This is a genomic window from Moorella humiferrea, from assembly GCF_039233145.1.
Classification (GTDB): domain Bacteria; phylum Bacillota; class DSM-521; order Neomoorellales; family Neomoorellaceae; genus Neomoorella; species Neomoorella humiferrea.
This window is the reverse complement of record NZ_CP136419.1, coordinates 1,128,529-1,357,278: the sequence shown is the minus strand read 5'-3', so window position 1 is coordinate 1,357,278 and position 228,750 is coordinate 1,128,529. Positions and strand designations below refer to the sequence as shown.

The following is a 228,750-nucleotide window of genomic DNA, read 5'->3' as shown; positions in this document are numbered from 1 at the left end:
TAAAACGACGCAGGAAAGAAAAACGATGACGCCGTAGATCAAAACTAAATTTTTATCAGCATTGCCCGGAATTTTTCCTAATTGCAGTGCCGCCAGGCAGGTGGCACTGGCCAGGGCCCAGCCGGGCAAACCGCGTTCAAGGATACCCAGGAGGGACATAAGGGGGGCCCAGAATTTAGAACCGGGATTTAAACGCATGAAGCCAACAGTAATTGGTTCACCGGTATAAAGGGTGTAGCGGGCCATTTCGATATTGAGGAAAGTCTGCAGCAAAGTTGATACAGTGGTGATCCAGAGCAGGGCCAGGCCGTACTTTACAAACATGGACGGCCCGATTAACCATTCGCCGCTTCCCAGGGTACCGCCCAAAGCTATAACGCTCGGCCCCATAATAGCCAGCAAGCGGCGCAGGTTTAAAGGACTGGGTGGCTGGGGAAGGTCTTCTACCGTAAATTCGGGTCCACATCCAGGGGAAACGTTAAAAGCCCTATCATCTTTAAACATTATTGTACCTCCTTTTTTGTTATTATTATCACATCCTCTTTCTGTCTTTTAATGTTGGTATTATTGAAGGCATTACCCCTTTCTTTAAAAGTTTATGAAGAAAATGATTTAATGAATAACGTTAGACGGCATATCCCCCCCTTCAACATAATCATATGCCACCTCCCCATCTTGATATTAATTTATTTTCAGACCATATTTTTGTTGCACCGAGGTTCTGGGCCCAAACTGTTTCTCTATTAATCTACATAATAAACATTTTTTCTGCTCTATAGTAATTTTCGTTTATTTATTAGACTGATATAGTAACTAATGGGTTTAGAAAAGGATTTCATTATACGAAAATATTTATTGAAATGCTGTATACATCGGTTTTATCTATTGTCAATTTAGGGGTTTTCCTTTATAATTGTACCATACAAAATGAAAAATGATTTCGCAGGGCGAAGGGGTCCTTGAAAGTGCTACAACGGCGTAGCGCGAGGGGGCAGTGATGAAATTATATGCAACAGCCCAAAATTTTTATCGCCAGTGCCGACCCGGCTGCCCGGCAGAATTTAAAGTATTTATTGGTGCGGGAGGGCTATTTGATTGCCGGGGAAGCCCCGGACGGCAGCCAGGCCCTGCGGATGATCCGCACCCTGCAGCCTGACCTTGTAATTTTGGATAACGAGCTCCAAGGTACCACTCCTTTGGAAGTAGCCAGGATCGTCGAAGAAGATGGCGTAGCCCCGATAATTTTCCTGGCCTCTTCCTGGCATCGGAATTTGCTGGCCCATACCCACGAATTTCCGTTCTTTGCTTATTTAATTAAACCGGTGCAGGAGAACACCTTGTTACCTGCTATAGAAGCGGCCCTGGCTAATTACCAAAAAATTTGCCGCCTGCAGCAGGAAATCTTAAAGCTTAAGGAAACCCTGGCCGCCCGGAAAATAATTGAACGGGCCAAGGGGATTCTTATGGACACCATGGGATTAACGGAAGCCGAGGCCTACCGGCGCATGCAGCGTCAGAGCATGGATCGGTGCGTTCCCATGAAAAACATCGCCGAGGCGATTATCGTCGCCCACGAACTTCAGAGCGGCAGCAGTAAAGGTAAAAAGGTGGATTAACCCTTTAGGGCAACGGCGTCCTGAAGGAGAAGGGCTTATCTATCCTTCTTCGGCAGGACGCTTTTTAAGCGGTGCAAAAAGAATTTTTGTGAGGAGGATTTATATCGATGGAAGACAAAAACAAGGAAAAACGGGCGGCTGTCCTTAACCAGGCCGAAGAATGGGGGGTTAAATTTGTTCGCCTCCAGTTTACCGATATTTTCGGGGTCTTGAAAAATGTCGCCATACCGGTAAACCAGCTGCCCAAGGCTTTAAACAATGAGCTCATGTTTGACGGCTCTTCTATTGAAGGCTTTGTGCGCATCGAGGAGTCGGATATGTACCTGTATCCCGATCCAGACACCTTTGCCGTTTTCCCCTGGCGCCCCCATGATGGAGCGGTGGCCCGCCTCATCTGCGACGTTTATAACCCTGATGGTACACCCTTTGCCGGTTGTCCCCGCTGTACTTTGAAGAAGGTTATCGCTGAAGCAGCCGCCATGGGTTATACCATGAACGTCGGGCCGGAGGCCGAATTCTTTCTTTTCCATACAGATGCTTCCGGCCGACCAACCCTAACAACCCATGACCGTGCCGGTTACTTTGACCTCACCCCGGTAGACCTGGGGGAGGACGCGCGCAGGGATATGGTCCTAACCCTGGAGCAGATGGGCTTTGAAATTGAAGCCTCCCATCACGAAGTAGCCCCCGGTCAACATGAAATTGACTTTAAATACGCCGAGGCCCTGACCACGGCCGACCGCATCGCTACCTTTAAATTCGTAGTGCGGACTATTGCCCAGCGCCACGGCCTCCATGCGACCTTTATGCCCAAGCCCATTTACGGCATTAACGGTTCGGGGATGCATGTGAATATCTCACTATCGAAAAACGGACAGAATGCTTTTTACGACCCCGCCGACAGGCTGGGCTTAAGCCAGACCGCCTATCATTTCATCGCCGGAATCATGAAGCACGCCCGCGCCCTGGCGGCCGTAACCAACCCGACGGTCAATTCTTATAAACGCCTGGTTCCCGGATATGAAGCGCCGGTATATATTGCCTGGTCGCCGCGCAACCGCAGCCCTTTGATTCGGGTGCCGGCCAAACGCGGCCCTTCCACCCGCATTGAAGTGCGGCACCCGGATCCTTCCTGTAACCCCTACCTGGCCCTGGCGGTTCTTTTGAAGGCCGGCCTGGATGGGATCAAAAAGGGCCTGACCCCGCCGCCGCCTACCGATAAAAATATCTTTGCCATGACACCGGCTGAACTTCAGGCAGAAGGCATCGGCGTCCTGCCCGGAAGCCTTGATGAGGCCCTGGAAGCCCTGGCCGAAGATGAAGTTATCAAGGAAGCGTTGGGCCCCCACATTTATGAACGCCTGACCCTGGCCCAGAAACTGGAATGGGAACAATATCGTACCAGGGTGCACCAGTGGGAGATCGATCAGTATTTGACTAAGTTTTAATAGAACAAGGGAGTGAGCAACGATGCTCAGGGAAGGAGACTACCGGATACCTGCAGGATGCGCCATCAGCGGCTTTATCAATAAAGACGGCCGCAGGGTTAACGGTAATGCCATCATCCAGTCCATCGCTTTGATGCAGGAACGGTCTAACGGCCTGGGCGGCGGTTTCGCCGCCTATGGCATCTATCCGGAATACAAAGATTACTATGCCCTGCATCTCCTCTTTGAGGATAAGCTGAGCCGCAACCAGGTAGAGGAGCTGATTAAAGATAATTTTTATATTGAAGCCGAAGACCGTATCCCCACCCGTCACGTCCGGTCCATCGGCAAAGCGCCCTTGCTGTGGCGTTATTTTGTAACCCCCAGGCTGGCGAAAATCGAAGAAGCCCAGGAGACGGAAGCCGACTTCATGACCCGACTGGTCATGCGCATCAACGACAGCGTCAACGGTGCCTATGTCGTTTCCAGCGGCAAAAACATGGGAGCCTTTAAAGGAGTGGGTTATCCGGAAGATATCGGCGAGTTCTTCCGCCTGGATGAATACCAGGCCTATACCTGGATTGCCCACGGCCGCTTTCCCACCAATACCCCCGGGTGGTGGGGCGGCGCCCATCCCTTTACCCTGCTTGACTGGTCGGTAGTTCATAACGGCGAGATTTCTTCCTATGGTGCCAATCGCCGTTTTCTGGAAATGTACGGTTATAAAATGACCCTGCAGACCGATACCGAAGTAGTCGCCTACGCTATCGATTTACTAGTTCGGCGCCATAAACTGCCCCTGGAACTGGCGGCGAAGGTCCTGGCGGCTCCCTTCTGGCAGGTAATCGACCGCCTGCCGGCGGCAGAACGCGATCTTTATACCCGTCTACGGGTTGTTTACGGAAGCCTCCTGATGAACGGGCCCTTTTCCATCATTGTCGGATTCAGCGGCGGCCTTATGGCTTTGAGCGACCGCATCAAACTGCGGCCCCTGGTGGCCGCTTCCCACGGCGCCACCCTGTATGTGGCCAGCGAGGAAGCGGCCATCCGGGAAATCTGTCCCGACGTGGAACGGGTATGGTATCCGCAAGGAGGCGAGCCGGTCATCGGCTTAGTTGAGGAGGAATCCCAATGCCGACTCTCAGCCTGATGCCACCTGAATTCAGTGTGGTTCGCGACGATAACAAATGCATTAAATGCCTGGCCTGCGTGCGCCAGTGCGGCTTTGACGCGCAAAAGTACGACGCGGAAGACGACCGCCTCTATGCTATTGATGCCAACTGTGTCAACTGCCAGCGTTGCGTCAGCATCTGCCCGGCCGGGGCGCTGACTATTTATAAAAACCCGCCGCCCATGCGGCCCAATGCCCACTGGACGGAAGGACACTTACGCAACATTGTCAAGCAGGCGGAAACTGGCGGGGTGCTCCTCACCGGGATGGGGAACGACCAGCCCTTTCCTACCTATTTCGACCGGCTGCTCCTTAACGCCAGCCAGGTTACCAATCCTTCCATTGATCCCTTAAGGGAACCCATGGAGCTGCGGACTTACCTGGGCAGCCGTGCCGAGCCGGTAAGCCGAGAGGAAAGCAAGGATAAAACCAGCACCCCTCTGGTGCCCATAGAGACCCCAATCATGTTTTCCGCCATGTCCTACGGGTCCATCAGCCATGAGGCCTTTGAATCCCTGGCCCGGGCGGCAAAAGCATTTGGCACCCTGTTTAATACCGGCGAAGGCGGCCTGCCCGAGGATCTCTACGAGTATGCCGATCACGCCGTAGTCCAGGTGGCCTCGGGGCGCTTCGGCGTCCATGCCGGTTACCTGAATGCCGGGCGCGTGATCGAAATTAAAATCGGCCAGGGAGCCAAACCGGGCATCGGCGGCCACCTGCCGGGGGAAAAGATTACCGCGCCTGTGGCCGCTACGAGAATGATACCTGAAGGTACCGATGCCCTGTCACCGGCTCCCCATCATGATATCTACTCCATTGAAGACTTGAAGCAGTTAATCTTTACTTTAAAAGAAGCAACCCGTTACCAGAAACCGGTTTCCGTCAAAATCTCGGCCGTCCATAACGTGGCGGCCATTGCCAGCGGCATTGCCCGGGCCGGGGCCGATATCATCGCCATTGACGGTTTTCGCGGCGGCACTGGCGCAGCTCCTACTATGATCCGCGACCATGTGGGTATTCCCATCGAGCTGGCCATTGCCGCCGTGGACCAGCGCTTGCGCGAGGAAGGTATCCGCAACCGGGTATCCCTGGTGGCTGCCGGGGGCTTCCGCAGCAGCGCCGATGTGGTAAAGGCCATAGCCCTGGGTGCCGATGCGGTCTACATCGCTACCGCCGCCTTGATTGCCCTGGGCTGCCACCTCTGCCAGAAATGCTATACCGGCAAGTGCAGTTGGGGCATCGCCACCCAGGATCCCTATCGCAGCCGGCGCCTGAATCCGGAAATCGGCGCCGAACGCCTTTACAACCTGCTGCGGGGTTGGTCCCATGAAATCAAAGAAATGCTGGGCGGCATGGGCATCAACTCCATTGAAAGCCTGCGCGGCAACCGCCTGCACCTGCGGGGCGTAGGCTTGAACGAAGTGGAATTGAAGCTCCTGGGTGTCAAACACGCCGGCGAAGGAATGTAGCAGGGGAGGGAACATCGGTGAAAAAAGTTTATGCCCGGCCGGCCTATTGTATGAACTGTCACCTCTGCGAAGTGAACTGCATTGTAGCCCATTCCCGCAGCCGCGACCTTTTTCGGGCCTATAAGCGCGAAAATTTAAGGGGTACAGCGCGGCTGATTGTGGAAGAGCGGTTGCCCCTCTCGGTAGCCGTTCAGTGCCGCCACTGCGATGACCCCCGCTGTGTGGCCGGCTGCATCTCCGGCGCCATGGTCAAAGATCCGGAGACGGGAATTGTTTACTGCCAGGAAGATAAATGCGTGGGGTGCTGGACCTGTGTGGTCGGCTGTCCCTTTGGCGCCATTCGCCCGGGGGAGAAAAACGGCCGCCCCGTACCCTTAAAATGCGACCTCTGTCGGGAGGCTGAGGGGCCGGCCTGCGTGGCCGGTTGTCCCAACCGGGCCCTCGTCTTTGAGGAAAGGAGGGCAGGGGCATGAACTACGTCATTATCGGCAATTCCATAGCGGCCGTCAACGCCGTTGCCGGAATCCGGGAGTATGACCGGGAAGGCTCCATTACCATCGTCTCGGCGGAAAACTATTATGCCTATGGCCGGCCCCTGATTTCCTACTGGCTGGAAAAGCGGGTCCAGGACCAGGATATGCCCTACCGGCCGCAAGAGTTTTATGAAAAAAATTGCGTCCGCGTCATCCTGGGACGCCGGGCCGTAAAACTGGACCCGGAAGCCTGCCAGGTCCACCTGGATAACGGTGAGAAGCTTCCCTACGACCGTTTGCTCCTCGCCACCGGCGGTCGACCTTTTGTACCGCCCATCGACGGGTTGACGTCGGCTGACTATTTTACCTTTATTAATTATGACGACGTTCGGCGCCTGGAGGCTTTTGCCATCCCCGGGCGGGAAGCTGTCATTCTGGGGGCCGGGCCCACGGGCCTCAAGGCCATGGAGAGCCTGGTGCAGCGGGGCGTCAAAGTAACGCTGGTAGAGCTGGCCGACCGCATCTGGGCACCGGCCCTGGATGAGGAAGCGGCAAGCATGATTGCCACCTTCCTGCAGGATAAAGGTGTCAATCTTTATTTAAATGATACCCTGACGCGCGTCTACCGGGAGGCAGACGACCGCCTTCACCTGGAGCTTAAATCCGGCAGGGAACTCCAGGCCGACATCCTGGTGATGGCCATCGGCGTGCGGCCCAACGTTGAGCTGCTCGAGGGTTTACCCGGGGTGACCATTAACCGCGGCGTCGTTGTGGGACCGGACCTCAGCACCGGCTTACCCGGCGTTTATGCCGCCGGGGATGTGGTGGCCGGCAGTCCGCCTCTACTACCCCATGCCGCCATCCAGGGGAAAATAGCCGGCCGCAATATGGCCGGAGCACGGGAGATCTATCAACCCTTACCGCCCTATAACGCCCTCGGTTTCCTAGGACTGCATATTATCAGCATGGGTAACAGTGCTGCCGACGAGGGATATGAAGTCCTGACGGAAATAGACCCTGCCGCCCTGGTCTACCGCAAGCTTGTCTTAAAGGATAACCGCCTGGACGGCGTGCTGCTGATCAATAAAATCGACCACCGGGCCGGCATCTACCGCCAGTTGCTCGAAGAAGGCCTTGAGGTCGCGCCCTTTAAAGATGCATTGTTGCGGCCGGATTTCGGTCTCTTGAATTTGCCGGAAATCATCTGGCGGCAAAAGCTGGCAGAGTGAGGTGAAGGGAATTTTTATGAAAACATTGAATGCCAAGGGTCTGTCTTATCAAGCCTTGAATGATTCCATCAGGACCCTCCTGGATAACGGCTGTCGGGAACTGGTTTTAAAAAACGTCAACGGCCAGCGTTACATCGGTGCCGGGGTCCGGGGCCGGGCCAGGCTGGAGATTCACGGCGTGCCTGGCAACAACCTGGCGGCCCTGATGGACGGGCTGGAAATAGAGGTTTTCGGGAATGCCCAGGACGGAGTAGGCAACACCATGAACGACGGCACGGTAATTATCCACGGCAACGCCACCGACATAGTCGGTTACTCCATGCGCGGCGGCCGCATCTTCATCCGTGGCAATGCCGGCTACCGGGTGGGTATCCACATGAAGGCCTTCCGGGAGAAAAAACCTTTAATTGTCATCGGCGGCAAGGCCGGGGATTTTTTCGGCGAGTATATGGCCGGCGGTACCCTGGTCCTCCTGGGACTGGATTTGCAACCCGGGGAAGCCATGGTGGGTAATTATGTAGGCACCGGGATGCACGGCGGCGAGATCTTTATCCGCGGTCAGGTAGATCCCTTTTACCTGGGGAAAGAAGTCAAAGCAGTACCGCTTACGGCCGCCGACCAGGAACGCCTGCGGGAAATTGTGGGCGATTTTGCCCGTTATTTCGACCTGGAGGCCGAAAAGATTCTGGCCGAGCCTTTTACCAAGTTTATACCCTACAATAAACGGCCGTATGGTACCTTATATGCTTATTGAGTTGAACTATTTGCACTAAAAAGCCATCTGCCGACGCGCAGATGGCTTTTTAGTAATCCGGGGAGCGCAATCAAATTTTCTCGAAGGCATCCTTGCCGGCGCCGCAGATGGGGCAGGCCCAGTCGCCAGGCAGGTCCTCAAAGGGTGTACCCGAAGCAATGCCGTGTTCCGGGTCGCCCTGGGTCGGGTCATAGATATAATTGCAGATAGTGCACCGGTACCTGGGTGCAGCGGCTGCCGGCCCGCTTTCCACCCGGGCGGCCGCGAAGGTAGGCGCCGTTTGCGGGGTCGTACCGCGCTTGACCTGATGGTAGTAAGCATAGGTCATGGGCTCACCCTGGCGCAAGACGGCGGCGTCCCTCAAAGTGCCGATAAATATGCTGTGGGTGCCGGCGTCGACCGTCTGATTTACTTCAGCCTCAAGGTAGGCCAGGGTGTCCTCAGCCAGGTAAGGAAGTCCTCCCTGCGTTAACTTGTAGTTTAAGCCGGCAAATTTGTCTACCTCGCGTCCGGATTTGAAGCCGAACCGGCCGATGAGGGAAAGGGGGGCCTCCCTGGCCAGGACCGAGACGGCAAAGTTCCGTCCGGCCTGGATGAATTCATGGGTCAGGTTTTGCTTATTAATGCTGACGGCAACCGTCGGCGGTGCCGAGGAAATCTGAAAGACGGTGTTGGCAACCTGGCCGTTTAAGCGGTCGTCCTTTTTTGCCGTGACGATGTACAACCCGTAAGAGATAGTATATAGGGCTTTGGTATCCAAAATGTTCCCTCCTTGTTAATCCTTGATTCTGGTCGCCATTTCCCGCCCCAGTTCGTAGCAACGTTGCAGGTCTTCGGTCTTGGGAACCCACTTCACCGTGGGGCCGGGCTCGGCAAAGAGCTCGATTTTGGCGGCCTTCAGGCGCTCCTCCAGGATCTTCTGGGCGCCGCCGCCCCAGCCGTAAGCGCCGAAGGCCAGGCCGATTTTATTTTTTGGTCTTAAGCCTACCAGGTCATCCAGGAGGGGAGAAACCACCGGCAGGATGTCGTTATTGATGGTCGGCGAGCCCACCAGGACGGCGCGGGCATCGAGGATCTCCTTGATAATGTCGTTGCGGTCGGATACGGAGAGCTTGAAAAGCTTGACCTCGCAGCCACCGGCCACCAGGCCGTCCAGGAGGGCATAAGCCATCTTTTCCGTACTCAACCACATGGTATCGTAGGCAATAACGGCTTTCGCCGTACCTTTGCCTTCAGCCCAGCGGGTGTAGGCCTCAATGATTCGGTTGGGATTCTGCCGCCAGATAATACCGTGGCTGGGGGCAATAGTTTTAATATTTATGTTCATTTTCTGAATTTCTTCCAGCTTTTTAGTAATCAAGTTACTAAAGGGCATGAGGATGTTGGCGTAATACTTGGCTGCCTCATCCATGACAATTCCTACATCTACTTGATCGTCGAAGCGAACGCTGGAAGCGAAGTGCTGGCCGAAGGCATCGTTGGGCAGCAGCAGGGCCTCTTCGGGTATATATGTAAACATGCTGTCGGGCCAGTGGAGCATAGGGGCTTCAATAAATGTAAGGGTTCGTTTGCCCAGGCTGATGCTGGTTCCCGTTTTGACGATGGTATACTGGAAATCAAGATGCGGGTAATGATCCTTCAGGCTCTCATAACCACGCTGAGTACAGAGGACATGGGCGCTGGGGCAGAGGTCCATGATGGCCGGAAAGGCGCCGGCATGGTCGCTTTCAGTGTGGTTGACCACCAGGTAGTCGATTTTCATCGGGTCCTGGATCTGCTTCAGTTTGGCAATTAATTCTCCTTGAAAGGGTTCGTAAACGGTGTCCACCAGGGCGGTTTTTTCGTCGACAATATAGTAGGCATTATATGTAGTACCCCGGTGGGTGGAAAAGGCGGGGCCATGAAAGTAGCGGATGTTCCAGTCGATGGCCCCCACCCAGTAAATACCTTCCGCAATGGTAACGGGCTGGCCCATGGTTTCTTAATCATCCTTTCGGTTTATTTTTTGCAAGCATCGCCTGGCATAGGAGCCAGGTGCAACTTTATATTATCCGTAAGACAGGGGCGGCTACTTAATCATCCAGTGCGAGCTTTATTACCTCGGCTTTCACTCGGCCAAGGGCGTTAAGCTCATCCCTTAGCTGCTGGACCTGGACTTCGGGAGCGCATAACTGCAGGATAATCAAGCCTTCGTCACTACAGGCCTCAGTTTCGTGGAGGCCAAGGCGCACCCGAATAATACAGCCATACTTTGTTAAAATCTCCTGAACTTTAGTCGCCGTTTCACGCCGGCTATCAACCAGGATGGCCATACCACTCCTTAATAATTTTCCACGTGTAGTTCAAAGAACGCCTGGGGATGGGCACAGGCGGGACATATTTCTGGGGCCGCGTTGCCCTCGTGTATATAACCGCAGTTGCGGCAACGCCAGGTCACCTTTTCTTCCCGCTTAAAGACACGATTGTTTTCTATATTAGCCAGCAGGGCGCGGAAGCGTTCTTCGTGTCCTTTTTCAGCCCGGGCAATGGCCCGAAAAACGGCGGCTATTTCCTTGAAACCTTCTTCTTCAGCCACCTGGGCAAACTCTGGATACATGGTGGCATGCTCGTGATTTTCTCCATCGGCGCTGGCGGCAAGATTTACAGCCGTATTAGAGATAGTACCTGCCGGGAAAGCGGCGCTAATTTCTACTTCGCCGCCTTCCAGGAATTTAAAGAGACGCTTGGCATGTTCCTTTTCGTTATCGGCCGTCTCTAAAAAGATGGCTGCTATTTGCTCATAGCCTTCTTTTTTGGCCTGGCTGGCATAATAAGTATAACGGTTGCGAGCCTGGGACTCGCCGGCAAAGGCCGTCAGCAGGTTTTTTTCGGTGCGAGAACCTTTAATATTTGACATTTTACTCTTCCTCCTTATTTAGTTTTCGACGTCATTTTACCTTGCCAAAGTTAGGAAGTCAAGATAAGCTATTTTTTGTTAATAAAAAACTTTATATTTTGTTTTATGGAGAAGGAGAAATGAAAAAAATGGCGAATTAATAATTAAAAATAGTAATTTTTATCTTTAAGGGGTGCAAACATGACAGCAATCGGCCAAATTTATAAGTGCAACGTTTGTGGTAATATCGTTGAGGTTCTCCATCCCGGAGTTGGGTCCCTGGTCTGCTGCGGCAAACCCATGGAGTTGATGAACGAGAACACCGTAGACGCCAGCAAGGAAAAGCATGTACCGGTAGTTACTAAAGTTGATGGCGGTTTTAAAGTGACCGTTGGCAGTGTTCCCCATCCAATGGAAGAAAAGCATTACATTGAGTGGATCGAGCTCCAGGCCGGCGGCCAGGTCTTGCGGCAGCACCTGGACCCCGGCGACGCTCCCGAGGCAGTTTTTTGTACTGAATCCAGGAGTGCCACGGCCCGCGCCTATTGCAACCTGCACGGCCACTGGAAATCAAATTATGAATATGAGTAAACGATGGGAGGTTAGTAGCAGTTACCAACAGATTAATAAATAATGACAAAACATAACAAAAAGCTTACCATAAAGTTATGGAACTATTAACCATCAGCAAAGCGGCAAAAAAAATTGGGAGTCCATCCCAACAGCCTGCGCAACTGGGAAAAGCGGGGCTTAATCAAGCCTGTGCGTTTGCCTGGAGGCCAGCGCCGGTACTCCATGGATGAACTCAATAAGCTTCTACAGTCCGGCCAATTGACTGGCGAACGCGAGGCAGTCGTGCTGTACGCTCGGGTGTCCACCAAAAAGCAGGCCGACGCCGGCAACCTGGAACGACAAATGGAGCGGTTGCGCCAGTATGCCAAAGAACACGGTTTTGCTATCATGGCAGAATTTGCGGACGTGGCTAGCGGCTTGAACCAGAAGCGCCGTGGCCTGGCCAACGCACTCAAGTTAGCCGAGCAGGGTGAGTATAAGAAACTTATTATTGAGTACCCCGACCGGCTGGCCCGTTTCGGATATTCGTACATTGAGCGTCATTTAAAATATTGCGGCGTAGAAATAATCGCCATAGCGGAAAAAGAGCCGGAAGACGCTCAAAGCGAATTGGTGAAAGATTTGCTGGCCATAGTCACGTCATTTTCTGCCCGGTTATACGGGGCCAGGGGCGGCAAAAAAGTGAGGCAGGGGTTTCGGGAACTAATCGCGGGAGTGGAGCTGGATGAAGAAACAGCGAAAGAACAAAAAGAGAATGAGTGAACTTAACGGCGGTCTTAAGTATACCATCTGCGGCGAGTGGTTTCCGGAAGCTTACCCCGCTTACCGGTCCAAGAAATGGGGCCGGGGGGATGAAGACCCGCTGGATACTGAGATGCGGCTTTTCTGCGCCTGCGAGCGCTGGGCCTTCAACCGGCTTATGGAAGGCCGTTCCCGGGAAGAACTCAAACAAGAAGGCCAGCGGGTATTCGGCTTAAACTCCCGCTATTGTGACGACGCCATACTGAAAGCGAGGGCTATCATAGAATCGCAAAAGGAACTCCTAGCGTTAGAAATCGAGGAAACAGAAACCAAGCTGAGCCGGGCCAAAAAGAAATTCCACTGGGCTGCAAAGGTCCTGGACAAAGCGATCAAGGCCAAAGACCCGGCAAAAATCGAGAAAACCAAACGTATTCTCCACGGCCGCAAAGCCCGGGTCAAAAAGCTTGCCGCCAAACTGGCCGAACTCCAGAAACATGAAGCCAACGGCACTATCCCCAAGGTAGTATTCGGGGGACGGGCCTTATGGCGGCAGATCTGCCGGGGCAAGACCAGCCGGGAAGAATGGCGCCACACCCGGCAGAACCGGTTATACGCCCGGGGCGACGAAACAAAAGGCGGCAACCCCAACATGAAGGTGGCTTACCAGGAGGGGAGATTTACCCTGGCAGTCACTATTTCCCATTTATCCGAGCAAAAAGGTACTGACAGCAAAGGAAGGCCCATAATGACCAGGGCACCGCGGGTGGAAGGAGAGCTCTGGCTGCCGGAAAAACACCGGCTCAAGGTGTGGGGGTTGCTTCTTTCCGGCGCACCCTATAACGTTGAATTGATTAGATGCCGGGACAACCGGTACAGGGTCCATATCGCCTTCACCGTGACGGCGCCTGAATTGGTGACCGACCCCAACCGCGGCTACCTTGGGATAGACACCAACCCAGATGGGGTAGCTCTGGCTAACGTTAATTATTTTGGCCAGCCCGAGCCCTGGCCGGAAGGCTTCACTGTTCCTTATCCCAAAGCCTTGCACAAGTTTGCCGGAGAGTTTCAGACGATAGTACACCCGAACGGTTTCCTTTACCTCAAGATACCGGAACTGGCTTACAGCCGCAGTTTTAGACGTACTTACCTCATCGGCGTTCTGGCCCAGGTAGTGGTGAACATCGCCAGAGTTTTAGGCAAATCTATCGCTATAGAAGACCTGGGCTTCGGCAAAGACCGGCTGGACACCGATAAAAAGTTCAACCGCATGGCGGCCAATTTTCCTTACCGGAAGATAACCGAAGCTATTATCCGTAAAGCCTACAAAGAAGGCGTCGGCGTAAAGCCGGTCCGGCCAGCTCACACTTCCACCATCGGCTATTGGAAATACATGGAGCGGTACGGGGTAACTATCCACCATGCCGCCGCATTGGCAATCGCCCGCCGGGCAATAGGTTTTAAAGAACACATCACCAAAGAGTTAAAACAAAAAATCCAAGCCATTAAAGAAAAGCTGAACCAAAAGGCGAATTCCTTACCTGGGGAAGGAAAAGGGATGACCCGAAAGGTGAAGCAGCAAATCATGCGGCTGGGCGAAAAGGTTTCCGTTCATAACGGCTTAGACCGCTATAAACAGGAATCCTTTTATTCTGTCTGGCATGACTTGAAGCAGCTCGCTTTATCAAGTAGGTGACCCCGTTAGCCGGTATCGGACAAACCGGTAGGCCGCATCTAACAGATCGCGCGGAGGCGTCCGGCACCTGAAAGAATAAAGTGCTGGACCACTTGACGGTCAACGCAAGGCGGGAACTTTTATGGTTCTCCTTAAGGCCGCGCCTTGCGCCCGTGAAGTGCCGTTCTCCCGTCCGGGTGAGACTCCCGGGGCCGAGGTCTCCCTGTCGCGCAGCCTGCTCCCAGGGGCAGGCAAATCAAATCCGAAAGGAGCGAAAAGCCTGGTCATGGGGAGGCCGCCTAATAAGGATTGACATGATGTGTCAGTAATTGTTAGGTTTTTTGAACCAGGAATAAGCAATGGAAAAATACATTTGTACGGTATGCGGTTATGTCTACGACCCGGTCGAAGGCGACCCGGAAAACGGCATCCCTGCGGGAACGCCCTTTGGCGAATTACCGGAAGAGTGGGTATGCCCGGTTTGCAGTGTAGGCAAAGAACTGTTTGAGCCTGAAGCATAGACGGAGGTACATAGACATGAACAAGTGGCGTTGTTCCGCGTGCGGTTATGCCTTTGAAGGCGAAGCGCCGCCGGAGAAATGTCCTTCCTGCCAGTCGGTTTGCAGTTTTGTGGACGCCAACTGCTATATACCGGACTGCGGGGGCGGGTCCTTGTAGCACTTGCGAGGGTCAAGTGCGCTAGAAGACGATAAATACTATACCAGTAAAGGGGTGGCTTATGTTCCACGCCAGCGAAGTCTTCGCATTTGCCCGGGCCATTGAACAAAAGGGCCAGGCCTTTTATCAAGCTATGGCTGCCAGCGCCCGGGATGATAGAGCCCGCAAGCTTTTCCAACGTTTGGCCTTAGAAGAAGGCCAGCATATCCTGGATTTTGAGCAACTAGCTTCTAAAGCAACTCCATACGATCCCCCGGAGTCTTACCCGGGGGAGTATGAGGCCTACATGCAGGCCCTGGTGGATAGCAATGTTTTCCATAAGGACCTGCATCCTGAGACCCTAGCCAAGCAGATTACCAATGATGAAGAGGCCCTGAATTTCGCCATCCAGTTTGAAAAGGATGCCCTGCTGTTTTTCAGCGGCTTAAAGAACCTTGTATCTGTAACTGAGACTGCAATGATTGATGAGTTGTTACGCCAGGAAAGGCGGCACCTGTGCGATCTGCACAGCGCCTTGCAGAATAAATAATTTTACTTGCTCCGGGTTGCGCCAGAATCGCCCCTTGACAACGCCATTTGTCAGGTGTTATACTTTTCTTTGCACAGAGGAAAAACGGGGCGTAGCTCAGTTTGGCTAGAGCGCTACCTTGGGGTGGTAGAGGTCGCTGGTTCAAGTCCAGTCGCTCCGACCATTTTTACAGGACGCTGTAAAGGCGTCTTTTTTTATGTTCGTTTATTTATTACACGCTTGTTTCGGGTGTATAAAACGATTAGCCGCAAATAATAAGTTTGATAAAGGATTAAATTTTAAGGAGGATGCGATTTTGCGCGTTGGCTTAATAGGCTTAGGCAAAATGGGCCTCAACCTGGCCCTCAATATGCTGGATCATGGTCACGAAGTGATAGGGTATGCCCGTACGAAGGCTACCGTCGATTATGCTGCGGCGCAAGGAATTAAAGGCGCCTATAGTTTGGGAGAAATGGTAGACCTACTTAAGACGCCGCGTTTGGTCTGGTTGATGATCCCTGCCGGCCCAGCCGTGGATGAGGTTATCGAGCATTTGTTACCTTTGCTATCTCCAGGTGATATAATCGTCGACGGGGGTAACTCTCATTATAAGGACACCCTGCGGCGTTACGAATATTTGAAGGCCAGGGGTATTCGCTTCGCCGATTCTGGTACCAGCGGCGGGATGGAGGGGGCCCGCTACGGTGCCTGCTGCATGGTGGGGGCCGAGGATGAAGTTTTTGCCTACCTCGAGCATTTGTTTAAGGATATAACAGTTCCCGGGGGTTACCTGCACACCGGTCCTCCCGGCAGCGGTCACTATGTCAAAATGGTCCATAACGGCATCGAATACGGCATGATGCAGGCCATCGGCGAAGGAATGGAAGTTCTGGCTAAAGGGCCCTTTAAACTGGATCTCAGGGCCGTGGCCGGGGTCTGGCGTCATGGTTCGGTAATCCGCGGCTGGCTTATGGATCTTATGGAAAAGGCCCTCAGCAAGGACGTCACTTTGGAAAGCATTAAAGACATCGCCTATTCATCCGGTGAGGGTCTGTGGACGGTAGAAGAAGCCCTGCGCCTGAAAGTACCGGCACCGGTAATCACGGCAGCCCTGCAGATGCGTTACCGCTCCGAGCAGGAGGAGAGCTTCGCCACCAAGGTGGTGGCCGCTCTGCGCCATGAATTCGGCGGACACGAGGTGGCCCGAAAATAGCCCCTCAACTTTATCCGACAAGGCGCGCGATTTTTAGTTGACAATAAGGGGGAGTGGGGGTACAATTGGATTTGATTGATGTCATGCCCCACTTTTATCCTAGAGGAGGAATGATAATTGCGCGCATTGGGCCGTCATGTTTTAGCTGAGGTTTATGGTTGCAGCTTCGAGATTTTAAATGACATCAAAAAGATCGAGGAAATCATGGTAAAAGCCGCTCTAGAGGCCGGCGCAGAAATTCGCGAAGTCTGCTTCCATAAATTCAGCCCTCAGGGTGTCAGCGGCGTGGTGGTCATTTCCGAATCGCACCTGGCAATCCACACGTGGCCGGAGTTAGGGTATGCTGCCGTAGACGTGTTTACCTGTGGTGAAAGGGTAAACCCCTGGGATGCCTGCAGGTATTTAACCGAACAGTTCCAGGCCAGCGAAGTTCACGCTACCGAAATTGAACGGGGCGTCCTGGAACCTCCTCGGGCGGCAGCGGTAAATCTGTAGGAGGGATATTTATTTTATTACCTACATGTAAAGGTAGTAGCGAAGGTAGGTGCTGACAGGCCCTTGCAGGAAGGAAACTTGCAGGGCCTGTAGTGTTTTCGTAATCAAAACCAGCAGGAATATGTTTTAAAGTATAGAATAACTAAAAGATAATCATTTTCTTTTAGGAGGGCCGGAGTTGACCGCCCTATTCGAACTGTTGCGACCGGAACTGCAAATGGTGCATCTGCGCCTGGAAAGGGAAACCCGCCTGCAGAAGCAGGGGCTGCCGGCCGTAACTATGCCTGTTCTCAATCCCTTAGACGAAGATTTCCTGCCTGCCCTGGTCCTTTTAAGTGCCCATACCCAAGGATATTCCGGTTCTAGGGCTCTATCCCTGGCAGCCGTTTTTCAGTTTATCTTCCTCGCCTCCTTGATGCATAGCGACGTTAAAGATGAAGTAGCCGTGCAAACCCTGGTGGGCGATTATTTCTATGCCCGCTTTTTAGATCTTTTATGTCGCGACGGTAATCTCCAATTTTTAGTACCGCTTTCCCGGTTGATCTGCCAAATTCATCTTGATGCCGCCGGACGGCATGAAAAGTCTGTTTCCGCTGACGGGTCGCATTTGCGAGAATACCTGGCTACTATGGCAACTTATTTGGGCAGTCAGTTGGGTAAAGTCGAGCCCCAGAAGGTCGAGGCCTGGAAAGAAATCGGTATGTTTTTAGGCAAATTGTGGAACGGGCAGCCTGTTAAGGTAAAAGCCGGCCAGGCTATAGAAAAATTGGCACCCAAAGCAGTCAAGGACTTGCTGGTAGAACTGGTTTTTCATTTAAGCGAAAAACTACCTGCCAAACAGGTGATGGCCCTGTGACCGGTAAAGAAGAATATGTCCGCGGAATTTTTAACGCCATAGCCCCCCGCTATGATTTGCTCAATACTATTCTCAGTTTTAACTGCGATCGCAGGTGGCGCCGCTTTACGGTGGCTCAGACCGGCCTGAAACCTGGGTACAAGGCCCTGGACGTCTGCTGTGGTACCGGCATGCTGTCCTTAGAGCTGGCCCGGGCCGTGGCTCCCGATGGTCAGGTGGTGGGGCTGGATTTTTCCCCGCGAATGCTGGAGATCGCCTCTTCCCGTTTGGCCAACGATCCTAATGGACACCTGGTTCGTCTGGTGGAAGGTAATGCCATAGACCTCCCTTTTCCGGATAACTCCTTTGATTGCGCTACGATAGCCTTTGGATTGCGTAACCTTCCCGATATTAAAAAAGGGCTTGCAGAAATGAGGCGAGTAGTCCGTCCGGGGGGACGGGTAGTATCGCTGGAATTAGCCAAGCCGACATTGCCTTTTTTTAAACAACTTTATTACCTGTACTTTGATTACCTGGTGCCGCTAATAGGGCGCCTGGGGGTTGGTCTAGACGGCCCCTATAGCTATTTGCCACGATCCCTTAAGGGTTATCCCCACCAGGCGGAAATACTGCAATATTTCCGCGAACTGGGCCTTGACAACGCCCGTTATTTTGAATTGACAGGTGGGATTGTGGCTGTCCACGTGGGTATTAAGAGATAAGGTTGCCCTAAGGTTTTAGTGGGGTTATAATGTAATTATCCGAAGGGTATGGTGAAAAGGGGGTGGAGCTTTGGAAGATAAATCAATGACCCTCACCGAGCATCTGGAAGCCTTACGGCGGGTCCTTATAGTATCCATTATAGCTTTGGTAATTGCGACTGTTGCCGTTTATTTCGGTTTCCGCGCCCAGCTGCTGGAGTTGATTTTACGCCCCCTTAAATCATTGGGTATAAACCCCGTTTTTATCACACCGTGGGAGGCATTTTTTACAACCATTAAGATTTCTTTTGTAGCGGCCATCTTCCTGGCTCTACCGGTGATTCTCTGGGAGGTATGGAGCTTTATATTGCCGGCCCTCCACAGCCATGAAAGGCGCCTGGTTTATATGGTAATGCCGGCATCAATACTCCTCTTTTTCGGCGGGATTATATTCGGCTACCTCGTAGTTTTTCCGGCGGCCATTCGCTTTCTTTTGGTAAGTGCCAGCGAAGGTTTTACTCCGCTTATATCCATATCCCGTTATTTTAGTTTCCTGACGATGTTTGTTTTGCCCTTTGGACTGATTTTTCAACTTCCCCTTGTTATTATGCTGCTCACTCATCTTGGCCTTGTAACACCACGTTTCCTCGCCAAAAACCGTAAATATGCCGTTTTGCTTATTTTCATACTGGCGGCTGTTCTTACGCCTACGCCGGATATGATTTCTCAAACCCTGATGGCTTTACCGGTAATTGCCCTTTATGAAGTGAGCATTTGGATCTCTTATCTGGTAAGACGTAAAAGGGAAGAAAGGGCTGAGGAAGAAAGTATTTAAATTTAAACAAACCGGATGTACAATAATTTAAGCAGGAGGTGAGAAAGATGTTCGGTCTGGGAGCCCCTGAATTGATATTAATCTTAGTCCTGGCGTTGATTATTTTCGGTCCCGGCAAGCTGCCCGAGGTGGGCCGCGCCCTGGGAAAGGGCATTAGGGAATTTAAAAATGCCACCAGCTCGGTAACAGAGGAAATCAAAGAAGCGGCCAAGATAGACGAAGGCGACGGCTCGGCTAAAGAGAAGGCCGCTAAACACACCTCTTAAAGTTGTAAGCTACGGGAGATAAACTCCCGTTTTTTACTGAAAATCCCTTGCCTCGGCGGTCGGGAAATTTTTTCGGGAAGGTGAGGGAACTGTGGATACAACGCCAAGGGGTAACCGCCTGCATATCGCCATTTTTGGTCGCCGCAATGCCGGCAAATCCAGTTTGATCAACGCCCTGACCAATCAGGAACTGGCCGTAGTCTCCAGTGTTCCCGGTACGACAACCGATCCGGTCCTTAAATCCATGGAGATTTTACCCCTCGGACCGGTCGTTCTCATCGACACGGCGGGAATTGACGATGTGGGCGAACTGGGTGCACTGAGGGTCAAAAAGACCATGGAAGTCCTGCGGCGTACCGATCTGGCCATCCTGGTCCTGGACCCCGGCGCCTGCGTAGGGACCTATGAAGTGGAGCTTCTAAAGCGTTTAAAGGAGCAAAATTTACCGGTAGTTGTTGTTTTAAATAAAATAGACCAGGGCGGCCGGGAATTGTTGCCCGACCTGGAAAAAATCGTAGGTCAACGGGTCCTTCCGGTCAGCGCCCTCACCCGGCAGGGTATCGAAGAACTTAAGGGAGAACTGATTAAAGCCGCTCCTGCCGATTTTGAGGAACCCTATATCGTCGCCGACCTGGTGGGGCCGGGAGAGATGGCCGTTCTGGTGGTGCCTATTGACAAGGCGGCACCGAAGGGTCGCCTGATACTGCCCCAGGTACAGACCTTGAGGGATTTGCTGGATCATGACGCCATGGGCTTGGTGGTGAAAGAGCGGGAACTGAAGCTAGCCCTGACGAAGATCCCGCCCCCGAAAATCGTGATTACGGATTCCCAGGCATTCCTGAAGGTGGCGGCCGATACTCCCCCCGACATCTGGATGACTTCCTTTTCCATTTTATTTGCCCGGTATAAGGGCGATCTGGTGGAACTGGTACGGGGAGCCAAGGCTGTTAAAAACTTACGGCCTGGAGACAGGGTTCTCATCGCCGAGGCCTGCACCCATCACCGTCAGGCCGATGATATCGGTAAAGTGCAGATACCCCGCTGGCTGCGGCAGTATGTGGGCGGCGAGTTACAGTTTTCCTGGTATTCCGGAACTGGTTATCCGGAAGATGTGGCCAGTTATAAAGTGATCATTCACTGCGGCGGTTGCATGATCAACCGCCGGGAAATGCTCTACCGCATCCAGCTCGCTAAAGAAGCCGGCGTGCCGATAGTTAATTACGGTGTGCTCCTGGCCTTTATCCACGGGGTCCTGGAACGGGCCCTGGAACCCTTCCCCCTGGCCCTGATGGAGTGGCGGGAAGAAGAGTGAGAAATAATTGGCAGGAGGTTGGCGATTGCGCGCAAAGCAAGAACAGAATCCCGTTCAGGTACGCTACTGGCGGGTAAACGGCAGGCAGGGCTACGACCTGCGGATCGTCTCTCCGAAGGCCAGCGTGGCTGATTATATCGCCGCTGTAGAAGGGCTGGATCGTTCCCTCCTTTACCGCCCCTATACTGACGGCGACTGCCTTGGTTGCGATCATTGCTGTGGCGGGCGCTTGCCCCTGACGAGTATCGACTTATTAATTCTCCAAGAGGGCCTTTATGAGCTGACGGATAAAAAATTGTCCCTCCCGCAACTGCTGACAAAATACTGCCGGGTAAGGGTGCAAGGACGGGCCGTAGACATAACTCTGCGCACCGATGGAGAAGGTTACTGTATTTTTTTAGAACCCAACCTTCGGCGGTGCCGCATTTATAAATACCGTCCCCTCATCTGCCGCACTTATTTTTGTTGCCCCCTTACGCGGCGGGCAGGAGATTTAAGGGAAACAATCGTTAACCGTGGTGAAGATGAACTGGTACGCTATTGGCTTTCATTACAAAATGTAATACCGGCGGGGGTGCGCCGCTATGACTGGGGACCGACCCCTTTTACCGGGTGCGGGGATTTTGCCGAAGTTTCTTTACAGTCCCTTTGTCCGCCGGAACTATGGCGACAGCTCAAATATTGCGAGAAAAAGCACGGGGGATGATTAATGCGTATCGCTCTTATTGCCCACGACCGCATGAAAGACGATCTGGTCAATTTCGTTGACCGCCATAAACATATCTTTGCCGGGCACCGCCTGATAGCCACCGGGACTACCGGTACCAGGATAATGGAACGCACCGGCCTTAAGGTCCACCGTCTCATGTCCGGTCCCCTGGGGGGAGACCAGCAAATGGGCTCCCTGGTGGCCAAAAAACGTCTGGATCTGGTGATCTTTCTGCGGGACCCTCTGACTCCCCAGCCCCATGAGCCGGATATAAACGCATTGCTCCGCATCTGTGACGTGCACAACGTTCCGGCGGCCACGAACCTGGCCACGGCGGCCATATTTCTCGAGTATTTAAAAAGCAGAACAGAACATTTATGCACCGTTAAAGACTCACCTGTAGAAAAAGGATAAGATGGGGATTGGGCTCCTGTTAAAAGCGAGTAAAATTTATTTTTCTAGTAGAAGGGAGCTTCACTATGGCTAAAGTAAGGGTGGAATCTGGTATTTGTGGTTTTACCACCGAAGTTCTGGCGGAAGCACCGGATATGTTCTCCTGCAACCTTTCCGTTAAAACCACATGTCCCAACATCCAGAAAATTGCCGCCGAACTGGGCACCCTCAATCCCATGGACGAGATAAGTTTCAAAGGCAATAGCCGCCTGCGGGAATTATTCCTGCAACACTGCCCCCATGCCGCCTGCCCGGTACTCCCGGGTATGGTAAAGGCTGTAGAAGTAGCCGCTGGCTTGGCCCTGCCCCGGGATGCCCACATTTACGTACATAAATAATCTCCAGGCGGAACGGCCGGCGTTTTCCCTCGCCGGTCGCTTTTCAGTTGCCCGGATTTGCCGGACGTGGGCATTTTGCTACAATAGAGACTGATAGAGTTCAGACAGAGTTCAGGTTCAGAGGAAGGGAACGCCATGTCTACCCGCCGGGAACATGATTTCCTGGGAACCCGAGAAATACCGGCCGAGGCGTATTACGGCATCCATACCTTGAGGGCGGCGGAGAATTTTCGCGTCAGCCGACATCAAGTCCACCCGGAAATAATTAAGGCTCTGGCCGTCGTCAAGGAAGCCGCCGCCCGGGCCAACCTCGATCTGGGTTACCTACCCCGGGACAAGGGAGAGGCCATTATCGCCGCCTGCCGGGAAGTAGCCCGGGGAGAACTGGCCGATCAGTTTTTCCTCGACGCTTTCCAGGGCGGAGCCGGTACTTCGACCAATATGAACGTTAATGAGGTAATCGCCAACCGTGCCCTGGAAATCATGGGCCTCCCCAAGGGCGATTATGCTACCATCCACCCCAACGATCATGTCAACCTGCACCAGTCCACCAACGATGTCTATCCTACCGCCATGCGGATTGCGGCCATCCGCCTTTTACTGCCCCTGGCCGAGGAAATGGCCCGGCTCCAGGAGGCCCTCCAGGAAAAGGAGGCCACCTTTGCCGGGATACTGAAAATCGGCCGGACTGAATTCCAGGATGCCGTTCCGGTCACCCTGGGGCAGGAGTTCGGCGCCTACGCCCAAGCCGTGGCCCGGGATCGCTGGCGGCTGTATAAGGTGGAGGAGCGCCTGCGTCAGGTTAACCTGGGCGGTACGGCCACTGGTACCGGTCTCAACGCTCCGCTAAAATATATTTACCTGGTCAATGACTATCTGAGACGCCTGACGGGACTGGGCCTGGCCCGGGCGGAAAACATGATCGACGGCACCCAGAACATGGACGTCTTTGTGGAAGTTTCCGGACTGATAAAGGCCGCTGCCGTGACCATGCATAAAATTGCCGGCGACCTGCGTTTCCTTTCCGCCGGTCCAAAGGGCGGGCCGGCGGAAATCAACCTCCCGCCCCGCCAGGCCGGTTCTTCCATAATGCCCGGCAAGGTCAACCCGGTGATCCCGGAAATGGTCAACCAGGTGGCCATGCAGGTCATGGCCAACGACATGCTGATCGCCATGGCTGCCGGCCAGGGTCACCTGGAGCTGAACCCTTTTGCGCCCCTTATCGCCCACGCTCTGCTGGAATCCCTGGAAATGCTGGCGGCGGCGGCCCGTATCTTTCGTGAGGAATGTATCGACGGTATCACGGCCAATGCCGGGCGCTGTCGGGAGATGCTGGAACAAAGCCCCGTCCTGGTGACGGCCCTCTTACCCTATCTCGGTTACGATAGAGCCTCTGAGGTGGTAAGGGAAGCGGAAGCCCACGGCCGTCCGGTTAAAGAAATCTTGCTGGCAAAAGGTTTTTTTACGCCGGAAGAACTGGACGGCATCTTAACCCCGGCGGCCATGACGAAACCCGGTATTATAAAGCCGGTAAATAGACGGCAAGAGGAGCCGGAGGCGCGTAAATAGCAATTTACGCTGCTGGTCGGGTTTCACCCCCGGAACTTAAAATTACATTAAAAGCATATCTTAAAGCGGGGGTGGTTTTATTGCCTAAGATAGGTATTGATCCCGGCCACGGCGGCAGCGACCCCGGGGCCGTCGCCGCCAACGGTCTTCAGGAAAAGGTTGTTACCCTGGCCGTGGGCCTGCTGTTGCAGCAGTTGCTCCAGAAGGCAGGTGTGGCGGTGGTGATGTCCCGGACAGGGGACCAGGACGTTTCCCTTGCCGACCGGGCAGCCCTGTTCAACCGGGAACAGGTAGATCTCATCATCAGTCTGCACGTCAACAGTACAGGCACTCCGGAGCCGAACTATGTCAGCACCTTTATTTTGGCTCCCGGAGGCGAGGCGGAAAAGATAGCCCGCTTAATCCAGGCTGAAGTAGTGGCGGCCACCGGCTGGCCCGACGGGGGCGTCCGCCAAGCGAATTTCTATATCCTGCGGGAAACCGATGCTCCTGCAGTCCTGGTGGAGATGGGTTTTATCAGCAACCCCAGCGTGGCGACCCAACTCGCTACGCCTGCAATGCAGCAAACCCTGGCCGTTGCCATTTTCCGCGGCCTGGCCGCCTATTTGGGTCTTAAACCGGGAGAGCCCCGCGATATCCAGGGTCACTGGGCCGAGGAGGCCATTCGTCAAATCATGGCGGCCGGAATTATGAACGGTTACCCTGACGGAACCTTCCGGCCAGACCAGGCTGCCACCCGTGCCGAAGTGGCTGCGGCCGTGGCCAAACTGCTGGTCAAACTGAAACCCACCGGGTAAGCCCTGCAGCCCGGCATCGCCCTGGGAGACCTGTTAATATCTTGCGGTTCCATGAAGAATGAAGGCACTTCACGCTTTTATGTACCCGATGTTTTCCCGGCCGTTCCGGATATTGAATTTACCAGCACGCTCATTGCCACGGCGCGCCGGCTGCAGTCCGAGCTGGATTTTGGCCTCCACGTAGGCATCTGCGCCTCCGACGATAGTTTTTATGGCGAAACCCCGGAATGGATTGAAAAATTGTCCCGCCTGGGCGTAATTAATGTTGAGATGGAAAGCTCGGCCATCTTTACGGTGGCTTACTTGCGCCGTTGTAAAGCTGCCAGCATCTGTGCTGTTTCCGGGAACCTGGTGACGGGCGAAGTTATCTATGAAACGGAGAACAAGCGGCTGGTTGAAGGTTGGGAAAAGGAAATCAAGGTGGTCTTGGAGGCCATCTACGCTTATGAAAGGCAACGCCAAACGCAGCCTTAGATGAAGAAGAAGGTGTTAATGATGCAGGCGGCAGATTTTCGGGAGCTGTATGCGCTGGCCCTGAAAGAACTAAAGCAAAACTTGCCGGAATTTAATTGGGAACCCTCGCTGGCCGAGTCGCCTTCCACCGTAAATATCAACCTTCAAGAGCAGGATGTATGTCAGTTAATAGATCATACAGCTTTAAAACCTGAGACCACGGGGGCGATCATTGAACAACTCTGTCAGGAGGCCATAGAGCACAATTTCTATAGCGTTTGTGTACCGCCCTGCCGGGTGGAATTGGCCGCAAAATATCTACGCGGCCAGGGGGTGAAGGTCTGTACCGTCATCGGCTTTCCTCATGGTAACGCTTCGAAATTGGTAAAGGTCACAGAAGCCGTTGAAGCTGCAGCCAGGGGCGCCGAGGAGGTCGATATGGTACTGAACCTGGGTGCCCTTAAAGAACGTAACCTGCGGGCGGTCGGGGAAGAGATCCGGGCCGTGAAGGAAGGTATAGGACGGGAAAGGATACTTAAAGTTATCCTTGAGACAGCCCTCCTGGATGATGTAGAGAAAATCCTGGCAGCTTTAATCGCTGTAAAATACGGTGCTGATTTTGTCAAAACTTCCACTGGTTTTGCCGGTGGGGGAGCGACGGTAGAGGATGTGCGGTTGTTACGCTGGACAGTTGGAAAGGACGTGGGAGTAAAGGCTTCCGGAGGGATTCGCGATCTAGAGACGGCCATGGCCATGATCCGTGCCGGGGCCAGCCGTATCGGAACCAGTTCCGGCGTTCGTATTGCCGGGGAACTGGCGGCACGCCGAGGCGAAGGAATGGGGGAATTTGGGGTTGGCTCTGCTGATTAAAAACGCCGAATGGATAATCACCCTTGATGGGGAGGGCCGTCGCTACCGGCAGGCCGATCTTTTAATAGAAGGCCCGGCGATCAAGGCCATCGGCCGCAACTTGCCCGTCGACGAAGGTACGGAAACTATCGATGCCCGGGGCAAAGTCGTCCTCCCCGGCCTGATTAACACCCATCATCACTTATACCAGACCCTGACCCGCAATATCCCGGCAACCCAGGATATACCCCTGTTCCCCTGGTTGGTGACCCTTTACGAACTCTGGCGCGAGCTGACGCCCGAAGCGGTTCGCCTGGGAGCCCTGGTGGGCTTGGGGGAATTGCTGAAAACAGGCTGTACCTGCTCCAGCGACCATCACTACGTCTTTCCCCGCGGGCAGGGGAATGAACTTATTGATATTGAGATCCAGGCGGCCCGGGAACTGGGGATCCGCTTCCATGCCACCCGGGGCAGCATGTCCCTGGGCAAAAGTCAGGGTGGCCTACCACCGGATGAAGTGGTGCAAACAGAAGACGAGATATTAGCTGATAGCGAGCGCCTGATCCGGCAGTACCATGAGGCTGGTCACTTCGCCATGTGCCGTATTGCCCTGGCTCCCTGTTCACCTTTTTCTGTAACTCCCGAACTGATGCGAGATAGTGCCGCCCTGGCGCGCCGGTACGGTGTCATGCTCCATACCCACCTGGCCGAAACCCTGGATGAAGAACGCTTCTGTAAAGAAAAATTTGGCCGACGACCGGTGGAGTACATGGCCGATCTGGGCTGGCTGGGGCCCGACGTATGGTTTGCCCATGCCATACATTTAAACGACGCCGAGGTGGCCCTGCTGGGCGAGACGAAAAGCGGGGTGGCCCATTGCCCGGCTTCCAATATGAAACTGGCTTCCGGCGTCTGCCGGGTGAAGGACCTGCTGGCTGCCGGGGCCCGGGTGGGGCTGGCCGTGGATGGCAGTGCCAGTAATGACTCCTCTAATATGTGGAACGAAATGCGTATTGCCTATCTCTTACAAAAACTGGCTTACGGTAATAACGGCCTGACAGCAGAAGAAGTTTTGCGTCTGGCAACTGTCGGCAGCGCTGAAGTTTTGGGCCGCGATGACATCGGCTTCCTGGCGCCGGGAATGGCGGCGGACCTGATTATAATTAACTTTGAGGACCTGGGGTTTGCCGGGGGGCAGCATGATCCGGTAGCGGCTATTATTACCTGCGGTGATAGCCAGTTGGTGGATACGACCATTGTTAACGGTGAGGTCGTCGTTCGGGAAGGGCGGCTGGTGAAGGTTGATGAAACTGAAATCGTTCGCCAGGCCAACCGGATATCAGGTGAAATGCTGGCCCGGGCCGGAAGGCGTACAGGAATTGATTATTATACTTATTCCAAAAGGTAAGCACCATTAATAATTAGAGCGCCCTTTACCGGGCGCTTTTTCAGTCACCAGGAGCCGGCCGGTTTCATACCTTATACTAGCAAACCATGCCTTCAAGGAAAGGAGACCGGCCTTATGAGCGACGAAAGCAGGATAGCTGAGGCAACTGTAAGCGAGGCGACAGCCCAGCACATGGTGCCCCCATGTCCCCACGGCTTCCATTACACCGTCAAAAGCGGTGACACCATGTATTTGATTGCCCGCCATTTCGGTATATCCCTTGATGAACTTATAGCCGCCAACCCCCAGGTAAGGGATCCCAATCTCATTTATCCCGGCCAGGTATTGTGCATCCCTAAAAGAATGCCCGTACCCTGTCCCGGCGGTTTCCATTATACCGTCCAACCGGGCGATTCCATGTATTCCATCGCCCAGAAATTCAATGTCAGCCTGGATGCTTTGATAGCCGCCAACCCCCAGGTAAAGGACCCCAATCTCATTTACCCCGGCGAGGTGCTCTGCATACCGGGTAGACCTGGGGATCACTGCCCCCACGGCTTCATCTATATCGTCAAACCCGGCGATACTTTAAGCGGCATTGCCCGCATGTTCGGTACTACAGTGGATCAGATCCTGGCGGCCAACCCGCAAATTACAGATCCTAATTTGATCTTTCCCGGCCAGCGTATTTGCATTCCCATCATGCCTCACGTAATGCCCCGGCGCCACTGCTTTATGATGCATCCCACCCACCATTGTCCTGGTGCCATGGGCATGGGTATCATTGATATAGAAAAGCGGGAGTTGCTGGTTGTTGCCCGGGGGATTCCTGATCCCAGGCATTTCGGTATGGAGCATGTAGTTTTAATGGTTCGCTACCGGGAGATGGAGGAATTCAGGGTAGTTGAGATGATGCCTATGGCCCATGATATGATGATGTGGCATCATATGATGGATTCCGATATGGATAAAGACCCTGTTTTGTTAATTGGCGCTGCCCGCAGGTTCCCCTTCGTCTTTGGTCCTTTATTCCTGGGTGTGGTTGTGCCATTTATTATCTAAAATCATTGCTTAAAAGGAGTATTCCTGCTGTCGGGATTTACAAGGACCGCCCTGCACAAAGAAAAAAGAGGCTCAAAATTGATTACCAGGGGCCAGTCCGGCTCCAGACCGCTGATCTTGGTGAAAACCACCTGCCTGGTGGAGGGGCCATCTGGCCCCTCTACAGCTTTAATCCGGGCCGGAAAAAAGAAATAGGCGCTCTGGGGTGGTGGCCAGGTACTGCCGCCGTCCTGGGATAAGCAAAAGGCCAGGCGGCTGCTGGATGTCCAGAGGAAAAGCAAGGTTTTTTCCTTAGCCAGGAGTACCGGCCGGTCATCGGGAAGATCAACAGTTGTTCCCGGGCAGAGCCTCCGCAAGGTGTTTTTTTCCGGATCGACTACGTATAAAAAAAGCGAGTAGTCCTTTTCCCGGCTGTGCCAGGATAACAGGTAAAGATATCCCTCAAACCAGTAAGCATAAATTTTGTTACCAGGTTCTGCGCCAATGATGGGACGGGGTACCTGCCAGCCTGTGGCAGGATCAAAAATTGTTAAAAATACAAGCTGCCTTTCCCTGGAGGCGTCCTGCCCGGCAAAAAAAAGCCGCCCAAGGAGCAGGGGTTTGAATAGTAAGGGAGGAGCCGTAAGGTTAAAAGGTAAAAACTGCCTTTGCCAGCGGTTGCCATCAAGGTAGAGATGGACAATTTCCGACCTGCTGGCTTCCTCTAATAAGAGGTGCGGCTGCCGGCGGGAATCGAGGACAAAGCCCAGGACGGAACCATTTACCGGCAACTCACTACTTTCCCAGCGGTGACCCTGCCAGCGGGCATAAATTAACCGTTTATTAAGCAGTGTTGCCACTAAATGTAAACGACCGGCAGGATCGATAACGGCAGTACAGTCCTCCAGGCCGGCCATGGGCTCACCGGTAGCTATATAACCGTATTGTAATATGTTATGGTGCAAGACTAACTGCCAGCTATCACCCGGTGTAGCTAAATACTTTATCACGGCCATCACCTCCCTGGACCGCGGCTACCTAACTAATGCATATGCTTTCCTGGCAGAAAAATATAATTTTGATTGCCGGCAGCAAAATATGTTTTCCCGGTAACATCCACTCGTTGAGGTCAATATTATATACCAGGCATTAACCCGAAATATTTGCTGGCAAGGAGGTAAGTTCAAACATGGCTGATGAAGCGAGCGTCAAGCAGGCCGTCGTTGCTCCCGGTCTGTGCCCGCCGGAAGGATGTCCGCCCCCGACTCGTATCGAGTGTATTGTCGTTGACAAGGTTTATGACAGCTGTTTCCAGGTGGAAAGCCGTACCCGGGATACAACCGTAACGACGGGTCTTACTGGTGAGTTTGTTACCGGGACTTTTACCGTAGGGCAGGCTATCCCCTGTGCCCTGAATGGGACCATTTCCTGCAACGTGATTAACCGGGTACCAACTACCGGCAATTTTGCTACTTTGACCATAGTCGTCTCTGTTCCAATAACCCTGACCAACCCCAATGCTCCAGCTGAAACTGCCAATCGTGTCTTTACCTTCACCAAAGTCGTCACCCTTTGCGCTCCTGAAGGAGTAACCGTAGATTGCTCCGAAAGCACCTTGCTTTTCTGCAACTGCGTCGTCTCGGCCGTAGGTGTCGGTAACATCACCGTTACCTGTGATTTCCAGGTATGCGTTGTTATTAAGACCATCCTTTCCGTCCAGCTCCTGGTGCCCAGCTACGGCTTCTGCGTACCGGCTCCCTGCACTGTTGCTCCCGGCGTCTGTCCGCCGACACCACCGGCCCAGTGCTTCTAGAAGGCAGGAAGTACGAAGCACCGTCAAATTGACGGTGCTTCGCCGTTTAACGGTTGCCCCGGCCGTTCCGCCGCCAGGATGGCGGCGCTTAATTTTTTAAGCGCTTCCAAAGTATCGTTGTTTCCCGAACTGTGGACTGCCATACCAGATGTCGGTTTTGTCGTTCTATGATGAAGCCCATCGCCGTTAGGAAGTCCGGCCGGGGCCGTACCTGCAGAGGGAGAAGGCAGTAAAAGGCTTTGGAGGGGCAATGGCGCCATACGTTCCAGGACTTCCTGGGGAAAAACGGCTGGAAGCGGGCCGGCTTCCAGGGGGCGCTTAAAGATAAACACCGGGCCGTCGCCTGGGGGAGCGAAGGGGTTGCCCCGGTGTCGGTTTTTAACCCGGCAGGCGCCAGTGGAACGCTCCAGGGGTAACTGTTGGCGAAGGGTATTGCTGCCGGAAACCAGAGTACCGTCCGGCGGTTTTCCCCGGTCGGCGGCTGCTGTTGTTATATCCTTTACTTCGCCGGCCTGCCGCCTTGCACCTTCCGGGGTAACCACTTCCGGAGTTTCTTTCTGTTGCACTGTTACCCTTTTTTCTGGTGTACTTCCCCCGGCCTCCGCTCCCGAGGGTGTGATTGCCGCTTCCTCTGCAGGAACTGGGGGCGTACCTTCCTCGGTGCCCGCCATCCCGGACAAAACCGCGGCCTCCCCTTTCTCCTCCTCGACGGCCGCCTTACTTTCCGGACTTACTGTCGCGATCCGGCCCTGCGGTTCCATAGTTACCGCCTGAGTACCCGCAGGTAGAACTTTGCTTTCCCCGAAGCTGCTTTCCTTTGGCAAAGCCGGCGGCAAAAATTCGCGCAAACGTTGCAGGAGGGTTTGGAGCTTAAAAATTGTTTCTTCAGTAAGGGGCTTCTGGAAATACTGGGTTAAACCGCTAACCAACCATGTAGTTATGTCGGCAGTTACCCCATGGTCGAGGTTGATCTGGATAAATTCGATTAAAATTGCCGGTACTACGGTGGTATTTAAGAAGCGTCGGTAACGGAAATTTTTAAAAATTTCCCAGGAGCCGGGGATGCTATATTTCAGCGCTTTGCCTGAACGAAGCATGGCCTGAACCAGGGCGGCTATCAACCTCAGGCTTTCCTGACGTCTTTTGGAAGGATAAAAAAAGCGAAGAGCCGGTTCCGGACTGCCTGTTTCCCTGCGGGTGAAGGAAAAAAGGACCTGAGTCTGCCAGAGGGGCAAAAGCCGTTCATCGCCGGCTGCAGCGGGCACAATTAAAACATTTGCACCCCGTCGGCGCAATTCCCGGCTTATGTTCGCAAGAAGCATGTCAAGTTCTTGTACCTGAGACTCCAGGGAGCGTAAGACTATAGTCTGATCGGCCAGGGGGGGCGCGAGGATGAAGTTTCCTTCGCCGTCTTCCAAAAAGTTTATTCCCATACTGCGACAGAGAAGGGGGAGCAAGGGTTTAGCCTGGGCGTCGATTTCCCAGGGCGGTAGACTGCCGTCTCCCCAGAATACCTTGGTCATCTTTCACCCCTCATTTCATCCAAAATTACTTATTACAGCATATGTTGATGCAAGACGGAAGGGACCTAAAAAACAGGCGGCAAAAAGGGGGTCGTTGCATAGAATATATAAAGTAGGGAAAGTAGGGAGCTGGAGGTGGGCAAACATGGAACACAGGGTAAGGCTGTGGATTGATGCCCGCCAGGAACAATTACAACCCGGCCGGTATCAGGAAGTTAATTACGTTATATCCGGCATTAAAACACAGTCCATCCGGGAAACAATTTATCAGACCCTGGCAGTATTGGTAAAAGAAATCCAGATAGCCGAGGAAGAAGATTTCGAGAAGGTTAAAATAATTTACGATCCCGAAAGGATTACTCCTTCCTTTATCGATTATTTACTTTCGCAAAAGGGGGTCGAATTCCGGCGCCTTAATCCTTGAGGATAGGCAAGTGGGCAGGGTGCTCACCTGGCAACAGAAAGAAAAAATTGTAAGGAGGATGCAAAAGATGAGCTGGTACAGCCAACGGGCTGTTGAAATCCTGGGCGGGCAATTCCGGCAAATTTCACATTATGGTTATCCTACTGAACCCAGGCAGGTAACCGTCACCCTGATCGTCAGCGACATGCGTACAGGGGAAGATGCCAAGAAAATCAGCAGTGCCCTGAGCAGCCTCCCCGGGGTAGCCGGTGTCAATGTAATCTTAGAACGACGCTGGGTGGTGATCACCTATTATTTGCCCCAGATAAGCCTGGAAATCATTGGCGAGCAGATCACAAAACTAGGTTACCATTACATTCATAAATCATGAAGGAGTTGTTCTTAGGGCCGGTCAGGCCCTTTTGACATTTAGTCTCTTTAAAGGAGGAATAATAGGGATGCGGGTTTACATATCCGCCGATATGGAAGGCGTTGCCGGGATAACTATCTGGGAACAGGTAGAAGCTATGGGTGGGGAGGAGTACCATCGATCCCGGAAACTAATGACGGCTGAAATTAATGCCGCCATACGCGGCGCCCTTGAAGCCGGGGCTACCGGCATAACCGTCAATGACGCCCACGGCAGGATGCACAACATCCTCCCGGAAGACCTGCACCCCGGGGCACAGCTTATCAGCGGCGCACCGAAAAAGCTGGGCATGATGGAGGGGATAGAAAAGGGTTTTGCGGCCGCCTGCTTCATTGGTTATCATGCCCGTTCCGGCAGCGGCGGCGTTCTGGCGCACACCATCAGCGATATAGTTCACAGTCTGGAGGTTAACGGCAGGGAGATGGGTGAATTAGGCCTCAATGCCCTGCTGGCCGGTTATTTTGGCGTTCCGGTAGTTCTCGTGAGCGGCGATCAGTTTCTTGCCGATGAAGCCAAAAACCTGCTGGCCGGGGTAGAAATCATTATCGTTAAGGAAGCCCTCAATTATCATGCCGCCCGTTCCCTCCCTCCACGATTGGCCAGGGAAAAAATCCGCCAGGGACTGATCAAGGCCCTCAACAAAAGGAGCTTTCATCCCCTTGCGGCACCGGCCCCGGCAACAGTAACGATCAAATTTAATGACCCGGCCCGAGCGGCGGCGGCGGCAATATTACCCCGCAGCCAGCGTCGCGATGCCGTTACCGTAATTTACACCGGCGCCGATTTCCTGGAAGCCTACCAGGCGATAAGATGCCTCGTCGCCCTGGCAAAGAACTCCTGATGTGATGGCGAATGGCCGCTATATTGACGGCGAATTTTAAAAGTAGTATTATTGAAACAATAGAAGTTTATATGGAGGGATATACTTTGACAACGCAAGGGATGTACTATACGGTGGCCACTGATAAAGGGTTTGACGCTGCTGTCGCTTCCGTGGAAGAAGCTACTACTGCGCAAGGTATGAAGGTACTTCATATCCACGACGTCCAAGCAACCTTGCAAAGCAAGGGCTATGTTGTAGAACCCTTAAAAATCATTGAAATCTGCAATGCCCATTACGCTTATGAAGTTCTGGCTAAAGACGTAATGATCAGCTTGATGATGCCCTGTAAGATTAATGTTTTCACCAGGGAAGGCCAGACTTACATCAGTGCCCTACGGCCCACCATTCTCGCCAAGTTTTTTCCTGGAGCTGGCGTGGACGAAATAGCCCTGCAGGTAGACGCTAAAATCAGGGCCATTGTAGATGCAGCATCCCGGTAAACAAAAGCTTTTACTCCTCAAACTCAACGCCTGCTACAGAGCGGGCTTCTTTTTTTCGCCGGGCAGAGGCTTGCGCATCCAGGACCACAGCGAGTTTGATAACATCGCCTTCTTTGGCTGCCCGGGGCAGGAGGGAACGGAGTAAGGTAAAGGTGTGGTGGCCGTATTTAATCACGGCCAATTCATTTTCAAAATGATCAATGATTAGCAATTCCCGGCGCGGCATATTTTAAGTCATCTCCCATCAGCACAATTGCCCTGTCTTTAAGCATAGCACCCCAAGCCCTCCTCGTCAAAAAGATGATTATAAGGGGTTGGTCTTCCAGATATAGCCTGGTAGCAGGAAAAGGATAGGGAAGCGGCGAATGAATAGGTTAGAAATGACGTGGAAAGGGGTCTGGGGTATGGCGCGTAGTAAAAGAAAACCGGTTGAAACAAATACAAAAGAAGAAAACAAGAAGGGCAAAGTAATACCCCTGACAAGTGCCATTAAAAGCGGGAAAAAGCAAAAGGTGAATAACGAAGAAGGTAACAAGACTTTATTTTTCCTGGCCTTTGGCGGGCTAATGTTACTCCTCTTTTACCCGCCCTTTTTTCGCGGTCTCTTTTTCCCGGTAGAGCAACGCTGGACTTTGTTGTTCGCCGCCGTGTTGTTTTTCCTTACATATTTATGGAAGCTGTCCCGGCGGGAAGTAGCCTTTCTCAACCATCCCCTGGATTTTGCCGCAGCGGCCCTGGTAGTAGTTTATATCCTGGCTGCCGTCAAGCCGGCCAGCCGCAGCCTGGCCGTAGCCGAGGTGGCCAAGGTTTTCCTTTATTTTTTAACTTACTGGCTTGTTTCCCGCCTGGGCGGCCAGCGCCGTTCCCTTTACCTGCTTAACACCATGTATCTGGCCGCCGCTGGCACCGCCCTGGCAGCCCTGTTCAGCGCCACGGAAATTGTTTATATAAAAGACGGTTTTGTGGGAGGACGTTTTTACTCCACTTTACAGTATCCCAATGCCCTGGCCAGTTACGTCGGAGCCGGCAGCCTCATCGGTTTTTATCTCTGGGGCCAATCCGATAGTCGCCGTCGTTACTTGTACGCTGCGGCTAATTACCTGTTGTTAATGGTTTTTCTGGGAACGGGGTCCAGGGGGGCTTTATTAGTTTTTCCGGGGGCGGTTCTTCTCTTTTGGCTGCTGGCGCCTAGAGGCTATCGCCTGAATACCCTGGCTCATATCGCTGTCAGCGGTGGCGCCGCCCTGTTCGGTATTGCCCGATTTATTCCCCTGGCTGTGGCTAAAGCCTACGGACCCGCGTGGGGTTGGTTTATCCTGGGCCTGGTTGTTGCCCTAAGCGGTCAACTTGTAATTCAGGGGACAGGGCGCATCCTGTTTACCGCCCGGGCACGCTGGGCCGCCGGTATTGCCCTTCTTGTCCTTTTCCTTGGTGGTGGCTTTATCCTGGTCCAGCGCCAAATGTCCGTAAGTCCTGCAGCCGTAGAAGGCCAGACAAGCAGTCTATTGGCCCGCATCTTGCCGCCCCAAATAATGAACCGTCTGCAAGACATCAATTTAGAAACGAAGAGCAGCAAAGAACGTTTGTTGTGGACGAAAGATGCAATAAAAATGGTGCGGGAACGCCCCCTCCTGGGCTTTGGCGGCGGCGGGTGGGAAGCGGCATACCGCCAGTATCAGAGCTATTTTTATAATTCTACCCAGGTGCACAACGATTACGCCCAGGTGGCCGTAGAAACCGGCCTGACCGGTTTGGGCGTGCTGGCCCTGATTTGGTTGTTTTTCTTACAGGCCGCCCTTGCCAACTATCGCACTTTGAACGGCAAAGAGCGCCTTCAAGTAGCAGCCGTTGCTACAGCCGCTTTAAACCTCGGTCTCCACGCGGCCCTGGATTTCGACCTCGCCCTGGGGGCTATATCCATAATGCTCTGGGCCTGTTTCGGATTGATCCGTAATATGGAAGAACAACGCCTGGGCCAGGAAACAGTTATGGCCGCGGTAGAATGGAAAAACAAACGGGCGGCCTACGTTACGGGGGCCGGATTCTTAACGCTAATCCTTATACTCTTTAGCGTTTCCTACCTGGCCGGTGTGAACAGTGCCCGCCGGGCGGCAGTCGCCCTGCAGCGCAACAACCTTAATGCCGCGGCCTCTTATTTAGAAGAAGCCGGTCGTTATGACCCCTTTACCGCCTCGTACAACAGCGACCTAGCAGGCATTTTATTGCAGCAGGGGAAGAACAAGGAGGCCCTGACCTCGGCCCTGGCCGCAAGCTTTAAAGATCCATTTAATTTAAACGTATTAAACCGTCTGGCTGAAGCATACTGGCAGAACGGAGCCTTGGAAGAAGCCATCGCGACCATGGAACGCGCCCGCCAAATAGCGCCCTGGGTGGGGGCAGTGTGGGAGAATTTAGGGCGGGCCTATGCTACTGCCGGCATTAATTACCTCCAGGCGGGCAAGCAGGATCGCGCCCGGCAGATGTTCCAGGCGGCTGCGTCCTTGCCGGACGACGTACAGGAGAAGGTAAACACCCTTGGAGAATTAAAAGAACTGCACCAGCAGGGGGGAGTGGCCCTGACGCCGACCCTTCGTCTGCAGGCGGCCATCGGCCAGTATTTCCTGGGACTGACAAAAGAGGCGGCAGCCAATCTTAAGGCGGCAGCCGTCGACGGGCAGATAAAGGATGAAGTTCAGCTTTGGCAGGCCGTCCTTGCTTCTTCTCAAGGGGATGAACGAGAGGCATCCAGGCTTTTGGCGCAGGTAGACAAGACTAACGCCTCCCTGGCCCGGCAGTTTGATCAGTTAAAAAAGTTGCCGCAACTGGTCAGGTAGACCTTTTTGGCAGGAGAAAACACTCGGCAAGAATAGCTATAGGTGGTATAATGTAATCATGAAAGAGTTTCCCCTTTGGCAGGAGGTACAAGCCGATTTAGAAGCGGTCGAGGCGGAATTATTGCGCCAGGTTGAAGCCCCCGACCCCATCTTAACTCAGGCGGCCCGGCACCTGGTACAGGCAGGGGGTAAAAGACTGCGCCCGGCCTTTGCCATCCTTGCTGCTAAATGCTGCGGGGCCCCCCGGGAACAGATTCTTCCCCTGGCCGTCGCCCTGGAAATGATTCACATGGCCACCCTGGTCCACGATGATGTCATCGATGCTTCCCCTGTACGACGGGGACGGCCCACGGTCTGGGCACGGTGGGGCAAAGAGCTTTCTCTGCATACTGGGGATTATCTTTTTGCCCGGGCCCTTCTCCTGGTAGCCGCTTATGACGATCCCCGCATCCCGTCAATCCTGGCTTCCACCAGTGTTAAAATGGTGCAGGGGGAACTCTATCAGCTGGCCGGAGCCTTTGATATTGGCGTCACTTTACGGGATTATTTAAAGCGAATATATCGTAAAACGGCCCTGCTCATTGCCGCCAGCTGTCAGCTGGGGGCAATAGCCGCCGGAGCAAGCGAGAACTTAATCGGCAGCCTTTACCGTTACGGCCGCAATCTGGGTATGGCCTTCCAGATTACCGACGACGTCCTGGACATGGCCGCAGAGCCCGAGAAATTGGGTAAGCCGATAGGCAGCGATCTGCGCCAGGGGGTTATCACCCTGCCGGCTATTTACGCTTTGCGTTTTTCGCCTAAAAAGCAGAAATTGGCCTGTCTTTTAGCCAAAAGGGATAAAACTTCAATGGAAATTCAGGAAGTCATAGATCTTATTAAAAACTGCGGCGGCATTGATTATTCCCTGGGGCTGGCGGAGCGTTACCTGGCGAAGGCCAGACAGCATGTCCTTGCACTGCCGCCGGGAAGGGCGCGCGATATATTAGTTGGCCTAACGTATTTTGTAAGGACGCGTGGTATATAATGGGCCTATATTCTATGGTAGTGGAGTTATCAGGACGCCCCTGCCTGGTTGTCGGCGGCGGACGGGTTGGCGAACGCAAAGTTTTAAATCTCCTGGAAGCGGGGGCCAACGTTACCCTGGTTAGCCCGGAAGCTACCAAACGCCTGGCGGATTTAGCCCTGGCGCGGCAACTGGTGTGGTGGCGTCGCTGCTACCGACCCGATGATATTAAAGGCATGACGCTCGTCTTTGCCGTTACCGCCGATGCCGGGGTCAACGCCCGAGTGGCCGCCGACTGCCGGCAGGCCGGCATATTTGTCAATGTAGCCGATGCTCCGGAACAATGTACCTTTATGGTACCGGCCGTACTGCGGCGCGGCGACCTGCAAATTGCCATTTCCACCGGCGGTAAAAGTCCGGCCCTGGCACGCCAGCTGAAAAAAAAGCTGGAAGGAGAAATCGGGGCGGAATACGGCCCTTGGCTGAACTTTTTGGGAGAACTGCGCCCTTTTCTTAAAGAAATATGGCCTAATGACCAAAAAAGGCGGGAAGAAATGCTTAAACTTTTAACCGGCGATGAGATCTTGTTTCGCCTGGTTGCCCGGGGAAAAGAAGAATTGGCAAAGGAGCGGGTGAAGCATTGTTTATCGTTGCCGTCGGTTTAAACCATCGTACGGCGCCGGTGGAAATCCGGGAACAGCTGGCCTTTACCCGCTACAGTTTGCCGGAAGCTTTAAGACAGCTAAAGAACACAACCGGCGTTGAAGGCTGCGTAATTTTAAGCACCTGTAACCGAACGGAGATATATATAGCCTGCCGGCAGGAAGACGCGGGGATCAGGGAGGGTAAGAATTTCCTGGTAAAATACTGTCGGCAGGACGATCGCGAATTAGAAAACTACCTTTATACCCTTAATACGCGTCACTCCGTCCGCCACCTGTTCCGGGTTGCGGGCGGGCTGGATTCCATGATCCTCGGTGAAGATCAGGTACTGTCCCAGGTGGCCGAGGCTTACGAAATGGCCAGGACTACCGGTACGACTAACGGCATTCTCAACACCCTGTGGCAACAGGCCATCAACGTGGGGAAAAGAATAAGGACGGAAACCCGTATCGACCGCAATACGGTATCTGTAAGCTATGCCGCCGTCGAGCTGGCCCGCCAGGTCTTTCACGGCAACCTCGAGGGACGCACCATTTTAGTGATCGGGGCCGGAAAGATGAGCACCCTGGCTGCGCGATACTTGAAAGATAAAGGAGCAACAACCGTCCTTGTTTCTAATCGTTCTTATGAACGGGCCGTCGATTTGGCCGTCAAAATAGAGGGCCATGCAATACGTCTTGACCATTTAGAGGAATACCTGCCGCGGGCCGATATTATAATTAGCTGTACGACGGCCAGTCACTATATCATTCACCGGGAACAAGTGGCACGGGCCCTGGCGAAGCGGCCGGGAAAACCTTTAATGTTTATCGATATAGCCGTACCCCGCGATATCGAACCTTCAGTAGGAGAATTACCTGGGGTTAAGCTTTTTGATATCGACGACCTGCAGCAGGTGGTTCTGACCAATCTGGAAGAAAGGCAGCGTGCCGCCCGTCAGGCGGAGGCTATAGTTGCCGAAGAAGTTGAAGGGTTTTTCCGCTGGCTGGCAACCCTCTATGTAGTACCGACGATTACAGCCCTGAAGGAAAAAGCTGAAACTATTAAAGCGGCGGAGCTGGAACGGGCTTACAATCGTCTGGGTGAGCTGACGCCCAGGCAGAAGAAAATCGTAGCCTCACTTGCCAATTCCATTGCCAACCAGCTCCTTCACGATGTTGTAGTTAATCTGAAAAAGGCCGCCCCTACGCCGCGGGGACACTTATATGCCGAAGCCCTCCATGAACTTTTTAACCTATCTGAAGGGCAAGGCACGGAACACGGCGTCGACCGGAAAAGTCCGGCGGCGGCAGAAGGGAGAAATTAAAATCATGCGTGAGATAAAGGTGGGCTCCAGGGACAGCGAACTGGCACGCTGGCAGGCACGTTGGGTCATAGAGTCCCTTGCAAAGGCCTGGCCGGATCTCACCTTTCGTCTAATTACCTTTAAGACTAAGGGCGATAAAATCCTCGATGTGGCCCTGGCGCGTATCGGCGACAAGGGCCTTTTTACCAAAGAGCTAGAAGTGGCCCTCATGGACGGAGTTATCGATATGGCTGTCCATAGTATGAAGGATATGCCGACCTCCCTGCCGAAAGGCCTGAAAATTGGCGCTGTGGGACGGCGGGAAGAACCGGCCGATGTTTTGATTTCTCCTGCAGGATATACTTTAAACACTTTACCAATAAAGGCCCGGGTGGGGACAAGCAGCCTCAGGCGCAAAGCCCAGCTGGCCCATTTCCGTCCCGATTTGGAACTGGTAGATATACGTGGTAACGTTCCCACCCGCCTTGCTAAAATGGAGAGGGAAGGTTTAGCGGCCATCGTTCTGGCGGCGGCGGGGTTAAAAAGATTAAATCTCAATCGCATCCACGGGGAAACCCTGCCCTACAGCATATGTCTGCCGGCCGTGGGGCAGGGGGCCATCGGCGTCGAGATACGTGCCGATGATGAAGAAATGGCCCGGATTGTGGCCGCCATCAATCATGCACCAACGGCTGCCGCCGTATATGCGGAAAGGGCCTTTCTACGTTCCCTGGAAGGGGGATGTCAGGTTCCCATAGGCGCCCTGGCGACAGTAGAAGGAGAAGCCATGATTATCCAGGGGATGGTGGCCAGCCTGGACGGCAGAAGGGTTTTAAGGGATTTCGTTTCCGCAGCAACTAGCGCTCCCGAGGCTGCCGGCAGGGAACTGGCCCGCAAACTGTTGGACCGGGGTGCGGGGACTATATTAGAGGAGGTAAAATTGAAGGGTGGCAATGCCTAACGGTAAGGTTTTTCTCGTCGGTGCCGGACCGGGGGACCCCGGGCTATTAACCCTCAAAGGGCGTGACTGTCTGGCCCAGGCCGATGTCGTGGTATATGATCGCCTGATTAATCCCGCCCTCCTTGATTATGCTTCCCGGGATGCTGAAAAAGTTTACGTTGGTAAAGCGCCGCACCGCCATGCCCTTAATCAGGAAGAGATAAATAAACTTCTGGTGGATTTGGCCCGTCGCGGTAAAAAAGTGGTACGCTTGAAGGGCGGTGACCCCTTTGTTTTTGGGCGCGGTGGGGAAGAGGCCCTGGCCCTTAAAGCCGCAGGTATACCCTTTGAAGTAATTCCCGGCGTTACGGCGGCCGTCGCCGTACCTGCCTATGCCGGCATTCCCGTAACCCATCGCGGCCTGGCCTCTTCCGTGGCCTTTATTACCGGCAACGAGGATCCGGGAAAAGAGAATAGTGCTATAAATTGGGAGGGCCTTGCGGGAGCCGTTGATACTCTGGTCTTTCTCATGGGCATGGCCAATTTGCCCACCATTGTCGGCCGACTTTTGGCCTGCGGCCGTGAACCTGCCACGCCTGTGGCCCTTATACGCTGGGGAACCAGGGCCGAGCAAGAAACCCTTACCGGCACCCTGGGCGATATCGAAGCCAGGGCCCGGGAGGCCGGATTTAGCAATCCGGCCGTCATCGTGGTGGGACGGGTGGTTTCCCTGCGCTCAAAACTTGCCTGGCTGGAAGGGAAACCACTTTTCGGACGACGGGTGGTCGTCACCAGACCCCGGAACCAGGCGGAAACCATGGCCCAGGAATTGGCGGCTTTGGGTGCCGAAGTCCTTCTCTTTCCGGCAATTGAAATCCGGCCGCCTGCCGATTGGGAAGCCCTCGATGCCGCCCTTGCCGAAATTAAGGGTTTTGACTGGTTGATTTTCACCAGCGCCAACGGTGTGCGCTTTTTTTGGCAACGTCTTCAGGAAAAGCGTTTCGACGTGCGACTTCTGGCCCATCTAAAGATTGCCGCCATCGGTCCGGCCACTTCCAGGGCTTTGGAAGAGCGGGGCCTTTATCCTGACTGGCGGCCGCAGGAATACGTTGCGGAAGCCGTCGCCGCCGGCCTCGGTCCTCAACTAAAAGGCCGCAGGGTCCTCCTGCCGCGGGCCGATATCGCCCGGCCGTTCCTAGCGGAAAATCTCCGCAGGCAAGGGGCGGAAGTGGTGGAAATTGCCGCTTACCGGACGGTTAAAGCGACAAATGATGTCGACATTTTACGGGAAATGCTGGAAAAAGGTAAAATAGCGGCCGTTACCTTTACGAGCTCCTCTACAGTTCGTTCGTTTTTGGAAACCCTCGGGGATAAAGGCCTGCATCTGATGAAGAACGTAGATATATTCTGCCTGGGTCCCATAACGGCGGCTACAGCTATAGAGATGGGCTTAAAGGTAACGGCTACGGCCGCAGAATATACAGAAGAAGGTTTGATCCGGACCATGCTGGAATATTATATCAGCCGGGGAACGGGTGAAGCAAAGTGATAAGCCTGACAAAACTTCTTTTCAATGACGATTACTTTGGCGATTCTTTGCGCTACAGCAGGGAGGTTTCCGGCGCCACAGCCGGCGCACGCCGGGGCGCCGGTCCGGTGGTAGTATGGAACTGTACCCGCGCCTGCAATTTGAGGTGCCGCCACTGTTATGCCACCGCCGGTTCCCCGGCGGGTGAGGAAGAAATGGATACCAGGACGGCCCGGGATTTCCTTGAGCAACTGGCGGCTTTCCACGTCCCTGTACTCCTCTTATCCGGAGGAGAACCCCTGGTAAGACCGGATATTTTCGATTTAATGAACGATGCCGTACAAAAAGGCCTGCGCGTAACCCTTTCTACCAACGGTACCCTTATTGACCGCGGTACAGCCCGTGATTTAAAAAGGATAGGCATAAGCTATGTAGGCATCAGTGTGGACGGGGCGGAAGAAAAACATGACGCCTTCCGGGGACAAAAAGGAGCCTTTGCGGCTGCCCTGGAAGGCATCCGTAATTGCTTGGCTGTGGGCCAACGGGTGGGGTTACGGTTTACCTTGAGCCGCAACAATATCGATCAGTTGGAGGAAATCTTCTATCTTATCCGGGAAGAAAAAATTCCCCGGGCTTGTTTCTATCACCTGGTTTATAGCGGCCGGGGCAGCGAACTTGCCGAGGAAGATTTGACCCACGCCGAAAGCAGGGCGGCAATGGATATGCTCATAGAAGGAACTAAAAGACTGAAGGAACAGGGACGGGAAGTGGAGATTTTAACCGTAGACAACCATGCCGACGGTATATATCTTTACCTGCACCTGCGCAGCCGCGATCCGGAACGGGCGGCGGCAGTTCTGGAATTGTTGCGCCTTAACGGCGGTAACCGCAGCGGGATCGCCATCGGCGCCGTAGATTGGGCCGGCAACGTCCATCCCGATCAGTTTACCCTTAATCACACCCTGGGTAACGTTCGGAAACGTCCCTTTGGAGAAATCTGGACTGATTTGAATAACCCATTATTACGAGGTTTAAGGAATCGCAAGCCCCTCCTTAAAGGACGTTGCCGTACCTGCGCCTGGCTGGATCTGTGTAACGGCAACTGCCGTGCCAGGGCCGAGAGTTTGACCGGCGATTTCTGGGAAGCCGATCCGGCATGTTATTTGACTGATGCAGAAATCGCCGCTGAATAAATTAATTGCGGAGGTGGGCCGCCAATGACAGGTTTTCCCGTGCGCCGGCCAAGGCGTCTGCGGCAAAATGAAATCCTGCGAGCCATGGTCCGGGAAACAGAAATAAATATAAGGGATCTTATATATCCCTTTTTCGTAATCCACGGTAAGGGTATAAAAAATCCGGTGCCCTCCATGCCCGGCGTTTACCAGCTTTCCATCGACAATTTGGTTAAAGAAGCGGCAGGGGTTGTTGCTGCGGGCATTCCGGCCGTCATTCTTTTCGGCATCCCGGCAGAAAAAGATGAAGTTGCTTCCGGAGCTTATGACCCCAAAGGCATTGTACAGGAAGCCGTGCGAGCTTTAAAGAGATTCTACCCGCAGCTTTTAGTAATAACCGACGTCTGCCTGTGTGAATACACCAGCCACGGCCACTGCGGCCTGGTGGACGATGGCCAGATCTTAAACGATCCTACTTTGGACATCATCGCCAGAACGGCATTATCCCATGTAGAAGCCGGTGCCGATATCGTCGCTCCTTCGGACATGATGGACGGCCGGGTGGGCGCCATACGCAGGCTCCTGGATAAGGAAGGTTTTACTAATACGCCCATCATGGCTTATGCAGCCAAATACGCTTCTGCTTTTTACGGGCCCTTCCGGGAAGCTGCCGCTTCGGCGCCCCAGTTTGGCGACCGCCGCAGTTATCAGATGGACCCGGCCAACAGCGATGAGGCCCTGCGGGAAGTCGAGCTGGACCTCCAGGAAGGGGCCGATATCATAATGGTTAAACCTGCTCTTCCCTACCTTGATATCATCCGCCGCGTTAAAGATACCTTCAATGCTCCTTTGGCGGCATATCAGGTTAGCGGCGAATACGCCATGCTCAAAGCTGCCGCCGCCAATGGCTGGCTGGACGAAGAAAAAACGGTGCTGGAAACCTTAACGGCCATTAAAAGGGCCGGAGCCGACCTTATTATTACCTATTATGCCCTGGATGTGGCAAGGTGGCTAAAATGATGCTGTTGTCATGGAATACTACCAACCAATGCAACCTTTACTGTGACCACTGCTACCGGGATGCCGGTGCCAAGGTGGAAGATGAACTGAAAACGGACGAAGCAAAAAATTTAATCGATGAAGCTTTTGCAGCTGGCTTCCGGATTATGATCTTCAGCGGCGGCGAACCCCTTTTAAGACCCGATCTATTGGAGTTAATCGCCTACGCCTCCCAGCGAGGTTTAAGGCCGGTAGTGGGAAGCAATGGCACCCTCCTCACCCCAGAGCTGGCCCGGGAATTAAAGAGAGCCGGTGCCCTGGCCGTAGGCATATCCCTGGACAGCCTTGAACCCGTACGTCACGACCGACTGCGACGGAAGGAAGGTGCGTGGGAACAGGCTGTAGCCGGCATGCAGGCCTGCCTGACGGTAGGTTTGCCCTTTCAGGTGCATACCACCGTGTTTGACTGGAATCAGGACGAACTGGAAAAGATAACCGATCTGGCAGTTGAAATAGGCGCCAGGGCCCATCACTTTTTCTTCCTCGTACCTACCGGCCGGGCAGCGAATATCGAAGAAGAAACTTTGAGGTCCGAAGCCTATGAGAACACTTTAAAACGAATATTAGAGAAACAACGTCAGGTAAATATAGAGTTAAAACCAACCTGTGCTCCTCACTTCATGCGTATTGCCAAAGAAGCGGGAGTCGCGCTGCGATACAGCCGCGGCTGTCTGGCGGGAATAGCCTATTGTATTATCAGTCCCAGGGGAGATGTCCAGCCCTGCGCCTACCTCAACATCCCGGTGGGTAATGTAAGGGAAAAACCCTTTAGCCGTATTTGGCAGGAAAGCGAGGTTTTCCGTACCCTGCGTACCCAGAACTACGGCGGAAGCTGTGGACGTTGCGGGTATAAAAAAATTTGCGGCGGCTGCCGCGCCCGCGCCTGGTACTACTACGGTGACTATATGGCCGAGGAACCCTGGTGCCTCCATCAGGAGCGAAAGGGGATGCATTTTGGACAGTCTTGACCGTCGTTTGCTAAACATGATTCAGGAAGATTTCCCTTTAACAGAAGAACCTTATGCCGAAATCGGGCGCCGACTGGGGTTGACGGAAAAGGAAGTTCTAGAGCGCCTGACAAGGCTTAAAAAACGCGGTATAATTCGCCGCATCGGCGCCGTGTTTGATCTGCGGCAGTTAGGGTACACCAGCACCCTATGTGCTATGCAGGTCCCGGCCGAACGTCTGAACGAAGTGGCGGCTGTAGTTAACGGCTTCCTCGGTGTAACCCACAACTATCTGCGGGAAGATACCTACAACATGTGGTTTACCTTGATCGGGCCCAGCCGAAAATATCTAGAGGAAGTAATGGCCAGTATTGAAGCCAGAACCGGCCTTGCGGTAATGGAACTTCCTGCGGAAAAATCGTATAAAATTCGGGTAAAATTTAATATGGATGAAGGGAGTTCCTAAAATTGTCGCGTCCCTTAACTCCTCTGGAAATAGAGCTGGTACGCATGCTGCAGGGAGACATCCCTCTGGTTTCCCGTCCTTTCCTACCTGTGGCGCAAAAATTGGGCATCAGCGAGAAGGAAGTTCTGGGTCATATACAACGCCTGCAAAGGGAGGGCATCATTCGTCGTTTTGGCGCCGCCCTGCGCCACCGTGAAGCCGGAATTACTGCTAATGCCATGATAGTCTGGCAGCTGCCCCGGGAAAAATTGGCCGCGGCCGGAGAAAAACTGGCTTCCTTTCCTGAAGTAACCCATTGTTACCAGCGTCGACCCCATCCCCAGTGGCCCTACAACCTGTATGCCGTGGTTCATTGCCGTACCCGGGAAGCCTGCCGTACGCTGGCGGCCCGTCTGGCTGCGGCCATAGGCTGCAACAATTATCGTTTACTTTTCAGCACCGACGAATTGAAAAAAGAAAGTATGCGTTATTTTATCCAAGGAACCTTTGAGGACGAAAGTTGGCAAGGAGGGGAAAAACGGTGATTACAGCCTGGCCGAAATCGGCGGCAGCATATGCCGAGGCTGTCGAACTTATGCCCGGCGGCGTAAACAGCCCCGTCCGCGCCTTTAAAGCCGTCGGGCTGACGCCGCCCTTTATCCAGCGAGGCGAAGGAGCTTATCTCTATGACATTGACGGTAACCGGTATATCGACTATGTGGCCTCCTGGGGACCACTCATCCTGGGACACCGCCACCCGAAGGTTATGGCCGCCCTGGAGAACACCTTACATAATATAGGGACCAGCTTTGGCGCTCCTACCGAACTGGAAAATGAACTGGCCAGAGAAATCATCGCCGCCGTTCCTTCCATCGAGATGGTGCGCCTGGTCAATTCGGGTACGGAGGCGACCATGAGCGCCATCCGCCTGGCCCGCGGTTATACCGGCCGGGAGAAAGTCGTTAAATTTGCTGGTTGTTACCACGGCCATGCCGATTACTTTTTGATCCAGGCCGGCTCCGGGGCCCTGACCTTCGGCGTCCCCGACAGCCCCGGCGTCCCCGCCGCCACAGCCGCCAATACCATCGTTGTCCCGTATAACAATCTGGATGCCGTGGAGGCTGTCTTTAAACAGGCTGGTGAAGAGATTGCCGCCGTCATTGTCGAACCTGTGGCCGGCAATATGGGCTGTGTCCCGCCGCAACCGGGGTTCCTGGAGGGCCTGCGGGCCATAACAAAACACTATGGAAGCCTGTTAATTTTTGATGAAGTCATGACCGGTTTCCGGGTAGCCTACGGCGGTGCCCAGAGCCGCTTTGGCGTCCGGCCTGACCTTACCTGCCTGGGTAAAATCATCGGCGGCGGCCTGCCGGTAGGAGCATACGGTGGCCGGCGGGAGATTATGGCCAGGGTAGCTCCAGTGGGGCCGGTCTACCAGGCCGGGACCCTGTCCGGCAACCCCCTGGCCGTCAGCGCCGGCCTGGCAACTTTGAAGGTCCTCAAGGAACCCGGGGTCTATGAGCGCCTGGAAAGCCTCTCGGCCCGCCTGGAAAAGGGCCTCAAGGAAGCTGCCGGTGAGGCCGGCGTACCCGTTACCTTTAACCGGGTGGGAGCCATGTTCACCGCCTTCTTTACCCCCGGCCCGGTAACCGATTATACTACGGCCACGGCCAGCGACACAAAGACCTTTGCCGCCTACTTCCAGGCCATGTTGCGCCGGGGCATATACCTGGCGCCGTCCCAGTTTGAAGCCGCCTTCATGTCCCTGGCCCACACGGAAGCCGATATTGACCGGACCATAGAAGCCGCCCGGGAAGCCTTTCGGGAGATCGCGGCCAAGTAATCAGGATTTACAAAGCCTTAAATTGCCATGGTGAGCCGAACATCCCATAAATTTTTGGCAACCATGTATAATATTAGCCTGGAAGGTTATAATAGGAATACACACTCACTTCTTCAAAGACCTCCTTGAGCCAGCAGGGCCTTGGGCAACGACGTTCAAGGCCCTGCCGGTTTTTTCAAGGCTCTTTCCCCGGCTTTAGTAAAGCCATCCAAGGCTTAAGCATCAGGGAAACCATCTCCCAGGCCAGTAAAAAACCGCCGGCAGCAAAGATGGCTCCCCCACCGGTCCGGAGTAAAAGGTAAGGGAGCAGTAAGAGATGAACCTGGGTGAAATCCATACCCAGCCCCCGCCAGAGGTAGGTTTGGAGAAAACCGGCGATTACCAGGCAGGCAGCCATCAGGGCCAGACCTGAATTGAGCAGGACAAGGCTTAATTTGATACGCTTGACATGGGTAGGGCTTAGCCTGCGCCGGCGGGTCAGGATATAGTAGCTGCTGGCCAGTACCAGGAAGCCGAAAAAGCCAAAGAGGGCCATGTGGGCATGGGCCGAGGTAAAGTAAGTGCCATGGGCGTAGCGGTTCAAGGGCGGGATGGCCAGGAGGAAACCCAAAAGTCCGGCTCCAACTACATTCCAGAATACGCTGGCATAAAAGAAATAAAGGGCCAGGTTGGGGGTGAAGTTACGGGGACGGTTAGCCGTAGTCTGCCAGGCTGTCAAAGCTAGGAGCACTACGGGCACTACCTGCAGGCCGCTGGCAACACTGCCAATTACTTTCCAGAAATCCGGAGTGCCGATCCAGTAGTAATGATGCCCGGTAGCTATAAAACCGGAAGTAAGGACCAGCCCTGCTTCCCAGAGGAGCAGGCGCTTTACTTTTTGCCTGCCGGCAACTTTGAGGGAAGCCAGGAGGGCGGCACCGATGGTCGTGGCTAGCAGCTCCAGGCTCCCTTCTTCCCATAGATGTATGACCAGGAAACGCAAAACGTCATCAACGGTGGGGTGGGTGACAAAGAATATAGTCGGCAGGTAGAGCAAAGGAGCAAGGAGGGCACCACTTAAAATAACTACTACCTCCGGCTGGACCAGGAGGCGGTTCTTGATGGCCGTAGCCAGCAGGTTGAAGGTAAAGGCCAGCAAGCCAGTTAAAAGGGCGATTTTTAAAAAGTAAGGAGCCTCCAGGTACTCCCTCCCGTCAGTCTTACCAAAGGCCAGGAAACCCAGGGTGGCCATGCCGGTGCCAAGGAGATACCAGAAGCCCCATCGGGCCAGCCTGATACTGAAAAGCTCCCGGTCTGTTGCCTCGACGAGGAAGTAATAAACCCCGCCCATGGTGCCCAGAAGAGGCCAGAAAATGCTTAAGTTGAGGTGCATGGCTCGCCCGCTGGCAAAGTTAAGGGGGGCCGGTAAATCAGGAAAGATAAGGTGCAGGGACCCGGCGGTAGCCAGAATACCCTGCAAGCCCAGAAAAAGAAAGGTGGCCAGGGCATAGGTATATGCAGCTTTTTGGGAAGGGCTGTCTTGTACGGGTGTTTTTTCCTGACGCCGGCGAGGAAAAAATAATTTTTTTATCATTTTAAGGAGTACCAGCAAAGTCTACTCCCCTTGGGCAGGATTAATGCGGGTAAAGGGAGGGGGCGGCCAGCCACGGGTGTCAATTTTACTAACCTGCTCCAGGTAGTCGAGTAACCTTTCTGCTTCCTCCCGGGCCAGGGCCGGGTGACGCTGCCGTCTGGCCGGGCGCATAACCGGCGGCTGGGTCAGGAAGGTTACCAATTCTTCGCGACCGGTAGTAGCGGTAATCCTGGTCAGGTCGGCGCCGGCATAACCCCCGTTACCCAGGAGGGCGTGACATTCAACGCAACCATTCTCCTGCCATATTTTCTTCCCGGCAATGGCTTCCTGGGGCCAGGTTTCTTCAAGGACCGGGCGGATGGAAAAATAGATGGCTGCCGTAAAAATCGCCAGGAATACCATTATGGCTGCCAGGTAAAGCCGAGCTACCCGCATATAGCTCAATGCCTCCCCGGGCTTATTATTCCCTGCGGGTTATTAAAATTGCCGGGAAGGGTAAATATAAAAAGCCCGGCTGAAAATAAACCGGGCTTTGTTTTACGCGGGGTTGATAATTTATAACGGCCGGATATCAACCCGGTGGTCGTAAAAGGTGCTGCCTCCACCCAGGTCGGTTAAATCGTCGCCAATAACGCTGTTAATGTCGCGTCCGCCGGGGGAATGCCGGCACCACCAGACTCCGGGAGCCACGGCGACACCCGGAGGAACGTCGCTGCTGGCCCGCACTTTGAGGAGGCAGGAGCCGCGCTGGTTGTAAACCTCAGCCAGGGTGCCATCCACCAGGCCCTTTTTACGGCAGTCATCGGGGTTGACGAGGATCTGAGGGCCCCCTTCCCGTTCCCGCAGGGAAGATAACTGTCCGAAATTGGAGTTGAGGGCAAAATGAGCCGGGGCCGTGAGGAGATGGAAAGGATAAAGTCTGTTCAGCTCATGATCGCCCGGCGGCTCGTATCCGGGTAGTTTGGCCCCGGCAGCCATAAGTTCGATTTTCCCGGAAAGGGTGACAAATCCCTGGGGCGGTTTTAATTTTACAGCCCTGCCGGCGGCCAGGGCTTTCCTGTCTCCCTGCTCCAGGGGAATCTCCTGGATTAAAAGCTCGACCATTTCCCTCTCGGAATGCCGGAAAATATCTTCGCTAAAACCCAGGGCTTGGGCCAAGAGGCAAAAGGTCTGCCAGTTGCTCTTCGCCTGTCCCGGGGGTGGTAGTATCGCCGGGCTGCGCTGGAGGTAATAGTGGCCGTAGCTGCGGTAGAGATCTTCCTGTTCTATAAAAAAGGTCGCCGGCAGGATGATGTCGGCGTAGAGGGCCGTATCCGTCAGGAAGCGCTCGTGGACCACGGTAAAGAGATCCTCCCGCCTTAAACCCGCCAGCACGCGGTTCTGGTCGGGTGCCACTGTGGCTGGATTGCCGTGATAGACGTAAAGGCTCATCACCGGTGGCTCCAGCGCCTCTGTTAAAGCCCGGCCCAACCGGACCATATTTATCGCCCGCACCGGCCGCTGCCGCAGGTCCGGCCGGGTCAGGACATCCAGCTTGACAGCGCTGCCGGTGCCGGAACTCTGCAGGGCACCGCCCCCAGGCTTGCCATAGGCTCCCACCAGGGCCGGCAGGGAGGCAATGAGCCGGACGGCCATACCGCCCTGGCGGTGACGGGACAAGCCGTAGCCGATGCGGATAAAGGGCGCCCTGGCCCGGCCGTAGGCCCGGGCCAGGTTGATAATCGTTGCGGGCGGCACACCGGTGAGGGCGGCCACCTTTTCCGGAGGATAATCGGGCAGGACTTTAGCGCGAAGTTCCTCATAGCCGGAAACGTGGGTGGATATATAGCCGCTATCGACCAGTCCTGCCGCCACCAGCACGTGCATGACGCCCAGAGCCAGGGCGGCATCGCTGCCCGGTCGAACCAGGATGACCTCATCGGCCACGGCAGCCGTCCGGGTACGGTAAGCATCGATAACAATCAACCGGGCGCCCTTCTGCCGGGCCTGCTGCACCAAGGAGAGGAAATGGATGCTGGTAGAGGCCGGATTCATGCCCCAAATGATTACCAGGTCCGCGTTAACAACCGTCTCCGGATCGCTACCCCAGGTGTAGCCTAGAACTTGCTGCCAGCCGGCCTCGGCGGCTGGTGAGCAGATAGTCCGCTGGAGTTCGGAAGCTCCCAGACGGTGGAAAAAGGCATGGCCGGCATTGCGCTGGAGCAATCCCATGACGCCGGCATAGGAATAAGGGAGAATGGCTTCGGCGCCATAGGTAGCTATAATTTCCTGCCAGCGCCTGGCGATGGTTTCCAGGGCTTCCGCCCAGGAAATGGGCGTAAAAAGGCCGCTTCCCTTAGGGCCGCTCCGCTTTAAAGGTGTCAGGACCCGTTCCGGGGAGTGAATTAGCTCTGGATAATGGCGCATTTTGGCGCAAGTATATCCCCTCGTGTAAGGGTGCTCCGGGTCGCCGCTGACTTTAGTCACCCGGCCGTCATTTACTTCAATGAGCAAGCCACAAGTATCGGGGCAGTCGAGGGGACAAACGGAATGATAGGTAGCCATAAGTAAAGCCTTCCTTTCAGCGCTGTATCAGGACCATAGCTACCATACCGGTCAAAATGGTCAGAGCCATGCTGCGGGTCTTCAGGGCTACGAACCCCGTGGGGATGGCCGCCAGCAGGTAGGGGTTGGCAGCTAACGACAACTTGCCATCGGGTAACAGCAGTCCCGGCGCCAGCAGGGCAGCCAGGACCGCCGCCGGAACATAGCTCAACCAGCGTAAAAAAACCTCCGGTAACCGGACCCGGCTTAAGACTACCAGGGGAAGCATCCGGGGCAAATAGGTTACCACGGCGGTACCGAGGATAATAATTAAAATTTGCTTGTCCATGGCTCTAAAAACACTCCTAGAGTGGCGGCTATAACCGTTGCCAGGATGATATTCCAGCTGCCGGGCCAGAGGAGGGCAAAAACTACCGAAAATAAGGCCGCCAGGGCAGCAACTATGAGGGTCTTTTTATCCTTTAACTGCATGACAAGCAGGATGATGAACATGGCCGGCAGGGCAAAATTGAAGCCGAAGCGGGCCGGGTCCCCCATCAAATTACCAGCCAGCCCGCCCAACAGCGAGGCTAGCACCCAGGAAAAATGGGCCGCCAGGTTGAGGCTGAAATGATAGGGAAGACTGGCCTCGTGGTCGCTGTAGTGATTGATGGCCACGGCAAAGGTCTCATCGGTGATTTCCGCTGCCAGCAGGGCCAGGGCTCCCGGCCGAAAACGCCGCAAATGAGGTACCAGGGAGGCGCTGAAAAGCAGGTGGCGTAAGTTTACCAGGAAAACGGTGAAAATAATGGCGGCCGCTGCCATGCCGCTACTAAACATGCTCACGGCAATAAACTGACCGGAGCCGGCATAGAGCAGCACCGACATGAGTACTGTTTCCCAGAGGTTAAAGCCTGCTTCCCGTGCGAGGACACCGTAGGCAAAGCCCAGGGGTAAATAGCCGAGGACGATGGGCATGGCCGCCCGGACACCCTGCCACATAAGGGGGGCAACCGTCACATTGCGGGGCACAATTTCATCCTGAGGTTGCATCGACAAATCTCCTCTCGGCAATGATTTTATAATACTTCTCCCGCTAGCGCAATGAGAAAAAACCTGCTGTCACCAATAACATCCCGGTAATAGCCGTCATAATCTATTACAGGAAATTCCTTTTATGGAAGGAGTAATATCAATGAACGGTTCTCATCATAAAACCAGAAGAGCCCTGGAAATCGACCTGGAAGAAATCAGGCTCATGGCTGAAGCAGCAGCGGCGGCGCCTTCCTTTGGTATCCGGCATACCCTGTTAAATCACATCCTTGGTGAAGTAGAGGAAGCCATGTTCTGGAACCATCACCTGGCCCATGTCATGGCCTACGAACCGCCCTATCAACCACCTTACCCGCCACCCTATAAACCGCCCCGGCCGCCTTACTACGATGACCCTGTCCCTTACAATGAAAAACCTGAGGAAAAAAAGTAATCGGAAAGGAGAAGGAACTATGCACTGGCTGGATAAACTGCGCCAGGTCCTGCGCCTTGATGAGGAAGAGTTTAGCCTCTGGCCGGAAATAGCCGCCACAGCTCCGGACGGAGTCAAGCAAATAATTAACAGTATGCTGGAGCGAGAAAAGAAAGAAATGGATGATATCAGAAAGATACTACAGGTGTACGGCGGTACGCCAGGCTATCCTGACCCCTATAGCGGCTTTGCCGAGGAAGGAAATAAATAGAGAGTGACAGTGACCCGGGTTTAAACATCCGGGTAAATTTTTGCTTTTTCCGGGCATGGCTGATTGCGACAGGAAAAGGCGACTTTTGCCGGTGAAAAGGAGGATTTTATCCGGACAGGGCGAATTTTTGGGGAGGAGGTGCTGCCATGGCTGAAAGTCCGGTTTTTGCCCTGGACGTGGGGACCCGTAAAGTCGCGGGCCTGGTGCTGGTTCCCGGGAAAAAGGGTTACCACATCCGGGCGGCAGCAATAGTTGAACACCAGCAGCGCGCCATGCTGGACGGCCAGATCCATGATATTCCCCAGGTAGCCCTGGCCATCCAGGCGGTGAAAGAGCAACTGGAAAAAAAGTTACGTATGCCTTTAAAAGAAGCTGCGGTAGCCGCTGCCGGCCGGGCTCTAAAAACCGAGCGGGCCACCGCCGGGGAAGAAATATCGCCGGCAACGGAAATCAGCAGCCAGGATGTGCTGGCATTGGAGGCCGCAGCCATCCAGGAAGCCGAAAAACGTCTCCTGACGGCGGGCGAAAACCAGGCGGCTTACCATTGTGTCGGTTACAGTGTGGTGGGTTACAGTCTCGACGGCCATCCCATCGGCAACCTAGTTGGCCAGCGAGGGCGGCGCATCGCCACGGAAGTTATAGCTACTTTTTTGCCCAGGGTAGTGGTGGATTCCCTGGTAGCCTCCCTGCAAAGGGCTGGCCTCTCTATGGCTTCCCTTACCCTGGAACCCATTGCCGCCAGCGCCGTAGCCGTGCCGGCAGCCATGCGGGGATTAAACCTGGTCCTGGTAGATATCGGCGCCGGCACTTCCGACATAGCCATTACCGGCCAGGGTACCATTACAGGTTATGCTATGGTACCCTCAGCCGGGGATGAAATCACCGAAGCCCTGGCAGAGGCCCTCCTTTTGGACTTTCATACAGCTGAAGCAGTCAAGCGCCAGTTATTAAAAAATGACAGTATAACGTTTACCGATATTGTCGGGCAAAAACGCACCCTGCCGGCAACTGCCATTGTAGAAGTTATTAAACCGGCGGTAGTCGAGCTGGCCCGGCAGATTGCCAACCAGATTATCCTGCTCAACGGCCGCGCCCCCCAGGCCGTCTTGCTGGTAGGGGGCGGTAGCCTCACGCCGGGACTCCCTGAGGCCCTGGCCGGCCAGCTGGAGATACCGCCGGACAGGGTGGCCGTGCGCGGCCGGGAAGTTTTAAATGGCATCAGCGGGGCGAAAAATTTGCAGGGCCCCCAGGCCATTACCCCCATTGGAATTGCCATTACAGCTTTAAAGCAGGAAGGCCTGGGACTGGCCCGGGTTATTGTCAACGGCCGGCCGGTACATTTCCTGGCCGGGCAGCAGGTGACTGTGACCCAGGCCCTGCTGGCGGCCGGCATCCCGGCACGAACCCTTTATGGCCGGCCGGGCAAAGGCCTAGGTGTGGAGGTCAACGGGCGTCTAACCTTTCTCCGGGGTCAACCCGGGCAGCCGGGAACCGTCCTGATAAATAATTCTCCTGCCACCCTGGATGCTACCGTAAGACCCGGAGATGAAATCCAGGTGATCCCGGGCCGGGATGGTGCCGACGCCTGCGGAACTGTAGGCGACCTGGTGCCGGAACTTGCTCCCATAACCATAACATTTAACGGGCGCCAGGTCACCCTGGAACCTCTAATTATAATGAACGACAACCAGGTGGATTACAATACTCCCCTGGAAGATAAAGCCCGCATAACCTATGAACCCTTAGATACGGTGGCCCATGTGCTGACCAGATTGGGGGAGCCCCTGGAAGGTACTATTCTTTTAAACGGCCAGCCGGTCCGGCCCGAAGCTCCCATCAAAGATGGCGACAACCTGGTCACAGGGGTAGAGGCTGCCGGTCAGGTTATAACTATCATCTTAAACGGCCGCCCGCTCACCCTCAAAGTCCAGGCAGACGATGTGTTATTTGCCGATATTTTTAACTACCTGGATTTCCCCTCAACACCGCCACCGGGCCGGAAAAGACTCGTTATGGAGGTTAACGGCCGTCCGGCTGAATTTACAACTCCTCTGGCCGCAGGAGATCAGGTTACTTTACGTTGGGACCCTTGACAGGTAGTCGGCAGGCTGCTATAATTAAACTTGCTCCGAAGAGGAGCGAAAACGTGCGGCAGTGGCGGAATTGGCAGACGCGCTAGATTCAGGTTCTAGTCCTGGTCTACAGGGTGGGGGTTCAAATCCCTTCTGCCGCACCAAAAAAATGAGGTTCTTGTAAGATTATTACAAGAACCTCATTTTTTATTGGGGGTAAAGTTTGGTATTTAGATAAAACCAAAAAATAAAAAGGAGATTTGTAAAGCGAGTAGAAATATAAATGTATTTATTTCGATCCAAATCGACAAGATTAGTCCGAAGAAGGGAGTATATATGCTGAAAACGTTGCTGGATCTTTTTATCGGTTTCGGCCGGGCCACACTCCTCGGCTACGGCGGAGGACCGGCGATCGTTCCCCTCTATGAACATGAGGCGGTAAATGTCTATCACTGGGTGACCCCGGAAGAATTCGGCCAGGCTCTGGCTTTCGGCAACGCCCTTCCAGGCCCGATTGCCACCAAATTAACGATGTATATCGGTTATAAGGTGGCAGGATGGTTAGGCGCTTTAGTTTCCCTGGTAGCGGTAACCTTTCCGGTATTTATTATCATGGTGATATTCTTCGCCTTCCTAGATAAATTTAAAGACAGCCCAACTATTAAAGGAATGATTGCCGGTATCCGCCCCGTGGTTTTCGTCATGCTGGCCATGCTAGCCATGGAATTTGCTAAATACGCCTTCGTGCCTAAAGAGACCGGTCCTTTAAGTTGGTTGCCCTTCGCCATTGCGGCGGTATATTTTATAATAGTTTATTACCTTAATTTAAGTCCCCTCCTTGGGGTAATAGCTTCCCTGGTTCTGGGAGGAATTTTCTTGCGCTAAAGGAGCGTTCTTTATCTGCAAATAATGCCTATTAATGTTATCCAGTTGGCGGTTCTGACAAGTTCGAGGTATAATATTTTGCCTTTGACCTCCCGGTGTAATTTGCGATGTCTTTTCTGCAGCCACCGGCAGAATCCACCCGGGGTAGAAACATGGTTTCTACCGCCACTAAAACTTGACGAGGTTGACACCCTTTTAGACTTCCTTGATGGTGAACGGAAAATTGTCATCGGCGAGTCGGCCACCCGTCTTATTGAAGGAGAACCCATGACCCATCCAGAGTTTCTGGAAATCCTGACCAGGGTGCGTCGACGTTTCCCTTCGACCCCTCTGGAGATTACAACCAACGGAACGTTTTTGACGGCAAAAGTAGCCGGGGTTATGGCCCAATTGGGCCCGTTAGAAATTAATCTTTCTCTTAACAGCGCAAGCCCGATAGGTCGTCGCAAACTCATGGGGGATAAAGAAGCAATAACGGCGATAGCCGCTCCTTTAGTTTTAAGGGAGGCCGGCATTCCTTACCATGGGAGCCTGGTGGCCATGCCGTGGATCACAGGCTGGCAAGATTTCCGAAAGACGATATTATATCTTGCCCGTTCCGGAGCCAGAACCATCCGCATTTTTCTACCAGGCTACACCCGATTGACTCAGCCGGAAATGCAAGTACCCCCGTATTTCCGGGAGCAAATGGAAAGGGAACTTGAGTACCTGCGAGGACAAACGGAAGTACCCCTGCTCCTGGAACCCCCTGAACCCAAAGACCTGTCTCCGGTTGTGGAGGGCGTGATACCGGCTTCACCTGCCCACCGGGCTGGCCTTAAAAGGGGCGACGTTATCTTAGAAGTTGATGGCCGACAACCCCGTTCACGGGTAGAAGCCCACCGTATGGTATCCCGGGAAGGAAACCGCCGGATAGTGGTATTTAAAAAGCAGGGCCAGATGGCTATCGCCCTTAATTTAAAGGTACCAAAGGACGGCAGCGGCCTTACCTTTACCTGGGATCTCGATCCCGATGTTCTTGATATATTAAATGAAAAGCAGCGACGTCACCGTGCCGGGCACATCCTCGTTATGACTTCTGAGCTTGCCTATGAAGCTGTTAAGGGAGGAATATCTTTACTGCCTGGAGAATGGGAAATAGTAAAGGTAAAAAACATTTTCTTTGGCGGGAATATAGCCTGCGCCGGTTTGCTTACCACGGAAGACTATATTGCCGCTTGGCGGCAGTGGTCTGCTGTAAATTTTAGACCGTTAGATTTAATTATCCTTCCAGGCATATCCTTTGATTTCTTTGGTAATGATTTAACAGGCCGACATTATAGCGTCCTGGAAACGGTCGCCGGTGTACCAGTGGAAACTTTGGATCCTAATATTTAACAAAAATGCCCCTCGAAGGGGCGCTTTAACTTGTGTTGATTAATTGTCGCCGAAAACTAGAAGAATTAAAATTAGGAACAAGATAAAAGCCACATTTCCACCGGGAAAGTTAAAACCGAGATTACTTTCTTGCGGGCTTTTTTTCGGGCCAAAAACATTGCCGCCTTCTTCAACCATCAGTTTCACCTCCAAAAGCCTTTGGTCTAATTTAGCTTATTCGTTAGGCGTCTATGTTGCTACTGCCTATAGTCAGATCGGTAGAACGGCATTATAATATATAAAGTGTGGGCAGCTTTAAATAATTTTTACCTGGGAGAGGAGGAAAATCCCTTTGTTAAAAGGGAACTGTGTCATAGCCCAATCCGGCGGGCCTACGGCCGTAATTAATAACAGCCTTCTTGGAGCCGTCGAAGCAGCGTATCGGAGTGAAGCTATCGGAGAAATATACGGCGCCCGCAACGGCATTATGGGTATTTTAGCCGAGAATTTCATTGATCTGCGTCGACAAAGCCCTTCTACCATTAAAGGGCTAAAATTTACTCCCGGGGCGGCCCTTGGCTCCTGCCGTTACCAGTTAAAAAAGCAAGAAGACTTTGAGAAGCTCCTGAATGTATTTCGTAAATACAATATCCGCTATTTTTTTTACATCGGCGGCAATGATTCCATGGACACTGCTTATAAGGTAAACAAATTGGCCCTGGAAGAAGGCTATGATCTTCGGGTCATAGGCATCCCCAAAACCATTGACAATGACCTTCCCTTGACCGATCATACACCCGGATACGGCAGTGCGGCCAAATATTTGGCCACCATTGTCATGGAGATGGGAATTGATCTTAAATGCATTGTTACCTCTACTAAGGTGGTTATTGTGGAAGCAATGGGGCGCAATGCCGGCTGGCTGGCTGCGGCAGCGGCCCTTGCCCGCCGTCGCCAGGAAGATGTCCCCCATCTGATTTATTTACCGGAAGTGCCCTTTGATACAGCTAATTTCCTTAACGATGTAGAAGAAGCCTATCGGCGGTATGGAACGGTGCTGGTGGTTGTTTCCGAGGGCCTGGTAGATAAAAATGGAAACTATATATTTAACGATACCACTACCGTCGACGTCTTCGGGCACCAACGCCTGGGAGGCGTGGGACAGTATCTTGTCAATCTAATCGAAAGTGAATTGAGCCTTAAGGGACGTTTCGTTCTCCCGGCCACCTGCCAGCGCAGCGCCATGCACTTGGCCTCCCGTACCGACGCCGAAGAAGCCTATCACGTCGGCAGGGTTGCCGTTGAAGAAGCCCAAAAGGACAGGACCGGCTGCATGGTCGCCATAAGGCGCCTGGAAGGGGCAGAAGAATACTCCTGTACGTATGAACTGGTGGCACTTAATGAGGTGGCCAACCGTGAAAAAAAGATGCCCCGAAGCTGGATAAACGAGGCAGGAAACGATGTTACACAAGCCTTCATTAACTACGCCCGTCCTTTAATTCAGGGAGAAGTTGCCATACCATATCACAACGGCTTGCCTGCCTATGTGGATATTGTATAATTAAAGAAGAAAGGGAGTAGGTAAGTGTCCACCGCCAGGAGGATTGCGAGAGGTGCCGTTATCGCCGCCTTATATGCCGTAATTACTATTATCCTTAAACCCATTAGCTTTGGATATCTTCAGGTACGGGTAGCCGAGGCATTGACCCTTTTACCGATTCTTTATCCGGAAGCCATTCCCGGGCTTTTCCTTGGATGCTTGATTAGCAATATTTACGGCGGTCTCGGCCCCATCGACATCATCCTGGGCAGCTTGACCACCCTGGCGGCAGCATGGTTGACCTATATCTGGCGCCGGAGCAAACTTGCCTACCTATCACCTGTTGTTTTAAACGGTCTTATAGTTGGCGGCTATCTTTCTTACCTGTTGCATGTAGGCTTATTCATTTCCATAGCCGCCGTTTCCATCGGGGAAGCCATCGCCGTCCTCCTAATCGGTATTCCTTTGTTAAACCAATTGCGTAAGTTAAATTTGCATTAATCATCAGAGGGATAATTAAAAAGCAGGGGTGATAACCGATGGTTATTACCTTGCTTAATTTTGATAATACTTTAACCTGTCAGGAAGAACTACGACGCTTTCCTTATAAGGTAGTGGAAATGGGAGACATACCGGGTACGCGGCTTTACTGCAGCCGGGATGCCCTGCGAGAGATCGCCGCCAGATTAAAAAAGACAAAAATAGGCATTACTTTGATAGGCAGCGGTGATTTTCATTATGTTTCTTATCTCCTTGCCTCTTACGTTAAGACACCTTTTGCGTTAATTTTATTTGATAACCATGCGGATCTGCAGCCGCTGCCCCGGGGCGTCGCTCTTTCCTGCGCTTCCTGGCTCAGGCGGGCAATAGAGTTGCCAGCTTTAAAAAAGGCCTTGTTAATCGGTCCTCGTGCGTTACCTGCCGGGGAAAAAATCCCCCCTCAATATTTAACTAAATTAATTTTTCTTCCTAAGGCCTATCATACAACCCTTGTCCGCGCATTAAAAGAAGTTCCGCCAAACGTTTATATAAGCATCGATAAAGATGTTTTAAGCCCGGAGGAGGTAATTACTAACTGGGACCAGGGGGCCTTGACACTCCAAGAATTATTGTCTGCGCTAAGGGAAATTGTGCGACAAAAAAATGTAATAGGTGCCGACATCTGTGGTGAACCTTATTTTAGTCCCGTGAGTATTTTATTGCCATCAACCCAGAAAGCCGTCCGCAAAAACTCCCGCGCCAATGCAATGATTCTTAAAACACTGATGCCGGCCTTTACCTATGAAAAGGCGTCTTAAAGTGTCGCTGCCTGTCTTTAAAGAATAGAGTTGTAGAGGATGAATAAAATAGCCTTAAAGGCAGAAAAAAAGGGGGCGGCTTGATGACGTCGAAGGCCGGATTAGTGTGGTCCATTCTCTTAATAACGGCAGGCATAGTAAGCCTGGCCTTTATCTTTTATACCCTTTTTCCAGGAAAAGTGCCTTCAGTTGCCGGGCAGTATTTTACTCCGTCCGAAATAGAAAGGGCCCGCCATTACCAGCAGATAATGCGCCTGCTCGGCGTCATGGCTTTCCTGGCTCAAGTTGTCTGCCTTGTTTGGCTGGTGGCCAGTACCAGGGCCATGGCATGGTCGGATACGGTTTTACGCATCACCGGAGGGCGATATTATCCGGCTCTGATAATATATTTCATTTTAATCTGGATCCTGTTAAAAGTCGTTGCTTTACCTTTTAACTTTTATGGTGGCTTTATCGTACAACATCAATGGGGTTTCTCTACCCAGAATCTCGGTTCATGGTGGATGGATTATTTAAAGGGCGGCGTTTTGGAACTGGTCCTTGCGGGAATAGGAGTAACCCTCCTTTTCTGGTCCAGCGGGCGCTGGCCCCACACCTGGTGGGCGGTCGCCGCCCTTTTTTTATCAGGCTGGCTTTTTATATCGACATTCCTTTGGCCGCTACTCGTCGCACCCCTTTTTAACCGTTTCCAGCCAATCGAAGAAGGGCCGGTTAAAACGACGGTGGACCGGCTAGCCGAACGCGCCGGGCTAAAGATCAAGGAAATACTGGTGATGGACGCCAGCAGACGTACAACTAAAGCCAACGCCTATTTTACAGGTTTGGGGAGCACCAAAAGAATCGTCCTTTATGATAATTTACTGAAGAATTACCCCTTAGAAGAAGTCGAAGCCGTAATCGCCCACGAGATGGCCCACTGGCAGCGCGGCCATATCTTCCGCAGTTTACTGTGGAGTGTGGGGGCTAACTTTTTACTTTTGGGAATGTTATACGCCGTGCTAAAAATAACCTTTACTTACGAAATAGCAAGACCGGGTCCATATCCGCCCCACCTGCTGGTTGCCACGCTCCTTTTTCTTCAGCTGGTTTCTTTTCTAGGTCAGCCGTTGCAAAACGCAATTTCCCGTCACTACGAAAGGGAAGCAGACCGAGTGGCCCTCCAGCTTACCGGTAACCCCGACGCCATGATCAGGCTTCACATCGATTTGGCGCGGAAAAACTTGAGTGATATTGCCCCGCCGCCCTTTATAACATGGCTCACCGCCTCCCATCCTTCACCCCTTGAAAGGATCAGGGAGGCGGAGGAAGTTACACGCTAACCCCTGGGGCCATAAAACCCGCAGGCCTGCCCTTCCGGTCGAACCTTCTCTACGGCTTTTAACAGGGCTTCTCTGCCGGCCAGCCAGATGAAGTCCAGGGCCTTAAGCTCTTCCGGCACCCGTTTTGTGCCTGTTAAATATCACTAGCGTTGCATAAAGAAAAAATAAACTTGTCAAGGGAAATAACGCCCAAAAAACAGCCAAATTCCTGAAATAACCTAGCCTTGCAAGAAAAAACTCCTTATACTAGAGATTGAGGGTAGTCCTTGCCCCAACCTCTAACATAAGGAGGCCCAAATGCAAGGTAAGGATACCACATTATCCACATTTCATCAACTGTTTGCTCCAGTTTCTAACGACTATTTTTGGCAGTTAACCGCCGGTATGGGGGTCGATAAGTACGCTAAGAAGCTAAATTCCCTTCAACTCATTAAACTAATAGCCTTCGCTCAGCTGGAACAACTTAATGGCTTGCGGGATATCAGCAATAGCTTCAATGACCCGCAATTTAGCCTGGCTATCAATTTAGAGAGTATCAGTTTCTCCCAGATAGCGCGCCGTTTAAGGGATTTATCGCCGCAATTCATCCGGCTATTATTCAGCCATCTCACCACCCGGATAGGCCGGGAAATCGGCTTTGAAAACTTAAGAAATACCGCAGGACGTATTTACCTCATCGATTCCACTATCATTAGTCTCTGTTTTACCCAGTACCTCTGGGCCGAGTTTCGTAGGACTAAAAGCGGGATAAAACTCCACCTGCGCTTAAAGTTCTGTGAAGAAGAGGTTCTACCTGATAAAGCAATTGTCACCCCGGCCCGGAAGGCAGATAAAACCCAGATGGATACCCTCGTAGTAGAGGAAGAAGAAGCCTTAAACGTCTTTGACCGCGGCTATGTCGATTACAAGAAGTTTGACAGATACTGTGAAGAAGGCGTCCGCTTTGCCAGCCGCTTAAAGGGTAATGCTCTGGTAGAAATAATCGCCGAGTTGCCGGTAAACCCTGACAGCAAGGTTAAAAAGGAACAGCTTGTTTACCTTGGCAAAGATGGAGTTACCAAAATGAAGCACCCTTTACGGCTGATAACAACCGAAGATACCCAAGGGCAACCGGTAATTATAGTCACCAATGATTTCGAGTTACCGGCGGAAGAATTAAGCGAGATTTATCGTAAGCGCTGGCAGATAGAACTCTTCTTCAAATGGATGAAACAACACCTGCAGGTGAAACATTTTTATGGTAAAAGCGAACAGGCTGTAGAAAACCAGCTCTTCATAGCGCTAATAACCTACTGCCTGATGGTTATGCTGCAATTAAAGGCCGGCTATCAAGGACCATTGCTCACTATTAAACGTTTAATCCGCACCTGTCTATATGAGCCCTTTACCTTCTTCGTCCAAAGCCTGCACCGTAAACCCAAACGAAGGTCTTATGGGCGGCACAAGATAGACTATGAAGGCATCTATCAGGATTTAGTAAAGCAAGTTTTAGCTGGCGAAGCTGATTATTTAAACGACGTAACTTATGACCCCTTAGTTCTTTAAGCAACTTTATATGGCAATATGTGGATAAGGACTACCCCTGATAACCTAAGTCCTTTGGCCAGTGAAGGAAGAAAATGCATGGTTGTATACACCATTAATGTTATTATATAACATATTCTGCCTTCCATATATTGCCTTGCACTGTGCTAAAAATTTTTATGCAACGCTAGTGGTTAAATATATGTCTAGGGTTGCCAGGCATGCCAGGCGCGTTTCTTCCCGGCCCACGATGGGCACACAAAAGCGGCATCCCCGGCAGGTCGCCGCGGCTCGTTCTCTGATACCGGGCAATATTATGCGGTGGCCTTCATAGAGAGCGTTATCCCCGCGCATAAAGGACACCTGCCCCCATCAGGGATGCCGCCCGGTAGATAATCCTTTCCCCATAGCGATTTTTTAACCGGTCGCAGGCCCGGTCCAGCCGGGCCTGTTTCTCCACTCGTCCGAAGAGATCTTCCTGGCGTGACACCGCAGGCACGAGTCCAGCCAGACTGACCCCCACAAGTCGTACCGCCCGGCCGGGCGGCCAGTGGCGGTGTAGAAGCTGCCGGGCCGCAGCGTAAATATCGGCGGCCGTATCGGTATAATAGGGCAGGGTGTAGGAACGTCCCAACCAGTTAAAATCGGCGTCTTTAAGACTGATGCTTACCGTGCGTCCCAGGTAATTTCCCAGGCGCGCTCGCCGGGCCACCAGCTCGGAAAGCTCCAGTAAAACCACCTCAATCTCCTGGTAGCTGTAGTAATCCCGGGGGAGGGTAATCTGGTGGCCGACTGATTTAACCCTGTCCAGGGAGTGGGGGTCTACCGGGCTATAATCTATACCATTAGCGCACTGGTGCAGAATACGGCCGACGACGCCGAAGCGCCGGACCAGGACGTCAACTGGGAACCGCGCCAGGTCGCCGATGGTGTGGATGCCAAGTTTGGCTAGATGCGCCTCCATGCGAAGGCCGACGCCGAAAAGATCCTTTACCGGCAAGGGCCACATCTTTTTAGGGACGTCCGGGAAATCGAGGACCGTCAGGCCGTCGGGTTTTTCCATTTCGGCCGCCATTTTGGCCAGGAGCTTGGTAGGCCCCAGGCCGACGCTGGTGGTAATGCCTACCTCAGTTTTAATCCTTTCCTTCAGCCGCCGGGCGATGGTTAAAGGCGGGCCGAAAAGATTTTCACAACCTCTAACGTCTAGCCAGGCTTCATCGATGGAGAAGGGCTCCACCAGGGGAGAAAACTCCCGCATGATGCGTAAGATGCGGGTGGAGAACTCGATGTACAGGTCGTGGCGGGGAGGGATGAAGACGCCGTCCGGGCAGAGACCTTTCGCTTCCCGGACGGTCATGCCGGTTTTGATGCCGTAACCCCTTTTGGCCTCGTAGCTGGCCGCCAGGACGATGCCGTGGCGGGTACTTTCCCGGCCGGCGACGATGACCGGCCGGCCACGCAAAGCAGGATTTAATGCCTGGTGGACGGAGGCAAAGAAGCTGTTGGCGTCACAGAGGAGGATGGTGCAGGAGGAAGACAATGCCTCCACCTCGCGAACAATTGTTTACTTATATTATAACTCCAATTACAAAAATAACAAGGGAATTTTACGAACAAATGTTTAAGCAGGATTTTAGCCGGTACTGGTCGAACTATAATTATTAACTTCGTATATCCTCAGCAATACGGACTGAGGGTCTCTACCAGGCAACCGCAAATTGCCCGGCTACGAAGGCGATTCTTCGTTGCCGAAAGCGCGGTTGCCTAAATTTTTATAACGGTGCGAGGAGTGGTTTTCCATGTCTCTCATCGGTACATCCCCGCCCAGGGTAGATGCCCGGTCCAAGGTCACCGGCCGGGCCCTTTACCCCGCCGACATCAATTTCCCGGGGATGATCTACGGCCAGGCCGTCCGCAGCCCCTACGCCCATGCCCGGATCATCAACATTGACACCTCGGCCGCCCTGGAGGTGCCGGGGGTCCTCTGCGTCCTGACTGCCCGGGATATTCCCGGCCATAACGGCCAGGGCGTCGTTTACCAGGACATGCCTGTCCTGGCCCGGGACGAAGTGCGCTCGGTGAACGACGTCGTCGCCCTGGTGGGGGCCACCACCCCGGCCGCCGCCCGGGCCGGGGCAGCTAAAGTAAAAATAACCTACGAGGAGCTGCCGGCCATTTTAGATCCTTTGGAAGCCCTTAAACCCGGAGCCCCCCGGGTTCATCCCGACCGGGACAATATTATTTACCACCTGCCCATCCGTAAAGGCGACGTGGAAGCCGGCTTTGCCGCCGCCGACGTTGTTGTGGAAAATACCTACCGCACCCAACTCCTGGACCACGCTTTCCTCCAGCCTGAGGCCGCCGTGGCCCGGCTGGACGAGCGCGGTCACCTGGTAATTTATGTGGCCACCCAGTACGTCCACTGGGATCGGACGGAAGTTGCCCGGGTGCTGGGCTGGCACCAGGACCGCATCCGCATCGTGGCTCCGGCAGTCGGCGGTGCCTTCGGCGGCCGGGAAGACATGACCCTGCAAACCCTGGTAGCCCTGCTGGCCGTTCATACCAGGCGGCCGGCAAAGATGGTCCTTACCCGGGAGGAATCTTTCCTGGCCCACAGCAAACGCCATCCCATGATCATGCGCTATAAGACCGGTGCCACCAGGGAGGGGAAGCTGACGGCCCTGGAAGCGGAAATAATCGGCGACAGCGGCGCCTACGCTTCCTGGGCCCCTAAAATCCTGCGCAAGGCTGCCATCCATGCCACCGGCCCATATGTTGTACCTAATGTCAAGATTGATGCCTATGCCGTTTATACCAACAATCCATTTACCGGCGCCATGCGCGGCTTCGGCGCCACCCAACCGCCCCTGGCATATGAAAGCCAGATGGATGAATTGGCCGAACGCCTGGGCATTCATCCCTTTACCTTCCGCTGGCTCAATGCCTTCCGCCAGGGGGATGTCACCGCGACGGGCCAGGTCCTGGAAAGCAGCGTCGGTTTAACCGCAACCATGCTTCAGGCAGCCAGGGCTGCCGGTTGGTCTCCGGCTGAATTAATACCGGGAGGGATGGAGGATGAGTAAAAAGCGCGGCACCGGCATGGCCTGTATTTTTTACGGAACGGGATACGGCAACGGTTTTCCCGACGTTTCCACGGCCACTGTGGAGATTCATGACGACGGCACGGCCACGGTGCGCAGCGGCGCGGTGGACTGCGGCCAGGGGTCCAGTACCATTCTGGCCCAGATTGCCGCCGAGGAACTGGGAATACCCTATGAATGGGTAACGGTGATTACCGCCGATACCGATACCACTCCCGACGCCGGCACGACGGCTGCTACCCGTCAGACCTATGCCTCGGGCAACGCCGTTAAAATGGCCTGCCGCCAGGCCAGGGAGGTCCTGTTTGAACATACCCGCCTCCTCTTAGGGGTCAATACCGTTGCCGGCCTGACGGCCCGGGAAGGTATAATTTACGTCAAAGGTTATCCCCAGAAACAGATATCCTATTCCGAGGCCGCCGCCCGGGCGCGCCTGGCCGGTTGCCGCCTGGTAGGCCAGGGAACCTTCATCACCCACACCACGGCCGTGGACCCGGAAACTGGCCAGGGGGCACCCTACTGGCCCTACGCTTTTGCCACGCAGATTGCGGAAGTAGAAGTGGATACGGAAACAGGGGAAGTACGGGTTTTAAAGCTGATAGCCGCCCATGACGTCGGCCGGGCCGTAAATCGCCTCGGGGTAGAAGGACAGATTGAAGGCGGCATCGCCCAGGGACTGGGCATGGCCCTTATGGAAAAGGTGCACCTGCAACAGGGCCGCATCGTCAACAATTCTTTTTCCACTTATCTCATTCCGACCGTCCTGGATATGCCCGAGATCCAGCCCTTGATTATAGAAAGCAATGAACCTACCGGTCCCTACGGCGCTAAAGGGGTAGGTGAGCCCGCCACCATCCCCACCGCGCCCGCCATCATCAACGCCATATACAATGCCGTAGGGGTGCGCATTAGGGAGCTGCCGGTTACCCCGGAAAGAATCCTGGCTGCCTTGCGGGAAAAAGAAGGAGGAAAGAAATGAGTATCTTAATTAAGAACGGTACGTTAGTTACAATGAATCCCCAGAGGGAAGTTTTCCAGGGAGATATCTATATTGAAGGCGATCGCATCGCCGCCATGGGCAATACTCCGGCCACTGCCGACCGGGTTATCGACGCCGCAGGTCACCTGGTCATCCCCGGCCTCATCCAGCCCCATATCCACCTCTGCCAGTCCCTTTTCCGCGGTCGCGCCGACGACATGGAACTTCTGGACTGGTTGCGCCTGCGGATCTGGCCCCTGGAAGGCGCCCACGACGCCGATTCCCTTTATTATTCCGCCCTGCTGGGTATCGGTGAACTTTTCTTAAGCGGCACCACGACAATCGTCGATATGGAAACCGTCCATCATACCGACGCGGCCATTGAAGCTATCGCCAAAAGCGGGATTCGCGCCCTTACCGGCAAGGTAATGATGGACTTTGGCGAGGACGTCCCGGAAAGCCTTAAAGAAACAACGGCGGCTTCCCTTAAAGAAAGCGTCGAACTGCTAGAGAAATGGCACGGCTACGATAACGGCCGCATCCGGTACGCCTTTGCGCCCCGCTTTGTAGTCTCCTGCACTGAAGAGTTATTATTGACAGTCAGGGATCTCGCCCGCCGCTACGGAGTTAAAATCCACACCCACGCTTCCGAAAACAGGGGCGAGTGTGCCCTGGTAGAAGAACTTTACAGCCGGCGCAACGTCCTTTACCTGGACGATATCGGCCTCACCGGCCCCGACCTCATCCTGGTCCACTGTATCTGGCTCAGTGAAGAAGAGAAGGAGATCCTGGCCCGTACCGGGACGAAAGTGGTCCACTGTCCTTCTTCTAACTTAAAGATGGCTTCCGGTATCTGCCCGGTACCGGATCTGTTGAGCCGGGGAACGGTAGTGTCCCTGGCCGCCGACGGCGCACCCTGCAACAACAACCTGGACGCCTTTATGGAAATGCGGCTGGCGGCCTTAATCCAGAAACCCCTTCACGGGCCCACTGCCATGCCGGCACCACTGGTCTTTGAAATGGCCACTCTGGGCGGGGCCCGGGCTTTAGGTATGGAAAAGGAAATCGGCAGCCTGGAAGTAGGCAAAAAAGCCGACCTGGCCCTGGTTTCCCTTGAGGGTTTCCATACCCAGCCCCAGGATGGCGTCGACGTCTACACCCAGCTCGTCTACCAGGCCAGGGGTACGGATGTCACTCTGACCATGGTTGACGGCAAAATAGTCATGGAGAACAGGCAATTGAAAACAATTGCTGCCGACGAAGTGAGAAAAAAGGCCAACGAGGCCGTCCAACGCGTCGCCCGTAGGGCAGGACTGGCATAGCATACCGCAAAGGGCGGTAAAAAGCCGTAGACATAACCTTTGGATTATGCTAAAATAAACTAAACTGAATATTGCCTCCGGCAAATCCGGGAAGTCAGTGTAAAGCTGACACGGTCCCGCCACTGTAAGGAGGAGCGAAACACCATCAGGCCACTGGGGACACCTGGGAAGGCGGTGCGGTAGCTATGATCCCGAGTCAGGATACCGGTTGCCGGGGAAACCTTGACCCCTACGATGGATAGGGGGTGGTTGGCCGGACTTACGGCAAGCATACCCTCTGCTGATGTAGGAGCAGAGGGTTTAAAATTACATAGGGAAAGGTGCGCGGTCTCGAGAAGATCGGGCTTAAATTTCGCCGCCGGCAGGGGAGAGGTTGGGCAAAACGCCGCGGAAGGCGGGAACTTGCCGCAACCGATGATGCCCGGCCAACAGGCAAGCCTGTTCTCCATCCACCAGGGTGAGAACCCGGGGAGGTGGTTTCTTTAGGCACGCCTGTTTTTGCGGCACCACGGCTTCCCCGGCAAAAAGCCGGGGATTTAAATTGTTACGGGGAGGATACCGCTTTTTGATTTTAGTAGTGGGTAGTACCGGCGAGGGAAGGCAATTAATACGTAGCCTGCGGCAGGAAGGCTATGAGGTTGCTACCTGGACCGACAGCACCTACGGCGAACAGTTGGCCCGGGAGGATGGGGCGACTTTTATTTTAACCGTCCCCTTAACGGAAGGCAATTTAGCCGCCCTGGAAGGCGGTCGGCAACCGGAAGCGGTGATAGACGCCACCCTTCCTTATCCCGGCAGGTTTTCCCTAGCCTTAGAGGCCTGGTGCCGGCAAAATTCCATACCTTACCTGCGTTTTTTACGCCCGGAAACGGAATTGCCCCGCGATAGCCTTATTCACCAGGTTACGACTTGGGAAGAAGCCGCCCGGGCTGCCGCCGACCTAGGAGACACAATATTTTTAACTACAGGCACCAACAACCTCGAAGTATTCGTTAACAATCCCCTGTTTAAAGATAAACGTATCGTGGTCAGGGTGTTGCCTGAACACAGGGTAATTAAAAAGTGCCAAGATCTGGGGTTGACACCCCGGGACATTATTGCTATGCAGGGGCCTTTTTCCAAAGAAATGAATAAGGTCATGTTTAAGGCATATAAGGCCGGTGTTGTCGTCACCCGGGATGCCGGACCCGCCGGCGGTACGGAAGCTAAAATTGCCGCCGCTTTGGCCCTGAAAATTCCGGTGGTGTTAATTAAGCGACCTTCCATTCGGTATCTGTATTCTGTTGCCACGATTGAGGAAGCCATTCTTCTATTAAAACGCTTAATACCTCGAAAATAGCATCCGAAGGAGGTACATATGGTGTTCCGGCGTACATCCATAATATTTATATTTTTCCTGTTGACCATGGCCGTTCTCAACCGGCCGGCCTACGCCATGCACATCGCCGAAGGATTTCTCCCTTTTAACTGGGCCGCTGCCTGGTATATCGTCGTGTTGCCCTTCTGGCTTTGGGGCCTGCGGTCCATCCAGCAAACTGTAAAAAGCAATCCCGGCCTGAAAATGCTCCTGGGCCTGGCCGGCGCCTATACCTTTGTCCTGTCGGCCCTGAAAATCCCTTCAGTAACCGGTAGCTGTTCCCATCCCACCGGGGTTGGTCTGGGGGCCATCCTCTTTGGCCCGGCAGCCATGAGTATCCTGGGGGGTATCGTCCTCCTCTTCCAGGCCCTTTTGCTGGCCCACGGCGGCTTAAGCACCCTGGGAGCTAACACCTTTTCCATGGCCGTGGTGGGTCCTTTTGTAGCCTACGGTTTTTACCGCCTGGTGCGAAGGCTCAACGGCTCAATTCCCCTGGCCGTCTTCCTGGCCGCCACCCTGGGGGACCTGATGACCTATGTCACCACTTCCCTGCAGTTGGCCCTGGCCTTCCCGGCCCAGCCCGGCGGGGTACTGGCGTCTATGCTAAAATTTATGGGCATTTTTGCCGTGACCCAGCTACCCCTGGCTGTCAGCGAAGGTATCTTAACGGTCGTCGTTTTTAATTTGCTGACCGCCTATAATAAAAACGAACTGCAGGAACTGTCTATTTTAGACGACAAAACCCTGGCGGCTGGCGGTAGTAAACTGGAGGTGCGTAAATAATGAGCAGCGTCCAGAAAAATCTTTTCTTGCTCCTAATCGTTATTCTCCTGGCAGCAGCCCCCCTCTTCATGCACCGCAGCGGGGAGTTTGCCGGTGCTGATGATCAAGCGGAAGAGGCCATTAGCCAAATCCGGCCTGATTATGATCCCTGGTTTAAACCCGTCTGGGAACCGCCCAGTGGGGAAGTGGAAACCTTTCTCTTTGCCGCCCAGGCTGCCATCGGCAGCGGTATTGTTTGCTACTTCCTGGGTTACAGCAAAGGAAAGAAACAGCGGGAGCAGAAGTAAATGTTCAGCATTGACCAGTATGCCTATAGCAACCGGTTAAAGAACGTCCACCCGGGCGAAAAAGTAGCCTTTGCCCTGGTAACCCTCCTGATCGCCCTGGTGGCGCCCCAGCCTTTAATCCCAGCCATCATCATAGCCCTGATGGCCGGGGCTACCATTGGGGTCGCCGGCATCCCGGCCCGTTTTTACCTGCAGCTTATCCTGGTGCCCTTTTCTTTTTTAGTCGCGGGGGTGGCCATGATCGCCCTCACCATTTCCAACCAGCCCCAGGCCGGTCTTAAGGGTGTGACCCTCCTGGAGTGGACCCTGGGTGTTACCCCAGCCGGCATGCACCTGGCCGGGAAAATTTTTCTCAAGTCCCTGGGGGCTACTGCCTGCCTTTATTTCCTTTCCCTAACAACTCCCATGGTAGATATCCTTACCGTCCTCAGGCAACTGCGCCTCCCGGCCCTGCTGGTGGATTTAATCAGCCTGACCTACCGCTTTATTTTTGTCCTGCTGGCGACCGTCAACGACATTTATACCGCCCAGGCTTCCCGCCTGGGCTATGCCTCCCTGCGCACTTCCTATCATTCCCTGGGCCATCTGGCGGCCAACCTTTTTATCAAGACTTACCGCCGCTCCCAGGAATTATTTACCGCCCTGACGGCCCGGGGCTACGATGAAGAGCTGCGCGTGCTGGAGGCTGTATATCCTTTCTCCTGGCCCTTTTTATGCCTGGCCGTCATCTTTGACCTGGCTTTAGTTATTTTAATGCTGCGTACATAATACCGGCCATCTGCAGACCGGCTCCTCCACGTACCTTTTATGTCCCCAATCAATGCCGACTACCGGAGGTGGACCTTTTGGCCGCCCTTTTAGAAGCAGAGAGGGTTTCCTTTACTTACCCTGACGGTACCCGGGCCCTGCAGCATGTTACCTTGAGCATCCCTGAAGGCAAGAAGATTGCCGTCCTGGGTCCCAATGGTGCTGGCAAGTCAACCCTTTTCCTTCATTTTAACGGCATCTTAAGGCCCCAGGAGGGGTGTATCTACTTTGCCGGAGTCAGGATTAATTACAGCCATAAAGCATTAACAGATTTACGCCGGCAGGTGGGCATCGTCTTTCAAGACCCCGACAGCATGCTCTTTTCGGCCAGCGTCCGCCAGGAAATTTCTTTTGGACCATTAAACCTGGGCCTGGGCAGGGAAGAGGTAGGGCAAAGGGTTGAAGCCGCCATGGCGGTAACGGGTATCGCCGACCTCCAGGATAAGCCGACGCATTTTTTAAGCTACGGCCAGAAAAAGCGGGTGGCCATTGCCAGCGTCCTGGCCATGGAACCCCGGCTGATCATCTTTGATGAGCCGACGGCCTACCTGGACCCGCGCTCAACCCGGGAGGTCATGGCCTTGCTGGCAGATATCAGCAGCCAGGGAAAGACGATTATTTTATCCACCCATGATGTAGACATAGCCTATACCTGGGCCGACTATATCTACGTCCTGGCCCGCGGCCAGGTAATCGGTGCCGGGACGCCGGCCGAAATCTTTAGCGATGCCACCCTCCTGGAAACTGCTGATCTGGCCCGGCCCTGGCTGCTGGAGGTCTACGAAGACCTGAAAAATAAAGGCTGGCTGCCGGCAACGGCGCCAGTCCCCAAAAATAAAGAAGAGCTCCTGGGCCTCATTCCTTATCGTTCCAGGTCTAAACTGGCCATTTGAGTTGGTCCACGGCCCGGTTCGTAAAACAGTTTTCATCATTTTCATCCCTGGGCGTTCTGATTTTTTTCGCCGGCAGGAGCTGTAAGGTGGCCATCTGGTTGCGCAAGCGAATATTTTCCTTGAATTCAATCAGGATCGACAGGATCTCATGGAGGAAGGGACTGCCAAAGGTAGACATCAGGCCTACAGCCACCATATTAATCAATGAATAAAGACCAGGATAAGCAGCCTTCAACCCGGTAAAGGCATTCAGTCCCAGCAGGGCAAAGACATCAATCGATGCCATGCCGGCCAGGAGGGCGGCGATAACGGCGTTAAATATAATTACCCATAGCTCCCGCTGTTTTTCCGCCTGGGGGTCATCCCTCGGCTCCCCCAGCCAGGGCCAGCGGGCCTTGACCTGGTCGGTAATACCTTTGGCCGCCGCAAAGACCGCGCCAATAACAGTGAAGAAGCGGCTGAGATCTTCCATCTGCATTCCCCCCTTTCACCGCACCGTTCCATATATCCTATGCTGTTTGCCAGCCGGAGGTCAGTAGGGGGGCATTTTCATCCTCTGCCGGCGACACGAACATTGCGGCGGCATGACAAAAAACGATTAAACCGGCGCGGTTAAATCTGACTTAAGTAGGAAACACGGACCATCCCCGGATCATCTCCGCTCCTTCTCCGTTTTTGGAATTATAGTTAAATAAAATGTAGCTTAACTACAGGGGGGGTAACCAGTTTTGTTGCCTTGGATAAAGGCTGCCATAGGCACCCTGCTGGCCTACCTGGGCGGGTCCTTGGCAGGTGGGCATATCGCCGCCCGCCTCTGGCACCGGGTGGATGTGCGCCGGGTGGGCAGCGGCAACGCCGGTACCATGAACGTCCTCCGCAACTTAAGCGTGACGGCAGGTATAACGACCTTCCTCTGGGATACGGCGAAGGGTTACCTGCTGGCGGCCATGGGAAGAAAATGGGGTGGTATAGAGCTGGCCGTCCTCATGGCCCTGGCGGCCGTGGCCGGGCACAACTGGCCCTTCTACTGGCAATTTCAAGGCGGCAAAGGCCTGGCCACCAGCCTGGGGACAACCCTGGCCATTTATCCGCCGCTAGTCCTGCCGGCGGCCATTGTCCTGGGCCTGCTGCTCGCCCTCACCCGCAATAGCGACCTGGCCACCCTCCTGACCTTCAGCGGCCTGCCTTTTTATTTCTGGCTGCGCGAAGGACCAGGCTGGTATTTTATTTTCGGCCTGGGCCTGGCGGTAATTATGCTACTACGGCATGGCCCCCTGGTAATTGGCAAGTTTGATTAACTGCCACAATCACTATGGCTTAATTCAAAGGGAACTTCTAATTCTAAAGGTCGTTTCGCCCTGTGGCTCTTCATACTGGATCCTGACTTCCTCGACTTCGGCCAAAGCAGGACCCCGCCGGCAGTGGTCCAGGAACTCTTTCACCCTTTCCGCCGGTCCTTCAACTACACCCTCAACGCTGCCATTTAAGCGATTCCGCACCCACCCGTTAAGCTGCAAAGCCGCCGCCTGCCGCAGGATAAAATAACGAAACCCCACCCCCTGGACCAGTCCTTTCACCCAGAAGTGCGCCCGCACAAGGGACAAAGCGAAGCCCTCCTTGAAAAAATCTTAGTAAAAAGATAGCATAGGCCCGGGGAAAGGACAACTCATAGTTGAGCAGGAGGAGCCTCCAGGTAGAGGTGCGGCGGCAAAACGGCTAAAAGTCAATAAAAACCATTTCCGGTTTGGCCAGGACCTTTAAATCCTCCAGGGGATTACCCCGGACGGCAATCAGGCAGGGCCGGTAGCCGGGTTTTACCTGCCCCAGTTCCCCGTCCAGGCCCAGGGCGGCTGCAGCTGTAACCGTAGCCGCCCGTAAGATAGCCGCCGCCGGGACACCGGCCCGGTGCCAGTACAGCAGTTCGTCCACATAAGATTCCCCGTGGTAGACACCGGGTGCGCCGGCATCGGTGCCTACGACCAGCTTCACTCCGAGCTGGTAAGCTCTAGCAATCATCTCCTGCTGAGATTCCCGGGTCCGCTGTATAATTTCCTTTTCCCTCTCCGGGTAGAACTTTTTCACGGTGGCAGAAAGTCGGTTGGCTATAGCGGCCACAGTCGGTACCCAGTATGTACCCCTGGCAGCCATAGTTTCCAGTTGGGCCGTTGTAAGAAAATAGCCATGTTCAATACTGTCCACCCCGGCGGCCAGGGCCAGGTCCACGCCGGCAGCCGAGTTGACATGGGCCATCACCGGCCTGCCGGCCGCATGGGCCGCCTTTACGGCGGTAGCCAGCTCGGCAGCGTCAAATTCCAGGCTGCCCACCTCCCCGTAGCGGTGGAAGGTAACTAAGCCGGAAACCACTACTTTAACCTGGTCAACGCCCCGGTTTACCAGGCCGGCAATCAACTCCTTGATGGAAGCCTGGTCGGTGGTGCCGGGGCCCAGGAAAGAACCGTATTTCCCTTTTTTCGTTACGGCCATCCCGGTTGCCACCACCCTGGGACCCGGGTATTTGCCTGTCCGGACCCATTCCCGCGCCAGGAGGTTGAGACCCTCCAGGTCGCTGCCGTCTCTTATGGCTACCAGGCCATGCTCCAGGGATGCCCGCAGGGCCCGGGCCAGGGCCGCTTCCCTGGCCGGCGGGTCCTGCCAGCGGGCCAGTGAGGCCTGAAAATCGAGGCCGTCCAGGGCTAGATGAACGTGGGCGTCGATTAAGCCGGGTAAGACCGTCAACCCGGCAAGGTTGATCTGCCGGGCATCTTTTTCTGTAACGGCCATATCCTGGGGACGGACAGCGGCGATGCGGCCCCGGCGGATGCTGATAACTACTTGCTGCCGGCACCCCTCGCCCCGGCCGTCCCACAGGTTGCCGGCCAGGAGGTCCAGGTCTGTCTGCTGGTTAATGTAGGCGAGCTTCATAGCGCCATACCCCCAAACAAAAACCATTCTACACCTTTTAATGGATTGGAGGCAATTTGCATTCTACCTATGCCATCGTTTATCTGTTGGCAGGATTCTCGTCTCCCGCGGCGAATATTATTTTGTCTTGGTAAAGTGATAGAGTGGTAGTGAAAGGAAATCCATAATTTAAGTGTCGCAGGAGGAAACGATGTTTGAAAGGATTATAGCCCCCGGTAACTACCGCCGAGGAGCGGGCGTCATTACGGCGTCCGGACAAGCCCTGCGAAGGATGGGGGCTAAGGCCTTCCTGGTAGGGGGGCACCGGGCCCTGGCGGCGGCGGTACCGGCATTGCATGAAGCCATGGCTTCTGCCGGGGTGGAACCGGTGGGGCAGGTCTGGTACGGGGGTGAATGTTGCCCGGAAAATATAGCCGCGGTAGCGGCGGCAATTAAAGAAAAGGGTGCCGATTTCATGGTTGGTGTCGGCGGTGGCAAGGCCCTAGATACCGCCAAAGGGGCCGCCCGGCAGGCTGGGGTGCCCCTGGTAACGGTGCCGACAATCGCTGCCACCTGCGCCGCCTTTACATCAATTGCTATTATTTATGACCGGGAAGGGCATTTTCAAGCCATATCCCATGAAGCCGTAAACCCTTCCCTGGTACTGGTTGACAGCCAGATAATCGCCGCCGCTCCTTGGCGCTACCTGGCCGCAGGGATGGGGGATACCTTGGCCAAGTATATCGAGCTCCGGGCTACCAGTACGGCGGTTTCCTCTTATCCGGCCCTGGAAGGAGCCGTGGCATTGGCCCGCCTCTGCTATGACATTATTTTGACTGCTGGCCCCGGTGCCAGGAAAGCCGTAGAAAAACAAATGGTCACCCAGGACTTAGAAAGGGTAATTGACGCTGTAATCCTCATCAGCGGTCTGGTCAGCGGTCTGGGCGGCGACGACGGGCGTACGGCCGGCGCCCATGGAGTTTACGAAGGACTGACTGCCTCACCGTTAACGCGGGGCTGCTGCCATGGAGAACTGGTGGCCTTCGGCAACCTGGTGCAGCTATTCCTGGAAGGGAGGGAAATAAAAATCATCGCATCCTTGGCCGCCTTTAACCGCCAGGTCGGCCTGCCGGTAACCTTAAAAGAAGTGGGTCTGTCGCCGGAGGATGGGCCGTCCCTGGAACTGGTTAGCAACGCTGCGGCGGCGAGCCCGGATATGGCCAATATGCCCTTTCCGGTAACGGCGGCCATGATTCGGGAAGCGCTCTTGGCAGCAGACCGCCTCGGGCGAGGGTTTTAAATTGCCTTTGGATTAGCTGTTGGATTAAAGGAGGATCTCCATGAAGATTAAGTTTAGCAAAATCATCACTTTCTTCTTAACAGGAATTTTAGCCGCTTTGTTACTGGCCGGTTGCGGAGGCGGCGGCAGCAAACAGCAAACCGCCGCTAAACAGGCTGCCGGCGGGGGACAGGAGCAACAGCTTACACCTGTCAAGCTCACCATGACCACCTGGTCGGGCTATGGACCCCTCTTCCTGGCCCGGGATAAAGGCTTCTTCAAGAAACACGGCCTGGACGTGCAGCTTATCGTTATCCAGGGCTTGGGCGAACGCAAGCAGGCCCTGGCCGGGAAGCAGGTGGACGGCATTGCTACCACCCTGGATATCGTAACCCAGATTGTAGATGCGGGTATCCCCCTGAAACAGATCTGGGCTCTGGATGATTCCTACGGCGGCGACGGCATCCTGGCCAAACCGGAGATCAAGACCATAAAAGACCTCAAGGGTAAAAATGTAGCCTATGACTTCGGCACCGCCAGTCATATCCTACTTTTGGCTATCCTGGCTAAAAACGGTATGACGGAAAAGGATATCAACCATATCCAAATGTCAGCCAGCGACGCCGGTTCGACCTTCGTTGCCGGCAAAGTAGACGCCGCCGTTACCTGGGAACCCTGGCTGAGCAAAGCGATTAAAGAAAATAAAGGCAATCTCCTGGCAACCTCCAAAGAGACCCCTGGGCTGATAATGGATACCGTCGCCCTGCGGAGCGATTGGGCTGAGCAACATCCTGAAGCCCTCCAGGCCATGGTCGATGCCCTGGCCGAAGCAATGCAGTATTGGGAAAACAACAAAGCCGAGGCAAACGCTATCATGGCCAAGGGCCTGGGGATCAAGCAGGAGGAGTTTGAAAGCAATTTAGAAACCCTGCGCCTTTTCAATCTGGCCCAGAACAAGGAGATGTTTGGAACCCTCGACAAACCTGGCCCCCTTTACACCTCCTTGCAACAGGCCGTTGATTTCGGATATAACAACAAGGTAATTAAATCTAAACCCGATGTAAAAAGCATGCTTGATTCAACCTATGTCAACAATGCCAAAATCTAATCCCGAGAAATACGGTGTTGTTTAAATGCGCAAGTATCTAAAACTGAACACTCCCATCCCGGGTAAATTATACTTTACCTTGAGCATTACCGCCTTTGCCTTTGTCCTTTTATTGTGGGAACTAGGAGTAACGGTGGGGCAGCTGCCGCCTTCCCATCTACCGCCGCCCGGGGCTGTAGCCCGGGCGGCCTGGGACCTGGCGGCCGACGGATTACTGGGCGATATCGGCATCAGCTTTTTTCGGGTTACTAGCGGTTTTCTGCTGGCCGCAGCTATTGGCGTGCCTCTGGGGATACTCATGGGCACCTTAAAGGTTGTAGAGGCCTTCTTTGAACCTTTACTGGCCTTTTTTCGTTATATGCCCGCTTCGGCTTTCATACCCCTTACCATAATCTGGCTTAGCATCTTTGAAACCCAGAAAATCGGCGTTGTTTTTATAGGCATATTTTTCCAGATGGTTTTAATGGTCATGGATGTTACCAAAAACGTTCCTCAAGATCTGATTGATACCGCCTATACCCTGGGGGCACGTCCTTTAGAAGTGTTCCGGCGGGTTATACTGCCGGCAGCCTTACCGGGAATCATGGATACCCTGCGGATCACACTAGGGTGGGCCTGGACCTATGTTATCGTCGCCGAGTTGGTAGCGGCTAATTCGGGCCTGGGCTTCTTGATCATGAATGCCGGACGGCAACTTAATACCCCCGACATGTTTGTGGGTATTTTAACGATAGGCATCCTGGGAATTATCTGCGACATGGCTTTTAAAGCCTTTAATCGTCTTTTATTCCCTTGGATGGAGAGGGAGGTATAACAGTGGCCCTAGCTCCCGCTCCCCAAAGCCGGGTATATAAATTAACGGTTATGAACTTATCCAGGGTATTCAACATCAAACGGCAAAAGATTACCGCCCTGGACAATGTTTCTTTAGAAGTTAAAGAAGGAGAATTTGTAACCATTCTCGGTCCTTCCGGGTGCGGTAAATCCACTTTGTTGCGGATAATAGCCGGACTTGCCGAAGCCACTAGCGGGCAGGTGTATAAAGACGGACGTTTAATTCAAGGGCCGGGGGCAGACCGGGGTATGGTTTTCCAGAGCTATACCCTCTTCCCCTGGCTGACGGTACGCCAGAATATTGAGTTCGGCCTTACCCTGAAGGGGATGGCGGAAGCCCGCCGCCGGGAAATCGTTGATCATTATCTGGAAATTATCGGTCTCACGCCCTTTGCCGATGCATATCCCAAAAACCTTTCCGGCGGTATGAAACAGCGTGTGGCTATCGCCCGGGCCCTGGCCAACGATCCGGACATTCTCCTTATGGATGAGCCCTTCGGAGCCCTTGATGCCCAAACGCGCCTGGTTATGCAGGAGCTGCTTTTAAAGGTTTGGGAGGAAAGCAGGAAGACCATCCTTTTCGTAACCCACGACGTGGAAGAAGCTATTTTTTTAGGGGATACTGTATATATCATGACCGCTCGTCCTGGCCGCCTTAAAGCCCAAATACCCATCCCCCTTGCTCGTCCCCGAACTCCGGAAATGAAAAATACCAGGGTTTTTCTCGAACTGAAAACCCGTATCCTCGATCAAATCCGGGAAGAAAGCCTCAAGGCAGCCAATATGGTACCCGTAGAATAAATGGGGCCTCCCCTTTAGCTTTAAGGGGAGGCCTTAATATTATTAATGGAGCCAACGAGGGGATTCGAACCCCTGACCTACTGATTACAAGTCAGTTGCTCTACCGGCTGAGCTACGTTGGCAAAGTTTATGGTCGGGATGACAGGATTTGAACCTGCGACCCCCTGCTCCCAAAGCAGGTGCTCTAGCCAAACTGAGCTACATCCCGTATGCAACAAATATTTTAACATGTAGGTTACCTACAGGCAATACTTTAATTCACCTTTGACAGCAAATTATCACCCCTTACAAGGGAGGCGAAGGCCCCGGCAGCGGCCAGGCAGGCTCCTACTATAAAGGAGGCTTTTAATCCCGCCATAAAAGCCTGGGTGTTTCCGGCCGGGCCGAGAATCGCCAATTTAGCCTGCCGCTGCCAGGTAAAAACACCGCTGCTAACAGCTATCCCCAAAACCATGCCCACGTTGCGGACAGTTGCCAAAACACCGGAACCTATACCGAGACGACTACGGGGAACGCTACCCATGACCGCGCTGTTATTAGGTGACTGAAAGATTCCTGTCCCTAAACCAAAAAGGCATAAGCGCCAAACGATATCAAAGGCCTGGGAAGTAACCTGCAATCTTGACATCAAAAAGAGGGTGGCACTTACGGTAGCCTGTCCCAAAAAGGCCAGCCTGCGGGTCCCCACTAGGTCCGATAGGGCTCCGCTGATAGGGGCCACTAATAACGTCACCAGGGGAGACGCGGTAAGAATTAAACCGGCCTTTCCCGGAGAATAATTTAATATTTGCTGCAGGAAAAAGGGGATTAAGAAAATGACTGCATACTGGGACATAAAGTTCATTAGGGCTGCAAAGTTAGCGGCTGTAAAAACCTTGTTACGAAATAGACTTAAATCCAACATAGGCTGCTCTACCCGTCGTTCCCAGCGGATAAAGGCCCAAATGCCTACGAGAAATATAATTCCCAAAATAATGGTTAACGGGGAAGTCCAACCCCATTCTTCACCATAACTACCTGCCAGTAAAAAAGCGCTCAAGGAAATAAAGGCCAAAACGGCACCCATTAAATCAAAACGTTGCGGTTTAAGTTTTTCTACCTCCGGTACTACTTGACGGCACAAGATATAGCTGAAGAGGCCGATGGGTATATTTATCATGAAAATGGCCTGCCATCCGGCCACAGTAATAAGCAAACCGCCGAGGGTCGGACCCAAGGCCAGACCTGTGGCAACAATCATACCATTTGTACCCAAAGCACGTCCACGCTCATTGGCCGGAAAAACCGATGTTACTATGGCTGGACCCATAGCCATAAACATACCGGCACCTACTGCCTGAATGGCCCTAAAGAAGATAAGCACCCAGATGTTGGGGGCCAAAGCGCAAATACCGGAGGCGACGGTAAATATTATGATTCCCCATAAAAGTATCCGGCGAAAGCCATACATATCGCCAAGGCGTCCATAGGTCAAGATTAAGCTTCCTAAAACCAAAAGGTAGGCCATGGATACCCAACCTACCGTGTTTAAATCCACATTGAAAATCTTGCTAATAGTAGGTAAGGCGACATTTACTACACTCCCATCTATGGGACCCATTATACCGGCACTCATTACGGCAAAGAGAATTAACCATCGGCGGGGATGGGGGGTAGAAAGGGCAGGATTATCTAAAGGCATAACATCATCTCCCTTGGAGGTGCAGGTATGGATAAGATAAGAATATTATTTCACGCCCGGTTATATTAGGTCAATATAAAACAATTTTAAGTAATTACGGCTTGATAATATATTTATGGCTAGGTATACTTATAAATAATAACTTTTATTAGAAAGGCGGTACCATTGTGGCAGTCTGGCAGTGCAGTCAATGTGGTTATGAAAAGGACGCTCGCTGTAAGCCCCGTAAATGCCCTGAATGTGGCGCTAAGGATTCCTTCACCAAAAAAGATACCTCTACCCCTTAAGCTCCTTACCGGAGCTTTTTCCTTATAAAACATTGCATGTATAAATTTTTATTATCGATCCACAAAAACTTTTTAATAGCCGTGATTATTGACACCCTTCCTGCTTGCCGTTAAGATTTATCAAAAACTAGAAAAGAGGGTATCGTATTGTGAGCACATTCATAATTAACAAAAATTATTCCATTTTTACGTCAAATAGTTTATAATACTGGTTAAACGGACAAAACAAAGGGTTGAATGGTAAAATTTTTAACGATTTGCCGTTGTTGCAGGTTTTTAGTACAAAATTTAAACCTTAACAAGGAAAAACTTTAGCAGGAAAAATAAACTTTGTGTAGAACTTCACTAATGTAGTCGGAAAAATGTATGTTCATTTTTATGAATCGAGGGATGCATAAATGAAATTAGCAATTTCCGGGAAGGGCGGTGTCGGAAAGACAACCATAGCCGCCGCTTTAATAAATTTTTTCGCCAGGGAAGGTTACGTGGTTTACGCCGTCGATGCCGACCCCGACACCAGTCTGGGTATGGTCCTGGGCCTCCCGGAAGAAAGTTTGGGTCTCCTTAAACCCGTCGTCGACATGCGGGAATTGATAGCCGCACGTACCGGCGGTGATGGCGCCTTTTTTTCCTTAAATCCTGATGTTGATGGTTTTATGGACGAATATACCATTAAAAGGGGAAATATCCTTTTTTTGAAAATGGGAGCCATTAAACCCGGTGGTTCTACCTGTTACTGCCGCGAAAATGCCGTCTTGAATGCCATGATAAACTCCCTAATCCTCAAACGTAAAGAAATGGTAGTTCTCGACATGGGTGCGGGCATCGAGCACTTAACCAGAGGTACGGCGCGCGGCGTAGATATCATGTTAATTATAACTGAACCGACTTTAGTAAGCATCCAGACAGCACGGGTCGTTCAAAAATTGGCAGGCGAACTCGGAATAAAACGGATAAAATTTGTCGGCAACAAAATACGCCGTCCCAGGGATGAAGAGTTTATCCTTGAACATCTTCCTCCGGAGGATGTTGTTGCCTTAATTCCTTTTCAATCTGAAATTTTAGACCGGGCAATCGGCATAAACGAAGAACCCCTTATTCCGTCAAATATTGACGATCTGGCCGTTGAGTTGTTAAGCCTGATGTCACCTGGGCATAAAGGGGAGAACCGGAGTTCCCCCGTGCAATTTAACGAGAACTATATGCCAAGGAGGTAAGTTTTATGCCCCGGTTTCGCGATTTAACCCATACATCCAGGCCTTCTGGGGCCCCGCGGGTCATGGAACCCAAAAGCAGGGAGCGCACCGTCGATCCGGCCGCCCTGGAGATGCTGGCTAAAAGCAGAGAAGACAAGGTGATTACCGCCTTTGATCGCTTTGTCGCCCAGCAGCCCCAGTGCAAAATAGGGTACGAAGGTGTTTGCTGCCGGTTTTGTATGGCGGGGCCCTGTCGTATAAAAGCCAGCGATGGGCCTGGCAGTCGCGGCATCTGCGGCGCCTCCGTGTGGACCATCGTAGCCCGCAACGTAGGTTTAATGCTTCTTACCGGTGCCGCGGCTCACAGTGAACACGGTAATCACATTGCCCACGCTTTAGTAGAGATGGCCAGGGGAAAGACCAAGGATTATTCGGTTAAAGACGAAGAAAAACTTAAGGAAGTCTGCCGGCGCGTAGGGCTTGAAGTGGAAGGCAAAGGCGTTATGGAGCTTGCCGAAGAACTCGGCGAAAAAGCTCTGGAAGATTTCCGGCGCCTAAAAGGCGAAGGCGAAGCTACATGGCTGATGACTACCATCACCGAGGGCCGTCGGGAAAAATTCCGTACCCATAACGTTGTCCCCTATGGTATACATGCTTCTATCTCCGAACTGGTCAACCAGGCCCATATGGGTATGGACAACGATCCCGTTAACCTGATATTCAGCGCCATTCGCGTGGCCCTGGCCGATTATACCGGCGAACATATTGCCACCGATTTTTCCGATATCCTTTTCGGTACCCCCCAACCGGTCGTAAGCGAAGCCAATATGGGTGTACTGGACCCGGATCAGGTAAACTTTGTCCTGCACGGACATAATCCTTTGCTCAGCGAAATCATCGTCCAGGCGGCCAGGGAAATGGAGGAAGAAGCCAGGGCCGCCGGGGCCAAAGGAATCAACCTGGTAGGCATTTGCTGCACCGGTAACGAGGTTTTAATGCGCCAGGGTATACCTCTGGTCACCTCCTTTGCCTCCCAGGAACTGGCCATCTGTACCGGTGCCATTGACGCCATGTGCGTAGACGTCCAGTGTATTATGCCCTCCATCAGTGCCGTAGCAGAATGTTATCATACGCGGATTATCACAACAGCCGATAACGCCAAGATTCCCGGCGCCTATCACCTCGACTACCAGACGGCCACGGCAATGGATAATGCCCGGACTGCCATTCGCATGGCCATTGAAGCTTTTAAAGAACGCAAGGAAAGTAACCGTCCCGTCTTTATCCCCCAGATTAAAAATAAGGTGGTTGCCGGTTGGAGCCTGGAGGCCCTAAAACAGCTTTTAGCCACCCAGGACGCCGAAAATCCGATCCGTGTCCTCAACAAGGCCATCCTTGACGGTGAGCTGGCCGGAGTGGCCCTTATATGCGGTTGTAACAACCTGAAAGGCTTCCAGGATAACTCGCACCTAATTGTCATAAAAGAACTGTTAAAGAATAACGTGTTTGTAATCGCCACCGGATGTTCGGCCCAGGGAGCGGCCAAAGCCGGTCTAATGGATCCGGCCAATGTCGAAACTTATTGCGGTGACGGCCTTAAGTCTTTCTTGAACCGTCTGAGCAAAGCGGCCAATATTGAAAGGGGACTACCGCCAGTCTTCCATATGGGGTCATGCGTAGATAATTCCCGGGCCGGCGATCTCTTAATGGCCATGGCCGACGATTTGGGCGTTGATACGCCGAAGGTCCCCTTTGTTGCCTCGGCGCCGGAAGCAATGAGCGGTAAGGCGGTAGCCATCGGCACCTGGTGGGTAGCCCTGGGCGTACCTACCCATGTGGGCAACATGCCCCCGGTAGAAGGAAGCGATCTCATTTACAGCATACTGACGCAAATTGCCAGCGACGTTTACGGTGGTTACTTTATCTTTGAAATGGACCCATATGTGGCGGCCAGGAAGATCCTCGATGCCCTGGAGTACCGTACCTGGAAACTTGGCGTACACAAAAATGTTGCCGAACGTTATGATACAAAACTCTGCCAGGGTTATTAAAGGAGGCTCAGACCGATGAGCGATTTTGATAAAATCTTTGAAGGTGCCATACCCGCGGGCAAAGAACCCGTTGCCCTTTTCCGTGAAGTTTATCATGGAGCCATCACCGCTACCAGCTATGCCGAGATCCTTTTAAATCAGGCAATCCGCACCTATGGTCCCGACCATCCCGTCGGATATCCCGATACAGCTTATTTTTTGCCCGTTATCCGCTGCTACAGCGGAGAAGAAGTCCGGAAACTGGGCGACCTGCCGCCCATCCTCAATCGCAAACGAGCCCAAATCAGCCCGGTGCTTAATTTCGAAAATGCCCGTTTGGCCGGAGAAGCCACCTGGTATGCGGCGGAAATCATCGAAGCACTGCGTTATTTAAAGTATAAACCGGAAGAACCATTACTCCCGGAGCCGTGGACCGGCTTTATCGGCGATCCCGTTGTCCGTCGTTACGGCATTAAAATGGTGGACTGGACCATCCCCGGTGAGGCCATTATAATGGGACGTGCCAGGGATTCGAAAGCCCTGGCGAAGATCGTCAAGGATCTTATGGGCATGGGTTTCATGCTATTCATCTGCGATGAAGCTGTAGAACAGTTGCTGGAAGAAAACGTCAAGTTGGGGGTTGATTATATAGCCTATCCCCTAGGCAATTTCACCCAAATAGTCCATGCCGCCAATTACGCCCTGCGGGCCGGAATGATGTTCGGCGGAGTGACGCCGGGCCTGCGCGATGAGCAGCGTGACTATCAGAGGCGCCGCATTCGTGCCTTCGTCCTTTATTTGGGCGAGCACGATATGGTAAAAACGGCGGCGGCCTTCGGCGCCATTTTCACCGGCTTCCCGGTAATTACCGACCAGCCTTTGCCAGAAGACAAGCAGATCCCCGATTGGTTCTTCAGTGTCGAAGACTATGATAAAATAGTACAGATCGCCATGGAGACCAGGGGAATTAAGCTCACCAAGATTAAACTCGATTTGCCCATCAACTTCGGCCCGGCCTTTGAGGGTGAGAGTATCCGCAAGGGCGATATGTATGTAGAGATGGGGGGTAACCGCAGCCCGGCCTTTGAATTGGTACGTACTGTTCCTGAAGGAGAAATTACCGACGGTAAAATTGAACTCATCGGACCAGACATCGACCAAGTACCGGAAGGCAGTGTTTTACCCCTGGGAATCCTGGTGGATATATACGGTCGTAAAATGCAAACCGACTTTGAAGGTGTCTTGGAGCGGCGGATCCACGATTTCATCAACTACGGCGAAGGTCTTTGGCACACCGGCCAGCGCAACATCAACTGGCTGCGGGTAAGTAAAGATGCCGTGGCCAAAGGGTTCCGTTTCAAGCATTATGGGGAAATCCTGGTAGCCAAAATGAAAGAAGAATTTCCAGCCATCGTCGACCGGGTGCAGGTGACCATTTTTACTGAAGAAACAAAAGTAAAGGAATACCTGGCCCTGGCCCTGGAAAAATACAAAGAGCGTGACGACCGCATGCGCGGCCTGACGGACGAAGCGGTAGATACATTCTATTCCTGCGTCCTGTGCCAATCCTTCGCCCCCAATCATGTCTGTATTGTTACCCCGGAGAGGGTGGGGTTATGCGGCGCCGTCAGCTGGCTGGACGCTAAAGCTTCTTATGAAATCAACCACGCCGGGCCCAATCAACCAATACCCAAGGAGGGAGAGATAGATCCAATTAAGGGTATTTGGAAGAGCGTCAACGACTACCTTTACACGGCTTCCAACCGCACCCTGGAACAGGTTTGTCTGTATACCCTCATGGAGAATCCCATGACCTCCTGCGGTTGCTTTGAGGCCATTATGGCCGTGGTGCCGGAGTGCAACGGCATTATGATTACCACCCGAGATCACACCGGGATGACACCGTCCGGCATGACGTTCTCCACCCTGGCCGGGATGATAGGCGGCGGTGTTCAAACCCCGGGCTTCATGGGAATCGGCCGCACCTATATTATCAGTAAAAAATTCATCAAGGCCGACGGGGGCATTGCCCGTATTGTGTGGATGCCCAAGGCTTTAAAGGATTTCCTCCGTGAGGACTTTATCCAGCGCAGTATTGAAGAAGGGCTGGGCGAAGATTTCATCGATAAAATCGCCGATGAAACCATCGGTACCACCGTTGATGAAATACTGCCTTACCTGGAAGAGGTAGGCCATCCCGCTTTGAGTATGGAGCCTATTATCTAACTCTGTTAAATAGGCCGGGTATATGCCTTCCCCCGTCTCATATGCCCGGCCCGGAATAATTATTTTGTTTAAGGAAGGGAGTTAGCAGTTATGGCTTTAACGGGATTGGAAATTTATAAGCAGCTGCCTAAAAAAAATTGTGGTGAATGCGGTACGCCGACCTGCCTGGCCTTTGCCATGAATCTGGCAGCAGGCAAAGCCAGTCTTGACTCTTGCCCTTACGTTTCTGATGCCGCCCGCGAGGCCCTTAATGCCGCTGCCGCTCCACCCATAGCCAAGGTAATTTTGGGAAGCGGTGCGTCGGCGGTAGAAATGGGGGATGAAACTGAATTATTCCGCCATGATAAGCGTTTTTACCATGAAACGGCCATCGCCGTCCAGGTAAGCGATAATCTAAGCGAGGAAGAATTATTAGCCAAAGTTTCCGCCATCAATGAACTTCAGTTCGATCGTGTGGGACAGCATTATACCATCCAGGCCATTGCCGTCCGCCACGAAGCCGCCGATGCGGCCGCCTTTAAAACTGCCGTTAACCGTGTGGCGGGCGCCACCCAGTTAAATATCATCCTTATGGCCGACGATGCGGAAACAATGAAGCCAGCCCTGATGGAAGTCGCCGACCGCAGGCCGTTGTTATACGCCGCAAATTTAGACAATTATGAGGCCATGGTAAGCCTGGCCAAAGATTTCAATTGTCCCCTGGCGGTATATGGCAACGGCCTGGAAGAGTTGGCCGGACTGGTTGATAAAATCGTAGCCCTGGGTCACAAACAACTGATCCTCGATCCGGGGGCCAGGGAAACATCCCGCGCCATAGCCGATTTTACCCAAATCCGACGCCTGGCCATTAAAAAACGTTTCCGTTCCTTCGGTTATCCCATTATTGCCCTAACGACGGCAGGCGATCCCCTGGCGGAAATCCTCCAGGCTACAAATTATATCTGTAAGTATGCGAGCCTCATAGTTTTACGGACTGCAGCCAAAGAGCACCTGCTGCCCCTCCTTTCCTGGCGCCAGAACCTCTATACCGATCCGCAGGTGCCTATCCGGGTTGAAGAAAAGCTCAATGAAATCGGAGCCGTCAATGAAAATTCTCCCGTTTATGTGACTACCAACTTCTCGCTAACCTATTACTCCGTAGCAGGGGAAATCGAAAGCACAAAAATACCCAGCTACCTGCTGTCGGTAGATACCGACGGCCTGTCCGTATTAACAGCCTACGCTGACGGCAAGTTTGAAGCAGAGAAAATCGCCTCCGTCATGAAAAAGGTCGGGTTGGAAAATAAGGTTAAACATCGGCGCATTATTATCCCCGGAGCTGTAGCCGTCCTCAAGGGCAAGCTGGAAGATCTGACGGGTTGGGAGGTATTAGTCGGTCCTCGGGAAGCGAGCGGGATTATAGCCTTTGCCCGGGCCCACCTTGCCTCCTAAAAGCATTAAGTAATAACAAAAGGAAAGGGAAGAAGCCAGTGAATCAGTATACCGTTACTTTTATGCCAGACAACATCGCCGTGCAGGTAGACAAAGGAACTAACGTCCTGGAGGCGGCCCAAAAAGCCGGCATACCCATAAAAAGCACTTGCGGCGGTGCCGGAACCTGTGGACGTTGCCTTATCAAGGTTAAGGAAGGACAGATTCACTTTAAAGGCGGACATCTTTCGGCAGAAGCACGGGAAGAAGGTTATTTCCTGGCCTGTCAGACGATTATCGAGGGCGACGTTATCGTTGAAGTCCCGCCAATTTCTTTACTCGGTAAACATCAGGTGCTCCTCCAGGACAAAGGGCGGCTGCAGGACGGGTTGGCTGATTTACCGGCTTCCTATTCCCTGGATCCCCACTGTGAAATAGCAACCCTGCACCTTAAAGAACCAACCCTGGAGGAAAACAACAGCGACCTCAACCGCCTGTTAATGACCCTCCGCAAGGAAAAAGGGGTAGAGGGGAGGGCAAGTTTAAAATTCTTGCAGGACCTGCCGGAGATACTGCGCCAGGCCGGGTGGCATGTTGATGTCACTTTAGCCAGGGCAGACGGTCGGCTTTTAAAGGTAAGCCCCGCCGGAACAGGTAGATGTTTCGGCCTGGCCGTTGATTTGGGAACTACTACGATAGTCGTTTCCCTCCTCGATCTATTAAACGGCCGGCGGATAGGTAGAAACGGCAACTATAATCGCCAGGCGATATACGGTGATGACGTTATATCGCGCGTTATCCACGCCACCGGCCAGCCCGGCGGTTTGGAAGAGCTCCGTCAAGCTGCCCTTACTACAATAAGTGAAATAACGAGTTCTTTATTAAACAAGTATGGGATCGCACCGGCAGAAGTTACGGTGGCGGCTGTCGCCGGCAATACCATCATGAGCCATTTGCTCCTCGGGGTAAATCCTAAGTATATACGCCTCCAACCCTATATACCGGCTGCCAACGAATGGCCGGACCTTACTGCCGGAGAAATCGGTCTGCCCATTAATCCCCTGGCTCCCGTTTATGTCTTTCCCAGCGTAGCCAGTTATGTCGGTGGTGATATCGTTGCTGGCGTCCTCTTTACCCGCCTTGCTATGGAAGAAAATTTGACGCTCTTTATCGATATCGGTACCAACGGAGAAATGGTTCTGGGGAATAAGGATTGGCTCATTTCCTGCGCCTGCTCGGCGGGACCTGCCTTTGAAGGAAGCGGGATAACCTGCGGTATGCGGGCCATGGAGGGAGCAATCGAAGGTGTCAACATCGATCCCCAAACCTTTGAAGTAGAACTGGACATAATCGGCGGCTGCCGACCGGCAGGTCTCTGCGGCAGCGGGCTCATCGACTGCCTGGCGAAACTGAGGCGTGCCGGCCTAATCGACCGGACGGGCAATTTCCAGGAGGCAGTTACCCCAAGATTGAGGTCTACCGATGAAGGGTACGAATTTGTTCTGGCCTGGGGAGCGGAAAGCAGCCACGGCAAAGATATAGTAATCACATCAGCCGATATTAAAAACCTAATACGCTCCAAGGGAGCCGTTTTCGCTGGTATCCAAAGTCTGCTTAAAACCGTTTCCCTCGAACTGGATGCCATCGATAAAATTATTATTGCTGGCGGTTTCGGCAACTACTTGAGCATTCCTAACGCCGTTGAAATCGGACTTCTACCCGATCTGCCTGCGGAAAAATACGTTTTTGCCGGCAACACTTCTTTGAAAGGCGCCGAGCTGGTCCTCCTTTCCAGGCAGGCATGGTTGGATGCCCTGGAACTGGCCAGAAAAATGACTTATATAGAGTTATCTGTAGGTAATTTATTTATGGAAGAATTTGTTTCGGCCCTGTTCCTGCCCCATACGCAGCTGGAGCTCTTCCCCTCTGTAACGGAACAAACAATTCCGGAAAGGGGGGAGCTATAGATGGCCATCCGCATAGCCGTCGCCGGTAAAGGGGGTACCGGAAAAACCACCTTCGCCGCCCTGATGATACGCTATTTGATTGAAAACCGCCGCGGCAGTATTTTGGCCGTCGACGCCGATCCCAACGCCAATTTAAATGAAGCCCTGGGCGTGACGGTTGAAAGAGTCATCGCCGACATCCTCGACGCCACTAAAAACCCGCGAACCGTACCACAGGGCATGAGCAAGGACATGTTTATCCAGTACCAGCTGGCCCAAGCCCTGGTGGAAACAAAGGGATTTGACCTGTTGACCATGGGTCGTCCCCAGGGTCCCGGATGTTACTGTTACCCAAACGACCTTTTGCGCAAACATCTGGAAACCTTAAGCGCCAACTATGACTATATGATCATTGATAGCGAGGCGGGTCTGGAGCACATCAGCCGTCGGATAATCCAAGACGTAGGGTTTCTCTTCGTAATTAGCGATGCCTCAGTCAGGGGAATCCGCTCGGCCGGTAGGGTGCGGGAGCTGGTGCAAGAATTGCAACTGGGCATCCCGAAAATGTATCTTGTGGTAACCAAAATTACCGGTGACCCCGGTCCCCTAAAAGAAGAAATAGAGCGAACAGGTTTACCCGTGGCCGGTTTTGTACCCTATGACGAACAAGTAGTTACCTTTGATGCCCATGGGCGACCATTATTTGAGCTTCCATCGGATTCGCCCATCGTCCAGGCAGTTACTTCTATCCTTAATAAATGTCTTATTTAACATTATTAATGAAAGGAGCGCTTTTTATGGCCGTTCAGATTTTACGTGAGCGTAACCGGGCAACGGTTCAAAAAGTTGTGCTGGGAGCCACTAAAGAACAAGGAGGCACCAGAAGTCACACCATAACCGTCGGCGGCGACGCCGCCCTGCCTTTCCATCACTTCGAAGGGGAAGTGAGCCGTCCCGTCATTGCTATGGAAGTCCAGGATATCGTTCCCGACTGGCCGGAGGTTTTAAAGGAACCTTTCAAAGATGTAATAAATGAGCCCGGCCGCTGGGCGCAAAAATGTGTAGAAGCCTACGGTGCCGACTTAATTTATTTAAAGCTCGACGGTGCCGATCCCGAGGGAGCCAACCACAGCGTAGAACAGTGTGTGGCCACCGTCAAAGAAGTTCTTCAGGCAGTCGGGGTGCCTCTGATAGTTGTCGGCTGTGGGGACGTCGAAAAGGACCACGACGTTTTAGAAGCCGTGGCCGAAGCGGCGGCAGGAGAAAACTTGCTCCTGGGTAATGCCGAGCAGGACAATTATAAGTCCCTGACGGCGGCCTGTATGGTGCACAAGCACAGCATCATCGCCCGTTCGCCCCTGGATATAAATATTTGCAAACAACTCAACATCCTCATCAACGAAATGAATTTGAGCCTGGATCGCATCGTTATCGATCCCTCCATTGGCGGCCTTGGCTACGGCATTGAATACGCCTATTCGATTATGGAACGCATTCGCCTGGGAGCCCTTCAGGGTGATAAAATGCTGTCTATGCCCGTCATCTGTACAGTGGGAAGCGAGGCCTGGCGTGCCAAGGAAGCGGTGGCTTCCGTCGAGGAATATCCGGGCTGGGGTAAAGAAGTGGAACGGGGTATACTCTGGGAAGCCGTTACGGCTACGGCTCTGCTGCAGGCCGGGGCCCATATCCTCCTTATGCGGCACCCGGAAGCTGTAGCCAAAGTAAAGGAAACCATCGACCAGCTCATGGTCGCTAATAATTACTAAGAGGGAGGTAATAGAATAATGCTGATTATTGGAGAACGGATAAATGGTATGTTCAATGATATAAAGAGGGCCATCCAGGAAAGGGATCCGGCCCCCGTACAGGAGTGGGCCCGGCGTCAAGAAGAAGGCGGTGCCCGCGCCCTTGACCTCAATGTCGGCCCGGCCGTCCAGGATAAAGTTAGCGCCATGGAATGGCTGGTAGAAGTGACCCAGGAGGTAACCGCTCTGCCCCTGTGCCTGGATTCTACCAATATTGCAGCCATTGAAGCCGGACTTAAAAAAGCCAAAAACAGGGTAATAATCAACTCTACCAATGCCGAACGGGAAAAAATAGAAAAATTATTTCCCCTGGCAGTAGAATATGGTGCCGCTCTCATAGGCCTTACCATGAACAAAGCCGGCATTCCCAAAGACAGCGATACCCGCCTGGCCTTTGCCATGGAGCTTGTCGCCGCAGCCGACGAATTCGGTCTACCCATGGAAGATCTGTATATTGATCCTTTAATCTTGCCGGCAAATGTCGCCCAGGATCACGCTCCGGAAGTCTTAAAAACCCTACAGCAGATCAAAATGCTTGCCGACCCTGCTCCCAAAACCGTCCTGGGACTGAGCAACGTTTCCCAGAACTGCCAGAATCGTCCCCTTATCAACCGGACCTTCCTGGCCATGGCCATGGCCTGCGGTCTGGATGCCGCCATAGCCGATGCCTGCGACGAGGCCCTCATGGAAACGGCGGCGGCGGCAGAAATTTTGCTCAATCAAACGGTTTACTGCGATTCTTTTGTCAAGATGTTTAAAACAAGGTAGGACTTTTACCGAGGACGTCGAACCTCATTACTTTAAAATGAAATTAAATAGGAGAGGTACCGGCGAAAGGCAGTACCTCTCTTTTTCGGCAAGAGAAAGGAGGAAGGGGGATGGCCGGGCAGCAAACCATCCCGTCTCAGGAGCTGGCGGCGGAAGTAGCCGCAGGGAGCGGGCAGATTGTTAACCGCTGCTACCAGTGCCACAAATGCACAGCGGGGTGTCCGGTGGCCATGGCCATGGACCTCATGCCCCATCAAGTGGTCCGCTATGTGCAGCTCGGATTGGAAGAAGAACTCATAAAAAGCAAAACCATCTGGCAATGCGCCGCCTGCCGGACATGCGTATCCCGCTGTCCCAACGGCATCGATATCGCCGCCATCAACGATGCCTTAAAACAACGGGCCCTGGCCAGAGGGGCAGTACCGGCCCTGCCGGAAGTAGCCGCCTTCCACCAGGCCTTTCTGGCATCGGTAAAAAGCAGGGGACGGGTGCATGAACTGGGGATGCTGGCAGCGTACAAGCTAAAGACAAGGACCTACCTCCAGGACGCCCCCCTGGGCTTTAAGATGCTGCGCCGGGGGAAGCTGCCCATATTTAGCGGAGGAATAAAAAACAAAGGCCGCTTCCGGGCCATGTGGGAAGGGTCCAAGGAGGAGCGAAGATGAAACTATCATATTACCCTGGTTGTTCCCTGCACGCCACCTCGGCCGAATATTCCGCCTCCACCGAAGGCGTCTTTAAAGCCCTGGAGGTAGAGCTAGAAGAGCTAAACGACTGGAGCTGCTGCGGGGCCACCTCGGGCCACTCCCTAGACAGTAATTTAAGCCATGCTCTACCCCTGTACAACCTGATACTGGCCGAAGCCGCCGGCAACGACCTGTTGGTACCCTGCGCCGCCTGTTACAACACCCTAAGGACCACCCAAAACTTTATGGCGACAGCAAGCCGGGAAGCAAAAGAACTGGGGCAAAGGGCCAAAGAAATCATGGGGCGAGAGTACCGGGGCACAATCAAAGTACGGCATGTAATCGAGGTACTGGCCGAACCCGGCGTTTTTACCGCCCTGGAAAGGAAGGTCACTAAAAAATTAGGAGGAATTCCCCTGGCGTCATATTACGGCTGCCTTTTAACCCGGCCACCGAAGGTAGCCAGCTTTGAAGCCAATCCCGAACAGCCCCGACTGATGGACCGGCTGTTAACCTTATGCGGGGCGACAGCGGTGAGCTGGAGCCATAAAAACGAATGCTGCGGCGCCAGCCTCTCCATACCCCAGCCAAAACTGGTAGAAGAACTGGTAGGGAAAATAGTAGAAGCCGCACGGTATGCCGGAGCGAAGGCCATAGTCACCGCCTGCCCCTTATGCCACACCAACCTGGAAAGCCGCCAAACAAAGGATGAAGAACCGCTGCCTGTCTTTTTCATAACAGAGATCCTCGGTCTAAGCCTGGGGCTGGACCCAACCCCCTGGCTAAAAAAACACCTAATCGACCCCTTTCCCCTTTTGCGGCAGTATGGGTTAGCATGAGCTTCCCAGGAGAAAGGAAGGTGAGACGCAAAAATGCAAGCACAGCAGGACAAAGAAAAAGCCACAGGGGCGGTACTGGTAGCAGGCGGCGGCATAGCCGGGATGCAAGCAGCCCTTGATCTAGCCAATGCCGGCTACCTGGTACACTTGGTGACTGAAAGCTCATCTTTAGGCGGGCGCATGGCCCAGCTGGACAAGACCTTTCCCACCAACGAATGCGCCATGTGTCTTCTGGGACCCCGCATGACGGACACCCTTACCCATCCCAACATCCGCCTGCACACCCTGGCCAGTATAGAAAAAATAGAAGGAGAAAAAGGCAACTTCACTGCCTATGTGCGCCAAAGCCCCCGCTACGTCAATAGCGAAGAATGCACGGCCTGCGGCGACTGCGAACAGGTCTGCCCGGTAACAGTCCCCAACGAATACAACCAGAATATGGGCAGCAGGAAAGCCATCCACAAAATGTTTCCCCAGGCGGTGCCCAATAAATACCTCATCACCAAGAGGGGCACTCCGCCCTGCCGCAGCGCCTGCCCGGCGGGGACCAACGCTCAAGGGTACGTAGCCCTGATCTCCCAGGGGAAATTCGCCGAAGCATTAGAAGTCATCCACCGGCGCATGCCCTTTGCCGGGATCTGCGGCCGCATCTGCCACCACCCCTGTGAGACTGAATGCAACCGGGGGCAGTACGACGACCCCATCGCCATAGCCACATTGAAGAGGGCGGCCTACGACTACGGCTGGGAAGAAGAAGCCGCCCGCGAAAAACAACAAAAAGCGGATATACCCGCCAAAGAAGAAAAGGTAGCCATTATCGGCGCCGGTCCTGCGGGTCTTACCGCCGCCCAGGACCTGGCCCTGGAAGGATTTCAGGTCACCATCTACGACGTCCTGGACAAACCCGGCGGCATGCTGCGGGCCGGCATACCCCGGTACCGCCTGCCCCTGGAGGTAGTAGAGCGGGAAACGGAACGCATCCTCGCCCTGGGGGTAAAATTTATCGGCAACATCACTGTCGGCCAAGACATCACCCTGGCCGAACTAAAAAAAGAATACGACGCCGTCATCATCGCCACCGGATTGCAAAAGAGCCGCATGTTAAATATCGCCGGAGCCGATTTAGGAGGGATACTACCCGGCGTATCATTCTTACGGGAAACGGCCCTGGGCGGCAGGCCTAAAGTAGGCAAAAGGGTGGTAGTTATCGGCGGCGGCAACGTAGCCATAGACGTCGCCCGCACGGCCAGGCGCCTGGGGGCCGCAGAAGTCCACCTGGCCTGCCTGGAAAAGAGGGAAGAGATGCCCGCCCACCCCTGGGAAGTCGAAGAAGCCCTGGAAGAAGGCGTCATCATCCATCCCTCCTTAGGACCCAAACGCTTCCTGGGGAAAGACGGCCGGGTCACCAGTGTAGAGCTCATGGCGTGCACCCGGGTCTTCGACGAACAAGGCCGTTTCAATCCCCAGTATAACCCGGAAGTCACCACGGTTCTAGCCGCCGACACCGTAATCTTAGCCATCGGCCAAGCCGCCGATCTTTCTTTCTTAAAAGAAGACGGTAGCATAACTACCAGCCGGGGGCTAATCGCCGCCGATCCCGTAACCCTGGCCACAGCTATACCTGGCATTTTCGCCTGCGGGGATGTAGTGAGCGGTCCCGCCTCGGTGGTCGAAGCCGTAGCCGGCGGCCACGAAGCCGCCGAAAGCGTAAAACGCTACCTGGAAGGAAAAGACCTGGCCGCCGGCCGTAAGAAAGAAAAACAACCCAGGCTGGACCCGCCGCCCAATGTCGTGCCCTTCCCCGGCAGGCGCCAAAAACAGGCCATGGCCACGGCCTCCGAACGTATACGGGATTTCCGCGAAGTCTACCAGGGCTTTACCCCGGAGGAAGCCATAGAAGAAGCCAAAAGGTGCTTAAACTGCGGCATCTGTTCCGAATGCCTCCAGTGCGAAACCGCCTGTAAGAAAAAGGCCATCGAGCACTGGCAGGAAGAGAAGGTCATCAAACTCCAGGTCGGCTCCGTGGTCCTGGCCCCGGGGTACGAGCTGTTTGATGCCGCTTTAGCCGGGGAGTACGGTTACGGCTACTACGCCAATGTAGTCACGAGTTTAGAATTTGAGCGCCTCCTTAGCGCCACCGGTCCCACGGAAAGCCATGTACTGCGGCCGTCCGACGGCAGACCGCCGAAAAAGGTGGCCTTCATCCAGTGCGTCGGCTCCCGGGACATTGATGGGGAAGGCAGCCCCTACTGTTCGGCCATCTGCTGCATGTATTCCACCAAAGAAGCCCTTATCGCCAAAGAGCACGACGCCAATATCGAGCCGACCATCTTTTACCTCGACATCCGCGCCTACGGCAAGAACTTCGACCGTTACGTCGAAGGGGCCAGAGCCGCCGGGGTACGTTTCGTGCGGGCCATGATCTCCCGGGTGGAAGAAGACCCGAAGACCAAAAACCTCACCATCCAGTACTACGCCGACGGCCGGATAAACCGGGAAGAATTCGACATGGTCGTCCTGGCGGTAGGGGTGAAGCCCCCGGCCGGGGCGGAAAAACTGGCGGCCGCCGCCGGCATTGAGCTTAACCCTTACGGCTTTGCCCGGACCCTGCCAATGGAGCCGGCGGCGACCACCCGGCCGGGCGTATATGTGGCCGGGGTATTTCAAGGCCCCCGGGACATACCGGAGACGGTGGTCAACGCCAGCGCCGCCGCCGCCCTGGCCGGGGCCGCAATATCTTCCGGGCGCAACACCCTGGTTAAACCCAAAGAGTACCCGCCGGAAAAAGACGTAAGTCACGCAGAACCGCGGGTGGGGGTTTTCATCTGCCACTGCGGCATCAACATCGCCGGGGTCGTCGACGTCAAAGCGGTAGTCGAAGCTGCGGCCAAACTTCCCGGCGTCGTCCATGCCGAGGACAACCTCTACACCTGCTCCCAGGACACCTTGAACAAGATAAAAGAAGCCATCCACGAATACAACTTAAACCGGGTGGTAGTGGCCTCCTGCACCATCCGCACCCACCAGCCCCTTTTCCGGGAAGCCTTGAAGGAGGCCGGCTTAAACCCCTTTTACTTTGAAATGGCCAACATCCGCGACCAGTGTTCCTGGGTGCACCGCAACGAACCGGACAAGGCCACAGAAAAAGCCATCGATTTGGTACGCATGGCCGTGGCCAAGGTCAAGCGCCACGAAGCCCTGCACCTTAAGCCCGTGCCCGTCGTCCAGAAGGCCTTAATCATCGGCGGCGGCATATCAGGGCTCACGGCGGCATTAAATATCGCCGACCAGGGGTATGAGGCCATCATCGTCGAACGGGAAGATGAGCTGGGAGGTCAGGTGCGCAATTTAAGGAAAACACTAGAAGGCGACGACCTCCAGGCCCTGTTAAAAGACCTCATCGCCCGGGTCCGGGAAAATAAGCGCATCACCGTGTTCACCAACGCCAAGATAGAAGACTTCGGCGGCCACCAGGGGCATTTTACCACCACCATCTCAGTAGCAGAACCGGGCAAAGAACATGTTCGCCGCACCCTGAAACTGGAACACGGCGTGGTGATTGTCGCCACCGGCAGCCGGGAGGTAACAACCACATCCTACCTCTACGGCCAGGACGAACGGGTGCTAACCAACACCCAACTGGAACAAAGCCTTGCCGCCGGCAAGTGGGAGGCACACAAAAACAAACAGGTGGTCTTCATCCAGTGCGTGGGCTCCCGGGATGAAGAGCGACCCTACTGCAGCCGCACCTGCTGCGCCCAGACCATTAAAAACGCCCTGGCCATAAAAGAAAGGAGCCCGGAAACGGCGGTTTACGTCCTTTACCGGGACATCCGCACCTATGCCTTCATGGAAGATTACTACCGCCGGGCCAGGGAAGAAGGCGTCATCTTTATCCACTACGACCCGGAAAAGCCCCCCGAGGTACGGCGCCGGGATATCGGCCTTCTGGAAGTGCTCATCACCGATCCCGATTCCGGCAAAGACCTGGTCCTCTGGCCCGACCAGCTGGTTTTAGCCACGGGTGCCGTAGCGCCTCAAGGTATAGAACAACTGGCCACCATGTTGAAGCTGCCCCTTAACGAAGATAAGTTCTATGTCGAGACCCACGCCAAGCTTGCGCCCATAGACTTTCCTTCGGCCGGCATATTCCTCTGCGGGGCCGGCCATGCCCCCAAGTTTGCCGCCGAGGCCATAGCCCAGGCCCAAGGGGCGGCGGCCCGGGCCTGCACCATTTTAAGCCGGGAGAACCTCATGGTGGGCGGCGTGGTGGCCGTGGTCGAGGAAAACAAATGCGCGGCCTGCCTGACCTGCGTCCGGGTCTGCCCCTACAGTGTACCGCGCATCAACGAGCGTAGCGTGGCCGAAATCGACGCCGTCCAGTGCATGGGCTGCGGCACCTGCGCCGGCGAATGCCCGGCCAAGGCCATCCAGCTCCAGTTCTACAAAGACGACCAGCTGCTGGCCAAGGTGGCCGGCCTCTTCGGGGAGGTGTAACCTTTGCAGGATTTTGAGCCGAAAATCGTCGCCTTCTGCTGCTACTACTGCGCCTACTCGGCCGCCGACCTGGCCGGGTCTTTACGGCTGCAGTACCCGGCCAATATCCGCGTGATTGAAATGCCCTGCTCCGGGAAGACCGACGTGCGGGTACTGCTGGAGGCCTTTGAAAAGGGCGCTGACGGTGTCTACGTCCTGGGCTGCATGGAGGGCGACTGCCATTTCTTGAAAGGTAATTACCGGGCCAAGCGCCGGGTTAAGCAAGCCAAAAAAATCCTGGACGAGATCGGCATCGGCGGCGAACGCCTGGAGATGTACAACCTCTCGGCGGCCATGGGCCCGCGCTTTGCGGAAATCGCCCAGGAGTTCACCGAACGGATTAAGAAACTCGGCCCTAGCCCGTTGAACAAAAACTATCCTCCTCCCCCAAAAGAAGGCGAAGGCCATAAAGGAAATTCGACGAAAGCAGGTGAAGGGGAATGATTATCGCCGAGGCTAAACCCCTGGCCGAAGTGGCAGGGTTAATCAATGATGCGCAAAAAATACTGGTGGTCGGCTGCGGCGGCTGCGTGACCGTGTGCCTGGCCGGCGGCGAAAAGGAAACGGGGATTCTAGCCGCTGCTTTGCGGATGTTAAGGAAAAAGGAAGGCAATCCCCTGGAAACGGTGGAAGTCACCCTGACCCGCCAGTGCGACCCGGAGTACGTCGACATGCTGGCTAAATATGTAACCGACGACATCGACGCCATCGTCTCTTTGGCCTGCGGCGTCGGCGTCCAGTTTTTGGCCGAACGCTACCCTAAATGGGTAGTGCCGGCCTTAAACACCAAGTTCGCCGGCGCAACTATCGAGCACGGCGTCTGGGAAGAACGCTGCGGCCTCTGCGGCGAGTGCATCCTCCATAAAACCGGGGGGATCTGCCCCGTTATCCGCTGCTCCAAAAGCATTCTCAACGGCCCCTGTGGCGGCTCCCAGAACGGCAAATGCGAGGTCAACCCGGAAACCCCCTGCGCCTGGCAGCTCATCTACGACCGGTTGAAGACCCTCGGTAAACTCGACCTCCTCCTGGAAATCCAGCCGCCCAAGGATTGGTCCAAATCCCGGGACGGCGGTCCCCGCAAAGTGGTACGAGAGGATGTGAGGCTGGCATGAAGACGGAAAGCAAACTGGAAAGACTCCTTTCCCAGGGGCATTTCGTGGTGAGCGGGGAAATAGGGCCGCCGAAACACGCCAACCCCGAAGGAATAAAAAAACATGCCGCCCTCCTTAAAGACTACGTGGATGCCATGAATTTGACGGACAACCAGACGGCCATCGTGCGCCTTTCCAGCATCGCCGCCGGCGTCCACGTCCTTGCAAGCGGGGGCGAACCCATCATCCAGATGACGGTCCGGGACCGCAACAGGATCGCCCTGCAGAGCGACCTTCTGGGCGCCTACAGTTTGGGTATGCGCAACGTCCTCTGCCTCTCGGGCGACCACCAAAGCTTTGGCAACCACCCGACGGCCAAAAACGTCCATGACATAGATTCCATCCAGCTCATCAAAATCGTCAAGGACCTCCGGGACGAGAAAAAGTTCGCCTGCGGGGAAGAGCTGAAAGGTAATGAGCCCCGCTTCTTCATAGGCGCCGCTGCCAACCCCTTTGCCGATCCCTTTGAGTTTCGGGTCTTACGGCTGGAAAAGAAAATCAACGCCGGGGCCGACTTCATCCAGACCCAATGCATCTTCGACATGGAGCGTTTCGAGAAGTTCATGGCCATGGTCAGGGAAAGGGGGCTTCACAAAAGGGCCTACATCATCGCCGGCGTCATGCCCTTAAAATCCGCCAAAGCCGCCCGGTATATGCAGCAGTCAGTGGCCGGGATGATCGTTCCCGAGGAAATCGTCAACCGCATGGAGAAAGCCGCCGACCCCAAAGCCGAAGGGGTGGCGATATGCGTTGAACAGATAAAACACCTAAGAAACATTGAAGGTGTAGCCGGCGTGCACATCATGGCCGTCATGTGGGAAGATATCATCCCCACCATCGTCAAGGAAGCCGGCCTCTACCCCCGCCCCAAAGTGGATTAAATCGGCTCCCCCGGGTTTATCCCGGGGTTTTTTCGCCCATGCCGTTCTTTTCAGATGGTTTAGAGCATATATTGATGGGAGAAAAGGTGCCGGGAGGTGGAGATGTTGCGCAATGAGCGGTTAGAAAATGAGATTCTTCAACGTATAGACGCCTTGATTCAACATGCAATCTCCGTAAACAATGAAGATGAAACCGCCCGTGCCCGGGATTTGGCACGGGGCGTCAATATGGTTGAGGAACTGGGTGATCTGCTTCTGGAAATCTTGGAAGGGAAAGAAGAACATCTTCAAGCCCTATTGGAGCAGCTCGTGGCCCAGCGTTTGCCCGAACGTCGTATCCTCCAGAGCTTCGGCAATTTCCCCGGGGATATTCACTATATAATCGGGGAAGGCGTTTCCCGCTACTTAAAAAAACGTCATGAAAATAAGCAGCTAGAAAATGACCCACCACCTGTTGAAGAAAAGGCGGCCATACCGGAACCTGACAGCTTTTCCGAGAACGCTACGGATGATACATCAACGCCGGATGATACTTCAACGCCTTCAGTTCCTCAGCCAGAGCCCGCTCCCCATGAGTTTACCTGTCAAGCCAGGGAAGCCCTGCGTCTGGCCCTCCTTCAAGCATATCCCGATGAAGAAATTATTGCCGACTATGAAACTAGGGGAGGGAAAATTGACTTTTTTCTGCCACGCCTGCAATTGGGGTTTGAACTGGTCGGCACCAGGTACGACTGGCGTCACGATTTTTACTGTCGCCGGCAGGGAATAAGCATTCGTAAGGTTGCCCCCGATGAACTGGCTAATCCAATATATTTGGCCCGGCGCCTGCGACGGGAGGCATACTGGCGCCAAACGACTTAATTTTTATTGACACTACGGTCGGACGGGTGCTACAATAACATTAAAATTGTTGAAGTTAAAAGGCAATGAAAGGGAAGAAGTAGGCAGGCTCCTGCTCAAAAAGCGAATCGGGGACGGTGTGAGCCCGGTAGCAGCCCTGCCGAAAGCCACCCCTGAGCCGCCGCCGTAAAGGGTAATTTCCTTAAGGCAGGCCGGTGATGGCCCCGTTAAAGGCCAGGGCGTCGTCATATTTGTGACGCTATAGAGCTGGGTCGTACGACCAAAAAGGGTGGTACCGCGGGATAAAACCTCCCGTCCCTTTAAGGGGACGGGAGGTTTTAATATTAACGGAGGTTGAACAATGCGCCAAAAAATACTCGAGCTTCTGGAATTCAACGGTAAACTAACTGCTAAAGAAATCGCGGTCATGTTAGCCCTGCCGGTAGATCAGGTGGCAAAAGAAATTGCTGCCATGGAGCAGGAAAAAATCATTTTACGTTACCATACTTTGATCAACTGGGAAAAGGCAGGGGCAGAAGAAGTAGCCGCTTTAATAGATGTAAAGGTGACACCCCAGCAGGACGTAGGGTTTGATGAGATTGCCGCCCGGATTTACCGTTATCCGGAAGTAAAATCCGTCTTCCTTATGTCCGGCAGCTACGATCTTTCCGTGTTAGTCCAGGGAAAAAACCTTAAAGAAGTTGCTACTTTTGTATCGCAGAAACTCGCCACCCTGGAGCACGTCCAGAGTACTGTTACCCACTTCATCCTTAAAAGATACAAACAGGACGGGGTAATTTTTGAAGATCAAGAAGCCGATCGCAGGCAGGTGGTGCAACTATGACCATTACATGCGGTTTTGACGCCCAGCGTTATATTAACCCCGTAGTAAAAAATTTACCGCCATCAGGTATTCGGCGCTTTTTTGATTTGGTAGCCAATACCCCCGGGGTCATTTCCCTGGGCGTTGGAGAACCCGATTTTGTCACCCCCTGGCATATTCGCGAGGCCTGCGTCCGCTCCCTCGAGCGCGGTTATACCATGTATACTTCCAATTACGGGTTACCTGAACTGCGCCGGGCCATTGCCGATTATCTTGAAGAACGTTTCGCTTTGAATTACGACCCTCAAAAGCAAATAATGGTCACCATAGGTGCCAGCGAAGCCGTCGACCTGGCGCTAAGGGCACTGATCAGCCCCGGCGATGAAGTATTAATCCCAGAACCATGTTATGTATCCTATAAACCCATCACCCATATGGCCGGCGGTATACCTGTAACGGTGCCCACCACTATGAAAGATGAATTTCAACTTACGGCGTCACTGCTGGAAAAATATATAACTCCGCGCACCAAAATTCTTATTTTATGCTTTCCTAACAATCCTACTGGCGCCGTCCTGAAGGATTGTGAAATGGAAGCCATCGCCGCTTTAGTAAAGAAGTATAATCTGCTGGTCATCAGCGATGAAATTTACGCCGAGCTCCGCTATGACGGCCCGCCCCGTTCCTTTGCCGCCATTCCCGGTATGCAGGAACGAACCATTCTCGTCAGCGGTTTTTCCAAGGCCTTCGCCATGACAGGCTGGCGGGTGGGATACATTGCCGCCCATCCCGATTTCTTAGCCGCCATGGTTAAAATCCATCAATATACCATTCTATGCGCACCGGTAATGGGGCAAATGGCCGCGTTAGAAGCCCTGCGTAACGGTCGCCAGGATGTGGAGCGAATGGTGGCCGAGTATGACCGCCGCCGCCGTCTGGTTGTCAGCCGTTTGCGCGAAATGGGCCTGGAATGTTTCGAACCCAGGGGTGCCTTTTACGTATTTCCTTCAATTAAGGTTACGGGGATGACCTCGACGGAATTCGCTGAAGCACTTCTTAAAGAAGAAAAGGTGGCCGTCGTCCCCGGTACGGCCTTCGGCAATGGAGGAGAAGGTTTTATCCGTTGTTCCTATGCCACTTCCCTCGCCGAATTAACGGAGGCCATGAACAGAATGGAACGGTTCGTAGCCCGTCGTCTGGCCTTTAAAGACCGGGCCGTTGCCCACGCATGATAACCGGCTTCTAAAAAAAATAATGCAGGGAGAGGAAAAATGATTAATCTGCACTTTTACGGGGCTGCCGGCACGGTAACAGGGTCCTGTTACCTTCTTGATAACGGACATTACCGTATCCTCATCGACCGCGGTCTCTTCCAGGGTTCTAAAGCAATTAAAGAACGCAATTACGGGCCGTTTCCCTTTAATCCTGCCACTATAGACGCCTTAGTTCTTACCCATGCCCATATCGACCACTGCGGTTTAATCCCTAAACTCTATCTGGGGGGCTTTAAAGGACCGGTTTTTGCCACCCCCGCCACCATCGAACTAGCCGCCGCCCTGTTGCCTGATAGCGGCCATATCCAGGAAATGGAAGTAGAACGCAAGAACAGAAAAAATTCTCGCGCCGGTCTTCCCCTGTTGACGCCTATTTATACTGCCGCTCAAGCAGCGGAATGCCTGCAGTTTTTTCAATCCCTGGACTATCAAAACGAAAAGGAAATTCTACCAGGCTTTCGCCTGCGTTTCCAGGACGCCGGGCATATCCTGGGGTCGGCCATAGCAGAACTTTGGGTCAAAGATGGAGCGGAAGAAATCAAGATCACCTTTTCAGGTGATCTGGGAAATCCCGGTCAGCCCATCGTTAAAGATCCGACACCTATTGAAAGCACCGATTACTTGATAATGGAATCCACCTATGGCAATCGCCGTCATAATACCCAGGGTGATAAAATTGAACTTCTCAAAGAAATAATAAACAAAACCATGAAAAAAGGAGGCAACCTGGTTATTCCCGCCTTTGCCGTCGAACGTACCCAGGACCTCCTCTATTACTTAAATATTCTTCTTAACCAGAAGGCCATTAACGTCGATAATATATACCTCGACAGCCCCCTGGCAGCAGCGGCTACCGACATTTTCTGCCGCCATCAAGAATATTTTGATGCTGAAACTAAAGAGTTAAGTAAAGACGGCGCCTGTCCCCTCTTCCTGCCGGGATTGAAAATAAGTCGTACGGCCGAAGAATCCATGGCCATCAATAAAATTAAAGGAGGAGCCATCATAATCGCCGCCAGCGGCATGTGCGACGCCGGGCGTATTAAACACCACTTGAAACACAACCTCTGGAGACCAGAATGCACGGTTCTTTTAGTGGGATATCAGGCCGCCGGCACCCTCGGCCGCCGTCTACTTGAAGGGGAGAAAAGGGTGCGTATCCATGGTGAAGAAATTGCCGTACGGGCTGATATAATCAGCCTAGATGGCTTCTCCGCCCACGCCGACCGGGATGGTTTGTTAAAATGGCTTAAGTCTTGCGGCAGTCCACCCAAAAAGGTTTTTGTAACCCACGGTGAAGAAGAGGCGGCCAGAGACTTCGCCGCCCTGGTAACCGCCGAGCTGGGTGTGCCTGCAGAAGCCCCCCAATGGCTGGCCACAGCCAGACTTCTACCGGCAAAAGCAACCTTATCGTCGGTTCTGCCCGAAGCTCCGGCCGCTCAGGTTGCCGCAGCTGTCGAAGCCGAAGCCGTCTACCAGCGCATTCTAGTACAGCTCAAAGCAATGGTGGACGCCGGTTTTGCCAATCATGATTATGGGGGTGTTCAGCGGAAACTGCAACAAATTGCGGCCCTTTTAAACCATCAAATTTAATTCCCCGCACCGTAATATTGACGGCCTCGATTTCCAGGGCCGTCATATTTGTTATGGCAGCCTTTATCCGTTTTTGGGCTGTTTGTAAAAGTGGGGGCCAATAAACGCCATAGGGAGCGTTTACTTCTAAATTTAACACCAGTTTCCCCTCTCGGTTTTCTACCTGAACGCGGGGGTCCTGCAGACCGGCGGCGGTGGCCATGTAGGCGGCAAGTTGTGCCACGGCATTGGGAGCGATATAGAAATGCCCCAGGGCATTGAAGGTCGGCCTTACCGTCGTCTGTTCTACCCACAAATTTTTCTTTTTACCGGGAGGTGCTTTGCGGCGACGCAAAATAGTTTTTAAAGGCTCGATAAAGGTTCCCTTGAAACGCGGTTTGACTTCCATTGTTGGTGCAGGTATAACATGTTTTCCCAGCTGGTTGCGAATCTTCAGGGCGCGGGCTATCTCCTTTGGCGTAGCCACATCGGTAATATCCACCCATATAGAAGGGGGTGGTAATTCCAGTCGTCTGGTAATTCGTTCCGCCATTTCCCGGGACGTACTAAGGATTAACACGCGCCGGGGAGTAATTGCCGCCAATTTTTCTTTTACTTCGCGGGCATGTTCGGGATCGCTGAAGATAGCCGTGCGAATAGCTCCTACTCGGGTCGGCTGTTCTTTAGCCGAAACCCCTGCTAAAATACGGCTTCCCTGAATTAGTAGGCCGTCGTCAATTATCGCTTCGGCTCCATAATCTCTGGCCACTGCCAGGGCACGATGACTTTTCCCGCTTCCGCTAGGACCGATAAGGGCCACAACTTCCACAGTATTTTACCTCCACTTTAACTAAGATAATTATAATCCAAAAATTATTGAGGGCAACGTCTTAAACAAATTCTAATTAAATTTTACGGGTGACCAGGTAGAATGGTATAATGAAAGATACGCAAGGCGTTACCAAGGGGAGGAGAAATATGGTAAATAACGACGGCGCTCAGATGCTGGCAGTTTCTTTTTTAGAAGCCGGAGTCGTTGCAGTTCCCGACCTGTTAATCAAATATTACCATCGCCTGGGCCTTACTGAGGCAGAGATGATGGTTTTAATTCATCTTCTACATTGGCGTCAGATAGAAAACGAGCGTTTCCCAACGGCTGAAAAAATCAGCCAGTACATGAATTACAATATAGAAGAAATAAAGAATTTAATTGCCTCTTTAATTGAAAAAAAGCTCTTGTTAGTAGAACCGTATTTTCATCCTTCCCTGGGGCGTTGGCAAAATGTTTTCTCTTTTACACCCCTCTGGACAAAATTAATTCAAGTAGCGACGGAAGACTACAAAACATTCGCAGAAGTCCAAAAACCACTCAATGAAGCAAATACCCGCCTGGGGGAATTATACCAAAATTTTGAAAAAGAATTCGGCCGCCCCCTGTCGCCCCTGGAAAGCGAACAGCTTAAATCATGGTGTCTGGAAGACAATATACCTGTTGAATTATTGCAAGAAGCCCTACGGCGGGCCGTGTTACGCGGCATCGTAAATTTTCGCTACATCGATTCTATTTTAAAAGACTGGCGCCGCCATAACATCCGCACCCTTGCCGAAGCTTTAGCCTACGACGAGAAAATAAAAGGGAAAAAAAATCGTGCTCCTCGTGCGTCCTCCCAGCAGACAAACAGGCAAGATAAATATCGTGATTTATACCGGCTTACTCCATAACTCTTAAGGAGGTTTATTAGTTAAGGAGTATGGAGAGAATACATATTTCTTTATCGGAAATCGTTAAAGATAGGCCACAGGGAGAAAAAAGAGAAACGCCTGCATACCACTGCCCCATTTGCCAGGATAGAGGACTGGTTATCCGCGACGGCCGTGCCTATCGTTGTCGCTGCATGCAACAAAAGGCCTGGCAAAACCGCCTGCGGGCCGCCAATTTGGCACCCCAATTAACTAAATATACATTGCAGAACTTTGATCTAAAGTATTACTCGCGGACTATAAACGACGAACTTACCGGATTAACTTATTACGAAAGCGCACGCCGCTGTTTGGAAGCGGCCCGCCGCTTTATCGCCACCTATCGTCGAGAAAACCATGGGCGCGGCCTTTTTATTTTCGGTCCCGTAGGAAGCGGTAAAACCTTCCTGGCGGCCGCCATTGCCAATGCTTTAACTGCCGCCGGCCGTGAGGTGCTCTTCATTGTCGTTCCCGATTTTCTAGATGCGGTTCGCGCCACCTATGACCGCCGACCGCAGGAAGACACCCAGACAGAGTTGGAACTTATCGATACCGCACGTAAGGTAGCCATATTAATCCTTGACGATCTGGGAGCTCACAACTACACAGAGTGGACCTGTAACAAGATTTATTCCCTGATTAATTATCGTTTAATCAATGAGCTGCCCACGATAATTACGAGTAATCTAGATCTAAAAGCGCTGGAAGAATATCTTGGCGAACGGACAACATCCAGGATTGTGCAACTTTGCCAATCTTATCACCTACCCGTAGCTGAAGATATACGCTGTGTTATCAGCCGCGAAGGCCTCACTAAAAGGTGAGCTCTTTTTTTGCGATTCTATTGACACTGATTCTCATTTAGTTTAATATATTGATAGGCCTCATTGATAATCTTTATCATTTAAATATAAACATTGTTAAAGGGGAGGGAGAGACCATGACTCTTGCTGAAGCTAGAGAAGGACAACGTTTTCGCATCCTCTTATTACCGAACCGTGACATACGCGCCCAGGCCATTCGTTTCGGTATCAGTGAAGGGGAACAAGTTACCTGCACCGCCATTATCCCCGGCGGTCCCATTATCGTAACCAAAAACCGCCAGGAAATAGCCATCGGCCGGGGTTTAGCGCGAAAAATAGCCGTCGAACCTATAGCCAGCCCGTCTTCCCTCAAATCTCCGGTAAGGAGGCATTTCTATGGCCTGCCACGACCTTAACCAACAGCTAAATATCCCTCCGGGTGTGCGCAAGATTGTTCTGGCCGGCAATCCTAACGTAGGCAAATCAGTCTTTTTCAACGCTTTTACCGGTCTCTATGTTGATGTATCCAATTTCCCTGGCACCACCTTGGAAATTTCCCACGCACGGGTGGGGAATGATGTCGTTTTGGACACACCCGGCGTTTACGGCGTTTCCTCTTTTAATGAGGAAGAAAAGGTGGCAAGGGACGTCATCATGGAAGCCGATGTCGTCATAAATGTCGTCGATGCCGTCCACCTGGAACGCGACCTTTTCCTTACCCAGCAAATAATCGATATGGGCATTCCCATGGTCCTCGCTTTGAATATGATAGACGAAGCAAAGCGGCAGGGTATTAAAATCGACGTCAAAAAAATGGAGGAACTCCTGGGAGTTCCCGTCATACCTACCGTTGCTATAAAAAACGTTGGTTTGGAAGAAGTCAAAAAGGCAGTCGCCCGAGCCCGAATAGGCAACGCCCTTCCCGAACTGCAGGAGATGTTGCCCTTAGTGGAAAAAAAGACTCGCACCCGCGCGGAGGCACTTCTTATCCTGGAAGGCGACCCCTTTATCGCCGCACGTTGTCGGATGAAACCTTTGGACAGGCAGGAAGAAATTTATCTCGCCCGGCGGCGCAGGGTTGATGCCATAGTAGCGGCCGTTGTCCAGGAAAATCCATCCGGTGCTTCCTGGAAAACCAGCCTCAGTCGCTGGATGATGCATCCTCTGACGGGTATCCCCTTGTTAATTTTAACCCTGGGAATACTTTATGAATTTATCGGAGTATTTGTGGCGCAAACGGTAGTGAGTATTACAGAAGAAGGCATCATGCAGGGTTACTACGAACCCTTTATTCGTACTTTAATCGGCTCGATAATTCCGGCCTCATCTATACCGGGAACCCTTTTAATAGGTGAATTCGGCCTTCTCACCATGACCGTAACCTATATATTAGGGTTGCTTCTCCCCCTTGTTCTAGGTTTTTATTTAAGTCTTTCAGCCCTGGAAGACTCCGGCTACCTGCCGAGGATAGCCGTGCTTGTAGACCGGATGCTTATGAGGCTGGGATTAAACGGCCGCGGTATTATTCCGATCATCCTGGGGTTTGGTTGTGTAACTGCGGCAACAATTACCACGCGCTTGCTGGGGACGCCGCGGGAACGGCGCATTGCCACATTTCTGCTGGCCATGACCATACCCTGTTCGGCTCAACTGGCGGTAATTACCAGCATGTTGAGCCGTCTGGGTCCGGGATATACATTTTTATACGTCTTTTTAATAGCCGTCATTTTCGTTCTTACAGGAACCATTTTAAACTGGATCTTACCGGGGAAACCCAGCGATCTCCTAATTGACATTCCGCCATTAAGGTTCCCACGACCGATCAACGTTTTGAAAAAAACGGCTACACGCACCAAAAACTTTATCCAGGAAGCCACACCTTTATTTGCGGTCGGTGCCCTTTTAATCGGCACCTTGCAGGTTACCGGCCTTTTGGAAACGCTGCAAAATTGGCTCTCTCCAGTTACGGTCAACTGGCTACAACTGCCTAAAGAAACGGCCACTGCGTTCATTATGGGATTTGTGCGTCGGGATTTTGGAGCCGCTGGATTATATAGTCTTGCTTTAACGCCCGCCCAGTCAGTGGTGGCCCTGGTAACTATTACAATATTTGTCCCCTGTATAGCGTCGGCGTTAATGATATTTAAAGAACGGGGCTGGCGTGAAGGGATTATCATCTGGCCGACGATTCTCATCCTGGCATTTTTAATAGGAGGGCTAATATCCCAACTCCTAATCTAACTTGGCTCAGGAGGTAGAAGACCATGGCCTGTACTCAGAAATGTCCCCGCTGCGGCTATCTGGTAAAAAATTCTCCTCAGGTTCGCTGTCCGCGTTGTCGCGACCTTTTAATAGGCAGTTGCCAGGGTAACTGTACACGATGTCTTTTAAAGGATTTGTCGTTCAAAAAAGGGGCAAGTTAAATTTAAAATTGTGAATATTAACCATCCCCCTTGTTTTTTTCGCCGAACGGTTCTATAATGAGGTTGAACGGTAGAAAAACGGTTCCGAACGGTATATTCAAACGCCCGGGAAAAATAAGGGGGATGAGTTAAAATGTCAAAAGTCCTTCTCGAAGTGCCGGTTGGAGTATCCGGGCGGCATGTGCATCTTACAAAAGAACATTTTCAAATACTATTCGGACCGGGACAGGAACTTACCAAAATAAGGGATTTAGTACAGCCCGGCGAATTTGCCGCAAAAGAAACGGTGACCATAGTTGGTCCCAAAGGCGTATTAGAAAAGGTACGCATAATCGGTCCCTTACGTTCATATAGTCAGGTAGAACTATCGCGAACCGATTCTTTTAAACTGGGGGTCAATCCACCAGTACGCGATTCTGGCGACCATCATAATTCCCCAGGATGCGTCCTTATCGGACCGGCGGGAGTAGTAACCCTGACGCAGGGCGTTATCATCGCCCTCCGTCATATTCACATGCCCACCAATGAGGCGAGACGTTACGGTTTGAAGGATAAGGATAGGGTAAATGTGCAGGTAGGAGGAGAAAGGGGACTCATCTTCCAAAATGTCCTTGTCCGGGTTCATCCCAATTATCGCTTGGAGTTTCATGTAGATACTGATGAGGCTAACGCCTGCCTGCTGAACAACGAGGATATTGTTCAGGTGCTAGACCCCGCCGGGGAAAGGGCCCTTAGTATGGTAGGTTAGTAGTTTAAAAAGATTAACCATCAAGCTCCTTAAGAGGAGCTTTTTTATTTTTATTTTTACCGCCTATTATTTCCACCAGCAGGAACTCAGCAGGAACATAGCGTAATAATAAATTGAGGAGGTTCGGTCAAATATGAAGATACCAGTTTGTGACCGCTGTAAAGCCAAAGATGTTGAAGGTATTATCTGCCACCATTGTGATACAGCCTATTGCTATGACTGTTTGGAAATAAATCCCCCGGACATGCGCATTTGCCCTACATGCGGGCAATTTCTCTGTAACGAATGTTACGAGGGTATGATTAATTGCGACCTCGTCCACCGCAAATAACCCGCCGTAGCGGGTTTTTATTTTTCCCTTGACATGTCTCCCTGAAGCGAACTAAAATTAAAACATAATGAAAATCTTTTTCATCATTTAAAAAAGGTTTTAGAATTTCCCATATTAACCTTATATACCCTTTAAAGGAGATATTTACTATGGCCAGAGAAAAAAACAATAGTGAAGAAAGCAAGACCGTCCAGGCGGTAGAAAGGGCTTTGGCCATTATGGATGCCCTGGCCGAAGCCGGTGTACCTATGGCCATCAGCGACTTAGCAGATAAAGTCCAATTAAACATTAGTACTGTCCACCGTTTGCTGAGCACCCTTATCGTCAAGGGTTATATTGAGCAAGAGCCTGAAACAAGCCGTTATAAACTGGGCTTAAAACTCTTTGCCATGGGGAAAACAGCCCTTTATGCCCAAGACCTGCAAACCATTGGACGCCCCTTCCTGGAAGAACTGGTAAGGCGCTGTAATGAAACAGCCAATCTGGCCATCCTCGACGGCAGGGATGTCGTTTATATCGACCAAGTTGAATCAAACAATATTGTAATTGTTCGTATGTTTGCCAGGGTCGGTAGCCGGGGACCGGCCCATGCCACCGGTTCTGGCAAAATGCTTCTTAGTTCTTTAAGTGACGAAGAGCTTGATAAACTCTTTAACGGTGTCCAATTAGAACAATATACAAGTGAAACAATTACTGATGTGGCTATCCTGAAAAAGGAACTACAGCGTATCCGGCGCCAGGGTTATGCTATTGATCTGGGGGAAAGGGATGAAAATGTCCGCTGTGTTGCTGCGCCTATCCGTAACCATGAGGGTAAAGTGGTAGCCGCCATCAGTGTCTCCGGACCTGATACAAGGATTACGAACTATTATTTAAATAACGAGCTGGTAGACATTGTTCTTAGTGTCGCTCGGGAAATGTCTAAACGGTTGGGGTATATGGGTAATGATTAAATATAATGAAATTCGGTTTCATGGATTAAATATATTTTAGCTTATAGTTATTAATGTATACAGAATCCAGAGTACTTCTTTTTTTCATATAGTGAAAGAACCTTTCGTTGACAAGCATAATTTCCCCTACTAAAATTAATTCCGGAGGCTGCGAAAGCGACTTTCACCGTATGATACTTAGCATCAGAACGGTGGAAGCAAAATCAATTGAAAGTGGGGGACAAAAATAATGATTCAGTGGCCCAAACAGAATGATGTTCTCGGAACCGTCAATCGCGGTAATCCAGCAGAATCCGGTTTATGTACATTATGCCGGGCCGATTGCCAAGGAAAATGCGAAACCTGGATGTCGAGTATTGTCGGGCGTAAGCTCCTCTATCCCCGGGATTTCGGTGTCGTTACAGCCGGAAGCTCGAACACCACCCATATTGGTATATCTTACAACTCCTTAAGGATTATGGGATACAACTACGGCGCCTCCGGGCTAACAAATGGCCTCTCCAACAGTGCCGACGATTGTATTTTCCCCAATGTAAACTTGGAAACTGAATTTGGAAGTGAAGTGAAAACCAAAGTCAGGGTTCCAATTATGACGGGAGCCCTGGGTTCAACGTTTATCGCCGCCAAATACTGGGACTCCTTCTCTATTGGCGCTGCCTTGGTAGGCATACCCATCGTTGTTGGCGAAAATGTAGTTGGTATTGATAAGGAAGCCGTTATTGAAAATGGCAGGATTATTAAAGCACCTGAATTGGATCGGCGTATCCAGACCTATTTGAAATATTATGATGGGTATGGTGCCATCATTGTTCAGATGAACGTAGAAGACACCCGCAACGGCGTTGCCGAATATGTCATCGAGAAGTACGGCGATAAAGTTATCCTGGAGCTGAAGTGGGGTCAAGGCGCCAAGGATATTGGCGGTGAAATTCAGGTTACCGATCTCGACTATGCCATTTTCTTAAAAAACAGGGGCTATGTAGTCGATCCCGATCCAACCATTCCTGAAGTACAAGAAGCCTTTAAGAGCGGAGCCCTCAAATCATTTGCCCGCCACAGCCGCCTGGGTTATACTGACCTCAACAGCTATGAACAGATCAGAGAAAACTTTATGAAAGCCATTGAGTACCTCCGTGGTTTGGGCTACAAGCGGATTACTTTGAAGACCGGTTCCTACGGTATGGAAGCCCTTGCTATGGCCATCAAACTCGCCACGGATGCGAAACTTGATTTGCTTACCGTAGACGGCTCGGGTGGCGGTACCGGCATGAGCCCGTGGAACATGATGGAAACTTGGGGCGTGCCGTCCATTCTCCTTCATGCCAAAGCCTATGAATATGCCAGCCTTTTAGCCGCAAGGGGTTATAAAGTTGTAGATATGGCCTTTGCCGGCGGTTTGGCAAGGGAAGACCACATCTTCAAAGCACTGGCTCTAGGGGCCCCCTACGTCAAACTTGTATGTATGGGTCGTGCTTTGATGATTCCCGGTTTTGTCGGGTCCAACATTGAAGGCGTACTCCATCCTGAGAGACGCGCCAAAGTCAACGGCAATTGGGATAGCCTACCCAAAACTGTAGCCGAAATAGGCACTAAAGCCGAAGAGATCTTTGCCGGTTACTATGACGTTCAGAAGAAAGTCGGCGCCGAAGAGATGAAAAATATACCTTACGGTGCCATTGCTTTCTGGACCTTTGCCGATAAACTGGCGGCAGGATTGCAACAATTAATGGCAGGAGCCCGCAAATTCTCCCTGAACCAAATCAGCAGGAATGATATTGCTTCCGCCAACCGCGAAACCGAGGCTGAAACCGGTATTCCCTTTATTACCGATATCCAGGACGAATTTGCCCGGAAAATCTTGCTAAGTTAACTACTTTAATTAGAGATTTAAGCGGAGATCGAACTTTAAATTGGGGGGTGCGGACCGGTGACCAAGGTTAATAAAACAAAGGGCGTCCAGGCCGTTGACCGTGCCTTAGCCATCTTGGAAACCCTGGCCCGGGAAGGCTCCCCCATGATGCTTTCGGCCATCAGTGCAGAACTCCGGCTGAATATAAGTACTGTCCACAGGTTGTTAAATGCCCTTGCGGCCCATGGTCTGGTTGAGCAGGAACCTTACCAGGGCCGTTACCGCTTGGGAATCCGGGCCTTTGAGATTGGCAACCGCGCCCTTTACAGCCTGGACATCCGGGCCATAGCCAGGCCGGCACTACATCAGCTGGTAGATGATTTTAATGAAACAGCAAACTTGGCAATCCTGGATAAGTATGAAGTCGTCTATATCGATCAGGTCGAGTCCAGTAATATCATAAAGATGCTGGCCCGGCCCGGCACACGTGCACCCGCATATTGTACCGGTGCCGGAAAAGTCCTCCTGGCCTATTTAAGTGAAAAACAATTGAATATATTTCTTAATGAAGTTCCCCTTTATCCTTATACGGCCACAACCATAATCGACCCTGTACATTTACGAGAAGAGTTACAGCAAATTCGTCGCCAGGGTTTTGCCCTGGATCATGGTGAAAGGGAGGAAGGGGTTCGTTGCGTTGCCGCACCTGTATTTAACCATGAAAATAGGGTGATAGCAGCGGTAAGTGTTGCAGGCCCGGCCAACCGGATGCCTCCGGATATGATGGCAGGTAAACTGGCAACTGCTGTTGTTCAAGTTGCCCTCCAAATCGGCCGGCATTTAGGATATCAACATCGATAAACTAAAATTAGAGTTTAGCGGAGTGGTATTTTATAAGCTAAATTGGGTAATACTAACATCAAACCTAAAATTCTCTACAGGAGGGTTTGATGTTTAGTGGAAATTTATCGTGCCCGTCGATTTAACCGTAATGCCAAAGGTGACTTAAGCGTTTCCAGTAACGGTATACGTCTTCGCGGTGCGGCATTCCAGCATTTGCGCGGCAGTCAATACATTATGATTGGCGTTGATGGTAAGAAGTTAATCTTAAAGAAGAGCGAGGACCCGTCTAATTTAAAATTAAGGCTCGCCGCCCATGGTAAAATCGGGGAAATAGGAGGCAAACACCTGACCCAGTGGCTGCTGGAACGTGGTTTCCAAAAAGGCCAATACCAAGTTCAACTAGAAGCCGATCAAGTTATTGTTACTCAAGAACCGGCTTAATGCCAGCTCTGTAAGGACCCGCAAGGGTCTTTTTTTATGAACCCAAAAGGAAAATAGCCTTTAATGACGAATACGGTATACCATAAAATAAATAAGGAAAGGGGAGACGGTCATGACGGAAATTTTTGATCATAAAGCCAATGATTATGACGACTGGTACAAGCGTCCCCTGGGAGCCCTGGTGGACCGCGTGGAAAAAGAGCCTGTATATGCTTATTTAGAACCCCATGCTGGTGAACATATTCTCGATGTGGGTTGTGGTACCGGGAACTTTTCTTTAGAACTGGCACGGCTGGGGGTAAAGGTAACCGGTATAGACATTTCCGAACCCATGCTGGCCACGGCGCGGCGCAAGGCCGCTGCAGCCGGGCTGGAAATCGAATTTCTCCATGCCGATGCTATGAATCTACCCTTTGCCGATAACACCTTTGATAAGATAGTTTCGGTTACGGCCCTGGAATTTGCGCCGGATTTAAAGGCCGCCCTGGCGGAGGGTTACCGCGTGCTAAAGCCCGGGGGAAGGATGGTCATCGGCCTCATCGGCGGTAACAGCCTCTGGAGCCGCCATTATGAAGCCCGGGCCGCCCGGGAGCCAGACAGCCTCTTCCGGTATGCAAAATTTTATACCCTGCCTGAACTCCTGGCTGCCATGCCCGGTAAAAACGTTAAGGGTAAAGCCGTTCTCTTCTTCGGTCCCGACTTTGATGGCACAAAAGTAGAAGAGGCCCTGGCTATTGAAGCTGCCGCCGCTAAAGAAGGCCGTACCGATGGAGGGTTTATTGTGGCGGTGAGTTATAAAGACTAAAGAGGACAGGCAGTGATCATCAAAGTATTACCCCTTCTAGAATACTTCCACGGAGGGGTTATTTTTTTTGTCCTTTCGGAGTTATTTAACCTTGACACCTTTCCCGATCTGGGTTAGAATAATAGTGCACTAATGTATTAATGCACTTTTTCTATCTACATTGAAAGGTGAGGAGGCCGATGCAATTTGATAATTCCCGTCCCATTTACCTGCAGATTATTGAATCTATCAAGAAACAATTAGCCCGGGGCGAACTCCAGCCAGGCCAGAAGCTCCCCTCCCAGCGGGAAATGGCCGCGGAACTGCAGGTCAATCCCAACACCGTCCAGCGGGCCTACAGGGAGATGGAGACCATGGGCCTCTTGGAAACCCTCCGCGGCCAGGGAACATTTATATCCAACCGGCCCGGGCTGCTGCCGGAGATCAAGGCCGAACTGGCCGGTGGCATCCTCAACCGCTTTATCGTCGAAATGCGCTCCCTGGGTTTAAACGCCAGGGAGATTCTCAGTCTGGTGCACCAGGCGTTGGAACAGGAAGAGGAGGGTAAAAGATGATTGTATTTGAACGGGTAACTAAAACCTTCGGCTCCACCCGGGCCCTGGATGAATTTACCTTGGAGATTGCCGGCGGCAAGATCACCGGTCTCTTCGGGCCTAACGGCGCCGGCAAATCGACCTGCCTGAAGATGATAGCCGGCCTCACCCGCCCGGACGCCGGCCGGGTCCTCATTGACGGGGAGGCGCCGGGTATGACCACTAAAAGCATGATAGCCTACCTGCCGGAAATCGATTACCTGTACCCCTGGATGACTATCAATGACGCCGTCAGCTTCTTTGCCGGTTTCTATGAGGACTGGGACGGGGCCAAATACCAGGACCTGTTATCTTTCCTGCAACTGGAACCATCGATGATGATCAGTAAAATTTCCAAGGGGATGCGGGCCAAGGTGAAATTGCTCCTGACCTTTTCCCGGCGGGCCAGGTACGTCCTGCTGGATGAACCTCTCTCGGGCATCGATATTTTGACCCGTGATGCAATCATCCGCACCATCGTCAAGGACTACAGTACCGGCGAGCAGACCATCATCCTTTCCACCCACGAGATCCAGGAGGTTGAAGGGTTGGTGGAGGATGTAGTCTTTATTGACCGGGGGCGCGTTAAGCTGGCCGGTACGGCCGAGAATTTGCGCCAGCTGGAAGGCCGGTCCCTGGCGGCCATTATGAAGGAGGTTTTCCGCCATGGCAACGACTAATATCAGTGGCTGGCAGAAGCTGGGCCGCCTTTACCGCAAGGAACTGCGGGATTTGCGCCTGGAAAGTATGGTGGTGCTGGGGCTTATCCTGCTCTGGAATCTTTTCCTGTATTACAAAGCCGGCACGGCGACTTGGCCTCCAGGCACCCATCTGGTTTTCAGTTTAATGATGCTTGTTATAACTGGATTTTTGCCCCTTATAGAGTCCTTCAAAATCTGGGGGGATGAGTGGAAGAACAATACCGTTTACCTGCTGTTATCCCTGCCGGTGAACGGGCAACAGGTTGTCCTGGCCAAGCTCCTGGCAGTACTCACCCAGTTTATTCTTTTAAGCCTGGCAGCCCTCCTGGCCACAGGTGCTTTATTTAAGGCGACAGTATTAGACGCATATTTTGTGATGATAAATAATGAGATCTGGCAACTTATCCGGCAATACCGCCTTATCCTGGCGATAATCACCGTAAACGGGATACTTGAACTGGCCAACGTTGTCCTTCTCGCCTTCCTGGGCAGCCTTCTGGGCCAGTCGGTGCGGAAATTCTCCGGATGGTTAGCTGGAGCCTTTTTCTTGGCTGGTATGTACGTGTCAGGCAAGCTGGCCACCTGGCTGGCAAAAGTTTTGAATTACCTGCCCTGGCCGGCTATCAATATCCGCCTGCCCCTTAACTTTCACTCCCTGAGTATCTCTGCCAGTCCCGGTGAGATATCTATCTACGCTGGAACGGCGGCCCTGCTGCTGGTAACCATTCTACTTTTTATCACTACAGTGCTCTTTTACAACCGCCGGGTGGAACTGTAACGCTAGGCATAAAGAGGGGGCCCGGAGGCTGGAACTTAGCGATCGAAAATATCTTCTGAGCTGGCTCAAACCGCTCCATAGTAAAGTATTTATACCGCCATTTTCATCCTGCGATAGTACCACATGCTTGACGCTAACGTCTACCCTGCAGCTTATTAAGGCGGGCAGGTCTCCCGGCACTTTCAGCGTGAGATGGAGAGATGGCTCGCGCCGAAGATATCTTGACGCCACCGTTCAGGAAGTGGTATTAATTTAATTAGATAAACCGCCAAACGTCCCATGGCTTATCGCGCGAGGTGGAGGGAGTGCCCCGATGAAACCCGGCAACCCCGGCATTTAACCGGAAGGTGCCAGGTGCTGCAGGAAACATCTGGGAAGATAAGTTGGCCCTTATCCAACCTCTTCTTAATCCGGGAAGGGGTTTTTATTTTACGCCTGGTGAGGCGGATATCACCAAATATAATTATTATCGGGGATAATTTTTGCCCGGGACTAAGGGGGAGCGGTCCCCAGGGAAGGGAGTATATATGGGGGAAGCAAAATTTGAGCTAAATGAGGTAACCCTGAAGCGTCCCGGCCGTAATACCGCCGGGGACGTAACGACTGTCATTATCCTGCACAGGATAACTACATCCTTTCTTAAAGGGAAAATCACCGCTGTTCTCGGGCCCTCCGGTTCCGGTAAATCCAGCCTGCTCAGGCTTCTAAACCGCTTGGAGGATCCGGCTGCCGGCCGTATTACCCTGGATGGCCAGGACTTAAAGAGCCTCAATATATTTACCCTGCGCCGGCGGGTGGGAATGGTCTGGCAGCTGCCCACACTCTTTCCCGGCACGGTGCTGGAGAACATCAGCTACGGTCCTCGCCTGCGGGGCATCTCGCTGTCCCGGGCCAGGGCCGAGGAATTAATCCAGATGGTGGGCCTGGGAACAGAATTCCTGAACCGCCGGGCCGACAGTCTTTCCATCGGCCAGCAGCAGCGGGTTTCCCTGGCCCGGACCCTCGCCAACGAACCGGAGGTTTTGCTTCTTGACGAGCCGACGTCGGCCCTCGACCCCACAGCGGCGGCCAACATTCTGCACCTGATGGCCGATCTAAAAACTCGCCTGGGACTGACCATCATCTTCGTTACCCACCTTCTGGACCAGGCTCGCCAGGTTGCCGACGAAGTCCTTTTTCTCCATCACGGCGAAGTAGTCGAGGCAGCTCCGGCCCAGCAGTTTTTTACTGCCCCGCAAGACCCCCGCAGCAGGCTTTTCCTGTCCGGGCAGTTGGAGGGATAAGGATGCAGTATATCAATATCGGCTACGGCGATCTCCTCCTAGCCCTGATCCTTGTAGGAATCACCCTGGCCGTTTCCTTGTGGCAGCGTCTGGACCTCCACGGGGATCTATTTATCGGTACCCTGAGGACTTTTGTCCAGCTCACGGCCGTCGGTTACCTTTTGCAGGTGATCTTTAACCTTAACCGCTGGTACCTGGTGATACTGGCCTTAGGTATCATGTTACTGGTGGCTGCCGCCAACGCCTACCGTCGGCAACAGGAGCGCTGGCCGGGCTTATTTTTCATTATGCTCCTGGCCATCGCTCTGGGCGGGATTGTAACCCTGGCCATTGTCATCGGCATTGTTTTAAAGGTAAAACCATGGTATCAGCCCCAGTATATTATCCCTATCGCCGGGATGATTGTGGGCAACGCCATGATCGGTGCCGCTCTGGCCATCAACCGCCTGACGGGGGAAATCAAGGCCCACCGGGGGGAAATCGAGGCGGCCCTGTCCCTGGGGGCGACTGCTTACCTGGCGGTCCTGCCATACCTGCGTTCGGCCCTGCGGGCGGCCATGTTACCGACCATCAGTACCATGATGACGGTGGGCATCGTCCAGTTGCCGGGAATGATGAGTGGCCAGATCATTGCCGGGGCCAGCCCGGCGGCAGCCGTCAGGTATCAGGTGGTCGTCACCTATATGGTGGCCGCCGCCACGGCCCTGACTACCATTACCGCCACCCTGCTGGCCTACCGCTATTACTTTACGCCCAACCACCAGCTAAAACCACCGGTGCAGAATAACAAAATTTAAAAGCCAGATTAAAGGTACGCCGCCAGGAGGCCGGTGTCATTGCGGTTATATTTCAACCTGAGATAATGTACTTATTGACTTTCACGGCAATCTATACTATAATATCACTTGCAGTTGTTGAGCGCCCGTAGCTCAGGTGGATAGAGTAACGGAATCCGAGTCCGGAGGCCGCAGGTTCGAATCCTGCCGGGCGCGCCATATTTGCGCCAGTAGCTCAGTTGGTAGAGCAGCTGACTCTTAATCAGCGGGTCGTGGGTTCGAAGCCTACCTGGCGCACCATGTGTTGAGGTACCCTTTAAAATATGAAGGGTACCTTTTATCTTAAATTGCATAAATAACCCCTTGCATTTTCCTCGTTGAAGTGTTATCCTGAATTTAGAATGATGTATACAAAATACCCGAGGGGGCGGGGGTATGGATTATTTGCTCACCTGGATCAGCGGGGAAGAGGTAGATTATCGTTTCGTGAGTGCAGAAGAACTAGAAACTGTCTTGTCTTTAGAAAAAGAAAAGCACAATTTTATCGTTATTCCGTTACATTAGCCAACCGGCCGGTAGCAACCGGCTTTTTTATTACGTTAAGGGCGAAGGGGTGCAGGAAAATGTCCCTTCCTTATAACCTTGAAGTTACCCTAAATCTAGCGCAGAAGAAATGGGCGATGGTCGCTCCTGAAAAAATAGCTTTTTCTAAAGGAGCTGTCTGGGAAGAAAAGAAAAAGGCATTGTTGCTACCTTCGTTAAATGATTCTTTTTACATTTATCACCCGGATGGTGCTGTTACGTATAAAAATAATACTTCCGTTGAACCGCGTTTAAATGTTTTAATCCTTCATTATCTTTTAGGACCGGAGATCTCTCTAAAAGGGGAATGGATTTCCTTCAAAGAGTTACCCGGCGGTCCTCTTTATCAGCAACCCTTTTATGGGCGGGCTGTCTTTCCCCTTATCCGTAGTTTTGGACAAAATCCAGCACTGCTTGTTAAAGCCGGCATCTCCCTGGGAGGAATACCTATAAATCACGGTACGGCCACTGTTGAACTCTACCCTTTTCCCAAACTACCGGTCAGACTTGTCGTGTGGGCCGGAGATGAAGAAATCCCACCTGGGGGAACTATACTTTTCGATATCTCCGCCACAGAGCTTATGGCAACCGAAGATTATGCCGTACTTGCCGAATATCTTGTCAGGCGCTTGCAAAAACAGGCAGGGGAGTCGAATTAACCATAAAACACGTAGTCAGCGTTAGTTTAGGAAGCGCTAAAAGAAACTATCAGTTGAAATTGAATTGCGGCCGGGAAACAATACTGCTCGAACGACGCGGTTGTAATGGCTGTATTGATACTGCCGCACGCTTTCTTCGGGAACTTGATGGCCGGGTGGATGCCCTGGGTTTAGGGGGAGCCAATTTTTTTTATCAATTGGGTTCCCGCCGTTATCCATGTCCGGAAGGCCAATATTTATACCGCCAGGTAAAAAAAACGCCCCTCGTTGACGGCTCTGGCTGGAAACAGTGGATAGAACCGTTGGCCGTAAGATTACTAGATTTTTTGCCTTTTGGCAGCACGGCACTGGTAGTTTCCGTCTTAGATCGTTACTGGCTGGCTCAAGCACTGCAGTTTAAAGGCTTTAAAGTCATCGCTGGAGATGCCGCCTTCGGTTTAAAGTTACCCCTTGGTTTTTCTTTGTCTTGCTTCAGGTTATTAGGTCATTTAACCATGCCTTTACTTGCCCATCTTCCCCTCGCTTACCTTTACCCCCATGGCAACGGCCAACAAAAATCCTACCTGCGTTTCAATCATCTTTTCACCAGGGCTAAAATAATTGCCGGTGATTGGCATTTTATCCGCCATAATCTACCCAATTCCCTTGAAGGTAAGGTCGTCGTCACCAGCGGCACTACTCCCTCCGAACGGCAGTTACTCCGCCGTGTTGGAGTTTTTTCGCTTATCACTACGACACCCATTTTCGCAGGTTTCAGCCCGGCGGCCAATGCCATGGAAGCTGTAATGACAGCACTAGGGTCTGTACCAGAGCAGTTCGCCGTCTTGGCCGGTGACTTTGGATGGTTGCCCACCCTTCACTTGCTACAGGAATAAATACAAAGGTATTCTTTTCTCTTCCGACCCCGCATATAGAATGTATAGAACGGGGGAGAGGAGAATGGTGCAAAATAGCGATAAGTTACAATCCTGTCAGATTAACTTTCATCTTCGGCATGCAGGTGAATTAAAAACAATAACCCTCCAACTGGAAATGCTACGTGGAAATATCCCTACCTTAGCCACTATTAAAGTGGAGGGCCATGTAATGACTATTCTGGGGCGGGGCTATGACGGCCGTTGCGCCCTTTGTCGTTCTCTACGAAGAAAATTAAAAGTTGAAGACATACATTTTACTTGTTGCTGTCCCCTGGAAATAGAGGACAATAACAGTAAACGGCGGGCTATAATAATAGGGAGTGTTTTATTCCACCAAGATTATCTCGAAGATAACAAAAATTACTTTTTATATCACTGCCGTGCAAGAAACAATCCCAGGGATCTGGAGGCCCATTTAGCCCTGGGAGTAATTAATGAATACCATGGTCGTTTCTCCATGGCCGTCGCCAATTATTGGAGTGCCTATGAACTGGCACCGGAAGATAATTTCATCGTAGAGCGCCTGGGGGAAATTTTAGGTTTCTTACAGCAACTTCTTTCGACACCAAAGACACTTACCAAAGAGAATAATGAACCCCATCCCGAATTTCACCAACAGGCTTGCGCCTCTACTGCTCCTATGGCAATATATAGTTAGCCAAAATAAGGGAAGATAGAGGGAGAATAAAAAGTTATGAATCTAAAGTCCTTAGGAGAGTTTGGGCTTATTGAACGATTGAAGGCGGGATGTGTAATTATTCCCGACAAGGTTGTCATGGGAATAGGCGATGATGCCGCGGTTTTAAAAGGAGAAAACGGCTATTTAACCCTGGCTTCCACAGACATGCTGGTAGAAGACGTTCATTTTACCCTGTCCACCGCTACGGCCTGGGAGATAGGATATAAAACCATGGCGGTAAATGTAAGCGATATTGCCGCCATGGGTGGTATACCAGAACAGGCCCTTATTTCCCTGGCCTTAAGACCGGAACAACAGGTGGAATTTGTGGACGAGCTCTATGAAGGCCTGCGGGAATGCGGTCGTCGCTTCGGCGTCAATATAATTGGCGGAGATACCGTTTCTTCGCCGCGGGCAATGGTTATAAATTTGGCCATTCTTGGAAGGGTAGAAGAAGAGGCCTGCCTTTACCGCAACGGCGCCCGGCCCGGGGATATCCTGCTGGTTACAGGAGATCTCGGGGGAGCGGCCGCCGCACTAGACGCTTTGTTCACACCGCGACCAGTACCGCCGGAAGCTTTAGCCTACGCCCGTAAACGCCATTTTCAGCCTACTCCCAGGGTGACTGAAATTCGCGCGGCGCTGCCGGTTAAAGGGCTGACGGCGGCGGACGATATCAGCGACGGGCTGGTTGCTGAAGTATATACCGTCGCCCAAGCCTCCGGTGTTGGTTTTATACTGGAGGCGGACGCCATTCCCATCGCGGCGGCCACCAGGGAACTCGCGGCCCTTTACCAGAAGGACCCTCTGGAATATGCCCTTTACGGAGGGGAAGATTTCGAGTTGCTCCTCACCTGCCGACCGGATAAAGTGGCCGCCGTACAAAAGGCCATTGCAGACGCCTGCGGTACCCCTGTTACCCCCATCGGCCAAGTAGTTCCCGCTGAAGAGGGTATAACTATTGTCATTAATGGGGAAAGAAGGCCGCTGCCTCCCGGCGGGTACAACCATTTTCAATAAAAATCGCAAATGCACCCGCTATATTAGACTTGCAAGCTACCCTTATTACCTGGTAATATAAGGAGGTAGGGAATAAATAAGGGGGATATTTTAATTGGGTGAAGACATGAAGGCTAAGCTTGCTGACCTGGAAGCCAGGCGCGCCGTTATTCTTGCCGGCGGCGGTGAAGAACGCATCGCCAGGCAACATGCAGCAGGTAAACTTACGGCCAGAGAAAGAATAGAACTGCTCCTCGACCCAGGAAGTTTTCTCGAATTGGATCAGTTCGTGCGTCATCGGGCTACAGATTTCGGCATGCAAAACATTGAATTGCCCGGGGAAGGAGTAGTAACCGGATCTGGAACTATAAACGGCCGTCAAGTTTACGTATATGCCCAGGACTTCACCGTTATGGGCGGTTCCCTGGGAGAAATGCATGCTGCAAAAATTTGCAAAGTATTAGACCTGGCGTTAAAAACCGGTACACCAATAATCGGTTTGAACGATTCCGGAGGCGCCCGCATCCAGGAAGGCGTAGCCGCCCTTAACGGTTATGGGGAAATCTTTAAACGCAATACCTTTGCTTCTGGCGTCATTCCCCAAATTGCTGCCATTATGGGCCCTTGTGCCGGCGGTGCCGTTTACTCTCCGGGCCTAATGGATTTTATTTTCATGGTCAACCGTACGGCCCAAATGTTTATTACGGGACCCCAGGTTATTAAAGCAGTAACTGGTGAAGAAGTAACACCGGAAGAACTGGGCGGTGCCGTTACCCATACGACCCAAAGTGGCGTTGCCCATTTTTATACCCTGACTGAGGAAGATTGTCTGCATTTAATTCGCACCCTGCTGAGCTATCTTCCGAGTAATAACATGGAAGATCCGCCGTATGTACCCGGTAATGATTCCCCTGAAAGGCTTTGCCCCAATTTACGCAATTTCGTCCCGGTGGATCCCAACAAACCCTACGACGTTAAAGAAATTATCCATGCTGTGGTGGACGATGGCCTTTTCCTGGAAATCCAGGCCCAATATGCGACCAATATAGTTATCGGCCTGGCCCGTCTGGGGGGATATACCATAGGTATTGTTGCCAATCAACCTCGACATCTGGCCGGCTGTCTGGATATTAATGCCGCCGACAAAGCGGCGCGCTTTGTCCGTTTCTGTGACGCCTTCAACATTCCCCTCCTCACCTTGGTCGACACGCCGGGATATTTACCGGGGGTAGAGCAGGAACAGGGGGGAATTATTCGCCATGGAGCCAAGCTCCTGTATGCCTTCGCCGAAGCCGTCGTACCTAAAATTACGGTAGTGCTTCGCAAGGCATACGGCGGTGCATATCTGGCCATGTGTTCCCGTTCCCTTGGTGCAGACCACGTTGTGGCCTGGCCGACGGGTGAAATTGCCGTTATGGGACCGGAAGGGGCGGCCAATATCATTTTTCGTGAAGAAATCAATAATGCCGCCGATCCCAAAGAAGTACGCCGGCAAAAGATATGGGAATACCGCGAGAAATTCGCTAATCCATATGTAGCCGCCGGTTTGGGTCTCGTCGATGCGATTATCGATCCGGCCCATACCCGTCTACACTTAATTCAGGTCTTATTGACGTTGCTTAATAAAAGGGAAACCCGGCCGGCTAAAAAACATGGCAATTTCCCCGTTTAATTCTTAAGTCAAGGCAGGTGATACCTGTGGCCCTTTTTTGCCAGCAGATAATTTTAGACAGGGCTGTCGCTCCGGAAGTCATAGCCGCCATCACTGCAGCGGTGGCGGCTTATATGCAGACAGAAACCGGCTGGCAAATCACAGCCATTCGTCCCTTGAAGGAAAACAATAAACGCTGGGTTCTGGCCGGACGCCAGGAGCTGATGGGTAAAGCAACGGTTTTCGAAAGGAGACGAAGGGCGGGATGAAACGCCATTTTCAGGTGACGGTCAATGGAGAAACTTTCAATGTAGAAGTTGAAGAATTGGGCAGGGGATTCGATTACCTGCAGCCCGTAATAAAAAACCAGTCCAAAAAATCGACATTTATTTACCATAACGATATACCTAACCAGCGCCCCCACATGCCCCAAAATGACTTTACTGTAACCGCACCGCTGCCGGGTACGGTAGTCGATGTATGGGTAAAACCCGGTCAGAAGGTATCTCAAGGACAGGTATTATTAATAATTGAAGCTATGAAAATGGAAAACGAAATCCAAGCGCCCTTCGATGGAGTGGTTCATGAAATAATGGTTCAGGCCGGCAGCAGTGTGACCGGCGGTCAGCCTTTGGTGCGGCTGGGACATTGACTGAGAAGGGGGCCTCGCGATGCTACCACATACCTACGTCGTCCTCGATGTAGAGACGACCGGTTTAGATCCCAATTGCGATCAAATCATTGAGATTGCCGCCATACGCCTGGAAAAAGGACAAATCACGGGTAGATTGCACACCCTGATTAATCCCGGCCGGTCTATACCACCCCATATTCAAAAATTAACAGGCATTGATGACGCTATGGTGCGTCACGCCCCATCCTTAACCGAGGTCCTTCCCCATTTACTTGATCTTATGGTCGATGCCATACCTGCTGGTCATAACGGACAGTTCGATTTGGCTTTTTTGAACAAAGCCTTTGGGAATTCGACCTGGCACCGTCCCCTGTTAGATACGCTGACTTTAAGCCGTATCCTCTATCCCTGCCTCCCTTCCTACAGGCTGGAATTCTTAAGTCGAAAATTTGCCTTTGCTGTAAATGAACACCACCGCGCCATGGAAGACGTTCTAGCAACCGTCCAACTGCTGGATGTACTCTGGAAGGCTACCCTGGGTTTGAAAAGAAAACTCTTGACCAGCATGGTTCAGTTGGCTCCAGAAGGACTAAAACAATGGTTTCAAGCCGCCCTAATGGCAGAATCCACACCGGTAGCCCATGAAGAAGCCGCGGCCGCAGGCCTCTTTGCTGTGGCCGCCTCTTTGCCCAAATCACCCGTTCCAGATTTTGGGACGGAAGACATTGTTGCCTTCCTCGCTCCCGGCGGGCCCCTAGCCGAAAAAATTCCTAATTATGAATACCGTCCCCAGCAGGCCGAAATGCTCCGGTCGGTAGTTAACGCCTTTGCTGAAAACCGGTACCTTATTATCGAAGCAGGAACGGGTACCGGTAAAACCCTGGCCTATCTAATGCCTGCAGTGTACTGGGCCTGTCACTCTGGTAAAAAGGTAGCCATTGCCACCCATACTATAAGCCTCCAGGAGCAGCTATGGCACAAAGACCTGCCCCTCTTAAAAGAAGTGCTTCCCTTCTCTTTTAAAGCAACCCTGGTTAAAGGGCGCAACAATTATCTCTGCCTTCGTAAACTCCGGGATTACCAAAATAATCCTCCATCTGGAAGGGAAGAACGGAATTTTATCCTCCGCGTATTGAGATGGTTAGAGTTTACGACTTCCGGAGACTGGAGCGAAATGAAGCTCAAACCCGAAGAGGAAGTGTTTAAACAATCCCTTGCCGCCGATAAAGATACATGTGTCGGTAACAGTTGTCCTTTTTACGACGGTTGCTTTGTCACCCGTGCCCGTTTAGAGGCTGAAACTGCAGATATTTTAATATTAAACCATTCTCTCCTTTTAAGCGATATCCGTTTTAATAACCAAATTCTACCCGATTATCCTTATCTTATAATCGATGAAGCCCACCACTTGGAAGAAGTCGCCGCCGAGCATCTGGGCCTTACCGTCAGCCAGGCTGCCGGCAATTTTTATCTTCGGTATCTAGGCGATGGAAATAATATAAGCTTTTTAGGTAGGATTCGAGCCCTCGCTGCCCGCTTGGACAGACAGGACAAGACGACGTTTTTATTATCTCTGCTCAATGATTTGGAAAAAAACGTGACAGCATTAGAAGGTGAATGGCAGAGGTTTTGGGAATGCTTAGCTGATCTAAATTCCGTCGCTCTATGGGAAAACAATAATGGCACGCTACGCTTTACTCCGCGGTTGCAAGAAACGCCTTCCTGGGACAATTTATTAAGCATATTTGGTCAGCTGGAGGAAAGCATAAACGCCCTAACCATGAGACTAGAACGTTTGAGCGAATTGCTCTCGGCATTTGGTGCCGAGGAAATGGCGGCGAGTGCCGCCAATCTAAAAAACCTTTTTGCCCAATACTGTCACGATATAGGGGACATTCTCACCGCCGAACCCGAAAAAGCTGCGTGCTGGCTGGAAAAAACACCTACAAACCAATACATACTGCGTTCGGCCCCTCTGGAAATAGGAACCATACTGGCAGATATGCTCTTTTCCCATAAACAGAGCGTAGTTCTGACGTCGGCCACTCTAACCGTAGCCAATAATTTTGATTTTTATAAAGAACAGGTGGGAATAAATAACTTAATCGACAGGAAAATAGATACATGCCAGGTGGCTTCACCTTTTGATTATACTTCCCAGGCCCTGGTCTGTGCCGTAAAAGGACTGCCGAATCCCGGGCAACTTAACGATAGCGCTTATGCTGAAGCAATAACCGCGGTAATAGCGGCATGTCTTCATGGAATTAACGGGCGGACTTTAATTTTATGTACCTCCCATCGTTTCTTGCAAGATTTATATAAACACTTAAGTTTAGCACTGTCGGGCAGTGATTTCAGCATCCTCGCCCAAGGAATCGACGGCGGCCGCGCCCAACTTTTAGAAGAATTCCGGCAAACTTCAAAGGCTGTTCTTTTGGGAGCGAACACATACTGGGAGGGAATCGATCTGCCGGGAGAACTCTTAAAATGCGTCATTATTCCCAGGCTACCCTTCCCTTCCCCTGGAATACCTTTACTGGCCGCCCGCATGGAAAATGCGGCCTCCAAAGGCAAAAATCCCTTCACCACATTATGCCTTCCCCAGGCCATTATTCGCTTCCGTCAGGGTTTCGGTCGCCTAATCCGGACGGCTAAAGATCGGGGGGTTATGCTGGTACTTGATCAACGTCTTCTTTCCCAGCGCTACGGACGACACTTTCTTCAATCCTTACCACCGGTTACTACTGCTGTAGTGACTCCGGCCGAATTACCCGAAAAACTAACATCATGGCTCAATGCTCAATAACCTCGCTCCCCGATAAACATGCACTTTTCCCTCCGGGTCTTAATAGTATATTTAAGGAGAACAGCCGGAGCGAGGTGAAAAACATGCGGGTCTATTTTATTCCTTTACCTGCTTTTTTAAAAAGGCTGTTAAAGAAACTATTACACCAGGAATGAGGGGGTAACCTCTCATCTTTTTTTAGCATAAAAGCCAGGTCCCACCATTACAATTAACCATGGGGGTGGGACTTAAAATGAGGAGCATAAAATATTTTTTAGGGGGGGTAATTCTCGGTATAGGTCTTACTTCGTGGTGGTTTTTATTTAATGAAAAGTGGATAAACAGTCCTCCTGCCCAAACTGCTCTGACAGTTAGCAACGAAAGACAGGAACCCTTCGCCGTCATTTATACCTTTTACCGCGCCCTGGCGGCAGGAAAGGAAGAAGAATTGGCCGCCGTTGTTACAGCTGACTTTAACGTCAGCGAAAAATATAATTTTTTATTAAAAGAATGGCGGCAACGGCGACAGCAGGACCCTACCCTACAATTTGTTTTCTTTTTGATTAAGGAACAGGAAATAGATTGGAAAAAAGGAATTGCCCATGTAAAGGGATATGTCGAATTGGTATCTTCCCGAAAGGAGGTTATTTCCATACCCCAGACAATTACCATTTTAAATGAGAAAGGTATATGGAAAATTCATGATATCCAGAAGGAAGAATAAAAAAGAAGGCCTATGGCCCGATTACACGATTTTGCAACAGGTTAGCTTGATATCTGTCGTTCATTAATACTAGCGTGTGGCTATCCCGGCAATTCCTCCGGTAGCACCGGCCAGAAGACAGAGCCCGAGCTTCTGGCCGGCGGCGTCCAGGGACATGAGAGTTCCGTTCCAATCGACGGCCACGGTAACGGCAAAAAACAGCAGACCCACCGCCAAACCCTGGACAAGTCCCCTTGAGGCCGCGCTCCGGGCAGCCTGCAGGCCGCCGCAGAAGACCGCCAGGGCCACTATAATGCTTGCCAGCAACGGCAGTAAACCTTCGGAAAGGGGAGTAAAGTACAAGCCCAAACCTAAAATTACCGACATACCCATTCCCAATAGCGTGGCATAGAGCAGACCCACCAAAACAGCTACCAACATACCCAACACCCCCAAAGCTATTCTCGCCTCACCTAAACCCTATGCCGTTTGCCATGATAAAATACCTCCTCTTGCTTTTGGTTTAGAAGGTATTTTTTAAAGAACGTCGAAATCTAGGTAGGATAGTAAAACAGGAGGAGTAATCTTGGCGTTACATATCGGTTTTCCGGCAGCTCTATTTTATTACAGCCATTTTCCTTTTTGGCTGGCCTTTTTTAATCGCCTCGGTATTGAAGTTGTCCAGTCTCCACCGACCACCAAGGCCATTTTGGATGACGGCTCCCGTGAAGCGGTAGCCGATGCCTGTATCCCTATAAAACTTTTTCACGGTCACGTTCTGACCTTAAAGGATAAAGTAGATGCCATTTTTATCCCACGTATGGTTCGGCTCAACAAATATACCACCTTTTGTCCCAAATTTTTGGGACTACCGGATATGGTGCGCGCCAGTCTTGCCAATCTGCCTCCTATTATCGATTTTAAAGTCGACGCCTGCCGGTGTATGGGAGGCTTTTGGTCTATCTGCCGCGGCCTTGCTGAGTTGCTGGGCTTCGGTCTGCGTCAGGCCTGGGCGGCCTATCTTGAAGCAAGGCACCACCAAAATGCCTATCAAAAGCTGCTCTTGGCCGGTTACCTGCCCCTTCAGGCCATGGCTAAACTAAAGGGAGAAGCAGTTGAAGGAACGGTACGCGAGGGAAAACTCAACCTTGCTGTCCTGGGCTACCCTTACCAGGTTTACGATCAATACATCAGCCTGGATGTGATTGGTAAATTAAAGAAAATGGATGTAAATGTATGGACTATGGAAATGGTTAACCCCTCTAGGCTATATCGCTTGAGCGGCCGTATTCCCAAACGCCTTTTCTGGCATTATTCCAATCTAGTTCTCGGAGCATCTTACCATTACCTCCAACAGCAAAATATTGATGGAATTATCCATATAACTGCCTTCGGATGCGGTCCTGATGCTATGGTGGATAAAATTATGGAAATGGACATCCGCAGGTTAAGTAACGGGCGACTACCTTTCATGTCCATAAGCATCGATGAACAGACGGGCGATGCCGGTATAACCACCAGGTTGGAAGCTTTTATCGATATGCTCCTTCAAAGGAGGGGAAACGGGTGAAAAGGGTGTCCTTTGCCCATATGGGATATTCTTATCTCGGTTTCCAACAGCTGGTGGAGGATATGGGTTTTGAGGCCATCGTACCTCCCCATCCCAGCCGTGCCACCTTAGACCGTGGCGTTACCTACGCCCCGGAATACGCCTGTATCCCCTTTAAAATGGTTTTAGGAACATACCTGGAAGTCCTGGAACGGGGCGCCCAGATGATTATAACCTCGGGTGGAGTGGGGCCCTGCCGCGCCGGTCTTTACGGCATGATGCACGAAAAAATCCTGCGCAATCTGGGGTATGATTTTGAGATATTTATCTTCGATCCTCCCCTGACCGGAATCTGGACATTTTTTCTTAAGCTAAGACGGGTCCTTAAAACGGCAGGGGTTTCCTGGTTGGCCTTTGTTGATATCGTTCGTCGTGCCTGGGCCAAGTTAAAGCTCCTGGATGAGCTGGAGCAAACAGCCACCGTTATCCGTCCCTATGAAATAAACAAAGGAGAAACCACTCGTCTTTTTCATCAATGCCTGAAATTAGTGGAACAGGCCCGCAGCATGAAAGAAATAACAGCCGCGCGGGAAGAATGTATCAGCCTCTTAAAAAATATCCCCCAAGACAGGACACGACGCCCCTTAAAAATAGGGATCGTGGGTGAGATTTATGTTCTCCTTGAGCCTTTTATGAATCTCGATATAGAAAAAACGCTGGGTGAGATGGGGGTCATAACCCACCGCTCCATATATTTGACCCAGTATACAACCACCGACGTTTTATCCCACGGTGCCCAGGACGTACGGCAACTTGCCCATCCATATTTGAACCAGTTCGTCGGGGGTCACGGCCAAAATAGCGTCGGCGAAACCATCCTTTACGCTCGAAACGGTTTTGACGGCGTAATACAGGTGGCACCTTTCACCTGCATACCCGAAATTGTTGCCAAGAGTATCCTGCCACGCGTAAGCCGTGATTTCGGAATACCGGTTTTAAGTCTAACCATTGATGAACAGACCGGCCGCGCCGGTGTCGAAACGAGGCTGGAGGCCTTCGTTGATCTTTTGCGCCAGCGTCGCGAACAAAGGGAGGCCAAGAGAGATGCAGCCCTGTTATTTGGGTATTGATGTTGGTTCCGTTAGCACCAACCTTGTGGTTATTACATCAACAGGAGAAGTTTTAAGCAGCCTTTATATACGCACCCACGGCCAGCCCATCCAGGCAGTACGTGAAGGCCTCCGTCGGATAAAGGCAAATCTGCCGGAAAACATAACTATTGCCGGGGCAGGTGCTACCGGCAGCGGTCGTTATCTGGCAGGCGCCATTGTAGGTGCTGATATAGTAAAAAACGAAATTACGGCCCATGCCGTCGCCGCCCGCCAGGAAATACCGGGAGTACAGACCATACTGGAAATTGGCGGCCAAGATTCAAAGATTATCATCCTGCGTGAGGGTGTAGTTACCGATTTCGCCATGAACACAGTTTGTGCCGCCGGAACGGGGTCGTTTTTAGATCAGCAGGCGGCCCGCTTGGGTATACCTATCGAAAACTTTGGCGAGCTGGCCTTAAAGGCGCGGCATCCCGTTCGCATCGCCGGCCGCTGTACCGTCTTTGCCGAATCCGATATGATTCATAAACAACAAATGGGACACAATATAGAAGATATCATAGGAGGCCTCTGTGAAGCCCTTGTCCGCAATTACTTAAATAACGTAGCCAAGGGCAAGGAGATACTCCCTCCTATAGTCTTCCAAGGAGGAGTAGCAGCCAATGCCGGCATTCGTGCCGCATTTAAAAAAGCCCTGGGGCAAGAAATTATTGTACCCCAGCACTTTGCCGTAATGGGGGCCCTGGGTGCAGCCCTCCTGGCCAGAGATTATATAAATAATAATCGTAAGACAAAATTTAAAGGTTTTGAGATAGCCGACCAGGAATTCCGGGCCACAAGTTTTATTTGCCAGGGGTGTTCAAACCTGTGTGAAATTGTTAATATAGAAGAAGAAGGAAGTTTAATTGCCCGCTGGGGCAGCCGCTGCGGTAAATGGGATACCCTCGGTGAATGAGAAAGGAGTGAAGGGGAGTGCGCGAAAGTACCTTTTCCTTCTGGCAGGATACGGAATTTAACGTCCTGCCGTCGAAACCCCTAACGCCGACCGACTATTCCTATCATGCTTCTACAGGAGAAGAAGAATGCTGGTTCTGGGAAGCCGGAAGTCCCGACGGCTGCTATCTCAACGTATCTTTCTGCGTGTGTAATAACGAGGGAAAAGCTCGCCTGATGGTGGCCCGACCTGGAAGAGACGTAATAGTGCAGGAATATACCGCTCCTATTAAAGCAAGCACCGACCACCTGGATATACAAATGGCCGGCAGTCGTATTTATCAGGCAGGCAATGATTTCTATCTGGAATGGCGTTCAGAAGAACTGCGCGTAGATTTGGTGTATAAACCGCTGCTCCCACCCTGGCAACCTGGCCAGGGCAGGATTAATTACGGTGAGAAGGGCGACAAATACCTTGTCTGGTCCGTACCGATACCGCGAGCCAACATCAGCGGCAAGATAGTCCATAAGGAACATGAAGAAAGTTTTTACGGCGAAGGCATGGGAGAATATCTGCGTTATAATTTCCCCTTATCCCAGGCCCTGGGAGGGGCATTAAAGGGTCGTTTTTACAGCGACTCCTATACCCTTTTATGGGCCGATTTCTGGGGCAATCTTCTATACAGCGGCAAACATGTAAGGGCCTTCTATTGTGCCCACGATAAGGATGTTTTGGCTTCGACCGGTAATCTGGAAGTACAGGTTCTGGAGCAAACAACAAAAGATAATCTGACCTATCCCGCCGAACTCTCTTTAGAAGCCGATATAACGCCCCTTGTCCGTTTAGATATTGAAAAAACAAAGACAGTTGGCCCACCGAGGCTCACCGTTATGGGCGGCAGCGCCATCCTATGTATTGGCGAAGGCAAATTAACGACGGCCACGGCTCCGGAAAAAAGAGCATCCGGCCGAGCCTTTATGGAAACATTGATCATTACCAGGGATTGATAAATGCAGGTGTTAAACAATGGAAAATACCTTTAACGCCATCTGTCAAAAGCTCCACCAGCTAGATTATAAAGTCACCCCCCAGCGCCAAGTAATTCTTCAGGCGTTCCTGGAAAACGCCGCAGAGCATTTAAGCGCCGAAGAGGTATATAATATAGTCAAAGAACGCTACCCTGAGATCGGCCTGGCCACCGTATATCGCACGCTGGATTTGCTTGCCGAACTGGACATTTTACAAAAAATCAATTTTGGCGACGGAAGAACACGCTATGAATTGGACCAACATGAAACTCATTATCATCACCACATGATCTGTTTGGAATGCGGCCGGGTGCAGGAGTTTGACGACGATCTGCTGGAATCCCTGGAAAAACTTCTAACACAACAAACGGGGTTTCATATTACCGATCACCAATTAAAGTTTTTCGGATATTGTCGCGATTGCGCCGCCCAAAAACTAAAAAGGTCGGATGTTGACGCTATTTGACGTACGATTTTTAACTGATATGGAAGGAATTGGTAATACGAAGGACGAAAATTAAAGGACAGGATGGATTTTAAAAGGAGCGATGTGCCGTGTCCAGTCCTGTCCAAAGTCCTTCATATAGTCAAAAGCAGCCGCCATTTTCCATCATTCGTCGTAAGGTTTCCAGCTTAGAATACCAGGCGTGGAGGTTGATGGAACAGGGGCGCTATGCAGAGGCAGCTCAACTTTATCAAACCGTTCTTACTTCGAAAAAACGCCACGCCGTCCTTTGGAATAATCTAGGTTACTGCCTTTTTAAAATTGGGAAGAACAATGAAGCCCTGAGCTGCTATCAAAGGGCCCTCAAACTGGCTCCCAGGGACGTGGATATTTTAATCAATGCCGGTCTATGCTACCAGTCCTTGAGGCGTTGGGAGGCTTCCTATCGCTGTTTCCTTCGGGCCCACCAGCTGGGGGTAAAAGAGGTCGGACTCCTCAACAATCTAGGAGTTTGCCTTGCTCAGCTCAACCGTGTAGATGAGGCCATTAAATTTTACCACCAGGCCCTCGAAATGGCACCAAACCAGGGGGAAATAATAGCCAACCTGGCGGCGGCCCTGGCTCAAGGGCGCCGCTGGTTGGAGGCAATTGAATGTATGGAAACGGCTCTACGCCTTTTACCAGAGGATTTTTCGGTCCTCAATAATGCCGCCTTCTTTTTAGAAAACCTCGGTAAACATTATCTGGCCGCATCACTGTACGCCCGGGCACTGGATATTAAACCTGATGACCTTCAGGTCAGGCAAAACTTCGCTTCTTGCTTGATTAAGCTGCGTCGTTTTACAGAAGCACAAGAGGTATTAGAAGAATTATTACGCCATTACCCTGGGCATAAAGAAGGGTGGCAGCTTTTAGGCCTTCTTTTTGAGGAAAAGGGCGATGGGGAAAAAGCAGCAGCCTGTTACAACCGGGCCTGGGGGTTAATTTCACACCAGGAAACGGAAAAGAAGGGATGATTCCAATGCGCCTCCTTGCCACTAAAAGCTTCAGTTGTAATGATGAACTATATAAAGTCGTAGATTTATTAAATAAAACCTTAAAGGAATATAACCTTATGTTCGGCCTATCCAAAAATACCGACGGACAAACTATGACACTTTCAATTTACGAGGTGTAAAATTGGTAATCCTGGTGACTAACGACGACGGCATCCATGCCGCCGGTATCAAAGCTTTAGGGGCGGCCCTGGCCTCAATCGCCAAGGTAGTTGTTGTCGCTCCCGAAAAAGAACGCAGCGCCATAGGTCATGGTATAACGATGCATAAACCCTTACGGGCTACCGAAATGCCTATGGACGGACCAATTGCTAGATGTTTGGCAATTAACGGCACCCCGGCCGATTGTGTTAAGCTGGCCCTTGACGCCCTCCTCGACGAGCCGGCAGCGGTGGTCGTCTCTGGTATTAACCGGGGAGAAAACTTAGGTACCGACGTCTTATATTCAGGCACCGTCTCGGGAGCGATAGAAGGTTGCATCAACGGCCTGCCTTCCCTGGCCGTTTCTTTAGCTGGCGACGATGAACAAGATTTTGACTTCGCCTTTGCCGCCGACTTTACGGTTAAAATAGTTCGAGAAATACTAAAAAGGGGACTGCCCAAGGGCACCTTGTTAAACATCAACGTCCCGTCTTTACCTCAAGAAGAAATAAAGGGCGTCGCCGTTACCCGCCTAGGTCAACGGCGCTATATAAATACCGTAAGCAGCCGTAAGGATCCCAGGGGAAGGGCTTATTATTGGTTGGCCGGTGAAAAAGAAGAACTCGACGCCGGTCCCGATACGGACATCGGTGCCATTCGGCGCGGTTATATCTCCATAACACCTCTACAGTTAGATTTGACCAACCATGCTTTTCGCGAAGGATTGCAGGACTATTTCCCGGCTTTATGGCCCATCCAGGGTAAAAAACAAAAATGATGGGTTTTAATTATTCCCAGGCTCAATAGAATTAAAAGATAAGCTGTTCCTCCACCGCCAATGGCCTGGATAAGACGCCAGGCTGGCGATATATATGTTAATTTTCCCCAAACCATGGAGGTAACTAAAACCAGACCACAGGACGCCACCACAGGACCGTAAACAAAAGAGCGAAAGTCGAGACGAAAAGGTGTAACCCTGATCAAAGCTAGCAAATTCAACACTGCCGTCGTTGCCGTGCCAAAATTTACCCCGAGGGCCGCTCCGCCTATGCCCAAAATCGGGGTTAAGAAATAAATCCCCAAAATGTCAACAAAGCCGCCAATGATGGTGTTCTTCAAAATAGTTGACATGGCGCCCAGTCCGTTGAGGATGCCCACGGTCGTTTGCTCCAAATAGATGAAAACACTGCCCCATGCCAGAACCCTCAAGGCGGTTGCGGCTGCAGGAGTGGAAAAAATAAGATCGCAGAGGGGCGTGGCCAACAGATAAAAAAATAAGGCAAAGGGCAAACCGCTTAAGACGGTAAGCTTTAACGCCTGTCGACAGCGTTTAGCCAACAGTTCGTAATCTCTGACCGCCTGGGCTTCCGCAATGGCAGGTACCATGGCTATTCCCACCGCCACCGTAATGACCATCGGCAGATATATAAGAGTAAGGGCTATACCCGCATACTGGCCGTAAATTGACGTCGCTTCTGCCACACCTGCACCCCAACGCTGAAGCTGGCGAGGAATAAGCATGGCTTCCAGGGTCAGCATAATTCCACCGGCAGCCCTGGCCAGCATAACCGGAAGGGAAAGGCGGGCAAGGGGTATTATGTCATCTTTTAATGGAGATTTCTGGTAAGGAGCAATATCGAAGTAAGGACGGGCTTGAATGAAAATAACAATGCTTATAACCAAACCCACAACTTCTCCTAAAACCATACCCATCGCCAGTCCCGCTGCCGACATAGCCACTCCGTAGGGAAGGAAATGAATACTAAAAAATAGACCGGCGCCTACCCTTACAATTTGTTCACATACCTGGGCTAGGGCTACTGGTTGCATAAGCTGTAGTCCTTGAAAATACCCGCGAAAAGCCGAACATATACATACGACCGGAATGGCGGTTAACATTACCATAAAAGTTTGGAAAACACGTCCGTCGGCAAAAAAAGTACTGGTGAGAAGGGAAGTTATAGAATATAAAATCAAGGCTGTTAATAAGCCGCTGGCACTTAAAAAATATAAGGAAAGGCGAAAAACGCTGCGAACTTTCCCCCAGGCCTGGAGGGCCACCCTTTCTGCCACGAGCTTTGCCAGGGCCACCGGCACGCCGGCTGTAGCAATCATTAAAACCATACTATAAAAAGGGAAAACCATTTCATAAAGACCCATCCCTTCAGCACCGACGAAACGTATCACCAAGATACGATAAGCAAAGCTAAACCCTCGATTTAATAAACTGGCAAGCATGAGTACAGCCGCGCCCTGCCAGATAGAGGCACCCATACTTTCACCCCTTCTAAATGTATGCCCGTCCGGAAATGTTTAGAAGAACCATATGTGGGGAAAAGTAGAAATGACATGGTCTAAAAATATTTGCATAGAAAAAGAGGATTTTTACAAAAGGAAAGCTAATATATACAGTGTTAAGCTTTTGTTAACAGCAGAAGGTGAGGAGGGCTTAATTTAATGAAAGTTTACCCCAGTAGCAGCATTCGTAACGTTGGCATCGTAGCCCACGGTGGGGCGGGCAAAACTAGCCTTACGGAAGCTTTATTGTACAACGCCGGGGCCACCAAACGCTTAGGCAGGGTAGACGATGGCAACACCGTAACCGACTACCATCCAGAAGAAATCAAACGCAAAGTGACTATTAATACCGCCCTGGCCTTTGCCGAGTGGCAGGATAATAAAATAAATATACTTGATACTCCGGGTTATAGCGATTTTTTTGGCGATGTCGTAAGCGCCTTAAGAGTAGTCGATAGTGTGATTGTAGTTGTTAGCGCCGTAGCAGGAGTGGAAGTTCAAACAGAAGTTGTTTGGGAAGAGGCGGAAACACGCCGGCTGCCGCGCCTGGCCTATGTTAACAAAATGGACAGGGAAAACGCCAACTTCCAAAAAGCCGTAGAAACTATGCGGGAACGTTTCAAAGGTCATATCGTTCCTGTCCAACTGCCCATCGGTGCGGCCGAAACCTTCAGCGGCGTCATCGATATCCTCGAACAGAAAGCCTATACCTATGACGGGAACGGCAATGAGAAGGTAGGCCCTGTCCCAGATGAATACAAAGATGAAGTGGCTTCTTTAAGGGAAACGATTGTTGAAGCCGCCGCCGAGGGCGACGACGAACTGCTTATGAAATACCTCGATGGTGAAGAACTGACACCGGATGAAATACGCCGCGGTTTAAAACAAGCCATCGCCGAAGGCAAAGTAATACCCGTTCTATGTGGTTCAGCCCTTAAAAATATGGGCGTCAAACCACTGCTGGACTATATCGTAAATTATCTACCTTCTCCCACCGACGCAGCCGGGAAAGAAGCATCCGAGCTGGAAAAAGAAAACCTGGCCGTCCTTGTATTTAAGACTCTGGCCGATCCGTACGTCGGGCGTCTGAGCATGTTAAGGGTCTATAGTGGGATCCTTAAATCGGACTCCAGCGTTTACAATGCCAACAAAGAAAACGAAGAAAAGATAGGCCAGCTTTTTACCCTTCAAGGAAAAAACCAGGCGACGGTAAGCGAACTGCGTCCCGGTGATATCGGCGCCGTAGCTAAATTGCAGTTCACCACCACTGGTGATACCCTTACCACCAAAGCCAATCCGGTCAAACTGGAAGGCATCGACTTCCCCGAACCGACACTTCCCGTAGCCATTCGTCCCAAAAGTAAAGGCGACGAAGATAAACTCAGTAACGCTCTGGCGAGGCTTCTGGAAGAAGACCCCACCCTGCGTCTGAGTAAAAACAACGAAACAAGGGAAACTATACTGACCGGTATGGGCGAATCCCATTTGGATATTACCCTGGAGCGCTTGCAGCGCAAATTTGGTGTCGACGTTGAAATGAGCACTCCCAAAGTACCTTATAGGGAAACCATCCGTACCAGCGTCACCAGGGTAGAAGGTAAGCATAAGAAACAAACAGGCGGACACGGTCAATATGGTCATGTTTTCATCGATATGTCGCCTCTGCCGGATAAGGAATTCGAGTTCACCGAAACTATTTTCGGTGGTGCAGTCCCACGGCAATACATTCCCGCTGTGGAGAAAGGCATCAGGGAAGCCATGCAAGAAGGTATTTTGGCCGGCTATCCGGTTACCAATATAAAGGTTAACCTGGCCGACGGTTCATACCATACCGTAGACTCTTCGGAAATGGCCTTTAAGATTGCCGCCGGCATAGCCTTCCGCAAAGCAGTCGAACAGGCCAAACCCGTCCTGTTGGAACCCATCATGAACGTTGAAATTACCGTACCGGAACAGTTTATGGGCGACATTATGGGCGACTTAAATAGCCGCCGGGGACGCATCCTGGGAATGGAAGCAAAAGGCAAAAACCAGGTTATCCGCGCCCAGGTACCCCTGGCCGAAATGTACCGCTACGCTATCAACTTAAAATCTATAACCCAGGGCCGCGGCCATTTTAAGATGGATTTTTCCCATTACGAAGAAGTCCCGGCCAATATCGCCGAAAAAATTATCCAGGAAGCCAAACGTGAACGCGAAAAAGAAGAGTAAATCAAAAAAGCTCCCTCGCAAGGGGAGCTTACATTATTTTGTGTCGGGTCTTCTATAAATGTAATAATAAATGATGGCCTTTTCAGGCCATCATTTATTATATCATATCATGGCAGGGGTGGCAGGACTCGAACCCGCAACCAACGGTTTTGGAGACCGCTACTCTACCAATTGAGCTACACCCCTATGGCATTTAATATTATATCTATATTTTACCCACCAGTCAAGAATATGTTTTTCTTCATTTGGAAGGTTTCTTGTTATATTAAACGAATATAGATAAAAATATACAGCTAAAAGCTAATAGTTTTCAAGGAGGAACATGCAAAGCATGAGAATAGCCGTTTTAATGGGCGGCCCTTCTTCCGAAAGGGAAATTTCCTTAAAAAGCGGTGAGGCCGTGGCCGAAGCCCTGACAGTCCTGGGGCACCAGGTAATAAAACTGGACCTGGATGCGGAGGTGATTGCGAAATTAACGTCTTTTAAGCCCCATTGCGTCTTCAACGCCCTTCACGGCAAGCCAGGTGAAGATGGTTCCGTCCAAGGTATGCTGGAGATATTAGGTATACCTTATACCGGCAGTCGTGTCCTCGCCAGTGCCATAACTATGGATAAAATCATGACCAAACGCGTTTTAAAACACGCCGGTATACCTACACCTGATTTTTTAAGCTGGACCGCCGAACAGTATGCCGCCGGCAAAGGAGATATAGAAAAAGGGATTATAAAAGACCTGGGACTACCGGTGGTCATAAAGGCGCCGACGCAAGGATCTACTATTGGGACCTTTATTGTCAAAGATAAACAGGAACTCACGCCGGCCATTGAAGCTGCTTTAAAATATGATCCCTGCTTTATGGCCGAGGCTTTTCTCCCTGGACCAGAAATAACGGCAGCCGTTTTAGGCAACAACAACCCCACAGTCCTTCCTTTAATAGAAATCGTTTCCCGGACGGGCTTTTATGATTATACAGCCAAATATACACCCGGTTTAAGTGAACACATAATCCCGCCGAGGCTGCCGGAAACTGTATTGGCCACGGCTGCCGCCCTTGCGCGTCAAACCTATAAACTCTTCGGCTGCCGCGGTTTCGCGCGAGTAGATATGATTGTGGCCAACGGTCGAGACCCCCATGTCATTGAAGTAAACAGTGTTCCCGGTATGACGGCTACCAGTCTGGTCCCCGATGCCGCCCGTGCCGCCGGAATGGATTTTAAGGCCCTGGTGCAAAAAATAGTTGACCTGGCCCTGGAACCGTAAAAAAGGAAGGGCACTCCCGGTTCTACCGGGATTTTTCTTTAATTAAAGAAGGAAAAAAGCCACCCCGGTGGCGAAGTATTTTTTACCCCCCCTTTTCAGGAGGTTTTTAATATGACCATTTTAAACCGCATAAGGATAGCCCTCTTAAGCATCTTTTTGGCAGGTTTTACCATCGTCTTTCTGGGTTCCCATTATATAGCAGACTGGTACTTTTTTAGCGAAGTCGGCCTCCGTCATGTCTTCATTACCAGGCTATTATCCGACGGAGGGGTGCGTTTGGCAGTTATATCTTTTTTCTTTCTGTTCTTTTTCCTCAATCTGCTTTTTAGCACCAGGAGTTTAAATTTTACACCCGTATCTTCCCGTGAGAGCTGGACCTTAAAAGAGTACCTCGTTAACCGCTTTATCACCAGACGGCGGTTAATCATCTTTTACCTTGCGGTGAGCCTTTTCGGCGCATTTTTCTTCAGTCCCCTGGCAGCAGGAAAATGGCTGCTCGTTCAACAATACCTCAAGGCTGGTAATTTTGGTTTAGCGGATCCCCTGTTTCACAGGGATATCGGTTTTTACGTCTTCAAGTTGCCTTTTTATCGTTTTATCCTCAGTCTGCTGGTTACGGCCTTAATAGGGGCCGCCCTGGTTACCGGTTTTTTCTACCTATTATTTGCTCCGAAAGAATTTCTAGGCTTGCGTCAGGGAGTCTTTTCCCGTCACCACGCCCATTTTTCCATTTTAATTGCCCTTTTATTTATAGTGCAGGCCTGGGGCTTTCGCCTTAAGGCCCTGGATTTGGTTCGTTCACCCAAGGGTTTATTTTTCGGTGCCGGCTATACGGATATCCATGTCCTTTTGCCGGGATACAATATTTTAGCAGCAATTTCCCTGGCCTGTGCCCTACTTATTCTTTTAAATACCTTGCGCCGTAATTTCAAGCTGGTCGTGGCGGGGATCATGGCGTTCCTGTTGGCATACATTTTGATTGTATTCATTTTACCCGCGACAGTACAAAAGTTCCAAGTCGAGCCCAATGAATTTGTACGGGAAGAGCCCTACCTGCGTTTTAATATTGAATATACTCGCCGCGCCTTTGGGTTAGATAGAATAAAAACACAGGAATTCCCGGCCCGTGACAGTCTTACCCCGGCGGATTTGGAACAGGAAAGGAGCGCCCTGGAAAATATCCGTTTGTGGGATTACCGCCCCCTGCAACAGACGTACAGCCAGCTCCAGGAAATACGTTCCTATTATAGCTTTAAGGATATCGATGTCGACCGCTATATTTTGGACAACAGACTTTGCCAGGTAATGCTGGCAGCCCGGGAGTTAGATCAGGAAAAATTGCCGGATCGAGCTAAAAATTGGATAAATGAAAGGATACGTTACACCCACGGCTACGGTCTGGCTATGAATCCGGCCAGCGCCATTACCTCTGGTGGCCAACCCCAATTTATTGCTGGCGATCTACCTTTTCAGAGCAACGTCGGTCTCCAGCTAAACGAACCGCGCATCTATTATGGTGAACTTACCGGCGATTATATCATCACCGGCGGCAGGGAAGCCGAATTCGATTACCCTTCAAGCAGCGGCGACAATTTTGTAGAAAATCGTTATGATGGCAGCGGAGGAGTACCCCTTAAAAATTACCTGCGCCGAGTCATTTTTGCTTTTCGTTTTAAAGATTACCGCTTAATAGCCAGTAAGGAAATAACACCGGAAAGCAAAATTTTATACTACCGACAAATTCAAGAACGAGTTCGCAAAATAATGCCCTACCTGCACTATGACAACGACCCCTACCTGGTTATAGCCGGCGGTAGGCTATACTGGATCCTCGACGCCTATACTTTAACTAATATGTATCCCTACGCCGAACCGGCAGAAGAAGGCTTTAATTATATCCGTAACTCCGTCAAAGTAGTTATTGATGCTTATAACGGTACCGTAAATTATTACCTTATAGATCCCGACGATCCGATAAGCCAAACTTTGGCGAAGATTTTCCCCGGCCTTTTTAAACCTATAACGGCCATGGATTCCGAGATTAAGCAACATCTCCGCTACCCCCCGGAGCTCATGACCATCCAGGCCAAGATGCTGGCCAATTACCATATGGAAAACCCCATGCTCTTTTATAATAAAGAAGATGCATGGAATATCGCCGAAGAAATGGTAGGCAACGAGCGCCAGGCAATGGAACCCTACTACACAGTCTTACGCCTGCCGGGTGAGGTGCGGGAGGAATATATATTAATGCTACCCTTTACGCCGGCGCGTAGGGTTAACATGGTGGCCTGGCTTGCCGCCCGTAACGACGGTCCTAATTACGGCCAGCTCTTGCTCTATACATTTCCTAAAAATCGTTCAATATACGGGCCTATGCAAATTGAGGCCCGCATCGATCAAGATCCGGTCATCTCCCAGCAACTGACCCTTTGGGACCAGCACGGTTCCCAGGTTATCCGCGGAAATTTACTAGTCCTGCCCATAAGGGAATCATTGCTGTATGTAGAACCACTTTTTCTTCAATCTCAGGAAAGCAAACTGCCGGAACTCCGCCAGGTGATTGTGGCATACGGGGAAAAAATCGCCATGGCCAATACCTTAGATAATGCCTTAAAAGCCGTTTTCGGTGAAAAGCTCCCTGCTCCTCCGATACAGGAAACGAAACCCTTCCTGCCTCCAAACGGTAATTTAGCAACTTTTATTCAAGAAGCCAATCGTCTGTATAATGAAGCCCAAGAAAAATTAAAGCAGGGAGATTGGAACGGTTATGGTGAAAACATGCAAAAACTGGGTCGCCTTCTTCAAGAGATGCAACAAAATATTCAACCTTAGTATTTATATAGAAGGAAATAAATGCATCTCGTGGTAAATTATAAGTTATAGTTTGGAGGTGAAGGGCCATGGTATATCCATTTCCCGAAGAAGATAAAGAATATTTAACTGAAAAATTGGCCATCGTCGGCGAGTTGGCTGCCGGTATGGCCCATGAAATACGTAATCCCCTGACCTCTATTCGCGGTTTTTTACAGCTGTTGCAGAACAAATTCGATCCTCAGGGTGTCGAGCGAGAATATTTTACTATTATCTTCGAAGAGCTGGATAGAATTAATAATATTATCAAGGAATTCCTGTCCCTGGCCAAACCTGCTCAACCCCAATTGCAATTTATAGCCTTTAACCAGTTAGTTGCTGAAGCTTTACTTTTAGCGGAACAGGAAGCTATAATGTATGATGTTAAATTAATACAAAATTTATCGCCGGAATTACCCCTATTATGCTTAGATCCAGGTCAGATGAAACAGGTTATTCTAAACTTGACTTCCAATGCCATCCAGGCAACCGGTCCGGGGGGGATTGTCATTATTAGTTCGTATTTTGATGCGGCCAACAGACAGGTAGTTACCACAGTAGAAGATAACGGGCCGGGAATCCCACCGGAAAAATTAAATTTAATTTTTGAGCCCTTTTATACCACTAAAGAAAACGGCACCGGTCTGGGCCTCACGTTGAGCAGGCGTATTGTGGCCAGCCATGGGGGTAAAATTTTAGTTACGAGCAAAGTGGGGGAGGGAAGTCGTTTTACTATATGTCTGCCCGTAACTTTAAATGGAACCAGTGGATAAAGTGCATAACTTTGTAGATAACTTTCTAAAATGTTATATCTTGGATGGTGACAAAATGGAATTAACTAACAATGCCCGAATCATCCTCGAAAAACGTTATCTTAAGAAGGAAAATGGTGTGCCGGTGGAAACTCCGGAAGAAATGTTTATGCGGGTCGCCCGGGCCGTAGCCGGAGCAGAGAAAATCTTCAATCCTTCTTTAACAGATGTAGAGATAGAGGAATATACCCGACGTTTTTACAATCTCATGACCGGCTGGGATTTTCTGCCGAATAGTCCCACCTTGATGAACGCCGGTCGAGAACTTGGACAACTGTCGGCCTGTTTCGTCCTGCCGGTAGAGGATAGTATGGAAGCCATCTTCACCGCAGTTAAAGACGCCGCCCTGATTCACAAAAGTGGGGGAGGAACGGGCTTTTCCTTTTCACGCCTGCGGCCCAAAAACAGCCCCGTGCGCTCAACCGGCGGCATTGCGTCAGGACCTGTTTCCTTTATGAAAGTCTTTAATGCCGCCACTGAAGCCATCAAGCAGGGAGGAACCAGACGGGGTGCCAATATGGGTATCTTACGGGTCGATCACCCCGACATCCTGGAATTTATCCGCTGTAAAGAGAATAACAACGAGCTGACCAACTTTAATATTTCCGTAGGGCTGACCAAGGAATTTATGGAAGCAGTAGCCCGGGATGAGGAATATGAACTTAAATTTGCAGGCAAAGTTTACGGTAAACTAAAGGCCCGACAGGTATTCGAAGAAATTGTCGATCATGCCTGGGCCAACGGTGAACCAGGTATAATCTTTCTGGATCGTTTAAATGAAGGCAACCCCACTCCGGAATTAGGAGAAATCGAGGCCACCAATCCCTGTGGAGAACAACCCTTATTACCTTATGAAGCCTGTAACCTCGGTTCCGTGAACCTAGCCAACATGGTTAGTGGGGGCGGCGTTGATTGGGACAAGCTGGCCGAAACTGTTTACTGGTCGGTCCGTTTCCTGGATAACGTTATTGAAATAAATGAATTCCCCCTGGAAAAAATAAAAACCATGGTTATGGGAAACCGCAAAATCGGGCTTGGCGTCATGGGATGGGCCGACATGCTTTTCCGCCTGCGCATCCCCTATGACACGGAGGAAGCTGTGGAATTAGGTCGAAGGGTTATGGCCTTTATCCAAAAAGAAGCCCGCCAGGCCTCCAGGAAACTGGCGGCGGAGCGGGGCAGTTTTCCTAATATCGACAAAAGCATTTACCGCGGGCAAAAACTGCGCAATGCCACATGTACTACCATTGCCCCCACCGGTACCATAAGCATGATAGCTGGTACGAGTTCTGGTATAGAACCTGTTTTTGCCCTGGCATATACCAAAAATGTTTTAGATGGCGAAAGTTTAATAGAGGTCGATCCCGTCTTTCGGGCCTATATAGAAGAAAATTTCGCCCCGGAGAAAGCTAACCTTATTTTTCAGCAGATAGCGGCAGGGAAAAGTGTACGCGAAATAGAGGAAATTCCCCCGGATATACGCCGGGTCTTTACAACAGCTCTGGAGATCGCTCCAGAGTGGCATATTCGCATGCAAGCGGCCTTTCAGGAAGGTACTGACAACGCCGTTTCTAAGACAGTCAACTTTCCTTCCTCTGCCACCAAGGAAGATGTACGCCGGGTATATGAGCTGGCCTATAAGCTAGGTTGCAAAGGGGTAACGGTCTACCGTTCCGGCAGTCGCGAGCAAGAAGTTCTGATCAGCGGCACCCAAAATAATTCCTCCCAAAGTAAGCCTGCCGCTAAAACCCATCCCCGGCCGCGGCCGAAACGCACCGTCGGCGTCACCGAACAGGTTAAGACGGGCTGCGGTAAAATGTATATAACCGTTAATTACGACCAAGAAGGTTTAATTGAAACCTTTATCACCACCGGTTCATCCGGGGGGTGCAGCGGTTTTACCGAAGGCGTCAGCCGTTTAATCTCCCTGGCCCTCCGCGCCAATATAGCTCCGGAAGCCATTATCGATCAGCTTACTTCAGTAAGCTGTCCCAACTTTCTAAGGCGAAGGGCTACAGACAAGAGTATAATCGGAAAATCCTGTCCCGATATCATCGGTCGCGTACTGGCCCAGGAACTTAAAATTTGGCAAAAACAGGGTATTTATTCGTTACCGGACGATTTTTACAATCGGGCACTGGCCGAGATTAGCGCCACTAAAGAAAATCTTTCGGTTGACTGCCATCCACTGAACCCGGCGATGGAAGAGGAATTAATAAAGAGGGGTATTTGTCCTGAATGCGGTTCAACCCTCCATTTCCAGGAAGGTTGTGTCACCTGCAGTTGCGGTTTCAGCAAATGCGGTTGAATTTAACCGTTATAAGAAGTGACATGGACCACGCGGTAACCTTCAGCCTCTAAAACCGGTAACAGGGCACTTACGTCATCCGTTGCCAGCCGCAGAACGACATAAGTATGAACATCGTCCTTCTGGCGGCTGGCAACATTAATAATATTGATGCCCGCTTCGGCCACCTTCCGGGAAATATTGGCAAGTACGCCGATTCTGTCTTCTACCTCCAACGTCACCCTCACTCCGGGACGGCGCAGGCCAAAAAGTTTAATCAATGCTTCAAAAAGATCAGTCTGAGTAATAATACCGACAAGTTTTTCGTTTTCCATAACGAGAAGATTATCTATTTTATGTTCGCGCATCAAGAGGGCTGCTTCTTCAATGGTCATCTCCGGAGGAACGGTAATAGGGCGTTTGATCATAGCATCCTTTACTGTCATTTTGGCTACCAGGTAATTAACTTCAAAGGCACTGAGGGTGGAAGCCGGCGAAGGAGAAACCCTTAATATATCCCGTTCGGTTACTAACCCAACCAACCTTCCGTTATGCACTACAGGTAAACGTCTTATTTTATGTTTTTTCATTATTTCCAGGGCATCAAGGACGGAAGTTTCTTTAGTAACGGTAATGGGATTGGGGCTCATGTGGTCGCGTACGAACATAACACCCACCCTCCTGACTGTACTTTTATTAAATTTATTTCTTTTGACCTTCTATAAATCCTGCTGCCAACCAGGAAGAAAATTATAAATTTTTTTGGGTGGGGGAAAATATATGGTAATATATGATCTTCCTGACCGCACTATAAAAATTAAAAATATAGTCTTGGACTTTAACGGTACCCTTGCCTGTGACGGCAGCCTCCTGCCGGGAGTGGAGCAGCGTTTAAAGTCTTTGGCTGAAAGGTGCAACGTATATGTTTTAACCTCCGATACGTATAATACCGCCGCCGCTGCCTGTCGGGGATTACCGGTAACCTTAATGACGGTGGATAAGAATGCCGGTGGACTGGATAAAGAACGAATAATCGACCGCCTGGGGCCGGAAAATACGGCGGCGATTGGCAATGGCGTAAACGATGCTCTGATGCTTAAACGGGCGGCGCTAGGGTTATTGGTATTGGGACCAGAAGGCAGTGCCGTCTCGGCGCTAAAGGGCGCCGACGTCATTTTTCCTGATATTCTGTCCGCCCTTGATTTTTTGCTCCATCCCAAGAGGGTAGTAGCTACCATGCGCCCGTAATGGTATAATTATAAACAGTGTCGAAGGGAAAGGCGGCTTTTAAAAATTGCATATAGGAATTTTCACCGATAGTTATCTACCATATACCAGCGGGGTAGTGCGCTCTATTATTGTCTTCACCAACGAGTTGCGCCGGCGCGGACACCGAGTATCAATTTTCGCGCCAACTTACGGAAACAGAAAGGAAAAAGAGGAAAACGATATATACCGCTTCCCCTCATTACGGGCCCCGACTTTTAAAGAATTTGCCCTGGCCATCCCCCTGGCGCCTTCTTTATCCAGGCGCCTCGATGATTTAAAAATAGACCTAATCCATGTTCATTCCCCCTTCATAATGGGTCGGGTGGGAGCGTATATGGCCAAAAGGATGGGGGTGCCGCTCGTATTTACATATCATACCCTTTACGAAGAATATGTTCACTATTTTCCCTTTATACCCCGTCTTATGCGTCATGCCGTTCGAAATTATACCATTTCTTTTGGCAACCGTTGCCAACTGGTAATAGCGCCTACAAATCCTATAGCAGAATATTTAAGGGAACATGGGGTTCATGTGCCCGTAATAACTATTCCCACGGGAATTGAATTGGAACGCTTTCAAAATCTCGATTCTACGTGGCTGCGACGGCATCTTAATTTACCACCGGAAAAAATTATCCTCCTCCATGTCGGGCGGCTGGGTAAGGAAAAAAATATACCTTTCCTCTTAAAATCTTTTGCCATGGTTCTGCGGGAGGAGCCGACCACTCATTTGGTCTTAGTTGGCAGTGGACCCTTAAAAGATGAACTTCAAAATCTGGTTTCGGCTTTAAAGATCAACCAGTCCGTAACCTTTGCGGGGCAATTTCCCTTCGAACAAATGCCAAATGTATACGCCGGGGCCGATTTGTTTATTTTTGCCTCGATTACCGAAACTCAAGGCCTGGTAATCGGCGAGGCAAAAGCAGCCGGCCTTCCTGTAGTTGCCGTTAAGGCATTCGGCGTCCAGGACATGGTGAAAAACGGCGAAGACGGTTTTTTAACACCCCACGATATCAATGCTTTTACCAACGCCGTAATTCAGCTGGTTAAAGATTTAAACCTCCGGCGCCAAATGGGCCGGCAGGCACGTCAAAATGCCACTGAGCTTGCCGCTTCAGCCATGGCCTGTCGCCTGGAAGCTCAATATAAATCACTATTAGCCCTTTAAAGATAGGAGTGTTGCTGCTTTGTCAAAAGTACGTGTGCGTTTTGCACCCAGTCCCACCGGCAGTCTACACATCGGCGGGGCACGGACGGCTTTATTTAACTGGCTTTTTGCCCGCCACCACGGCGGCACCTTTGTCTTACGAATTGATGACACCGATACAGAACGCTCAACAGACGTTTCGTACCGGGAAATATTAGCCGCTATGCGCTGGCTGGGACTTGATTGGGATGAAGGTCCCGAAAAAGGCGGTCCTTATGGTCCCTATCTACAATCCCAGAGGATGGAATTCTACCGCCGGGAAGCGGCCCGCCTTTTAAATGAAGGTAAAGCCTACCTTTGCTATTGTACCGTTGAAGAGCTGGCCGCCCGGCGTAAAATAGCCCAGGCTGAAGGACGTCCTCCCATGTATGACCGTCGTTGTCGTTATCTTACACCCGAAGATAGAACCCGTCTAGAAAAAGAAGGGCGGCAGCCGGTAATAAGGTTGGCAATTCCAGCAGGGACAACAACCGTAAACGATATCATTCGCGGCGAAGTAACCTTTGATAACGATACCATTGATGATTTCATTATCGTGAAATCTAACGGTATGCCGACCTATAATTTTGCCACCGTCGTCGACGATCACTTTATGAAGATTAGTCACATAATACGGGCAGAAGAACACCTTTCCAATACCCCGAAACAAATACTTGTTTATAAGGCCCTCGGTTATGAATTGCCGGCCTTTGCCCATGTCCCCATGATTCTGGCCCCCGACCGCAGCAAATTAAGTAAACGTCACGGGGCCACTTCGGTAGAGGAATATCGAGACGAGGGTTACCTACCGGAAGCCATTATCAATTATTTGGCCCTCCTGGGTTGGTCTCCTGAGGGAGAAGAGGAAATTATTCCATTGGAAAAAATGATTGCCGCTTTTTCCCTGGAGCGGGTTTCTAAAAACGCAGCTATTTATGATACCAAAAAACTAACCTGGATTAACGGTCATTACTTGCGGGAAGGCGATCTTGACCGTATTACACGCCTGGCCATTCCTTTTTTACAGGCTAAGGGGCTCTTGCCCGAGCCCTTGCCGGAGAAAAATTACAATCATGTTAAAGCGGTAGTAGCCGCCGTACGCGACCGGGTTAAAACCCTGGCAGAAGTAGCCGACGCCGCCAGTTACTTTTTCACCGAAGTGACCTCCTATGACGAAAAAGGAGTCCGCAAGTATTTCAGTAAACCCGGGGTGGCCGATCTCCTCGATGAAGCAAGGGAAGAGCTGGCATCACTGCCCCAGTTTACTGCCGCCACAGCGGAGGAAGCTTATCGGACCCTGGCCGAAAGAAAAGAAATAAATACGGGACAGCTCTTCCATCCGACCCGGCTCGCCGTGACAGGACGTACCATGGGACCAGGTCTCTTTGAGATCCTGGAGCTGTTAGGCAGGGAAACCGTTCTAACCCGTATGTCCCGGGCTGCCAAATGGATCCGGGAAAACTTAACTTAAGAACCTTAATATCTTTAAGGGGCCAGTATTAACAACGGGCTGGCCCCTAAAAATAAAATCCCCTTTCCATCATGGAAAGGGGATTTCCCAATGGCTGCGGGACCAGGATTCGAACCTGGGCAACATGATCCAGAGTCATGGGTGCTACCGCTACACCATCCCGCATTGCCCTGTGCAAAAAGTATATTATCATAAATACAGGTTAAAGTCAAGGGTTACAAGGGGTACCCTTGATAATACCGGAAACCATTTTAAAGAAGGTGATGATTTTTGCGTCCCCGTATTTTGGTCGTTGATGATGATGCCAAAATAACGTCCATGCTTAAAAGGGCCCTAACTTATGAAGGTTACGAGGTCGAGGTTGCAAGCACCGGACCCCAGGCCCTCGCCCTGGCGGCGAACCAACCTGATTTAATAATTCTCGATATTATGTTACCCGGCATTGACGGTTTGGCCGTCTGCCGGCAATTACGCACCCATAGTGATATTCCCATCCTTATGCTGACGGCCAGGGATGACACGGCCGATCGAGTCCTGGGATTGGATACAGGGGCCGATGACTATTTGGTCAAACCCTTTGCCCTGGAAGAATTGCTAGCCCGTATCCGCGCAATTTTACGACGCCGCTCCCGCGGCAAGGAAAGTGAAATCCTGCGTTACAGCGATTTATCGTTAAATACGGCCACAAGGGAGGGGAAAAGGGGAGAGCGGACCTTTACCCTTACCGCCAAAGAATACGAACTCCTGGCTTATTTCTTACAAAACCCTATGCGGGTACTTACCCGCGATGAACTTATGACCCATATCTGGGGGTATGATTTTAGCGGTGAATCCAACGTCCTCGAGGTTTACATAGGCTATTTGCGTTCCAAACTGGAAGCCGGTGGCGAACCGCGCCTTATTCATACGGTACGGGGTGTAGGATACGTACTTAAGGAGCAAAAGCCATGACCTTACGCTGGCGCCTTACCCTTTTAGTAACCTTTATCCTAACCATTGCCTTTCTTATCTTGGGAAGCCTGGTTTATTTCCTCATGGGCCGCTATCTCACGGGCTCCATTGATCGTTCCCTGGCCTTTCGGGCCCAGGAAGTCATCGGTTCCATTAAGGTAGAAAGCAGTTTCCTGCGGCAGCAGCGCATTACCCTCCCAGACGTCAACGTCTTTGCTGCTCCTGATATCTTTTTGCAAATCGTCGACCGCGAAGGCTTTATCGTTACCCGTTCCAGCAACCTGGGGCGCCAAACCCTTCCCATTCGGCCCCAGACGTTGATTCAAGCCAATCAAGGCAAAGATTTCTTTACAACAGAAGAGATCGACAACTACTCTTTAAGGATTTACAACGTCCCCCTTATGCTGGGAGGACAGACGGTAGGCATCTTACAGGTTGCCCGGCTCCTCAATCCAGTAAAAAAGACCCTCGGCAACCTCCGACAAGTCCTTATATTTTTAGGTCTCCTTGCCGTTTTTATCGCCACAGTTCTGGGATATGTTCTGGCTCGAACCGCTCTAAAACCCATCGAACGACTGACCCAGGTGGCGGCCCAAATAGGGGAGGGCAGGGATCTGGCTCAACGCGTTCCTTATCACGGTCCCATGGATGAGATTGGTCGCCTGGCAGCCACATTTAATGCCATGCTCGGCCGCTTGCAGAAGGCCTATACTCGCCTGGAAGAAGCGTACAGCGCCCAGCGTCGCTTTGTCGCCGATGCTTCCCATGAACTGCGTACCCCTTTAACTACCATTCGCGGCAATATCGACTTGTTGCGCAAAATGAAGGGTGCGGATATGGCCATACAAGAAGAGGCCTTGGCTGACATTGCCAGCGAAGCCGAACGCATGAGCCGCTTAATCAACAACCTCCTCACCCTGGCCCGGGCGGATGCCGGACTGGAAATCGTCCGCCAGCCCATGGACATAACCGAACTTTTGCATGAAGTAGCCCGTCAGGCCCCCCTGCTGGGAGAGGCTGCTTTTATAGTAAGGGGTCTTGATAGTATAAGCGGTTGTCAGGTTCTCGGCAATCGCGATTATTTAAAGCAGCTGCTTTTCATATTATTGGACAATGCCTTTAAATATACCCCCGGTGAAGGGAAGATTGAGCTAACGGCAAAAATAGACCCTAAAGGTTTTCTCCTCATCCGGGTTAAGGACACCGGAATAGGTATTGCCCCAGCGGATTTAGAACATATTTTTGAACGTTTCTACCGTGCCGATACCACGAGGAGCAGCAGCGGTACGGGCCTGGGATTGGCCATAGCCAAATGGATCGTCGAACAGCATCAGGGGGAAATTAAGGTCGAAAGTAGGGTGGGGGAGGGGACCGTATTTACGGTTGTCCTGCCCTTGTTGCAAAAAGGCTGATTCTTATCTTTTTCTCAGGAAGCTTTCAGCTTATTCTTAACAGAAGTGGTTAAAATAAACACAGGGAAGGAGGTGAAACATATTGAAAATGAAAAGGCGCTTCGTCCTGCTGCTAGTCCTGGTGTTGGTTTTAAGTCTGGCCGCTGCCGGTGTGGCCGCAGCCCAAGCGGGCTCTAACGGGAAAGTTGGCATAAATCTAAAACAGCTCTATCTAGAAAAGCTGGCCGCCAACCTCGGCATAGATGTCAGCCGCCTGCAGGAGGCCATGAAAACCGCAGGACAGCAGACCATTGAAGCCGCCCAAGCATCCGGTTTGATCGACGGCACCAGGGCCCAAAAGCTGCAGAAAAGTATAGAAAACGGCGCCTGGCCAGACTTTGCCGGATTCAGAAAACCGCCCCACGGTTGGGGATTCAATTTCAGTACTGAAATAGCCGGCATTTTGGGAACTACTCCCGAAGAGCTCCTCCAGGAACTAAACAGCGGTAAAACCCTGGAGCAAATCGTCACAGGCAAAGGTTTAACCCTGGACCAGCTCAAAGAACAATTAATTAACAATGTTAAAAGCAAATTGGATGAAGCCGTAAACAACGGCAAACTTACGAAGGAAAAGGCAGATGTGTTTTTAAAACACCTCGAACAGGTGGACCTGAGCAAGTTTCCCGCCCCGAAGCAACCTCGATAATCACCCAAAATAAAGGCCACGCCGCTTTACCGGGGTGGCCATTTTTTAAATAAGCTCTATCACAGTATTTTGCTCAAGAAAGCCTTGGTACGCTCATTCTGGCAGTTATTAAAGATTTGTTCGGGAGTACCTTCTTCAATAATCACTCCTTCATCCATAAAGAGCACCCTATCGCCCACTTCCCGAGCAAAACCCATTTCATGGGTTACAACCACCATGGTCATACCTTCCCGTGCCAAATCTTTCATGACCGCCAGTACCTCCCCGACCATTTCCGGGTCCAATGCCGAGGTCGGTTCATCAAAGAGCATAACCTTGGGCTGCATGGCCAAAGCGCGGGCAATGGCCACACGCTGCTGCTGGCCGCCCGACAGCTGTTCCGGATAAACATCGGCTTTATCACTTAAACCCACCCTGGCCAGCAGTTCCCGGGCCTGCTTTTCAGCTTGAGCGACGGGAAGACGACGTACCTTGATAGGCGCCAGGGTTATATTCTCAAGGACAGTCATGTGGGGAAAAAGATTAAAACGCTGGAATACCATGCCGACTTCCTGGCGCACGGCATTAATATCGGTACGGGGATCGGTAAGGGAAATCCCGTTTATAATAATCTCTCCGCGCGTAGGTTTTTCCAATAAGTTGAGACAGCGGAGAAAGGTACTCTTTCCGGAGCCGCTGGGACCTATAACGACAACCACCTCTCGGGAGGCAACGGTACAGTTGATGCCCCGCAATACCTCCAGGGCACCGAAGCTTTTATATAAATCCCTAACCTCGATCATGGTCACCTGTCCGGAGCCTCCTTTCTAGATAATCCACCAGACGGGAGATGGTAAAGGTCATGGCCAGGTATATAAGGGCAACGGCAAAATAAACTTGCAAAGGTTTAAAGGTAGCGGCGCTAATTAACTGTCCCTGTCTGGTCAATTCCACATATCCGATAACAGAAAGAAGGGAGGTATCCTTAAGCATGGCGATAAATTCGTTTCCTAGAGGGGGGATTACCCTTTTGAAAGCCTGGGGCAGAACAATATAGCGCATGGTCTGCCCTTCGGTCATGCCCAGGGAACGGGCCGCCTCCACCTGACCCCTATCAATGGACTGGATGCCGGCGCGAAAAATCTCGGCCACATAGGCACCGCTGTTAAGGCTGGTGGAAACGGTGGCCGCAACAAAGACAGGTATATGGGTGGTCTGCAATAGTTGGGGTAATCCAAAATGGGTGATTAAAAACTGTTGTACTTCATTGAGCAGTTGGGGAAAACCGTAATAGACGATAAATATTTGCACCAGCAACGGTGTACCCCGAAAAAAATCAACATAACAAGTAGCCAAAAAACTTGTCAGACGACGGCGTGAAAGACGGCCCATACCGGCAAACAGTCCGAAAATACAACCCAAGGTAACGGCAACCGCAGTTATTTTTAAAGTCTGCACGGCCCCCATTACTAAATAGGGTAAGGATTGGATAATAAGGCCCAAACAATTTCACCTCACTAGACCGATACAAACGTATGCGTAACACCGGTCGGTGTTACGCATACGTTTGTGTTCTATAGAGTTTATTGTTTCTGCTGGGGCGGTTCGCCGGGAAGAAAAGACGGTGGATCCTGCCCGAACCATTTTTTATAAATCTCGGCATACTGGCCGTTTTCCTTTAAGGTCTTTAAACCTTCATTAATCTTTTGCAGTACCTCGGTTTTCCCTTTGGGTACGGCTATCCCGTAGTACTCGGCCGCCCTCACATCGCCTACAATCTTGATATCTTTATTACCCTGCTGGATGTAATAGGCAGTTACCGGTAAATCGTTTACCACCGCATCGACACCGCCATTTTTCAGCTCCAGGAAAAGATCCGGCACCTTATCCAGTTCTGTAACTTTAGCTCCGGGAATTTTTTTGGCTTCTTTGGCGCTGGTGGTACCGATTTGGACGGCAATCTTCTTGCCGTTCAAATCGTCAAATCCTTTAATAGTATTGTTGTCTGTCTTTACCGCCACCACCAATCCCGATTGATAGTACGGCATAGAAAAATCTACAGCTTTCTTACGTTCATCATCAATACTGATGCCGGAAATGGCCAAATCGACGTTATTGGTCTGTAAAGCCGTAATGATACCATCAAAGCCCATTTCTTTGATTTCAACGTCAAAGCCGGCCACCTGGCCAACGGCTTTAATAAGGTCAATATCAAATCCGGTGAAGTCACCCGTCTTCATATCCCGGAATTCAAAGGGGGCAAAGGTCGCTTCCAAGGCTACGGTATATTTAGGTTTAGTGGGATTTGAGGTACCTGCAGAGGATGTGCCGCCGGAGGTTGCCGCACCCTTTTCCTGGGAAGCGCCGCCGCAGCCGGCCAAAAGAAACATTAAAACGACTACCAGCAGCAGGCCTAATCTTCGTAAAGGCTTCATAAATTTTTCCTCCTCAAATTTAATATTAATTTTAATGCCGGGCAACAATCTAATATTTATTCGCTTTAATTAATAAAAATCCTCCTTAAAGAGATCAAATTCTTGACAGCTTTTCGCACGGAACAGATAATAAAGTCGGTGATCTGATTGGCAAAACAACTTCTAGCCGATATGGCCCTTTTATTGGTGACTTTTATTTGGGGCACTACCTTTGTCTTTGTCCAGCGGGCCTTAACGGGAATTGGACCTCTATATTTTATTACCCTGCGTTTTGCCTTGGCTTTTATTTTTTTAGCTCTGGCAGCCGGGCGACAGTGGCTGAACCTCGACCGATTCACTTTACGCCATGGATGTCTCGTTGGTTTAATTTTGTGTGGTGGCTATATCTTCCAAACCTTGGGGCTCAAATTTACATCGGCGGCTACAGCAGGTTTCATCACCGGCTTATCGGTCATCCTTGTACCCCTTTTAAACGCCGTCTTTTATCGGGTTTTACCTGGCCCTTTAACTTTAACCGGTGCTTTGATCGCAACTGCCGGTCTGGCCCTCTTGACCCTTAACCCCGGCCTTAATTTTAATCCTGGAGATTTCCTGGTTTTCCTTGGCGCCCTTTGTTTCGCCGGCCAGATACTAATGGTAGAACGCTATGCGCGCCTTCACAATACCTGGCTTTTTACCAGCATTCAGTTGTTCACTGTGGCCATGGTTGCTTTTTTACTGGCCCTCCCCAGCGAAAAACTGCCGAATAGCTTCACTCCCGCCGTCTGGCAGGCCTTTATCCTTACATCACTACCGGCTACTTCCCTGGCCTATATAATTCAAAACAAGGTCCAGCAGTTTACTACCGCTATACATACGGCCATTATTTTTACCATGGAACCCGTCTTTGCGGCCCTGGCCGCCTATCTCTGGGGCCAGGAAACCCTGACCGGACGCCAAGTGGCGGGCTGCCTTTTTATCCTTTTAGGCATGTTTTTAGCTGAAATTAAAGATCATAAAAGCCAGCAACTAAATACCACCTAAAATTTTTCATCCTGAAAGAAGGTAAAAAATGTGAGATTGGGAGCCCACCTTTCCATTGCCAAAGGTTTACTAAACACCGTAACAATGGCCGCCGAAATAAAGGCAAATACCTTCCAGTTCTTCACCCGCAACCCCCGCGGCGGCGCGGCGAGAACAATCCCAGCGAACGAAATTACTGCCTGGCAAGAGGTGAGAAAAAAGTTCGATCTCTATCCCATCGCCGGCCACCTGCCCTACACCGTCAATCTGGGAGCGACGCTGGGCAGGCAACAGGAATTTGCCCGTATGGTACTTTATGAAGATACCCTCAGGGTAGCCGCCATTGGGGGGGAATACTTAATTACCCATCCAGGACACCATGACGGGGACCGCGAGGCTGCTTTAAAGAGGATTATCCAGTCGATAGAAGAGGCCTATTTAAGTATCCCCGATCCCGTACCCATGCTTTTGCTGGAAACCATGGCGGGTCAGGGAAAAGAGATCGGTTCCCTGGAGGACTTGCGTTTTATATTAGCGGGACTGGGCTGGCCGGAACGGGTAGGTGTCTGCCTGGACTCCGCCCATTTGTTTGCTTCTGGATGGGATCTGCGGACCCTTTCAGGATGTAGTCAGTTGGTAAAAGAGTTGGAAACAAGTTTTGGGTTAGAGAAGGTAAAGGTTATGCATTTAAACGATTCTCTGGTACCCTTGGGCAGTCATCGGGATCGCCATGCCGGCATCGGTAGGGGAGAATTGGGGAGGGAGGGGATAGCCAATATTGTCAACGATAGATTCTTTAGCACGTTGACCTTGATTTTAGAAACACCGGTAAAAAACTATAAGGAATACGGGGATGAAATTGCCCTAGTTAAACAACTAAATCTTGACGATGACGAGAAACCTGTGCTATAATAACAATCGGTTGAGGCCCTATCGTCTAGTGGCCTAGGACGCCGCCCTCTCACGGCGGTAACCGGGGTTCGAATCCCCGTAGGGCTACCATTGTTCGCGGCAGCCGGTTAAAAACCGGCTGCTTTACTATTTTATCGCTACCCAATAAAACGTCAATTTTTCTGCACGCCTGCGGGGACTAGAACGAATATATAAAAAGGAGGGGGGCTTAACCCCGCCTAGCTGGCAGGTTCTTGCTGCTGGCGTCGCCGCATCCAAATACTTAGCAGATAACCGTCCAGCAGACCCATGGGGTAAGCCAGCAGGGTGAGCCACCACGGTAAACCGCGCCCGCGGGAGCGCGATCCCATGGTAAAACGGGCTCTAAACACCTCCAATCCCTCCTTTAAAAGATATTATCGTACATAAAGATAATATCTATTCTTGCCTTTTTGTTAACATAATGCCCGGGAATTACCTGGGTAACGATATAATTAAGTACACAAACTAAGCTAAAGTTTTTTAAAGTTGTAAGGGGTGAAGGAGATGACCAAACGTTTTAAATTGAGCCGTAACGGCCCCAATCAAGATCGACGTTCAAAGGTTAGAGCCCGTGAATTTCATCGTATACGGGGTAATCAGGTAATCATCGATCCCGAAAGGGGTCCGGAAAACAAATAACAAGGCTATAAAACGAGCTGGTCCCGGATTTTTCCTGGAACTACGGGCCAGCTTTTAATTTAATTAAAATTAAAAACGAAAGAAAGGGTGAACGCAAAATGGCCCATGGAGTTTGCGGCGGCAAAGGACGGGAAGCCGCTACGGTCTGCCCGCGCTGCGGTGAAAGGGGGCAAAAGGTTGCTCCGATAACGATAGCTAGTTTACTTAATACGGAAGCGGCAGAATCCTTGGAGGACGTCCAGTATAATTTGTGCCTATCCTCTGCTTGTAATGTAGTCTATTATGGCGACAACGGCACCATTTTTACCAAGGAACATGTCCGGGTGCCGGTATGGTTTAAGGAAGAAACGCCCCGAATAATATGCTACTGCAATAACGTCACCGACAGGGAGATCCTCGAGCATATAGTTAACCGCCAATGCTGTCACAATTTGCAGGACATCCGGGAGCACACGGGTGCCAATGGTGGCCGTGAATGCCTTATCAAAAACCCGGCCGGAACCTGATGCAGTCCGGCGGTGCAATCGGTGATTGCCCAGGGATTAGCTATGCGCGCCGACAAATAATAATGTGCGGTTATTTACTTCCCTCATTAGTTAACATAATGATTATTATGGGAAGTTATTTTTCCTTAAGGTTTGAATGCGACGAACGGTTGTTTTTGGTAAAAAAATATGATACGATAAATTAAAGCCCAACGTGGAGGTATGGAGATTGACACCGGATTTAACTCCCCGACAGGAAATGGTTTTAAATTATATCCGCCATTTTATCGAAGTACACGGCTATCCGCCTACAGTACGAGATATTTGCCGGGCCACCGGCCTCCGTTCCAGTTCAACCGTCCACGGTCACTTGAGTCGTCTTGAGAAAAAAGGCTATATTCGTCGCGATCCTACACGTTCCCGGGCCATAGAAATCGTAGCTACAGCCCAAGGGTTGCCCCGTCCTAGCAGAAATATAGTCTCCGTACCCCTACTCGGTAAGATCACTGCCGGTCAACCCATTCTTGCCGTGGAAAACATCGAAGACGTATTTCCCTTGCCCTCCGAATTCGCAGGTAGCGAAAATGCTTTTATGCTACAAGTCCAAGGTGACAGCATGATCGAAGCCGGTATCCACGAGGGTGATTACCTCTTCGTCCGGCCTCAAGATCATGCTGATAACGGCGATATCGTCGTCGCCCTCCTCGGTGAAGAAGCGACTGTTAAATATTTTTACCGCTACGACGACCATATTGAACTGGTCCCTGCCAACAGCCACATGCAGCCTATCAGGACCGAACAGGTGAAGATACTGGGTAAAGTTATCGGCCTTTACCGACGTATTTCTTGAATCAATCCCCGTTTCAACAGCTCCTGAGCCGCCGTAAGAAGGGCCACACGGGTATAAGGATAGGATAGCCCCCCCTGCAGAAAAACGGCATAGGGCGGTCTTAAGGGCGCATCGGCGCTCAGTTCAATGGAAGATCCTTGGATAAAGGTACCACCGGCCATAATGATTAAATCCTTATAACCCGGCAGACCTGCGGGTTCCGGTATCGTACCTGCTTCTACAGGACAGCCCTTTTGTAGACCTTCACAAAAGGCCAAAAGGGCTTCTTGTTTTTCTGTTATGATACACTGAACTATGTCCCGTCTCGGTGTTTCCGGAAGGGGATCAACTATAAAACCAAGCTTTTGAAAAAATGCTGCAGCAACTATGGCGCCCGTTAGGGCTTCCCTCACTATAAGGGGAGCTAAATATAGGCCCTGATAGTAAAGGCGCTTTTCAGTAAATGCACCTACCTCGCTTCCCAATCCGGGGGCGGTTAGGCGCGCCGCTACTTTTTCCACCAAATCCTCCCGTCCCACAATATAACCCCCGCCGGGAGCCAGGCCACCCCCCGGGTTCTTAATCAAAGAACCGATGACGAGATCGGCGCCGACTTCACCCGGTTCCCTCTCCTCTACCAATTCTCCATAACAATTATCTACCAGGCATAAGGTATTACTATTGGCATTTTTAATTGTTTTAATAATTTGGCTGATTTCCTCTACTCCCAAAGCAGGGCGCAGAGAATAGCCGCGCGAACGCTGGATGAGGCAAAGGCGTGGGCGCAGGGTGGATACTGCCTCGCCTATTTTACCTAAATCCGGTTTTCCTTTAGGACCGAGGCTTACTTCTTTATACTCTATACCCCATTCCATAAGGCTGCCGACAACCCGCGGTCCGATGCCGATAACCGTAGCCAGGGTGTCATAAGGCCGACCGCATACCGAAAGAAGAGTATCACCCGGCCGTAAAAGGGCTCCTAGACCCAACGTTAGGGCATGGGTGCCGGAAACAATCTGCGGTCTAACCAGGGCGGCCCTGCCGCCGAAAATATCGGCATATATACGTTCCAGGGTAGTACGCCCTAAATCTCCGTAGCCATACCCCGTTGAATCCTGAAAATGAAATTCATTTACCTGGTGCCGTTGAAAAGCTTTTAGTACCTTTAAATGATTGCTAGAGCTAACGTCGTCGACGACGGCAATTGCCCTACGGCTTTCCTCTTCCGCTTCTTCCAGCCTTTCTACCAGCCATGGGGAAATGGAAAAAAGTTCGACTAATGCTTTGCTCCAGTTCAATTAAATTTAACCCCCGTGTTTTTAAAACTGTCAGGTGTTATTATAACAGAACGGCTATCCGACGGAAATGCTTCTTCCCCCGTCATGGTTGGCGGCAGCAGATCTTCCCTTTCAATATTCATTAAATCCTGGCGGGTGAGGTTTTTTTTGTTAATCAAACGAAGGGCCTGGCGACGCATGGCCCTTTCGATTATGTTGCGAACCAAACGGGCATTGCCGTTATACGGATGACCAAACAAAACTTCCCGGCGTAAAATTCTTTCCAACTCAACCATCGCCCCCGGCGTCAATACGTATTGTTTTTCTGCCACCATCAATTTGGCAATAGCCATCAATTCGGCAATAGTATAATCTGGAAATTCTAGCTGGATGGGAAAACGGGATCTTAAGCCCGGGTTAGTTTCTAAAAAATAATCCATTTCTTCTTTGTAACCGGCGAGGATAAGCACAAGATTATCTCGATAATCCTCCATCCCTTTAACCAGAACGTCTATGGCTTCCCGGCCGAAGTCCTTTTCCCCACCACGGGCCAGGGAATAGGCTTCGTCGATAAAGAGTATACCTCCTATAGCCCTTTTTAACTGTTCCCGCGCTTTATGGGCCGTGTGACCTATATATTCCCCTACCAGATCCGCCCTTTCAACTTCTATTAGGTGCCCCTGGGATAATACCCCCAACTCTTTAAACAGCCTACCCATCAATCTAGCAACAGTGCTCTTACCCGTTCCTGGATTGCCCTTAAAAATCATATGCAGAGTGCAGGTACTATTTATTAATCCTTCCCTTTGCCGACGGCGCTGGATTTCGATAAAAGCCCTTAATTCTTTAATTAAGTCTTTAATACTTTGAAGGCCGATCATCTTGTCCAATTCGGCCATAATGGCATCTACCCGCCGCCTGGTGGATAATTCATTTTCCCAGTTTCCCTTTTCCCTTTGAAGGGGCCTAATCAATGATTTACCGTTACCTTTGGCGCTGCCCGTCCCAAATTTAATCTGCAACTCCCTCACCCGCTTCCCCTGTTCTCTTAATTTTATTTATACGCGCACACATTGCGGGCAAGAAAAAAGGTCGGTAATCCCGACCTTGTTATTTCCTTCCTCTCCTAAACTTTACGTTTAAAGGTAAAACAGTTAGTGTCCTGACTCTCATCGGCGTTAACGCCGACGACGTCTATTTTTTTAGCTTGACAACGGTTCCCTTCCGTCCAGTAAGCGCAGGTATTTACAATACAGGTGACTGAAGGATAAAGTTCGCCTCCCGGTAAAAAGGTGTTGCTCAACAGACCGCCCCAGTTGACATTATCAAGGGAACCGAGCATATTGGCCAAACCCCGGCGGACATAAAAGGTCTTGCACTGGGTTTGTTCGGGATTTTGAGCCATTTTCCCCTCTTCTTCATGGGTTATATCTATATTACCTGCCGAGCACAGGTCACCGTTCATCCAATGGTTACAGGTATTCACCTTGCATTTTACCTTCGGTCCGTCCATTATCTTCAATTCCTCCCTGCTCATATTGTTCCTCTTCACTTTCTTGGTTTATACCCCCTTTTCTTGAGAACCAAAATAAAAGCCCCTGTTCCTCAAATAAGGAAACAGGGGTTTTTGAAATAAGTATCCTATTTATCTTCAGTCTTGCTCTCCGCCAGAAGGTTCACTGGACGTGAGGGCGTAATGGTAGAAATGGCATGTTTGTAAATCATTTGCTGTCTGCCGTCGGAATCTAAAACAACGGTAAAATTGTCAAAGCCCCGCACTATCCCCTTTAATTGAAAGCCGTTAATTAGGTAAATAGTGACGGGGGTATTATCCCTGCGCAAGACGTTTAAAAACAAATCCTGCAGGTTTCCTGTTTTGTTCATCTTTTACCCTCCAGGTTGGTATTTTTTGTTTAGTATAACCTTATTGTACATTAATATCAAGGTGCTCTGCAATATAACCCACAATCTTCTCTGCCATTTCCTCTATATTGTTAGGCTCTACTTCCAGCCAGTACAGGCGTTTGTCCCGCCTAAACCAGGTGAGCTGTCTTTTGGCCAGGCGCCTGGTGTTACGTTTCAATAACTCGATTGCTTCTGCCAACCCCATCTCTCCGCGGAGATATGCCCCAATCTCTTTATATCCCAATGCCTGCAGTGCTGGAAGTCGATAATCGTATCTTTTAAGCAGTCCGCGTACTTCTTCTACCAGTCCCTGGGCAATCATGGCATCTACCCTGGCTTCAATACGGCGATATAGCTTATGACGGGGCATGGTCAATGCCACTGCGGCCAAACGATAGGGGGATTCCTGTTTCCGCCGCCACTCCAGGGCTGCGGAGATGGGCTTGCCTGTCATGAGGTAAACCTCCAGGGCTCTAATCAAGCGGCGTCGATCATGAAGGTGAATGCGCTCGGCTGCCACAGGATCTACTTTTTGCAACTCAGCATACAGATACTCGTTACCATATTTTTGCGCCATCGCCTCCAAATTATGTCTTATCTTTTTATCACCGGGCATTGGCGTAAAAATATAGGGATCAACTACCGCCTGATAATAAAGACCCGTCCCCCCTACCAGCATAGGTAAATGGCCCCTTTGCAAGATAGATGTTATTGTCGTGCGGGCCATCTTTTGAAAATCGGCCACGCTAAATGGTTCATCCGGATCAGCTATATCAATTAGATGATGGGCGATCGGTACACCTCCGGGACCCACTCGTTCTTCCGGCGGTACTTTGGCGGTACCGATATCCATACCCCGATAAACTTGAGCCGAATCAACGGAAATTATTTCGGCCTTTAACCTGGCAGCCACATGGAGGGCAAGGACCGATTTTCCGGTAGCCGTAGGTCCGACAATGGCCGCCAGGGGCTCCTTGACAGCCAACCCCTTTCATCCTCCTTCAAGGGCTTCCATGTTGTAGTCTAGTCTTTAGCGTTGAAAATAACGGGCAATGGCGGACCACTCCAGACGGATCAAAGCCGGTCTACCGTGGGGGCAGGTATAAGGGCATTGGCTTCCTCGCAGCGCATCAAGAAGCTCCTGCATTTCCATGACACTAAGCACGTCTCCCCCTTTTACGGCTCCACGACAGGCAATTATTTTCAGCAGCCTTTCTTCTGCAGGCAGATCGCCCTCACTCAAGAAGTCTTCGAGAACCTCCTTTGCTTTATCAATGGGCATTCCCACCGGAACCGCCCTTAGCAAAAAGGTAGCGTTACCGAAGGCTTCTATAATAAACCCCATTTTTTCTAAAACCCCGATTTCCTCCCTGACTTTTATTGCCATGTCCGGTGATAAATGTAGAGTCTTGGGCGGTTCCAGCATTTGGGCCGGCCAGCTACCAGAATTTATTTGCCCGCACAGCTTTTCATAGCGACAGCGTTCATGGGCCGCGTGCTGATCGATAATATAAAGACCGTCTTGGCCTTCGGCCAGAATATATGTACTACCCAGCTGACCCAAAACCTTTAACGGCGGCAGGTTTTGTGCCGCGCCCTGATCGCTTTTTTCTATGGAAGGTTTTATATCTTTCGTTTCAATTTTAACCGTCTTTTTCTCTTCACGCCCGGGACTTTCCCTAAGGATATATTCTCCCCAAAAACCGGACCGTTTTTCCTTCTCAAAGGAAAGCTGTGGCTGCATGACAGAAGGTCTGGGTTGATGAGTTCTGGGGGAGGTCGACGCCGGCATAACGGCTCGAGGAGTATGTAAAGTTTTATTTATTGCGACGCCGATCTTTTGGGCCAGTTCGTGTTCCTGCTGAAATTTCACTTCTAATTTGGCCGGATGGACGTTGACGTCAATCTTTTGCGGATCAATGGCCAGGTGAAGGACAAAGATGGGATAACGTCCAGAAGGAATGACGGTGCGATAGCAATCTTCGACGGCCCTGGTGATGGTACGATTAAATATGTAACGTCCGTTTACAATTAATACTTGATGGCTACGGCCGGCTCTATGAAGCCATGGAGGCGAGATGTATCCTTTAAGGGCCCATCCTTCGCCCGTGTCAGATAAAGGTAATAGCTCCCTACCCATTTCCAGGCCGTATAAGGCAGTTATCACCGCCAGTAGTTCACCGTTACCCTGGGTAGCAAACAATCGTTTCCCTTCAAGATACATGGCAAAGGCAACCTCAGGATGGGCCAAAGCCAGTTTTTCAGCTATAGCCACTGCGGCCCGGGCTTCGCTTGTCGGTTTTTTTAAAAACTGCCGCCGCGCCGGTGTGTTATAAAATAAATCAGTAACCGTAACCGTCGTTCCCGGCGGACAGCCGACAACGTTAACTTCGGGCTCGCCGCCGCCGGCCACCCTTACCCTTACCCCTATTTTTTCGCCAACAGCCCTGGTATCCATTTCCACCCGTGCCACGGCGGCAATACTGGGTAAAGCTTCCCCTCTAAAACCCAGAGTGTTAATCTGAAACAGATCGCTGGCACGGCGGATTTTACTTGTAGCATGACGGGCAAAAGCCAGGGGGGCGTCTTCGGGCCTGATGCCTATGCCGTCGTCGCGCACACGAATTAATGTTAATCCGCCTCCCATGACTTCTACAGTTATATGCCGGGCGGCGGCATCTATGGAATTTTCTACCAGTTCTTTTACGACCGAAGCAGGTCTTTCGACCACTTCGCCAGCGGCAATCTGGTTGGCCGTCTCGACATCCAGGACTTTTATTCTGGGATAATCTTCAGGGTACATTATACTTTTTTCCTTTCCCTGTTGTTTAATATCTGCTGCCAACGAAATATTTGTTCCATGGCTTGGAGGGGTGTGGAGGCCATCAGGGCAAAGCTGGCCAATTCCTGCAGTACCTGTTTTTCTACTTCTGACAGAGACGTTTTAACCGGCATAATTGTATAATTATCTCCATTTTCAGGCATATTTTCCAGTAGATCCTGAGCTCTTTTAAGTACTGCGCTGGGTAAACCTGCCAGGCGGGCTACATGTATGCCATAGCTTTTATCGGTACTGCCGGGGAGGATAGTACGTAAAAAGGTAATATCTTCTCCTTCCTCACGTACGGCCACGCAATAGTTTTTTACTCCCGGAAGCTGATCAGCCAGTGTAACCAGCTCATGGTAATGGGTGGCAAATAGGGTCCTGGCGCCGATAACGTCATGTAGGTACTCCGTCACCGCCCGAGCAATACTCAAACCGTCGGCAGTACTCGTTCCCCTTCCCACTTCGTCTAAAATAACCAGGCTTTTTGCAGTGGCATGGCGCAGGATGTTGGCTACTTCCTGCATTTCCACCATAAAGGTGCTCTGACCGGCAAAGAGATCGTCGGCCGCACCCACCCTGGTAAAAATCCTGTCTACAATCCCGATCCTTGCCCTTCTCGCCGGCACAAAACTACCGATCTGGGCCAGAAGGACGATTAAAGCTACCTGACGGATGTAGGTAGATTTGCCGGCCATATTAGGACCGGTAATAATATGCACCCGCTGTTCTTGATCTAGGTACGTGTCATTGGGCACAAAACTCCCGTAAGTTTCAACCAATTCGACAACGGGATGGCGCCCTCCTTCAATGTGAATTACCATCCCCGTATCTACCTGGGGACAGGTGTAATTACGATCCACAGCTACAGTTGCCAGGGACTGGAGGGCATCAAGCACTCCCAGGGCACGGGCCGTACGCCGAATTTGGGGAAGGACTTTCAGTACTTCATCGCGCAGGGCTTGAAATAGTTCATATTCCAGTTGGATCAATCTCTCTTCGGCTCCCAGAACCTGCCGTTCCAGTTCCAAAAGGCGTCTGGTAACAAAGCGTTCGGCATTGGCCAAAGTCTGCTTACGTTCATAGTCTGATGGCACCTGGGGCAGGTTGGGTCGCGTCACCTCTATGTAATAACCGAAAACCCTATTGTATCCGACTTTAAGGGATTTAATCCCCGTACGTTCCCTTTCTTCGGTTTCCAGGGCGGCAATCCATTCGCGGCCGTGTTCCGCCGCCCGCCTTAATTCGTCAACTTCGGGATTATAACCGGCCCTAATAATACCTCCCTCGTTGACGTTTAAAGGCGGTTCGTCTACCAAGGCCCGGCCAAGGAGCGCTACGAGATCGCTTAAAGGGTCCAGCTGCCTGCTGAGCTCCAATAATAGCCCAGCCCGGGTGCCGGCCAAAAGGGTTAAAACCTCGGGCACTACCGACAGGGATTTCCTTAAGGCCTGGAGATCCCGTCCGCCGGCCGTACCGTAGGCCACCCGACCGGCCAGACGCTCCAGATCCTTCACAGACTGCAGCGCTTCCCGCAGCTCCTGGCGGAGAATAAAGTTGTCGACCAGATCCCCCACAGCCTCCTGACGTTTTTTAATGGCCTTAACGTCCACCAGGGGCTGGTCCAGCCAGCGTTTCAAGGTGCGGGCACCCATGGCGGTGACCGTTTTATCGAGAACCCACAGGAGGGAGCCCTCCCTCTTTTCTTCCCGACCGCAAGTAACCAGCTCCAAGTTGCGCCTTGTGGCCTGATCGAGTATCATCCGGCTGGCGGTGGCCGCCGGTGTTGGTACGTCCAAATGGGGCAGGGAACTCTGCTGGGTAGTTTTTAGGAAAGTTAAAACCATGGCTGTAGCCAGGTACACCGTCGGCGGTACGTCATTCCGGCAAAAGTTTTCTTCACCAAAATGGCGGCAGAGCTCCTGACGGGCTTCTTCAGCCTCGTGGGCTGCATCCCAGGTGGTAATTACACCTCGTGTAAAGAGCTGCAGACGCCGGCAAAAGGAGGTGTCCCCCGCCAGTTCCGGAGGCAATAGGTATTCCGCAGGCATTAACCGTACCAGCTCGTCGAGGAGTTCATCCACTCCCGGACAAAAAGTATATTGAAATTCCCCCGTAGAGGCGTCGACCCACGCCAGGCCGAAGCCGCTGTCATCTTTTACAATTGCCGCCAGGTAATTATTGCCGCCGGCCGGCAGAGCTTTTTCGTCGATTATCGTCCCGGGCGTAACCACCCGCACGACCTGACGACGCACCAGACCCTTTGCCTGGCGTGGATCTTCCATTTGTTCACAAATGGCGACTTTATAACCCTTCGCAATCAGACGGGCTAAATAGCCGTCGGCGGCATGGTAGGGTACCCCGCACATGGGGGCCGCATCTTTCCCGCCTCGTGTAGTTAAAACCAGATCCAGTTCTTTGGACACCAATTCGGCATCCTCATAAAACATTTCATAGAAATCGCCCAGGCGAAAAAAAAGAATACTGTCGGGATATTGGGCTTTAATCTGGCGGTATTGCTCCATCATCGGGGTAAGGGCCTGTCCTTTAGGCACGGCTTATTTCCCCTTTTAACAGCCAGGTTTGGGCTTTGGTAAGCCGCACATTTACCAGGCGGCCGGTTAACTCCGCGTCACCCGGAAAGATGACTAACTTGTTTGTACGGGTGCGCCCGCTTAACTTGGAAGGATCGGTCTTGCTCGGGCCTTCCACCAGCACCTCGACTACCTCTCCAACCAGGGCCTCGTTTTTCGCTAGGCTAATTTTATTTTGAAGCTCCATTAACCTTTTAAGCCGTTCCTTTTTTACTTCCTGGGGCAACTGTCCCGGAAGGCCGGCGGCAACAGTTCCCTTCCGGGGAGAAAACATAAAGGTAAAAGCATTATCAAACTCCACTTTGGCAACTAAATCAAGGGTTTCCTGGAAGTCTTCCTCTGTTTCTCCCGGAAAACCGACGATCAGATCTGTAGTCAGGCCGATTCCGGGAATGTGGCGGCGTAAATTAGTCACCAGCTCCAGGTATTGCTCCCGCGTATAACCGCGGTGCATAAGTTCCAAAATGCGGTTACTGCCGGCTTGAACGGGCAAATGTACATGTTCGCATACTTTTTCCAGGCGGCTGATGGTTTCCACCAGTTCGGTAGTAAAATCGCGGGGATGGGAAGTTACGTAGCGGATACGTTTTAAACCCGCAACGGCGTTGACCATAGTTAACAGGTCGGCAAAGGTAACTTTATTTTCCAGATCCCGGCCGTAGGAATTAACATTCTGGCCCAGTAGGGTTACCTCAATAACTCCCTGGTCGACCAAATCCTCGATTTCTTTCAAAATGTCTTCCGGTCGCCGGCTTCTCTCCCGGCCGCGGACGTAAGGAACGATGCAGTAAGTGCAAAAATTATTGCAGCCATAAGTAATGGTAACAAACGCCTGGGCACCCCGGGCCCGTCGCCGGGGAAGGTTTTCAACTACAGGACCCTCCCCTCCCTGAACGGCAACCACGGGCCGCCGCATCTTCCTGACTTCCTCGATCAGACGGGGCAGTTCCGCCAAATTGTGGGTCCCCAGGAGCAGGTCGACGTAAGGAGCCTGCTGGCGGATCCTCTCCGCCGCTCCCGGCTGCTGTACCATACAACCGGCAACGGCAATCACCAGATCCGGGTTGGCGCTTTTAAACTTTTCTATCTGGCCGAGCTTGCCATACACTTTATTTTCAGCCTTTTCCCGTACACAGCAGGTATCAAGGATAATCAACCCGGCTTCCGCCTCATCGTCCACCGGTTCATATCCCGCCGCCTGAAGGAGATCGGCCATCATTTCGCTGTCCCGTTGATTCATCTGACAACCATAGGTAACAATCTTAAAGGTTTTCCCTTGACCTGCCAATTTTAACCCTCCGGAAAGCTAGATATAGCTCCTTTTATTATACATGCTCACGGTCTCGGCTACAAATAAACCCGGCCTCTCTCCGGCCGGGATGGAAGTTTTTCATTCCATTAATGCAGGTGTTTTTTATCATCTTCTGGTTTGTTCTCTTCTAGCAATTGCTGCAGCTCTTCAGCCTGCTCGGCGCTAACTAAATCCTCGATATTCAAAGTGTAGGCAGCGACCTTTTCCGTTATATAAAGGGGGGCGTTAGTCCTTAAAGCCAGGGCAATGGCATCACTCGGACGCGCATCTACTACTATTTCTTTCTCCCCCTGCCGGAGGTAAAGCTCGGCATAATAAGTACCGTCGCGTATATCCTGGACCAGGACCTTGCTGACCTCCACCCCCAAGTTTTCACAGAGGGAACGCATCAGATCGTGGGTGAGGGGACGCGGCGTAAGGATACCCTGGAGGGCCAGGGCTATGGCCTGGGCTTCAAAGGGACCGACCCAGATGGGAAGAATCTGGGTTTCCTCTTGATCGCTCAACAGCACTACCGGGCTCAAGGATTGATCCAGGACTATTTGTTTTACCTTTACCGGTATGAGCACTATCCTCACCCCCGTTAAGGTAGGTCTCATTTCCATAAGTTTAACCCTGTAACCGGGTCGTAAACACGCTCCGGCGGCGCCGGCAGCTCGATTTCTTCTATAAAGACTTCTCCCGCATATACAATGGTACCCGGCAAAAGGTGGCCTCCGTGCACCTTGCCTTCACGATCGAGAAAAGTTACGTGGGCATGCACAAAGGGTTTACCGTCTTTTAAGGAAACATTGCCCAGGCCGCTTAAAATCTCCAGCAGCTGGTCAATCTCTATTGTTATAAAACGCTTCTCTTCTACCACAAAATACCCTACCTTTGCCTTGGAAACGCTGCCCAAAAAGTTGATGGAGCCGAAACGAATATCTTCTTCTTCCACTATACCCTGCAGGGCTTCCAGTAAATCACAGCCATAAGAAAGGCGATAGGCCAGATGCCGACCCGGTCTCCCTTCCAGCTTCTTAACATATAAATTCGCCATTTTTTTAAATCCTCCTGCTCCATGGTGTTCTTAAATCTTAATGAGCTTATATTCCCTTGTTCCTAGGCCTACTTCCTCGGCGTACCGCAGAAGATGCGTCCCGTCATAACCGCTGATAGCCTGGAATTTGTCCTTTACGTTATCCCTTCCGTCCAGGCGCGTTCCCGGCAAAGCGGGCTGAGCGTTGGCCAGGTCCAGGCTGGCCTGATCTAAGGCCACAGGGTCCCAGGAAGCCAGGATGCCGACGTCGGGAATAATGGCGGCGTCGTTCCACGAGTTACAGTCGCACTCGGGGGCAACATGGGTCAAAAAGTTAAAATAAACACATTTATCCTTTTTGTCTTTGACGGCCCCCAGGGCAAATTCAACGATTTTTTCCTGCAACACGACAGGATCGCTTTTGAAGCTGGCCTTAATTGCCCTTTCCGGGCAGGTTACAGTACATTCACCGCATCCTATACACAATCCGGCATCAATGCTGGCTTTTTCGTTTACGGTGATGGCTTCTGCCGGACACCAGCGCCGACATAAACCGCAGCCGACGCACTTTTCCTCCTGCACCTCGGGCAGAACGTCACTGTGCATCATTTGCTTGCCGCCGGGACTGCCGCATCCCATGCCGAGGTTTTTAATAGTTCCACCGAATGCCGTTAATTCATGGCCCTTAAAATGACTCATCACCACCATACTATCGGCGTGATAAATGGCGCTACTAATTTTAACCTGCCGGAAATGTTTGCCTTCGATGGGGACTTCGTAATAATCCTTGCCCTTTAAGCCGTCGGCAATGATTACAGGTGCGCCGACCACGGCATAGGCAAAACCGTTTTCAATGGCCGTCTGTAAATGTTCGACGGCGTTGGAGCGGGAACCGACGTAAAGGGTGTTGGAATCGGTAAGGAAGGGCATGCCCTTGCTTGCTTTCACCAACTCTACGATCTGACGGGCAAAAACCGGGTTGATGTAGGCAAGGTTACCTTTCTCGCCGAAATGAATTTTAACGGCCACCAAATCTTGGTCGGCAATAGCCCTTTTAAAACCGGCCTTCCGCCACAAACCGGCTACTTTATTCACCAGGTTTTTCCCTTTTTTCGTGCGCATATCAGCCCAAAAAACTTCTGACGCCATCCGTTTGCTCCTCTCCTTCAAAGCTATTCTATATCCGGTAATTAGGTGCTTCCTTTGTAATCATTACATCGTGGGGATGACTCTCCCGCAGACCTGCAGGGGTAATGCGGATAAACCGTCCTTTTTTCTGGAGCTCGGGAATATTTCTGGCGCCGCAGTAACCCATACCGGCCCTAAGACCTCCAACGAGCTGGAAAATAGTTTCGGCTACAGGCCCTTTATAGGGCACGCGACCCTCAATACCCTCCGGCACCAGCTTGTCTGCCTCTTCTTGGAAATAGCGGTCCTTACTGCCTTCTTTCATTGCCGCCAGGGATCCCATACCCCGGTAACTTTTAAAGCTGCGTCCCTGGAAGATTTCTATTTCTCCAGGGCTTTCTTCAGTTCCTGCCAGCAAGCCGCCGATCATAACGGTGCTGGCTCCGGCAGCCAGGGCTTTGGTGACATCGCCGGAATATTTAATTCCGCCGTCAGCAATAACGGGTACGCCAAAGGGCGCTGCCGCCCGCGCGCATTCGATAATGGCTGTAATTTGAGGTACGCCTATACCGGCAATAACACGGGTGGTACAGATGGATCCCGGACCTACGCCTACTTTGACGGCATCCACTCCTGCCTCACACAGGGCCCTGGCTCCTTCGGCCGTGGCCACGTTGCCTGCCACCAGCTCTATATCCGGAAAAGCGGCCTTAATCCGGCGTACAGTTTCCAGAACACTGCGGGCCTGTCCGTGGGCGGTATCGACAACGATGGCATCTACTCCTGCTCCCACCAGGGCTTCTACCCTGGCCATGGTATCGGCGCCCACTCCTACCGCCGCCGCAACCCGCAGGCGTCCCTTTTCGTCTTTGGAGGCCAGGGGATGCTTTTTCGTCTTTTCGATGTCCTTGATGGTAATTAAACCTTTAAGGTTGTATTCTTCATCTACCAGAGGAAGCTTTTCGATTTTATGGCGGCGGAGTATGGCCATGGCCTCATTCAAGGTAGTACCCACCGGAGCGGTTACAAGGTTGTCTTTAGTCATGACTTCCGCAATGGGTCGCTCATAGTTTTCTTCAAAACGTATATCTCTGTTAGTTATGATGCCCACCAGTTTCCCTTTTACGGTTATGGGCACCCCAGATATATGATAATGCTCCATTAAAGCCAGGGCGTCCCTTACTTTGTGATCGGGGGTAAGGGATATGGGGTCGGTAATAACCCCATGTTCTGAACGTTTAACCCGATCTACTTCTTTAGCCTGACGTTCGATGGACATATTTTTATGGATAACTCCTATACCGCCCTCCCGGGCCATACTGATGGCCATCCTGGCTTCAGTCACCGTATCCATGGCCGCACTCACCAGGGGGGTATTGAGACGGATATTGCGGGTAAAATTAGAGCTGATATCCACTTCCCGCGGCAGGACTTCGGATTCCCCCGGTATCAGCAAAACGTCATCAAAGGTCAACCCTTCACCTACAATCTTATCGGTAGTCAAGTTTAAGCCCCCTTGCAGGACCAGATTATTGCTTAATTATATCACAAAAACAGTTTTTTTTACCAGCCACCCCCCAAGGGTTCTCCCCAGAGGACTAAAACTAAATAGCCGGGAGTACCCGGCTAATCCTGTCCCATTATAGAGTGGATGCCATAACGCTCAAAGTGATCCCGCAGGTGATAAATAACCTCTGTTTCCACCCCGAATTCCGCCGCCAGCTCGGTGTCGGAGCGGTTGGCCGCCAGCCCGGCCAGAAAACGATCATAATCCACTCCAGCTTCAGCAGCCATTTCCTTTAAACCGGGCCTTGTACTCCAGGGCACTCGCGCAGGTTTAAAGGTCGCGTCCACGGCAAGCACCTCCTAAAAGGTATTTTGCCTTAATGGACGTTATTTTACGCCGTCACCATTACAATATACCGCTTTCGTTTGGACCGCCCAAAGTCTCGAGATGGTGGCTATCGTTAAGTAAAGCCAGGATAAAATCGCCATTATAACAATCGACGATACTAACCCCGGTATTGTCCAGGCGGAAACGCCATACAGCAGTTAAATCCATCCCCAAAACGGCACAGATAAGGGCCCTTAAACTACCGCCATGGGCTACAAGGAGAAGATTGTGTCCCTTCTCTCTTTCTACCATCATTCGGAAGGCCCGCCACACCCGCTCCTTAACCTGACGGAAGCTTTCGCCCCCGGGTATCACTACGTTGGCAGGGTCCCGTCGCCAGCTTTCCCATTCGTGAGGAAAAGCCGCCACTATTTCCTGATAGGTCAAACCTTCCCATGCTCCAAAATTGATTTCCCGGAATGCCTCGTCCGTTTTAACGTTAAGTCCATGGACGGCGGCGATAATGGCGGCCGTTTCCCGTGCCCGGAGGAGGTCGCTGCTATAAACGGCATCAAATGATATATGACGCAGACGCTCTCGTAACAGTTCCGCCTGCCGCCTACCCTGAGAACTCAAAGCTACGTCCGAGTGCCCCTGATAACGTCCCGAGTTGTTCCATTCCGTTTCTCCATGGCGCACTAAGTAAACCCTTGTTCCTTGCAATCAATTCTCCTCCACTATCTTCTTTAACGCCTGAAGTAACTTATGGTTGGCCGCCCGATCGAGGACGGCCGTACGAAAATAGGTCGGCCCCAGTCCGGGGAATGAAGAACAGTCACGGATTAAAATACGTTCCCGGGCCAAATGATGCGCCAGCTCGGAAGCAGTAAGGCCGCTGGCGGAAATATCCGTAAGGATAAAATTTACTTCGGGATGGAACGGCCGGAATCCTGCCAGTTCCGCCAACCCATAATAGAGATATTCTTTTTCCCGCCTGATTAATTCCTGGGTTTTGGTAAGATACCCTGTATCCGCCAGGGCCACGACGCCGGCTATCTGGGCCAGAATATTCACGCTCCAGGGATCCCGCCGTCCTTCCAACCCGGCCACCAGCTTTGGATGGGCCACGCCGCATCCCAGACGCAGCCCGGGAAGGGCAAAAATTTTGGTAAGGGAACGAAGGATTAAAATTCCTTCCTGCGCCGCCGCCGTGGCCACTAAAGATAACTCCCTCCAGTTATGGCAAAAATCGAGAAAAGATTCGTCTAAAACAAGAAAAACACCTTGTTGTCGGCAGGATTCCACGATGGCATGCAAAATCCCAGTTTCCAGGAGCTTTCCGGTAGGATTGTTGGGGTTACATAAAAAAGCAAGATCAACCCCCGGTAGCTTTTTCCGCCAGCTGTCAATATCTAAAACAAAAGCCGACGCGGGTTCGAGTTCTAAGGTGACCACCTCGGCTCCGACCATTGCCGCGGACCGCTGATATTCGCCGAAGGTGGGCTCGGCAACCAGGACACGCCGCGGTCTCAAAGCCTGCACAATAAGATAAATCAATTCACTCGCCCCGTTGGCGGCAATAAGGGCGGCCGGATTAACCTGTAAATATTTAGCCAGAGCCTGCTTTAACTGCCGGCACTGGGGATCGGGATAACGCCGAACGGCCTTCAGGTTCTCCTGCAGGGCTGCAATTACCCGGGACGGCGGTCCCAGGGGGTTGATGTTGGAGCTGAAATCCAGAATCTCATCCGGCTGCCATCCGTATTTATCTACCGCCCCCTGCCAGTCACCGCCGTGAAAGGACCTACCCGATGCCTGTTCCATAAAAACCTTGTGCCACCAAAACATGATGCACGTCTAGCCTCCACTCCCCCGCCGGTCATCTTCGCCCGCAGAAAATTTACATGGGGAAAAACCGAACGAATCTTTACCTCCAGCCCCTTACAATCTACCTCGTGGGACCGGTAAAAGATGCCGATTACTGTGCCGCTATGTGCTATATTAACTCCCAATGCTCCCATGGTTGTCGCTATTTCAATCAGCGTTTCCAGTTCAGGTTTATAGAGTATCTCCTGGTTGGCCAGGGCGCTAATGGTAGCTCCTTCGCAGAGCAAATCTTCCCTGCCATAGGCCAGGCCTTCCCGCACCAGCTTCACCGCCCGGCGTACATTTTCTTCTTTGTTAAGGTTTAATTTTAATAAATCCCGGCGTCGGTTAAAAAGGACGGTGTCGACCGTACCTCCCAGATCGATAATCAATAAGTCCAGAGGAGGAGGCTCTCCCAAATATTCCCAGAAACGACCCTGTAGATGGTCGAACAGGACGACACCCGGCATAAAGGTGCCATCGCTCGGTTCAACGGCCAGAGCTATGTCTTTAATGTCTTCCAGGGAAAGCTCCGCTCCCAATGCTTTGGCCGTAGCCGCTGCCGCCGCCGCCACGTCGGCGGTACTGCTGGCCAAACCCTTACCCGGCGGCAGGGGGTTGTAAATTGACAGGCCTGCGCCCCAGCGTTTTTCTCCCAGCCGTTCCATGGTCAAACGGGCTGCCGCCAAAGCCTTGCTCTTTCCCGGAGGGGCCTCGAAGCGTCCTCCGGGAATTAAAGTAACGGTTACTTCGGCGTTGATGTCTATGGGGCAGGTAATCAAAAAATACCTTCCGTCGACTATTCCCTGGACTAATTCGCCGCAGGCACCATGGGCCCGGGCCACACCCCGCATGCTTCACTCCTCCCTCTACCAGGGGCGTAAATAATAAACTGTCAGGAAAAATACCTCAACAATTTCGGCCAAAGCACCGTAGGTATCGCCCGTCAACCCCCCCAGGAGCCGCCGGAGCCAGCTACACCATCCCAAGGACACCAGGGCCGTAAGGAAGAGATAAATTAAGCCCGCAGGGCCCATGATAAACCACGCCAGCAGGACGGCTGCCAGGGTGGCGAAAAAAAGGCTATAACGTCCCCGGCCGGCCTGAAAAAGGGAACCCAACCCTTCCTTCCGGGCGTAAGGAAAAGAGGTCAATGCCACGACCATGGCCCAGCGACCCAGGACGGGCATCAATATGAGCGACGGCGGCAGCCCCAGATCGCCCAGCCGGAGACGTTCAGACGGTAAAGCAGCTAACAGGCTAAATTTCAAAACCAGCAAAGTGACGACAGCTGTAACGCCGTGGGCACCCACATGGGTATCCTTCATGATAGTTAAAATGCGTTCACGATCCTTCCCGGAAAAAAGCCCATCCATGCTGTCGATAAAACCGTCCAGGTGCAGACCGCCGCTTAAAAAAACTGCCAGGGCCAGGACCAGTCCGGCCCGGGGAAGGGAGGGGACCAGTAAGCTCAATACCTGCCAGGCAACGGCCAGGATAAGACCTAAAACCAGCCCCACCAGGGGAAAGTAAGCTACGCTTTGCTGCCAGGCTTCTACAGTATTGTCGCCGCCCCTGATGGGTAGCCGGGTTAAAAATTTCAAGGCCACCAGAAAGGCATTTAAACCCTTCAACTATCCAGCGCCCCCGAAACCCCGGCCTGGCTGAAGGTAGCCATTTCATGATAGATTTTAATGGCCGCTTCGACTAAAGTCATGCCCAGGGCGGCCCCGGTACCCTCACCAAGGCGCATCGCCATGGTCAACATGGGTTTGAGGCCTAAAAGTTCCAGGACAGCGGCATGGCCGGGCTCTTCTGAAAGATGGGACGCCAGGATGTATCCCCTTGCCTCCGGAGCAAGTTTGACGGCTACCAGGGCGGCAGCCCCGGAGATGAAGCCGTCGATAATTACCGGCACTCGTTTGGCGGCTCCGGCCAGTATCACCCCGGCCATACCGGCTATTTCCAGGCCGCCAACCTTGGCCAGAACATCCAGCGGGTCGGTAGGATCGGGGCGATTTACTTCCAGCCCCCGGCGAATGGCATTGATTTTCAGCTGCAGGCGCTTATCATCCACCCCCGTCCCCCGCCCGGTTATCTTTTCCACCGGCAGACCGCTGAAGGCGGCAACAATGGCCGTGCTGGGGGTGGTGTTGCCAATGCCCATTTCTCCAATGCCCAAAAGTTCGCCACCGGCGGCAATTTGCTCGTCGGCGACTTCGATACCTGTTTCCAGGGCAGCGATGGCCTGCTCTCTGGTCATGGCCGGGCCCCTTGCCAGATTGGCAGTCCCAGGAGCGACCTTTCTTTTAAGCAATCCGGGAAGGTCCGGAAGTTCCACCGCGACACCTATATCCACCAGGACCAGCTCCGCCCCGGCATGGCGGGCTAGAACGTTGATTGCTGCCCCGCCCCTGGCAAAATTTAATACCATCTGGGGCGTAACTTCCTGGGGAAAGGCGCTTACACCTTCCGCCACCACACCATGATCGCCGGCCATAAGGATATGGGTCTTGCGGTTCAGTTGCCGCGGAACTTCCCCTTTTATACCGGCTAGTTGACGGGCAATGGCTTCCAGGGTGCCAAGGCTTCCGGGGGGTTTAGTGAGGTCGTCGAGGTGGGCCTGGGCACGGGCCATTGCCTCCCCGTTTAGGGGTTTGATGGCGGCCAGGGTTTGGTTTAATAATTGCATGAAGCATTCCTCCTCCGGTAGGCTTTTAAAAAGCGCTTACATGCCGCTATAAAATTGGCTGCAGCCTGCTTGTTACCCAGGAAATGTAAATGTATGTAGGAGGCCAGTATTCCCTGTGCGGTATAACCGTCGTAGTAAAAGCTTTCCCCCACCTGCCAGGAATAGGCGGGCGAGAAAGCATCGGCCAAAGGGGTCAGCGTCGAATAATGGAACTCGTGACCCCGGATGGTATCACCATTTTTACCCAAAATGTTGTCCCGGCAAAAACGGGCTTTCCGATAACCCAGGCCGGCCAATCTGGTCTGCATGCGGCAGTCGGCCGGTACTATCCCCGCCATCTCCCAGGTCCGGCCTTCGAGGTCGGTTATGCTCCTCGTCAAATACATAAGTCCGCCACACTCGGCATAAAGGGGCATGCCTTCCTTCACCCGACGTCGAAGGTCGACCAACAAAGACTTATTGTCGGCAAGGGACGCGAGGAAGATCTCCGGAAAGCCGCCGCCGATAATCGCCCCTGCCGCTTCTTCCGGCAGCGCGGTATCGTGTAAAGGACTGAAGGGCAGGAGTTCTGCCCCCAGGGCCGCTAAAAAATCCAGGGAATCCTGATAGTAAAAGTTGAAAGCCTCATCCCTGGCTACGGCCACCGGCACCCTCGCACCTGCTTGGGCGGTGGCCCTCGCAAAGCTCTCGCCCGCCCCTGGTGGTAAGGGTCCGGCCTTCCCGGCCAGAGCCACGATTTCCCGTAAATCGATGCCGGCAGCCACACCGGCGGCCAGTTCCTGAAGGATGGCCTTTATTTCCCTTTGCTCAACGGCCGGGATCAATCCCAGGTGCCTGGAAGGAAGGGAGGGCAGGGCATCTTTGAAAAGCCACCCCACCACCCTTACCCCGGTGTAATCTTCAATGGCCCGGCGGAGGAGCTGCAGGTGGCCCTCGCTGCCGACCCGGTTGAGGATGACCCCGGCTAGATGCAGCCCGGGATCAAATTCCCGGTAACCCAAGACTTCGGCGGCCGCACTCTGGCCCAGGGATGTGGCATCCAAAACCAGGAGAACCGGGGCGGCCAGCAGGCGGGCGATGGCCGCCGTACTGCCGCCGCCGTCTTCCTTATGGCCGTCATAAAGGCCCATGACCCCTTCGATAATGGCGATATCAGCATCAGCGATGGCCCGGGAAAAAACCTCCAGGACGTCGGCCGGTGCCGTTAAAAAGGTATCCAGGTTGCGGGAGGGCCGGCCGGTGGCCAGGGTATGGTAGCCGGGGTCGATGTAGTCCGGCCCGATCTTAAAGCCCTGGACCTTCAGCCCCCCGGCCGCCAGGGCAGCCATTAAACCGGTGGCAATACTCGTCTTGCCCACACCGCTGCGGGTACCGGCAATGACAATTCGCTTGTGGCTCATATAAATACCCCTTTTTAATACCAGCGCCCCTTTTGGGTCAAAATCAACCCGCCGGCCAAGGAAATGAGTAAAGTGGCGGCCGCCATAAGGCAGACGGCCCTGGTGATATGCTCTCTCCTTAAAGGCTGCCGGGCCTCGCCGATCAGGGGGCGCCGGGAAGGCCGTCCCTGGTAGTAGTTAAGGCCACCCAGCTGCACGCCCAGGGCGCCGGCAACTGCCGCCTCTGGAAAACCGCTGTTGGGGCTGGGGTGACGACGGGCATCGCGCAGCATAACCTTCCAGGCCTGTCTTCCACAGCCCAGCAGCACGGCCGCCGCACATAAGGCAAGGCCCGTCAACCTGGCTGGTAAATAGTTGGCCGCATCGTCCAGTCTGGCCGCCGCCCGACCGAAGTAAAGGTAACGGTCGTTTTTATACCCCAGCATGGAATCCAGGGTATTGACGGCGCGATAGGCCATGGCCAGTGGTACTCCCCCAAGGAAAAAATAGAACAGGGGAGCGATAACGCCGTCACAACTATTTTCGGCTACGGTTTCCACCGTCGCCCGGACCACTTCCCCTTCATCCAGGCCTTCTGTATCACGCCCTACAATCCTGCCGACCCGGCGGCGGGCCTGGACCAGATCGCCTTCCTCCAGGGCCCGGAGGACACCAGCGGCCGCCGCTGCCAGACCCCGGGGGGCGATGGTTGTCGCCAGGAGCCAGCCCCCCAGCAATACTCCCGCCCAGTAATTGAGCCGCCCGGCCGCCACCAGCAGTTCCCGGGTAATCAGCCATGCCGCGGCGACAATGATCACTGCTACCACCGCTCCTGCAGCCAGCAGGTAGCTCCGGGACGCCTTCGGCCGCCAGAGTAATTTTTCCAGAGCGTTTATTCCCGCACCCATGATCTGGGTCGGATGTACAAGCCAGGTCGGATCCCCCACCGCCAGGTCGAGGAGGAGGGCAAGTACCAGGACAAGGACGCTAGGATCCAAATCCTTCACCTGCCAGGGGCCGCTCCAGACCCATGATGGCCGCCAGTCGTTTTAAATCTAAATGCCTGGCCACCGCAGCCGCCAGAGCGTCAAAACGGCGCTCCAGATCGGCGGCAAATTTCAGGCTGCCCACCCTGTCTACAAAACCGCGCCTGGCCCGTAAAACGGCCAGTATCCGGTGGCGGAAGGCGTCATTGTCCCAGATGCCGTGGATGTAAGTACCCCACACCAGACCGTCGCTACTTTGGGCGCCGTCGTCGATATCCACAGGGGTGTTGCCGCGCTTAGTAATTTTAAAGGCCGGCCGACCTTCAGCCAGGCTGCTTGACCCCATGTGGATCTCATAGCCCTTTACCTCCAGGCCCTGCAGCGGCCCCAGAAAAGGCCCCGTACCGGTTACCCGGCCCCGAACGAGGTTGGTAGCCTTGGTGGGTTGAAAAATGGTACGCACCGGCAGAAGCCCCATGCCGTCTATGCCGTCATGGTCGGTTTCCACATGGCCGGGATCGGCAATTTCCAGCCCCAGCATTTGATAGCCGCCGCATATGCCCACCACCGGTGTGCCCCGTGATGCCAGCCCTTTAACGGCTTCTTCCAGGCCCCGCTGCCGCAGCCAAAGCAAATCCCCAATGGTATTTTTGCTTCCCGGTATGATGATGAGATCCGGATTGCCAAGGTCGTTTTTGTCTTCTACATAGCGCAGGTTGACGCCCTGTTCCCTTTGTAGGGCATCAAAATCGGTAAAGTTGGCGATGCAGGGCAGCTTTATTACGACAATTTCTACTTCATCAGGGGCGGTTGGACGATTGACTACTTGTTCCAGGGCTACGGAATCTTCCTCGGGCAGGCCGTGGGTCAGAAAGGGGATGACCCCAAGAACGGGCTTGCCGGTTTTTCTTTCTAAAAATTCTAGAGCAGGCTGCAGCAGAGCCACGTCGCCCCGGAACTTGTTGATAATCAAGCCCGCCACCAGCTCCCTTTCGTCTTCATCCAGGAGCTCAAGGGTCCCCACAATGGCCGCCAGGGCGCCGCCGCGGTCGATATCGGCCACCAAGAGTACCGGCGCCCTGGCCATTTTGGCCACCCGCATGTTGGCTATCTCCCGGGCTTTAAGGTTAACCTCCGCCGGGCTGCCGGCGCCTTCTATAACGATTACCTCAAATTCCTTATCCAGGACGGCATAAGCCTCCTCCACGTATCGCCACAGCTCCTGATTAAAGCTTCCATGGTACTCCCTGGCCCCTACGTTGCCGACCGGGCGTCCCAGTAAAATTACCTGGGAGCGGGCGTGGGCCGTGGGTTTGAGCAAAACCGGATTCATCTCCACCCGCGGTTCTACCCCGGCGGCATAAGCCTGCACCAGCTGGGCGCGTCCCATTTCCCCACCGTCAGGGGTGGCACCGGAATTTAAGGCCATGTTCTGGGATTTAAAAGGAGCCACCCGGAAGCCGGAGCGGTAAAAGATGCGGCACAGCGCTGCCGCCAGGACGCTCTTGCCGACATTGGAACTGGTGCCCTGGAGCATGATCGCCCGGGCCATTAATCATCACCTTCTTCGTCCCAAGTCAGATGCAGCAAGGCGTTGACGGCGGCCACCGCCACCGTGCTGCCGCCCCTGGTGCCCCGCACGGTGATAAATGGTACGTCGGCTTTCTCTAGGGCCGCCTTGGCTTCCGCCGCTCCTACAAAGCCTACCGGCGTACCGATTATGGCCGCCGGTGCCGCCCGACCGGCGGCCATCAGTTCCAGCAAGCGGAAAAGGGCCGTGGGAGCATTGCCGATGGCCACAACTGCTCCCGTCATCCGGGGCGCCAGGAATTCCATGGCGGCCATGGCTCTGGTAACCCCCCTGGCCGCCGCTGCCGCGGCCACCTCCCTTTCCCGGATGGCGCAGATTACCTGGCCGCCGCCCCTGGCAAGCATTGAGCTATTGATCCCCTGGCGCACCATTTCGATGTCGGTAATGATGTCCGCACCGCCACGCAGGGCGGCAGTAGCCGCTGCAACCAGTCGGGGGTGAATGACCACCAGTCGGGCATATTCCAGGTCGCCGGTGGCATGGATAATCCGGGTAACGATGTCCCTTTCCCCTGCTCCCAGTCCGAGAGCGCCTAGCCGCGCTGCGATGATGGCCCGGCTCTGGGCCTCGATGGCCCGGGGATTATTGAGGTACGACACCGGGAGCCACCTCCCTGATGCGCTCGACTATAACCTCGGCGATTCGCCGATCGGCGCCAAGGTTGGTACCGTAAATCAAGGTAACCCCGGGAAAACGCTCCCGTGCGGCCTCCAAAAGCTCGGGAATGTCCCGCTGGACGTGAAGACCGTTGCAGAAAAACATGGGTATGACGATGATCTGCCGCAGGCCTTCCTCCACCAGCATGGTAATTCCCTCTAAAAGATCCGGATGGGTGCGCATCATGTAGCAGGGCTGTACCCGGACCTCACCCAAAAACTCCCGCACCTGGGCTGCCAGCACCTTCAAATGCTCGTTGGCCTCGGGGATACGGCTGCCGTGGCCAAGTAATATAATACCTGTATTCATTTCCGTCCTCCTATCTTCCTATAGCTCTATGGCTTCCTCCAGCAAGGGGATGAGCTCCTCCAAAGACAGAGCGCCGGCTTCAGGCGGGCGGCGAACGACCACGACCGTTAGACCCAGGTCAAGGGCGGCTCGAACTTTTTCCTCAACCCCGCCAACACTTCCGCTGTCTTTAGTAACAACCACATCGGCATTGTATTGTCGATATAAGGCCCGGTTCAATTCATAGCTCAAGGGACCCTGGATGGCCACAATATCCCGGGGCCAGATCCCTAAACGCCGGCATTTAGCAAGGGAATCCTCTTCGGGCAACACCCGGACGACGAGTCTCTTCCCCTTCAGGGCCGGTGCCTCTGTAAAACACTCCAGATGGCGCGTCCCGATGGTGAGAAATATTACCCGGCCGCGGGCGGCCAGCACGGCAGCTTCCTCAAAACTTGAGGCCGGCAACAGGTACGGATGGGAAGGTAGTTGCACTTCCGGCCGACGGTAACGGAAATAGGGCAGTCCCAGGGAGCGACAGGTTTCCCGGGCAGCTTCGGTTATGGCGACGGCGAAGGGATGGGTGGCGTCAATCACTGCAACAATGCCGTGTTTTTTTAGATATTTTTCCAGTTCTTCTTTCCCCAGGGGGCCTGTGTGGACCAGATCGGCTCCTGCTTCTCCGGCCAGTCTGGCCCCGTACTCGGTAACAACGCTGGCGGCCACCCGGTAACCCTCTGACTTTAAAACACCGATAATTCTGCCGGCGTCTTTGGTACCAGCCAGTACCAGGATCACAACCGATACCCCCTGGGTGTCACCAGACGGCCGTCCAGCACCCTGGTCTGGCTGTTGCCGATGATTACCGTACTCACCATATCTACCGGTAAATCCAGAAAGGTGTTCAGGTCACGGATCCAGGCTTCTTCCCCTTCCCGCCCGGCGTTGCGCACCACCCCCACAGGGGTGGTCGGGTGACGGTATCGGAGGATAATGTCCCGGGCGCGGCGGAGATGATCTGGACGCCCGTGGCTGCGGGGGTTGTACAGAACAAGAACGAAATCTGCCGCCGCCGCATGCTCGAGGCGGTCGGCGATTACCTCCCACGGAGTTAAACGATCGCTTAGGCTGATTACGGCAAAGTCATGCATCAGGGGCGCCCCCAGGGCGGCTGCCGCCGCAGTGGCCGCCGTCACCCCGGGAACGACCTCGACTTTTATCTCTTTGCCCCGGGGGTGTGCGGCCAGGATTTCCAGAAGCAGCCCGGCCATACCGTAGACACCGGGATCGCCGCTGGAAACAACGGCCACACGGGCTCCGGCGGCGGCCCTCTCCACCGCTTCCCGGCAGCGGGCCACTTCCCCCGTCATGCCGGTAACCACTACCTCCCGTCCGGCCGCCAGGGAGGCTATTAAATCAATATAAGTGCGGTAACCGACGATTACTTCCGCCCGCTCCAGGGCCTGCCTGGCGCGGGGCGTCATCTCTTCCTCCCCGCCGGGTCCCAAACCCACAACCGCTATTTCGCCAGGGCCAGGGCGACCGTAACTCCCCGGTAGCTCTTTTTCGGCCATAATAATTCCCCCCCTCCTGCAGCCAGGATTGCCGCCGGCTCGCAAACCCCCGGGATGCCGATGAACCTTTTAACCCTTTCCGAGCGATTGAGATTGGGCCGGTGCTCCAAGCAACGTGCTAGCTCTTCAGAGGTAAAGGTTAAAAGCTTAACGTTAAGCCGCGCAGCCGCTTCTTTTAGGCCGGGCTCTTCGCCCTTAAAATCAACGCTGGCCAGGGCGGCCAGGCTGCGGCGGCTGAGGCCCGCCTCTGCCATGGCCAGGCCCAGGGCGTAAAGAATCGTCTTCGCGGGTGTTCCGCGGCGGCAGCCGATACCGGCGCTGATTACCCGGGGCCGCCAGTAGACCCACTGCGGCCCCGGCAGGGGCAGACGCCGCCACGTTACCAAAATCCCGGCTTCGGCCACACCTTCGGGAAAGCAGTTCTCCAGGGGTCGCGGTCTTAAATCCCGCAAGGCTCTCTCCACGGTCTTGAGCAAAGGCCTTTCCACCAGCACCTCCACCGGCACGCCGTTGACCAGGGCCGCCATCACTCTGCTAAAGGCGGCCGCCGGCCGGACATCCATGTTCAAATCGCGGGCTACCAGATCTAGGGGCGGAAGCCCCTGCACCTCGCTGGCGGTAGTAATGACCGCCCGGCCGTTCAGGACAGCCGCCACCCGGCGGGCCAGAGCGTTGGCTCCCCCAAGGTGGCCGGAAAGGAGGCTGACGGCATGTTGTCCCGCCACGTCCACCACGACCACCGCCGGGTCTGTCTTTTTTGAAACAAGGTGGGGGCTCAGCGCCCGCACGGCAATTCCTACGGCCATAACCATAATAAGTGAGGGGTAGCGGTGAAAAATTTGACCCAGGAACTGGGATAGAGGCCCGGCATAGCTTTTGATATTGAGTGTATTTCCATCCAATCTTCCTGCCGGTAAGCTCAGATCGGCGGGGATAAAGACGGTAATCTTCCCCGGCAAAGCCTGGGCCAGCCGCAGGGCCGTCTCATATCCGGGCCGGGTCAGGGTGACGATGGCTACTTCCCCGCCTTCATCCACCGGATTTCTCCCCCTTACGGTAGCCGTGGCTGAAGTTCGGATTGTAGAGGCAGGAGCGCCGGTAAGGGCCGGACAGGAAATCACCTACCAGAAGGAGGGCCGTCCGCTCGATGCCTGCTTCCCGGCTTTTAGCGGCGATATTCCCCAGGGTACCGTAGATAACTCTTTCTTCCGGCCAGGAAGCCTTGTAGACTACTGCCGCCGGAGTCTCGTTCCCGTACCCCAAGGCCAGCTCGGCCGTCGCCGCCTCCAGGTCCCGGCTGCTGAGGAAAAGGCACAGGCTGGCGCGGTGACGACTTAAATCGGGCAGGTTTTCCCCAGCGGGCACCGGGGTACGGCCGGTCCGGCGGGTAAGGATCACAGTCTGACTGACGCCGGGCAGGGTGAACTCCCTTTTGACGGCCGCCGCCGCTGCCGCAAAGGAACTGACGCCGGGCACGATCTCATAGGGGATACCCAGGCTTTCCAGGGCGTCCATTTGCTCCTGGATGGCACCGTACAGGGAAGGATCACCCGTGTGCAGGCGGACAACCCTTTTGCCTTCGCTCACCGCCTCCCGGATAATGGCCAAGACTTCTTCCAGGGTTAGGGAGGCGCTGTTATAAAGCCTTGCTTCCGGCCGCGCGTATTTTAAAATTTCCGGGTTAACCAAAGAACCGGCATAGATAACTACGTCGGCTTCTTCCAGGAGGCGGCGCCCCTTTACGGTAATGAGCTCCGGGTCTCCCGGACCGGCTCCGACAAAGTAAACCTTCATTGTTCAACCGCTCCTCCGAAAATAACTATGAGGCACCCACCGCCCTTTTTACTATAATCAATGACAAGTAATCCTGTTTTTTCCCTTTTTCCGCTGTAATATCCCGGCTGTAGCTTTCTCCGGGGCACCCGCAGCGGCTGGCTAGATAAGCCTGCCCAGCAACCCCTGGCCCAGCAACCCCTGCTTCTTCAAGCACAGAAACGATGGCGTCGTAACGCCGGGCGACCTTCATCAGGACGAGGTTGGGGAAAAGGGTTAAATATTCCTTCAAAACGGCAGGGTCTTTTAAAGCCGGGATAATGGCCAGGGGCTCGTCCCCTACCGCCAGAGGAACATTCAGTCTGGCGGCCGCCGCGGCAAAGGAGGTGATACCGGGCACGGTTACGATTTGCAAATCAGGTTTGAGCCTTTGCAGACGCTCCATTAAATAGCTGTAGGTACTGTAAAGAGAAGCATCCCCCAGGGTCAGAAAGGCCACGTCCCTACCGGCAACGAGGACGGTCAGCAGTTCAGCCGCCGCTGCATCCCATGCCCTCTCCAGGTAATCCCGGTCCCGGGTCATAGGCATAAAAAGATTCATTATTTCCTGGTCGGGCCTGGTAAAAGGGCGAACCACCTGGAGGGCCAGGCTTTCCTCGCCGCGCTGAGATACGGGTACCGCCAGAACCGGCACCTGTTCTAAAATGGCTTTCGCCTTCAAGGTCAAAAGTTCCGGGTCCCCCGGGCCGACCCCGAGGCCGTATAGGGTTCCACTCACCGCTCCTGCCTCCTATTCCTCATGCCCCAGCTGTATTGTCAGCTGCACGATATATACGGGGTTCAAAGGCCGCCAGATGTGGTAACGGCCGACCATTTCCAAGCGGGCCAGGTTCACGGCCAGGGCTTCCACCTGGTAACCCCTGCTGCGGCCCCAGGACAGGACCGTCCCCAGGGTTTCCACGGTAATGGCGTTGACAACGATAATGCCCCCCGGCCGCAAAACTTGATGGCAGTCTGCCAGAATATCTTCCAGATGCCCGCCGCTGCCACCGATGAACACCCGGTCCGGCGGCGGCAAACCCTTTAAGGCCGCCGGCGCCATACCGGTTATGACCCTGACGTTTTTGAGGCCGAAACGCCGAGCATTCTCCCGGACCAGGGTGCAGGCTTCCGGGTTGCCGTCCACGGCCAGGACTTCTGCCGGCGCCACCAGCCGGGCCGCCTCCACTGCCAGGCTCCCCGTACCCGAACCAATATCGTAAACCGTCATCCCCGGACCCAGCCGGGCTTTGGCCAGGGTCAAGACCCTGATTTCTTCTTTGGTCATTGGGACCCGGCTGCGACTGAAGCAGTTGTCGGGTATACCCGGGGTAGAATAAGGCCAATCAATCAGGTTCACAGCCGGCTATCACCACCCCTGGGCCGAGAAAATCACTGCGGGCCAGCTCGGCCGCCGTCAGCCAGGCCGTTTGCTCTCCGTCGCCGCCCAGTTCGATACCTACCCATACCATCAGGCCTTCGAGGCCGTGGTCGACTAAATATCTTCCTATAACCGGGGGGGTGTTGGCACCGCCGGTAAGAATAGCCAGTCGCACCTGGGCGGACTTCAACCGCGGCAAATAAGGCTCAAGAACCTCCAACGAACGGCCGTGACAGCTTAAAAAAACGACGTCTTCCCATCCGCAGGCCAGACGGGCGAAGGCAAGTTGTATGGAACTGATACCGGGAATAACGTTAATTTTTTCTCCCGGGAACTGTCTTTTTACCCAGGGGAGAAGGCTGAATAGGCCGGGGTCCCCAGAAACAAGTACAGCCGTGGGTCGCCCGCGAATCTTAAGAAGAAAATCGCGCAGTCTTTCTAGATCCCCAGTAATCAGCATTTTTTCGCATTCTAAATCGGCAAAAAGATCGAGGGCCTTTCGGCCGCCGATAAGAACCTCGGCCGCCGCCGCCGCCCTCCGTGCCGCCGGCGTTACATATTCCCCACTACCGGGGCCCACCCCTATTACCGTCAGCCAACTGTCTTTAAACACCTTGACGCAATTCCTCCATCATTTGGCGGGCCGTTGCGTCCGCGCCTATAAGATCACCCTGCAGGCTGAGGAAGGCAGTGCCGACAGCTAATTCCTTTCGGACAAAGGTTAAAGCCCTATGGCTCGCCCTTGCCGCCAAATCATCCCAGAAATCCCGCCCCAAACCTGCGGCAGCGATAATTTCTATGGCTCCTTCGACCGTTGTTGCCTGTAAAATCTTGTCTACATAAGTTGAAGAAGCGCCTTTTACAGCGGCCCAAGCGGCCAGGACTTCTTGGCGTCCGTCTGCCATTCGGCTATGGGTATAAAAAATACCCCCGGCTATTTTAATGAGCTTGCCGGCATGACCCCAAAGAAGCACTCCCCTGACTTTTCGTTCGACACAGGCCTCCAGCATATACCCGATGAAATTGCTCGTAAGAACTACCGCCCCGGGGGGCAGTTGATATTTCTCTTCGGCATAACGCTGCCCCAAACGGCCCGGAGTCAATATGAGGGTATTATAACCGGCGGCCAGGGCGACGTCTATCTGTGGCACAAGGGAGGCACGGTAGGCTTCTACGGACATGGGTTCGACAATACCGGTGGTACCCAGGATGGAAAGCCCGCCTTCGATTCCCAGGCGGGGATTGAGGGTACGCCGCGCCAGTTCCTCACCGCCGGGAATACTGATTTCCAGTTCCATCCCCCCTCCAGGGGGAATAAGATCGGCGACTGCCGCGGCGATCATTCGCCGGGGCACGGGGTTAATGGCCGGTTCACCCGGAGGTATGGCTAAACCCGGTAGTGTCACCCTCCCTACCCCGGAACCGCCGCGCAGTATTAAACCTTTCGGACATAGGCGAGCGCAAACGTGGATGGCGACACCATTGGTAACATCGGGATCGTCGCCGGCGTCTTTGATTACCACGGCTTCCGCCCGGTCCGCTTCCCGCCGGACGGTGACCGGTAGGGTCACCGTATCACCCGCCGGCAGGGTTAATGTAACTTCTTGGACCAAGCGCCTTTGGTATAAAGCCATAGCGGCCGCCCTGGCGGCGGCGGCAGCACAGGTGCCGGTGGTATAGCCCCGACGCAACTTTTCAGGCAAAAATAGTTCCTCCCCATTTTTTGCGATATTTTTCGAGAAGTCTTATTCAGATAAAAGGTCTTTTAAGATAAGGGGCAAACCGGCCATCACCAGATATACCCTATCGGCCCGGGAGGCGATTTCCTGGTTGGCCAGACCCAGGAGATCGCGAAAAAGCCTTCCCAGGGGATATGGGGGAACAAGGCCGAGGCCCGTTTCTTCGGTAACGATAATCACCCGCGCCGGAACCTCCCAGGCTGTCACGACGAGTTTCCGTACCAAGTTCATAATATTTTCAATTACGACATCATGGTCTTCCCCTCCGTCTGACGCCCCACCCTGCTGCAAGCCGCCCAAAAGGTTGTTAATCCACATACCCATGCTATCCAAGAGGATGGTGTCGGCGCGTTTACCCTCCCGGGCCATGGCTTCGGTGACGGCCAGGGGGGCTTCCACCGTCAGCCACCCGGGGGGGCGCCGGCGCCGGTGGGCCGCCACCCGGGCCGCCATTTCATCATCCCCTATTACAGCAGTGGCCAGGTAAACCACCCGTCCTCCCCCGGCGGCAGCCAGCTCCTCGGCCAACCGGCTTTTACCGCTTCTAGCTCCTCCGGTGACCATGATCAACGGCCCGCGTTCCATGTAAAACCTCCTAAAAGAAAAACTCCAGCCCCCACGAAGAGCTGGAGTCGTAATCTATACCCATAGGCCCCTTGACGCGAGGGTTTAATGAACAGGCAGGTTTCCTGGCTCCGGCTCCTTGCCCTGCTTCGCCTTCCCGGTACAGATACCAGTGGCTTTGAAGCGGGCTCCCCGGTTACAGTGGCGCGACCGCTCAGGATTTTCACCTGATTCCCTTTTAACCTTTTCGGCACCTGTCCCTTATTAAATTAATAAGTTAACTATAGTATAAACTTTGGCTACCTTTTCCGTCAAGGCCTGGGTAAAGGAAGGCCCTGCAATTTACCGGCCAAAAGGGCCAGCTCTTTATTCTTTTCCCAGAGCAACCGGGCATAACGGCGGTTGCGCACCTTAAGACTTTCCTTTTCCTGAAGCAGACGGTTGATCATTTCCCATTTCTCGTTCTCGCTCTTTTCCACCAGATGCATCAATACCCGGCGACTGATGCGTAGCTGTTCCACCTTGTCCTCCAGCTCTTGAATCCGCCGGTAAAGGGCGCCCGGATCGCCGTCGATCAACGCCCTCACCCCCTAGCTTTAAGGTTTTCTAAAATATATGCCCGGAAATCAAACCTTAGTCGTTCGCTCTTTTATCTTTTTCGCCCGTGCCTGCAGTTCCTCAACTTTTGCCATACTCACACAACAAGCACCCAGATCGCCGTGGCTTTCGTCAACTATGCCATGAAAATCCGATCCGCCGGTAACCACCAAATCAAACCTTGCTGCCAGTTCCAGGTAATGTCTGGTAACACCGGCGCTATGATAGGGGTAATAGACTTCGATACCTTGCAGACCTGCGGCCACAAGGTCGGGAATGAGGGGGTCGGCCTGGCTCAAGCCGGGATGGGCCAGAACAGGAACGCCGCCGGCCTTTAATATCACCTCTACCGCCCGGACAGGCGCGACTTTGGCCCGCGGTACGTAAGCCGGGCGACCCCGCGCCAGGAGAGTCTTAAAGGCAGTTTTGAGGTTGGGGAAATAGCCCCGGCGCACCAGGGCGGCCGCAATGTGGGGCCGTCCCACCGCCTCACCTTGAGCTTCCCGCTGCACCTCGCCCAAGTTAACGTTGTAACCCAGTTCCTGTAACCTTGTTACAATCCTGGCAACGCGCCTGCTGCGCTCCCGCCGCATTGCCTCTAAGAAACCCAGCAGGTTTCCTTCAAGCCAATCGAGGTAATATCCCAGGATATGGATCTCCTTTTCTTCCCATTCGGTACTCAGCTCGACGCCGGGCACCACCGTAATGCCGTAACTATTGCCAGCGGCCAGGGCACCTTCCAGGCCGGTCACCGTATCGTGGTCGGTAACGCCGATGGCCGCCAGCCCCTTTTCCTTGGCAAGCCTTATTAGTTCTTCTGGTGTAAACCGTCCGTCGGAGGCCGTAGTATGGCTATGTAAATCGGCAGCCCGGAAATCAGGATGTACCATAAAGTTGTAACCTCTGAATGGCCTCCGCCCGGCCGGTATCCGGATTGATATCGATTAAAACGGCTTCCAACTGAACGGGGCCGGTGGCAACTTCAAAGCGTACAGGCATTTGGGTGATAAATTTTTTTATGACGATTTCCGTTTTTACTCCCAGGATAGAATCTCTGGGGCCAGTCATACCCACATCGGTAATGTAGGCCGTACCGCCCGGCAGGATACGGGCGTCGGCCGTTTGAATGTGGGTATGGGTGCCGACAACTGCGCTCACCAGGCCATCTAGATACCAACCCATAGCAACCTTTTCCGAAGTTGCTTCGGCATGAAAATCCACCAAGATCATCCTGGTTGTGGCCCTGATTTCCTCCGCCAGAAGACGCGCCAAGCGGAAGGGACATTCCAGGGTAGATAAAAATATCCGTCCTGAGAGATTAATTATACCTACCTGAAGGTCTTCCTTAACCCGTATGATCGTATATCCCCGGCCCGGTGTACCGTCGGGATAATTGGCCGGTCGAAGGATCCGCGCCTCCTCTTCTAAAAGGTTTTCAGCCTCGCGTTTGTCCCATACATGGTTACCCATTGTTAAAACGTGAATACCTCTATTAAATAATTCAGCGGCAACAGGTGGGGTTATGCCGTTGCCGCCGGCGGCGTTTTCCCCGTTAGCCACTACCAAATCGGGCCGGTATTCATGAAGCAGATAAGGTAGAAGTTCCTGTACCGCTTTCCGTCCCGGCCGCCCAACGATGTCGCCGATCATTAAAACCCGCAACAATAAGGCTCCCCTCGAATGACCTTAAAAATATTATGCGATGCGGATTTATTTATTAAACACCATGACCCTTCCTTCTTCCCGAAAGGCGATAAGCCGTCGTTCCGGCACGGTGCCCCGGACGCTTTCCAGCATCCGGTCAATCAGCTCCTCCTGGATCATAAGCTCTTCTTCCATAATATTGTCGTTGTTCTCCGCCACAAGGGTTGAGTTAAAACCTTCCCGTACCAAAGCAATGATGAGGTCAATCTCATCACGGGATAGGGTAGCTACATCACGCTGTACCTCTAGAGAAGTAAGCTGGTCGTAAGGTGTATATTTAAGGTCGATTATCCGTGCTTCTCTATTTTCGAGATAATTATATACCTCAAGGGATTTGCGGAATTTCTCGGCGAATTTTTCCATCTTCTCCCCTGTTATGGGCTCAGAAAGCATAAAGGTAAAACGCAGTAATTGTTCAGCCGGTTCATAGTTAATGGTAGCAACTTCCGGATAACGCACCAGAATAGAAATCAATAACCCAATGGTATCAGACACTTCGCCGCCGTGTTTGTACTGAAGGCCCAAGGTTAACACCTGCCTTGTACTTTCATATATAACACACTACTTCTGCACCTTAAAGCAAATTCCTGCTTGTCTAATCTCCAGCTTGGCAGGAAAATTTAATGGCAGGGATGGTAGTATAAAACCTCCCTGCCCCTTGGCTATTTAGCGTAATCAACGGCACGGGTTTCGCGGATAACGACCACTTTAATCTGACCCGGATATTCCATTTCCTTCTCGATTTTCTTCACTATATCCCTGGCCAGATGGACGGCCATGGCGTCATCTACTTTATCGGGTTTTACTAAAATCCTTACTTCCCTGCCGGCTTGAATGGCATAGGATTTTTCTACGCCGGCAAAGGAATCGGCAATCTCCTCCAGCTTTTCAAGGCGTTTGATATACGCCTCCAACGTTTCCCGCCGCGCACCCGGACGTGCCGCCGAAATGGCATCGGCGGCCTGAACCAGACCGGCCTCAATGCTTCGCGGCTCCACATCCCCATGGTGGGCTTCGATGGCGTGGATTACTTCCGGGGATTCCTTATATTTCTTGGCCAGTTCGACTCCCAACGCCACATGGGGACCTTCTACCTCAAAGTCAACGGCTTTACCAATATCGTGGAGAAGACCAGCCCGCTTGGCCAGCTGAACGTCTACCCCCAGCTCGGCAGCCATGGCACCGGCCAGGAAAGCCACTTCCAGGGAATGTTTGAGGACGTTTTGACCATAACTGGTGCGGTACTTAAGTTTGCCAAGGAGACGCACCAGTTCCGGATGCAGGCCGTGAATGCCCACCTCAAAGGTGGCCTTCTCTCCTTCTTCCCGGATCCTTTGTTCAACCTCTTTCCGGGCTTTTTCCACCATTTCTTCGATGCGTGCCGGATGAATACGACCGTCAATGATTAACTTCTCCAGGGCCAGACGGGCCACCTCGCGCCTGATGGGATCAAAGCTGGAGAGTATTACTGCTTCCGGCGTATCATCAATTATCAGGTCTACGCCCGTAAGCGTTTCCAGGGCACGAATATTACGACCTTCCCGGCCAATTATACGTCCCTTCATTTCGTCGTTGGGGAGATTTACTACTGAAACTGTCGCCTCGGCCACATAGTCGGCTGCACAATGTTGAATGGCATGGGTGATAATTTCCCGGGCTCTCTTTTCCGCCTCTTCCTTGGTTTCTGCTTCAATTTGCTTGATCAACATGGCCGCTTCATGTCGGACTTCCTTTTCAACATTCTGCAGTAATATCGTCCTGGCCTCTTCCGTCGTTAAACCGGAAATGCGCTCCAGCTCGCTGACCTGTTTCCGGCGCAGCTCTTCCAGTTCTTCCCTGAGCTTTTGGTTGGCTTCTTCCTGGCGGTGGAGATTGGCCTCTTTGCGTTCGAGGGCTTCCGTCTTGCGGTCCAGAGCCTCTTCCTTTTGCAGCAGGCGACGCTCGAAACGCTGGAGTTCATTGCGCCTTTCCCGACTTTCCCGCTCCACTTCATTGCGGATACGGTGGGCTTCTTCCTTAGCTTCCAGGACCGCTTCGCGTTTCTTAGCCTCGGCTTCTTTTTGAGCTTCTTCGATAATGGCAGCTGCAGCCTTCTCAGCCGAAGCTATTTTCGCTTCGGCAAGATACTTACGCAAAGCGTAACCCCCGGCTGCCCCTGCCAGGAAAGCTATCAAGGCATACAGTATATACTGGATCGTCCCTCACCTCCCTTCCATAAAATAAAGCCGAGTAGAAACCCGGCTTAAAAATAGGCACACCAACCAAATATCCCCTTTTAAAACAAAACCAGGACTTCTCTGCCTGATATTTATTTTTGCATAGGAAAATATATTTCATCCAGGCTGAACCTGGTAGTGAAATCTATCCATAAAAGGGTTATGGTGGTGATCCTACACCTAGTTTCTCCCATCATATTTTATAGATTTCAATTATCTATGTCAATATATAAACCCTCTAACCTTTCTCCCAGCACCTGGCGCACTATTTCAAAATCGAACCCCCGCTGCCATAGAAAACGAGCAAGGCGTCTAGCGTATTTTTCCCGGTTTTCTCCCCGGCGTGGACGGTGTCTTTCCGCCAGGCTGCGGGCTGCTTCCAGTTCCTCTTCCCGAGGAAGGAGGTCGGCCACAACCGCCGCCGCCATTTCCGGTGAAACGCCCCGCCCTTGCAGTTCCTGGCGCAGCCGCCGGCTGCCGGAAGGGTGAGTAGCCATACGATAGGCAGCCCAATTCCGGGCAAAGCGGACATCATCCAGAAATCCCGCAGCCTTCAGGCGTTCTAATACTTTCGTCACGGCTTCCTCGGTAAATCCCTTAGCCAGCAGTTTTTCCCGTATTTCATATTCACTGTGACTGCGTCTTGCTAAAAAATACAGGGCATAGTCCCAGGCGCTTTTCGTCCGGGAATTACCTTTCCTCTGCACCTTCGGCCGCGTCCCCTGTTTCCACCTTCACCAATCCAGTTTTTATCCGAATCTGGTTTTCAATGGCCGCTGCCACTTCTGGATGATTACGCAGGTATTCCTTCGCCGCCTCGCGTCCCTGTCCCAGGCGTTCCTCCCCCAGTGAATACCAGGCCCCACTCTTCTTTACTATATCTAATTCTGTCCCCATGTCAAGAAGGCAGCCTTCCCGATCTATTCCCCGGCCGTAAATAATGTCGAATTCAGCCTGACGGAAAGGAGGAGCGACTTTGTTTTTAACAACCTTGACCCTGGTGCGGCTGCCGATTATCTCCGTTCCCTGTTTTACCTGGTCAAGCTTGCGTACGTCGAGGCGTACCGAAGCATAAAATTTCAGGGCTCGCCCGCCCGGAGTGGTTTCGGGGCTGCCGAAAAGGACGCCCACCTTTTCCCGTAGCTGGTTGATGAAAATGGCCACCGTACGCGATTTGGCGATAACGCCCGCCAGCTTGCGCAAGGCCTGGGACATAAGTCTTGCCTGAAGTCCTACATGGGCGTCGCCCATTTCACCGTCCAGTTCGGCACGGGGTACCAAGGCGGCTACGGAATCGATGACAATGACGTCGATGGCCCCGCTGCGCACCAGCGCTTCGGCTATTTCCAGGGCCTGTTCGCCGGTATCCGGCTGCGAGACGAGAAGATTATCAATATCCACGCCCAAATTTTTGGCATAAACTGGATCAAGGGCGTGTTCGGCATCGATAAAGGCCGCCGCACCCCCGTTACGCTGGGCCTCCGCTACGACGTGCAGGGCGACCGTCGTTTTTCCCGAAGACTCCGGTCCAAAAATCTCTATCACCCGGCCACGCGGCAGCCCCCCCACCCCCAGGGCCACATCCAGGGGCAGGGCGCCTGTGGAGATTGCTTCTACATTGAGGCGGGCGCCGTTTTCACCCAGCTTCATAATGGAGCCCTTGCCGAAGTGTCTTTCAATCTGAAGTAAGGCCGTTTCCAAAGCCCGCTGTTTATCTGGAGAAATCACTATGTAACTTCGCCTCCTGCCAATAAAGATTGACTATGTCGGAAAAGCCTGTGTCGCTTCAGCCTGCGGCAGGGGCACCGTTAGCACCGGACGATAAATGGCTCCCCTTGGCGTCAGACGACTCTCCATCAGGCTTACCGCCGTTACTTTCTCCTGTCCCCAGGAGTGATCTAACAAGCTTTTAAGCTTTTCCTCTACTGCCCCCAGGGTCGTCCCCGGCCGCAGGCGGCCCAAAGTCAGGTGGGGAGTAAAGGGAGTGAGGGGAAAACCCAGGGCCAGATATTCCTGGCTCAACTGTTGCTGTAAAATATACAGGGGCTTCTCCGAGTTTACTCCCACCCAAACCACCCGGGGACTACGCCATCCAGGGAAAACCCCCGTACCCTTTATTTCCAGGTGCCAGGGACCGAGCCCTGCAGCGGCCCGCTGGAGGGCGGCCCCCATTTCCTCAACTCCGGTGGGGGCCACTTCTCCCAAAAACTTGAGGGTTAAATGGATATTCTCCGGCGGCACCCATTTGATGTTAGGTGCCAGCTGCCGCAGTTCTTCCAACAGTTCCGCCAGGGCTTGTTTCAAGGTAGACGAAAAATTTATAGCCACAAACAACCGCATGTCCATCCCCCGGATAATAAATTTATTCGCTTTTTCTTCTTTATAATCCTGCTGTCGCGCGCCAAAATTTTCAAGAAGCGAGGGCGTTGTCCTGCAGCAGCGCCCGTAATTCCCTGCCGGTAACCGTTTCCTTTTCTACCAGCCGGGTCGCCAGAACCTTTAACGTTTCTTGATAGGGCCGGAGAAGGACCATTACCTTTTTTTCTTCTTGATTGATGATGGCCGACGAAGCGTTATGCATCTGCTCCTTAGTCAAATTTTCCTCAGCCACCACTCCTAAATCCGAAAGCCCGGCGGTAATAATAACCCGGGCCAGGCGTATGGCCTCTTTAAAATCGTTCAAAGAACCGGTACTGCGGTTTCCCAAAATCATGTCTTCGGCCACGGCGCCGGCCAGACAGATATCCATCTGTGCTTCCAGATAATCCCTGGTATATAAATACATATCATTCTCTGGTTTTTGCCGGGTATACCCCAAAGCCTGGCCGCGGGAAGTTATGGTCACGTGGGAGATCGACCGGGGTCTCAATAGTTCGCCGACTATGGCATGCCCGGCTTCATGGATGGCCAGCCGATAGAGCTCGTCGTCTGCCGGTTTGCGGCCCAGCTTTTCCCCCAACATGACTTTATCTACTGCTTCCATTAGATGTTTTTGGGTAATGAGGGGCGATTTTTCCCGCAAAGCCAGGATGGCGGCCTCATTGGCCACGCTTTCCAGGTGCGCTCCGGAAAACCCAAAGGTTTCGCGGGCGACGGCTTCCAGATCAACCTCAGGCGCCAGGGGTTTATTGGCCGTGTGCAGTTTTAATATGGCCAGCCTGCCCTCCTTGTCAGGCAGGTCGACTTTGACCTGCCGGTCAAAACGCCCCGGACGCAGCAGTGCCGGATCCAATAAATCAGGTCGGTTGGTAGCCCCGATAACAAGAATCTGGACGTCCTGACTGCTTTTTAAACCATCCATTTCCACGAGAAGCTGGTTCAAAGTCTGATCATACTCCAGATGGGAGGTGTGGCTGCCGCGTTTGCCTCCTAAAACTTCCAGCTCATCAATGAATATAATCGCCCGCTTTTTTTGTCTGCGGCGGGCCAGCTCCCGGGCCCGGTTAAAAATGGTCCGAACCCTCTGGGCGCCGACGCCGGCATACATTTCGATAAACTCGCTGCCGCTGGCTTCGAGAAATACGGCGTCCGTGTAGGTGGCGGCCGCCTTGGCCAAAAGGGTTTTCCCCGTCCCCGGCGGACCACTCAAAAGAATCCCCTTTAAGGGGCGGATACCCATAGCAGCAACTTCATCGCTGCGTAGCAAAAATTCTAATGCCTCTTTTAACTCCTGAACGGCAGTAGCCTGGCCGCCTACGTCGGCAAAGGTTACCTTCACCGAAGGCTCGTACCCTTTGCCGCCCAGGGTCGCCGGCAGGCCCGGCAGCCCCCCCTTTTTTTCAATTACCCAATAGGTGAAGAACCCCATTCCGGCCAAAAGGATTATGGGGGTAAGGTCGACTCCTTTGAGACTTAAAAAAATCAGCAAACCCAAGGCCGCACCGGCAACAATCTCTTTAAAATCTTTAAACACCTAACCCCTCCCCCCTGTTGAGGGCATCATTCCTGGGGATTACCTGGTAGAGGTAATCCTGTCCCCGGCTGAACTGCAGATAAATATAGCTGTCGTCTATATTGACGGCATATTGATCGACGCCCGCCTGACGTGCAAGCTCTGAAACGGTTGCCGCCATCTGGGTGAAGTTGCCGCGCACCGTCGCTTCGTAAACGGCGAACTGACTCTGGCGCCATAAATTTTCCAGGGCCGGAGAACGGTGATCCTGGATTATCAGTTTAACTCCTTCGCGGCCGTAATGTTTCGCCACCGCCTCCTGAACCTGGCGATATACCACGGGCAGATCAACCCCGGGACTCAAAATAACCCTAACTTCTAAAACCTCGGCCGTTCGGGTTACTTCCATCGCCTGCACAGCCGGGTTGGCCTTTAAAGTATCCGCCAGGGGTTTTTCCTGGCTGAAATGCAGGTAGACCCACTGCCCTCCAATTAATAAAACAAGGGTTAAAAGGGCTGCCAGAATAATAAAATGAAGGCGCCACCCTTTGAAGTGCAAGGTTCACACTCCTCTCCCACGGGTAACACCTTCAATTATAACAAATTTCGTTTAATCGGGCTTTATGAAACGCCTGGCAGGACTGCCACCTCAGGTTATTACCTGTCCTACCAGATCATAGGGGCCGCGAACCTTCGTAATCCTGGCGGTGATAAAGGTCCCGGGAGGGACATAACTCCCTTCTAAATAGATCAACCCGTCAATCTCCGGCGCCTGGCGGAAGGAGCGGCCAATGCCCGGTTCTTCCACAAGAATCGGCATTTCCCTGTCCACCCAGCGTTCATTTAGAGCTTTGGTAATGGTTTGCTGGGAAAGCATCAGCCTTCGGTAGCGCTCTTCCTTCACCTCTTCCGGTACCTGTCCGGGCATGGAAGCGGCAGCGGTACCGTCCTCCGGAGAATATTTAAAAGCCCCCACCCAGTCAAACCGTACGGCCTTTAAAAATTCCAACAGCCTGTAAAAATCTTCTTCCCTTTCTCCCGGAAAGCCGACTATGAAGGTGGAACGCAGGGCTATGTCCGGCATTGCGTTGCGCAGGAGATCGATGGCCTTGAGGCTCGCTTTTAAGCCGCCGGGTCTGTTCATGCGCCGCAGCACGTCTTCGCTGGCATGCTGGAGGGGCAAATCCAGGTAAGGTACAACTTTCTCCTCCCCGGCCATAACCTCCACCAATTGCGGTGTGATTCTGGTAGGGTAGGCATATAGAAGGCGCAGCCATTCTATTCCCGGGATGCGGGCCAGTGCCTGCAGCAGTTGTGGCAGGCGGTACTCGCCGTAGCAATCCAGGCCGTAAGCCGTGGTGTCTTGGGCTACAAGAATGAGTTCTTTAATTCCGGTCGCAGCCAGGGCCCTGGCCTCGGCAACGAGCCTTTCAACGGGACGGCTGCGGTAGGGGCCTTTGATGGCCGGAATTGTACAATAGGCACAGCGATTGTCGCAGCCCTCAGCAATTTTTAAATAAGCGTAGGGTTTACCCTCCACTGTGAGGCGGGGAAGTCCCTCTTCCCCTTCCGTGGAGGAGGATAATTCCAGCAAACGTTCTCCTTTTAACACCCTCTCGATAATTGCAGGAAGATGCCCGATGGCACCCGGGCCGATAAAAGCGGCTACTTCCGGTAACTCCTGCCATAGTTCCCGTCCATGCTGCTGCACCATACACCCAGCCACTATAATATAGGGTTTGGGTTCCCTGGTGGTCAGTTCGAAGATCGTTTCCAGAGACTCCCGTTTAGCGTCGGCAATAAAGCTGCAGGTGTTAACGATCACAACCTCCGCCTCACGGGTATCCCCCACAAGTATGAAACGATTTTTATCGAGAACGCCCAGGATATATTCACTATCAACCTGGTTTTTAGGGCAACCCAATGTTACAACAGCAGTCTTAATCATCTTTTCCTCGTTACCTTAGCCTGGGTGGAATCTTTGTCTGCTTCAAAGGTAACAACTTCGCCGACCCTTCCTAAAGAAGGCTGGAGCAGGCCGTTGACAGTCACTTCTACAGCACCGGCGCTGCCGAGGGTTACGACAATTTTTTCCTTGCCTTGTAGCACCCTGCTTTCGCCGGCCTTTAATATACCGGAAAAATCGTCTTTGCCGTCTACCGTAGCCCCAACCCAGCAGTTACCATTGGACTTTATGGTAACTTCAACACCCTGGAACCGGGGTGGAGAAGATACGGGAGGTACCACGCTTTGAGGCGGCTGCGGAGACGATGGCCCAGGTTCCGGCACCGTAACCTGGGGCTGTGTTGGCGGGGAAAGTTGTTCCAGGGAGGGCCGCAAATAGTTATACAACATGTTTATACACCACAGCGCTACAATAACTGCAGCAGCCACCAGCCAGTACTTCTTCGGGTTTCCTCTTTTAGGGCCTTCCGCCGGAAGACGCCCCTCGCTTCCCGGGCCATTATCTTCGGCGGCGGGATATTCTCGTTTAAACTGCTCCACCACCGCCTGAACGTCAAGGCCCAGATAGCGGGCATAGCTTCGCAAAAATCCCAGGGCATACACCCTACCCGGGAGGAGAGCATAATCGCCTTTTTCTAAGGCTTCCAGATAGCGGAGACGGATTTTCGTGGCCTCTTCCGCCTCCCTTAAAGATATTCCTTTGGCCTCCCGTGCGGAGTGGAGCAAATCCCCTACCTTTTCCACAGCCTCACCTCCATGGATAAAGTTCTTCGACACGGCTACGGGGAAATCCTCCCCCGTATCATCCTTCCTTGTGGCCAAATAATTCCTCGTATTCTTCCCAACTCGTAAGGATGGCGCGGGCTTTTGTTCCTTCATGACCGCCCACGAAACCCCTGGCCTCCATCATATCCATCAGGCGCGCCGCTCGCGTATAACCTATCCGCAACCGCCGCTGGAGCATGGAAATGGAAGCCTGCCCCGTCTCTAAAATCACCCTGACGGCGGCCGGGAAAAGCTCGTCTTCCGCTTCCCCTGTTTCGCCAGCAACCTCTTCTCCTTTAAGGAAATTCGGATCGTATTCGGGGCGTCCCTGCTGTTTAACATAGGTTACAAGATCCTCAACCTCCCGGTCGGATACGTAAACACCCTGAACACGAATGGGCTTGCTGGCTCCTATCGGCAAAAATAGCATATCACCGCGGCCTAAAAGCTTTTCTGCCCCCGCCATATCAAGAATGGTACGGGAATCAACCTGGGAAGAAACGGCAAAAGCAATGCGGGATGAAATATTGGCCTTGATCAACCCGGTAATGACGTCTACTGACGGTCGCTGGGTGGCTACGACAAGATGAATACCCGCCGCCCGGGCCATCTGGGCGAGACGGCAGATGGCGTCTTCCACATCGGCCGGAGCCACCATCATCAAATCGGCGAGCTCGTCAATCAGGACTACCACCAGGGGCAGAGCGCCTTGACCGTTGTTTTCTTTCTGCATTAAGCGGTTATAGCGGGTAATATCCTTAACCCCGGCGCCGGCAAAGAGTTCATAACGCTTCTCCATTTCGCTGACCATCCACTGCAGGGCCGTGGCGGCCTTTTTGGGCTGGCTCACTACCGGGGCCAAAAGGTGGGGAATGCCGTTATACTGGGTCAATTCTACCATTTTGGGATCGATCATTAAAAGTTTTAGCTCCTGGGGGGTGGCCTTAAACAGCAGGCTACAGATCAAGGCATTTAAGCAAACGCTTTTACCAGAGCCGGTCGTTCCGGCAATCAGGAGATGTGGCATTTTTGCCAAATCGGCTATTACCGGGTTGCCGGCGATATCTTTACCCAGGGCTACCGTTAGTTTGCTGTTAGACTCGAGAAAAGCGGGATCCTCTAAAACCTCCCGCAGGTGGACCACGGCAATCTCTTTGTTGGGGACCTCTATACCCACCGCCGCTTTGCCCGGAATTGGAGCTTCAATCCTCACCTGGGCGGCCGCCAGGCTTAAGGCAATATCGTCGGCCAGGCTGACGATACGACTCACCTTTACCCCCGGGGCCGGCTGCACTTCATAGCGGGTCACCGTTGGCCCGCAGCTTACTTGGGTTACCTTGACCTTTACCCCGAAGCTGTCCAGGGTGTCTTCCAGTATTTTAATCCTGTCGGTTATATCTTTTTCTAAACGCGGATTTTTTACCCTTACCGGACGGGTCAAAAGGCTTAAAGGGGGTAAAACATAAGGGACCGCTTCTGCTGAGGGATTACCTCCTTCTTCTTTGACGGCGGCATTATCTTCCGCCTGAAGGTTCACCCGGGGCGGTCGACGCCGTATTTTCTTTTCCTCTTCACCGCCAGGCGGGACCGGGCTTTCCGGATAGATTTTGGCCTCGACCGGCGCATCTTCTCCGGCCGTCGTCCGGACAATCGGCAGCGCCGGCGGCTCCGGCGGTTGATTTATAACTACAGGAATTACTTCCCGCTCCTGGGGAACGCTCCGTTCCCTTTCTTTGACTTTACGGTTTTTCTTTACCGGCGCCTTGGGCTCTTCTCCTTCTTCTTCGTCTACCTCGGTAAACAAAAAGGCCACAAGCCAGCCCTTAATGATATGAAAAGAGGCACTGCATACCCGTATGAGACGTGCCGTCATACGCGTTAAAGAAACGCCGGTAACCAGGAGAAAAGAGATAATGCCTAAAGCCACCAGGACAATCCAGGTTCCCACACGTCCGAAAACTGACTTAAAGATAATAGACACCACGGCGCCGATGAGGCCACCGCCCTGACCGGTCAACCCCATCGCCAGGATGTCTTTATAAGACGCGCTGTTTAAATAGGGCTGGTGCAGGGCGCTTAAAAAAGTAAGGAAAAGTAAAATGCCGCCCAGCAAACGCGGCCGGGAATCCTTGACTTTTCCCCCGGCGATAAGGCGGAGGCCCCAAGCCCCTAAAATTAAGGGAAAAAGGTATTTGCCTTCACCGGTCAAAGTTTTTAAAAAACCTGCCAGCAGACGGCCAACGGCACCAATGCTGGCCGCCGTGCTTATATAACCTAGATCCAGGACGTACAGCCCCGCCAGGCAGAGGAGGGCCAGGGCCACCAGGGCCACACCGATTATCTCGTTTTTTATCTTCTCGTTAATGGTCCTGGCCGGAGCCATTTTCCATCACCCCGGTTGCTACTATTCTACACCGAGGCTTGAAATTCCTTGCTTCCAAAATAAAAAGATGGATATGTATGTTTAAAGGCATTATTTCCTATAATAAGCCATAGTCAGGCTCAATTTAAGCAAGGGGGACTGCATATATGCCCAACCCTGACGTCAATCCCAACCCCGGGCCCCAGCCGGCCCCGCCGTCACCCCAGCCATCCGGGGAACCGGAGCGCGTCGTAGCCCGCCCTCCCGCCAGTCCACAGGTGGAGAGCATCAAAGAGCTGGGGCAAACAAACGTCGCCGAGTACAAAAGTGAAATTCAATGCGTGCAGATCGTAGGTCAGATTGAGGGTCACCTGGTCCTGCCGCCCCAAAACAAAACCACTAAATACGAACACATCATCCCCCAGCTGGTGGCCATTGAGCAGGACCCGGCCGTCAAAGGCCTGCTAGTGGTTTTAAATACCGTGGGTGGCGATGTCGAAGCCGGCCTGGCCATTGCTGAAATGCTGGTCAGTATGTCGAAACCGGTGGTTTCCCTGGTCCTGGGCGGAGGTCATTCCATCGGCGTCCCCATAGCCGTGGCCGCCAACCATTCCTTCATTGCCGAGACGGCCACCATGACCATTCATCCCATCCGCCTTACAGGCTTGGTCATCGGTGTTCCCCAGACCTATGAATACCTGGACAAGATGCAGGACCGGGTCATCCGCTTTATTGTTGAACATGCCAATATATCTGAGCAGGAGCTGCGGCGGTTAATGTTCCAAACGGGCGAGCTGGCGCGGGATATCGGTACCATCCTGGTGGGCAAAGACGCCGTAAAGGTGGGCTTAATTGATGAAGTGGGCGGGCTCTCCCAGGCCGTACGGTATTTAAAGAAGCTTATTGCTGAAGGTGCCCCCGGCCCGGGCAAGCTACACTGAGAAGGTGAAAATAAAATGTACATCTACAGTCCGATGCCGTGGGAGCTTATCTGGGAAGGAGCGGAGAATTTCTACCCTAACTATCAGGAAATTAAAGTGGGCCGACTCACCCTGGAAGTCGAACCTTTAAGCTTTAACCGGGCCCGGGTGGTGCGCCTGATCAGCACCGATCCTGCCGACTACCTGGACGGCCCATATCAGCCGGGAGCCGTCTTGGAGTTTGTCCCAAAGCGTGTATATTAGAGAAACGCCCTGCCAAAAGCAGGGCCCCTCTCCCGTGTCCCATTACTTATGTATTTCTGAAAGCTGCTTGTCCCCGGTGCCAATATTATCCGGAGAATTTTCCCGGATCAGGACGATAAAGGCATGGGCAGGTATGTTAGATTAAGAATGGTCCTCCCCGGCTAAGTATAAAAAACGCTGACGCTATTTACCCGCGGCGCTTCTTTACTTTAATTATAGCCCTCACCAGTCGCCGAGCTAATCTTTTAGATAAATTACAGCGGGGTTTTGCTATTAACTTTCTCGAGGTACTATAATTGAGCTGGAAAACGGGGTTCAGAAATAAGGGGGGAGTTAACCGTGCTGACAGAAGCCAGGCGCCGCGAGGTGCTGGAATTGGCGCAACAGTTAGTTAGTAAGGATACCCAGCCTTTCCGGCAGAGAAAAGCAGGTGGCCAGGGCCGTTCGGGAGGGGATGCAAAAACTTGGATACGACGAGACGCGGATTGACAAGTTAGTTCTTCCCGGGAAGACCTCGCCCATATAACTGATGAGTACATTGAGCTGGAGCAGCTTTGGATCGCGGCAACGGGTTATTATGCCCTGGCCGGTGCTTCTGGCTCCTTAAGAAAAGTCCGGCCGTAAGGCGCGTCTGCCGCCCGCGGCCGGACCGCAACATAATTATTCCCGCCTTTTTACACCTTAAACCGCCCCACCTGTTCTTCCAGCCGCTTAGCCACTTCCAGCACCTGCTGGGCATTGGCCGCTATCTCCTGTGTGGAGGCCGACAGTTCCTCGGCTGACGCGGAGATCTCCTCGGCCGAAGCTGAAGCCTCCTCCGACACCGCGCTGACGCTCTGGACCCGGTCCAGCAATACGTCCTTGGCTTTCACCGTGCTATCCACCTCGCGGTAAGTCGCCTCGATCATGGGCGCGATGGCTGCCACCGCTTCAAGTATGTTGTCAAAGGCCTTGACCGTATTTTCTACATTCTCCAGCTGCGCGACTACCTGCTTGCTGACTTCCTCTGAAGTATGCACTACTTCATTGGTCTCCGAACCGATAGTGTTCAATAGCACCCTTATCTTATCCGACGAAGCGCTGGACTGCTCGGCCAGCTTGCGGACCTCCTCCGCCACCACCGCGAAGCCGCGGCCAGCTTCCCCTGCCCGTGCCGCCTCAATGGCCGCGTTCAGGGCAAGAAGATTCGTCTGTTCCGCTATCCCGTTGATCACTTCCAGGATCTCACCTATCTGGTTTACGGAACCGCTCAAACTCGTCAACTTCTCAGCAACCACCTTGAAGGCCTCGTGAACACCCTTGATGGAGGCAATGAGGACGTCCAGCTCTTTCTTGCCTATACTCGCCAGCCTAGAGGTCTCTTCGCTGTTAGTCTTAACGTGACTAAGTTCGGTATATACTTTCTCCAGACTTGCGGTTATGTTTTCTACGAGGCCCAGTATTTCCTGCAGATGGCTTGATTGGTCCGAGGCCCCCGCGGCCACCTGCTGGATGGCCTTGGCCACCTCGCCGGAAGATGAGGCGATCTCTTCTGAAGACGCACTTAGGTTCTCCGAGTTGCTGGCCAGGGTTTTAGCGTCGTCTCTAAGGCCCGAAAGCAGCGGTCTGAGGTTGGCCTGCAGGCGGTCGACGGCCTGGGCCACTTTCCCTATCTCGTCCTTCATGCGGAGGAAATTGTCGGGAACTGTCCGGGTGAAGTCGCCGCTGGCTATGAGCCCCAGAAGGTCAACCGCCAGGATTAGTGGTGTAGTGATGGTTCGAGTAAAGAAATAAGTGATTACGGCCAAAATCAATAAAACAATAATACTTATAGTAACCAAAGAACCGGAGAGTGCCTTCCTGGACTGTGCAATCTCCCGAGCTACATCATTTTTGGCAACTTCTACCATGGATAAATAAGTGCCCGTCCCAACCGCTAACTCGAGGTTACCAAGTTTAAGGGGGGCTATATAAGAGAGTTTTTCCTCTTCTTTGTTAGTTTTAGGGTTGAGCCAAAGGTAAGATACAAATCCCCCGCCGTTCTGGGCTGTTTTGATGAATTCCTGAACCACCTTCTTGCCGGATTTATCTGTTAGGTCCCAGAGGTTCTGGCCTTCCTGCGCCTTGTTTTCCGGCGCCACTACCCTAACACCATCATACCGGTAAGCAAAGAAATATCCTGAATCGCCATACCGGCTGGCATCCAGCGTTTTCCTTATAAGCTCAACAAGCTGATCTTCCGGTATAGTACCAGCATTCCTTTTATACATATCAGTTAAGGAGGAAACCATAGAATCGACTGTGTTTTTGAGGCCAGCTTGTACTTCACTCAACACGTGCTGTTGTGTTATTGACTGGGAATTAGTGGTGAGTTTTGCCAGGGAAATGTTAGAAGTAATCAATTGAATTACTACTGTTGCTAGTATAGCTATAAGCGTCAGCGCCATGATCTTGCTTCTTATGCTTCTCAGAGACATTCTCTATCTCCCCCCAGTAGACATAAAGTAATGGAACACGCATCTTTTTCATGGCTTCTTCGATAGCGGCGCTGGCCTGGATGGCGGCGCCCCGCTGCATCCCAAAGTCAGTATAATCTTCGGTTATCACCTCCCTATTGCATACGCTTAAGCATTTCCTTTTCTTCGACTTTGAGGAGCAGGTCCAGTTTGATTATGATGATGATCTTATCGTCCTTCTTGGCCAGCCCCTCCACAAAGGCGGCGTTTACTGTCGTGACATCGGGTGCAGTCTCAATAGTGCTTTCATCAACTGCCGCCACTTCTTTGACGGAATCAACAACCAACCCCGCTTCCTGCCCCGATATGTCTACAATGATTATCCTGGCATCTTTCGTCTTTTCCCCCTTTTCAAAGCCGAAGCGTTTCCTCAGATCGATTACCGGTATTATCTTCCCTCTCAAGTTGACGACGCCTTCTACAAATTCAGGCGTTTGCGGTATTCGAGTGACGAGCGTATCCTTGACTATCTCCCGGACATCGAATATGTCCAGGCCATAAAGTTCACCCGCCAGGTCGAAGACTACCAGCTTCCTGGCCATACACACTTTCTCCTTTCTTTAGCAGACTAAGCGTTCGCTTTGCTTTCTCCAGACCTGCTGCTCACCTCCCCGCCCCGTCCAATTTGCTACTAAACTAACTTGACCACCTCCTTTCTCTACTTTTTAGTTTACATAAAACAAGGCTCTAAGATAATTAATACTATTAGCAACTAATATTGATTGGTTTCAAGATTCATCCCCCTCTGCATCACATTGACGCCTTTCGACGGGTTTGCCCTTAACGGTGTCTTCTGTAAGTTATAAGGTTTTCAGGGTAGTTCTAATTTAACTCCCCTTTAACATGTGGCCTTACCTAGCTTTTTGGGTAAACAATCCACCATTTTCTTCCAAAAGAACCACAATTACCATCTTTTTCCTGTATAGGTAGCCGAGTGAGTGTCGGCACTTTGCCCTCCTTAATCTGGGCTATTAGTTCTTCGTACGCAGCCAACAGTTCGTTAATTTCTTCCTCGGTTAATGGGCCATCAACCATACTTTGCTCCCCCGTAAACAAATGTCCAATGATTTCTGGTGGTAGGCGTTGCCTGGTTTGTTACCCTACTGAAGGAAAATGTTTCCAGTAAAAAGGCAAAAACCTACGCGAATGGCGCTCAAACCCATGAAAGGGCTTTCGACCCATGGCTTTGCGCTTCTGCCTTTTGACTGTTTGCCTTGAGCATACGATACGTAGGGAAGTAAGTTTACCGGTTTAGGGGAATTATGGAAAAGAAGAATTATTTTACCGCGGGCGAGGCAAAGGAAAAGAAGGCTTAATAGAAAGAGGATGTAAAGAAGATTTATTTCCAATAACCGGGGGTTATGGTAATTGTACCCCCCCCCCCCCCATTTACATTTATTGGCAATTACAATTTCGCGATTCATCGCGCCTTCCCTTCTTTACTAACTGCTTTTTATTTTTAATTCGACAAAAAGTATATTTTATTTAGGCATTCAGCCATTAAAATGCAACTTTTTTCTTTCAAAACAGGGGTAGGTGTCCTCAATGCGCGGAGCCAACGCTTTTTTCGAAGGTAATCATTTAATATTGCTCTGGGTTAGAGACCGGATTTCGGCCTTTTGTTAGAATTGCCGTTTCAGCGTCTCAATTACAGACTGAGAAGAGACGCGGTTGGCGTGTTTGGCCACATTACATGTCTTTCTTCGCGCGCAGGGAGTCCCGATAGGACGCCAGCGCGACGCCTATTGTTAAAATAATAAGCAGGAAAAAGCAGTCATTAATTTACCGCGCCAGCTGCTAAAGACTGTTTACCTCTTTTTCCTCCTCCCGAGGGTGGATAAGGGCGTTTTCTGCCAGGATGCGGCAGAAAACATCCACTATTTCCGGATCAAACTGGCTGCCGGCACAGCGCCGCAATTCCTCCACGGCTTCATAAGGAGCCATGGCCTGCCGGTAAACCCGGTCAGTGGTCATGGCGTCAAAACAGTCTGCCACGCTTAAAATGCGGGCTTCCAGGGGGATGGCCGTGCCTTTCAAGCCCCTGGGATAGCCGCGGCCGTCATACCGCTCGTGATGGTACAGGACTGCCCGGGCAATGATTTGTTGATTGCCTGTTACTTTTTTGATTATCCTGTAGCCCAGTACGGGGTGGCGGCGGATGGCCTGCCATTCTTCTGGCGTCAACGCACCGGGCTTATTCAAGCAGGCGTCGTCAACGCCAATCTTGCCGATGTCATGAAGTAGCCCGGCCAGGTAAAGGTACTCCTGGAAGTGCGGCGATAAGCCTAAGCTGGCTGCTATCCAGCGCGCATATCTAGCTACCTGGCGCGAGTGCCGGCCGGTATACTGGTCGCGCAATTGTAGGGCCTCCAGCAAGGCTTCCGTTGTCAATTGCAGGTTGCGCCGCAATTGCTGGCGCTGCCGGGCCAGGCGCCTTAAGAGTTCGATGGTAACAGGAACGATTAGATAAAAAACCATTACTACTAGAAAATCGATATAATCGCTGGCCCTCATTGCCGAAAAAGCCAGGGGGTTCGTAATCATGCGCAGGCAGACGGCAATCAGGGCAAACGTCAAGCCTTCAAGAAGAGAATTCCAGGCGGCGACGGTCACCGGCCCGAGGTAGAGAAAATCAAGAACGATCTGGTAAGACAGGCTCCGGGCATGATTGTTTAACATTGTGACGGCCAGCAGTGATAAAACTGCTGCGCTCCGCAAGAGCATTTTGGCCGCAGGGGAGGTAAAAATAAGATTATTAATAGCCCATTTGTTAGCGATGCCCTCACTATACAGTCCTTGCCCTTTGCCCATTTTATGCGCCCCCTGCAAGTACCAGTATTACAGGGCTGCTGGATAATAAAGTCTCATCATTTCTGCAGTTTTTAGGGAACCGGTGTGCGGAGGCGCGCGCAGCTGGGACTTCCAGAGGGGACCGGCATTGCAAATAGCCCGGCTAAAAAAGTTTCCCTGTGGTAAAAAGTTGCAGGTTGGACTTTTGAGGAAAGCAGTTAAGCTGCGGCTGTAAAGGCGGGAAGGTTTGCTTTTTGCAGGTAATAGTATTAATTCTATTTTCTGGTAGTTATGGGGTAAATCCCCCCCCCCCCCCCCCCCCCCCGTTGGCATTTATTGGTATTAATAGTTTGGTCCTTCATCTTTCCAGCCTTCTTTATTTTAATTTTTATCTCTTTTTTATCCTTTTGTTCGATTTTATTTCTACTATTCGACAAAAGGTATTTTTCTCCTCCTTTGCCAACGATAATTAAGCAATAGCACCAACCAGAACCTTTATCCAAACTGCCGGATGACCCGGACAAAGCATTAATCTTGTCGGACTGTATCTTCTTTTTGGGTTTCCTGCGTGTTATAATAATTTTCGACAATTGGGTTGCCGAGGAGATGGTTTCGCATGGTAAGCCCGGTGTACGGCAATTACTGGTACCCTAATTACTGGCTGGTAAGTTATCTTTTAAATCCAGCGGCACCTTCTTACTATTCTCAACCTGTAGCCCCGATCAACATTGCCCAGGAAGCCTTATGGGTAAATAGCTGGACCCGGCAGCAGCCTTCCCTTTTGGCCAATAGCCTGGTCACTCTGAGTAACTATGCCCGCCAGCTTTGGGAGGCTTCCCAGCCATTGCAGCTTAGCACCAGCAATAACGTATTCTTGCAGCGAACAGCAACTTCATCTGCTCCTAACACCGTTACTGCCCAGGCCCAGCCAGATGCAACTTTATCTACTTATGCTATAAGCATAAGCCAGATCGCCACTGCCCAGCAAAATATAGGCATATCCCTGACCAGCGCCGCGGCTACCGGGCTTACGCCAGGTACATATACTTTGGACTTCCCCCGATAAATAGGACACCAACTTAAGCCACATTTCTCAGGTTCTCATAGTTTTTCTCGAATTCTTCCGGTGTCGCATACCCAAGGGAAGAATGTAACCTGAACCGGTTATAAAAAACCTCAATGTACTCAAAGATTTCCACTCTGGCTTCTGCCCGGGTTTTAAAACGGCGATGGTAGACGAGTTCCGTCTTCAATGTCTTGAAGAAACTTTCCATAGGGGAGTTGTCCCAGCAATCTCCCTTTCGGCTCATGGAACAGATAAAGCCATATTGCTGCAGCAATTGCTGATAATCATGGCTCGCATACTGGCTGCCGCGGTCGGAGTGGATTATTAGTCCCCGGCCCGGCCGGCGGTTGGTGACGGCATTGTTTAAGGCCTCAATCGCCAATTCCCGGGTTAGATATTTCTGCATTGAATAACCTGCAATCCTTCTGGAATAGAGGTCCATAACCGCCGCCAGGTACAGCCAGCCTTCTTCGGTAGGGATATACGTTATATCCGTTACCCATCTCTTATTAGGGCTACTGGCGGTAAACTCCCTGTTTAAGATGTTTTCGGCTACCGGCAGATTATGCCTGGAGTCGGTAGTCACCTTGAATTGGCGTTTTTGGATGGCCTGGATGCCCGCTTCGCGCATCAGCCGCTCTACCCTCTTTTTGCCGCAATGAATACCTTCCTTGCCGAGCTGTTTATGAATACGGGGACTGCCATAGGTTTTGCGGCTCTTGTTGTAGATATGCTCTGCTTTTTCTTTGATAATTTCATCCTGGATTTTACGCTGGCTTACGGGCTTTTTTAACCAGCGGTAATATCCTGTCCGGGACACCTTTAATACGCGGCACATCGTCTCGACACGGAAAGTTCCCGTGTGCTCCCGGATAAACCGATATTTCATCTCGGTGTTTTGGAGAAGATGGCCACTGCTTTTTTTAAGATGTCTCGTTCCTCCTGGACGATGGCCAGTTCTTTTTTCAGGCGGCGGTTTTCTTCTTCAAGTTCGGTGCCGCGCATCTGTTTCCCTAACCCGGGAAAAGCTCGTTCTCCATACTTTTCTTGTTCTCTGCGCCATCTGTTGAGCATGCTGCTGTTGATACCCAGGTCATAAGCAATCTGGCTGGCGGTTTTGTCGCTGGTGCGGCATAGCTCGACGGCATTGCGCTTGAACTCTTCGTCATATTTTCTTCTTTGCTCCCCCATGGACACAACGCCTCCTTACTCTGATTATACACTCTTAACTCTGTGTCCTACAAATCGGGGGAGGGTCACTTTCAACCTTCAAGCAGGCGGCAAGACTTACGCCATATCCTTTACCGTTAACCCCGGGGATACCAACCTGACTGTGCTCACTAACATGGCCAATGCCATAAATGCTACCGGCGCGCCGGTTAACGCCAATGTAGCTACCGATACTGTAGCCGGTACCAGCCGCCTGGTTTTAACTGCCAATAATACCGGTACCAGTAATGCTTTCACCTTAACCGATGTAACTGGCAATGCTGTCGCTTATACTGAGGCTAACACGGTTTCGGTTGCGGCAGCCAATGCTAGTTACACCCTCAATGGTGTCCCTTACACTTCCGAAAGCAACACCATATACCTGGACAACCGTAGGCTTACATTGAATCTCTTGGGTCCGGTAACTGGTGCTACTATTACGGTCACCCCTGATACCCAGGCCATAAGCAATGCCATCAACAATTTCGTGACGGCTTATAACAACCTGGTGACCTTTACGGCGCAAAATTCGCAGTATATCAGCCCGCAGTTGCTTTCTATTTTAAAGCAAAGCTATAGTTATCAAGCCTCGAACCTAGCCGCCATAGGCGTTACCCAGAACCCGGACGGTACCCTGGCCGTTAACCAAACTGTCCTTACCAGCGCCCTCCAAAATAACTTGGGACTGGTAGAGACTACTTTCAGTGGTGTCAACGGCTTGGCCGTGACAGCCGGGTTTAACGCACAGAAGATCTCCACCAGCCCCTTAACTACCTTTGCCAACCCTTTACCACAACTAAATACCACTTACCTACCCCCTTACAATTGGTGGGGGCTTATAAACACTGCAAGCCTTTGGTCTGTTCTGCTGCCTCCAGGGTCCTTTTTTAACCAGTTGGTTTAGTTGGTTTAAGACTCTTTCCAGTATCATGTTGGTTGCAATATATCCTCTTGCTATATTTTGGTCTGAGAAAAGCTAAAACTGGTAGCCTCCCTATCAACCCTGGACCTCTATTTTACGGGGAACGCCTGGTGGCTGCCCTATTGCGTCTTGGAGACTTTATCTGGCTGGCCGGTAAAGAAGCCCTGTCCAAAGCTGTGTAGAAAGTCCGGCTGGAAAAGCAGGCCTGTGGCTTCTACTGCCCAAGGGGTTAACGTGTTTCTGCTCTGCTAAAATCGGACGTTACCGGTTTTTGTGCAAACTATCGTCCTGCCCTAAAAATATGATATAATTATCTACTAGAAGAAGGTTTTTTTTCGCCAGAAAACGAAGAGCAGCCCTGTTCTCCCCACTACTCCCACGACAAGGGTTACAGGCAGCTCCTGGCCAACAAAAAGGTGTTCCTTGAACTGCTTAAGACCTTCGTCCGGGAAGACTGGGTGGAGGCCATTGACGCAGACGACCTCATCCTGGTGAACAAATCCTACGTCCTCCAGGATTTCAGTGAGAAAGAAGCCGATATCGTCTACCGGCTCAAGACAAAAAAAAGAAACGTCATCTTTTACGTTCTACTGGAGCTGCAGTCGACGGTAGACTACCTGATACCCTTTCGGCTTTTGCTTTAGATGGTAGAGATCTGGCGAGAGATTTACAACAGCACCTCGCAGAATGAGCGGGAGAACAAAAATTTTTGCCTGCCACCTTTCATCCCGGCGATGCTCTACAAGGGGGCAGAATCCTGGACGGCGGCCCTTTCCTTCAAAGAAATGCTGGACAGTTACCAGGATTTTAGCGGGCATCTCCTGGACTTCCATTACCTGCTGGTTGATGTCAACCGTTACAGCGAAGAAGAGCTTATCAAGGCGGCCAATCTAAGCGGTGGCGTTTTTATTTTGGACCAGAAGATACACCCGGAAGACCTGGTGGGACGTTTACAGAAACTGGCGGAGGTCTTAAGGCGGCTCACGCCTGATGAGTTCCGCCATATCACTACCTGGCTAAGAACGTCGTCAAGCCCAGAATGCCTGAAAATTTTAGGGAAAAGGTGGACCGCATCCTGGACGCAAGCAACCCCGGGAGGTGGAACGGATGATTTACAATCTGGAATTAACCCTGGAAGAGATGCAGCAGCAGGCTTTGTTGAAAGGCAAGATGGAAGGAAAACTGGAAGGCGAATTGGAAGGCGAACTGAAGGGCAAACGGGAAGTAGCCCGAAATTTGCTCCTGTTAAACGTAGATATTGAAACCATCATCAAAGCCACGGGTCTTGCCCCGGAAGAGATAAACGCGCTGAAAAAACAACTGGAGCAATGATTTTGGCCTGCCGTAAATTCAGGAAAAGACCTGCCTTATCTGCCAAGATTGTAGCGGTACTGGTACTACCGTTTACCATAAAGAGACCTCACTCCTTTTTGGTATTTTTCTTCCTATGAGGCCTCTTTTCTCTTTTTTGCTCTTTTTTGCTCCTGCCTATTGTAATTTTACACTAACGCCACCGGCCAAACACCGCTTTTCTTTATTACGGTACATAACTTTGTCGGCGAAACTTAGAAGCTTATCTATGGTACTACCATCTTCAGGATACACTGAGATTCCAGTTGATATAGTTAGTTTAATATTACCAAAGGTACCAAAGGCTTTGCATTCTATGGATTTTTTTACCCTCCTGGCTATTGCTTCACTCTGGATCCTCGAGGCTCCTGGACAGATAATTACGAATTCATCTCCTCCGAACCTACCCGCAATATCTGTCGATCTTAGATTTGCTTTAATCTCCCTAGCAACGATTTTAAGGGCAAGGTCACCTTGGTCATGTCCATGGATATCATTGATCTGCTTAAAGTTATCGATGTCTATAAATATAATTGACAGCGGAGTACCGGAGTTAGCAGCCTTATTAAGACAACGGTATAGTGTTCTCATCAATAGCCCTCTGTTAGCTACGCCAGTTAAGCAATCAAAGTTGGCCAAAGCGTTAATGCGGTCATAAGTGTATCCTATCCAGAATCCGATAGGAAAGTATAGTATTGGTAACCAATATAAACACCACCATATAGGAAATAAATAACATATAGTAATGCATAAACCTGACATAACTAGTCCGATAAGAGCACCGTATACTCTTCCGGTGATACCTATCTTACGCACGAACTTCACTGTTGGACCTCCTTATTCCGGCTGCTTGCTTCACGCGCCTTGCTGCAGCTCTAACAGGCCGGTAATTCCGGCTTCGTACTTCTCCCGGGCCTCCCGGTCAAGCGCCTGGAATTGCCGTTACCTCAAGACCCGGATTAATTCCGGGATAAAGTAACTGGCCTCTTCTTTTTCCCAGGGGATTTCCCCTACCCACCGGAAATTAGCACCTATTGATAACACTTTTAACTACCTCCGCAGGTATAATGGCCATCGTACTGGCTATAAAGGCGTAGACACCGCCTGCCACCGCATATAAAGGCATTATCAGCTTCAGTTTGCCTTCCTTGAGAGCCTGGTAAGCAGGTTGTGCTTTTCTCCACATATTGGCGTAGATAAAATTACCGTAAGCGGGATACTTGGCCAGGATCTGCATTATCTTCTGGCCAGCTTCCTGCTTCTCTTCATTTTCCTTATTTTCCTCCATAATTTCCTTTATCCTGGTCTCCGCTTCTTCCATCTCGTCCCCACTCACCTGTAATACGTCCGTACTGAATAACACCCGGCAATCGTCATCGACGGTCCAGCTCACACCGATAAGCAACATTTTTAGTTCATCATCGGTGTAGCTTTCATGGTGGAGGGATAAGTCCATGGAATCAATTCAGTAAATAGGCCGGGACCCGGATAGTGCGCAAATATTCTTTGGCAATGAGAAGCTTCTTGAAATGTCCGGACAGCACATGCAGCAAGTCCTTCTCTCCGGCATCTAACGCCTCCTCTTCTTCCCAGGCTTCTTTCAAACCCCCTGCCTATCCGGGCTGGGTTGGGATAAGTTCCCCCTTCTCCCATTGAGAGGCCGCACATAAAACCCAGGGTGGCAAGGATTTTCCGCCCTGTGGTGGTATATGTACCCGGCCCTACTACCTGGTTAAGGAGGCGGTTGGCTTCTTCCACCCGGGACAGGCAGCATTTCTTATATTTTCGGCCGCTGCCGCAGGGACAATCATCATTTCTTTGAAGCATCCCTTTAACTTTTTCGACAACGAAAGATGGTTTCCTGCCATCCAGGCAAGATTTCATTGTCGCTTCCAGTTCCGGGGGCTGCTTGAAGAAATACCATTAGGTATTTCCTGCTACATTTGATTACGCCGATGACGGAATATCCTTCCCTTCTGACTTCAGCCAGGGGTTAGTTGACTTTTCTTAATTCCACTTTACCCTGCCCTTTTACCTCTATCTTAATGTAGTCCTCCCCTTTCCATTTAAGCTTATCCAAAACTTTTCGTGGTAGTTGAACCCTTCCATCGGGTCCTATATAGGTCAAACATATTATTCTCTTCACGAAAAAGCCTCCTCAAGCCACTTGCTTTAACGTTAGTCGGCTTAACACTCTAAAAGTTAGGTCGTCGTTTGAATACAGGAGCCACCCGCGTCGTAGGGCTTCGCCAAGAAACCCCAAAGCACCACCATCAAGCTTTAATGTACCGGACATGAAGTCGAGGACTATGCGTTTTCCTTTTGATTCCAGTATACATCCGTATTCCTTATATCTCATCCAATCGGGTTCCCGGACTTCCACCATATACCTAACATCAACGTCCGTTACGTCCGGATATCCCGCTATACACTCATAGAGATCTTCTTCCTCGATGTCGCCTTCTACAACTGCTATTATGGCGTTGGGAACTACCTGCCCGTTGAGCAAGTCGTTCTCTGAAGGCCGTGAAATCTTCAATCTGCCTATATCTTCCAATCGTTTCAGTATCACAAACGCCCTGGCGGCACGCATTTCTGAAGCCAGGTCAAGCCCAATCCGTACAAATAATTTCATACAGGCGTTGTTATTATCCTGTACCGGGATAATATTCTCATCAGAGGCATGCTCAAGTTTGTTGATTATCGTGGTGTATTCCGGAGGAACATAATTCTCCAGCCCTTCCTCAACTCCATGTATTAACGCCCTTAAAACATCTCCCGATTGTAGCAAAAGGTTGCAAACGCTTTCGCTTATCACCACTTCTCCTTTCCGGAGGCTATCAAGTAAAGTTTCCATCTTATGGGCGAAATCTGCCACCTCTTTTAGTCCTACACAAGCCGCCGAACCTTTTAGGGTGTGGGCAATCCTGAAGATCGCATCAATAGTTCTATCATCTTTTTCCTCTAACTTTAAAAACAGTTGCTCTAACATATCCAATTGCTCGTGGGCTTCATTTAGAAACTCACGCATCAAGTCAATAGCCATTAGAGTTTACACCATCCTTCCAATGATACTAGTATCTAAAATCAAAGCAATGTCCCCGTTCCCCAGTATTGCCGCACCGGTAAACAGTTTCAAATGAGAAAGCTGGGTTGGTAGGTTCTTCAACACTACATCTTGTTCACCTAAAACTTTCGGTACGGCTACTGCGACACCTGCCAATAGGACTATCAGCGTAAGTTCATTGCCATCTACCCCCTCTACACTAGAGTCAAGCACACGGGAAAGCCGGAACACGGGGTATATGGTTCCCCTCAAGACCACTACTTCACTCTCTTTTAAAGAATGCAGCCTGGACGCTTCGACCTTTACTATCTCTTTGACCTCCCCTACAGGGATTCCATATAAACCGCCGCAATCCAAGAGTACAACCTTGGTAATGCTCATCGTGATAGGCAATTCCAGGGCTACCTCTGTCCCAACCCCCAATTCGCTGTGCACAATTACCTTGCCGCCTAACCGTTCGACCGTTTCCCGGACTACGTCCATACCTACTCCCCGGCCAGAAACCGTGCTGGCCTCGTCCTTTGTACTAAAACCCGGTATAAATATGAGCTCCAGCGCTTCATTAAAGCCCATCTTCTCGGCTTGCTCTTTAGTTATTAACCCCCGGCTAACAGCTTTACTCTTAACAGCTTCAACGTCGATCCCCGCACCGTCATCTTTTACTGCTATAACTACGTGTTCCCCCTTGCGTTCCGCTCGTAAAAGAAGTTCTCCTTCTTCCGGCTTTCCTGACCGTATTCTTTCTTCCGACCTTTCCAAACCATGATCAAGGGTATTGCGGATCAAGTGTAGTAAAGGTTCATATATAATTGCGGCAACGTTGCGGTCTATCGTCACGTCATCGCCAAGTACTTTAAATTGAACCTTTTTACCCAGCTCCTGTCCCAGTTCCCGTACCACCCGGCGAAACCGCTCAAATACAAAACCCACCGGCATAAGCCGCATTTCCATAATTACATCTTGTATTTCCCAACTGGCCCGGTTAAGCAACGACTGGTATTCTTTAATCTCCCTCACCATTTCAACCGGTAAACCTAAGTCTTCCAGACGTCTTACCAGATGAGTGAGCCCGTTGGTGCTAACTATAAGCTCGCCCGCTAGAGCTAGAAGCCTGTCAATTTTGCCCTGTTCTACCCTGACTGTTTGAGACTCTATCATCTCCCTCCCTACATCACGAGTTGTACGAGGTGTATCACCTAAGACCGTTTTGCCCTCGAGGTAATCCTTGACTAGTCGCTCGCAAAGTTCTATGTCTTGCTCAGGCCTGACTTCAATTTCCAGGCTGTATCCTTCCCCGCAATCCAGAAGATTTAAACGTTCAAGCCATCCTTTTTCCTCCATATCCCGTAGCAAAGGCCACACATCGCGGCTCCCAAGCTCGCCAGCCGTAATTCTTAAAGTTTTGGACCCCTTTTCCATATTACGCTCCCTCGCCGACATCATTGCCCTCGCCCTTCATAGGGCTGAACATTGTACATATCTGTTTTAGTTCTTCTGGTTTGACCGGTTTGACCATGTAAAGATCGGCTCCGGCTTTGTAACCTTCAACCATATCCTTAGAATCAGCTTCCGTTGAAACTACGATAATCCCCACTTTCTGGCCCCGCTCAATTCTGCGTATCGCACGCACCATATCGTAACCGTGCATCCTGGGCATATTAATATCTACCAGCACCACATCATAATCAGCCGCACAAAACTTTTCCAGGCCTTCATAGCCGTTGTCCGCAAAGTCTACCTGATGTCCATCCTTTACGAGAATGCTGGCATGATACGCTCGCACCGCACTCGAGTCGTCAACAATAAGCACGCGTGCCATGAGCCTTTACTCCCCCCTAATAGTATTACTTCTGGTAAATAATAGCATTTTTAAACCGTACCGGCTTAAACAGGGTGGTTATCCGGCTCATAGACTCCGAATGACCTAAAAATATGTACCCACCTGACTCCAAGGCCTGGTAAAATTGCAGGGCCACCCGGCGGCGAGAAAGGTCGTCAAAATATATCAAGACATTACGGCAGAATATGGCGTGAAAGCCCTGCATCTTCCGCATTCCCGCATCGTCTACAAGGTTTAAGTGGGAAAAAGTGACCTTTCGCTTAATCAAGGATGCAATAGCGTAATTATCACCCAGTCGAACAAAATAGCGCTTGAGATAGACTTCTGGCACCTGGCGGATGGCATAGTGATTATAAATGCCTTTCTCGGCTTTATCTAAAACCTCCGTATCTATATCGGTGGCGTATATCTCCCAGGGTATGTCCGGCGCCATCTCCTGCATCACGATAGCCAGGGTATAGGCTTCTTCCCCGGAGGCGCATCCCGCGCACCAAATCTTGACTCCCTGTCGTCCTACACCATTCTGGCACCAGAGAGGGACGATTTCTTCCGCCAGGCACTTTAACTGCTCGTACTCGCGGAAAAAATACGTTTCGTTAATAGTTAAACTGTTCAGTAGTTCCTGGCGCATCTTGCCTGTACTGTCAAATCTTAGGGCTCCCAGGTAAGCTGTAAAATCCTTAAACCCGTACTTCTCCATTTGCTGCTCAACGCGCTTTTCTACATAGTAAACTTTATTGTCTTCAAAGTAGATGCCCGACTCTCGATATATATAATCTCGCAAGCGTTCAAACTCTGCCTTGGTCATCGCTCTTCTCCTTTGAAACCCTTAGCTGGCAATTTTACCGGGCTCTCCGCCAAGGCGGATCAAGGCCCTCGCGACTATAAAATCAAGATACGGGTGATCAAACCTTTCCTTGCACTGCTGCACTAGTTCCACGTCCCCCCGCTCCCCTATCTCGCCTATGTATTCGACTGCGGCTCCCACTACGTTTATATCCTCGTCTTCGGCAGCTACTTTCCGCAGAAGACTTAAGACCCCTGGGCACCGGCTCCGGCCTAAAGCATGGACTGTCATTACCCTCACATCACGGTCAGCATCGTGAAGAAGGCCCTCAAAAATACCCAAAGCCTTCTCATCCGCCTTGTATGTAAGCACATCGAAAGCCATGCTCCGCTGGGACGCATCTTCGCTTTTCAAAAGAGGCACGACCTCCTGCATTACTTCTTCCGTGTCACACGAGAGAAGCGAACCCACAATAGCTTCCCTTACCACTACATCCCCCTCACGAGCAAACGTCTCAACCAAAACTTTCGCCGTACCGGGAACTCCCGAAGATCCTATCTTACAGACCAAATTTATGCGGTCAGCTACATCCCTGGCCTTCTCAAACTCTTCTATAAACGTTGTTAACTCTTCCATGGCTACCTCCCACCGACTTTCCGCCGTATAATGTCCGCTATCTGATAACTGGGGGCTACTACGTCCGCGCCCCCGCGTTCTATCGCGGCACGGGGCATACCCCATACTACCGCTGTCTCCTCGCTCTCAGCTACAGTCCACCCGCCGCGCCTCCTTAACTCTACCATCGCCTCTGCACCGTCGTCCCCCATTCCTGTGAGAAGTACACCAATGGTTCGCCTGGGGTCATAGGCTTTCATTAGCGCATGCAGGGTTACATCTACTGAAGGCCGGAACTGAGCGTCTTCCGGCTTAAGAGAGAGGCAGCATGTAAGGCCGCTGCCCTGCCGCCTGAACATAAGATGGTAACCCCCCGGAGCAATTACCGCCAGACCGTTGCTTAATTTCATTCCCTCCTGGGCCTCACATATATGCAGCTTGCTGTACTGGTCAAGACGTTGCGCCAGACTTGCAGTGAAACGCGGCGGCATGTGCTGCACCACTACCACTCCCGCCGGCAGATCCCCGGGCAGGTGCGGCAGTATGTCCTCCAGCGTCCTGGGCCCTCCCGTAGATACGCCTATCATTACTACCCAGTCCAGGCCCGCGACAGAAGCTGCGGCGCCTGGTTTTTCGGCGACCTTTTTTTCCACGCGGGGAACCTTTCTCCCGGGCGTTCTCCTGCGCACCCTAGCCCTGGCCGCCGCCCGGACCTTACCTATAATCTCATCCGCAAGCCTGCTTATACCCAACGAAATGGTGCCGTCCGGTTTTGCTATAAAGTCCACCGCCCCGAGTTCGAGTGCTTCAAACGTTATGAGCGCGTCCTCCTGGGTCAGTGACGAAATCATGACTACTTTGGCGGTTGTCTTCGAGGTTATATGCTGCAGGGCAGTAAGGCCGTCCATGTGGGGCATGTTGATATCCAGGGTGACCACGTCGGGCTGGAGGGTGATGGCCTTCTCCACACCCTCCTGCCCATCCCGCGCCACGTCCACTACTTCGATATCGGGTGCCCCCTCTAGTATTTGCCTTATAACTCTTCGCATGAACGCTGAATCGTCTACTACTAGTACCCGTATGGTCTTCATCCGCTGATATCCGTCTCCTCCACCACTTCCATAAGTTCGGCGCCCTCTTCCCAGGACATTACCCGCGCCGGGTCTAAAAGTATTACGTTACGCTCGTCGTTAAACTTGGCTATCCCTGCCACGAAAGACTGGATACTGTCCTTCACTAAAACTTGCGGTGCGGCTTCAATGCTGCTCACACTAATTTTGACTACTTCCTTTACGCCGTCGACCATAAGGCCCATCACCGAAGTATTCCCTTCGCAGATTAAAATTCGTACCTGTTCATCTATTTCTCTCTCGGGATAGCCGAATTTGCACCGCAAATCGATAATCGGCACTATGCTCCCGCGAAGGTTCAATATCCCTTTTACAAAATCAGGCGTCCTGGGTACGGCGGTTATACGCCCTGCGCGAATTATCTCGCGTACGCTGTCTATGGGCAGGGCAAACTCTTCTTCACCCAGGAAGAAAGTCACAAGCTGCCGCTCCTCTTCCAGCGTTTTATGGCTATATGCACTGACTTCATCTGCTCCGCCTTGTTCCCATTCCGTAAGAAATGTCACGTCGCGCAAAAGTCTGGAGGCTTCAATTGTAAATAACATGCGCTCGTCGGTTAGCCGGCAAATGGCGGCAAACTCGTCCCCGCTACGCCTCACAACTGCAGGCACAGGCTCCAATAAACGCTCTGCCACCCTCAAAACCTCGGCTACGCTGTCCACTACTAGACCAACCGCTACTCTCTTGCCTTCCCCCACGTACGCGACTACTATCCTGCCACCGGCCACTTCTCCTTCCGGAAGACCGAAAAGCCTTCTCATACTTATAAGGGGTAAAACCCTATCCCGCAATGACACCAATCCCAGTACATAAGGAGGAGCATCAGGAACCACATTCCAGTTTTCCGGTAAATGCACTATTTCTTGAACGTCGGCAATGTCCAAAGCATACTCTTCTTTTCCTACTTGGAAAGTCAAAAGTTGTTGCTCGTTTTCGTCGGCCTTACTTTCTTCTTCTTTCGCACCAAGGTTCTCGTACTCTTTAGTGTCTTTAAGGGAAGTCACACTGCTGTCGTTTAAACCAACATCTTTAAGCATCTGGTCCATTTCTAAAAGAAGGACGAGCTTGCCTTCGCCCACACGTGCTGCCCTGGTAACGTAGCCTCCAGTATCACCTTTTTTCTGGAATTCTTCTACGGCTTCTCCCGGAATATCTACAACGCCTTCTACCCGATCCACTACATAGCCCGCCTGCTTCCCTCCGGCATTAACCACTATCACCCGGTTGCTCTCGTCATCATTCGTAGCATTTATGCCTAACCGCAGGCGGGTGTCATAAATCGGGAGAATGTTGCCCCTCAGGTTGGCGAGCCCCCGCATGTACGGGGGCGTCAGGGGTACCTTCACCACGTATGGAACACGAATGATCTCCTGGAGGTATTCTATCGCTATGCCGTAGCTTTCCTGTCCCAGACGAAAGATCACGTACTGGTCAAGGCTTGCAACCGACCCACCGGCTATTGCCATATACCTTCCTCCTCGTTCACTCCGATTTCTTTAGCCCTGCTGGAGTTCGTCCGCCAGAGCTGCAATTTCCTCGATAGCCTGGGCAAGCTCTTTCATGCCTTCTGCTTGCTGGCGGCTGGCGGCTGCTGCTTCTTCTGCCGCTTTACTGGCTTCCTGGGCAGCCGTACTTATCTGCTCTACTCCTTTGGCTGCCTCTTCTACCCTTAGGAGGCTTTCATCTGCCTGCTTTTTAACCATTTCCACCCCCTCAACGACCACCCGCATATCGGTTTCAATAAGGTCAAGGTCGGCCGTTGTCTTTTGGGCTTTTTCCGCTTCCTTTTGAACTACATCTCCAATAGAAGTAATGTCCCGGAGTACGTTCATCACTTGTTCTTGAATACCCTTTACCATTTCCTTGATTGTAGATCGTAAAATAGAATTGACCCTAGATCGTCAAATAAAACTGACCCACCTAATCTTGTGATAAAATCCCCCCTGAGAGGGGGAGGAACAAGAGGTGGTCAGCATGTACAAATGGCAGCGCATCAAGGCACTGCATGCTCAAGGGGTCGGCATCAGGCAAATAGCCAGGGATGTTGGGGTGTCCAGGAATACCGTCAGGAAGTACCTGAAAGAAGCCGGCCCGCCCCAGTTTAAAGCTAGGGAGTACGTTAAAGAACTGGACAAGTTTCTGGAAGAAATCAAGATTATGCTTGCCAAGGGATATATCGGCACAAGGATTTACAAAGAACTGAAAGATAAGGGCTATCAAGGCTCCCTAGCCAGCGTCCACCGTTATCTTAGGTCCATAAAGGCAGAAGATAATGCAGCTAAATTAGCTACCACCCGGGTGGAAACCGGCCCGGGTAAGCAGATGCAGTACGATTGGAAGGTGTGGACGTTACCGGTAGACGGGAAGCCCCTGAAAATATATCTCCACGAGGTGGTCTTATCCTTTAGCCGGATGAAATTTTATACCTTCTCTTTAAGCATCACCACCGCCGACGTGATCCGGGTTCTGGTTGAGGCCATTGACTTCTTCGGCGGTTATGCCCCGGAGTTGGTGATAGACAACGGCAAGCAAATGGTCATCACCCACCAAAAAGACGGTATCGTCCGGTACAATGATGAGTTCCTCAAATTCTGCGGGCTATATGGCATCCAGCCTTCGGCTTGCGCCAACTACCGTGCCCGGACCAAGGGAAAGGTGGAACGCCCCTTTTACTATGTCCAGGAACACCTGCTACGGGGCCTGGAGGTGGGGGACTTGAACGAATTCGCTGTAAAGCTTTCCGAGTTCCAGGAAGCCTACAACAAGAGGCCCCACAGCAGCTTAGGCCGACCGCCGGAGGAGATGTTTGCCGAGGAAAAAGGATGCCTTCTCCAAATACCTGCTGTCGAACCGGCCTTCTTACACCATAAAGAACCCCGGAAGGTGAGCAATGACGGCTATATATCCCATGACGGCAATCTCTACCCCGTACCTATGCGCTACTGCTTAAGGAGGGTGTGGGTCGAAAACATCTACGGCCGGCGCCTGAAGGTATATGACGAGGCAGGTGCGCTTTTAGGGGAGTTCGACCTTGACCTTAAAAAACAAACCGCCCGTCCCCTTCACCCCGAACACGAAACCATCAACCGTCAATACCAGGAAAAGAAACTGAAACTGCGCTCGGCCCTGGTGGAGAAGTTTATCAGCGCCTTCGGCGAAGACGGCCAAAGGTATCTGGAAGGCCTGCGTGATAAGAACGGGGCCAACCTGTACTGGCACCTGGCAGAAATCTTAAGCTACCAAGACATATACAACCGGGAAGATATCATAGCAGCCATCAAAGAATGCTTGAAAATCGGCTCTTATCACAAAAACAGCGTAAAAAGGCTCTTAGAGCAGAAAGCAGTCGCCCCGCTTTCTTATACTTGTGACCCCGCAAGTGTCAATATGCCGCCAGGTAAAATCAAACGGGACCTCTCCTGTTATGCCCTAAAGGAGAGCGAGGTGGCGGCAGTATCATGAGCAACAAATTAACCTGTTATCTGGAAAATCAGATGCAGGCCTTAAAACTAAAGGGGATGCTCGCCCATTACCAGGAGGTAACAGAGAAGGCTTCGCAAAACAACCTCTCTTATACCGAATACCTCTCCCTCCTCTTTGAAGAGGAGTTAAAAAGGAAAAACGAAGGCACGGTCAAGACGAAAATCAATAAAGCACGTTTCCCCTTTATCAAAACCCTGGAGGAATTTGACTTTAGCTTTCAACCATCCATCCGGGAAAAAGAAATTATCGCTTTAGGCTCCCTGGATTTTGTGGAGAAAAAGGAGAATATCATCTTCCTGGGTCCCCCTGGGGTCGGCAAGACGCATCTGTCAGTGGCCTTAGGTATCAAGGCCTGCATGGCTAAATATCGGGTAGCATTTATCACGGCCCAGAAGCTTTTAGAAGAACTACTTTTGAGCGCCAAAGACGGCAGCCTCCTCGACAAGCTGCTGAGTTACTCCCGGCTGAACCTTTTAATCATCGACGAACTCGGCTACATGCCCGTAACTAAAGAACAGGCCAACCTCCTCTTCCGCCTGGTCTCCATGCGTTACGAGAAGGGGAGCATTATCCTGACCAGCAACTATAACTTCAACGAATGGGGGGAGATATTTTCCGACCAAGTGGTGGCTGCGGCCATAATTGACCGGCTTGTGCATCACGCCCGCATTTTCTATATTAACGGCACTAGCTACCGGCTCAAAGGTAAACTGAAAGCAGCCAACGACCGTTAATTCGGCAGCGAGACTATACCTTCATTCCCTTTGGCGCATGACTTGAAGCTTATTATTTTTGTTCCCAAGTGGGTCAATTTTATTTGCACATAGTGGGTCAATTCTATTGACAATCAACACTTGATCTGCTCGGCATTGCGGGCACTCTCCTGGGCAAGGTTCCGGATGTCTGAAGCTACTACCGCGAATCCCTTACCGTACTCGCCGGCCCGGGCTGCCTCTATAGCGCCGCTTACCGCCAGCATGTTGGTCTGGATGCTTACGCTCGCTATGGTGTCTACTATCTTGTCGATCATGCGGGCGTTCCGCTCAAGCTGGTTAACCTTCTGTACGTTCTCAAGGTTGGTGGCTGCCGCC

The 228,750-nt window shown here is 52.1% G+C and carries 236 protein-coding genes, 9 tRNA genes, 1 pseudogene, 4 riboswitches and 1 other annotated feature (1 of these 251 only partly in view); of the genes and pseudogenes, 150 read left to right on the top strand and 96 right to left on the bottom strand.

Annotation, left to right across the window (positions count from 1 at the left end):
* A protein-coding gene (locus tag MHFGQ_RS07090; protein WP_106004652.1) for an Nramp family divalent metal transporter crosses the window boundary here: on the bottom strand, positions 1-504 show its start. Its footprint begins 972 nt before the window's first position; 504 of the gene's 1,476 nt are visible here — the first part of the coding sequence; the start codon lies at positions 502-504; the stop codon falls past the left edge of the window.
* Between the two features lie 503 nt (positions 505-1,007).
* On the opposite strand from MHFGQ_RS07090, the gene MHFGQ_RS07085 reads away from it, so the two are divergent.
* From MHFGQ_RS07085 to MHFGQ_RS07055, 7 genes are all read left to right on the top strand, one after another.
* Positions 1,008-1,616 carry an ANTAR domain-containing response regulator gene (locus MHFGQ_RS07085; RefSeq protein ID WP_106004651.1) on the top strand — a complete coding sequence of 203 codons (609 nt, stop codon included), beginning with the start codon at positions 1,008-1,010 and terminating at the stop codon, positions 1,614-1,616.
* 107 nt (positions 1,617-1,723) lie between these two features.
* Positions 1,724-3,064, top strand: a complete 1,341-nt coding sequence (gene glnA / locus MHFGQ_RS07080; protein ID WP_106004650.1) for a type I glutamate--ammonia ligase — start codon at positions 1,724-1,726, stop codon at positions 3,062-3,064.
* Positions 3,065-3,086: 22 nt separating this feature from the next.
* Positions 3,087-4,193, top strand: a complete 1,107-nt coding sequence (locus tag MHFGQ_RS07075; RefSeq protein WP_106004649.1) for a class II glutamine amidotransferase — start codon at positions 3,087-3,089, stop codon at positions 4,191-4,193.
* Entirely contained in the window at positions 4,175-5,683 is a 1,509-nt protein-coding gene (locus MHFGQ_RS07070) for a glutamate synthase-related protein (protein ID WP_106004648.1), read from the top strand. Before MHFGQ_RS07075 ends, MHFGQ_RS07070 begins: the two co-directional genes overlap by 19 nt.
* A gap of 17 nt (positions 5,684-5,700) precedes the next feature.
* Complete coding sequence (locus tag MHFGQ_RS07065; protein WP_106004647.1) at positions 5,701-6,156, top strand: 4Fe-4S dicluster domain-containing protein; 456 nt, start codon at positions 5,701-5,703, stop codon at positions 6,154-6,156.
* Positions 6,153-7,385, top strand: a complete 1,233-nt coding sequence (locus tag MHFGQ_RS07060) for an NAD(P)/FAD-dependent oxidoreductase (RefSeq protein WP_106004646.1) — start codon at positions 6,153-6,155, stop codon at positions 7,383-7,385. Before MHFGQ_RS07065 ends, MHFGQ_RS07060 begins: the two co-directional genes overlap by 4 nt.
* A gap of 16 nt (positions 7,386-7,401) precedes the next feature.
* Positions 7,402-8,139 (top strand): hypothetical protein, encoded by a 738-nt coding sequence (locus tag MHFGQ_RS07055; RefSeq protein WP_106004773.1) that lies wholly within the window; start codon positions 7,402-7,404, stop codon positions 8,137-8,139.
* 70 nt (positions 8,140-8,209) lie between these two features.
* Here the strand turns inward: MHFGQ_RS07055 and MHFGQ_RS07050 are convergent, their stop codons facing one another.
* From MHFGQ_RS07050 to rbr, 4 genes are all read right to left on the bottom strand, one after another.
* On the bottom strand, positions 8,210-8,899 hold the full coding sequence (locus MHFGQ_RS07050; protein ID WP_106004645.1) for a flavin reductase: 690 nt from the start codon (positions 8,897-8,899) through the stop codon (positions 8,210-8,212).
* Positions 8,900-8,914: 15 nt separating this feature from the next.
* A complete protein-coding gene (gene fprA, locus MHFGQ_RS07045) occupies positions 8,915-10,114 on the bottom strand; it encodes a nitric oxide reductase FrpA (RefSeq protein WP_106004644.1) in 1,200 nt (399 codons plus the stop codon).
* A 97-nt stretch (positions 10,115-10,211) separates the two neighbouring features.
* On the bottom strand, positions 10,212-10,451 hold the full coding sequence (locus MHFGQ_RS07040) for a hypothetical protein (protein ID WP_106004643.1): 240 nt from the start codon (positions 10,449-10,451) through the stop codon (positions 10,212-10,214).
* Positions 10,452-10,459: 8 nt separating this feature from the next.
* Entirely contained in the window at positions 10,460-11,035 is a 576-nt protein-coding gene (gene rbr, locus MHFGQ_RS07035) for a rubrerythrin (protein WP_106004642.1), read from the bottom strand.
* A gap of 180 nt (positions 11,036-11,215) precedes the next feature.
* Here rbr and MHFGQ_RS07030 point away from each other — a divergent pair, with 180 nt between their 5' ends.
* The 23 genes from MHFGQ_RS07030 (at position 11,216) to safA (ending at position 28,460) form a co-directional block, all read left to right on the top strand.
* The gene (locus MHFGQ_RS07030) at positions 11,216-11,605 is read left to right on the top strand and encodes a desulfoferrodoxin (RefSeq protein WP_106004641.1); all 390 of its coding nucleotides are present in this window, start codon (positions 11,216-11,218) and stop codon (positions 11,603-11,605) included.
* Positions 11,606-11,719: 114 nt separating this feature from the next.
* On the top strand, positions 11,720-12,349 hold the full coding sequence (locus MHFGQ_RS07025; RefSeq protein WP_343105495.1) for an IS607 family transposase: 630 nt from the start codon (positions 11,720-11,722) through the stop codon (positions 12,347-12,349).
* Positions 12,312-14,021 (top strand): IS200/IS605 family accessory protein TnpB-related protein, encoded by a 1,710-nt coding sequence (locus MHFGQ_RS07020; RefSeq protein WP_343105494.1) that lies wholly within the window; start codon positions 12,312-12,314, stop codon positions 14,019-14,021. The genes MHFGQ_RS07025 and MHFGQ_RS07020 overlap by 38 nt, the downstream gene beginning before the upstream one ends.
* 338 nt (positions 14,022-14,359) lie before the next feature.
* Positions 14,360-14,521 carry a rubredoxin gene (rd, locus tag MHFGQ_RS07015; RefSeq protein WP_106005652.1) on the top strand — a complete coding sequence of 54 codons (162 nt, stop codon included), beginning with the start codon at positions 14,360-14,362 and terminating at the stop codon, positions 14,519-14,521.
* Between the two features lie 16 nt (positions 14,522-14,537).
* Positions 14,538-14,678 (top strand): rubredoxin-like domain-containing protein, encoded by a 141-nt coding sequence (locus MHFGQ_RS07010; protein ID WP_170066301.1) that lies wholly within the window; start codon positions 14,538-14,540, stop codon positions 14,676-14,678.
* Between the two features lie 61 nt (positions 14,679-14,739).
* Positions 14,740-15,207 (top strand): ferritin-like domain-containing protein, encoded by a 468-nt coding sequence (locus MHFGQ_RS07005; RefSeq protein ID WP_106005653.1) that lies wholly within the window; start codon positions 14,740-14,742, stop codon positions 15,205-15,207.
* An 85-nt stretch (positions 15,208-15,292) separates the two neighbouring features.
* Positions 15,293-15,370: transfer RNA gene (locus MHFGQ_RS07000), tRNA-Pro, on the top strand.
* A 132-nt stretch (positions 15,371-15,502) separates the two neighbouring features.
* Positions 15,503-16,399, top strand: a complete 897-nt coding sequence (gene gnd / locus MHFGQ_RS06995) for a phosphogluconate dehydrogenase (NAD(+)-dependent, decarboxylating) (protein ID WP_106005654.1) — start codon at positions 15,503-15,505, stop codon at positions 16,397-16,399.
* 117 nt (positions 16,400-16,516) lie between these two features.
* Positions 16,517-16,894, top strand: a complete 378-nt coding sequence (gene speD / locus MHFGQ_RS06990; RefSeq protein WP_106005655.1) for an adenosylmethionine decarboxylase — start codon at positions 16,517-16,519, stop codon at positions 16,892-16,894.
* 178 nt (positions 16,895-17,072) lie between these two features.
* On the top strand, positions 17,073-17,750 hold the full coding sequence (locus MHFGQ_RS06985; protein ID WP_106005656.1) for a hypothetical protein: 678 nt from the start codon (positions 17,073-17,075) through the stop codon (positions 17,748-17,750).
* Complete coding sequence (locus tag MHFGQ_RS06980; protein ID WP_106005657.1) at positions 17,747-18,451, top strand: demethylmenaquinone methyltransferase; 705 nt, start codon at positions 17,747-17,749, stop codon at positions 18,449-18,451. Before MHFGQ_RS06985 ends, MHFGQ_RS06980 begins: the two co-directional genes overlap by 4 nt.
* Before the next feature lie 70 nt (positions 18,452-18,521).
* Positions 18,522-19,265, top strand: coding sequence for a twin-arginine translocase subunit TatC (gene tatC / locus MHFGQ_RS06975; RefSeq protein WP_106005658.1), 744 nt, complete (start codon positions 18,522-18,524; stop codon positions 19,263-19,265).
* 47 nt (positions 19,266-19,312) lie between these two features.
* A complete protein-coding gene (locus MHFGQ_RS06970) occupies positions 19,313-19,531 on the top strand; it encodes a Sec-independent protein translocase subunit TatA/TatB (protein ID WP_106005659.1) in 219 nt (72 codons plus the stop codon).
* A gap of 91 nt (positions 19,532-19,622) precedes the next feature.
* On the top strand, positions 19,623-20,843 hold the full coding sequence (gene hydF, locus MHFGQ_RS06965; RefSeq protein ID WP_106005660.1) for a [FeFe] hydrogenase H-cluster maturation GTPase HydF: 1,221 nt from the start codon (positions 19,623-19,625) through the stop codon (positions 20,841-20,843).
* Between the two features lie 25 nt (positions 20,844-20,868).
* On the top strand, positions 20,869-21,549 hold the full coding sequence (locus tag MHFGQ_RS06960; protein WP_106005661.1) for a YkgJ family cysteine cluster protein: 681 nt from the start codon (positions 20,869-20,871) through the stop codon (positions 21,547-21,549).
* Between the two features lie 3 nt (positions 21,550-21,552).
* Positions 21,553-21,966 (top strand): methylglyoxal synthase, encoded by a 414-nt coding sequence (locus MHFGQ_RS06955; protein ID WP_106005662.1) that lies wholly within the window; start codon positions 21,553-21,555, stop codon positions 21,964-21,966.
* Positions 21,967-22,031: 65 nt separating this feature from the next.
* On the top strand, positions 22,032-22,343 hold the full coding sequence (locus MHFGQ_RS06950) for a DUF6951 family protein (RefSeq protein ID WP_106005663.1): 312 nt from the start codon (positions 22,032-22,034) through the stop codon (positions 22,341-22,343).
* Positions 22,344-22,478: 135 nt separating this feature from the next.
* Positions 22,479-23,912: an aspartate ammonia-lyase gene (locus MHFGQ_RS06945; protein ID WP_106005664.1), complete on the top strand. Its 1,434-nt coding sequence runs from the start codon at positions 22,479-22,481 to the stop codon at positions 23,910-23,912.
* Between the two features lie 80 nt (positions 23,913-23,992).
* Positions 23,993-24,709, top strand: a complete 717-nt coding sequence (locus tag MHFGQ_RS06940) for an N-acetylmuramoyl-L-alanine amidase (RefSeq protein ID WP_106005665.1) — start codon at positions 23,993-23,995, stop codon at positions 24,707-24,709.
* 51 nt (positions 24,710-24,760) lie between these two features.
* Positions 24,761-25,183 carry a hypothetical protein gene (locus MHFGQ_RS06935; RefSeq protein WP_245907853.1) on the top strand — a complete coding sequence of 141 codons (423 nt, stop codon included), beginning with the start codon at positions 24,761-24,763 and terminating at the stop codon, positions 25,181-25,183.
* An 18-nt stretch (positions 25,184-25,201) separates the two neighbouring features.
* Positions 25,202-26,032 (top strand): deoxyribose-phosphate aldolase, encoded by an 831-nt coding sequence (gene deoC / locus MHFGQ_RS06930; RefSeq protein ID WP_245907854.1) that lies wholly within the window; start codon positions 25,202-25,204, stop codon positions 26,030-26,032.
* Positions 26,016-27,419, top strand: coding sequence for an 8-oxoguanine deaminase (locus tag MHFGQ_RS06925; RefSeq protein WP_211292909.1), 1,404 nt, complete (start codon positions 26,016-26,018; stop codon positions 27,417-27,419). Before deoC ends, MHFGQ_RS06925 begins: the two co-directional genes overlap by 17 nt.
* A 114-nt stretch (positions 27,420-27,533) precedes the next feature.
* Positions 27,534-28,460, top strand: coding sequence for a SafA/ExsA family spore coat assembly protein (gene safA / locus MHFGQ_RS06920; protein WP_106005669.1), 927 nt, complete (start codon positions 27,534-27,536; stop codon positions 28,458-28,460).
* Positions 28,461-28,462: 2 nt separating this feature from the next.
* On the opposite strand, the gene MHFGQ_RS06915 is transcribed toward safA, so the two are convergent.
* Complete coding sequence (locus tag MHFGQ_RS06915) at positions 28,463-29,449, bottom strand: hypothetical protein (protein ID WP_170066302.1); 987 nt, start codon at positions 29,447-29,449, stop codon at positions 28,463-28,465.
* 179 nt (positions 29,450-29,628) lie between these two features.
* Between MHFGQ_RS06915 and MHFGQ_RS06910 the strand changes: the two genes are divergently transcribed.
* The gene (locus MHFGQ_RS06910) at positions 29,629-30,252 is read left to right on the top strand and encodes a hypothetical protein (protein ID WP_106005671.1); all 624 of its coding nucleotides are present in this window, start codon (positions 29,629-29,631) and stop codon (positions 30,250-30,252) included.
* 23 nt (positions 30,253-30,275) lie between these two features.
* Here MHFGQ_RS06910 and MHFGQ_RS06905 read toward each other — a convergent pair whose 3' ends face one another.
* Positions 30,276-31,775, bottom strand: a complete 1,500-nt coding sequence (locus MHFGQ_RS06905; RefSeq protein WP_106005672.1) for a hypothetical protein — start codon at positions 31,773-31,775, stop codon at positions 30,276-30,278.
* Between the two features lie 145 nt (positions 31,776-31,920).
* Here MHFGQ_RS06905 and MHFGQ_RS06900 point away from each other — a divergent pair, with 145 nt between their 5' ends.
* The 4 genes from MHFGQ_RS06900 to MHFGQ_RS06885 all read left to right on the top strand — a co-directional run bounded on the left by MHFGQ_RS06900 (position 31,921) and on the right by MHFGQ_RS06885 (position 33,931).
* A complete protein-coding gene (locus MHFGQ_RS06900) occupies positions 31,921-32,199 on the top strand; it encodes a hypothetical protein (RefSeq protein WP_106005673.1) in 279 nt (92 codons plus the stop codon).
* A gap of 67 nt (positions 32,200-32,266) precedes the next feature.
* Positions 32,267-32,569, top strand: a complete 303-nt coding sequence (locus tag MHFGQ_RS06895; protein ID WP_106005674.1) for a heavy-metal-associated domain-containing protein — start codon at positions 32,267-32,269, stop codon at positions 32,567-32,569.
* 67 nt (positions 32,570-32,636) lie between these two features.
* On the top strand, positions 32,637-33,449 hold the full coding sequence (locus MHFGQ_RS06890; RefSeq protein ID WP_106005675.1) for a M55 family metallopeptidase: 813 nt from the start codon (positions 32,637-32,639) through the stop codon (positions 33,447-33,449).
* An 86-nt stretch (positions 33,450-33,535) separates the two neighbouring features.
* Positions 33,536-33,931, top strand: coding sequence for a DUF302 domain-containing protein (locus tag MHFGQ_RS06885; RefSeq protein ID WP_245907855.1), 396 nt, complete (start codon positions 33,536-33,538; stop codon positions 33,929-33,931).
* Between the two features lie 10 nt (positions 33,932-33,941).
* On the opposite strand, the gene MHFGQ_RS06880 is transcribed toward MHFGQ_RS06885, so the two are convergent.
* Positions 33,942-34,157, bottom strand: a complete 216-nt coding sequence (locus MHFGQ_RS06880; protein ID WP_106005677.1) for a DUF3006 domain-containing protein — start codon at positions 34,155-34,157, stop codon at positions 33,942-33,944.
* Between the two features lie 178 nt (positions 34,158-34,335).
* Here MHFGQ_RS06880 and MHFGQ_RS06875 point away from each other — a divergent pair, with 178 nt between their 5' ends.
* Genes MHFGQ_RS06875 through hemL form a run of 12 tightly spaced genes read left to right on the top strand, consistent with a single transcriptional unit; the run spans position 34,336 to position 47,653 of the window.
* Entirely contained in the window at positions 34,336-36,765 is a 2,430-nt protein-coding gene (locus MHFGQ_RS06875) for an O-antigen ligase family protein (protein WP_106005678.1), read from the top strand.
* A gap of 58 nt (positions 36,766-36,823) precedes the next feature.
* A complete protein-coding gene (locus tag MHFGQ_RS06870; RefSeq protein ID WP_106005679.1) occupies positions 36,824-37,792 on the top strand; it encodes a polyprenyl synthetase family protein in 969 nt (322 codons plus the stop codon).
* Positions 37,792-38,436 carry a precorrin-2 dehydrogenase/sirohydrochlorin ferrochelatase family protein gene (locus MHFGQ_RS06865; RefSeq protein WP_106005680.1) on the top strand — a complete coding sequence of 215 codons (645 nt, stop codon included), beginning with the start codon at positions 37,792-37,794 and terminating at the stop codon, positions 38,434-38,436. Before MHFGQ_RS06870 ends, MHFGQ_RS06865 begins: the two co-directional genes overlap by 1 nt.
* Positions 38,412-39,740: a glutamyl-tRNA reductase gene (gene hemA / locus MHFGQ_RS06860; protein ID WP_106005681.1), complete on the top strand. Its 1,329-nt coding sequence runs from the start codon at positions 38,412-38,414 to the stop codon at positions 39,738-39,740. The genes MHFGQ_RS06865 and hemA overlap by 25 nt, the downstream gene beginning before the upstream one ends.
* Before the next feature lie 4 nt (positions 39,741-39,744).
* Complete coding sequence (hemC, locus tag MHFGQ_RS06855; RefSeq protein WP_106005682.1) at positions 39,745-40,680, top strand: hydroxymethylbilane synthase; 936 nt, start codon at positions 39,745-39,747, stop codon at positions 40,678-40,680.
* Entirely contained in the window at positions 40,673-42,208 is a 1,536-nt protein-coding gene (cobA, locus tag MHFGQ_RS06850; protein WP_106005700.1) for a uroporphyrinogen-III C-methyltransferase, read from the top strand. The genes hemC and cobA overlap by 8 nt, the downstream gene beginning before the upstream one ends.
* Positions 42,205-43,380, top strand: a complete 1,176-nt coding sequence (locus MHFGQ_RS06845) for a radical SAM/SPASM domain-containing protein (protein ID WP_170066303.1) — start codon at positions 42,205-42,207, stop codon at positions 43,378-43,380. The genes cobA and MHFGQ_RS06845 overlap by 4 nt, the downstream gene beginning before the upstream one ends.
* 24 nt (positions 43,381-43,404) lie before the next feature.
* On the top strand, positions 43,405-44,379 hold the full coding sequence (hemB, locus tag MHFGQ_RS06840; RefSeq protein WP_106005683.1) for a porphobilinogen synthase: 975 nt from the start codon (positions 43,405-43,407) through the stop codon (positions 44,377-44,379).
* A complete protein-coding gene (gene nirJ2, locus MHFGQ_RS06835; protein ID WP_106005684.1) occupies positions 44,379-45,386 on the top strand; it encodes a putative heme d1 biosynthesis radical SAM protein NirJ2 in 1,008 nt (335 codons plus the stop codon). The genes hemB and nirJ2 overlap by 1 nt, the downstream gene beginning before the upstream one ends.
* Positions 45,373-45,831, top strand: coding sequence for a siroheme decarboxylase subunit alpha (locus tag MHFGQ_RS06830; RefSeq protein ID WP_106005685.1), 459 nt, complete (start codon positions 45,373-45,375; stop codon positions 45,829-45,831). The genes nirJ2 and MHFGQ_RS06830 overlap by 14 nt, the downstream gene beginning before the upstream one ends.
* 2 nt (positions 45,832-45,833) lie before the next feature.
* Positions 45,834-46,355, top strand: coding sequence for a siroheme decarboxylase subunit beta (locus MHFGQ_RS06825; RefSeq protein WP_106005686.1), 522 nt, complete (start codon positions 45,834-45,836; stop codon positions 46,353-46,355).
* 50 nt (positions 46,356-46,405) lie between these two features.
* On the top strand, positions 46,406-47,653 hold the full coding sequence (gene hemL, locus MHFGQ_RS06820) for a glutamate-1-semialdehyde 2,1-aminomutase (protein WP_425463824.1): 1,248 nt from the start codon (positions 46,406-46,408) through the stop codon (positions 47,651-47,653).
* A gap of 175 nt (positions 47,654-47,828) precedes the next feature.
* Here the strand turns inward: hemL and MHFGQ_RS06815 are convergent, their stop codons facing one another.
* From MHFGQ_RS06815 to MHFGQ_RS06795, 5 genes are all read right to left on the bottom strand, one after another.
* Entirely contained in the window at positions 47,829-49,244 is a 1,416-nt protein-coding gene (locus tag MHFGQ_RS06815; RefSeq protein ID WP_106005688.1) for a cbb3-type cytochrome c oxidase subunit I, read from the bottom strand.
* A gap of 3 nt (positions 49,245-49,247) precedes the next feature.
* Positions 49,248-49,661: a c-type cytochrome gene (locus MHFGQ_RS06810; protein WP_106005689.1), complete on the bottom strand. Its 414-nt coding sequence runs from the start codon at positions 49,659-49,661 to the stop codon at positions 49,248-49,250.
* A gap of 120 nt (positions 49,662-49,781) precedes the next feature.
* Positions 49,782-51,770 carry a molybdopterin oxidoreductase family protein gene (locus MHFGQ_RS06805; RefSeq protein ID WP_106005690.1) on the bottom strand — a complete coding sequence of 663 codons (1,989 nt, stop codon included), beginning with the start codon at positions 51,768-51,770 and terminating at the stop codon, positions 49,782-49,784.
* A gap of 16 nt (positions 51,771-51,786) precedes the next feature.
* A complete protein-coding gene (locus MHFGQ_RS06800) occupies positions 51,787-52,098 on the bottom strand; it encodes an AzlD domain-containing protein (protein WP_106005691.1) in 312 nt (103 codons plus the stop codon).
* Positions 52,080-52,802, bottom strand: coding sequence for an AzlC family ABC transporter permease (locus MHFGQ_RS06795; RefSeq protein WP_106005692.1), 723 nt, complete (start codon positions 52,800-52,802; stop codon positions 52,080-52,082). The genes MHFGQ_RS06800 and MHFGQ_RS06795 overlap by 19 nt, the downstream gene beginning before the upstream one ends.
* A 142-nt stretch (positions 52,803-52,944) precedes the next feature.
* Between MHFGQ_RS06795 and MHFGQ_RS06790 the strand changes: the two genes are divergently transcribed.
* The 6 genes from MHFGQ_RS06790 to MHFGQ_RS06765 all read left to right on the top strand — a co-directional run bounded on the left by MHFGQ_RS06790 (position 52,945) and on the right by MHFGQ_RS06765 (position 57,819).
* Positions 52,945-53,235, top strand: a complete 291-nt coding sequence (locus MHFGQ_RS06790) for a hypothetical protein (RefSeq protein WP_211292910.1) — start codon at positions 52,945-52,947, stop codon at positions 53,233-53,235.
* 19 nt (positions 53,236-53,254) lie between these two features.
* Positions 53,255-53,485: a hypothetical protein gene (locus MHFGQ_RS06785; protein WP_106005693.1), complete on the top strand. Its 231-nt coding sequence runs from the start codon at positions 53,255-53,257 to the stop codon at positions 53,483-53,485.
* A 146-nt stretch (positions 53,486-53,631) separates the two neighbouring features.
* Complete coding sequence (locus MHFGQ_RS06780) at positions 53,632-55,578, top strand: cell division protein FtsA (protein ID WP_106005694.1); 1,947 nt, start codon at positions 53,632-53,634, stop codon at positions 55,576-55,578.
* Between the two features lie 55 nt (positions 55,579-55,633).
* Positions 55,634-55,721, top strand: a tRNA-Leu gene (locus MHFGQ_RS06775).
* A 172-nt stretch (positions 55,722-55,893) separates the two neighbouring features.
* Positions 55,894-56,442 carry a chromate transporter gene (locus MHFGQ_RS06770; RefSeq protein WP_106005695.1) on the top strand — a complete coding sequence of 183 codons (549 nt, stop codon included), beginning with the start codon at positions 55,894-55,896 and terminating at the stop codon, positions 56,440-56,442.
* 78 nt (positions 56,443-56,520) lie between these two features.
* Positions 56,521-57,819: a radical SAM protein gene (locus MHFGQ_RS06765; protein ID WP_170066304.1), complete on the top strand. Its 1,299-nt coding sequence runs from the start codon at positions 56,521-56,523 to the stop codon at positions 57,817-57,819.
* A gap of 39 nt (positions 57,820-57,858) precedes the next feature.
* Here the strand turns inward: MHFGQ_RS06765 and MHFGQ_RS06760 are convergent, their stop codons facing one another.
* Positions 57,859-57,996 (bottom strand): hypothetical protein, encoded by a 138-nt coding sequence (locus MHFGQ_RS06760; protein WP_170066305.1) that lies wholly within the window; start codon positions 57,994-57,996, stop codon positions 57,859-57,861.
* 154 nt (positions 57,997-58,150) lie between these two features.
* Here MHFGQ_RS06760 and MHFGQ_RS06755 point away from each other — a divergent pair, with 154 nt between their 5' ends.
* The 4 genes from MHFGQ_RS06755 to MHFGQ_RS06740 all read left to right on the top strand — a co-directional run bounded on the left by MHFGQ_RS06755 (position 58,151) and on the right by MHFGQ_RS06740 (position 61,955).
* Complete coding sequence (locus MHFGQ_RS06755; protein ID WP_106005696.1) at positions 58,151-59,359, top strand: 6-phosphofructokinase; 1,209 nt, start codon at positions 58,151-58,153, stop codon at positions 59,357-59,359.
* 24 nt (positions 59,360-59,383) lie between these two features.
* On the top strand, positions 59,384-59,839 hold the full coding sequence (locus MHFGQ_RS06750) for a QueT transporter family protein (RefSeq protein ID WP_106005697.1): 456 nt from the start codon (positions 59,384-59,386) through the stop codon (positions 59,837-59,839).
* A gap of 38 nt (positions 59,840-59,877) precedes the next feature.
* On the top strand, positions 59,878-60,636 hold the full coding sequence (locus MHFGQ_RS06745) for an arginase family protein (RefSeq protein ID WP_106005698.1): 759 nt from the start codon (positions 59,878-59,880) through the stop codon (positions 60,634-60,636).
* Between the two features lie 83 nt (positions 60,637-60,719).
* Positions 60,720-61,955: a M48 family metallopeptidase gene (locus MHFGQ_RS06740; protein ID WP_106005699.1), complete on the top strand. Its 1,236-nt coding sequence runs from the start codon at positions 60,720-60,722 to the stop codon at positions 61,953-61,955.
* Here MHFGQ_RS06740 and MHFGQ_RS06735 read toward each other — a convergent pair.
* Positions 61,952-62,074, bottom strand: coding sequence for a hypothetical protein (locus MHFGQ_RS06735; protein WP_277997029.1), 123 nt, complete (start codon positions 62,072-62,074; stop codon positions 61,952-61,954). The two genes, MHFGQ_RS06740 and MHFGQ_RS06735, sit on opposite strands and share 4 nt — an antisense overlap.
* A 178-nt stretch (positions 62,075-62,252) precedes the next feature.
* On the opposite strand from MHFGQ_RS06735, the gene MHFGQ_RS06730 reads away from it, so the two are divergent.
* Positions 62,253-63,500, top strand: a complete 1,248-nt coding sequence (locus MHFGQ_RS06730; protein ID WP_106005600.1) for an IS4 family transposase — start codon at positions 62,253-62,255, stop codon at positions 63,498-63,500.
* A 156-nt stretch (positions 63,501-63,656) separates the two neighbouring features.
* Here the strand turns inward: MHFGQ_RS06730 and MHFGQ_RS06725 are convergent, their stop codons facing one another.
* Both MHFGQ_RS06725 and dinB read right to left on the bottom strand, forming a co-directional pair.
* Complete coding sequence (locus MHFGQ_RS06725) at positions 63,657-63,833, bottom strand: hypothetical protein (protein ID WP_170066370.1); 177 nt, start codon at positions 63,831-63,833, stop codon at positions 63,657-63,659.
* Positions 63,820-65,019, bottom strand: a complete 1,200-nt coding sequence (gene dinB / locus MHFGQ_RS06720; RefSeq protein WP_106006124.1) for a DNA polymerase IV — start codon at positions 65,017-65,019, stop codon at positions 63,820-63,822. Before dinB ends, MHFGQ_RS06725 begins: the two co-directional genes overlap by 14 nt.
* Before the next feature lie 107 nt (positions 65,020-65,126).
* Positions 65,127-65,228: riboswitch (purine riboswitch) on the top strand.
* Between the two features lie 50 nt (positions 65,229-65,278).
* Between dinB and MHFGQ_RS06715 the strand changes: the two genes are divergently transcribed.
* From MHFGQ_RS06715 to MHFGQ_RS06705, 3 genes are read left to right on the top strand one after another with little or no spacing between them, the layout of a single operon-like run.
* On the top strand, positions 65,279-66,562 hold the full coding sequence (locus MHFGQ_RS06715; RefSeq protein ID WP_106006125.1) for a xanthine dehydrogenase family protein molybdopterin-binding subunit: 1,284 nt from the start codon (positions 65,279-65,281) through the stop codon (positions 66,560-66,562).
* On the top strand, positions 66,555-67,559 hold the full coding sequence (locus MHFGQ_RS06710) for a xanthine dehydrogenase family protein molybdopterin-binding subunit (protein ID WP_106006126.1): 1,005 nt from the start codon (positions 66,555-66,557) through the stop codon (positions 67,557-67,559). Before MHFGQ_RS06715 ends, MHFGQ_RS06710 begins: the two co-directional genes overlap by 8 nt.
* Positions 67,556-68,881 (top strand): 5'-deoxyadenosine deaminase, encoded by a 1,326-nt coding sequence (locus tag MHFGQ_RS06705; protein WP_106006127.1) that lies wholly within the window; start codon positions 67,556-67,558, stop codon positions 68,879-68,881. The genes MHFGQ_RS06710 and MHFGQ_RS06705 overlap by 4 nt, the downstream gene beginning before the upstream one ends.
* 51 nt (positions 68,882-68,932) lie before the next feature.
* Positions 68,933-69,108, top strand: a riboswitch (cobalamin riboswitch).
* A 118-nt stretch (positions 69,109-69,226) separates the two neighbouring features.
* On the opposite strand, the gene MHFGQ_RS06700 is transcribed toward MHFGQ_RS06705, so the two are convergent.
* Entirely contained in the window at positions 69,227-69,388 is a 162-nt protein-coding gene (locus tag MHFGQ_RS06700; RefSeq protein ID WP_170066371.1) for a hypothetical protein, read from the bottom strand.
* 58 nt (positions 69,389-69,446) lie between these two features.
* Between MHFGQ_RS06700 and cobK (MHFGQ_RS06695) the strand changes: the two genes are divergently transcribed.
* The 5 genes from cobK (MHFGQ_RS06695) (at position 69,447) to MHFGQ_RS06675 (ending at position 73,008) form a co-directional block, all read left to right on the top strand.
* Positions 69,447-70,220 (top strand): precorrin-6A reductase, encoded by a 774-nt coding sequence (gene cobK, locus MHFGQ_RS06695; RefSeq protein WP_106006129.1) that lies wholly within the window; start codon positions 69,447-69,449, stop codon positions 70,218-70,220.
* An 18-nt stretch (positions 70,221-70,238) separates the two neighbouring features.
* A complete protein-coding gene (locus tag MHFGQ_RS06690; RefSeq protein WP_170066372.1) occupies positions 70,239-71,021 on the top strand; it encodes an energy-coupling factor ABC transporter permease in 783 nt (260 codons plus the stop codon).
* A complete protein-coding gene (locus MHFGQ_RS06685) occupies positions 71,021-71,308 on the top strand; it encodes an energy-coupling factor ABC transporter substrate-binding protein (RefSeq protein ID WP_106006130.1) in 288 nt (95 codons plus the stop codon). Before MHFGQ_RS06690 ends, MHFGQ_RS06685 begins: the two co-directional genes overlap by 1 nt.
* Positions 71,309-72,076: a cobalt ECF transporter T component CbiQ gene (gene cbiQ, locus MHFGQ_RS06680; RefSeq protein ID WP_106006131.1), complete on the top strand. Its 768-nt coding sequence runs from the start codon at positions 71,309-71,311 to the stop codon at positions 72,074-72,076. It begins immediately after the preceding gene.
* A 77-nt stretch (positions 72,077-72,153) separates the two neighbouring features.
* Positions 72,154-73,008, top strand: a complete 855-nt coding sequence (locus tag MHFGQ_RS06675) for an energy-coupling factor ABC transporter ATP-binding protein (RefSeq protein ID WP_106006132.1) — start codon at positions 72,154-72,156, stop codon at positions 73,006-73,008.
* On the opposite strand, the gene MHFGQ_RS06670 is transcribed toward MHFGQ_RS06675, so the two are convergent.
* On the bottom strand, positions 72,992-73,480 hold the full coding sequence (locus tag MHFGQ_RS06670; RefSeq protein WP_170066374.1) for a hypothetical protein: 489 nt from the start codon (positions 73,478-73,480) through the stop codon (positions 72,992-72,994). The genes MHFGQ_RS06675 and MHFGQ_RS06670 overlap by 17 nt on opposite strands.
* A gap of 256 nt (positions 73,481-73,736) precedes the next feature.
* On the opposite strand from MHFGQ_RS06670, the gene MHFGQ_RS06665 reads away from it, so the two are divergent.
* Positions 73,737-74,306 (top strand): glycerol-3-phosphate acyltransferase, encoded by a 570-nt coding sequence (locus tag MHFGQ_RS06665; RefSeq protein WP_106006133.1) that lies wholly within the window; start codon positions 73,737-73,739, stop codon positions 74,304-74,306.
* A gap of 24 nt (positions 74,307-74,330) precedes the next feature.
* On the opposite strand, the gene MHFGQ_RS06660 is transcribed toward MHFGQ_RS06665, so the two are convergent.
* Complete coding sequence (locus MHFGQ_RS06660; RefSeq protein WP_106006134.1) at positions 74,331-74,612, bottom strand: acylphosphatase; 282 nt, start codon at positions 74,610-74,612, stop codon at positions 74,331-74,333.
* A gap of 112 nt (positions 74,613-74,724) precedes the next feature.
* On the bottom strand, positions 74,725-75,930 hold the full coding sequence (locus MHFGQ_RS06655; RefSeq protein WP_106006135.1) for an amidohydrolase family protein: 1,206 nt from the start codon (positions 75,928-75,930) through the stop codon (positions 74,725-74,727).
* Positions 75,931-76,120: 190 nt separating this feature from the next.
* Between MHFGQ_RS06655 and MHFGQ_RS06650 the strand changes: the two genes are divergently transcribed.
* The 4 genes from MHFGQ_RS06650 to MHFGQ_RS06635 are packed head-to-tail and all read left to right on the top strand — an operon-like array spanning position 76,121 to position 79,931.
* Complete coding sequence (locus MHFGQ_RS06650) at positions 76,121-77,209, top strand: iron-containing alcohol dehydrogenase family protein (RefSeq protein ID WP_106006136.1); 1,089 nt, start codon at positions 76,121-76,123, stop codon at positions 77,207-77,209.
* A gap of 40 nt (positions 77,210-77,249) precedes the next feature.
* A complete protein-coding gene (locus MHFGQ_RS06645) occupies positions 77,250-78,296 on the top strand; it encodes an ABC transporter substrate-binding protein (RefSeq protein WP_106006137.1) in 1,047 nt (348 codons plus the stop codon).
* Positions 78,297-78,321: 25 nt separating this feature from the next.
* Entirely contained in the window at positions 78,322-79,110 is a 789-nt protein-coding gene (locus tag MHFGQ_RS06640; RefSeq protein WP_106006138.1) for an ABC transporter permease, read from the top strand.
* A gap of 50 nt (positions 79,111-79,160) precedes the next feature.
* Entirely contained in the window at positions 79,161-79,931 is a 771-nt protein-coding gene (locus MHFGQ_RS06635) for an ATP-binding cassette domain-containing protein (RefSeq protein ID WP_170066375.1), read from the top strand.
* 46 nt (positions 79,932-79,977) lie between these two features.
* On the opposite strand, the gene MHFGQ_RS06630 is transcribed toward MHFGQ_RS06635, so the two are convergent.
* The 3 genes from MHFGQ_RS06630 to MHFGQ_RS06620 form a co-directional block, all read right to left on the bottom strand.
* A tRNA-Thr gene (locus MHFGQ_RS06630) sits at positions 79,978-80,053 on the bottom strand.
* 8 nt (positions 80,054-80,061) lie between these two features.
* Positions 80,062-80,139 (bottom strand) — tRNA-Pro (locus tag MHFGQ_RS06625).
* A 45-nt stretch (positions 80,140-80,184) separates the two neighbouring features.
* Positions 80,185-81,612 (bottom strand): MFS transporter, encoded by a 1,428-nt coding sequence (locus tag MHFGQ_RS06620; protein WP_106006140.1) that lies wholly within the window; start codon positions 81,610-81,612, stop codon positions 80,185-80,187.
* A gap of 167 nt (positions 81,613-81,779) precedes the next feature.
* Between MHFGQ_RS06620 and MHFGQ_RS06615 the strand changes: the two genes are divergently transcribed.
* The 19 genes from MHFGQ_RS06615 (at position 81,780) to MHFGQ_RS06525 (ending at position 105,903) form a co-directional block, all read left to right on the top strand.
* Positions 81,780-81,899 (top strand): RCKP-type rubredoxin-like domain-containing protein, encoded by a 120-nt coding sequence (locus tag MHFGQ_RS06615; protein ID WP_338822996.1) that lies wholly within the window; start codon positions 81,780-81,782, stop codon positions 81,897-81,899.
* A 398-nt stretch (positions 81,900-82,297) separates the two neighbouring features.
* The gene (locus MHFGQ_RS06610) at positions 82,298-83,116 is read left to right on the top strand and encodes an AAA family ATPase (RefSeq protein ID WP_106006142.1); all 819 of its coding nucleotides are present in this window, start codon (positions 82,298-82,300) and stop codon (positions 83,114-83,116) included.
* A gap of 5 nt (positions 83,117-83,121) precedes the next feature.
* Entirely contained in the window at positions 83,122-85,146 is a 2,025-nt protein-coding gene (gene cooS, locus MHFGQ_RS06605) for an anaerobic carbon-monoxide dehydrogenase catalytic subunit (protein ID WP_106006143.1), read from the top strand.
* A 15-nt stretch (positions 85,147-85,161) separates the two neighbouring features.
* On the top strand, positions 85,162-87,351 hold the full coding sequence (gene acsB, locus MHFGQ_RS06600) for an acetyl-CoA decarbonylase/synthase complex subunit alpha/beta (protein ID WP_106006144.1): 2,190 nt from the start codon (positions 85,162-85,164) through the stop codon (positions 87,349-87,351).
* A gap of 90 nt (positions 87,352-87,441) precedes the next feature.
* Positions 87,442-88,782 (top strand): acetyl-CoA decarbonylase/synthase complex subunit gamma, encoded by a 1,341-nt coding sequence (acsC, locus tag MHFGQ_RS06595; RefSeq protein WP_106006145.1) that lies wholly within the window; start codon positions 87,442-87,444, stop codon positions 88,780-88,782.
* 38 nt (positions 88,783-88,820) lie between these two features.
* Positions 88,821-90,728 carry an ASKHA domain-containing protein gene (locus tag MHFGQ_RS06590; protein ID WP_106006146.1) on the top strand — a complete coding sequence of 636 codons (1,908 nt, stop codon included), beginning with the start codon at positions 88,821-88,823 and terminating at the stop codon, positions 90,726-90,728.
* Positions 90,729-91,478 carry an AAA family ATPase gene (locus tag MHFGQ_RS06585; protein ID WP_106006147.1) on the top strand — a complete coding sequence of 250 codons (750 nt, stop codon included), beginning with the start codon at positions 90,729-90,731 and terminating at the stop codon, positions 91,476-91,478.
* Positions 91,479-91,504: 26 nt separating this feature from the next.
* Positions 91,505-92,473, top strand: a complete 969-nt coding sequence (gene cdhD, locus MHFGQ_RS06580) for a CO dehydrogenase/acetyl-CoA synthase subunit delta (protein WP_106006148.1) — start codon at positions 91,505-91,507, stop codon at positions 92,471-92,473.
* A gap of 18 nt (positions 92,474-92,491) precedes the next feature.
* Positions 92,492-93,280: a methyltetrahydrofolate cobalamin methyltransferase gene (locus tag MHFGQ_RS06575; RefSeq protein WP_106006149.1), complete on the top strand. Its 789-nt coding sequence runs from the start codon at positions 92,492-92,494 to the stop codon at positions 93,278-93,280.
* Between the two features lie 110 nt (positions 93,281-93,390).
* Positions 93,391-93,945, top strand: a complete 555-nt coding sequence (locus MHFGQ_RS06570) for a 4Fe-4S dicluster domain-containing protein (RefSeq protein WP_106004949.1) — start codon at positions 93,391-93,393, stop codon at positions 93,943-93,945.
* Positions 93,942-94,805: a CoB--CoM heterodisulfide reductase iron-sulfur subunit B family protein gene (locus MHFGQ_RS06565; RefSeq protein ID WP_106004948.1), complete on the top strand. Its 864-nt coding sequence runs from the start codon at positions 93,942-93,944 to the stop codon at positions 94,803-94,805. The genes MHFGQ_RS06570 and MHFGQ_RS06565 overlap by 4 nt, the downstream gene beginning before the upstream one ends.
* A 33-nt stretch (positions 94,806-94,838) precedes the next feature.
* The gene (locus MHFGQ_RS06560; protein ID WP_343105539.1) at positions 94,839-99,302 is read left to right on the top strand and encodes an FAD-dependent oxidoreductase; all 4,464 of its coding nucleotides are present in this window, start codon (positions 94,839-94,841) and stop codon (positions 99,300-99,302) included.
* Between the two features lie 3 nt (positions 99,303-99,305).
* Positions 99,306-99,785, top strand: a complete 480-nt coding sequence (locus tag MHFGQ_RS06555) for a hydrogenase iron-sulfur subunit (protein ID WP_245907810.1) — start codon at positions 99,306-99,308, stop codon at positions 99,783-99,785.
* Positions 99,782-100,453, top strand: a complete 672-nt coding sequence (locus MHFGQ_RS06550; RefSeq protein WP_338823623.1) for a methylenetetrahydrofolate reductase C-terminal domain-containing protein — start codon at positions 99,782-99,784, stop codon at positions 100,451-100,453. The genes MHFGQ_RS06555 and MHFGQ_RS06550 overlap by 4 nt, the downstream gene beginning before the upstream one ends.
* Positions 100,450-101,373: a methylenetetrahydrofolate reductase gene (locus tag MHFGQ_RS06545; RefSeq protein ID WP_338834970.1), complete on the top strand. Its 924-nt coding sequence runs from the start codon at positions 100,450-100,452 to the stop codon at positions 101,371-101,373. The genes MHFGQ_RS06550 and MHFGQ_RS06545 overlap by 4 nt, the downstream gene beginning before the upstream one ends.
* 102 nt (positions 101,374-101,475) lie before the next feature.
* Positions 101,476-102,234, top strand: coding sequence for a hypothetical protein (locus tag MHFGQ_RS06540; RefSeq protein ID WP_343105538.1), 759 nt, complete (start codon positions 101,476-101,478; stop codon positions 102,232-102,234).
* A 56-nt stretch (positions 102,235-102,290) separates the two neighbouring features.
* Positions 102,291-102,536 (top strand) — a binding site (T-box leader).
* A gap of 38 nt (positions 102,537-102,574) precedes the next feature.
* Entirely contained in the window at positions 102,575-103,057 is a 483-nt protein-coding gene (locus MHFGQ_RS06535; RefSeq protein ID WP_106004385.1) for an Lrp/AsnC family transcriptional regulator, read from the top strand.
* On the top strand, positions 103,054-104,268 hold the full coding sequence (locus MHFGQ_RS06530) for an aminotransferase class I/II-fold pyridoxal phosphate-dependent enzyme (RefSeq protein WP_106004384.1): 1,215 nt from the start codon (positions 103,054-103,056) through the stop codon (positions 104,266-104,268). Before MHFGQ_RS06535 ends, MHFGQ_RS06530 begins: the two co-directional genes overlap by 4 nt.
* Before the next feature lie 39 nt (positions 104,269-104,307).
* Positions 104,308-105,903, top strand: a complete 1,596-nt coding sequence (locus MHFGQ_RS06525; RefSeq protein WP_106004383.1) for an MBL fold metallo-hydrolase RNA specificity domain-containing protein — start codon at positions 104,308-104,310, stop codon at positions 105,901-105,903.
* On the opposite strand, the gene MHFGQ_RS06520 is transcribed toward MHFGQ_RS06525, so the two are convergent.
* A complete protein-coding gene (locus MHFGQ_RS06520) occupies positions 105,806-106,711 on the bottom strand; it encodes an Asp23/Gls24 family envelope stress response protein (RefSeq protein ID WP_106004382.1) in 906 nt (301 codons plus the stop codon). The two genes, MHFGQ_RS06525 and MHFGQ_RS06520, sit on opposite strands and share 98 nt — an antisense overlap.
* A 149-nt stretch (positions 106,712-106,860) precedes the next feature.
* Here MHFGQ_RS06520 and MHFGQ_RS06515 point away from each other — a divergent pair, with 149 nt between their 5' ends.
* From MHFGQ_RS06515 to MHFGQ_RS06380, 28 genes are all read left to right on the top strand, one after another.
* Positions 106,861-107,604: a DnaD domain protein gene (locus MHFGQ_RS06515; RefSeq protein ID WP_106004381.1), complete on the top strand. Its 744-nt coding sequence runs from the start codon at positions 106,861-106,863 to the stop codon at positions 107,602-107,604.
* Between the two features lie 29 nt (positions 107,605-107,633).
* Positions 107,634-108,446, top strand: coding sequence for an ATP-binding protein (locus MHFGQ_RS06510; RefSeq protein ID WP_106004380.1), 813 nt, complete (start codon positions 107,634-107,636; stop codon positions 108,444-108,446).
* Positions 108,447-108,562: 116 nt separating this feature from the next.
* Complete coding sequence (locus tag MHFGQ_RS06505) at positions 108,563-108,841, top strand: FeoA family protein (protein WP_106004379.1); 279 nt, start codon at positions 108,563-108,565, stop codon at positions 108,839-108,841.
* On the top strand, positions 108,822-110,666 hold the full coding sequence (feoB, locus tag MHFGQ_RS06500; RefSeq protein WP_106004378.1) for a ferrous iron transport protein B: 1,845 nt from the start codon (positions 108,822-108,824) through the stop codon (positions 110,664-110,666). The genes MHFGQ_RS06505 and feoB overlap by 20 nt, the downstream gene beginning before the upstream one ends.
* A gap of 315 nt (positions 110,667-110,981) precedes the next feature.
* Positions 110,982-111,596: a phosphate propanoyltransferase gene (gene pduL, locus MHFGQ_RS06495; RefSeq protein WP_106004377.1), complete on the top strand. Its 615-nt coding sequence runs from the start codon at positions 110,982-110,984 to the stop codon at positions 111,594-111,596.
* Positions 111,597-111,729: 133 nt separating this feature from the next.
* Positions 111,730-111,927, top strand: a complete 198-nt coding sequence (locus MHFGQ_RS06490; RefSeq protein ID WP_106004376.1) for a hypothetical protein — start codon at positions 111,730-111,732, stop codon at positions 111,925-111,927.
* A gap of 149 nt (positions 111,928-112,076) precedes the next feature.
* Positions 112,077-112,880, top strand: a complete 804-nt coding sequence (locus MHFGQ_RS06485) for an IclR family transcriptional regulator (RefSeq protein ID WP_106004375.1) — start codon at positions 112,077-112,079, stop codon at positions 112,878-112,880.
* 229 nt (positions 112,881-113,109) lie between these two features.
* Positions 113,110-114,750 (top strand): glutamate synthase-related protein, encoded by a 1,641-nt coding sequence (locus MHFGQ_RS06480; RefSeq protein WP_106004374.1) that lies wholly within the window; start codon positions 113,110-113,112, stop codon positions 114,748-114,750.
* Between the two features lie 57 nt (positions 114,751-114,807).
* Complete coding sequence (locus MHFGQ_RS06475) at positions 114,808-115,590, top strand: IclR family transcriptional regulator (RefSeq protein WP_245907749.1); 783 nt, start codon at positions 114,808-114,810, stop codon at positions 115,588-115,590.
* A 96-nt stretch (positions 115,591-115,686) separates the two neighbouring features.
* Positions 115,687-116,013: a hypothetical protein gene (locus tag MHFGQ_RS06470; RefSeq protein WP_170066125.1), complete on the top strand. Its 327-nt coding sequence runs from the start codon at positions 115,687-115,689 to the stop codon at positions 116,011-116,013.
* Positions 116,014-116,125: 112 nt separating this feature from the next.
* The gene (locus MHFGQ_RS06465) at positions 116,126-116,818 is read left to right on the top strand and encodes a class I SAM-dependent methyltransferase (RefSeq protein WP_106004372.1); all 693 of its coding nucleotides are present in this window, start codon (positions 116,126-116,128) and stop codon (positions 116,816-116,818) included.
* A 179-nt stretch (positions 116,819-116,997) separates the two neighbouring features.
* Positions 116,998-117,372, top strand: coding sequence for a GntR family transcriptional regulator (locus tag MHFGQ_RS06460; RefSeq protein ID WP_106004371.1), 375 nt, complete (start codon positions 116,998-117,000; stop codon positions 117,370-117,372).
* Positions 117,369-118,070 carry an ABC transporter ATP-binding protein gene (locus MHFGQ_RS06455; protein ID WP_106004370.1) on the top strand — a complete coding sequence of 234 codons (702 nt, stop codon included), beginning with the start codon at positions 117,369-117,371 and terminating at the stop codon, positions 118,068-118,070. The genes MHFGQ_RS06460 and MHFGQ_RS06455 overlap by 4 nt, the downstream gene beginning before the upstream one ends.
* Positions 118,057-118,869: a hypothetical protein gene (locus MHFGQ_RS06450; RefSeq protein ID WP_106004369.1), complete on the top strand. Its 813-nt coding sequence runs from the start codon at positions 118,057-118,059 to the stop codon at positions 118,867-118,869. The genes MHFGQ_RS06455 and MHFGQ_RS06450 overlap by 14 nt, the downstream gene beginning before the upstream one ends.
* Positions 118,870-119,150: 281 nt before the next feature.
* Positions 119,151-119,254, top strand: a riboswitch (SAM riboswitch).
* Between the two features lie 142 nt (positions 119,255-119,396).
* A complete protein-coding gene (locus MHFGQ_RS06445; protein ID WP_106004368.1) occupies positions 119,397-120,152 on the top strand; it encodes a phosphate ABC transporter ATP-binding protein in 756 nt (251 codons plus the stop codon).
* Positions 120,153-120,154: 2 nt separating this feature from the next.
* Positions 120,155-120,949 carry an ABC transporter permease gene (locus MHFGQ_RS06440; protein WP_106004367.1) on the top strand — a complete coding sequence of 265 codons (795 nt, stop codon included), beginning with the start codon at positions 120,155-120,157 and terminating at the stop codon, positions 120,947-120,949.
* Between the two features lie 121 nt (positions 120,950-121,070).
* Positions 121,071-121,147: transfer RNA gene (locus tag MHFGQ_RS06435), tRNA-Arg, on the top strand.
* A 5-nt stretch (positions 121,148-121,152) separates the two neighbouring features.
* Positions 121,153-121,228 (top strand) — tRNA-Lys (locus MHFGQ_RS06430).
* Between the two features lie 135 nt (positions 121,229-121,363).
* The gene (locus tag MHFGQ_RS06425) at positions 121,364-121,492 is read left to right on the top strand and encodes a hypothetical protein (protein ID WP_277996995.1); all 129 of its coding nucleotides are present in this window, start codon (positions 121,364-121,366) and stop codon (positions 121,490-121,492) included.
* Between the two features lie 59 nt (positions 121,493-121,551).
* Positions 121,552-122,169 carry a DUF3786 domain-containing protein gene (locus MHFGQ_RS06420; RefSeq protein ID WP_106004366.1) on the top strand — a complete coding sequence of 206 codons (618 nt, stop codon included), beginning with the start codon at positions 121,552-121,554 and terminating at the stop codon, positions 122,167-122,169.
* 53 nt (positions 122,170-122,222) lie between these two features.
* A complete protein-coding gene (locus MHFGQ_RS06415) occupies positions 122,223-123,044 on the top strand; it encodes a quinate 5-dehydrogenase (RefSeq protein WP_146127112.1) in 822 nt (273 codons plus the stop codon).
* A 211-nt stretch (positions 123,045-123,255) separates the two neighbouring features.
* A complete protein-coding gene (locus tag MHFGQ_RS06410) occupies positions 123,256-123,744 on the top strand; it encodes a tetratricopeptide repeat protein (protein ID WP_170066124.1) in 489 nt (162 codons plus the stop codon).
* A gap of 36 nt (positions 123,745-123,780) precedes the next feature.
* The gene (gene thiL, locus MHFGQ_RS06405; RefSeq protein ID WP_106004364.1) at positions 123,781-124,785 is read left to right on the top strand and encodes a thiamine-phosphate kinase; all 1,005 of its coding nucleotides are present in this window, start codon (positions 123,781-123,783) and stop codon (positions 124,783-124,785) included.
* Between the two features lie 106 nt (positions 124,786-124,891).
* The gene (locus MHFGQ_RS06400) at positions 124,892-126,436 is read left to right on the top strand and encodes a carboxyl transferase domain-containing protein (protein ID WP_106004389.1); all 1,545 of its coding nucleotides are present in this window, start codon (positions 124,892-124,894) and stop codon (positions 126,434-126,436) included.
* A 26-nt stretch (positions 126,437-126,462) separates the two neighbouring features.
* On the top strand, positions 126,463-126,684 hold the full coding sequence (locus MHFGQ_RS06395) for a hypothetical protein (RefSeq protein ID WP_106004363.1): 222 nt from the start codon (positions 126,463-126,465) through the stop codon (positions 126,682-126,684).
* Positions 126,681-127,067, top strand: coding sequence for a biotin/lipoyl-containing protein (locus tag MHFGQ_RS06390; RefSeq protein WP_106004362.1), 387 nt, complete (start codon positions 126,681-126,683; stop codon positions 127,065-127,067). Before MHFGQ_RS06395 ends, MHFGQ_RS06390 begins: the two co-directional genes overlap by 4 nt.
* Positions 127,068-127,086: 19 nt before the next feature.
* Positions 127,087-129,855 (top strand): helicase C-terminal domain-containing protein, encoded by a 2,769-nt coding sequence (locus MHFGQ_RS06385; RefSeq protein WP_106004361.1) that lies wholly within the window; start codon positions 127,087-127,089, stop codon positions 129,853-129,855.
* Positions 129,856-130,087: 232 nt separating this feature from the next.
* On the top strand, positions 130,088-130,558 hold the full coding sequence (locus MHFGQ_RS06380) for a hypothetical protein (protein WP_106004360.1): 471 nt from the start codon (positions 130,088-130,090) through the stop codon (positions 130,556-130,558).
* A 69-nt stretch (positions 130,559-130,627) separates the two neighbouring features.
* Here MHFGQ_RS06380 and MHFGQ_RS06375 read toward each other — a convergent pair whose 3' ends face one another.
* Entirely contained in the window at positions 130,628-130,978 is a 351-nt protein-coding gene (locus MHFGQ_RS06375; protein ID WP_106004359.1) for a TIGR04086 family membrane protein, read from the bottom strand.
* Positions 130,979-131,123: 145 nt separating this feature from the next.
* Here MHFGQ_RS06375 and MHFGQ_RS06370 point away from each other — a divergent pair, with 145 nt between their 5' ends.
* The 8 genes from MHFGQ_RS06370 (at position 131,124) to surE (ending at position 137,579) form a co-directional block, all read left to right on the top strand.
* Positions 131,124-132,107, top strand: a complete 984-nt coding sequence (locus MHFGQ_RS06370) for an acyl-CoA dehydratase activase-related protein (RefSeq protein ID WP_106004358.1) — start codon at positions 131,124-131,126, stop codon at positions 132,105-132,107.
* The gene (locus MHFGQ_RS06365) at positions 132,104-133,216 is read left to right on the top strand and encodes a 2-hydroxyacyl-CoA dehydratase (RefSeq protein ID WP_106004357.1); all 1,113 of its coding nucleotides are present in this window, start codon (positions 132,104-132,106) and stop codon (positions 133,214-133,216) included. Before MHFGQ_RS06370 ends, MHFGQ_RS06365 begins: the two co-directional genes overlap by 4 nt.
* Complete coding sequence (locus tag MHFGQ_RS06360; RefSeq protein WP_106004356.1) at positions 133,191-134,153, top strand: acyl-CoA dehydratase activase; 963 nt, start codon at positions 133,191-133,193, stop codon at positions 134,151-134,153. The genes MHFGQ_RS06365 and MHFGQ_RS06360 overlap by 26 nt, the downstream gene beginning before the upstream one ends.
* Positions 134,154-134,170: 17 nt before the next feature.
* The gene (locus tag MHFGQ_RS06355) at positions 134,171-135,139 is read left to right on the top strand and encodes a hypothetical protein (RefSeq protein ID WP_106004355.1); all 969 of its coding nucleotides are present in this window, start codon (positions 134,171-134,173) and stop codon (positions 135,137-135,139) included.
* Between the two features lie 19 nt (positions 135,140-135,158).
* Positions 135,159-135,626, top strand: coding sequence for a Fur family transcriptional regulator (locus MHFGQ_RS06350; RefSeq protein ID WP_106004354.1), 468 nt, complete (start codon positions 135,159-135,161; stop codon positions 135,624-135,626).
* Between the two features lie 191 nt (positions 135,627-135,817).
* The gene (locus tag MHFGQ_RS06345) at positions 135,818-136,621 is read left to right on the top strand and encodes a tetratricopeptide repeat protein (protein ID WP_170066123.1); all 804 of its coding nucleotides are present in this window, start codon (positions 135,818-135,820) and stop codon (positions 136,619-136,621) included.
* Positions 136,618-136,782 (top strand): YpmA family protein, encoded by a 165-nt coding sequence (locus tag MHFGQ_RS06340; RefSeq protein WP_338825594.1) that lies wholly within the window; start codon positions 136,618-136,620, stop codon positions 136,780-136,782. Before MHFGQ_RS06345 ends, MHFGQ_RS06340 begins: the two co-directional genes overlap by 4 nt.
* Positions 136,783-136,784: 2 nt before the next feature.
* Complete coding sequence (surE, locus tag MHFGQ_RS06335; RefSeq protein WP_106004351.1) at positions 136,785-137,579, top strand: 5'/3'-nucleotidase SurE; 795 nt, start codon at positions 136,785-136,787, stop codon at positions 137,577-137,579.
* On the opposite strand, the gene MHFGQ_RS06330 is transcribed toward surE, so the two are convergent.
* Positions 137,534-139,075, bottom strand: a complete 1,542-nt coding sequence (locus tag MHFGQ_RS06330) for a putative polysaccharide biosynthesis protein (protein WP_106004350.1) — start codon at positions 139,073-139,075, stop codon at positions 137,534-137,536. The two genes, surE and MHFGQ_RS06330, sit on opposite strands and share 46 nt — an antisense overlap.
* A 183-nt stretch (positions 139,076-139,258) precedes the next feature.
* Here MHFGQ_RS06330 and fusA point away from each other — a divergent pair, with 183 nt between their 5' ends.
* On the top strand, positions 139,259-141,310 hold the full coding sequence (gene fusA / locus MHFGQ_RS06325) for an elongation factor G (RefSeq protein ID WP_106004349.1): 2,052 nt from the start codon (positions 139,259-139,261) through the stop codon (positions 141,308-141,310).
* A gap of 110 nt (positions 141,311-141,420) precedes the next feature.
* Here fusA and MHFGQ_RS06320 read toward each other — a convergent pair.
* Positions 141,421-141,496 (bottom strand) — tRNA-Trp (locus MHFGQ_RS06320).
* 145 nt (positions 141,497-141,641) lie between these two features.
* On the opposite strand from MHFGQ_RS06320, the gene MHFGQ_RS06315 reads away from it, so the two are divergent.
* From MHFGQ_RS06315 to MHFGQ_RS06300, 4 genes are all read left to right on the top strand, one after another.
* Positions 141,642-142,571, top strand: a complete 930-nt coding sequence (locus MHFGQ_RS06315; RefSeq protein WP_106004348.1) for a D-alanine--D-alanine ligase — start codon at positions 141,642-141,644, stop codon at positions 142,569-142,571.
* A gap of 111 nt (positions 142,572-142,682) precedes the next feature.
* Positions 142,683-145,406 (top strand): UPF0182 family membrane protein, encoded by a 2,724-nt coding sequence (locus MHFGQ_RS06310; protein ID WP_106004347.1) that lies wholly within the window; start codon positions 142,683-142,685, stop codon positions 145,404-145,406.
* A gap of 68 nt (positions 145,407-145,474) precedes the next feature.
* Positions 145,475-146,197: a two-component system sensor histidine kinase NtrB gene (locus tag MHFGQ_RS06305; RefSeq protein ID WP_106004346.1), complete on the top strand. Its 723-nt coding sequence runs from the start codon at positions 145,475-145,477 to the stop codon at positions 146,195-146,197.
* Positions 146,198-146,252: 55 nt separating this feature from the next.
* Positions 146,253-148,544, top strand: coding sequence for a vitamin B12-dependent ribonucleotide reductase (locus MHFGQ_RS06300; RefSeq protein ID WP_106004388.1), 2,292 nt, complete (start codon positions 146,253-146,255; stop codon positions 148,542-148,544).
* A gap of 2 nt (positions 148,545-148,546) precedes the next feature.
* Here MHFGQ_RS06300 and MHFGQ_RS06295 read toward each other — a convergent pair whose 3' ends face one another.
* Positions 148,547-149,191: a CBS and ACT domain-containing protein gene (locus MHFGQ_RS06295; protein ID WP_106004345.1), complete on the bottom strand. Its 645-nt coding sequence runs from the start codon at positions 149,189-149,191 to the stop codon at positions 148,547-148,549.
* A gap of 112 nt (positions 149,192-149,303) precedes the next feature.
* Between MHFGQ_RS06295 and MHFGQ_RS06290 the strand changes: the two genes are divergently transcribed.
* The 3 genes from MHFGQ_RS06290 to gltX are packed head-to-tail and all read left to right on the top strand — an operon-like array spanning position 149,304 to position 152,449.
* Positions 149,304-149,771, top strand: a complete 468-nt coding sequence (locus MHFGQ_RS06290; protein WP_106004344.1) for an HAD family hydrolase — start codon at positions 149,304-149,306, stop codon at positions 149,769-149,771.
* A gap of 46 nt (positions 149,772-149,817) precedes the next feature.
* Positions 149,818-150,960 carry a glycosyltransferase family 4 protein gene (locus MHFGQ_RS06285; protein ID WP_106004343.1) on the top strand — a complete coding sequence of 381 codons (1,143 nt, stop codon included), beginning with the start codon at positions 149,818-149,820 and terminating at the stop codon, positions 150,958-150,960.
* 19 nt (positions 150,961-150,979) lie between these two features.
* Positions 150,980-152,449, top strand: coding sequence for a glutamate--tRNA ligase (gene gltX / locus MHFGQ_RS06280; protein ID WP_106004342.1), 1,470 nt, complete (start codon positions 150,980-150,982; stop codon positions 152,447-152,449).
* 91 nt (positions 152,450-152,540) lie between these two features.
* Here gltX and MHFGQ_RS06275 read toward each other — a convergent pair.
* A tRNA-Gln gene (locus MHFGQ_RS06275) sits at positions 152,541-152,614 on the bottom strand.
* A 105-nt stretch (positions 152,615-152,719) separates the two neighbouring features.
* Here MHFGQ_RS06275 and MHFGQ_RS06270 point away from each other — a divergent pair.
* From MHFGQ_RS06270 to MHFGQ_RS06260, 3 genes are all read left to right on the top strand, one after another.
* On the top strand, positions 152,720-153,400 hold the full coding sequence (locus MHFGQ_RS06270; RefSeq protein WP_106004341.1) for a response regulator transcription factor: 681 nt from the start codon (positions 152,720-152,722) through the stop codon (positions 153,398-153,400).
* Positions 153,397-154,812 (top strand): sensor histidine kinase, encoded by a 1,416-nt coding sequence (locus MHFGQ_RS06265; RefSeq protein WP_106004340.1) that lies wholly within the window; start codon positions 153,397-153,399, stop codon positions 154,810-154,812. The genes MHFGQ_RS06270 and MHFGQ_RS06265 overlap by 4 nt, the downstream gene beginning before the upstream one ends.
* Before the next feature lie 88 nt (positions 154,813-154,900).
* Positions 154,901-155,497 (top strand): hypothetical protein, encoded by a 597-nt coding sequence (locus tag MHFGQ_RS06260; RefSeq protein WP_245907751.1) that lies wholly within the window; start codon positions 154,901-154,903, stop codon positions 155,495-155,497.
* A 59-nt stretch (positions 155,498-155,556) separates the two neighbouring features.
* Here MHFGQ_RS06260 and MHFGQ_RS06255 read toward each other — a convergent pair whose 3' ends face one another.
* The 3 genes from MHFGQ_RS06255 to MHFGQ_RS06245 form a co-directional block, all read right to left on the bottom strand.
* Positions 155,557-156,279, bottom strand: a complete 723-nt coding sequence (locus MHFGQ_RS06255) for an amino acid ABC transporter ATP-binding protein (RefSeq protein WP_170066132.1) — start codon at positions 156,277-156,279, stop codon at positions 155,557-155,559.
* A complete protein-coding gene (locus tag MHFGQ_RS06250) occupies positions 156,266-156,979 on the bottom strand; it encodes an amino acid ABC transporter permease (RefSeq protein ID WP_106004337.1) in 714 nt (237 codons plus the stop codon). Before MHFGQ_RS06250 ends, MHFGQ_RS06255 begins: the two co-directional genes overlap by 14 nt.
* Positions 156,980-157,059: 80 nt before the next feature.
* Positions 157,060-157,911: a basic amino acid ABC transporter substrate-binding protein gene (locus tag MHFGQ_RS06245; protein WP_106004387.1), complete on the bottom strand. Its 852-nt coding sequence runs from the start codon at positions 157,909-157,911 to the stop codon at positions 157,060-157,062.
* A 147-nt stretch (positions 157,912-158,058) separates the two neighbouring features.
* Between MHFGQ_RS06245 and MHFGQ_RS06240 the strand changes: the two genes are divergently transcribed.
* From MHFGQ_RS06240 to MHFGQ_RS06230, 3 genes are all read left to right on the top strand, one after another.
* Entirely contained in the window at positions 158,059-158,934 is an 876-nt protein-coding gene (locus MHFGQ_RS06240; RefSeq protein WP_106004336.1) for a DMT family transporter, read from the top strand.
* Between the two features lie 30 nt (positions 158,935-158,964).
* A complete protein-coding gene (locus tag MHFGQ_RS06235) occupies positions 158,965-159,825 on the top strand; it encodes a deoxyribonuclease IV (RefSeq protein ID WP_106004335.1) in 861 nt (286 codons plus the stop codon).
* Between the two features lie 14 nt (positions 159,826-159,839).
* Positions 159,840-159,915 (top strand) — tRNA-Glu (locus tag MHFGQ_RS06230).
* Between the two features lie 128 nt (positions 159,916-160,043).
* On the opposite strand, the gene MHFGQ_RS06225 is transcribed toward MHFGQ_RS06230, so the two are convergent.
* On the bottom strand, positions 160,044-160,196 hold the full coding sequence (locus MHFGQ_RS06225; protein ID WP_170066122.1) for a hypothetical protein: 153 nt from the start codon (positions 160,194-160,196) through the stop codon (positions 160,044-160,046).
* 154 nt (positions 160,197-160,350) lie between these two features.
* On the opposite strand from MHFGQ_RS06225, the gene MHFGQ_RS06220 reads away from it, so the two are divergent.
* The 3 genes from MHFGQ_RS06220 (at position 160,351) to lexA (ending at position 161,820) form a co-directional block, all read left to right on the top strand.
* A complete protein-coding gene (locus tag MHFGQ_RS06220) occupies positions 160,351-160,485 on the top strand; it encodes a hypothetical protein (protein WP_277996993.1) in 135 nt (44 codons plus the stop codon).
* Positions 160,486-160,583: 98 nt separating this feature from the next.
* A complete protein-coding gene (locus MHFGQ_RS06215; protein WP_106004334.1) occupies positions 160,584-160,991 on the top strand; it encodes a (2Fe-2S)-binding protein in 408 nt (135 codons plus the stop codon).
* Positions 160,992-161,229: 238 nt separating this feature from the next.
* Positions 161,230-161,820 carry a transcriptional repressor LexA gene (gene lexA / locus MHFGQ_RS06210; protein ID WP_422393044.1) on the top strand — a complete coding sequence of 197 codons (591 nt, stop codon included), beginning with the start codon at positions 161,230-161,232 and terminating at the stop codon, positions 161,818-161,820.
* Here lexA and MHFGQ_RS06205 read toward each other — a convergent pair.
* From MHFGQ_RS06205 to MHFGQ_RS05985, 45 genes are all read right to left on the bottom strand, one after another.
* A complete protein-coding gene (locus MHFGQ_RS06205) occupies positions 161,802-163,097 on the bottom strand; it encodes a methionine gamma-lyase family protein (protein WP_106004331.1) in 1,296 nt (431 codons plus the stop codon). The two genes, lexA and MHFGQ_RS06205, sit on opposite strands and share 19 nt — an antisense overlap.
* The gene (locus MHFGQ_RS06200) at positions 163,094-164,092 is read right to left on the bottom strand and encodes an AAA family ATPase (RefSeq protein ID WP_422393230.1); all 999 of its coding nucleotides are present in this window, start codon (positions 164,090-164,092) and stop codon (positions 163,094-163,096) included. The genes MHFGQ_RS06205 and MHFGQ_RS06200 overlap by 4 nt, the downstream gene beginning before the upstream one ends.
* 110 nt (positions 164,093-164,202) lie before the next feature.
* On the bottom strand, positions 164,203-164,613 hold the full coding sequence (locus MHFGQ_RS06195; RefSeq protein WP_245907745.1) for a DUF1540 domain-containing protein: 411 nt from the start codon (positions 164,611-164,613) through the stop codon (positions 164,203-164,205).
* A gap of 104 nt (positions 164,614-164,717) precedes the next feature.
* Positions 164,718-164,960: an RNA chaperone Hfq gene (gene hfq / locus MHFGQ_RS06190; RefSeq protein WP_106004329.1), complete on the bottom strand. Its 243-nt coding sequence runs from the start codon at positions 164,958-164,960 to the stop codon at positions 164,718-164,720.
* A 40-nt stretch (positions 164,961-165,000) separates the two neighbouring features.
* On the bottom strand, positions 165,001-165,966 hold the full coding sequence (gene miaA / locus MHFGQ_RS06185; RefSeq protein WP_106004328.1) for a tRNA (adenosine(37)-N6)-dimethylallyltransferase MiaA: 966 nt from the start codon (positions 165,964-165,966) through the stop codon (positions 165,001-165,003).
* Between the two features lie 45 nt (positions 165,967-166,011).
* Positions 166,012-167,784 (bottom strand): DNA mismatch repair endonuclease MutL, encoded by a 1,773-nt coding sequence (gene mutL / locus MHFGQ_RS06180; RefSeq protein ID WP_106004327.1) that lies wholly within the window; start codon positions 167,782-167,784, stop codon positions 166,012-166,014.
* Positions 167,784-170,333, bottom strand: a complete 2,550-nt coding sequence (gene mutS / locus MHFGQ_RS06175; RefSeq protein ID WP_422879826.1) for a DNA mismatch repair protein MutS — start codon at positions 170,331-170,333, stop codon at positions 167,784-167,786. The genes mutL and mutS overlap by 1 nt, the downstream gene beginning before the upstream one ends.
* A 19-nt stretch (positions 170,334-170,352) precedes the next feature.
* Positions 170,353-171,639, bottom strand: a complete 1,287-nt coding sequence (miaB, locus tag MHFGQ_RS06170; RefSeq protein ID WP_211292831.1) for a tRNA (N6-isopentenyl adenosine(37)-C2)-methylthiotransferase MiaB — start codon at positions 171,637-171,639, stop codon at positions 170,353-170,355.
* Between the two features lie 158 nt (positions 171,640-171,797).
* Positions 171,798-172,280: a bifunctional nuclease family protein gene (locus MHFGQ_RS06165; protein ID WP_106004324.1), complete on the bottom strand. Its 483-nt coding sequence runs from the start codon at positions 172,278-172,280 to the stop codon at positions 171,798-171,800.
* Positions 172,281-172,306: 26 nt separating this feature from the next.
* On the bottom strand, positions 172,307-172,750 hold the full coding sequence (locus MHFGQ_RS06160) for a PPC domain-containing DNA-binding protein (RefSeq protein ID WP_106004323.1): 444 nt from the start codon (positions 172,748-172,750) through the stop codon (positions 172,307-172,309).
* 30 nt (positions 172,751-172,780) lie between these two features.
* Complete coding sequence (locus MHFGQ_RS06155) at positions 172,781-173,878, bottom strand: DUF362 domain-containing protein (RefSeq protein ID WP_106004322.1); 1,098 nt, start codon at positions 173,876-173,878, stop codon at positions 172,781-172,783.
* A 28-nt stretch (positions 173,879-173,906) separates the two neighbouring features.
* Positions 173,907-175,361: an IMP dehydrogenase gene (guaB, locus tag MHFGQ_RS06150; RefSeq protein ID WP_106004321.1), complete on the bottom strand. Its 1,455-nt coding sequence runs from the start codon at positions 175,359-175,361 to the stop codon at positions 173,907-173,909.
* A gap of 122 nt (positions 175,362-175,483) precedes the next feature.
* A complete protein-coding gene (locus MHFGQ_RS06145) occupies positions 175,484-175,711 on the bottom strand; it encodes a hypothetical protein (protein ID WP_106004320.1) in 228 nt (75 codons plus the stop codon).
* Positions 175,712-175,769: 58 nt separating this feature from the next.
* Entirely contained in the window at positions 175,770-176,414 is a 645-nt protein-coding gene (cobC, locus tag MHFGQ_RS06140) for an alpha-ribazole phosphatase (protein ID WP_106004319.1), read from the bottom strand.
* Positions 176,415-177,515, bottom strand: a complete 1,101-nt coding sequence (gene cobD, locus MHFGQ_RS06135; RefSeq protein WP_170066121.1) for a threonine-phosphate decarboxylase CobD — start codon at positions 177,513-177,515, stop codon at positions 176,415-176,417.
* On the bottom strand, positions 177,461-178,411 hold the full coding sequence (locus MHFGQ_RS06130; RefSeq protein ID WP_106004317.1) for a GHMP kinase: 951 nt from the start codon (positions 178,409-178,411) through the stop codon (positions 177,461-177,463). The genes cobD and MHFGQ_RS06130 overlap by 55 nt, the downstream gene beginning before the upstream one ends.
* A gap of 15 nt (positions 178,412-178,426) precedes the next feature.
* Positions 178,427-179,191 (bottom strand): adenosylcobinamide-GDP ribazoletransferase, encoded by a 765-nt coding sequence (cobS, locus tag MHFGQ_RS06125; RefSeq protein ID WP_106004316.1) that lies wholly within the window; start codon positions 179,189-179,191, stop codon positions 178,427-178,429.
* Positions 179,188-180,249 (bottom strand): nicotinate-nucleotide--dimethylbenzimidazole phosphoribosyltransferase, encoded by a 1,062-nt coding sequence (gene cobT / locus MHFGQ_RS06120; RefSeq protein ID WP_106004315.1) that lies wholly within the window; start codon positions 180,247-180,249, stop codon positions 179,188-179,190. The genes cobS and cobT overlap by 4 nt, the downstream gene beginning before the upstream one ends.
* Positions 180,237-181,649 carry a cobyrinate a,c-diamide synthase gene (locus MHFGQ_RS06115; protein ID WP_106004314.1) on the bottom strand — a complete coding sequence of 471 codons (1,413 nt, stop codon included), beginning with the start codon at positions 181,647-181,649 and terminating at the stop codon, positions 180,237-180,239. The genes cobT and MHFGQ_RS06115 overlap by 13 nt, the downstream gene beginning before the upstream one ends.
* A 14-nt stretch (positions 181,650-181,663) precedes the next feature.
* Complete coding sequence (gene cbiB, locus MHFGQ_RS06110) at positions 181,664-182,626, bottom strand: adenosylcobinamide-phosphate synthase CbiB (RefSeq protein WP_106004313.1); 963 nt, start codon at positions 182,624-182,626, stop codon at positions 181,664-181,666.
* Positions 182,616-184,166: a cobyric acid synthase gene (locus MHFGQ_RS06105; protein ID WP_106004312.1), complete on the bottom strand. Its 1,551-nt coding sequence runs from the start codon at positions 184,164-184,166 to the stop codon at positions 182,616-182,618. Before MHFGQ_RS06105 ends, cbiB begins: the two co-directional genes overlap by 11 nt.
* Entirely contained in the window at positions 184,166-184,804 is a 639-nt protein-coding gene (locus MHFGQ_RS06100; protein WP_106004311.1) for a precorrin-8X methylmutase, read from the bottom strand. Before MHFGQ_RS06100 ends, MHFGQ_RS06105 begins: the two co-directional genes overlap by 1 nt.
* Entirely contained in the window at positions 184,788-185,171 is a 384-nt protein-coding gene (locus MHFGQ_RS06095) for a sirohydrochlorin chelatase (RefSeq protein ID WP_106004310.1), read from the bottom strand. Before MHFGQ_RS06095 ends, MHFGQ_RS06100 begins: the two co-directional genes overlap by 17 nt.
* Positions 185,172-185,189: 18 nt before the next feature.
* Positions 185,190-185,948: a precorrin-6A reductase gene (cobK, locus tag MHFGQ_RS06090; protein ID WP_106004309.1), complete on the bottom strand. Its 759-nt coding sequence runs from the start codon at positions 185,946-185,948 to the stop codon at positions 185,190-185,192.
* Entirely contained in the window at positions 185,945-186,724 is a 780-nt protein-coding gene (gene cobJ / locus MHFGQ_RS06085) for a precorrin-3B C(17)-methyltransferase (RefSeq protein WP_106004308.1), read from the bottom strand. Before cobJ ends, cobK (MHFGQ_RS06090) begins: the two co-directional genes overlap by 4 nt.
* Positions 186,670-187,761 (bottom strand): cobalt-precorrin 5A hydrolase, encoded by a 1,092-nt coding sequence (locus MHFGQ_RS06080; protein ID WP_106004307.1) that lies wholly within the window; start codon positions 187,759-187,761, stop codon positions 186,670-186,672. Before MHFGQ_RS06080 ends, cobJ begins: the two co-directional genes overlap by 55 nt.
* Positions 187,754-188,518, bottom strand: coding sequence for a precorrin-4 C(11)-methyltransferase (gene cobM / locus MHFGQ_RS06075; protein WP_106004306.1), 765 nt, complete (start codon positions 188,516-188,518; stop codon positions 187,754-187,756). The genes MHFGQ_RS06080 and cobM overlap by 8 nt, the downstream gene beginning before the upstream one ends.
* A gap of 25 nt (positions 188,519-188,543) precedes the next feature.
* Positions 188,544-189,275: a precorrin-2 C(20)-methyltransferase gene (gene cobI / locus MHFGQ_RS06070; protein ID WP_106004305.1), complete on the bottom strand. Its 732-nt coding sequence runs from the start codon at positions 189,273-189,275 to the stop codon at positions 188,544-188,546.
* Between the two features lie 12 nt (positions 189,276-189,287).
* Positions 189,288-189,896 (bottom strand): precorrin-6Y C5,15-methyltransferase (decarboxylating) subunit CbiT, encoded by a 609-nt coding sequence (gene cbiT, locus MHFGQ_RS06065; protein WP_106004304.1) that lies wholly within the window; start codon positions 189,894-189,896, stop codon positions 189,288-189,290.
* Positions 189,883-190,530, bottom strand: a complete 648-nt coding sequence (gene cbiE / locus MHFGQ_RS06060; protein ID WP_106004303.1) for a precorrin-6y C5,15-methyltransferase (decarboxylating) subunit CbiE — start codon at positions 190,528-190,530, stop codon at positions 189,883-189,885. Before cbiE ends, cbiT begins: the two co-directional genes overlap by 14 nt.
* On the bottom strand, positions 190,523-191,620 hold the full coding sequence (cbiD, locus tag MHFGQ_RS06055) for a cobalt-precorrin-5B (C(1))-methyltransferase CbiD (RefSeq protein WP_106004302.1): 1,098 nt from the start codon (positions 191,618-191,620) through the stop codon (positions 190,523-190,525). Before cbiD ends, cbiE begins: the two co-directional genes overlap by 8 nt.
* A 42-nt stretch (positions 191,621-191,662) precedes the next feature.
* Complete coding sequence (cobU, locus tag MHFGQ_RS06050; protein ID WP_106004301.1) at positions 191,663-192,241, bottom strand: bifunctional adenosylcobinamide kinase/adenosylcobinamide-phosphate guanylyltransferase; 579 nt, start codon at positions 192,239-192,241, stop codon at positions 191,663-191,665.
* Positions 192,242-192,318: 77 nt separating this feature from the next.
* A riboswitch (cobalamin riboswitch) is annotated at positions 192,319-192,493 on the bottom strand.
* Positions 192,494-192,531: 38 nt separating this feature from the next.
* Positions 192,532-192,798, bottom strand: a complete 267-nt coding sequence (locus tag MHFGQ_RS06045; protein WP_106004300.1) for a translation initiation factor 2 — start codon at positions 192,796-192,798, stop codon at positions 192,532-192,534.
* A 48-nt stretch (positions 192,799-192,846) separates the two neighbouring features.
* The gene (locus MHFGQ_RS06040; RefSeq protein WP_106004299.1) at positions 192,847-193,707 is read right to left on the bottom strand and encodes a PHP domain-containing protein; all 861 of its coding nucleotides are present in this window, start codon (positions 193,705-193,707) and stop codon (positions 192,847-192,849) included.
* Positions 193,694-194,479: a TIGR00282 family metallophosphoesterase gene (locus tag MHFGQ_RS06035; protein WP_106004298.1), complete on the bottom strand. Its 786-nt coding sequence runs from the start codon at positions 194,477-194,479 to the stop codon at positions 193,694-193,696. The genes MHFGQ_RS06040 and MHFGQ_RS06035 overlap by 14 nt, the downstream gene beginning before the upstream one ends.
* Positions 194,480-194,527: 48 nt before the next feature.
* Entirely contained in the window at positions 194,528-195,055 is a 528-nt protein-coding gene (locus MHFGQ_RS06030) for a hypothetical protein (protein WP_245907742.1), read from the bottom strand.
* A 128-nt stretch (positions 195,056-195,183) separates the two neighbouring features.
* On the bottom strand, positions 195,184-196,707 hold the full coding sequence (gene rny, locus MHFGQ_RS06025) for a ribonuclease Y (RefSeq protein ID WP_422393040.1): 1,524 nt from the start codon (positions 196,705-196,707) through the stop codon (positions 195,184-195,186).
* Between the two features lie 239 nt (positions 196,708-196,946).
* Positions 196,947-197,444 (bottom strand): regulatory protein RecX, encoded by a 498-nt coding sequence (locus MHFGQ_RS06020; protein ID WP_106004295.1) that lies wholly within the window; start codon positions 197,442-197,444, stop codon positions 196,947-196,949.
* Positions 197,428-198,465 (bottom strand): recombinase RecA, encoded by a 1,038-nt coding sequence (gene recA / locus MHFGQ_RS06015; protein WP_277996992.1) that lies wholly within the window; start codon positions 198,463-198,465, stop codon positions 197,428-197,430. Before recA ends, MHFGQ_RS06020 begins: the two co-directional genes overlap by 17 nt.
* A gap of 33 nt (positions 198,466-198,498) precedes the next feature.
* Positions 198,499-199,077, bottom strand: coding sequence for an RNA 2',3'-cyclic phosphodiesterase (gene thpR / locus MHFGQ_RS06010; RefSeq protein ID WP_106004293.1), 579 nt, complete (start codon positions 199,075-199,077; stop codon positions 198,499-198,501).
* Between the two features lie 70 nt (positions 199,078-199,147).
* Positions 199,148-200,650, bottom strand: a complete 1,503-nt coding sequence (locus MHFGQ_RS06005; RefSeq protein WP_106004292.1) for an AAA family ATPase — start codon at positions 200,648-200,650, stop codon at positions 199,148-199,150.
* The gene (locus MHFGQ_RS06000; protein WP_106004291.1) at positions 200,643-201,188 is read right to left on the bottom strand and encodes a hypothetical protein; all 546 of its coding nucleotides are present in this window, start codon (positions 201,186-201,188) and stop codon (positions 200,643-200,645) included. Before MHFGQ_RS06000 ends, MHFGQ_RS06005 begins: the two co-directional genes overlap by 8 nt.
* 90 nt (positions 201,189-201,278) lie before the next feature.
* The gene (rimO, locus tag MHFGQ_RS05995; protein WP_106004290.1) at positions 201,279-202,577 is read right to left on the bottom strand and encodes a 30S ribosomal protein S12 methylthiotransferase RimO; all 1,299 of its coding nucleotides are present in this window, start codon (positions 202,575-202,577) and stop codon (positions 201,279-201,281) included.
* Positions 202,574-203,416, bottom strand: a complete 843-nt coding sequence (locus MHFGQ_RS05990) for a helix-turn-helix domain-containing protein (protein ID WP_170066120.1) — start codon at positions 203,414-203,416, stop codon at positions 202,574-202,576. The genes rimO and MHFGQ_RS05990 overlap by 4 nt, the downstream gene beginning before the upstream one ends.
* On the bottom strand, positions 203,397-205,742 hold the full coding sequence (locus MHFGQ_RS05985; protein ID WP_106004288.1) for an FtsK/SpoIIIE family DNA translocase: 2,346 nt from the start codon (positions 205,740-205,742) through the stop codon (positions 203,397-203,399). Before MHFGQ_RS05985 ends, MHFGQ_RS05990 begins: the two co-directional genes overlap by 20 nt.
* A gap of 146 nt (positions 205,743-205,888) precedes the next feature.
* On the opposite strand from MHFGQ_RS05985, the gene MHFGQ_RS05980 reads away from it, so the two are divergent.
* Positions 205,889-206,662, top strand: a complete 774-nt coding sequence (locus tag MHFGQ_RS05980; protein WP_343105537.1) for a ClpP family protease — start codon at positions 205,889-205,891, stop codon at positions 206,660-206,662.
* Positions 206,663-206,677: 15 nt separating this feature from the next.
* Positions 206,678-206,905, top strand: coding sequence for a YlzJ-like family protein (locus MHFGQ_RS05975; protein WP_106004943.1), 228 nt, complete (start codon positions 206,678-206,680; stop codon positions 206,903-206,905).
* 674 nt (positions 206,906-207,579) lie between these two features.
* Here the strand turns inward: MHFGQ_RS05975 and MHFGQ_RS05970 are convergent.
* The 4 genes from MHFGQ_RS05970 to MHFGQ_RS05955 all read right to left on the bottom strand — a co-directional run bounded on the left by MHFGQ_RS05970 (position 207,580) and on the right by MHFGQ_RS05955 (position 212,211).
* Positions 207,580-209,361, bottom strand: a complete 1,782-nt coding sequence (locus MHFGQ_RS05970; protein ID WP_343105536.1) for a methyl-accepting chemotaxis protein — start codon at positions 209,359-209,361, stop codon at positions 207,580-207,582.
* Positions 209,362-209,495: 134 nt separating this feature from the next.
* Entirely contained in the window at positions 209,496-209,942 is a 447-nt protein-coding gene (locus tag MHFGQ_RS05965; protein WP_106006219.1) for a chemotaxis protein CheW, read from the bottom strand.
* Between the two features lie 313 nt (positions 209,943-210,255).
* Positions 210,256-210,435 carry a hypothetical protein gene (locus MHFGQ_RS05960; protein WP_106006218.1) on the bottom strand — a complete coding sequence of 60 codons (180 nt, stop codon included), beginning with the start codon at positions 210,433-210,435 and terminating at the stop codon, positions 210,256-210,258.
* A gap of 762 nt (positions 210,436-211,197) precedes the next feature.
* Complete coding sequence (locus MHFGQ_RS05955) at positions 211,198-212,211, bottom strand: HD-GYP domain-containing protein (protein WP_106006216.1); 1,014 nt, start codon at positions 212,209-212,211, stop codon at positions 211,198-211,200.
* Between the two features lie 595 nt (positions 212,212-212,806).
* On the opposite strand from MHFGQ_RS05955, the gene MHFGQ_RS05950 reads away from it, so the two are divergent.
* Positions 212,807-213,256 (top strand): flagellar cap protein FliD N-terminal domain-containing protein, encoded by a 450-nt coding sequence (locus MHFGQ_RS05950; protein ID WP_106005599.1) that lies wholly within the window; start codon positions 212,807-212,809, stop codon positions 213,254-213,256.
* A gap of 13 nt (positions 213,257-213,269) precedes the next feature.
* Here MHFGQ_RS05950 and MHFGQ_RS05945 read toward each other — a convergent pair.
* A protein-coding gene (locus tag MHFGQ_RS05945; RefSeq protein WP_106005281.1) for an IS3 family transposase occupies positions 213,270-214,447 on the bottom strand; the annotation gives its coding sequence in 2 pieces (ribosomal slippage) (positions 213,270-214,186 and positions 214,186-214,447; 1,179 coding nt in all).
* A gap of 142 nt (positions 214,448-214,589) precedes the next feature.
* On the opposite strand from MHFGQ_RS05945, the gene fliD reads away from it, so the two are divergent.
* Positions 214,590-215,369, top strand: coding sequence for a flagellar filament capping protein FliD (gene fliD, locus MHFGQ_RS05940; protein WP_170066292.1), 780 nt, complete (start codon positions 214,590-214,592; stop codon positions 215,367-215,369).
* A gap of 419 nt (positions 215,370-215,788) precedes the next feature.
* A pseudogene (locus MHFGQ_RS05935) lies at positions 215,789-216,719 on the top strand (Rpn family recombination-promoting nuclease/putative transposase).
* 156 nt (positions 216,720-216,875) lie between these two features.
* Here MHFGQ_RS05935 and MHFGQ_RS05930 read toward each other — a convergent pair.
* From MHFGQ_RS05930 to MHFGQ_RS05875, 11 genes are all read right to left on the bottom strand, one after another.
* Positions 216,876-217,562, bottom strand: a complete 687-nt coding sequence (locus tag MHFGQ_RS05930; protein WP_106005585.1) for a GGDEF domain-containing protein — start codon at positions 217,560-217,562, stop codon at positions 216,876-216,878.
* A gap of 199 nt (positions 217,563-217,761) precedes the next feature.
* Entirely contained in the window at positions 217,762-218,193 is a 432-nt protein-coding gene (locus MHFGQ_RS05925) for a hypothetical protein (protein WP_146127148.1), read from the bottom strand.
* A gap of 4 nt (positions 218,194-218,197) precedes the next feature.
* Complete coding sequence (locus MHFGQ_RS05920; protein ID WP_245907846.1) at positions 218,198-218,341, bottom strand: hypothetical protein; 144 nt, start codon at positions 218,339-218,341, stop codon at positions 218,198-218,200.
* Positions 218,342-218,895: 554 nt separating this feature from the next.
* On the bottom strand, positions 218,896-219,783 hold the full coding sequence (locus tag MHFGQ_RS05910) for an Hpt domain-containing protein (RefSeq protein ID WP_106005588.1): 888 nt from the start codon (positions 219,781-219,783) through the stop codon (positions 218,896-218,898).
* 6 nt (positions 219,784-219,789) lie between these two features.
* The gene (locus MHFGQ_RS05905) at positions 219,790-221,247 is read right to left on the bottom strand and encodes an ATP-binding protein (RefSeq protein ID WP_106005589.1); all 1,458 of its coding nucleotides are present in this window, start codon (positions 221,245-221,247) and stop codon (positions 219,790-219,792) included.
* Entirely contained in the window at positions 221,225-221,623 is a 399-nt protein-coding gene (locus tag MHFGQ_RS05900) for a response regulator (protein WP_106005590.1), read from the bottom strand. The genes MHFGQ_RS05905 and MHFGQ_RS05900 overlap by 23 nt, the downstream gene beginning before the upstream one ends.
* Positions 221,624-221,648: 25 nt before the next feature.
* Positions 221,649-222,452 (bottom strand): CheR family methyltransferase, encoded by an 804-nt coding sequence (locus tag MHFGQ_RS05895; RefSeq protein WP_106005591.1) that lies wholly within the window; start codon positions 222,450-222,452, stop codon positions 221,649-221,651.
* Positions 222,453-222,473: 21 nt separating this feature from the next.
* A complete protein-coding gene (locus MHFGQ_RS05890; protein WP_170066294.1) occupies positions 222,474-223,067 on the bottom strand; it encodes a HEAT repeat domain-containing protein in 594 nt (197 codons plus the stop codon).
* A 2-nt stretch (positions 223,068-223,069) separates the two neighbouring features.
* The gene (locus MHFGQ_RS05885; protein ID WP_245907847.1) at positions 223,070-224,095 is read right to left on the bottom strand and encodes a protein-glutamate methylesterase/protein-glutamine glutaminase; all 1,026 of its coding nucleotides are present in this window, start codon (positions 224,093-224,095) and stop codon (positions 223,070-223,072) included.
* Between the two features lie 38 nt (positions 224,096-224,133).
* On the bottom strand, positions 224,134-225,642 hold the full coding sequence (locus tag MHFGQ_RS05880; RefSeq protein WP_106005594.1) for a chemotaxis protein CheW: 1,509 nt from the start codon (positions 225,640-225,642) through the stop codon (positions 224,134-224,136).
* 30 nt (positions 225,643-225,672) lie between these two features.
* Positions 225,673-226,011 (bottom strand): hypothetical protein, encoded by a 339-nt coding sequence (locus MHFGQ_RS05875; RefSeq protein WP_146127149.1) that lies wholly within the window; start codon positions 226,009-226,011, stop codon positions 225,673-225,675.
* Between the two features lie 139 nt (positions 226,012-226,150).
* On the opposite strand from MHFGQ_RS05875, the gene istA reads away from it, so the two are divergent.
* Entirely contained in the window at positions 226,151-227,638 is a 1,488-nt protein-coding gene (istA, locus tag MHFGQ_RS05870; RefSeq protein ID WP_106006222.1) for an IS21 family transposase, read from the top strand.
* Positions 227,635-228,393, top strand: coding sequence for an IS21-like element helper ATPase IstB (istB, locus tag MHFGQ_RS05865; RefSeq protein ID WP_106006221.1), 759 nt, complete (start codon positions 227,635-227,637; stop codon positions 228,391-228,393). Before istA ends, istB begins: the two co-directional genes overlap by 4 nt.
* Positions 228,394-228,506: 113 nt before the next feature.
* On the opposite strand, the gene MHFGQ_RS13960 is transcribed toward istB, so the two are convergent.
* On the bottom strand, positions 228,507-228,689 hold the full coding sequence (locus tag MHFGQ_RS13960; protein ID WP_425463823.1) for a methyl-accepting chemotaxis protein: 183 nt from the start codon (positions 228,687-228,689) through the stop codon (positions 228,507-228,509).
* Positions 228,690-228,750 lie beyond the last annotated feature (61 nt).

Coding starts and splice junctions, on each gene's coding strand:
- MHFGQ_RS06785 (WP_106005693.1), top strand. CDS start 53,255: ATGCACTGGCTGGATAAACTGCGCCAGGTCCTGCGCCTTGATGAGGAA.
- glnA (WP_106004650.1), top strand. CDS start 1,724: ATGGAAGACAAAAACAAGGAAAAACGGGCGGCTGTCCTTAACCAGGCC.
- hemL (WP_425463824.1), top strand. CDS start 46,406: ATGCCCGGCGGCGTAAACAGCCCCGTCCGCGCCTTTAAAGCCGTCGGG.
- MHFGQ_RS06155 (WP_106004322.1), bottom strand. CDS start 173,878: ATGGCGTCAGAAGTTTTTTGGGCTGATATGCGCACGAAAAAAGGGAAA.
- MHFGQ_RS06670 (WP_170066374.1), bottom strand. CDS start 73,480: ATGGAAGATCTCAGCCGCTTCTTCACTGTTATTGGCGCGGTCTTTGCG.
- MHFGQ_RS06220 (WP_277996993.1), top strand. CDS start 160,351: ATGACCAAACGTTTTAAATTGAGCCGTAACGGCCCCAATCAAGATCGA.
- MHFGQ_RS06445 (WP_106004368.1), top strand. CDS start 119,397: ATGGGGGAAGCAAAATTTGAGCTAAATGAGGTAACCCTGAAGCGTCCC.
- MHFGQ_RS06725 (WP_170066370.1), bottom strand. CDS start 63,833: ATGCGCGGGGATAACGCTCTCTATGAAGGCCACCGCATAATATTGCCC.
- thpR (WP_106004293.1), bottom strand. CDS start 199,077: ATGCGGTTGTTTGTGGCTATAAATTTTTCGTCTACCTTGAAACAAGCC.
- MHFGQ_RS05900 (WP_106005590.1), bottom strand. CDS start 221,623: ATGGCACGCGTGCTTATTGTTGACGACTCGAGTGCGGTGCGAGCGTAT.
- MHFGQ_RS06585 (WP_106006147.1), top strand. CDS start 90,729: ATGGCCATCCGCATAGCCGTCGCCGGTAAAGGGGGTACCGGAAAAACC.
- MHFGQ_RS06955 (WP_106005662.1), top strand. CDS start 21,553: ATGCGTATCGCTCTTATTGCCCACGACCGCATGAAAGACGATCTGGTC.
- MHFGQ_RS13960 (WP_425463823.1), bottom strand. CDS start 228,689: ATGATCGACAAGATAGTAGACACCATAGCGAGCGTAAGCATCCAGACC.
- deoC (WP_245907854.1), top strand. CDS start 25,202: ATGATGCAGGCGGCAGATTTTCGGGAGCTGTATGCGCTGGCCCTGAAA.
- MHFGQ_RS06105 (WP_106004312.1), bottom strand. CDS start 184,166: ATGGCCCGGGCGATCATGCTCCAGGGCACCAGTTCCAATGTCGGCAAG.
- MHFGQ_RS07055 (WP_106004773.1), top strand. CDS start 7,402: ATGAAAACATTGAATGCCAAGGGTCTGTCTTATCAAGCCTTGAATGAT.
- hemC (WP_106005682.1), top strand. CDS start 39,745: ATGCGTGAGATAAAGGTGGGCTCCAGGGACAGCGAACTGGCACGCTGG.
- MHFGQ_RS06730 (WP_106005600.1), top strand. CDS start 62,253: ATGCAAGGTAAGGATACCACATTATCCACATTTCATCAACTGTTTGCT.
- MHFGQ_RS06640 (WP_106006138.1), top strand. CDS start 78,322: ATGCGCAAGTATCTAAAACTGAACACTCCCATCCCGGGTAAATTATAC.
- MHFGQ_RS06525 (WP_106004383.1), top strand. CDS start 104,308: ATGATTAATCTGCACTTTTACGGGGCTGCCGGCACGGTAACAGGGTCC.
- MHFGQ_RS06770 (WP_106005695.1), top strand. CDS start 55,894: ATGCTGAAAACGTTGCTGGATCTTTTTATCGGTTTCGGCCGGGCCACA.
- MHFGQ_RS07005 (WP_106005653.1), top strand. CDS start 14,740: ATGTTCCACGCCAGCGAAGTCTTCGCATTTGCCCGGGCCATTGAACAA.
- MHFGQ_RS06310 (WP_106004347.1), top strand. CDS start 142,683: ATGACCATTTTAAACCGCATAAGGATAGCCCTCTTAAGCATCTTTTTG.
- MHFGQ_RS07020 (WP_343105494.1), top strand. CDS start 12,312: ATGAAGAAACAGCGAAAGAACAAAAAGAGAATGAGTGAACTTAACGGC.
- MHFGQ_RS06740 (WP_106005699.1), top strand. CDS start 60,720: ATGACGTCGAAGGCCGGATTAGTGTGGTCCATTCTCTTAATAACGGCA.
- MHFGQ_RS06260 (WP_245907751.1), top strand. CDS start 154,901: ATGAAAAGGCGCTTCGTCCTGCTGCTAGTCCTGGTGTTGGTTTTAAGT.
- MHFGQ_RS06410 (WP_170066124.1), top strand. CDS start 123,256: ATGACTATTCTGGGGCGGGGCTATGACGGCCGTTGCGCCCTTTGTCGT.
- MHFGQ_RS06575 (WP_106006149.1), top strand. CDS start 92,492: ATGCTGATTATTGGAGAACGGATAAATGGTATGTTCAATGATATAAAG.
- MHFGQ_RS06535 (WP_106004385.1), top strand. CDS start 102,575: ATGCGCCAAAAAATACTCGAGCTTCTGGAATTCAACGGTAAACTAACT.
- fusA (WP_106004349.1), top strand. CDS start 139,259: ATGAAAGTTTACCCCAGTAGCAGCATTCGTAACGTTGGCATCGTAGCC.
- MHFGQ_RS05975 (WP_106004943.1), top strand. CDS start 206,678: ATGTACATCTACAGTCCGATGCCGTGGGAGCTTATCTGGGAAGGAGCG.
- cobU (WP_106004301.1), bottom strand. CDS start 192,241: ATGGAACGCGGGCCGTTGATCATGGTCACCGGAGGAGCTAGAAGCGGT.
- MHFGQ_RS06350 (WP_106004354.1), top strand. CDS start 135,159: ATGGAAAATACCTTTAACGCCATCTGTCAAAAGCTCCACCAGCTAGAT.
- cbiQ (WP_106006131.1), top strand. CDS start 71,309: ATGTTCAGCATTGACCAGTATGCCTATAGCAACCGGTTAAAGAACGTC.
- MHFGQ_RS06380 (WP_106004360.1), top strand. CDS start 130,088: ATGAGGAGCATAAAATATTTTTTAGGGGGGGTAATTCTCGGTATAGGT.
- MHFGQ_RS06460 (WP_106004371.1), top strand. CDS start 116,998: ATGCAATTTGATAATTCCCGTCCCATTTACCTGCAGATTATTGAATCT.
- MHFGQ_RS06195 (WP_245907745.1), bottom strand. CDS start 164,613: ATGAGCAGGGAGGAATTGAAGATAATGGACGGACCGAAGGTAAAATGC.
- MHFGQ_RS06970 (WP_106005659.1), top strand. CDS start 19,313: ATGTTCGGTCTGGGAGCCCCTGAATTGATATTAATCTTAGTCCTGGCG.
- MHFGQ_RS06505 (WP_106004379.1), top strand. CDS start 108,563: ATGACTCTTGCTGAAGCTAGAGAAGGACAACGTTTTCGCATCCTCTTA.
- MHFGQ_RS06560 (WP_343105539.1), top strand. CDS start 94,839: ATGCAAGCACAGCAGGACAAAGAAAAAGCCACAGGGGCGGTACTGGTA.
- MHFGQ_RS06360 (WP_106004356.1), top strand. CDS start 133,191: ATGCAGCCCTGTTATTTGGGTATTGATGTTGGTTCCGTTAGCACCAAC.
- MHFGQ_RS07070 (WP_106004648.1), top strand. CDS start 4,175: ATGCCGACTCTCAGCCTGATGCCACCTGAATTCAGTGTGGTTCGCGAC.
- MHFGQ_RS06795 (WP_106005692.1), bottom strand. CDS start 52,802: ATGCAACCTCAGGATGAAATTGTGCCCCGCAATGTGACGGTTGCCCCC.
- MHFGQ_RS06420 (WP_106004366.1), top strand. CDS start 121,552: ATGTCCCTTCCTTATAACCTTGAAGTTACCCTAAATCTAGCGCAGAAG.
- rbr (WP_106004642.1), bottom strand. CDS start 11,035: ATGTCAAATATTAAAGGTTCTCGCACCGAAAAAAACCTGCTGACGGCC.
- MHFGQ_RS05890 (WP_170066294.1), bottom strand. CDS start 223,067: ATGGAAGAGTTAACAACGTTTATAGAAGAGTTTGAGAAGGCCAGGGAT.
- feoB (WP_106004378.1), top strand. CDS start 108,822: ATGGCCTGCCACGACCTTAACCAACAGCTAAATATCCCTCCGGGTGTG.
- MHFGQ_RS06455 (WP_106004370.1), top strand. CDS start 117,369: ATGATTGTATTTGAACGGGTAACTAAAACCTTCGGCTCCACCCGGGCC.
- MHFGQ_RS06515 (WP_106004381.1), top strand. CDS start 106,861: ATGGTAAATAACGACGGCGCTCAGATGCTGGCAGTTTCTTTTTTAGAA.
- lexA (WP_422393044.1), top strand. CDS start 161,230: ATGGTTTTAAATTATATCCGCCATTTTATCGAAGTACACGGCTATCCG.
- MHFGQ_RS06935 (WP_245907853.1), top strand. CDS start 24,761: ATGAAGAATGAAGGCACTTCACGCTTTTATGTACCCGATGTTTTCCCG.
- MHFGQ_RS05985 (WP_106004288.1), bottom strand. CDS start 205,742: ATGGCTCCGGCCAGGACCATTAACGAGAAGATAAAAAACGAGATAATC.
- rd (WP_106005652.1), top strand. CDS start 14,360: ATGGAAAAATACATTTGTACGGTATGCGGTTATGTCTACGACCCGGTC.
- MHFGQ_RS06215 (WP_106004334.1), top strand. CDS start 160,584: ATGGCCCATGGAGTTTGCGGCGGCAAAGGACGGGAAGCCGCTACGGTC.
- rimO (WP_106004290.1), bottom strand. CDS start 202,577: ATGATTAAGACTGCTGTTGTAACATTGGGTTGCCCTAAAAACCAGGTT.
- MHFGQ_RS06620 (WP_106006140.1), bottom strand. CDS start 81,612: ATGCCTTTAGATAATCCTGCCCTTTCTACCCCCCATCCCCGCCGATGG.
- MHFGQ_RS06805 (WP_106005690.1), bottom strand. CDS start 51,770: ATGGCTACCTATCATTCCGTTTGTCCCCTCGACTGCCCCGATACTTGT.
- MHFGQ_RS07040 (WP_106004643.1), bottom strand. CDS start 10,451: ATGGCCATCCTGGTTGATAGCCGGCGTGAAACGGCGACTAAAGTTCAG.
- MHFGQ_RS06875 (WP_106005678.1), top strand. CDS start 34,336: ATGGCGCGTAGTAAAAGAAAACCGGTTGAAACAAATACAAAAGAAGAA.
- MHFGQ_RS06945 (WP_106005664.1), top strand. CDS start 22,479: ATGTCTACCCGCCGGGAACATGATTTCCTGGGAACCCGAGAAATACCG.
- MHFGQ_RS06870 (WP_106005679.1), top strand. CDS start 36,824: ATGAAAGAGTTTCCCCTTTGGCAGGAGGTACAAGCCGATTTAGAAGCG.
- istA (WP_106006222.1), top strand. CDS start 226,151: ATGTACAAATGGCAGCGCATCAAGGCACTGCATGCTCAAGGGGTCGGC.
- MHFGQ_RS06450 (WP_106004369.1), top strand. CDS start 118,057: ATGGCAACGACTAATATCAGTGGCTGGCAGAAGCTGGGCCGCCTTTAC.
- MHFGQ_RS06330 (WP_106004350.1), bottom strand. CDS start 139,075: ATGGGTGCCTCTATCTGGCAGGGCGCGGCTGTACTCATGCTTGCCAGT.
- MHFGQ_RS06610 (WP_106006142.1), top strand. CDS start 82,298: ATGAAATTAGCAATTTCCGGGAAGGGCGGTGTCGGAAAGACAACCATA.
- MHFGQ_RS06880 (WP_106005677.1), bottom strand. CDS start 34,157: ATGCCGCGCCGGGAATTGCTAATCATTGATCATTTTGAAAATGAATTG.
- cdhD (WP_106006148.1), top strand. CDS start 91,505: ATGGCCGTTCAGATTTTACGTGAGCGTAACCGGGCAACGGTTCAAAAA.
- MHFGQ_RS06095 (WP_106004310.1), bottom strand. CDS start 185,171: ATGAATACAGGTATTATATTACTTGGCCACGGCAGCCGTATCCCCGAG.
- MHFGQ_RS06905 (WP_106005672.1), bottom strand. CDS start 31,775: ATGACCAAGGTATTCTGGGGAGACGGCAGTCTACCGCCCTGGGAAATC.
- cobJ (WP_106004308.1), bottom strand. CDS start 186,724: ATGGCCGAAAAAGAGCTACCGGGGAGTTACGGTCGCCCTGGCCCTGGC.
- istB (WP_106006221.1), top strand. CDS start 227,635: ATGAGCAACAAATTAACCTGTTATCTGGAAAATCAGATGCAGGCCTTA.
- MHFGQ_RS06400 (WP_106004389.1), top strand. CDS start 124,892: ATGAAGGCTAAGCTTGCTGACCTGGAAGCCAGGCGCGCCGTTATTCTT.
- safA (WP_106005669.1), top strand. CDS start 27,534: ATGAGCGACGAAAGCAGGATAGCTGAGGCAACTGTAAGCGAGGCGACA.
- MHFGQ_RS06390 (WP_106004362.1), top strand. CDS start 126,681: ATGAAACGCCATTTTCAGGTGACGGTCAATGGAGAAACTTTCAATGTA.
- MHFGQ_RS06295 (WP_106004345.1), bottom strand. CDS start 149,191: ATGTTCGTACGCGACCACATGAGCCCCAATCCCATTACCGTTACTAAA.
- MHFGQ_RS06950 (WP_106005663.1), top strand. CDS start 22,032: ATGGCTAAAGTAAGGGTGGAATCTGGTATTTGTGGTTTTACCACCGAA.
- MHFGQ_RS06130 (WP_106004317.1), bottom strand. CDS start 178,411: ATGCGGGGTGTGGCCCGGGCCCATGGTGCCTGCGGCGAATTAGTCCAG.
- MHFGQ_RS06345 (WP_170066123.1), top strand. CDS start 135,818: ATGGAACAGGGGCGCTATGCAGAGGCAGCTCAACTTTATCAAACCGTT.
- MHFGQ_RS06255 (WP_170066132.1), bottom strand. CDS start 156,279: ATGATCGAGGTTAGGGATTTATATAAAAGCTTCGGTGCCCTGGAGGTA.
- MHFGQ_RS06760 (WP_170066305.1), bottom strand. CDS start 57,996: ATGGTTGAAGAAGGCGGCAATGTTTTTGGCCCGAAAAAAAGCCCGCAA.
- MHFGQ_RS06480 (WP_106004374.1), top strand. CDS start 113,110: ATGATTCAGTGGCCCAAACAGAATGATGTTCTCGGAACCGTCAATCGC.
- MHFGQ_RS06685 (WP_106006130.1), top strand. CDS start 71,021: ATGAGCAGCGTCCAGAAAAATCTTTTCTTGCTCCTAATCGTTATTCTC.
- pduL (WP_106004377.1), top strand. CDS start 110,982: ATGTCAAAAGTCCTTCTCGAAGTGCCGGTTGGAGTATCCGGGCGGCAT.
- MHFGQ_RS05885 (WP_245907847.1), bottom strand. CDS start 224,095: ATGCGAAGAGTTATAAGGCAAATACTAGAGGGGGCACCCGATATCGAA.
- MHFGQ_RS06745 (WP_106005698.1), top strand. CDS start 59,878: ATGGTTATTACCTTGCTTAATTTTGATAATACTTTAACCTGTCAGGAA.
- MHFGQ_RS06245 (WP_106004387.1), bottom strand. CDS start 157,911: ATGAAGCCTTTACGAAGATTAGGCCTGCTGCTGGTAGTCGTTTTAATG.
- nirJ2 (WP_106005684.1), top strand. CDS start 44,379: ATGCTGTTGTCATGGAATACTACCAACCAATGCAACCTTTACTGTGAC.
- hemB (WP_106005683.1), top strand. CDS start 43,405: ATGACAGGTTTTCCCGTGCGCCGGCCAAGGCGTCTGCGGCAAAATGAA.
- MHFGQ_RS06425 (WP_277996995.1), top strand. CDS start 121,364: ATGGATTATTTGCTCACCTGGATCAGCGGGGAAGAGGTAGATTATCGT.
- MHFGQ_RS06340 (WP_338825594.1), top strand. CDS start 136,618: ATGATTCCAATGCGCCTCCTTGCCACTAAAAGCTTCAGTTGTAATGAT.
- MHFGQ_RS06115 (WP_106004314.1), bottom strand. CDS start 181,649: ATGAGCCACAAGCGAATTGTCATTGCCGGTACCCGCAGCGGTGTGGGC.
- MHFGQ_RS06645 (WP_106006137.1), top strand. CDS start 77,250: ATGAAGATTAAGTTTAGCAAAATCATCACTTTCTTCTTAACAGGAATT.
- MHFGQ_RS06315 (WP_106004348.1), top strand. CDS start 141,642: ATGAGAATAGCCGTTTTAATGGGCGGCCCTTCTTCCGAAAGGGAAATT.
- MHFGQ_RS05905 (WP_106005589.1), bottom strand. CDS start 221,247: ATGATGTCGGCGAGGGAGCGTAATATGGAAAAGGGGTCCAAAACTTTA.
- fprA (WP_106004644.1), bottom strand. CDS start 10,114: ATGGGCCAGCCCGTTACCATTGCGGAAGGTATTTACTGGGTGGGGGCC.
- MHFGQ_RS05965 (WP_106006219.1), bottom strand. CDS start 209,942: ATGGCCAGGAAGCTGGTAGTCTTCGACCTGGCGGGTGAACTTTATGGC.
- hfq (WP_106004329.1), bottom strand. CDS start 164,960: ATGAACAAAACAGGAAACCTGCAGGATTTGTTTTTAAACGTCTTGCGC.
- MHFGQ_RS06565 (WP_106004948.1), top strand. CDS start 93,942: ATGAAACTATCATATTACCCTGGTTGTTCCCTGCACGCCACCTCGGCC.
- MHFGQ_RS06530 (WP_106004384.1), top strand. CDS start 103,054: ATGACCATTACATGCGGTTTTGACGCCCAGCGTTATATTAACCCCGTA.
- cobM (WP_106004306.1), bottom strand. CDS start 188,518: ATGAAGGTTTACTTTGTCGGAGCCGGTCCGGGAGACCCGGAGCTCATT.
- MHFGQ_RS06570 (WP_106004949.1), top strand. CDS start 93,391: ATGGCCGGGCAGCAAACCATCCCGTCTCAGGAGCTGGCGGCGGAAGTA.
- MHFGQ_RS06550 (WP_338823623.1), top strand. CDS start 99,782: ATGATTATCGCCGAGGCTAAACCCCTGGCCGAAGTGGCAGGGTTAATC.
- cobT (WP_106004315.1), bottom strand. CDS start 180,249: ATGCAATTATTAAACCAAACCCTGGCCGCCATCAAACCCCTAAACGGG.
- MHFGQ_RS06510 (WP_106004380.1), top strand. CDS start 107,634: ATGGAGAGAATACATATTTCTTTATCGGAAATCGTTAAAGATAGGCCA.
- MHFGQ_RS05925 (WP_146127148.1), bottom strand. CDS start 218,193: ATGGACTTATCCCTCCACCATGAAAGCTACACCGATGATGAACTAAAA.
- MHFGQ_RS06485 (WP_106004375.1), top strand. CDS start 112,077: ATGGCCAGAGAAAAAAACAATAGTGAAGAAAGCAAGACCGTCCAGGCG.
- acsC (WP_106006145.1), top strand. CDS start 87,442: ATGGCTTTAACGGGATTGGAAATTTATAAGCAGCTGCCTAAAAAAAAT.
- MHFGQ_RS06810 (WP_106005689.1), bottom strand. CDS start 49,661: ATGCGGGTAGCTCGGCTTTACCTGGCAGCCATAATGGTATTCCTGGCG.
- MHFGQ_RS06635 (WP_170066375.1), top strand. CDS start 79,161: ATGAACTTATCCAGGGTATTCAACATCAAACGGCAAAAGATTACCGCC.
- MHFGQ_RS05950 (WP_106005599.1), top strand. CDS start 212,807: ATGGTAAGCCCGGTGTACGGCAATTACTGGTACCCTAATTACTGGCTG.
- MHFGQ_RS07085 (WP_106004651.1), top strand. CDS start 1,008: ATGCAACAGCCCAAAATTTTTATCGCCAGTGCCGACCCGGCTGCCCGG.
- miaB (WP_211292831.1), bottom strand. CDS start 171,639: ATGAATCAACGGGACAGCGAAATGATGGCCGATCTCCTTCAGGCGGCG.
- MHFGQ_RS06465 (WP_106004372.1), top strand. CDS start 116,126: ATGACGGAAATTTTTGATCATAAAGCCAATGATTATGACGACTGGTAC.
- MHFGQ_RS06265 (WP_106004340.1), top strand. CDS start 153,397: ATGACCTTACGCTGGCGCCTTACCCTTTTAGTAACCTTTATCCTAACC.
- MHFGQ_RS07075 (WP_106004649.1), top strand. CDS start 3,087: ATGCTCAGGGAAGGAGACTACCGGATACCTGCAGGATGCGCCATCAGC.
- MHFGQ_RS06910 (WP_106005671.1), top strand. CDS start 29,629: ATGGCTGATGAAGCGAGCGTCAAGCAGGCCGTCGTTGCTCCCGGTCTG.
- thiL (WP_106004364.1), top strand. CDS start 123,781: ATGAATCTAAAGTCCTTAGGAGAGTTTGGGCTTATTGAACGATTGAAG.
- MHFGQ_RS06895 (WP_106005674.1), top strand. CDS start 32,267: ATGAGCTGGTACAGCCAACGGGCTGTTGAAATCCTGGGCGGGCAATTC.
- MHFGQ_RS06865 (WP_106005680.1), top strand. CDS start 37,792: ATGGGCCTATATTCTATGGTAGTGGAGTTATCAGGACGCCCCTGCCTG.
- MHFGQ_RS06715 (WP_106006125.1), top strand. CDS start 65,279: ATGTCTCTCATCGGTACATCCCCGCCCAGGGTAGATGCCCGGTCCAAG.
- MHFGQ_RS06705 (WP_106006127.1), top strand. CDS start 67,556: ATGAGTATCTTAATTAAGAACGGTACGTTAGTTACAATGAATCCCCAG.
- MHFGQ_RS06490 (WP_106004376.1), top strand. CDS start 111,730: ATGAAGATACCAGTTTGTGACCGCTGTAAAGCCAAAGATGTTGAAGGT.
- MHFGQ_RS06385 (WP_106004361.1), top strand. CDS start 127,087: ATGCTACCACATACCTACGTCGTCCTCGATGTAGAGACGACCGGTTTA.
- MHFGQ_RS06690 (WP_170066372.1), top strand. CDS start 70,239: ATGGTGTTCCGGCGTACATCCATAATATTTATATTTTTCCTGTTGACC.
- MHFGQ_RS06545 (WP_338834970.1), top strand. CDS start 100,450: ATGAAGACGGAAAGCAAACTGGAAAGACTCCTTTCCCAGGGGCATTTC.
- MHFGQ_RS06900 (WP_106005673.1), top strand. CDS start 31,921: ATGGAACACAGGGTAAGGCTGTGGATTGATGCCCGCCAGGAACAATTA.
- MHFGQ_RS06890 (WP_106005675.1), top strand. CDS start 32,637: ATGCGGGTTTACATATCCGCCGATATGGAAGGCGTTGCCGGGATAACT.
- MHFGQ_RS06800 (WP_106005691.1), bottom strand. CDS start 52,098: ATGGACAAGCAAATTTTAATTATTATCCTCGGTACCGCCGTGGTAACC.
- mutL (WP_106004327.1), bottom strand. CDS start 167,784: ATGTACCCTGAAGATTATCCCAGAATAAAAGTCCTGGATGTCGAGACG.
- mutS (WP_422879826.1), bottom strand. CDS start 170,333: ATGATGGAGCAATACCGCCAGATTAAAGCCCAATATCCCGACAGTATT.
- MHFGQ_RS06375 (WP_106004359.1), bottom strand. CDS start 130,978: ATGTTGGTAGCTGTTTTGGTGGGTCTGCTCTATGCCACGCTATTGGGA.
- MHFGQ_RS06440 (WP_106004367.1), top strand. CDS start 120,155: ATGCAGTATATCAATATCGGCTACGGCGATCTCCTCCTAGCCCTGATC.
- MHFGQ_RS06040 (WP_106004299.1), bottom strand. CDS start 193,707: ATGGTACATCCTGATTTCCGGGCTGCCGATTTACATAGCCATACTACG.
- MHFGQ_RS06790 (WP_211292910.1), top strand. CDS start 52,945: ATGAACGGTTCTCATCATAAAACCAGAAGAGCCCTGGAAATCGACCTG.
- cobD (WP_170066121.1), bottom strand. CDS start 177,515: ATGGAACAGGCATCGGGTAGGTCCTTTCACGGCGGTGACTGGCAGGGG.
- MHFGQ_RS05880 (WP_106005594.1), bottom strand. CDS start 225,642: ATGGCAATAGCCGGTGGGTCGGTTGCAAGCCTTGACCAGTACGTGATC.
- MHFGQ_RS05895 (WP_106005591.1), bottom strand. CDS start 222,452: ATGACCAAGGCAGAGTTTGAACGCTTGCGAGATTATATATATCGAGAG.
- MHFGQ_RS07010 (WP_170066301.1), top strand. CDS start 14,538: ATGAACAAGTGGCGTTGTTCCGCGTGCGGTTATGCCTTTGAAGGCGAA.
- MHFGQ_RS06780 (WP_106005694.1), top strand. CDS start 53,632: ATGGCTGAAAGTCCGGTTTTTGCCCTGGACGTGGGGACCCGTAAAGTC.
- MHFGQ_RS05960 (WP_106006218.1), bottom strand. CDS start 210,435: ATGGTTGATGGCCCATTAACCGAGGAAGAAATTAACGAACTGTTGGCT.
- MHFGQ_RS06650 (WP_106006136.1), top strand. CDS start 76,121: ATGTTTGAAAGGATTATAGCCCCCGGTAACTACCGCCGAGGAGCGGGC.
- MHFGQ_RS06540 (WP_343105538.1), top strand. CDS start 101,476: ATGTTGCGCAATGAGCGGTTAGAAAATGAGATTCTTCAACGTATAGAC.
- MHFGQ_RS07030 (WP_106004641.1), top strand. CDS start 11,216: ATGACAGCAATCGGCCAAATTTATAAGTGCAACGTTTGTGGTAATATC.
- MHFGQ_RS05980 (WP_343105537.1), top strand. CDS start 205,889: ATGCCCAACCCTGACGTCAATCCCAACCCCGGGCCCCAGCCGGCCCCG.
- MHFGQ_RS06655 (WP_106006135.1), bottom strand. CDS start 75,930: ATGAAGCTCGCCTACATTAACCAGCAGACAGACCTGGACCTCCTGGCC.
- cooS (WP_106006143.1), top strand. CDS start 83,122: ATGCCCCGGTTTCGCGATTTAACCCATACATCCAGGCCTTCTGGGGCC.
- MHFGQ_RS05955 (WP_106006216.1), bottom strand. CDS start 212,211: ATGGGCAAAGGGCAAGGACTGTATAGTGAGGGCATCGCTAACAAATGG.
- MHFGQ_RS06300 (WP_106004388.1), top strand. CDS start 146,253: ATGGAATTAACTAACAATGCCCGAATCATCCTCGAAAAACGTTATCTT.
- MHFGQ_RS06305 (WP_106004346.1), top strand. CDS start 145,475: ATGGTATATCCATTTCCCGAAGAAGATAAAGAATATTTAACTGAAAAA.
- MHFGQ_RS06160 (WP_106004323.1), bottom strand. CDS start 172,750: ATGGCGAATTTATATGTTAAGAAGCTGGAAGGGAGACCGGGTCGGCAT.
- cobA (WP_106005700.1), top strand. CDS start 40,673: ATGCCTAACGGTAAGGTTTTTCTCGTCGGTGCCGGACCGGGGGACCCC.
- MHFGQ_RS05910 (WP_106005588.1), bottom strand. CDS start 219,783: ATGGCTATTGACTTGATGCGTGAGTTTCTAAATGAAGCCCACGAGCAA.
- acsB (WP_106006144.1), top strand. CDS start 85,162: ATGAGCGATTTTGATAAAATCTTTGAAGGTGCCATACCCGCGGGCAAA.
- MHFGQ_RS06290 (WP_106004344.1), top strand. CDS start 149,304: ATGGTAATATATGATCTTCCTGACCGCACTATAAAAATTAAAAATATA.
- MHFGQ_RS07060 (WP_106004646.1), top strand. CDS start 6,153: ATGAACTACGTCATTATCGGCAATTCCATAGCGGCCGTCAACGCCGTT.
- MHFGQ_RS06710 (WP_106006126.1), top strand. CDS start 66,555: ATGAGTAAAAAGCGCGGCACCGGCATGGCCTGTATTTTTTACGGAACG.
- MHFGQ_RS05970 (WP_343105536.1), bottom strand. CDS start 209,361: ATGTCTCTGAGAAGCATAAGAAGCAAGATCATGGCGCTGACGCTTATA.